This is a genomic window from Marinobacter vinifirmus, assembly GCF_002258215.1.
Taxonomy (GTDB): Bacteria; Pseudomonadota; Gammaproteobacteria; order Pseudomonadales; family Oleiphilaceae; genus Marinobacter; species Marinobacter vinifirmus.
Map to the genome: position 1 here is coordinate 55773 of NZ_NEFY01000004.1, position 226588 is coordinate 282360.

Genomic DNA, 226588 nt, shown 5'->3' on the forward strand with positions numbered 1-226588 from the left:
ATGGGTGCGGGCGGCCAGCACCTTCTGCAGTTCGGTGGCAGCCTCAAGGGCGGTTTCGATGGTAAAGCTATCGGGATCCAACAACATGGCCTGTTTATTTGCTGTTCGATAACCTGCCACTATAACGTGAATCCGGCTACAGTGGCCACGCTCTCGTGGTAGTCTGCGGGGCTGGAAAACCGGTTCGCCGGGAACGTCATTGCTTCAGGAATGTTTGATATGTACGCAAAACTCGAGACACGGACCTTTCTGGCCATGCTGGTGGGTGTGTCGTTTGCTTTTATCTGGCTGATGAAGCCGTTTTTCGGGCCGATTTTCTGGGCCGTGGCCATTGCCCTGATTTTTCACCCGGTCCAGCAACTGCTGGTCAGGCGCCTGGGCGAGCGCCCCAACATCAATGCCCTGATCACCCTTATGATCTGCATGATTATCGTGGTGATTCCGGTGCTGTTTCTCGGGACTGCGCTGATTGCCGAAGGCGTTGGCATCTACCAGAAAATCCAGGAAGGGGAAATCCGGCCGGGGGAATACATTGACCAGGTGAACCGGTCATTTCCGGCCATTCAGGCTTTCCTGGCCCAGTTTGACATCAACTTCGGTGAACTTCGGGATCGTGCGGTGAGCGCCATTCTGGGCGGCAGTCAGTTCCTGGCCAAGCAGGCCCTGGGCATTGGCCAGAACACCTTCCAGTTTTTTCTGGGGCTGGCGCTGATGGTTTACCTGGCATTTTTCCTGCTGCGGGACGGCCATAAACTGGTTGAGTTGCTGATCAAGGCGTTGCCGCTCGGGGATGAGCGTGAGCGGCTGTTGTTTGCCAAGTTTGCCGAGGTTACCCGGGCTACCGTGAAGGGTAACCTGCTGATTGCCATTATCCAGGGTGCGCTGGGGGGGCTGATCTTCTGGGCCCTGGGTATTACCGGCGCCTTGCTGTGGGGGGTGGTGATGGCGATTGTCTCGCTGCTGCCGGCCGTGGGGGCAGCGATTGTGTGGGTGCCGGCAGCGGTCTACCTGGCAGCCGTTGGCGATATCATTCCGGCGATCATCCTGACGGCGTTTGGCACCATTGTGATCGGCCTGGCCGACAACCTGCTGCGCCCGATACTGGTGGGCCGGGACACCAAGATGCCGGATTACCTGGTGCTTCTGTCCACCCTCGGTGGCATCGTGCTGTTCGGCATCAATGGCTTTGTTATGGGGCCACTGGTGGCAGCGCTGTTTATGGCGTTCTGGGGGATTTTTATCCGGGAGTTCGGCGAAGAGGCGCATGCTTCCCGGCCAGAATGTGAACCAGGTAGCAAGGATGAGGATTAGCTTGTGCTAGGGTCGGGTTAATGCCCTCGACCGTGGAGATGGGCGCCGCATTACCCTAATAACAAGATATTCAAGCGATATCAGGAGTAAGCCGGTGTTTACCACGAAAACTGCCAGCCATCCATTGCACAAACTGGTCCTCGCTGCGGGAGCCGTTGCGCTCCTTGGCACTGCCTCTTTGTCCCACGCCAATGATGTTGTCGCACTAAAGCACGCTTTATATGGCGCCGGGTACGATATAAACAATGTGAACCCCAAACTGGATGAACATACCCGGGCCGAGTTAACCCAATATCAGGAAGATCAGGGGCTGGAAGCCAGCGGTACCCTGAATGAAGAAACCAAGAAGGCGCTCGGGATGGTGGTCGTTGCAGAGGCTGCTCCCGAATCCAGGGCGCCCGCTCAGGCAGCTGCGAAGCCGGAAAGTGAGCCGCAGCCTGAAGCTGCCGAGCAAGCTGAAGAAAAGGATGACGAAGACGAAGCCTGGTCGCTCTGGTAATCCCGGCCCGGCCGCTTTGGCCAATGTCATAAAAAAGCCCGCAGGCTTGGCAGCTTGCGGGCTTTTTGTTTAAGGCCTGTTGGGATCAGTCCAGCTTGGACAGGTCCCGGACCGCGCCTTTATCTGCGCTGGTGGCCAGCAGGGCGTAGGCCTTCAGGGCCGCCGACACCTTCCGGGGACGGGAGTTTTCCGGTTTCCAGCCCTTGGCATCCCGCGCTTCGCGGCGCTTCTGCAGCTCGTCGTTGCTGACCTGCACATTGATGCTGCGGTTCGGGATGTCGATCAGGATGGTGTCGCCTTCCTCGATCAGGCCGATAGCGCCGCCGGCAGCCGCTTCCGGAGACGCATGGCCGATGGACAGGCCCGAAGTACCGCCAGAGAAGCGGCCGTCAGTCAGCAGGGCGCATTCCTTGCCCAGTCCCTTGGATTTCAGGTAGCTGGTGGGGTAGAGCATTTCCTGCATGCCGGGGCCACCTTTCGGGCCTTCGTAGCGAATGATGACCACGTCGCCTGCCTTCACTTCGTCATTCAGAATACCGGCCACGGCCGTGTCCTGGCTCTCGAAGACCTTGGCCTTGCCTTCGAATACGAAGATGCTTTCGTCTACACCGGCGGTTTTTACCACGCAGCCGTCGACCGCGATGTTGCCGAACAGTACGGCCAAACCGCCTTCGGATGAGTAGGCGTTTTCGACGGAACGGATACAGCCGTTCTCACGGTCACCGTCCAGGCTCGGCCAGCGGGTGCTCTGGCTGAATGCGGTCTGGGTGGGAATGCCGGCCGGGCCGGCCTTATAGAATTCCACCACTTCAGCGGTGGGGGAGCGCATGATGTCCCACACTTCCAGGGCTTCTTTCATGGTCTTGCTGTGTACGGTGGGCAGATCGGTGTTGATCAGGCCGCCGCGTTCCAGTTCACCCAGAATGCCCATGATGCCGCCGGCGCGGTGCACATCTTCCATATGGTACAGGGGCGAGTTCGGGGCCACCTTGCACAGCTGCGGTACCTCCCGGGACAACCGGTCGATATCGGCCAGGGTGAAGTCCACCTGGCCTTCCTGGGCTGCTGCCAGCAGGTGCAGGATGGTGTTGGTGGAGCCGCCCATGGCAATGTCCATGGTCATGGCATTCTGGAAGGCTTCCATGGAGGCAATGCTGCGGGGCAGCACGCTGGCATCGTTCTGCTCGTAATAGCGCTTGGCGTTTTCCACAATCTGGCGGCCGGCGTTCAGGAACAGCTGCTCGCGGTCGGAATGGGTCGCCAGCAGCGAGCCGTTGCCCGGAAGGGCCAGGCCGATGGCTTCGGTCAGGCAGTTCATGGAGTTGGCGGTGAACATGCCGGAGCAGGAGCCACAGGTGGGGCACGCGCTGCGTTCGTATTCTTCCACCATCTCGTCGGTGGCGGTCGGATCAGCCGCGATCACCATGGCATCTACCAGGTCCAGCTTGTTCTCGGACAGCTTGGTTTTACCGGCTTCCATGGGACCGCCGGAAACGAAGATCGTCGGAATGTTCAGGCGCAGCGCGGCCATCAGCATGCCCGGGGTGATCTTGTCGCAGTTGGAAATGCACACCAGTGCATCGGCACAGTGGGCGTTGGCCATGTACTCTACGGAGTCGGCAATGATCTCCCGGGAGGGCAGGGAATACAGCATGCCGTCGTGGCCCATGGCGATACCGTCGTCTACGGCGATGGTGTTGAATTCCTTCGCCACACCACCGGCGGCTTCGATTTCGCGACAGACCAGCTGGCCCAGGTCTTTCAGGTGCACGTGGCCGGGCACAAACTGGGTGAACGAGTTGGCAACGGCGATAATCGGTTTGCCGAAATCGTCATTTTTCATACCGGTGGCGCGCCAGAGCGCACGGGCTCCGGCCATGTTGCGGCCGGCGGTTGAGGTGTGGGAACGATACTGGGGCATGGCGTGCTGCTCTCTCCCTTAATTTTGAACGGACTAAGCGAAACCGAGAGGATAACAGATTCCGTGCCCCTCGCATGGCTGTTTTCCGGATCGGTGTTTACAATAAACCTTCAGCCCGCAGGCTGAATTCCATAAAACCAACCAAGAGCCATTCCCACAGTGACTGACTCACTTTCCAGCGTGCCGCTGTTTCCGCTCAATTCCATTATCCTGCCCAAGGGGCGTATTCCCCTGCAGCTGTTCGAGCCCCGCTACATAGATATGCTGACCCGCTGCCTGAAAGAGCAGCAGGGCTTTGTGGTAGTGCTTTTACAGGATGGCGACGAGGTTGGCCGCAAGGCCCTGTTCCACGAACAGGGCACCTATGTGCGGATTATCGACTTCCAGCAGCTGGACAACGGCTTGCTGGGTATCACCGTTGAAGGCGACACCAAGGTGCGGGTAGTCCGCAACTGGCAGCAGGAAGACGGTTTGCACATGGGGGATGCCGAGCCGTTGGAGCCGGAGCAGCAGGTTGATATTCCGGACCGGCACTATGAATTGCCGGCGGTTCTGCAGGCCCTGTTCCGGCATCCGGTGGTGAAGGATCTGGGCATGGATGTCGATTTCGAAGATGCCCGTGAGGTGGGCTGGCGGCTTACCGAGCTGTTGCCCCTGGACAAGTCCGAGAAGCAGCAGCTGGCGGAGTGCCAGGATCCGGTCGAACGCCTGGACCGGTTGCAAGCCCTGCTGGACATCCTTGAACAAGGCTCCTGAAGCCGGTCAGGGCGCCACAGGCTGCGGCGAGTAGGCCAGAACGGCACCGTCCCAATGGCCGGCAATGTAAACGGCGGTGAATGCCAGCCACAGGCCCAGCGCTGCCCAGGTGAACGGATCCGGGCTCAGCGGCACGCGATCAAATCGGCTGTAGCTGGCGCGGATAACCCCGGTGATGGCCAACCCCAGGAACAACCCTCCCAGAACATCGGTAAACCAGTGTACCCCCAGATACAGCCGGCTCAGGGCTACCGGCAGCAATGGCAGTGACAGCAGCACGTAGCTTTGCCAGCGTTGCCGTTGCCGGCTTTCCGCCGCAATGAAGCTGGCGCACAGGGTTACCAGCACCGTGGCCCCGGCAGTGTGGCCGCTGGGAAAGGCCCCTGAAGATGGCGGGAGCATCACCGTATCGGGCCGTGGTATGCCGAAGCCGGCTTTCAGTAACCAGATGCTCCCGCTGGCCAAAATGGCGGCTGCGGCCACGTGGATAGCGGCGGCATAGTAGCCGCGAAATACCAGCACCAGAAACCCGAGCACGGCGGCGACAATCAGTACCGGTGGGTCTCCGGCCAGGGTAAAGGCAACCATCGGCAAATCCAGCAGCGGCTGGCGCAGCAGGGCAAACCAGGCCAGCACCTGTTGGTTCAGTTCATACAGTTTGCTGCTGACCGTCACCACCTGTGCCAGTATCAGGAACAGCGCCAGGGCTGTAACGGACATCATCAGGGACGGCAGCGGGAATTCGCCACGGCGGGCCGGTCGCTCGCTGGTGTACAGCCGCCAGAACCGGTGGGTTGCATCGTAGCGGGCCATAGTGGTTTCCAGCCACCGGTACGGGCGGCTGCCTTCCCCCAGACCCAGTCGCATTTGCAGCAGGATCAGGTAAACCACCAGCAGTACCCCAAAGCTGACTCCGAGCACCAGGTAGAAGTGAGGTGGCGGTTTGATCTCGCTGGCCAGTGCCGTGCCTACGGTGAACCCGGGCAGGATATACACCAGTGCCCATCCTACTGCCGACAGCAAGTTAAAGGTAATGAAGGTGCGCCAGGGCATGTGCAGTGCGCCTGCCACCATGGGGATGATAGGGCGTATCGGGCCCACGAATCGCCCGATGATGACGCTCTTGCCGCCATGGGCCCGGAAGAAGTTTTCTCCCTTGGCAATCAGGCCGGGGTAACGGCTCAAGGGCCACACGGTGTCGAGTCGTCCTTTGAGTAGCCGGCCGATGGAGAAGCTCAGGACATCGCCGGCCACGGCGCCAAGGCCAGCCCAGATCAGGGCTTCGGACAGGGGAATGCCGGTTTTACCGGCCAGGGCGGCAAAGGCAAACAGCATGGCCACGCCAGGCACGATGATGCCGGCGATAGCCAGGGATTCAATCAGGGCCGTGGCAAACAGGGCGAACACCAGCCAGCCCGGGTTGCCAGCTACCCAGGTGGTCAGCTCAGTGAACCAGCTCCCTGTCATGCCCGGACCGGCTCTCCCGGGGTGAACCAGGCGGAATCAGCCCCGTGTTTCCTGGCTTCCAGCATGGCATTGGTTGCCCGCTGGCGAAGCAGCTCGGTGCTGGTATCGCCATTGCCCCGTGTAGTACAGCCAAGGCTTACGGACACCTTGCCGGTTTCCGGCCAGTCCCGTTCGGCGATGGTGCGGCGGATGCGTTCGGCAATGACCCGCAGGCCTTCTTCCGGGGTGAATGGCAGGATCAGGAAAAACTCGGAATCCTGCAGGCTGTACAGGGAGTCTCCCGCCCGGATGGTTTCGAACAGTTGCCGGGTAATCTGGCTCAGCAGGCGGTTCAGGCCGCGCTTGCCGTGCAGGTCGCGGATCTGGTCGTGGTGGTCCAGGCTCAGGCTGATGACCGACAGCGGGTGGCCGGTGGCAATGGCCCGGCTGATTTCCTTTTGCAGGGTTTCATCCAGGAATCGGGCATTGTGGGCGCCGGTGATCGGGTCGGTAATGGCCAGGTCCTGGGCGGACTGGGTCATGTGGTCGTAGTGCCAGACATAAAGCGCGGTGACGGCGGCCAGCAACAGCAGCCCCGCACTGGTGATAACGGCATCGGTTACAGGGTTGCCGAGCCAGGTCACGGCAATCACCGGTAGCAGTAGCAGGGCGCACAGCGCCAGCCCCTGCCGAAGGGGCAGGATTAGCAGGTTGAGCACCAGCAGGGGCATGGCCCAGTGGCTGATGCCGGGCGCGTTCATGGTCAGAACGGCCGCCACCAGGCCACTGTTCAGGCCGGCCAGGATGATCAGGTGGCCCGGTGCCGAAAGCTGGTGGCGACGGCAGAAGTAGGTATACACCAGCCCGGCCAGCAGCAGGGCGGTCATTGCCAGGGCCAGGTAAAACAGTTGGTAGAAGCCGTAGCGCAGGTTTTGCAACGCCAGGACGGAAATAACCAGGGCTGTCAGGCTGTAGGCGGCGCTGTGGCTCCAGGTACGCAGGCGGGTTTCGGTCATTGAGCGTTGGCCTCCGGATCCTGTTTGCCCGGAAGGTCGGACGGCAGCGGGTTGCTGAAGGTCTGGGTGCGATTGCCACCCTGTTGCTGGGCCCGGCGCAGGGCGTTGGCCACGCTTTGCTGCAGGCTGTCGGCATCATCGCCAATGTTCAGGCCGGCGACGCCGGTGCTGACGGTGAGTTTCAGGCCGTGAGACTCCATCAATTTATCAAGTCCCTGGCGGATGAGGTCTGCCTTCTTTGCGGTTTCGGCGGTATTTGCGCCCGGCAGAATCGCGAGGAATTGCAGGTCGGCCACCCGGTAATAGGTATCGAAGTCCCGTAACTGGGAATGCAGGTAACGGCCGATTCTGGGCAGGATAGCGCGGATGTCTTCGTCCGGGTCGCTGTCACTCAGATGGGTGTCGAGGCCGATCATCATCACCGACAGGTTGGTGCCCTCCCGTTCGCTGCGCTGGATTTCCTTGTGCAGGTCCGCCGACAGGTACTCCCGGCTGGCGGCCTGGGTGAGCTCGTCGGTGCGGCGCAGTGGCGCCAGCTGGCGGGACTTGTATTCCCGCAGGAACACCAGGATGCCGGCCAACAGCGTGGTCAGTACAAACGCGCTGACCATCTGGTGGCGGTCTGGCAGGTTGACCAGCCATTGGGCGCTGGACAGCACAAGGACCAGCAGAACCAGGGTCACCGGTGCCGCCAGGTAAACCGGCAGCAGGGCGAAGGTGGCCAGCGGCAGGGCATAGAGCCAGTGGCTTAGCGACCACGGCCCCAGCCACAGGGCGGCAACAAGCGCCAGGGCCAGGGCGCCGAGGAAAAAATACCTCAGTTGTGGCCATGGCAGTTTGCCCTGTTGATTGTTCAGGGGGCTGCCTGCCAGGCACAACCCCGCCGCAGCCGCCGCAGAAGCCGCCGCAAGGGGTTCGCCAAGCAGCACACTCAGGGCGCTGGTGAGTGCCAGGGCGGCACAACCGGCTTTGGTGAGGGCGCTGGGCAGGAATTTTTCGGCCGACTGGGGCATGGAACCTCTGTCCTTCGCTGGCACATCCATTGAATATTGAAAGCAGTGCAGCGGTATAATAGTCGTTTGGGGTGCGGACTTGAAACGGGAAAGGTAAAGTAACCGCCCGGTTTTGGAATCAGCTAGCAGAATAAAAGGTAAATCGATGGATGTTGCAGCCTATATGGCGGAGCTTGGCCAACAGGCCAGGGTCGCCTCAAGAGAAGTCGCCCGTTCGGCAACCGCCGTGCGCAACCAGGCCCTGCTGGCAACAGCGGAAGCACTGGATGCGGCGCGCCAGGCACTGGCAGAGGCTAACCGCAAGGACCTGGAAAACGGCCGGGCCAATGGCCTGGACGAGGCCATGCTGGACCGCCTTGAGCTGACGCCGGCCCGTATCGACACCATGATTGAAGGCCTGCGCCAGGTGGCAACCCTGCCGGACCCGGTGGGCGAAATCACCGATATGACCTATCGCCCCTCCGGTATCCAGGTGGGCAAGATGCGCGTTCCGCTGGGCGTTATCGGCATCATCTACGAATCCCGGCCGAATGTGACGGTCGAGGCGGCCAGCCTTTGCCTGAAGTCCGGCAATGCCACCATTCTGCGTGGTGGCTCCGAGGCCATCCATTCCAACCAGGCGATTGCCGAATGCCTGGCCACCGGCCTGGCGGCCGCCGGGCTGCCGGAAGCCGCAGTGCAGGTGGTGAAAACCACCGACCGCGCCGCGGTGGGCGAGCTGATCACCATGCCCCAGTACGTGGATGTGATTGTGCCCCGGGGTGGTAAAGGCCTGATCGAACGCATCAGCCGCGATGCGCGGGTGCCGGTGATCAAGCACCTGGACGGCGTGTGCCACGTGTACATCGACAGCCATGCCGACCCTGAAAAGGCCTTGAAGGTTGCGGTCAACGCCAAGACCCACCGTTACGGCACCTGCAACACCATGGAAACCCTTTTGGTGGACCAGGAAGTGGCAGACGATATGCTGCCCCTGCTGGCCGCCGAATTTGCCGCCAAGGGTGTGGAGTTGCGGGGCTGTGAACGTACCTGCGCGATTCTTGAAGGCATCAGTGCCGCCACCGAGGACGACTGGCACGAAGAGTACCTGGCGCCGATTCTCGCGGTGCGTGTGGTCGACGGCCTGGATGGCGCCATCGAGCACATCAACCGGTACAGCTCCCAGCATACCGACAGCATCATCACCGAGAACTACACCCGGGCCCGCCGGTTCCTGACCGAGGTGGATTCCAGTTCGGTGATGGTCAACGCCTCCACCCGCTTTGCGGACGGTTTCGAATATGGCCTGGGGGCTGAAATCGGCATTTCCACCGACAAGATCCACGCCCGTGGCCCGGTTGGCCTGGAAGGCCTGACTTCCCAGAAATATGTGGTATTCGGCGACGGCCACATCCGGGCCTGATGCCATGCATGTAATCTACGGTGGCACCTTTGACCCCATCCATCACGGACACCTCCGGCTGGCGCTGGAGGTATCCGACGCCCTGGCGGTGGATCGGGTTCACCTGGTGCCCTGTCATATTCCTCCCCATCGGGGCGACACGGGAGCGACCTCAGCCCAGCGGCTCGAGCTGATCCGCCTGGCCATCGCCGGCGAAGAACGCCTGCGGGTGGATGACCGTGAACTTCAGCGGGCCGGTGCCTCTTACACCGCAGACACTTTGCGCCAGCTCCGGCAGGAACTGGGTGCGGAGGCGCCCCTGGTCATGGTCGTGGGTACTGATTCCTTTGCCGGCTTTGACCGCTGGCAGGACTGGCAGCAGATTCCCGAACTGGCGCACATTGTGGTGGTACGCCGGCCCGGCGCTGAGCTGCCTGAAAACAGTGGTGCGGCACACTTGCTTGCGGGCCGGCGCGCTGCCGGTGCGGCCAGTTTGCGGGAGAGCCCGGCTGGCCGGGTACTGGAGCTGGATCCGCCGCTGCTGGACATCTCGGCAACCGGCATTCGGGAGCGCATTGCAACCGGCCGTTCTCCCCGATACCTGATGCCCGATGCCGTGTGGCAGAGAGTGCAGGCACTGGGCCTTTATGGTTCCGGCAGCGCCAACGGTTTTTAGGAGTTATCCACAGCCGGCTTTGATGCTACAATCGCGGCTGAATATCACTTATCGGGTGGCCACTCCGGCCAGAGCCCGGAAAACAGGGTAATTATGCAGGCAGAACAACTGAAAGATCTGGTCGTAAACGCTCTTGAAGAGGTCAAGGCACAGGATATCAGCGTGATTGATGTCCGTGATCGCACCAGCGTGACCGACTTTATGGTTCTCGCATCGGGTACTTCCAACCGTCACATCAAATCCCTTGCCGATTCCGTGGTTATCGAAGCCAAGGAACAGGGTGTGCGCGCCAACAATGTTGAGGGCGGCGCCGGTAGTGACTGGATTCTGGTAGATCTGGGCGATGTAGTGGTCCACGTGATGATGCCTGCTACCCGCGAATTCTACGATCTGGAGCGCTTCTGGCGTGATGCTCCGGACCTTGGTGCAGCGGGCAGCGAGTAACCATGCGCCTGCGTCTGATCTGTGTCGGGCAGAAAATGCCCGACTGGGTCAGTGCGGGGTACAACGACTACGCCCGCCGGATGCCTCCGGAGTTGCCCCTCGAACTGACTGAAATCCCCATGGCCCATCGCGGCAAGAATCCGGATATTCCCCGGTTGATGCAGCGTGAAAGCGACGCCATCCTGTCGGCAGTGGGTCAGCGTGACCGCGTGATTGCACTGGAAGTGGGTGGCCGTCCCTGGTCCACCGAGAAACTGGCGAGTCAGCTGGAAAACTGGCAGCAGGATGGTCAGGATGTCTGCTTTCTGGTGGGCGGCCCCGATGGCCTGGCTGACGCCTGTCGCAACCGTGCCGACCAGCAATGGTCACTTTCCCCCCTTACCCTGCCGCACCCGCTGGTGCGTATCGTCCTGGCCGAACAACTGTACCGGGCCTGGTCCATCACCCGTAACCATCCTTACCACCGGGCATAGGGCTGCCAATGGCCTGGGGCGAATTCAAGGACACCGTAGCAGAGCGCCGACTGTTCCAGCGCCGGGCAATGGTTATGCTGGTGCTGGTTATGCTTGCGCTGGGTGGTTTGCTGGCGCGCATGTACCAGTTACAGATCGTCGAGCATGAAATCTATACCACGCTGTCTGACAAGAACCGGGTGCAGGTGCAGTCGGTCCCGCCTCCCAGAGGGCTGGTTTACGACCGCAATAACCTGCTGCTGGCGGAAAACCGGCCGGTGTTCAGCCTCACCCTGGTGCCCGAGCGGATTGGCAGCATGGATGAAACCCTGGCCCGGCTGACGGAAATCCTGAGTATTTCCGATGAAGACATTGAACGCTTCCAGCGCCGGCTGAATGAACCGCGCCGCCCGTTCCAGGAAATTCCCCTGAGTTACGACCTGAACGAAGAGGAAATCGCCCGGATGGCGGTACACCGGCACCGGTTCCCCGGTGTCGAGGTCAAGGCCGAACTGGTTCGCTATTACCCGCACAGTGAGTTGACCGCCCATGCCCTGGGCTATGTCGGCCGTATTAACCGGAATGAACTGCAGCGCATTGATCCGGTGAATTACGCCGGCACCAACTACATCGGCAAATCCGGTGTGGAGCGATTCTACGAAAAAGTGTTGCACGGCAAGGTGGGGTACCAGCACGTAGAAACCAATGCCCGGGGGCGGATACTCCGGGTGCTGGAACGGGAAAACCCGGTACCCGGGGAAGACCTGCAGCTGCACCTGGATCTGCGCCTGCAACGCAAGGCCCACGAATTGCTGGAAGGCCGGCGTGGCGCCATCATTGCGATCGAGCCCGCCACCGGCGGCATCCTGGCCCTGGCCAGCGTGCCCGGCTTCGATGCCAACAAGTTTGTGACCGGTATCAGTGTCAAAGACTACCGGGATTTGAGTGAAAGCATCGACAAGCCCCTGTTCAACCGGGCCCTGCGTGGCCAGTATCCTCCCGGCTCCACCATCAAACCCATGATGGCCGTGGCTGCCCTGGACAGTGGCGTAACCACCCGCGAGCGAACCATCTGGGACCCGGGTTATTTCCAGCTCAAGGAAAGCGGTCGACGCTACCGGGACTGGAAGCGAACCGGGCATGGCTGGGTAGACCTGATGGATTCCGTGGCGGAGTCCTGCGATGTGTATTTTTATCAGATCGGCGTCGAAATGGGTGTCGACGTGATGTACGACTATCTGTCCCGCTTCGGGTTTGGTGAAGACGCCACCCTCGACGTCGCCGGTGCCCTCAGTGGTCTGCTGCCGTCCCGGGACTGGAAGCGGGCGGTCCGCAGTGAACCCTGGTATCCGGGGGATTCCGTCAATATGAGTATCGGCCAGGGCTTTTTCCTGGCTACACCCCTGCAACTGGCGACCGCCACGGCCCTGATTGCCAACCGGGGTGAGTGGGTAGAACCGCGCCTGCTGAAAGATATCCGTGGTGACCGCCCGGTGGAAGAGTTCCTGCCGGCATCCACCCATAAGCCCCTGGATCTCAAGAATCCTGACGATTGGGAATACGTGGTGGATACCATGGAAGAAGTTATGCACGGAACCCGCGGCACGGCTCGTGGTGCCGCCAGCGGTGCCAGCTACCGGATGGCGGGAAAAACCGGTACCGCCCAGGTGTTCAGCCTGGGTGAAGACGAAGAATACGATGCCGAGGAGATCCGCGAGCGCCTGCGGGACCACGCGCTGTTTGTCGGCTTTGCCCCGACAGACGATCCGAAAATCGCCGTTGCCATCATTGTCGAGAATGGCGGTGGCGGCAGCAGTGTCGCGGCACCGGTCGCCCGCGGGCTGTTTGATGCGTGGCTGGAGGAATTCCCTGCGGCAGAGGCGGCCCAGGTGGTGGGCCAGGCTGAAACCGGAGGTGAGGGCTGATGGCACTCGGAAAGCTGTTGAACAGCCAGGAACCGGGCGCTCTGGGCCGGCCCAAAAGCATCTGGTCAACGTTACACCTCGATCCAATCTTGCTGGCATTATTGTTGCTGCTGGTGGGTGGTGGCCTGTTTGTATTGTACAGCGGTGCAGACCGGAACTTTGCCGTGGTCAAGGGCCAGATGATCCGGTTGGGAGTGGCCTTTGTAGTGATGTTTGTGTTTGCCCAGCTGGACCCTGCAATATTCCGGCGCTGGGCACCCTGGCTGTACCTGGCTGGCCTGGCCGGGTTGGTGGCGGTGTTGCTGGTGGGTGTTGGTGCCAAGGGTGCCCAGCGCTGGCTGGCGCTGCCCGGGCTGCCCCGGTTCCAGCCTTCGGAGCTGATGAAACTGGTGGTGCCGATGATGGCGGCCTGGTATTTGTCCCGCTATTACCTGCCACCCACGTTTTCGCGGATTGTGGTTGGCCTGGTGATTGTTCTGTTGCCCATGTTCCTGATCATCCAGCAGCCTGACCTGGGTACTTTGCTGCTGGTGGGCATGGCGGGCATCTTCGTGGTGTTCTTTGCCGGCATCAGCTGGAAGCTCATTACGGCCTTTTTCGGCATGGTGGCGGTTTCCGCGCCGCTGATGTGGTTCTACGTGATGCGGGACTATCAGAAGCAACGGGTGCTGACCCTGCTTGACCCGCAAAGTGATCCCCTGGGGGCGGGCTGGAACATTATCCAGTCGAAAACCGCCATCGGCTCCGGCGGGATGGATGGCAAGGGCTGGCTCCAGGGCACCCAGTCGCACCTGGAATTCCTGCCGGAAAGCCATACCGACTTTATTGTGGCGGTGCTTGCCGAGGAATTCGGTTTTGTCGGCATGATGCTGCTGATGGCGGTGTATTTCCTGATTATCCTGCGGTGTCTCTACATTTCCGTAACCGCCCAGGATTCCTTCAGCCGTTTGCTGGCGGGTGCCCTGACCATGACGTTCTTCATCTACATCTTTGTGAACGTGGGAATGGTCAGCGGGCTGCTGCCGGTGGTTGGTGTTCCGCTGCCCCTGATCAGTTACGGGGGCACGTCCGGGGTCACCCTGATGGCAGCCTTCGGGGTGCTGATGTCGATTCACACCCACCGCCGGATGATCTCGGCGTAGCCTGGCTGGCAATAATGGCCGGCCGGTAATGGTGAATCACGCCTGGAACCCGTTACAATGTTGCCGGTCAGTAATGACTGACCAACCGAGACAATACAGGGGTAGGCGCTGATATGCTGCAGGTTCCGAAACATTGGCTGCCGGGGTTGATCACACTGGTTCTGGTGTCTGGCTGTGCCAGCACTCCGGCTCCGGAAACCGATCATTCCTCGCGCTATACCATAAAGCAGGATCGTGGCCCTTCCGGTGACTACGACATCAGCGGCCTGACCGACGCGGTGCCCCGGTATGAGGAGCCTCGCCGGGCCGGTAACAAATCCCCGTACACCGTGTGGGGCAAGAGTTACCGGGTGATCGACAGCAATGACGGTTATGTGGCCCGGGGTACAGCCAGCTGGTATGGTGAGAAATTCCACGGCCACAAAACGTCCAATGGCGAGACCTTCGACATGTACGCCATGTCGGCCGCCCACAAGTCTTTGCGCATACCGGGATATGCCCGGGTGACCAACCTGGACAATGGCCGGTCGGTGATTGTCCGGGTGAATGATCGTGGCCCGTTTCACGGCGACCGCCTGATTGATCTGTCCTATGCGGCAGCCAAGAAGCTGGATTATCACGCCCGCGGCACAGCCCGGGTGGAAGTGGCCGCTATCACGGTTCGTCCGGATGGCGCCATGTTCCTGGCGGGCGAGCCATTCGAGCCCACCGGCAAGGTCCAGGCACCGGTGCAGGTAGCCTCAGAACCTGCCTCTGCGCCGGCAGCATCGGGACAGGCGTTGTTTGTGCAGCTGGGTGCCTTCAGCAGTCGGGACCCGGCCGAAGCCCTGCTGGCCAGGGCCCGGAAAGCAACGGAGACTCCGGCGCGATTGCGTGAAGTGAGCACCGGCTCGGGACGTTTCCACCGTGTACAGGTGGGCCCGTTCCCGAATGAAGACGAAGCCCGCTATGCCCGGAACCTGCTGGAATCCCGGGGTTTCGGCCAGCCCATAGTCCTGACGGATTCGCACTGAGTTGCCGCCGGCACACATAAGACCAACATCTGACGACGAATGACACAACCCATGGCTTTCAAAATGTTTACCCGAATTTTTCTACTGGCATTTGCTCTGTTTGTAACCGCAGGGACGGCTTCGGCCCAGTCCCAGTCGGTCCTGATTCCTTCTCCTCCGGCCATTGCCGGCAGCTCCTGGGTTCTGATGGACCCCCTGAGCGGCCGTGTGATCATGGAGAACAACAGCAACGAGCGTTTGCCCCCGGCCAGCCTGACCAAGATGATGACGGCTTACATCGTTGAGCGTGAGCTGGACGAAGGCCGGATTTCCATGTCTGACATGGTGCCCATCAGTGTGAAAGCCTGGCGTACCGAGGGTTCCAGGACCTTCGTACAGGAAGGCACCACGGTATCCGTGGAAAACCTGCTGAAAGGCGTGATCATCCAGTCCGGTAACGATGCCTCCGTGGCGCTGGCCGAATTTATTGCCGGCAGTGAGGGGGCGTTCGTGGACATCATGAACCAGCAGGCGCAATTGCTGGGTATGACGAACACCAACTTCCAGAATGCCACCGGCTTGCCGGCCCCGGATCATTTCTCGACCGCCTACGACCTGGCCCTGCTGGCCCGGGCAATTATCCAGGACTATCCGGAAAACTATCCGCTGTATGCGGAGAAGCACTTCACCTACAACAATATCCGTCAGCCAAACCGCAACGCCCTGTTGTGGCGGGATGACAGCGTGGATGGCCTGAAGACCGGCCACACCGAAGAAGCTGGTTACTGCCTGGTGGCGTCTGCCAAGCGTAACGACACCCGGCTGATTGCCTCGGTAATGGGCACCTCGAGTTCCGAAGCCCGTGCCCAGGAAGTTCAGAAAATGCTGAACTACGGTTTCCGTTACTACGAAACCGAGCGTTTGTTCCGTGCCGGCCAGGAACTGGTGCAGGCAAAGGTCTGGGGCGGCCAGGCTGACCAGATTTCCGTGGGTATGCCGGAAGATGTGTACGTAACCATTCCCCGCGGCTCCAGAAACCAGCTGGAATCTACCGTAGACCTTGATTCTGTGATCAAGGCACCCATCAATGTGGGAGACGAGCTGGGTCGCGTTCGGGTTATCCTGGATGGCGAAACCCTGGTGGACGAACCGGTACTGGCGCTGACCGAAGTGCCGGAAGGCGGGCTGTTCAAGCGGCTTTGGGATGCCATCAAGCTCTTTTTTGTTCAACTGTTTGAGTGAGCCACAGGCACAGAGTGTGCCCTGGCCGGGAGAAAGACGGCGTGAGTGAGCCGAAAGCACCGAAAATTGAATTTCCCTGCGATTACGTGATCAAGGTGATCGGTAACGCCGCCCCGGATTTCACGGAATTCGTGGTGGAAGTGGTGGAGCAGCACGCGCCGGGCATCTGCGAGGCAGATATCTCGGTAAACGACAGCAGCAAGGGCCGGTTTTCGTCTGTGCAGCTGAAAATCGTTGCCACCGGTGAAGAGCAACTCAAGGCACTGTTTGAGGACCTCAAAGCCAGTGGCCGGGTTCACATGGTGCTGTAAATGCCAGACCTGATTGTCCGCTCGCTGGGCCAGCAGCCCTACATGGAAGCCTGGGAGGCGATGAAAACTTTCACCGCCAACCGGGACGAATCCACGGTCGACGAACTCTGGTGCCTGGAACATCCCCGGGTGTTTACCCAGGGGCAGGCGGGCAAGGCCGAGCATATCCTGTTACCGGGTGATATCCCGGTTATCCAGGTAGACCGCGGCGGCCAGGTGACGTACCACGGCCCGGGCCAGCTGGTGATCTACCTGTTGATTGACCTGTCCCGGCGCAAGCTGGGAGTCCGGGCCCTGGTGGATGTGATCGAGCAGGCTATTGTGTGCACACTGGCCCAGTCCGGTGTGGAAGCGGCACCCCGTGCCGACGCGCCCGGTGTCTATGTGAACGGGGCCAAGATTGCATCGCTGGGCCTGCGGGTGCGCCGGGGCTGTTCCTTCCACGGCCTGGCCCTGAACGTGAATATGGACATGGAGCCGTTCTCCCGCATCAATCCCTGTGGCTATGCCGGCATGAACATGTGCCAGGTGAAAGACTTCGAGCAGGGCGCCTCGGTATACGAGCTTGAACGCCGCCTGGTGAAAGAGCTGGTAGCCGGGCTGGGCAACCAGCAGGTGGAGCATCGCCAGGGCTGGTAAGCTGGTTCAGCGTGCAGCCTTGGCCTCGATGCACACCTGGTCCCGGCCGCGGGACTTGGCGGCATACAGGGCTTCATCGGCCCGCTGCAACAGCCGGTCAATCGATTCCGACCCCCGAATGCTGGCAACGCCGGTACTGATGGTAACCCCCATGGTTTTGCCGCTTTCGGTCTGAACGGACTGCGTGGCTACTGCGGCCCGCATCCGTTCAGCGCTGGCACTGGCTTCGGCCAGGGTCGTCTCCGGTAACAGCACCAGGAATTCCTCCCCGCCCCACCGGGCAATGGTATCCATCTTGCGACAGCCGGATGCCAGCGTGCGCGCTACCAGGATAATCAGTTCGTCGCCCACCTGGTGGCCATGCTGGTCGTTCACGGTCTTGAACAGGTCAATGTCCATCAGTAACACCGAGAAAGGCCGCCCGTTGCGCAGGTATCGCTGGTATTCACCTTCGAGCTGGGTCAGGCCTTCGCGGCGGTTGGCCAGCCCGGTCAGGGCATCGTGCTTGGCCGCATATTCGAACTCGGCCGCCAGTTTCAGCAGCCCCAGCTTGCTGCGGCGCCGGCTCTGGTCGAGGATGTAGCAAGTGACCATCTCGAACGCGAGCACGATCACCAGGGAAATCCGGAAACTGCTGCTGTAAGGGGAGCCAAACAACCATTCGCCGGCGGGGCTGAACAGGAACAATACCGCCAGCCAGCCGCCAGCACAGGCAAACACGCCCACCCGGGCTTCACTGATGTAAAAGATGATGGGCGGGTAGGCAAACAGCCAGATAATGGCGGAGCCATCTTCCACCGCGTGCACGGCAAGGTAAGTGAACAGCACGGTGATCAGTGAAATGAAGCCCCGACGCTGCAAGGTTTTGTGGCGAAAGCCCAGAAACACCAGCAGGTTGAGTGCCAGCAGGCCGGAGAATACCAGCAGAACGCTAGCGTTCAGGTTGTCGCCATGCTGGCTCGAGCGCCAGGCGAAGAAGGCCAGTATGGGAACTGCGGCCGCGCTCAGCCAGTTGATCAGGGCCGGTACGGGAATTTCGCCTTTAACCCGAAACTGAGACAGCTCGGAATCGGCAGCGGAGTGGGGTGTCTGCGTCATGGCATTATTGTTGTGTAAGATTTCAGGGCGGCCATTCGTGGCCGGTCTGTACATAGTAGAGGCACTTAAGCGCTGTGACTGTATCGAATCGTAACCCGTGGTCTGTGTTAATTATTGCTGGTTAAAGTTTGTGCACATTGGCCCCGGAAGCGGAAATTCGGCGACGAATCGGTTAGCTTGTATCGGGGCCGGATCCGTATAATGCATAGAAGTATCGGAAAAGCAGCAAATTCCCAGACAAAGACAGGTCGTTCATGACAGAAAGGCGCTCCGGAAAATCCGTCTCACGCATCAAGACCGGTAGTTTTGAGCGTCGGCTGTCGCTGACCAAGGCCGGTCTCTTTGCCGGAACCCGCATGGCTTCCCACATGGCTACCAACTGGTTCAGCAGCAAAGACACCCGTGAGCAAAGGCACAAGGCCATGCTGTCCAGCCAGGCCCGGTTCCTGGTGGATGAGCTTGGCCGCCTGAAGGGCAGTGTGGTCAAGATCGGCCAGGTGATGGCGCTGTACGGCGAGCACTTTCTGCCGGAAGAAGTGACTGAAGCCCTGCATACCCTGGAAGACCAGACCACGTCCCTGGAGTGGCCGGCCATTGAACGGGTGCTGAAGGCGGAAATCGGTGCGGACCGGCTGGCAGAGCTGGAGGTAGACCCGGAACCCATAGGCGCTGCCTCGCTGGGGCAGGTGCACCGCGCCGTGCGCCGCAGTGATGGCCTGGAACTGGTGCTGAAGGTTCAGTACCCCGGCGTGGCCGATGCCGTAGACAGCGACCTCAACGCCGTGGCCCAGTTATTGAAAGTAGCCAGGCTGGTGAGCTTCGGCCCTGAATTCAATGACTGGCTCGAAGAAGTCCGGCAGATGATGCACCGGGAGGTGGACTACCGGCTGGAAGCCCGCACCACGGAAAAATTCCGCCAGATGCTGGCGGACGATCCCCGGTTTATCGTGCCTCGGGTTCTGCCGGAATATTCCACCGATCACATCATCGCCTCAACCTATGAACACGGCCATTCCGTAGGCTCCCAGGAAGTGCGGGAGCTGTCCCTGGAGCGCCGGAGCGCCCTGGGCAAGGCGGCCCTTGAGCTATTTTTCCGGGAGCTGTTTGTCTGGGGCGAAATCCAGACCGATCCCAACTTCGGCAATTACCGCATTCGTATTGCCGGTGAAGCCGGGGAGGAGCCGGATTATGATCGCATTGTGCTGCTCGATTTCGGTGCGGTACAAAGCTATTCCCGGGAGTTTCTGGATCCGGTCATCCAGATGATCCGCGCGTCTTATGAAGACGACCTGGAGCAGGTGATCGAGGGCGGCGTGAAGCTGCGCTTTATGAGCTACGACTGGCCCCGGGAAGTGCTGGAAAAGTTCGGACAGGTTTGCATGTCGGTGCTGGAGCCCCTGGCCCGGGACCAGGGCCAGTGGCCGGACTATGCGGTGAACAGCCACGGCCAGTACCGCTGGAAACAGAGCGACCTGCCATCCCGGGTGGCCCGGCAGGCAGCCCGCTCGGCCATCAGCCGTTACTTCCGGGTACCGCCCAAGGAGTTCGTGTTCCTGAACCGGAAGCTGATTGGTGTGTACACCTTTGTGGCGGTGATGCACTCCGAGTTTAATGGTGAACCACTGTTGCGCCGTTACCTTTACGGTGAGGATCCGACCAACCCGGACGCTTCCAGTACCACCCAGATCACAAAGGCGTAGCGCAAGCCCTTGCCGATGGCTACCAGCACTACAAAGTTGAGCCAGGGCACCCGCATAATGCCGCCCACCAGTGTGAGCGCGTCACCCCCGATCGGCAGCCAGCCGAGGAGCAAAGACCACTGCCCGTAGCGGTTGAACCGGTTGCGGGCCTTGTGCAGTTGCAGTTCGCTGACCGGAAACCAGCGTTTGTGTTTGAACCTGTCTACCTGCCGGCCAATGATGCCATTCACCACCGAGCCCAGGGTATTGCCGGCGGTGGCCCAGAACCAGATCCAGAACAGGGCGTAATCCTGGTTCACCAGGGTGCCCACCAGGATCTCCGAGTAGGCTGGCAGCAGGGTAGCGGCCGCGAAGGCGGTCAGGAAAAGGGTCAGGTAGGCCATGGCGTCTCCATGGCTGAATCGTAAAGTACTATGGCTGTAATGGTAAGTGCCAATTTCCAATCCCCGGACGAGCTGTCATTATTTGCCCAACTTTCAGGTTTTGGTTTTCCTTTATTTCCCGAGGAGGTTTTATGGAGCAGGTTACCATCTACGGTCGCATGAGCTGCCCGTTCTGCGTAGCGGCAAAGAACTTGTGCGAGTCCCGGAACATGCCCTACGTGTGGGTCGACATGATCGAGAAAGGGCTGAGCAAGCAGGACGTTGCCGACAGGATTGGCCGCCCGGTGTATACCGTGCCGCAGATTCTGGTGGGTGACGAATACGTTGGCGGCTACGACGATTTCTCCGCCTACGTGCGCAGGCAGCCCGCCTGACGCCATTTTCCGTCTTCCGGAAACACAAAGGCCCGGCTGTAAAAAGCCGGGCCTTTGTGTTTCTGGCGATAGCTGTTACAGGGTGAACTCTGTTTTCAGCTTTTTCTCCGCCAGTTGGTTTTTCAGCTTGGCCACCTTGGGCAGGCCATTCTCGAACGGCGGGAAGCTCTCGCCCTCGATCAGCGGCTGCAGGTAGTCACGGCACTCCTCGGTAATGCCGAAGCCGTCATCCGTAATGTAGTGGATGGGCATTTTCTTTTCCTGGTTAGCCACTTCGCTCAGGTTGGCCTGGCCAATGCTCCAGCGGTAAGGCTTGGCCTGGTCCCGCACGATGGTGGGCATCAATGCCTGTTTGCCATCCAGGGCCATTTCCACGGCAGCCTTGCCCACGGAGTAGGCCTGTTCTACGTCGGTAGCGGAGGCAATGTGCCGCGCTGCGCGCTGCAGATAATCGGCAACGGCCCAGTGGTACTTGTGGCCCAGGGCCTGCTTCACCATGTTGGCGAGGGCCGGTGCAACACCGCCCAGCTGGGTGTGGCCGAAGGCATCCTTGGCGCCAGCGTCAGCTACAAACCGGCCGTCTTCGTACTGGGCACCTTCCGAGGCAACCACCACGCAGTAGCCGTAATCTTTCACGCACTGGTCTACGCGCTCCAGGAACTTCTCCCGGTTGAACGGGATTTCCGGGAACAGGATGATGTGGGGCGGTTCGCCTTCACCCTGGCCAGCCAGGCCGCCGGAAGCGGCAATCCAGCCCGCGTGCCGGCCCATCACTTCCAGGATGAACACCTTGGTGGAGGTTTCGCACATAGACTTGATGTCCAGGCTGGCTTCCAGGGTAGAGGTGGCAATGTACTTGGCGACAGAACCAAAGCCGGGGCAGCAGTCAGTGAACGGCAGGTCGTTGTCGACAGTTTTGGGTACACCGATGCAGGTGATCGGATATCCCATCTTGTCGGCCAGCTGGGATACCTTGTAGGCGGTATCCTGGGAATCGCCGCCACCGTTATAGAAGAAGTAGCCGATGTCGTGGGCACGGAACACTTCGATCAGGCGCTCGTACTCGCGCTGGTTCTCAGACAGGTTCTTCAGCTTGTAGCGGCAGGAACCGAAAGCGCCGCCCGGGGTATGAATCAGCGCCTGGATGGCGTCATCTGACTCCAGGCTGGTATCAATCAGCTCTTCTTTCAGGGCGCCGATAATGCCGTTGCGGCCGGCAAACACCTTGCCGATCTTGTCCGGGTGCTGGCGGGCGGTCTGAATAACGCCACAGGCACTGGCGTTAATAACGGCGGTAACCCCGCCAGACTGGGCATAAAATGCATTCTTGATAGCCATCTCGGGCTAAAGCCTCCTGCTGGTTCAATGATGGCGCAAATCATACGCGAATCAGGTGGAAGTTTCATGAGCATATACCGTGCCCTTGACCCCGCAGAAAGTATGGTAGAGGCTTGGCAGGTTTCAAACCGGAGGCCTTACCTTAATGCACATACACATACTGGGAATCTGCGGCACTTTCATGGGCAGCCTGGCGGTCATCGCCCGGGAACTGGAGCACACTGTGACCGGCTCCGACCAGGGGGTATACCCGCCCATGAGCACCCAGCTGGAGGCCCAGGGTATCTCGTTAATGGAAGGCTACCGGGTGGAGAACCTGGAGCCCAGGCCGGACCTGGTGCTGATTGGTAATGCCATGTCCCGGGGCAACCCGGAGGTAGAAGCCGTGCTGAACCGGCGCATCGATTACATGTCCGGCCCCGAGTGGCTGGCCCGGGAAGTCCTGCGCCATCGCTGGGTGATGGCGGTGGCCGGCACCCATGGCAAAACCACCACCACCGCCATGCTGCTGTGGATTTTGGACCAGGCAGGGTTTGATGCCGGCTACCTGGTAGGCGGCGTGCCCCAGGATTTCCCGGTGTCCGCGCGCCTGGGCAGCAGCGACTTCTTTGTCATCGAGGCCGATGAATACGACAGCGCGTTCTTCGACAAGCGCTCCAAGTTTATCCATTACCGCCCGAACACCCTGATCCTGAACAACCTGGAATACGACCACGCCGATATTTTCGAGAACGTGGAAGCCATCGAACGCCAGTTCCACCACCTGGTGCGCACTGTCCCGTCCCAGGGTCTGATCATTCGTCCGGCCCTGGACCAGCATCTGGATAATGCGTTGGAAATGGGCTGCTGGAGCCCGGTGCAGGATACCGCCATCGGCAGCGAGATCAGTCGCACCTCAGACTGGCGCGCGGAGCTGCTGGCAGAAGACGGCAGCCGCTTTATGGTCATCCACCACGAGCAGCCGGTGGCTACCCTGAAGTGGAAGCTGACGGGTATGCACAACGTGCGTAATGCGCTGTCAGCCATTGCCGCCGCCCGCCATGTGGGTGTAACGCCGGACCATGCCGTGGCCGCCCTGTGCCGATTCTCCGGTGTTAAGCGACGGATGGAGCTGGTGGGCGAGGTTGGTGGTGTGCGGGTGTATGACGACTTTGCCCATCACCCGACGGCCATTGCCCTGACCCTTGAGGGCTTGCGCAGCCAGGTGGGGGACGAGCCGATTCTTGCCATTATCGAGCCCCGTTCCAACACCATGAAACAGGGTGTACACCAGCAGACCCTGATTCCCAGTGCCGCGGCAGCAGACCGCGTTCTCTGGGGTAACCTGAGCGAGATGAACTGGCTGCCGGAACTGGTGAACAGCTGGCGTGCCGAGCACGGCGAGCTGGACCACCACGGCGTGGAAGAGTCGGTCGATGCCCTGATTGCCCGGGCCGTGGACCAGCTGCCGGAAACCTGCCACATTGTGATCATGAGTAACGGTGGCTTCGGTGGTATTCACCGCAAACTGGTGGCGGAACTGGAGAAACGTCGTGGCTGAGAGTTCCCCGGTAATTAACCTGGCATTTACCGGCGCGTCCGGGGCCCAATACGGACTGCGCCTGCTGCAGTGCCTGGTGGCTAACGGCTGCCGGGTGAACGTGATGATCAGCAAGGCGGCCCAGGTGGTGATCGCCACTGAAACCGATTTCCGCCTGCCCGGGTCCACACCCGCCATGGCGGAGGCTTTGGCGGCCTATGCCGGTGCTGAAGATGGCCAGGTGCAGGTGTTCGGCCGGGAAGAATGGTTCTCGCCCCCGGCCTCCGGCTCCGGCGAGAAAGCCCCGCTGGTGGTTTGCCCCTGCAGCACCGGCACCCTGTCGGCTTTGGCCACCGGTGCCAGCAACAACCTGATCGAGCGGGCCGGGGATGTTGCCCTGAAAGAGCGCCGCAAACTGATCCTGGTGTTGCGGGAAACTCCCTACTCCGAAGTGCACCTGGAGAACATGCTCAAGCTCACCCGCATGGGGGCGGTGATCATGCCGGCCAGCCCGGGTTTCTATCACAACCCTCAATCCCTGGATGACCTGGTGGACTTCATGGTGGCCCGGATTCTTGACCACCTGGACTTGCCGCAGACCCTGGTCCCGCGCTGGGGTGCAAAGAACGCGGACTGATGCCTTCCCGGGGCGTTGGTTTTGGCCAAAGCGATTGATGGTTTTCACCATTGAGCCAAAACCCGCCCCGCCACAGACTTGCTGGACACAACGATAAACCAACCCGTTCACCGAGGTTCAGCATGATTCCACGTACTCTGTTCGACGCCGATCTTGATGGCTTTCGCGATTCCGTTCGAAAGTTCCTGGAACAGGAAGCCGCGCCTTATCACGAGCAATGGGAAAAGGATGGCCAGGTCAGCCGCGAGCTCTGGCAAAAGGCGGGGGAGCTGGGCTTCCTGTGCCCGATGCTGCCGGAAGAGTACGGCGGCGTAGGGGCCGATTTCCGCTACTCGGCGGTGATCATGGAAGAAATCTCCCGGGCCGGTTTGTCCGGCATTGGCTGGGGGCTGCACTCCGATATTGTGGCGCCGTACATCCTGAACTACGGCTCGGAAGAGCAGAAGCAGAAGTACCTGCCGAAAATGGCCTCCGGTGAAATGATCACTGCCATCGCCATGACCGAGCCGGGCGCCGGTTCTGACCTGCAGGGCGTAAAGACCACCGCTATTCGTCAGGGCGACCACTACAATCTCAATGGCTCCAAAACGTTTATTACCAACGGCCAGCTGGCGGACCTGGTGATCGTTGTGGCCAAGACCGATCCCAAGGAAGGCGCCAAGGGCACCAGCCTGTTGCTGGTGGAAACCGCCTGGGAAGGTTTCGAGAAAGGCCAGAACCTGAACAAGGTGGGCATGAAGGCCCAGGACACCTCCGAGCTGTTCTTCCAGGATGTAAAAGTGCCGGCCGATAATCTGTTGGGCAGCATGGAAGGGCAGGGCTTCTTCCAGCTGATGCAGGAGTTGCCGGCGGAGCGCCTGCAAGTGGCTCTGACTGCCGTAGCCGCTGCCGAAGCAGCCTGGCAGTGGACCCTGGACTACGTGAAAGAGCGCAAAGCCTTCGGTAAACCGGTTATCGCGTTCCAGAACACCCGTTTCAAGCTGGCGGAGCTGAAAGCCGAAATCACGGCCGCCCGGGTGTTTACCGACCGCTGCCTTGAGCTGCACCTGGACAAGAAGCTGGATATCCCCACTGCAGCCATGCTCAAGCAGCACACCACAGACCTGCAGTGCAAGGTGATGGATGAATGTGTGCAGCTGCACGGCGGCTACGGCTATATGTGGGAATACCCCATTGCCAGGGCCTGGGCCGATTCGCGGGTGCAGCGCATCTATGCCGGCACCAACGAAATCATGAAGGAAATCGTGGCTCGTTCATTCTGAGGGTTTTGACCCGGCTGGCCCCGACACCGTGCGGGGCCAGCGCTTTACCAAACTTTACAATTTGCCAAGCCTGTCAAGGTCTCCCGGCGGTACATCCCCTAAAGTAGCGGCACAACCTCTAACAAGGATAACCGGTTGCCGCGATGAAACGCCTGACTGCTCTCTCCGTTCCCCTGCTTACCCTTGCCATCGCCGGTTGTGGCGAAGAATCCGACCAGCTGCCCGTGGATGGCCGCGATTTCGATGGCGTGAACTACAGCGAACCGGCGCCGTACCAGGGGCGGGTGATTGATGGCTATCTGAGGAATGCCAGGGTGTGGCTGGATGTGAACGGTGATGGAAAGTACACCGCCGAGTCGTTCACTGTAGAGCTGGATAATGGCAATTCTGCGGTTATCGAAGGCGGCGAACCCATGGCCATGAGTGGTCAGGATGGCGCGTTCAGCCTGGACCTTGCCGCTTTGCAGTTGTCACCCCAGGAAGGCCGACCGCTTGATCCACGGGACTACCCGCTGTTCGCAGCCGCTATTCCCGGAACCACGGTTGAGCAGACCGAAGTGGGGGATCAGGCCATAGCCGTGGGCTATGTTTTGTCGGCTAATCCCGGTGTCCGCAATGTAACGCCGCTGACCACCCTGGCCCGTTACCAGACGGCATTGGAGTTGATGCCCGGGGGCGATCTGGGCGAGAGCCTGGCTGGCATCAACGTGACTGCGGATTATATCCGTGGGCAGGATGACCGGGCCCATGCCTATGCCCGGGCACTGGTGAAGTTTATGACACAGCAGGTGGCAAGCAGCATGCCCGAAAGGGCGGGCGCAGAGCTTAGCCTGAGCCCGGAAGAGGCCCGGCTTCTGGGCACTTCCCTGTTGCGGCACGCTCCGGCGGTAATTACGGCCGTAGATCAGGCGGCTGGCGATGACTACTCCAGAGTGGCGATCGATACTCTGGAACTTCCGGATGTCACCGTCAGTATCACCGACCCGCAGGTGCTGACGGGGCAGCAGGTCTTTGCTCGTGCGGAAAGTAGTGAGCTGCCAGTGGCACCGGATGACCTGGTTGCCTCAACCGGGCTTGAGTTTGAGTACGGTGAAGACGGGCGGCTGGCCAGAATTGCGGCGAATGGCTGCCTGGCTCTGTCGATGCCGGAACTGGCCCGGCTGATTGATGCGGGTGGTTATATGGGCAGGCTTTCTACCCAGTGGCTGCCCTCGGTATCCCTCGCGCCAGCGGGTTGGGATGCGTTCAATCCTGAAAACGATCCCGACCAGGTAGTGGATGAAACTCTGACCTTTGACTGGGATGCCCGGATAATCGAATTCCAGACGTCGACACTTTGCCATGCAGCCAGGGGCATCGAACCGGCGTCCACCGAGCTTGGAGCCGGAGCGGAGGTTAGCTATAGCTGGAGTGAGCAGGACGGTGCAATTTCGGAGCTTGTTGCGACAGTCGGTGGCGTTGGTGCGGACGCGGGGGTTGTCTACCGGTTAGCCCCGGGTTCTGGGGAGTTGGTGGCCGATTACACTATTACCAAAGATGACCAGCCACTCGAGTCTGTTGAACTGCAGGGCGGGCCTGCTGACTGTGGGCCTCTTGACGACGAAACCGCAAAGGAAAACTTTGTTGTGACAGCAATCCAGAGCTATTTGTTTTCCGGTTACGAGCCACAGCCGACAACCTTTACCGACCTGGCGTTCGAATACGATACCCGGACGTTTTCGGCCGACAGTGTTGAGGTAGAGGTCAATCGCCTCCTGCGCTACGCCTTCCTGGATCCGGCGCTGGCCGGTTCGGGCAATGTGGCGGCAGACGCCGGGTTCCAGTGGTTACTGCACTACGACGCCACGCCGGATGTAAATGCTCCGAACCTGATCCGGGAGGCTTATCTGTCTGATTATTCTGTGCAGAGTTGCGGAACCGGCAGGCCCGCGCCAGCCAGGGTCTATGCGAAGGTCGAGTACAGTTACATGAAGTTATCCGAGTATTTACTGGAAGCAATCCAATAAGAGTCAGGCAGATGCCGGGTGACGCTGAGCGCCCGGCAGCTCATGCAGGATGATTGGGAGCGAACGCACAAGGTAAACAAACGCAGAAAAACCGACAGCAGGCCGTTTGGCTTGGTCAGTGGCGTATTGCGCTTTTAAGGCTTTGTAAGGAATCTTGAAGGATTCTTGCCATTTCCTGTGGAAGGAAATGGTGCCGAGGAGAGGACTTGAACCTCCACGGGGTTGCCCCCACTAGCACCTGAAGCTAGCGTGTCTACCAATTTCACCACCTCGGCAGGTGATTTGCAGATTCGCTGTTAGTCTATTGAAAACTTAGCGTTTCTGCCAGTCCGGTGAGGTGTTCCCCTCAACCGATGGCGCGTACTTTAATGATTCCGTTCGGGGCTGTCAAACATTTTTTCAAAAAAGTTTTCGCCGTATTTGTGCCTATTAATTGTCCCCTGGTTAGGCAGGTTCGACATACCAACGTTATACTGCAGGGATAATGAATTCCGCCGCAGTATCGCGGCCAGATAGCAAGGATCCGAATGGTTTCCAGGAAGAAAGAACACAAAGACCCTCACGCCAGTCGCGAGGCTCAGAAATACGAAAACCCCATCCAGAGCCGGGAGTTTATTCTCCAGCACCTGAAAGAGCGGGGGGCACCGGCCACCCATGAGACTCTGTGCCAGGAGCTTGGGCAAACTTCCGAGGAAGGTATAGAAGCCCTTCGCCGCAGGCTGATTGCCATGTGCCGCGACGGGCAGCTGATTTGTAACCGCCGGGATGCGTTCCTGCCTATAGAAGAAGCAGACCTGGTAACCGGCCGGGTGGTCGGGCATCGGGACGGCTTCGGTTTCCTGATTCCTGATGATGGCGGTTCCGACCTGTTTCTCACCGCGCGCCAGATGCGCCAGGTGTTTCACGGTGACCGTGTAGCTGCGCGGGTTGACCAGGTGGATGACCGTGGTCGCCGGGAAGGCAAAATTGTTGAAGTGCTCGAGCACCGTACCGAACAGATCGTTGGCCGCTTCTTCAAGGAAAGCGGTATTACCTTCGTGGTGCCCGAGAATGCCCGTATCAACCAGGAAATCCTGGTTCCGGACGAGCACGTAGGCAAGGCGGTGCATGGTCAGTATGTAGTCGTACAGATTCTGCGTCAGCCGACAATCCGTACCCAGCCGACAGGGCAGGTTGTCGAAATCCTGGGTGAGCACATGGCGCCCGGGATGGAAATTGATGTGGCCATCCGTTCCTACGAGATTCCCCACAGCTGGCCGTCCGCCGTGGGTGAGCAGGCAGCAGCGATTCCTGCCGAAGTGGCAGAGAAGGACAAAGCCAACCGGGTGGATATCCGCAATATGCGGCTGGTGACCATCGACGACGAAAGCGCCCGGGATTTCGATGACGCCATCTATTGCGAGCCTCGCCCCCGTGGCGGCTACCGCCTGGTAGTGGCGATTGCCGACGTATCCCACTATGTGCGTCCGGGTTCCCCGCTCGACGAAGAAGCCATTCAGCGTGGCAACTCGGTTTACTTCCCGGATCATGTTGTGCCCATGCTGCCGGAGAAGCTCTCCAATGGCCTGTGCTCCCTGAATCCGGGCGTGGATCGTCTGTGTATGGTGGCGGATATGACCATCAGTGCCGCTGGTAATATCAGTGGTTACACCTTCTACCAGGCGGTGATGCGCAGCCATGCCCGGCTGACCTACAACAAGGTCAGTGCCATGCTGGAGCACCCGGATACCGAGCAGGGCTACAAGCTCAGCAGCCATTACGCTGATTTGTTGCCGCACCTGCATAACCTGTATGAACTGTACAAGCTGCTGCGCCGTGCCCGAACCGAGCGGGGCGCCATCGATTTCGAAACCACCGAAACCAAGATTGTGTTCGATCCCGAGCGCAAGATTGAGGAAATTGTTCCGGTGCACAGGAACGATGCCCACAAGATTGTGGAAGAGTGCATGCTGTGCGCCAACGTGGCGACGGCGCGGTTCCTGAAAAAACACAAGATGCCGGCGCTTTACCGGGTACATGATGGCCCGTCGGAAGAGCGTCTGGGCAACCTGCGCCTGTTCCTGGGCGAGCTGGGTTTGCAGCTGGGTGGCGGTGACAAGCCCACCTCCAGAGATTACCAGCAGTTGCTGGAGCAGGTGGCGGATCGCCCGGATGCCAATGTCATCCAGATGGTGATGCTGCGCTCCCTGAGCCAGGCGGTCTACAGCCCGGAAGAAGCGGGCCACTTCGGCCTGGGCTTCCCCAGCTATACCCACTTTACGTCGCCGATTCGCCGCTACCCGGATTTGATTGTGCATCGGGCTATCAAGTCCCGCATCCATAATCCGGAAGTGACCAAGGATGTGGTCTCACCCAAGGTGGCGGATCCGCAGCTGGCAGAGTACCCCTATGACCTCGCCAAAATGGAACAGCTTGGTGAGCATTGTTCCATGACCGAGCGCCGGGCCGATGACGCCACCCGGGATGTGATGGCGTGGCTGAAGTGCGAATTCCTGCGTGACCACGTGGGCGAGGAGTACAACGGTGTGATTGCCGCCGTGGTGCCTTTCGGTTTCTTTGTGGAGCTGTCTGATATCTACATCGAAGGCCTGGTGCACGTTTCCACCCTAAGTGGTGACTACTTCCACCACGATGCCGCCAAGCATCGCCTGATCGGCGAGCGCACGGCAGTCAGCTTCCGCCTGGGTGATGAAGTGCGTGTGAAGGTGGTGCGGGTCGACCTGGAAGATCGCAAGATTGACCTGGAGCTGGTCAGCACCCCGAAGAAGCGCACGGCAGACCGCGATGCCCTGGATATGTCCAAGCGTGAGTCCCGTGGTCGGGGCGATCGTGCAGGCAAGGGTGGTAAAGGCGGTAAGCGTACCGGCAAGCCGGCCAGTGCCAAGGAAAAGCTGGCGGCTGAAGCGGCCAGGGACGCAGCGCGCAAAGGTGGCAAGGGCAAGTCTCCGGCGGCAGGCAAGAAGCGCAAGCCCCGCAAGTAACCAGTTACACAGGAATTGATCGTTAGTGTCTCAGGAATATGTATTTGGCTGGCACGCAGTGGATGCGGTGCTGAAGCGGGAGCCGGAACGGCTTCAGCAGGTATGGATCCAGACCGGACGGCAGGACAAGCGCGTAAAATCGGTGACCGATGCCCTGGATGGCCTGGGTGTGCGCTGGAAAGTAGTGCACCGCCGGGAGCTGGATGAACGCGTGTCCGGCGTCCACCAGGGTATTGTGGCGGCCGTGGCGGAAAGCCGTGAATGGACGGAAGACGACCTGCTGGCCCAGCTGTCCAATAGCGACAAGCCGCCGTTTTTGCTGGTCCTTGATGGCGTAACCGACCCGCACAATCTCGGTGCCTGCATGCGCACCGCAGATGCGGTCGGCGTCCAGGCGGTTATTGTGCCCAAGGACAAGTCCGCCTCGCTCACACCGGTGGCCCGTAAAGTGGCCTGTGGTGCGGCAGAAACCGTGCCCTTTGTGCGCGTAACCAACCTGGCCCGCTTCCTGCGGGAGCTGAAGGATCTGGGGGTGTGGCTGATCGGCACCGCCGGTGAAGCCGATGCCGGCCTTTACCAGGCTGATTTCAAGGGGCCGGTAGCGCTGGTTATGGGGGCTGAAGGCAAGGGCATGCGCCGGCTGACCCGGGAACACTGCGACCAGCTTATCAACATCCCCATGCAGGGCCATGTCGACAGCCTGAACGTGTCGGTGGCTACCGGCGTTTGCCTGTACGAAGCCCTGCGCCAGCGACTCGGTTAATCCTTGCACTGCAGGCCCCTTGGGCCTAGAATACGTGACCCCTTTTTTAAGGGGCGGTTTTGTATTGCCTGTATTCCGGGCTGCAAAACGCCGCTTTTGATCTGGCCTTACCCGTAAGTGCCTAGTTGATAAAGCAAAAAAGAAGCCGGCAGCTTTGCTGTCACCTCCTTGCTTTCACGCTGGGTCGCGGTCCGGAAGGATCGCCGAAAGAAGAAAGCTGTTTAACCCGTAGGGAGAACTCATGCGTCACTACGAAATCGTTTTCATGGTACATCCGGATCAGAGCGAGCAGGTGCCCGCGATGATCGAGCGTTATACCAGCGTCATCACTGAAGATGGCGGTAAGGTACATCGCCTGGAAGATTGGGGCCGTCGTCACCTGGCATACCCGATCAACAAGATTCACAAGGCTCACTACGTACTGATGAACGCCGAATGTTCACAGGCCGCTATGGACGAGCTGACTCATAACTTCCGGTTCAACGATGCCATCATCCGTGACCTGATTCTGCGTCGCGACGAGGCTGTTACCGACATGTCTCCGATGAAAGCCGCTGAGTCCCGCGAGGACCGTCGTTCCGGCGGAGACGATCGTCCGCGTCGTTCAGCTGATTCTGACGACCGTCAGAGCAGCGCATCCCAGGACGAAGAAGAGTAATTAACCGGAGTTAGGAGTTACGTTATGGCTCGTTTTTTCAGACGTCGTAAGTTCTGTCGTTTCACGGCAGAAGGTGTTAAAGAGATCGATTACAAAGATCTGGACACCCTGAAAGGCTACATCACTGAAACCGGCAAAATCGTGCCCAGCCGCATCACCGGCACCAAAGCACGTTATCAGCGTCAGCTGGCTACCGCTATCAAGCGTGCCCGCTACCTGGCACTGCTGCCGTATACGGACAGCCACGATCACTAAGCACAGATAGACAGGACCCGGGACCATGCGTGCACTGGCACAGTATGTAATGCGCGGTCCCATGCAGGCCGGCGGGGTTGCGGCAGTTGCGACTGCATTACCCTTGCTGTTCTGGATTGGCGCAGCAGTTATCGGCCTGGTCATTTTACGACTGGGCATCCGGCAGGGGCTGAACATCGGTCTCTGGGCAGTACTACCCGCACTGGGTTGGGCCACCTTCGGGCAGGATCCGACCGCGTTGGTGGTGCTGTTGCAGGTGATGCTGATGGCGTCGATTCTCAGAATATCGCTGTCCTGGGAGAGAGCGCTGCTGTCGGGCGCCTTTCTGATGATACTGACAGGGCTGATGATGCCCTTGATGTATCCGGCACTGCTGGACGAACTGGTCCAGGCCGGTGTCGGGTTTTACGAGCAATACAACGCCGAGGTGGCGCGGTCACTGGGCAGCGAACTTGAGCTGATCATCCGCAACACCATGAACGCCAGTATGGCGGGCACCTATTTCGCCACGGCCATTGGTATGACAATGCTGGCGAGGGCATGGCAGGCGGGGCTGTATAACCCCGGAGGTTTCCGCAAGGAATTCCATGCCCTGAGGTTGTCGCCGGCCATTGCGGTTGTGTGCGCTGTCACCATGGTGATAGGCCCGCTACTGGGGCTCAATTCCATGCTGCTGGCATGGGCTGCGGGAACACCGCTGTTCATCGCTTCGCTGGCACTGGTGCACGGGTTTGTTGGTCGTAAACAGTGGGGCGGGCAGGCATTGGTAGCATTCTACGTGCTACTGGTTCTGCTGGGTCCGAGTCTGATGATGCTTTTGTTGGTTCTGGCTTTTGTGGATAGCTGGCTGGATATCCGGGGGCGAATAAAACCCGCCGGGCCGGCTGAATAAAGCACGAAGAGGTTAACGAGATGGAAGTTATTCTGCTCGAGAAAGTAGCAAACCTTGGCTCCCTGGGTGACAAGGTAAAGGTTAAGGCCGGTTACGGTCGTAATTTCCTGCTGCCGTATGGCAAGGCTGTTCCTGCCACGGCTGCAAACGTACAGGCGTTCGAAGAGCGTCGTGCCGAGCTGGAAAAAGCTGCCGCTGAGAAGCTGGCCGCTGCCCAGGCCCGTGCCGAGGCTCTGGAAGGTGCGTCCTTCACCATCAGCTCCAAGGCTGGTGAAGAAGGCAAGCTGTTCGGTTCTATCGGTGTTCGTGACATCGCAGAAGCTGTTTCTGCCGGTGGCACTGAAGTCGAGAAGAGCGAAGTTCGTCTGCCGGAAGGTCCGCTCCGGACTGTCGGCGAGTTCGACATCGAACTGCAGCTGCACACTGATGTTGAAGTTACTATCAAGCTGGCGGTTGTTGCCGAGTAATCGGTAGCCGCTACAGGTAGCTTCAAAGGAGCTGAAACCCCGGGTTTCAGTTTCCCCAGACGGGCCCGAACCGGAGACGGTTTCGGGCCCGTTGCTTTCTGGTATTCTTGTACTCCCGTATTCCCATTTCAATGTTGTCGGTATTTATGGCCAATCCCACTCTGAAACCTGCGTCGATGGATCCTGAAACCAGCCGGATCAAGGTTCCCCCTCATTCGGTAGAGGCAGAACAGGCTGTTCTCGGTGGTTTGATGCTGGATAACCGCCGTTTTGACGAAATCTCCGAAGTTATTTCTGCCTCCGACTTTTACCGGCAGGATCATCGGCTGATCTTCGGTGCGGTGGAACGGCTGGCCAGCGAAAGCGAGCCGCTGGATGTGGTTACCCTGGCCGAGTTCCTGGAGCGGGCCGGCGACATTGAAGATGCCGGCGGCTTGTCGTACCTGGCCGAGCTGGCCGAGAAAACCCCGGGCGCGGCGAATATTCGCGCCTACGCTGACATTGTCCGCGAGCGTTCGATCCTGAGGAAGCTGGTGGAAGTTTCCGGCCAGATTTCCGACTCGGCCTTTAACCCGCAGGGTCGCAAAAGCAGCGAGATTCTGGACGAAGCCGAGCGCAGCGTGTTCCAGATTGCAGAATCCCGCAGCAAGGAGGGCTCTGGCCCCAAGGCCATCAACCCGATCCTGGCCACCACCCTGAGCCGTATTGAAGAACTGTTCGAATCCGGCGAGCAGACCACCGGCCTGACCACCGGTTTCCGCGACCTGGACGACCAGACCTCCGGTATGCAGCCGGCAGACCTGATTATCGTGGCGGGGCGGCCCTCGATGGGTAAGACCACCTTCGCCATGAACATTGTTGAAAACGCACTGATCAGCACCAGCACCCCCATCCTGGTGTTCAGTATGGAGATGCCCGCCGATGCACTGGCCATGCGTATGCTGTCTTCATTGGGCCGGATCGACCAGACCAAGGTACGAAGCGGCAAGCTGGAAGAAGACGACTGGCCGCGGTTGACCTCGGCGGTCAGCCTGCTGAAAGACAAGCCCCTGTACATAGACGACACCCCGGGCCTGAGCCCCACGGAAATGCGTTCCCGTGCGCGCCGTATTGCCCGGGAAAACGGCGGCAAGATCGGCTTGATCATGGTCGACTACCTGCAGCTGATGCGGGTGCCCGGTAACACCGAGGGCCGTACCGCCGAGATCTCGGAAATTTCCCGTTCCCTGAAAGGCATAGCCAAGGAGCTGAGCTGCCCGGTGGTTGCACTGTCGCAGCTGAACCGGAGCCTGGAGCAGCGGCCCAACAAGCGCCCGGTGAACTCGGACTTGCGGGAATCCGGTGCGATCGAGCAGGACGCCGACGTCATCATGTTTGTATACCGGGACGAGGTGTACAACGAAGACACCCAGGATAAAGGCATTGCCGAGATCATCATCGGTAAGCAGCGGAACGGCCCCATCGGCACCATTCGCCTGGCGTTTATCGGCAAGTACACCAAGTTTGAGGACCTCGCCCACGGGGATTACGGTGACTACGGTGGTGATTACTGATGCCACGCCCCACCGTTGCCCGTATTGACCTTGAGGCGATCAGGTTCAACTATCGCCTGGCTCAGCAGAAGGCTGGCAACGCCCGGGCCATGGCTGTGGTCAAGGCCGACGGTTATGGCCATGGCATCCAGGCGGTGGCCGGTGCCCTGGACGGGCTGGCCGGGAAATACGCCGTAGCATGCCTTGAAGAAGCGGAAGCCATCCGTCAGGCGGGCCTGCCGCAACCGGTGGTGTTGTTGCAGGGCGTGCACGAAGCGAGAGACCTGGCCCGTTGTGCCGCCATGGACTTCGAGCCGGTGTTGCACTGCCGTCAGCAGCTGGGCTGGCTGTCTGAAGCCTCGGTGCCGAGCTTCTGGCTGAAGGTAAATACCGGTATGAACCGGCTGGGTTTCCGGCCCCGGGAGTTACCGGAGGTGGTGGCCGGCCTGGAGTCCATGGGCGGCCGAGCCCGGTTACAGGGCTTTGTCACCCACTTTGCCTGTGCGGATGACCTGGCCAGTGATTTCACCGGGCAGCAAACCCGCAGCTTTGAAGCGGCTGTCGCGCCCTGGCCGGATCTGATGCGCAGTGTCGGTAACTCGGCGGCCCATTTCCGGCCCAACCAACCCCTCTACGAATGGAGCCGGCCTGGCATCATGCTGTACGGCGCCTCGCCAATGATTGGTAAAACCGGACTGGATCTCGGGCTGAAACCGGCCATGACCCTGGAGGCACCGCTGATCACCACCCGCACCGTGCGTGCCGGTGAAGCCATTGGCTATGGGTGCACCTTTACGGCAGACCGGGACACCCGCATGGGCATGGTGGCGATCGGTTACGGCGACGGCTACCCGCGCCATGCGGGCACGGGAACGCCGGCGGCCATCAATGGCCAGCGCATACGGCTGCTGGGCCGGGTTTCCATGGATATGCTGGCGGTGGACCTGGGCAATGCGCCTCAGGCCCGTGAAGGGGACAGGGTGGAGCTTTGGGGCCCGACCGTCAGCGTGGATGAGGTGGCGGAATGTGCCGGCACCATCGGTTATGAGCTACTGACCGGGGTGTCTGCTAGGGTGCCTCGGGTTCATGAATGATCTCCTCGATGAAATCGAGAATCGCCGCCAGGCTACGGTCATCCAGTTTTTTCAGAACCTTGTGAATCACCATCTTGCTGCCTTTGAGCATGCTGCTGATGCCCATCCTGGCCATGCCCATCATCATGCTGCCGGCTTTCAGGCGGCGCAGCGGTTCGATGAAGAAGAAATCCAGCCCGGCTTCGGTCAGCTCGTTGATCAGGTCGTACAGCTGTTCAATAGCCTGCTTGTCGGCCTTGCCGCGGCTTTTCAGCTCGCTTACTGTGTACAGCGCGCGGGTACGGAGTTCATCGGGAATCGGGGCAACAATATGGCTCTGTTGTTTCAGCATAGGGCTTCCTGTTGTTGTATGCTCGCAAGTGAGACTTCAATTAACACCGGCGTTTCAGGTTGCAGGCATAGTGCAGCAACCCTCCGCTCCGGCCATTGGCCTGAGTGGTTCCCGACAGGCGTCATATCAGTGATATTCCGGAGGCGTTGATTCCGCGTGCATGTACTTGTTGTTCACGACTACGGCCCACTGGGGAAAGTGCTCCTGGAGCGCTTGCGCAAAACCCATCTGCGGGTGAGCCCTTTGCTGGTCAGCGACCCGGCCAATGCCGACCTGAAAGCCCTGGAAAGCTGGATTCCGGAAGATGCAGACCTGATTGTGAATGCGCTCTGGCTGGCTGACCCGGAGAAAGCCGAAGCCAACCGGGAAGCGGCCCATGAGGTGGCCTTTTCGCTGCCCTTGTGCCTGGCCGAGCACGCCCGGGACCGAGGCATGGCGCTGCTGCAGTTGTCTTCCTGCTACGTGTTTGACGGCCGCAAACAGGGTGCTTACATAGCGTCTAACCCGGGCCAGCCAATCAACGAGCTGGGCCGCTGGCAGTGGGAGTGTGAACAGGCGCTGCGTACACTGCTGCCCCGGCACATCCTGCTGCGTACCGGCTGGAGCCTGGGCCGCTTTATCCGCAAGCTGTACGAAAGCACGGGGCGCGCAGACACCTTGTCGCTGCCCGGCCGCTGCCAGGGCCAGCCGGTGGCCGTCCAGGACCTTGCCCGGGTGATAAGCGCGATTGTGCTGCAACTGGATTGCGGTGCCGAAGTCTGGGGCACCTATCAGTATGCCGGTTCCGAAGAGATCAACCTGTATGAGCTGGGGCTGGCGATCGCCGGTATGCCCGGTATTCCGGAAGACATTCGCGTGGTGGACGAACTGCCAGAGTGGGGACACCTGGAGCCGGTAAACACCACCATGGTGTGCAGCAAGATCAAGAACACGTTCGGTATCAAGCAGCTGCCCTGGCGAACATGGCTAAACGAAGAGGTTGCCATGATCAAGGGTGCGGGTAGTAATGACGAAAAAGCTCAGGAGAAGACCGAGCCGACGGACCTGTAATCCGCCGGCCAGTGATATTCAGAAAGGAGTCAGGGTGGTTACTGACAGCCCTGGCGGGCGAAGTCACGGGTAACCAGCTGCAGGGCTTCTACATCCAGCAGTTCTACTTCACGGCCACGGGCACGGATAATGCCCTGGTTCTGGAAGCGGGTGAACACCCGGCTAACGGTTTCTACTGCCAGGCCCAGGAAGTTGGCAATGTCGTTCCGTGCCATGGGCAGGCTGAAGTTGGTCGGCGACATGCGACGGCGACGGAAGCGGCTGGACAGTGACAGCAGCAGGGCGGCAATGCGCTCTTCTGCGGTGTTCTTGCTCAGCAACATGGCCAACTGGTGGCTGTTCTGGATTTCCTGGCTCAGCAAGTGGTACATATGATGCTGAAGCTCGGGCAGTTTGCCGGTGAGCTCTTCCAGCTTTTCGATCGGGAACTCGCACACACTGGTGCGTTCCAGGGCCTTGGCCGTGCAGGCGTAGGTGTCGCTGCTCATGCTGTCGAGCCCGACCAGCTCGCCAGGCATAAAGAAGCCGGTCACCTGCTCGTCACCGCCTTCGGTAATGATAGAGGTCTTCACCGACCCGCTCTTCACCGCAAAGCAGGACCGCATCGGGGTGCTCTGGTCAAAGATGTGCTCGCCCCGGTTGTAGATTTTGCCCTGCTGGACAATATCTTCGAGCCGCTCGAGATCGTTCTCTTCAACGGCAAGGGGAAGGCAGAGGTTGCTCAGGCTACACTGCTGGCATGAGGCTTTGAGCGGAGATACTTGGTGGAGATGAATTGCCTGGGCCATAGTTGATAAACCATCCGGGTTGATCCAAATCAAGCATAGCAGAATGGTAGCCTGATATGTAAGTGTTGAACAGCGAACGATCTATTCAGCGTTTCTTTCGTTTCCGCTGTTCGGCTTTGATGGCTTTTTCCTTCGCTTCCTGCTCTTCCTTGATACGCGCTTCTGCCAGTTCCTGTTCAACCATGTCCGGTGTTTCCAGGGAAATCTGCCCCAGTGTGCCGGCCCGGAATTCGTTCAGCAACACCTCGGAAACCTTGTGCAGGTCCGGTACGCCGCCGCGGCCCAGGAAGCGCCGCTTTTCCGCAATTGCGTCCATCAGCGCCAGCCCGTCCTGTGGCTTCTGGTCGAGGCCGTAGCGGGCCATGACCAGCTCCGGGTAGGCCTGCACCAGATAGTCGGCTTCAAACATCGCAATATCTTCAAAATCCAGTACCGCGCTGCGGATGGCGCCGGTGACCGCCAGCCGGTAGCCGCACTGCTCCGGTGACAGCTTGGGCCAGAGAAAGCCCGGGGTGTCGTACAACAGCACGTTATCCGGCAGCTTGATGGCCTGCTGGGCCCGGGTAACCGCGGGCTCGTTACCGGTCTTGGCGGCAGGGCGACCGGCCAGGGTGTTGATCAGCGTAGACTTGCCCACGTTGGGGATGCCCAGAATCATTACCCGCAGGGCGCTTTTTTCCCGGTTGTGGGTAGGGGTCATTTCCTCGGCCAGCTTGAGGATGCCCAGGGCTTCCTGGCGCTGGTTGTGGGTGAGGGTGATGGCCCGCACTCCGCGTTCTTTTTCAATCCAGGCCAGCCATTGTTCGGTGATTGCCGGGTCAGCCAGGTCTCGCTTGTTCAGCACCTTGATCAGCGGCGTGTCGCCACGCAGCGACGGCACCAGCGGGTTCTCGCTGCTGAACGGGATTCTGGCGTCTACCACCTCGATGATCAGGTCCATCTGGGGCATGACCTGCTTGATCTCCTTGCGAGCCTTGTGCATGTGCCCGGGAAACCAGTTAATCGCCATCGGTGTTGCTCCGCCTGTTGCTGAAAGGCGCCATTATGCAGGGGAATGACTAAACTTTCACATTTATCGGAAGCCCCGTGATGTCTGGGCTGGCAACGGTTTTTCTGTGTGCTGTGTACAGAATGACGGGATATCGGGATGAAATCCGGTGTGTGATTGTTTTAGGGTGTGGGGTCTCAAACGTTAAGCCAATAAACGGCGGCTTTGACAGTGGCCGTCTGCGATGGAGAAAATTATGCAGCAAGTTGTGAAATTTATCGGTTCCGCACTGATTGCCCTGAGCCTGTCGGCCACCGCATTCGCCCAGCAGCCCGGCCAGCCGGACCAGGTTGCCCAGCTTGCAGAAATGGTGGGGCTGTCTGACGACCAGCAGAGCGAAATCCGCGGCATTATTGATGACATGCAGGGCGAGATCGGCGAGTTGCGCCAGAGTGCCCAGAACCTGCAACAGAAGCTGCAGGGTGAAATCAAGCCGGACTACAACGAATCCGCCATCCGCGACAACGCCGAAGAGCTGGGTGATGTGACCGGTGAAATTGCCGCGCTTTCCGCACTGATGCAAGCAAAAGTGGATGCCGTTTTCACCGAGGAACAGCGCGCAGAGCTGGACCGCCAGATGCAGGAAATGCAGCGTCAGATGCAGCAACAGCGTCAGATGATGCAGCCGGGCCAGTAAGTTCGCCCGTCGTTACACTGCCCGCGCCTGCCGATGCTGCAGGTGCGGGTTGTTTTCTCTCCGGTTACCCCCTTTGCCATTCCGCCTTTTCCCCGCAACTCCTTCTGCACAAAAGCCTTGACCGGTCTATAAGTTTATTTCACGGTTAGAAGTATTCTGTGTCATCCAAATAATGCATTTGATCCTATACTTTTCGTAATGCTCGAAAGGGCTCGCAAGAAGCCCTGTAAAACTCACTCATAACATGGATGGACTCTATGGCTTCAGATACGAAAGCTATCCGTTCCACTATCCTCGTACCGGTCTTTATTCCGGCCGTTGTCGTTGCGCTGTTGCTGGTGATCGGAACCATCAGCAATCCCGAACTGGCAGGGGAAGCGTTCAGCGCGACCCTGGCCTGGATTACCGATACCTTCGGCTGGTTCTACATGCTGTCGGTTGCCATCTTCCTGGTCTTTATTGTCTCTGTGGGGGCATCCAAGTGGGGCAATATCAAACTGGGGCCGGACCACGCGGAAGCCCAGTACTCCTTCCCGGAATGGTTTGCCATGCTGTTCTCGGCCGGCTACGGTATCGCGCTGCTGTTCTTTGGCGTGGCCGAGCCTGTGCTGCATTACGCCACGCCGCCTGCCGGCGCTGCTGAAACCGTCGATGCGGCCAAGCAGGCCATGCAGATTGCTTTCTTCCACTGGGGCTTTCATATCTGGGCCATCTACGGCCTGGTAGGACTGGTGCTGGCGTACTTTGCCTTCCGTCATGGTCTGCCGCTGTCTATCCGCTCCGCGCTCTACCCGCTGATTGGCGAGAAGATCTACGGCCCCATCGGCCATGCAGTGGATGTGTTTGCCATCCTGGGCACCATGTTCGGTATTGCCACTACGCTGGGGCTGTCGGTTACTCAGATCAACGCAGGCATCAACTATCTCTGGCCGGAAGTTCCCATCAGTACCACGGTGCAGATCATCGCCATAGCTGTGATTACTGCTGCGGCCACAGTGTCTGTCGTCGCGGGCATGGACAAGGGCGTAAAACGGTTGTCCATTCTGAACATGGTGCTGGCTATTTCGTTGATGTTGTTCGTGTTTGTGGTCGGCCCGACTATCCATATTCTGGAAACTTTCCTGCAGAACACCGGCAGCTACCTGAGCGGTATTGTCGAGCGTACCTTCAACCTGCAGGCCTACACCCGCAGTGACTGGATCGGTAACTGGACCCTGTTTATCTTCGGCTGGACCATTGCCTGGGCGCCGTTCGTGGGCATGTTTATCGCCAAGATCAGCCGCGGCCGCACCATCCGCCAGTTTGTGTTCGGTGTCATGCTGGTGCCATCGGTGTTCACTTTCCTGTGGTTCTCGGTATTTGGCGACACCGCCCTGAACCTGATCATGAATGAAGGTCTGAACACGCTGATCACGGACGTGCAGGATGACCACGCGGTTGCCCTGTTCAAACTGTTCGACGTGCTGCCCTGGTCGTTCTTTATTTCTCTGCTGACGGTGCTGCTGATCATCACCTTCTTTGTCACCTCGTCTGACTCCGGCTCGCTGGTGATTGACTCCCTGGCTTCCGGTGGCGTGATCAATACCCCGGCATGGCAGCGGGTGTTCTGGGCCGTGCTGGAAGGTGCGGTTGCAGCGGTGCTGCTGCTGGCAGGCGGGCTGAGTGCCTTGCAGACCATGACCATTGCCAGCGCTCTGCCGTTTGCCATCATCATGTTGATTGCTGCTGTGGGTATGTGGCGGGCCCTGGTGATCGAAGGGCACCGTGAAACCAGCCTGCAGGCGCACATGATGAGCAACCGGCACATGACCGGCTCCCAATGGAAGCATCGCCTGGCGGCGATTGTGGAATTCCCGGGCAAGCACGAAGTGGAAATGTTCATCAAGAACACGGCCATGAATGCCATGCGGGAAGTGGAGCAGGAACTGAAGGCCAAGGGCTGGGATGCAACCGCCGAGTTCGATGCCGAGAACCTGCGTTCGCACCTGCAGGTGCACCGTGAGCACCATGTCGATTTCATCTACGATGTGCGGCTGACCGAGCACCCGATGCCGGGCTTTGTCTACGGCGAGCTCAAGCGTGACCCGGACGAGCCTGAAGCCTATTACCGGGCAGAAGTCTATCTGCGCCGGGGCGGTCGTTCCTACGACGTGTTCGGCTACGATGAGCATGACATCATCAAGGACATTCTTGACCAGTTCGAGAACTACCTGCACTTCCTCAATATCTCGCCGGGCAAGCTGCCGTGGGATATGAATGAGCATGATGACATGATCAACACCGACGACCCGGAGCCAGGCAAGGCCTGATCCGGTAACTGCAAAAACCCCGCCCGAGCCATGCTCCGGCGGGGTTTTTTATTATGGGGCAGGGAAAGGCTTGAGCAGGACAATCAGCCGGGGCAGCAGGGTCAGGGCGCCGAGCAGCGCCATGAACATGGCGAAGCCGGTGAACAGGCCGAAGTAGATCGTGGGAATAAAGTTCGACAGCACCAGGATCGAGAACCCGGAGATGATGGTCAGCGAGGTAAAGAACATGGCCTGGCCGATACTGCGATGGCAGCGGTGCATGGTGGCCAGGTAGGCACCGTCTTTGGCGAACTCGGTTTTGAACCGGTGGATGTAATGAATGGTGTCATCCACGGCGATGCCAACGGTAATGGCGGCCACGGTAATGGTCATCATATCCAGCGGAATGCCCAGCCAGCCCATCAGGCCCAGCACCGAGCCGGCGGCAATCAGGTTGGGTGCCATGCCGATCAGGGCCAGCTTTACCGAGCGGAACAACAGCAGGAACATGGCCAGGATGGCGCCAAACACGACCCCGATGGTTTTGATCTGCGAATCGAACAGGCTTTGCAGCATGTTGTTGTACATCACCGTCATGCCCGAAAGCAGGATACGGTCTTTGTCGTAACCCAGTTCGGTGCTCAGGTGGTTGCGGATTCTGTCCAGCAGCTCCTGCCGGCGAAGTTCCGGCAGGGTTTCCAGTATGCGGATGCTGAACCGGGCCTGGTCGTGCTCCTCGGAAATATAGGGGGTGAGCAGGATGTCCTGTAAGTCTTCTGGCACGGCAGCCGGTACAAACGCCAGCTGCAGGGCATCCAGCGGTTCACCGCCGTTTACCTGTGCCAGCAGGTCCAGCGTTGTGCTGATCGACAGCACTTTGCCGGTTTCCGGCAGGCTGTGCAGGTAGTCGTGTACCGCGCCCAGGTCCCGCATTTTCTGGTAGGTGTACCAGGTGTCCCGGTATTCCTCGTCGCCGCAATCGTCCAGGAACGGATCGCAGTCGCTGGCAAAGGGATCGTCGCCCGGGTTCTCGGGTGCCGGTTCATCGGTAATCACCACATCCAGCGGGGTCGTGCCGCCCAGCCGGCCGTCGATGGTGATCATGCCCTGGTGAATCTCGGTAGAGGATTTGAAGTAATCGATAAAGCTGTTTTCCACCGTCAGCCGGTTCAGGCCGATCACACACAGCACAGCGATGATTGCCGAGCCGACCAGGACGGTGCCGCCGAAATGCTCGGTAAAGCGGGCAAAGGCATCGGTGAAGGGCACCTTGTTTGACGTTACGCGGTTATCCAGCGGCGGTGGCAGCAGGCTGAGCAGGGCGGGGAAGACCAGGAAGGTGATCAGGAACGCCACGGTAAGGCCGAGGGTCATCATCCAGCCGAAGTCGATCACCGGGCGGATGCCGCTGAAGGTGAGTGAGCCGAAGGCCACGATGGTGGTCACCGCCATGTAAAAACAGGGTTTGACCATGGCCATGATGGTGCGGCGCAGGACATCCCGGGGCGCGGCACCTGGTTCGTCGTGCTGGAATTCCCGGTAGCGCACAATCAGGTGGATGGTGAGCGACAGGGTCATGATCAGCAGCAGGGAAATAAAGTTGGAGGAAATCACGGTCACCGGCCACTGGGCCCAACCCAGAAAACCGATCATCAGCCACACGGTGAAGCCACAGCACAACAGTGGCACCAGTACCCATCGCCACTGGCGGAAAATAATCGCGAGGGTCAGTAACAGGAAGGCCAGTACGCCCAGGCCAAAGGTGGACAGATCGCTTTCGATAAAGCGGATCATGTCGGCGACAATCATCGGTACGCCACCCAGGTGGATGCTGGCGTGCTCCCGGTAGTTGTCCAGAATGCTGCGCACCTGCCCAATGGTGGCATCCCGCTCGGCACCCAGCTGTTCGGTGTAGTCGATGAACTGCCGGCTGACCTGTTCCAGTTGCTGCTGGTCTTCGGCACTGGCATTGCCGCTGCTGGCCTTGTCTCGCAGTTCGTTGCGGCGGTTCAGCAGCTCAAAATAGCGCTCCGGTGTCGGCAGGTTCACCTGAATGGCGGTGGTACCGGCGTCTTCGCTGAGCAGCAGGTTCGGGTACATGGGGTTGTCGAGCAGGGCCTGGCGGGCGGTTTGGGGCGCCACATCGTGGTCGTCCAGGGTTTTGATTTCACTGTCGACGGTATCGAGGGTCAGGTCCGGGCTGTGCAGCAGGGGTACGTTAAGAATGCTGTTGGTAGAGCCGACCGCCTCCAGGGCCTGGAGTTCGTCTCTCAGGGCTGCCAGCCGTTGCAGGCCGGTTTCACTGAACAGGTCTTCCCGGGGGGAATAGGTCACCACCAGGAAGTCGTCAGAGGTAGTGAATATCCGGTTTACCTGCCGGTACTCTTCCAGGGAACGGTCGTTTTCCAGGACCAGGGATTCGGCGGAGGCATCCAGCCGGAACTGATCAAAGCGCAAGGCTGCCAGGGCCAGGATGGCACCGAACAGGATCAGCACAATCCAGGGGTGGGGGAGGATAAAGCGGTCGTACAGGGCGCCGAGGCGATTCATGGCTTACTACTCTGCTGAAAAAACGAGTGCAGAGTGTGCCACAAACCCGGGCCGACTGTGACCTCCGGCCCGGGAATCTGTGAACGGATCAGTCGACGGCTTTCACCGGGATCTGCATGGCGTTGGAGGCGGGCACTTCCGGCACGGCCAGCCCCAGGTTGTTCTTGTCGAACACCCGGTCAGCGCGATAGCTGGAGCGCACCATGGGGCCGGAGGGCACTTCCATAAAGCCCTTTTCCAGGCCGATTTCACGGTAGCGGTTGAACTCTTCCGGAGTCACATAGCGTTCCACCGGCAGGTGGTTCGGGGTGGGGCGCAGGTACTGGCCGATGGTGAGGATGTCTACGCCGATGGCGCGCAGGTCGTCCATGGTTTCCAGGATTTCTTCTTCGGTTTCACCCAGACCGACCATCAGGCTGGTCTTGGTGAGCACGTCTGGCCGGTGTTTCTTGGCGTGGGCCAGGACGCTCAGGGTTTTCTCGTATCCGGCGCGGGGGTCGCGCACACGGCTGGTCAGGCGTTTGACGGTTTCCACGTTCTGGGCGAATACATCCAGGCCAGAATCCACGACTTTTTCCACATCGCTCATCACCGCATCAAAGTCCGGAGTCAGGGCTTCAACGGCCACTTCCGGGGTGCGCTGTTTGATGGCAGATACGCAGGCGGCGTAGTGAGCGGCGCCGCCGTCGGGCAGGTCGTCGCGGTCGACGGAGGTCAGCACGATGTAACGCAGGCCCATCAGCTCCACAGACTTGGCGGTGTTTTCCGGCTCTTCCGGGTCCAGCCAGCCTTTCGGGTTGCCGGTATCCACTGCGCAGAATTTGCAGGCGCGGGTGCACACAGAACCCATCACCATGATGGTGGCAGTGCCGTTGGTCCAGCATTCACCGATATTGGGGCAGTGGGATTCCTGGCACACGGTGCTCAGGCGATGTTCCGAGACATTGCGGCGCACCGCGTCATAGCGCTCGCCACCGGGCATACGCGCCCGCAGCCATTTCGGCTTGCGCTCCAGGGGCTTGTCTTCCGTGTTTGCGGATGAACGCTTCACGCCGTCCTTGATGGCGGAAAAGCCGTGTTCGTTACGGAATTTGGAACCACTGGTAATGCGGGGCTTTGCGCTGTCGCTCATGGGGCCGGAAACTCTCGGGTCAACGTATGGAGAACCTTAAAGAGTAATCCTGCGGCAGGGCAGTTACAAGGCGGGTAGGGGGAATCACGGGGTAACCGGGCACGACATTGGTCGTACCCGGTTGATCAATGTCAGGCCTGGGATTTGTCCAGGGCCTGGGTGATGTCGGCGATGATGTCGTCGGCGTCTTCAATACCGATAGACAACCGCACCAGGTCTTCGCTCACACCGGCACTCTTCAGCTCGTCTGCGTTGAGCTGGCGGTGGGTTGTGGTGGCCGGGTGGCAAGCCAGGGACTTGGCATCGCCAATGTTCACCAGGCGCAGGATCAGGTCCAGGGCATCGATGAACTTGGCGCCGGCCTCGCGGCCACCCTTGATGCCGAAGCTCAGAATGCCGGAGGCCTTGCCGCCACAGATCTTGTCGCAGGTGGCCTTGTAGGGGCTGTTGGCCAGGCCGGCGTAGTTCACCCACTCAACGGCCGGGTGATCCTGCAGGAACTGGGCAACCTTCTGGGCATTATCGCAGTGGCGTTCCATGCGCAGGGCCAGGGTTTCCAGCCCCTGCATGATCAGGAACGAGTTGAACGGCGACAGGGCCGAGCCGGTGTTACGCAGCGGCACGACGCGGCAGCGGCCGATGAAGGCAGCTTCGCCCAGGGCTTCGGTGTAAACCACGCCGTGGTAGGACGGGTCCGGCTGGTTCATCATCGGGAACTTGTCGGCACTGGCTTTCCAGTCGAACTTGCCGGAGTCGACAACAATGCCGGCAACCGTGGTGCCATGACCGCCGATGTACTTGGTCAGGGAGTGGATCACGATGTCCGCGCCGTGTTCGAACGGACGGCACAGGAAGGGCGTCGCTACGGTGTTATCGACAATCAGCGGAATGCCGTGCTTGTGGGCAATTTCGGCCCACTTCTGGATATCCACCACGTTGCCGGCCGGGTTGCCGATAGATTCGCAGAACAGGGCGCGGGTCTGGTCGTCGATGGCGTTCTCGACTGCCTCGAAATCATCGTGGCGCACCATCTTGCACTCGATGCCCTGGTTCGGCAGCGAGTGGGCAAACAGGTTGTAGGTGCCGCCATAAAGTTGACTGGTACTGACGATGTTATTGCCCACCTTGCAGATGGTCTGCAGAGCGTAGGTAATTGCGGCCATGCCGGATGCTACTGCCAGTGCGCCAACGCCACCTTCCAGCGCGGTCATGCGCTCTTCCAGTACATTGTTGGTCGGGTTCATGATGCGGGTGTAAATGTTGCCCTGAACTTTCAGATCAAACAGATCGGCACCGTGCTGGGTGTCATCAAAGGTGTAGGACGTGGTCTGGTAAATAGGAGTGGTGGCGGCCTTGGTGGTCGGGTCGCTCTTGAAGCCGGCGTGCAGCGCGAGAGTTGCTGGTTTCATCACAACATTCCTTGCGGGTGGATTGTTCATTATTGGTTTGAGAAACCGAGTATGCCACAGGCTATTGCGGTTCGGCACGGTACCAGCAGTTATAGCCTTATAAAGCAGATGGCGGTATCAGTTCAGGGCTCCGTACACCAGTGCCCGGAGGTCCTGGCGGATGGGGTAGGAGGAAGATGGCATCAGCTGGGTCATGAAGAGCACCACCATGTCTTCCACAGGATCCACAAAGAAGCTGGTGCTGGCCAGTCCGCCCCAGCCGAATTCGCCTTCCGAGCCGATGGTGGCAGAACTGGCAACATCGGTTTTCACCGAAAAGCCCAGCCCGAACCCGCTGCCGGCATAGGGTGTTTCGCTGAAGCCGCCAATAGAGAGCCCCGGCAGGTCCTTGCCGCCGGGCAGGTGGTTCAGGCGCATGAATTCCAGGGTTTTGCGCCCGATGATGCGCTGGCCCTGATACGCTCCACCCTGGCAGAGGGCCTGGGCGAACCTGAAATAGTCATCAATGGTGGACACCAGTCCACCTCCGCCAGACAGGAACTTTGGCTCCTTCAGGTAGCGGGAGCGCTCCGGGTCGTCCTGCAGCTTCATGGTGTCTCCGGGTTGGTACAGGTAGCAGGCGGCGAAACGTTCCTGCTGGTCCTGCCGGACCTGAAAGCCGGTGTCGGCCATGCCCAGTGGTTCGAAAATGTGCTCACGGAAGTACGCATCCAGTGGCTTGCCGGATAACAGCTCAACCAGGTAACCCAGTACATCGGTGGATACGGAATAGTTCCACGCGGTGCCCGGTGAGAACTCCAGTGGCAGTTCTGCAAGGCGATCCACCAGCTTGTCCAGGGTCAGGATCGAACTGCCATCCAGTTTCAGCTGGCGATAGGCGGCATCGACTTCTGTTCGCTCGGTGAAACCGTAGGTCAGCCCGGAGGTGTGGGTCATCAGGTCCCGGATGGTCATGGTGGTGGCTGCCGGTTCAGTTTCGAAATCCGGGTAGCGGCCACCCGTGTACACCTGAAGGTTTCGCCAGGATGGAATGTACTTGTGTACCGGGTCGTTCAGCAGAAATTTGCCTTGCTCATACAGCTGCATCATGGCGATGGAAGTGATGGGCTTGGTCATGGAATAGATGCGGAACACGGTATCCCGTTCCATGGGCAGGTCGCGCTCGACATCTCTCAGGCCCTGGGCTTCACACCAGAGAACCTTGCCATGCCGGGCCACCAGCGTGACCGCCCCCGGAATCTTGCCGGGTTGAATATAGTTCTCGTCGAAGTGGCGGGTAATACGCTTCAGGCGATCCAGGGAAACGCCGGAGGTGATTGATTCCTGCATGGCAGCGGGCAGCCTTTTGTTCGGTTTAACGGATCTGGTTGGTAGATGCCGGGCCGGCATCGTTATCGGGAAACACGGTATCGTAGCACCAGGTAAACACAAAGGCGTAAACCAGGTAAAACACCACAAAGGCGATATCTACGATCAGCGCATCCAGCAGGCCGATGTCGAGCCACCAGGCGATCACTGGCAGGAATGCCAGCATTAGCCCGAACTCGAAACTGATGGCATGCAGGAATCGCAGCTTGAGGGTTTTCCGGGTAGTGCCGGTGAACCGCTTCAGGCCGTGATCAAACATCAGGTTGAAGATATAGTTCCACAGGGTTGCCATGGTGGCGCCGATGGCGGCAAGTACACCGGTTTCCCCAAGATCCAGGCCAAAGACAAAGGCGGCCAGGGGAGTTGATATGAGCAGGCCGATCACTTCAAAGGAAATGGCCTGGCGGATTCGGTCTTTTGTGGTTCGCATGGTGTTGGGAGTAGCGTAGGCGGGTCGTCCCGCGTCCTGTTCCCGGGAAGGGTGGGGTCGTCCCCAGAACTGAAAAAGCCCGGTTCTTTCGAACCGGGCTTTCAGAATACTGGTAGCAAGGGGCGGAGTCGAACCGCCGACCCCAGCATTATGAGTGCTGTGCTCTAACCAACTGAGCTACCTTGCCATTTCGCTTCAGGGCATGCCCCAAACGAGGCGCGTATTTTCGGTATTTGAGCTCAGGGTGTCAAGGCCTTGAGCCCAAAATTCCGGAAAAATTACACGTTAAAGCGGAAGTGGATAACGTCGCCGTCTTTAACGATGTATTCCTTGCCTTCCAGGCGCCACTTGCCGGCATCCTTGGCGCCGGCTTCGCCGTTGTACTGTACGAAATCGTCATAGCCGATAACTTCGGCGCGGATGAAGCCCCGCTCGAAATCGGTGTGGATAACTGCGGCGGCCTGGGGAGCGGTGGCGCCGATTTTTACGGTCCAGGCGCGGACTTCCTTAACCCCGGCGGTGAAGTAGGTCTGCAGGCCCAGCAGGCCGTAGCCGGCGCGGATGACGCGATCCAGGCCCGGCTCTTCCATGCCCATTTCATCCAGGAACATGGATTTCTCTTCGTCTTCCAGTTCCGAGATTTCTGCTTCCAGTTTGTTGCAGATAGGCACGACTACCGCATTTTCGGACTCGGCGATTTTGCGCACAGTGTCCAGGTGCGGGTTGTTCTCGAAGCCGTCTTCGTTCACGTTGGCGATGTACATGGTGGGCTTGACGGTAAGCAGGCACAGTTCACGGATCAGTGCCATCTGGTCTTTGTCCAGGCCCATGCCGCGAACGGGTTTGCCTTCGTTCAGCACCGGTAACAGCTTTTCAAACATCTCCAGCTGGGCCTTGGCTTCCTTGTCGCCGCTCTTGGCGACGCGCTGTACTCGCTTGATCGCTTTCTCGACGGTGTCCAGGTCAGCCAGTGCCAGTTCGGTGTTGATCACTTCGATGTCCGAAGCCGGGTCTACCTTGTTGGCTACGTGAATCACGTTGCCGTCTTCAAAGCAGCGCACTACGTGGGCGATGGCGTCGGTCTGGCGGATGTTGGCCAGGAACTGGTTACCCAGGCCTTCACCCTTGGATGCACCGGCAACCAGGCCGGCGATGTCCACGAATTCCATGGTGGTGGGAACCACGCGCTCAGGCTTTACAATTTCCGCCAGCTTGGTCAGGCGGGGGTCCGGCATGGCCACCACGCCGGCGTTCGGCTCGATGGTGCAGAAGGGGAAGTTTTCCGCGCCGATGCCGGCTTTGGTCAGTGCGTTAAACAGGGTGGATTTGCCGACGTTGGGAAGGCCGACGATGCCGCAGTTAAATCCCATGGAATGCCTCTGCTGGAACTGAAAAATTTGGGCGGATTATACCGGTGTATCGGTAAGGGTGCGAGTAAGGGGTTGTGCCCCTGCTCAGGGAGTCGGTTTGAAGCTGTGCAGGCGGTTCATGGCCGCGGCCAGTTTTCCGCTGGCAGCATCGGGCAGTACCCGCATCACTTCGTCGAAGACGGCATGGAGCTGCTCGGTTTCCTGCTTGCCCAGGCGGCCCAGTACGTAACCGGTTACCTTGCGGCTGTCGCCGGGGTGGCCGATGCCAAGGCGTAAACGCTGGAAGTCGTTGGTGCTCAGGTGGGCAATGGTGTCCCGAAGACCGTTGTGGCCGCCGTGACCGCCGCCTTTCTTGAGCTTGGCCGTGCCGGGAGGCAGGTCGAGTTCATCGTGGGCGACAAGAATCTGTTCGGGGGGAATCTTGAAAAAGTCCGCCAGGGCTTTGATTGCGGTGCCGCTGCGGTTCATAAAGGTGCTGGGGTTCAGCAAGTGCAGGTCTAGGCCCTGCCACTGAATGCGGGCATACAGCCCGTGGTACTTCTTTTCGGGGCGCAGCGTCTGGCCCGCATCGCGGGCCAGCGCTTCGACGAACAGGGCGCCGGCGTTGTGGCGGGTATTCTCGTAGTCGGCACCGGGGTTCCCCAGTCCAACCACCATGACAATATCCTGTGCCATTCGCCTTTGCCCCCGGAGTGATTACTCCTCGCCGCCTTCCTCGCCTTCGGCTTCCTCGGCGTCGTCCGCCTTGGCACCCTTCGGCTTGTGGATAGAGGCAACCGGCTGGTCGTGGTCTTCGCCCTGCAGCAGGGCAGCAACCTGAACGCCCTTCGGCAGTTTCAGATCGCTCAGGTGAACAACCTGGTCCATCTCTACTTCGTTCAGGTCTACTTCGATGAACTCGGGCAGGTTCTGCGGCAGACAGATAACTTCAACTTCAGTCATGGTGTGGGAAACAACACCACCCTGCAGTTTAACGGCCGGAGCAACATCTTCGTTGATGAAGTGCAGCGGTACGTTAACGTGGATCTCGTGATCCTTGTCAACGCGCAGGAAGTCGGCGTGGGTCAGCAGCAGCTTGTACGGGTGACGCTGCAGATCCTTCAGGATCACGCTTTCTTTCTTGCCCTGAATGTCGATAGTCAGGATGTGAGAGAAGAAGGCTTCGTTTTCGAGGGCCTTTTTCAGCTCGTTGTGCCAGATGGCTACCGGAGTTGCGTCTTTGCCGCCACCGTAGATGATGGCCGGGATTTTACGCTCTTCGCGACGCAGGCGGCGGCTCGCACCTCTCCCCTGATCGTCACGAGGAAATGCTTCAATTACGAATTCCTGGGACATGGTATGTACCTCGTTATTCATCTGAACGGCCCGCGACCAGGCTTGGAACAGATGAGTTCTCTGAAAGGCCAGTTATCTGGCCTACTAAAAGAGTCGGGAGCCCAGCTGGACTCCCGACCCGAAAACTGCCTTTAAGTCTGAGTGTTACGGAGCTTTGCCGGCTCAGACGTTCTCGAACATGGCACTGATGGACTCTTCGTTGCTCACACGACGAATGGATTCGGCGAGCAGCCCAGCCATGCTGAGGGGGCGGATTCTATCACAATTTTTTGCTTTGTCACCCAGCGGGATGGTGTCACATACCACCAGTTCGTCCAGCTCCGAGTTGCTAATGTTCTCGATAGCCGGGCCGGAAAGTACCGGGTGGGTAATGTAGGCAACCACGCGGGAAGCGCCGTGCTCTTTCAGGGCATTGGCGGCTTTGCACAGGGTGCCGGCAGTATCGACAATGTCGTCTACCAGGATGCAGGTCTTGTCTCGTACATCACCGATGATGTGCATCACCTGGGATACGTTGGCCTTGGGGCGACGCTTGTCGATGATGGCCAGGTCGGCATCATCCAGGCGCTTGGCCACGGCGCGGGCGCGGACAACGCCGCCGACGTCCGGAGAGACAACCACAAAGTTTTCGAAACGCTGCTTCTCGATGTCTTCGAGCAGAACCGGCGTGGCATAGATATTGTCTACCGGGATGTCGAAGAAGCCCTGAATCTGGTCTGCGTGCAGGTCTACAGTCAGTACACGATCCACGCCGATGCTGGAAATCATGTCGGCTACTACCTTGGCGCTGATGGCAACCCGGGTAGAGCGAACGCGACGGTCCTGACGGGCGTATCCGTAATAGGGGATAACGGCGGTGATCCGTGTGGCGGAAGCGCGGCGCAGGGCGTCGGCCATCACGATCAGTTCCATCAGGTTGTCGTTGGTCGGGTAGCAGGTGGGCTGGATGATAAAGACATCGTGGCCGCGCACATTTTCGTTGATCTCAACGGTGGTTTCACCATCGCTGAAACGACCAACAGTGGCCTGACCCATGGGAATATGAAGTTTCTTGGCAATATCCTGAGCGAGTTCAGGATTGGCGTTGCCGGCGAAGATCATCAGTTTGGACACGACAGTATCCTTCTCAGTATCGGCGTTTGATTCAGAAGAAGCGGGAGAAAGGTGGCTGGGGTGGCAGGATTCGAACCTGCGCATGACGGGATCAAAACCCGTTGCCTTACCACTTGGCGACACCCCAATATCATCGTGCTTTCTTGGCATCATTTCAGCTCTGTTAGCTTTTGGTGTAGAGGTGAAATGTTCACCCCTTTAGCTACGAACCCCGTGATGCCGGAGGGTTTGCTTTCCCAGATAATCCGGGCTGCGGATTCTGTAGGGAAACGTCCAAAAATGCAAGCCCCGGTTCCGGTTAATCTTGCAGGTCCGAATTGTGAAAGCCATTCCAGGCTCTGGTTAACCTCCGGATACAGTTTGCGAACTACATCCTCACAGTCGTTTCGGTACCTCGAGGCGTCTCCCTCAAAAGCGGGGCGTATTTTGATTTTTGGTGTGTCCCTTGTCAACCCTTGTTCTGAAAAAATCTTTCCGGTGTTTATTTCGCACTCAGGTTTCAGGACAACAAACCAGTCTTCCGGCGGGTTTACGGGGGTCAGTTTTTCGCCGACACCCTCTCCAAAGGCGGCGTGGCCGCGCACAAATACCGGTACGTCGGCGCCCAGGCCAAGGCCGATTTCTGCCAGCTGGTCTTCATTCAGGTGCAGCTGCCACAGGTGGTTCATGGCCAGCAGGGTGGTTGCGGCATTGGAGCTGCCGCCACCCAGGCCGCCGCCCATGGGCAGGCGTTTGTGCAGGTGAATGGTTACGCCGGGCAGGGGGGCTTTGCTGAGTTCTGCCAGTGCCAGAGCGGCCCGCACCACCAGATTGTCGCTGTCGGGCACGCCGGGAATCGGGTCAGCCAGGCGTACACCGGGTTCATCCGGGGTCAGGGTAAAGCTGAGCTCGTCCCCGTAGTCGAGAAACTGGAACAGGGTCTGCAGCTCGTGATAGCCGTCAGGCCGGCGGCCGACAATGTGCAGGAACAGGTTGAGCTTGGCGGGCGAGGGCAGGGTCAGTTCGGCCACAGGTTTAGTCCTCCCGGCGCCAGTTGGCAATCACCACACGAACCCGCTTGTCTTCTTTCAGGGCGGTGATACGGGCCGGCAGCGAAGGCAGGTCTTCGATAAAGCCGTGCCAGCGGTCGTAGCGTATTTCCCAGCCGTCCTGCCTGATGATGGCCAGCTGGCTGTGTTCGTCGAACAGCAGGCGGAAGTCGCCATCCGGTGACGGCAGCCCGCGAATCCACCAGCTCAGGCTGTCGATGGGCAGCTGCCAGCCGGTCGCGGCATTCACCAGGGTTTCCGGGTCGGAAGACTGGTAAACATCGCCATTGGCCAGGGTGAGCTCGATAAAGCCCGGAACGCCCTGAAGTCGGGTAGTGCCCATGCCCAGAAACGATGACGACAGGGACAGATCGTATTGCTCGCCATTCTGGAACCAGCGATTGATCACGGCGGTGCCGCTGTCGGAGGGCTGCTTGACGGCAAGCTTGCCGGACAGGTGCCAGTGGTCAAAGCGGCCCAGGTTCCGGCTGCGTTCTGTCCAGTCTGCCGGTGGCTGGTCTGTCATGCCTTCCGGCAGCGGTTCCAGCGCAATGGTGGTGCAGCCGCTGAAGGTCAGTACGGCAAGGAGTATCAGGGGTAGCCTGGCCGTCATTGGTTGCCCCCGTTCCGGGTCAGGCGATCAATGGTTTCGTTCAGGATGTCATGGTTCGGGTCTTCGTCCAGGGCTTCGTCCCAAACCACGCGGGCCTGCTCTTCGTTGCCGGTTACCCAAAGCACTTCGCCATAGTGAGCGGCTACTTCAGGGTCCGGGTAGATGGCCCACGCCCGGGACAGGTATTCCAGTGCGCCTTGGTTGTCTCCCTGGCGGAACAGGATCCAGCCCATGCTGTCGAGAATGGCCGGGTTTTCAGGGTCCAGGCTCAGGGCTTTCTGGATGTGCGCGCGCGCTTCGTCCAGCTGATCGGTACGCACGGTCAGGATATAGCCCAGGGCATTCAGGGCGACGGCGTTCTCCGGCTGGGCTTCAATGATGGCGCGCAGGTCTGTGATGGCCGGGTCTGTATCGCCCATGGAGTCTTGAAGCATGGCGCGGGCATAGCGGATTTCGATGTTTTCCGGATAGCTCTCCAGGGCCAGGTTGGCGGCCTCCAGGGCCTGCTGTTCCCGTTCCTGGTCCAGCAGGAGATTGACTTCCAGCAACCAGAAGCGTTCGGCCTGGTCCGGGTTGGTGTCCCGGAGTTGCCGGATGTTCGCCAGGGCGTTGTCCAGCTCGCCCAGTTCGGCCTGCAACTGGCTGGCGCGGGCCAGGGCCGGGAAGAAATAATTGCCCTGCTCCACGCTCTGGTAATAGCCGATGGCCTGAATGGTGTTTTCGGCCTGCTCTTCTACCTGGCCCAGGTAGTAATTGGCTTCGTCGGTGTGGTGGCCTTGTTCGGTCAGGCGGGTAAGCTCTTCCCTGGCCAGGTCCGGTTGCTGGTTTTCAAGGGCCACCAGGGCGTGGGACAGTCGCAGCCCCGGGGTGCCCGGATAGCGTTTTACCAGGCGGGCGAATTCGTCCTGGGCGGCCTGCAGCTCGCCTTCGTTGATCAGCATGCGGCCGTACAGGGTGCCCATCTGCCGGTTGGCAGGGAAGCGCCGGGTGGCGGCGGTCATGTGATTCAGGGCGTCGCGGTTCTGCCCGGTCTGATACAGCAAGTCACCTTTCAAAATGATGGCCGGCTGGAACTCCGGTTCTCGATTGAGCAGGGTGTTCAACTGTTTCAGTGCGGTCTCCGGCTCGCCGGTGATTTTCTGGAGCAGGGCAATACTGTATTCCAGTTCGGGGGTTTCCGGGTGCCGTTCGGCCAGGTTCTGGTACAGCTCCAGCAGTTCCTGTTGCTGGGCCGGTGGCAGTCGGGCGGCCATGGCGGCCAGGCTGTCGAAGTCGGCATCTTCACCCTGGTCCATAATCTGCTCCATATGGAACAGGGCGGTTTCCAGGTTCTGGCGCTTTACTGCCTGAATGGCCGCTACCCGGTGTGCCTGCAGGTTGTCCGGATCAATATCCAGCCAGAGCGTGGCCAGCTGCTGCTGGGCGTTGTCGGCGTTGAGGGTCTGGGCAATCCGCATGGCCCGGTCGATCACTCCGGGGTCTTCCGAGGTCTTGGCCGCTTGCAGGTAATTCACCAGGGTTACGTCATAGCGGCCACGCTGTGCGGCTATTTCTGCGGTAAGCAGCTGGTACAGCACTTCCGGTTCAAAGTCGGCGTACCGGATTTCTTCCGTTTCAGCCTGCTCGGCCTGAACCGTAGGTGCCGGTTCTTCGGCGGTTCCGGAAAAACTGGCGCAGCCCGGCAGGACAGCTACGGTAAAACCCAGCAGGCAGGTAACCAGGTACGGTGCGGATTTGTGCATGCAATTTCCTGTGTGTTTCAGGCGATTTTTCAGGAAAGACCATCTTTTCGCCCCGTTAATTGAGGCAAATCGGATTGCGGTCGTGGCCGAAACCCTATAATGGCATAAGCGTCTTATCTTGCCCAACCTGTCCGCAGTTCCCGAAGCACCGGTGTTTTCGGGTGGCAGGCGGGGCCTTGCGCCGGTAGAATGCTGTTTGAATATCCACGACTGGAACAGGGTTATCTGACCATAAAATGGCGTTGCTGACACTGGGAATCAATCACCGAACCGCACCCGTAGAAATTCGCGAGCGTGTAGCGTTCACTCCGGAGCGGATGGCGGAAGCCTTTTCCGAACTGCGTGCTGCCTCCGGTGCCGGTGAGGCTGCCATTCTGTCTACCTGTAACCGTACTGAGCTGTACCTGGCCGGTGACGACGACTGCGCGCCTACCGTGCTGCGCTGGCTGGCGGGCTTCCACGACCTGGACGTAGCAGACCTGGAGAACGTGCTTTACCTGCACCGGGATTCCGATGCCGTTCGCCATATGATGCGCGTTGCCTCCGGCCTGGATTCCATGGTGCTGGGCGAGCCGCAGATATTCGGCCAGCTGAAAGATGCCTATTCCCTGGCCCGGGAACACGGTGCCACCGGTTCCTTCCTGACCCGGTTGTTCGAACACACTTTCTCGGTTGCCAAGCGGGTGCGAACCCAGACTGCTATCGGCGAAAACCCGGTATCTGTGGCCTATGCCTCGGTCAGCATGGCGCACCATATCTTTGCGGATATGTCCCGCAACAAGGCCTTGCTGATTGGTGCCGGTAAAACCATCGAGCTGGTTGCGCAACACCTTTCGGAAGCCGGTGTGCGCCAGTTCCTGATTGCCAACCGTACCCTCGAGCGGGCCCAGTCCCTGGCCGAGGCCCACGGCGGAAAGGGCATTCTGCTGTCCGAGATTCCGGACCACCTGGCGGATGTCGACATTGTCATTTCCTCCACCGCCAGCCCGCTGCCCATTCTGGGCAAGGGTGCCGTTGAGCGGGCCCTGAAAAAGCGCAAACACCGCCCGTATTTCATGGTGGATATCGCTGTACCGAGGGATATCGAACCGGAAGTTGCCTCGCTGGCAGACGTCTACCTGTATACCGTTGATGACCTCAAGCAGGTAATCGAAGAAAACATCCGCTCCCGGGAAGGCGCAGCCCGTGAGGCCGAAAACCTGATCAGCAGTGGCGTCCAGGATTTCCTGGAGCAGCTGCGGGCCCTAGATGCGGTTTCTACCCTGAAAGTCTTCCGTCAGCGGGCAGAAGTGATGCGCGATGCGGAAACCGAAAAAGCCCTGCGCGCCCTGCGCAACGGCGCAGACCCCGAGACAGTGCTGCGAAGCATGGCCCGGGGCCTGACCAACAAACTGCTGCACCAACCTTCCATCCAGGTTCGCAAGGCCATGGCCGAGGGCCGGGCGGAAGTCACGGAATGCCTGAGGGAGCTCTACCAGCTGGATACGCTGGATGCGGACGAGCCCATCACCACGGAAAAACTATGAAGCCATCCATCCAGTCCCGCCTCGAACGGTTGGTAGAGCGGTTCGAGGAGGTGAGCGCACTGCTGAGCGATGCCTCCGTTATCTCCAACCAGGACAAGTTCCGTGAGTTATCCCGGGAGTTTGCCGAAATCGAGCCGGTGGTAAAGTGCTTCCAGTCCTGGCAACAGTCCCTCGACGACATCAGTGAAGCGAAAGAACTGTTGAAAGACGGCGATGCCGACATGCGCGCCATGGCTGAAGAAGAGCTGGACGGCGCCGAAGCCCGCAGTGAAGAGCTGGATGAAGAACTGCAGCGCCTGATGCTGCCGAAAGACCCCAACGACACCAAGAACGTGTTCCTGGAAGTGCGGGCCGGTACCGGTGGTGATGAAGCCGCCATCTTTGCGGGCGACCTGTTCCGCATGTATTCCCGCTACGCCGAGAAACGCCGCTGGCAGGTAGAAGTACTGAGCGAAAACGAAGGCGAGCACGGCGGCTATAAAGAAGTGATTGCCCGGTTGTCCGGCGACGGCGTATACGGTGCCCTGAAATTCGAGTCCGGCGCGCACCGGGTACAGCGGGTACCGGAAACCGAATCCCAGGGCCGTATTCACACCTCCGCCTGCACCGTGGCGGTGATCCCCGAGGCGGATGAAGCCGAAGCCATCGAAATCAACAAGGCCGACCTGCGTGTGGACACCTTCCGTTCCTCCGGCGCTGGTGGCCAGCACGTTAACAAGACCGACTCCGCCATTCGCATTACCCACCTGCCGACCGGCATCGTGGTGGAATGCCAGGAAGAGCGCTCCCAGCACAAGAACCGGGCCAAGGCCCTGAGCCTGCTGGCGTCACGCCTGCAGAATGCCGAGCTGGAAAAGCAGCAGAAAAGCATGGCGGAAACCCGTAAAAGCCTGGTGGGCAGCGGTGACCGCTCCGAGCGCATCCGCACCTACAACTTCCCCCAGGGCCGGGTAACCGATCATCGCATCAACCTGACCCTGTACAAGCTCGACGAAGTGATTGCCGGCGACCTGGATGCGGTGGTGCTGCCGCTGCAGCAGGAACACCAGGCTGAATTGCTGGCTGAACTGGCCAATGAGCAGTGAGCCCTCGCTGACCTGCGAAGCCCTCCTGAAGAGCGCCGCCGACCAGATTGGCGGCGACTCGCCCCGGCTGGATGCCGAACTACTGCTGAGTTACGTGACCGGCCTGGGCCGGACCAGCTTCCGGGCCTGGCCCGAACGGGAAGTGCCGGCGGAAAAGGCTGAGCAGTTTATGAGCCTGGTGGCGCAGCGCGCCAGCGGCCAACCGATTGCCTACCTGCTGGGCGAGCAGGAATTCTGGTCCTTACCCCTGAAAGTCAGTTCCTCAACGTTGATTCCCCGGCCCGATACCGAGTGTGTGGTAGAGGCCGCGTTATCACTGGAACTACCCGCTAACGCCCGGGTACTCGACCTTGGCACCGGCACCGGTGCCATAGCCCTGGCCCTGGCCAGCGAACAGCCGGGCTGGCAAATCATGGCGAGCGACCGGGTTGAAGAGGCAGTAGCCCTGGCCCGGGAAAACAGCCAGCAACTGGGCTTGCCCATCACCGTAGTGCAGAGCCACTGGTTCGACCAGATCCCGGCTGGAAGCTTCGACCTTCTTATCTCCAACCCGCCCTACATCCCGGCCAGCGATCGCCATTTAAAGGAAGGCGATGTGCGCTTCGAACCCGAGTCCGCCCTGGTGGCCGGAGAAGATGGCCTGGACGACATCCGCCTGCTGGTCACCGAAGGCCTGGACTGGCTCAACCCGAATGGCTGGATGCTGCTGGAACACGGCTACGACCAGGGCGAAGCCGTGAGAGATTTGTTTGCCAAAGCCGGATGGCGCAACATAGAAACCCGCAAAGACTACGGCGGCAACGATCGCATGACCCTGGCCCGCAAGCCCGCCCGCGACCAATAGCGAGAACAACCATGCTCAGCGACGAAGAACTGCTCCGCTACAGCCGACAAATCCTGATGCCCCGGTTCGACATCGCCGGCCAGGAAAAACTCAAAGCCGCCCATGCACTGGTCATCGGCGCCGGCGGCCTGGGTTGCCCCGTGGCACTGTATCTGGGCGCGGCAGGCGTCGGTCACCTGACCCTGGTAGACGACGACCAGATCGAACTGGCCAACCTGCAACGGCAAATTGCGTTTCAGCAAAGCTGGCTGGGTGACTCCAAGGCCGAGCGCCTGGCGGAGCGGGTTCGGGCGATCAACCCCGAGATCACTGTTAACGCCGTCAATCGCCGGGTGGATGGAGATGATCTCAAACAGCTGGTTACTGAATCCACGTTGGTGCTGGACTGCACCGACAACTTCAACACCCGCTTCGCGTTGAATAGAGCCTCGGTAGCTTCCGGGGTGCCGCTGGTTTCTGGTGCTGCGATTCGCGGTGAAGGCCAGTTGTCCGTTTATGATCCCCGCCACCCCGAAAGCCCCTGTTACCACTGTTTATACCCTGAGCAAGGAAACGAAGACCTGACCTGCTCCGAAGCGGGTGTTATCGCTCCATTGGTGGGCATGATTGGCTCGGCCCAAGCGATGGAAGCGATCAAGCTAATCTCAGGTGTCGGCCATCCGTTGGTGGGCCGATTGTTGATCCTGGACGCCTGGCAAATGGAATGGCGAGAAATGAAACTCGCCAAAGACCCGGACTGCCCGGTGTGCGGCGGCTAGCACCAGACTAGTGCCGGGTTGGGGCTGCCCTTCCAAAAATGTGCGGAGCCATGGATGGCGGAGCAGAAGCGCCACATGGATGTGCCGCAAGGAGCGGTTTTTGGAAGGGCAGCCCCAACCCGGCGCGGCCGGCCAAGCGCCAGAAGCTCAGTCCTTTAGCGCCTGAAACCTTGCTATGGCTTCCTTTCGGGATTCTTTCAGGTCCACTATGGGACGGGGGTAGCCTTTCGGAATGACGCCGCCCTTGGATGGATCATGAATCCGCTTGTTATCCAGTTTGGCCAACTCCGGCACCCACTGCCGGATAAACTCCCCTTTCGGGTCAAACCGCTCACTCTGGGTGACCGGATTGAACACGCGAAAATAAGGCGCTGCATCGGTACCGGTTGAGGCACTCCACTGCCAGCCGCCGTTATTGGATGCCAGAAAACCATCCACCAGATTCTGCATGAACCAGGCCTCGCCCAGTCGCCAGTCGATGAACAGGTTCTTGGTCAGGAACATGGCAGTAATCATTCGCAGGCGGTTGTGCATCCAGCCGGTCTCCTTCAGCTGGCGCATGGCAGCATCGACGATCGGAATGCCCGTCCGGCCTTCTTTCCAGGCTTCAAAATTCTCGCCGGGTTTATTCCACACCAGAGCCTCAGTTTCCTCCTTGAACGCCCGCCCCATGCTCACTCTCGGGTAGTGGTAAAGGATGTTTATGTAAAAATCCCGCCAGGCGATTTCGTTGATCCAGGTTTCGATGCCATCACCAGAAACACCGGCCTGTTTGGCGGCGATCAGGCATTGGCGGCCGGAAAGCACGCCGTTGGCCAGGTATGGCGATAGCTGGCTGGTGCCGTCCAGGGCCGGGAAGTCGCGGTTGTCTTTGTAGTCTTTTGCTCGCTCGGCCAGGAATTCTTCCAGCTGGTCGTGGGCGGCGTCTTCTCCGGTGGGAACCAGGGGTTCCGGTGCACCGCTGAACGGTGCGGGTAGAGTGTCGGTCTGCTCGGCCTGTACTTCAGGGCCCTGGGCTGAGGGCGCCGGGTAAAGCGTGGGCTGGGTTTCTTCTATCCAGGTGCGCCAGCGCCGTGAAAACGGGGTAAACACCGAATAGGGTTCATTCTGCTGGGTAAGTATCTGGCCCACCGGTGCCACGGTCTGGTCACGGTATTTGTTTACCTTGACAGACAGCTCGTCCAGGCGGTCGTGGACCTGCTTGTCGCGGCGGCGTTCGTTGATGCCGTACTCTTCGTTGAAGTGCAGGGCGGTAATGCCATGCTCTTTGCAGAACGATTCAAGCGTGCCGAGGCTGTCGGCAAAGGTGTCAGCGTTCAGGAATGACAAGCCTATGCCCAGCCTGGCGAGCTGCCGGGCCAGGCTGTTGGCGTGTTCCAGCACAAATTGTACCCGGGCCGCAGACCAGTCGTGTTCCTGCCACTGTTTCGGGGTAACAATAAAGCAGGCCCGAACGGGGTTGCCGCTGCGGCAGGCGGCGGTCAGGGCGGGGTTGTCGGCAAGGCGCAGATCGTTGCGGAACCAGACCAGCTGTGTCATTGGAACATCCATTTTGGCCAGAGGGTGAATAAGGGTAATTACATTCTTAAATCATTGGCTTGTATATTCGCTGCCGGGGCGATACTGGATTATAGTTAAACATCACGGCCTGCCATGAAAAGGAGCATTTTCCGCAGCATGAGTGTTTACCCCGAAGGCCAGCGCGACGGTGTCTGGGCACACCCGTATCAACTGGCTTCCGGCCAGACCCAGCAACACCGGTTGGGGCATACGCATTTGTGGGTCACCCTGCTGGACCAGGAGTGGCAGGTGCGTTTTGTGGTGCAGCAGCCGGAAGATTCGGCAGACCCGCTTACCTGGTTCGAGACCATCGGCCACAGCCTGCCGTCGTCGGAAATCCCTGTACAGCGTTTCGTGCGCTCCGGTGATAACGGCGAGGTGTGTTTTATTCCCGCAATGGCCAGCTTGCCCACGGTAATCCGCCCGTCCCAGCCTTTAACGGTGCCGGCCGGTGGCCGCTGTGTGCTCTATGTGGGGACCAATCTCTGGATGAAGGTATGCGTGGGCGAAGGCCGTAGTGAGCTCACAGAAGTGCCGCTGGCGGTGCCGTCACGTACCTGGCTTGGCCGGAACTCGATGGAGGGGGAAATCTGCTACGCCTCTTCCACCTATGGCCGGCTGGCCCTGGAGGCAGTACCCAAGCGGCCATGGCGGGCGGTTACGCCGGTTACCATCATCAACCGCCGGGAAAGGCCTTTGTTGCTTGAGCGGTTCAGCCTGCCCACACCGTTGCTGTCGGTGTACCGTAACGGCCAGGGGCTGCTCTGGACGCCGGGGATTACCGTCGAATGCGAAACGGATATGAACTCCGCCAGCCTGCGAATTGATCAATCGGCACCGCAGGCTGCCGGTGAATGCGAGTTGCTGGCACCGGCCAGGGAAAAACTCGCCAAGGGCCGGAGACTGGTGCGTGCGTTTGATCATATATTCGGTTAATCACGGCACAGGGAGCCGCGAAGGTGCTTGAAACGTTACAGACAACCATCGCACAGGTGATCGGAAGTATTGCCTGGGGCAAGTGGCTTTCGGCGGGCTTTTTGCTGGTGCTGGGGATTGTGCTGGCCACCTTTGTTGCCCGCAGTGTCGGCCGCCTGGTAGAAACCAGGACAACCCGCCATCACCAGGTGATGATCCGGCGGGTGTTCTTTTACCTGGTGTTTCTACTGTTTGCCGTTGCCGCGCTCAGGGAAGCCGGCTTCTCCCTGGAAGTGGTGCTGGGCGCTGCCGGTATTCTCACGGTCGCTATCGGCTTTGCCTCCCAGACCTCCGCCTCCAACATTATCAGTGGCCTGTTCCTGGTGATGGAAAAGCCGTTCGAGATTGGTGACACCATCGAGGTGGATGCCACCATCGGGGAAGTGGTGGCAATCGACCTGCTCAGCGTAAAGCTCAGAACGGCCGACAACCTGTACGTGCGCATACCCAACGAAACCCTGATCAAAACCCGGGTGATCAACCGCTCCCGCTTTCCAATCCGCCGGATCGACCTGGTTCTGGGCATCGCCTACGCGGAGGACGTGGAAAAGGTGCAGGATTTGCTGCTGGAACTGGCGCAGCAGAACACCGTGTGCCTGGAAGAGCCGAAACCCTTTGTTCTGGTTACCGGGTTTGGGGCGTCTTCGGTCGATTTGCAGTTCTCCTTCTGGGTGCCCAGAGAAGAATTCCTTGATGGCCGGGGCAGCATGATGATTGCCGTCAAAAAAGCCCTGGACGAGCACGGCATAGAAATACCTTTCCCCCATACCAGCGTGTATGCCGGTAGTCATTCCGAGCCCTTCCGGGTGCAATTGATGGCCCCGGAACAACAAAAAGATAAGGATTCCCCGGATGTCGACAGAAACGACTGAAGTGATCAAAACTACTCCGCCCACCGAAGCTGAAAACAAGGTGTCACTTGGCTGGCGCGAATGGGTGGGCCTGCCGGACCTGGGCATTGGCCGGATCAAGGCCAAGGTAGATACCGGCGCGCGCACCTCGTGCCTGCATACTTTCCGGACGGAACCCTACACTGAAAACGGCGAGCGCCGGGTGAAGTTCTGGGTGCACCCGATACAGAACGACCTGCACCACGTGGTGGAATGCGACGCCCGGGTGCTGGATGAACGCACCGTGTCGGATTCCGGTGGCCACAAAGAACAACGGCTGGTGATCGAAACCACCCTGGTACTGGGTGACCAGAGCTGGCCCATTGAAATGACCTTAACCAACCGGGACTCCATGCGGTTCCGGATGTTGCTGGGGCGCACTGCCATGGCGGGGCGAACCACCATTTATCCCGAAGCTTCTTACCTTGCCGGCAAGCCGGCACCAAGGAACTGATTATGAAAATTGCGGTACTGTCGCGAAACCGGCACCTGTATTCCACCCGTCGGCTGGTGGAGGAAGGCATCAATCGTGGCCATGAAGTGAAGGTGATTGACGCCCTGCATTGCTCCATGAACATCACGTCTGCCAACCCGCTGATCCATTACCACGAAGAAGTGCTGGAAGACTTCGATGTGGTGATTCCGCGAATCGGCGCCTCGGTCACTTTTTACGGCACCGCGGTACTGCGCCAGTTCGAGATGATGGGTGTATTTCCACTCAACGAATCGGTGGCCATTACCCGTTCCCGGGACAAGCTGCGCTCCCTGCAGTTGCTGGCCCGTAAGGGCGTGGGCATGCCGGTAACCGGGTTTGCCAACAAACCGGACAACGTGCCGGAGCTGCTGAAGATGGTGGGTGGCGCGCCGGTGGTCATCAAACTGCTGCAGGGTACCCAGGGCATTGGTGTGGTGCTGGCGGAAACCCGCAAAGCCGCCGAGTCTGTGATTGAAGCCTTTATGGGCCTGAAAGCCGACATCCTGGTGCAGGAATTCATCAAGGAAGCCGGCGGTGCCGACATCCGCTGCTTTGTCATCGGCGACAAGGTTATCGCCGCTATGAAGCGCCAGGGCGCGGAAGGTGAATTCCGCTCAAACCTGCACCGGGGCGGTACCGCTTCGCTGGTGCGGATTACCCCGGAAGAGCGCCGCACCGCCATTACCGCTGCCAAGGCCATGGGCCTGAACGTGGCCGGTGTGGATTTGCTGCGTTCCAGCCGTGGCCCGCTGGTGATGGAAGTAAACTCTTCACCGGGCCTGGAAGGCATCGAGAATGCTACCGGCAAGAACGTGGCCGGCATGATCATCAACTGGACTGAAAAGAACTACAAACCCTGGAAAACCAAGACCCGGGGCAGAGGATAAGCGCGCATGGCAAGAGCACCGTTCGAGATTGCCGGAGTACAGGTAAAGCCGGGTACCCGTGTGACTGTGGAAGTTCCGGTAGCCAAACTCTACACCCACACCCCGCTGCATATTCCGGTGGAAGTGGTGCATGGCCGCCGTGACGGGCCTGTTCTGATGGTGTGTGGAGCCATTCATGGCGACGAGATCAACGGTGTGGAAATCATCCGCCGGGTACTGAAGAACGGCGCCTTGCGGCATCTTCGCGGCACCCTGGTGGCGGTGCCGATCGTCAACATTTTCGGCTTTGTGCAGCGCACCCGCTACCTGCCGGACCGGCGTGACCTGAACCGGTGTTTTCCCGGTAGCGAGAGCGGTTCGCTGGGTGGCCGTATTGCCTACCTGCTGCGCACCCAGATCATGGAAAACGTGACCCATATTATCGACCTGCACACCGGGGCCATTCACCGGTTCAACCTGCCACAGATCCGCGCCGAGCTGAAGAACCCGGAAACCTCCCGCATGGCAGACGCCTTTGGTGCGCCGATCATTATCAATGCCGGTTTGCGGGAAGGCAGCCTGCGGGCCTACGCCGACTCACTGGATATCCCGGTGATCACCTTTGAAGGTGGCGAAGCCCTGCGCTTTGATGATGTGGTGATTGCCAGCGGCGTAAAAGGCATCATCCGGGTGATGCGCGAGCTGGAAATGGTGCCCGCCAAGAAAGGCCCGAAAGCGCCGAAAAAACGCTCGGAAACCGCTGCGAACTCACAGTGGGTGCGGGCAGATATGGACGGCATCATGCGCCCGGTGGCCAGCCTTGGCCAGAAAGTGCGTAAAGGCCAGAAGCTGGCCATGGTGGCGGACCCCTTCGGCGAAACCGAAGTGGCCATTACCTCGCCCTGTTCCGGCATTGTTATCTGTGTGAACAACCTGCCGCTGGTGAACGAGGGCGAAGCCATCTACCACATCGCCCGATTTGACGAGCTGGGTGAGGCAGAAAAAGCCATGGACTATTTCCGAAGCTCGTTCGAGAGTGAAGTATCGGAAGACGCAGTGGTGCCCGTACACCCGTGGGATGAACTGCAAAAATAGTTGTGATGGCCGCCAAAAGGAGTGCCAGATATGACATTACCGGTTCTTATCAATAACCAGTGGCAAGAAGGCAACGGGCCTTCTTTATCTTCCCTGAACCCAGCCACGGGAGAAGTGTTCTGGCAGGGTAATGCGGCCGATGAGGCCCAGGTGGCGAGTGCCGTAGAAGCAGCCCGGGCGGCCAGTACCGGATGGTCCCGGGCAGGGTTTGAGCATCGGGTGGCCATCGCCCGCCGTTTTGGCGAACTGCTGAGCGAACATAAAGAAGCCATGGCCCGCTGCATCGCTTCGGAAACCGGAAAGCCGTTCTGGGAAGCCCTGACCGAAGTGGCCGCCATGATGGGCAAAATCGAAATTTCGGTGAAAGCCTACAACGAGCGAACCGGCCAGCGCAGTACCGATATGCCGGGCGCAAAGGCCGTGCTTCGGCACAAGCCCCACGGCGTGGTTGCGGTATTTGGCCCCTATAACTTCCCCGGCCACCTGCCCAACGGGCATATTGTTCCGGCCCTGATTGCCGGCAACACCGTGGTGTTCAAGCCCAGCGAACAAACCCCGGCCGTCGCCGGCAAAACAGCCGAGCTGTGGCTGGAAGCCGGGTTGCCCGCCGGAGTCCTGAACCTGGTGCAGGGCGCCAGGGAAACTGGCATCGCCCTGGCCAATCATCCGGATATTGATGGCCTGTTCTTTACCGGCAGCTCCCCGACCGGAGAAATTCTGCACCGGCAATTTGCCGGCAACCCGGGCAAAATCCTGGCCCTGGAAATGGGCGGCAACAACCCGCTGATTGTGGATGACACCGTAGACGTTACCGCCGCCGTGCATGAAACCATCCAGTCTGCCTACATTACCTCCGGCCAACGCTGCACCTGTGCCCGACGGCTGATGGTGCCGGCAGGAGAGTGGGGCGACAACTTCCTGGATGCCCTGGCCCGGGCCGTGGAAGCGATCCAGGTGGGTGGCGCCTTTGACGAGCCGGCGCCATTTATGGGCAGTGTTATTTCCGAAGCGGCTGCGCAGGGTGTGCTTGAGGCCCAGAGCCGGCTGCTGGAACTGGGCGGCCGTGCCCTGGTAGCGAGCCGGCACCTGAAACCCGGTACAGGCCTGCTGTCACCGGGGCTGATTGATGTCACCTCTGCTGTGAATGTGCCCGATGAAGAGATCTTCGGGCCGGTACTTCAGCTTTACCGCTACCAGGACTTTGACGAAGCGATTCGACAGGCCAACAACACTCGTTTCGGGCTGTCTGCCGGTTTATTCAGTGAAAGCCGGGAGCGCTTTGAAGACTTCTACGACCGGATTCGGGCCGGTATCGTTAACTGGAACAAACAGCTGACCGGTGCTTCCAGTGCCGCGCCCTTCGGTGGCATCGGCGCCAGCGGAAACCACCGTGCCAGTGCTTACTACGCGGCAGACTACTGCTCGTATCCGGTGGCGGGTATTGAGACAGACCAACTGGCGTTGCCGGCCAGCCTGTCGCCCGGCCTTAAAATCACTTAAACAGGCTTTAGCGCCGGTTTCCGGTTGCGGTGAAGAAGGAGAGAAACTGTCTCTCCTCGACCTGCGCCTCGTGCAGCGTAACCGGCCGGAACCTGAGCGTTGTGCCCGGTGTTCGCTGGGCCAGGGCATCCAGGCTTCTGGGCGTAACGGCTCCGAGCTTTGGATAGCCACCGATGGTCTGGCGGTCATTGAGCAGCACGATGGGCTGCCCGTCAGCCGGAACCTGGATGGCGCCCAGGCTGGTGCCTTCCGATATCAGGCGTTCTCCCAGCGGTTCCAGTGCCGGGCCTTTCAGGCGCGCGCCCATGCGGTCGGTTTGCCGGGTCAGGGTGTAGGGATTGTTGAAGAAGGTGTCGAGAACGGATGCAGGAAAACGGTCGATCTGGGCACAAGGAATCACGGAAAGCGCCAGCTCTTCCTTATAGTCCGGCCGCCAGCGCTCCGAGACTTTGCGGTTCAGAACCCTGGCGCTACCCGCGTGGCAGGGCAGGTGGTCGCCTTCCTGCAGTGGGCGACCATCCTGGTTAAGGCCTCCGAGCCCCTCTCGCGTAAACGTGGCACAGCTGTTACCCAGCCCCGGCGCTACCTGAAACCCGCCAAGCACTGCCAGATAGCTTCTTATCCCAACCTTCGGTGCACTCAGGGCAACTCTGTCGCCGGCCTGAATATTGATAACGCTCCAGAGCGGCCGGGACTCTCCGTTAACCCGGCATTGCACTTCTGCTCCGGTAATCGCGATCTGGGTAGCAAGGTGACTGGTGAACTCAACCCCGCCGAAGGTGATTTCCAGCGCGGGCGTGCCGAAGGGATTATCCAGCAACCGGTTGGCCCAGGCCCAGGCGTTGCGGTCCATGGCGCCGCCAGTCGCCAGCCCCAGGTGCATCACACCCTGGCGCCCGCCATCCTGCAGCAAACTGAGAAAGCCGGGTTTAGTAAAAGTCAGGCCTGGCTGGGTGTTCATAGCTGGCCTCCGAGTGCCAGGTATTCCTCCCGGCCGATGGGCCGAAAGCGAACCCGCTGGCCGGCTTGCAGCAGGGAAGGCTGGCCCCGGCCAGGATCAAAAAGCGTCAGAGGCGTTCGGCCGATCAGGTTCCAGCCACCGGGGGACTGCAGCGGATAGATGGCGGTTTGGGTATCTGCAATGCCCAGGGTTCCGGCTGGTACCCTGGCGCGTGGCGTTGTCAGGCGAGGCGTTGCCAACTCCGCCGGTACTTCGCCCAGATAGGCAAACCCGGGCGCAAAGCCGATGGCAAACACGTAGTACTCTTCAGCAGAATGCTTCTGGATGACCTGTTCCCTTGATAACCCGGCCCTAGCGGCAACCGCGTCGAGGTCCGGCCCTGTGGAGGGGTCATAGTAAACCGGAATCTCTACAACATCGCCTTTGGCCGCGTTTGTTTCAACCTCGGGAAGCCTTGCTAACGCGTTGGTGATATCCGCCACCAGCGAGGCCAGGTCATCTTCCAGCACGTTGTAGCGCAGCAGCAGCGTGGTATAGGAAGGCACCATATCGATCAACCGGGGGGCCAGCCTGTGCGAAAGTGCCCGGGCGGCCCGCTGGATCCGCTCGGTCAGCGCAATATCAATCGCATCACCGAAGTGAAGCGTAATGGTATCAACGCCGGTTACTTCATATCGCCAGAACATTGCGGCTGTTCTCCGGGGGCTTTGGGTGGCTCTTTTCATGCGAAGAATACTATCTGACCCCCGAGGTATCACAAAGCCCGTTACCAATGGCTGAGTGTGTTTCAAAGAACTGAGCCGATGGGTGGAATTCCACCCAAATCGACTTCCATGACGGGTGAGATTTCACCCAACGGATGCCGGCTGCGTCGGCCTCAAAAAACCAACAGTCTGTTTTATAAGTATTTTCCCTGACTGGCCCGCTAATTGCTCCTTCATTTGCCAGCGAGGCCATCAAGGTCTCTCCAGCACCCAACCAACAAAATGAATCGGGAGCATTCTTTATGAAACTTCAAACCGTTCTGGCGGCTGCGCTCGCCACCTCCGTTGTTGCAGGCCCTGTGGTTGCCCAGGACCGTGACGGCTGGCCGGATAACTTCACTGTCGGTACTGCCAGTCAGGGCGGCACCTACTTTGCCTACGGCTCTGGCTGGGCGAACTTCGTGGCTGAAAACCTGGGCGTATCCGGCGGTGCCGAAATCACCGGTGGCCCGGTCCAGAACATGGCGCTGGTGCACACCGGTGACCTGAAGTTTGGCCTGACCACCATGGGCCCGGCCCGGGAATCCCGTGACGGCGAAAGCCCGCTGGCTCCGGGCATGAAGATGGACAATGTATGTGCCATGTTCCCGATGTACGAAACCCCGTTCTCCATTACTGCTCTGTCCAGCTCCGGCATTGCGTCTATCTCTGATATTCCTGATGGCGCCACCATCGGCTTTGGCCCGGCCGGTTCCACTTCCGACACCTACTTCCCGCGCATGATGGAAACCCTGGGTGTGAAGTTCGAGCGTCGTAACGGTAGCTGGTCTGATCTGGGTGGCCAGCTGCAGGACGGCCTGATTGATGTGGTGGCCTTTGCAGCCGGCATTCCAATTCCGGCTGTTAGCCAGCTGGAAGTGCAGACTGACGTGAACATCATCGGCATGAACGATGACGAGGCGAAGAAAGTGATCGAGAACTTCCCGGTCTCCGAGTTCATCATCCCGGCCAGCACTTACCAGTCCCTGGAGGAGCCGTCCCGCGTGGTGTCCATGTGGAACTTCGCCATGGTCAACTGCGACATGCCGGAAAGCTTTGTGTATGAAATCACCAAGCTGACCATGGAAAACAATGACAAGATGGTGTCTATCCACAAAGCCGCCCGTCATTCCATTCCCGAGAACTACACCAAGAACAACGTGCTGCCCTGGCATCCGGGTGCTGCCCGCTGGTTTAACGAAAACGGTTACACCATCGAAGCAAGCGCCATCAAGCAGTAAGGCCTGAGCCCGGGGTGCCTGCACGGCGCCCCGGGACTGGTTGTTCGAATTACCGCCTTACCTCCAGGCAGGACTTAACATGACCAAAGAACACACGCATTCCGAGGGTGAACAGCAACTGGCTGAGAACCTGACGATCAACGAAGACCACCTGCTTGCCCACAACGTGGATGAAGAGCCGGTTGAAGCCAACCGCCGGATGTTCACCGGGTTGCTGCTCAAGTTTGTGGTAATGCTGGCCATCGCTTACTCGGTGTTCCACCTGTACACCCTGAACGTAGCGCCCATGGAAACCTGGTCGTTCCGGATTGTGCACGTTGCCGGCGCCCTGGTACTGGGCTTTATCCTGTTTGCCGGCGCCCGTTTTGTATCGGCCGAGGAAGGCCCGGCCCGGCACAAGTGGACCACCTGGATTGGCGGCGCAGCCATGATTCCTGCGTTGTACGCCCTGTACCAGACCTGGTCTTTCAACCAGATGGTCCAGAACGGCACCATGCGTATTCCTGCCGAGCTGGAAACCTGGCATTTTGGCTGGCCGTTGCTGGCGGCGTCTGCCATTGGCATTGTGATGAGCTGGTTCCACCAGCGTGACCGCGCCCGCTTCAGCGTGCCGGACCTGGTGCTGATTGTGTGTTCCGTGGCGGTTGCCGCCTACCTGCTGATTGTCTTTAACACCTCCATGCGGATGACCACCGGCACGGCGTTTGCCCCGGTCGGCATTTCCTTTGCGGCAGTTGCCGGCACCGCGCTGATTATGGAACTGACCCGCCGGGTGGCTGGCCTGGCCCTGGTAGTTATCGGGCTCGTGTTCCTGGTTTATGTGTTCGCCGGGCCGTACCTGCCGGGCTTCCTGGGTTATCCGGGGCTGTCTGCCCAGCGCTTCTTCAGCCAGGTGTACACCGATGCGGGCATTCTTGGGCCCACCACAGCGGTGTCGTCTACCTACATTATTCTGTTCATCATCTTTGCGGCCTTTTTGCAGGCCTCCAAGGTGGGTGACTACTTTGTGAACTTTGCCTTTGCGGCAGCTGGTCGCTCCCGTGGTGGCCCTGCCAAGGTGGCAATCTTTGCCTCCGGCCTGATGGGCATGATCAACGGCACCAGTGCCGGTAACGTGGTGTCTACCGGTTCCCTGACCATTCCGCTGATGAAGCGGGTAGGGTACAGCAAGGAATCGGCCGGTGCGGTGGAAGCTGCAGCGTCTACCGGTGGCCAGATCATGCCGCCGATCATGGGTGCCGGCGCCTTCATCATGGCGGAGATTACCGGTATTCCCTATACCGAGATTGCCATTGCCGCGATTATTCCGGCCATCCTGTACTTCGCGTCTGTGTTCTTCATGGTGGACTTTGAAGCCAAGAAGCTGGGCATGCGCGGTATGCGCAGTGACGAACTGCCGAACCTGCGCCTGATGATGCGCCAGGTCTACCTGTTTGCACCGATCATTATCCTGATTGTGGCGCTGTTCCAGGGCTACTCCGTGATCCGGGCCGGTACCCTGGCGACCGTATCTGCAGCGGTGGTGAGCTGGATTTCGCCCAACAAGATGGGTTTGAAGTCTATCCTTCGGGCCTTTGAAATCGCCGCCTACATGTCTATCCAGATCATCGTGGTGTGTGCCGCGGCGGGTATCATTGTGGGGGTTATCTCCCTGACCGGTGTGGGTGCGCGTTTCTCGGTGCTGCTGCTGGATGTGGCCGCCCACAGCCACCTGCTGGCACTGGTGTTTGCCATGTTCATCTCGATCTTGCTGGGTATGGGCATGCCAACCACGGCCGCCTATGCGGTGGCTGCCTCTGTGGTAGCGCCGGGTCTGGTGCAGCTGGGTATCGAGCCGCTGACCGCGCACTTCTTCGTGTTCTACTTTGCCGTGGTGTCTGCCATCACGCCGCCGGTTGCCCTGGCGTCTTACGCTGCGGCCGGTATTTCCGGTGCCAATGCCATGTCTACCTCGGTAGCGTCGTTCCGCATCGGTATTGCCGCGTTCATCGTGCCGTTCATGTTCTTCTATAACGGTGCGCTGTTGATGGAAGCCGGCTGGGTCGAGATCGCCCGGGCACTGGTTACCGCTACCTTCGGCGTGTACCTGTTGTCTGCCGGTGTGCTGGGCTGGTTTGCCCGCTCTGCCGCCCCGGTTCTGGTGCGCCTGTTGCTTGTCGCCGCTGCGCTGATGACCATCGAAGGCGGAGTGTGGACAGACCTGGCCGGTATCGGGCTTGCGGTGGTGGCGTTCCTGATCCAGCGCAAGCGGGCACCCGGGTTGGCTGCGGCCTGATATGGCAAGGCAAGGGCAGGGCAGCGGTCATGACGGCCTGTTGTCCTGCCCGGATTCCGGCGCTAGTCTAGAGGCTTTGCCGGAATCCGAACCCATGCTTAACCGGATCAGCATTACTGTTGTTCTGATTATTACCCTGCTGCTGTCCTGGCTGCTCGGGGGCTGGTCTGGTTACCGGCAACTGGAGCAGGACAGCCTGCAGGAAGCCTTTCGTTATCGCCAGCTGGTTGCCAACGAGCTTAACCGCTACCTGCCGGTGCCTGCCCTGATTGCCGAACACCCCCTGCTGGCGGACGCCCTGAAAGAACCGGATAACGCCGTTACCCTGCTCCGCGCCAACGAGCAGATGCAGCGGATGGCCACCATTGTGGGCGGCTCCGATATCTACCTGATGGACCTGACCGGGATGACCATTGCGGCCAACAATTTTGGCCAGCCAGATACCTTTGTGGGCAACAATTACGCCTTCCGTCCGTATTTTTCAGAAGCGGTTGCCACCGGCGGGTCGGTGGCCTACTTCGCACTGGGTAAGATCTCCTCGGAGCGGGGGTTGTACTTTACCAACCCGGTTCGTGACCAGCGCGGCAATATGCTGGGTGTTGTTGCTATCAAGGTTCTGGTGCACGAGCTGGAATCCCAGTGGCACCGGCCCGAAACCCGCCAGCAGGCGGAGATGGTGGTGCTGGATGGCGACGGCATCAGCTTTTTGTCCAGCCGGACGGACTGGCTCTACCGGGATTTCAGGCCGACGGATAATGCCGAAGAGAATGCCAGGGTTCGCCAGCGCTATCCCGAGCGGGAACTGAAGCCCGTTGATTTTGTGGAGCAGGGCAAGCCCTGGGGGCTGGCGGACAAGTCAGCCCGCATCCGGTTAAGGGAAAGTGACAAGCCCGGAACCTACCTGACGGTTGAAACCGGTTTGCCCCGGCTGGACTGGAGTCTGCTGGTGCTGACCGACACCCGGCCAATACTGTGGACCCGCATCGGGTTTATGGCCGGTGGCCTGGCCCTGTTCCTGGCCTGTTTCTTGACCTGGCTGTACCTGCGAGAGCGTTACCGCCGGGAGCGGGAGCTGGCGCTCAGGGGTGAACAGCTGGAGCGCCGGGTTGCCCAGCGCACCGCAGACCTCCGTGAAACCCAGCAGGAGCTGATCCAGGCCGCCAAGCTGGCGGTACTGGGCCAGATGTCCGCCGGCCTGAACCATGAAATTAACCAGCCCCTGACGGCGATCCAGGCCTATGCCCGTAACAGCCGGAAGTTCCTGGAGCGGGGTGCCACCGACATGGTGGATGCCAACCTGGGAGAGATTGTTGCCCTGTGCGACAAGATGGCGGAGCTGATCCGGCAGTTCAAGGTGTTCGCCCGCAAGTCTGAGGGGCCGCCGTCGGTGGTGGACCTGCGCCTGCCGGTTGATGCGGCGCTGAAGATTATCCGCGCCCAGAACGCCAGCGAGGGCATTAACATTCGCTGGCAGCGACCGGACAACCCGGTGATGTGCCACGGTGACCTGATCCGGGTGGAGCAGGTGATGGTTAACCTGCTGGCCAATGCGGTCCAGGCGGTGGAAGGCTGCGAGCAACCGCAGATTGATATCCTGGTTGCCGATGAAGACGACGACTGGCGCTGCGTGGTGAAGGATAACGGCCATGGCTTGCCGGGTAATTCCGAGCAGGTGTTCGAGCCATTCTTTACCACCCGTTCGGTCAAGCAGGGGCTGGGGCTCGGCCTGTCGATCTCCCGGCAGATTGTTGAAGCACTTGGCGGCAGCCTGACCGGCCATAACCGGGTCGATGGCCCCGGGGCGGAGTTTGTTTTGACACTGAAACAGCGTAAGGCAGAGGGATGACGATACCATCAGTGATTTTTGTGGATGATGACCCGGATATCCGGCCGGTGATGGAGCAAACCCTCACCCTGGAAGATATCCCGGTAGCCTGTTTTGCCGACGGAGCATCGGCGCTGAAGCTGGTGCAGCCAGAGTTCGAAGGCATCGTCCTGTGCGACTACAACATGCCGGGCATGGATGGCATGCAGCTGTTGCACGAGGTACGGAAGATTGATGAAGACATCCCGGTGATTCTGCTCACCGGCCAGGGCGACATCAGCACAGCGGTGTCGGCCATGCAGCAGGGGGCCTATGACTTCATTGAAAAGCCCTTTGACCACGACGAACTGATCGAACTGCTGCGGCACGCCCTGGAAAAACGGCACCTGGCACTGGAAAACCGGCGCCTGAAGGCCCAGTTGCGGCAGCTGGCCAAGCCCGGGCCGCGGGTTTTGGGTGATTCGCCGGCGATGCAGGCGGTAATGTCGACAATCGGGCCGATCCTGGATATTTCCGCAAACGTGCTGCTGCATGGTGAAACCGGTTCCGGTAAGGATGCCCTGGCCCGGTACATTCACGAAAGTAGCTCCCGCAGTGCCCACAACTTTGTCGCCATCAACTGCGGCGCGGTGCCCGAAAACCTGATCGAGAGTGAACTGTTCGGCCACGAAGCCGGGGCCTTCACCGGCGCCGAGAAGCGGCGTATCGGCAAGATTGAGCATGCCCACCGGGGCACCTTGTTCCTGGATGAAGTGGAAAGCATGCCCATGGCGCTGCAGGTGAAACTGCTTCGGGTGCTTGAGGAATTGCGGGTGGAGCGGCTGGGCAGCAACCAGTCGATAGATGTGGATGTGCGCATTATTGCCGCCACCAAGGCCGACCTGAAACAGCTCAGCGATGAGGGAGAGTTCCGGTCTGATCTCTACTACCGGCTGAATGTGGTGAAGGTGGATATTCCGCCCCTGCGGGAGCGCAAGGAAGACATTCCCACGCTGTTTCACCACTTTGCCCTGATTGCCGCCGCCCGTTACGACCGGGAGAGCGTTCCGCTGGATGCCCGGCAGGCGGCCCGGCTGATGCAGCACTCCTGGCCGGGCAACGTGCGGGAATTGCGGAACCTGGCGGAGCGTTACGTACTGCTGGGGCCGGCAGCCCTGGATGGTGGTGACAGTTCCGAACAGGGCAACCTGTCCGGCCGCCAGACACTATCCGAGATGATGGACGGGTTTGAACGCACGGCCATCGTGAGCGCGCTCAACGCCAGCCATGGCAGTATCAAAGACACCATGCTTCAGCTGGGAATTGCCCGCAAAACCCTGTACGACAAGATGAAGAAGCACGGTCTGGACAAGGCCCAGTTCAAGGATTAGCGCCCCTCAGGGCGCAATCTTCTTCTTTAGTGCCTTGGTCAGCGGCCGTGGCAAGCTCGGCAGCGACTTCAGCAGCCAGGGCAGTACCTTCCGTTTAACGCCATTCAGCGACTCCGGCACCACCGCTTCAATCAGGTGCGGCCCGGGGTGCGCCCGGGCGTACTCCATGGCTTTGATCAGCTCTTCCGCCGTGCGCACTCGCACACCGTGCACCCCCATGCTTTGAGCCAGCTGGGCGTAGTGGGTGACCGGCCCGCTGATGTCCAGCTGGGACTTTGCCTTGGCGCCGGCTTCTTCTGCACCGACCCGTTCCAGTTCTACGTTCAGGATGGAGTAGGAAGCGTTGTTGAAGATGATGGTGGTCACGTTCAGGTTTTCCCTCGCCATGGTCCACAGGGCCTGGATGGTGTACATGGCGGTGCCGTCGCCGATCAGGGCGAACACCGGTCGGTCCGGGCAGGCGATGGCGGCACCCACGGCATTGGGCAGGCCCTGGCCGATGGCGCCACCGGTGAGGGTGATCATGTCGTGGCGCGGAGCGCCTGCGGTCATGGCGTTGAGCATCAACCCAGAGGTGATGGATTCGTCCACGATGATGCTGTTCTCCGGCATCAGCTCGCCCATGGCCCGGCACACTTTTTCAGCGGTCAGCTTGCCCTTGGGCAGTCCCGGCCGGCCTACGGCCTGCAGCCTGGGCTCGGCACCGGCAGCGCCCAGGGCTTCAGCCAGCTTATTCAGGCTGGCGGCGGCGTCTTGCTCCGGGGTACTGAGCGTGTGGGCGGTGCAGTTGTCCGGCACCAGGTAACTCTGCTTGCCCGGGTAGCCAAAGAACGACACCGGCGCCTTGGCGTCTACCAGCACCAGGTGGTCGAATTCGGACAGCTGCAGGGTGGCCAGCTCTGCCAGGTAGGCTATCCGCTCTACCGGGGGCAGGCCTGCGCCCCGTTCTATGCGGGTTGGGAAGGTTTCGGCAAACAGGGTAACGCCACTGTGGGCGGCAATGCGGGCTGCGGCCAGCAGGGCGGGCTCCCGCAGGGCCTGGCCACCAAGCAGCAGGGCAGTTTTCTTGCCACTGCGAATGGCTTCGGCGGCGGTCTGTATGGCGTCGTCGCCGGCTACCGGGGCTTGAGGTTGGGCTGGCACAATGACCGGGGTGCCGCCTTCGCCCCAGGAAACATCCGCTGGCAGAATCAGGGTGGCCACTTGGCCGGGCAGGCCGCGGGCGGTGGTGATGGCTTCGGCGGCGTCCTGGCACAGGGCTTCGGTGCTTTGAGAGGTACGCACGAAACCGGGTGAGACGTTGCGGGCCACGGTTTCGATGTCGGATTGCAGCTGGGCGTCATACTTCACGTGGTAGGTGGCGTGGTCGCCGACAATGTTCACCACCGGCACCTTGCCTTTGCGGGCATTGTGCAGGTTGGCCAGGCCATTGCCCAGGCCGCAGCCCAGGTGCAGCAGCGTAGCTGCCGGCTTGTCGGCCATGCGGGCGTAGCCGTCGGCGGCACCGGTGGCTACGCCTTCAAACAGGGCCAGTACGGCGCGCATTTTCGGCTCGCTGTCCAGCGCGGCCACAAAGTGCATCTCGCTGGTGCCGGGGTTGGTAAAGCAGACTTCAATGCCGGCATCGACCAGTGTTTTCATCAAGGCTTGGGCGCCGTTTGGCATGTTCTCTCTCCTGATCCTGTCGGATTCTTGTTTTCGTTTGATAGTCGGTTACTTAACGGCCGCTGACGATGGACCTTGCCGCCGCCCGGGCGGTCATGATGCAGCCGGGCAGGAAGGTGCCTTCCAGTGATCGTTTACCATTGGCGCCACCACCACCAAAGCCAGCGGCTTCGCCGACACAGTAAAGCCCGCTGACCGGCTGGCCGCTGTCGTCCAGCACCCGGCTTTGCAGGTCGGTACGCAGGCCGCCCAGGCTTTTTCGGGTGGTCAGTTGCATGTGGATGGCAATAAACGGCCCCGCGCCGGGTTTCTGCAGCGGTGCCGGCTTGCAGGTGCGCAGCTTGTCGGGCCCCCACTGGCGGGCATGCAGGATTTTGCGGATCTGCGCGTCGTTATTCAGCTGGCTGCCCTTGCTGAAGTTGGCGTCGAAGGCATCAGCAGTGGCTTTCAGGGTGGCCGGGTTGATGTCCAGCGAGCAGGTAAGTGCGTTCATTTTCTCTGCCAGTCCTTCCAGGGTGTCGTCCACCAGGAAGTGAGGGCTTTCGTGGGCCATCTGGTTGACCAGCGGTTTGTTGCCCAGCAGCAGTTCTTTCAGGAACAGCGGGAACTGCTTGTCGCGTATGCGGGCGTTGTGCTCGGCGCCGGAGATGGCAAATTCTTTCAGGGCAATGCGCCGGTTCAGCAGGTGCCAGGTCCAGGGCTTTTCCTGCTCGGCTACGCGCTGGCACAGCCAGTGGGTGTCGAAACCGGTTACCAGGGGCTCCGGCCCGATGCGCTCACCACGATGGTTCAGCCACAGGGCGGATTTGCACGGAATGGTCGACAGACCGTGGCCGGGAAAGTGCGGGTAGGGGTGGGGAAAGCCTGCCGCGTAGTTCCACATTTCGCCGGAGTGGGTGATTTTCGCGCCCAGGTGATCTTCGGCCCAGTGGTGCAGCTTGCCGTCGGCAAAGGGGTGGGCGCCGTTGAACATGGTGGCCGGTTGTGGTCGGTGTTTGGGCCAGTTGGCCCGGCATTCGGCATGGCTGCCGTTAATGCCGCCCATGGCCAGTACCACGGTGGGTGCGGTCAGCCGAACTTCCTCGCCGGTGGCTTCCTTGATGGCTAAAGCGCCGCTGATGCTGCCCGCCTGTTGCTCCAGGGCCGTTACCTTGTGGCCGTGCAGAATGGTCAGGCCGTGGCGGGTGTCGGCGTTGTGCAGGGCATTGATCATGCAGCGGGTCAGTTCCCGGGACGTGCCCCAGACTATGTGGTAGCGGGGTACGGAGTTGCCGTCACCAAATCGGCCGCGTTCTACCCAGTTGACCGCCGGCATGAATTTCAGGCCTTCGTCGATCAGCCAGTCGTGCACGTCGGTGAGGGAGTTTTCCACGTAATAGCGGGCCCACTGCATGGGCCACTCGTCGGCCGGGTCCAGCTCGCCGAAGCTTATCCAGTCTTGCAGGGCCCGTTCCGGGGAATCGGCAATTTTCATGCGCCGCTGCAGGGGGGTGTCGATCAGCGCCATGCCGCCAAAGGCCCAGAGTGCCAGCCCGCCAAGGCGTTCCGGAGTGTCCCGGTCGACAATGGTCACGGTTTTGCCGGCCCGCAGGGCTTCCAGGGCGGTGACGATGCCAGCCAGGCCGCCTCCGGCAACCACGATGTCTGAGGCTATGTGTCTGGCCATTAACGCTATCCCCTTTGTTTTTTGGTGTTTTTATAGCAGAGACAATATACCGCAAGACAGGATTCTGAATTGACCTTCGAGGCCAACATGGTTGGCCTCAAATGCCATGATCAGAGGTTGGCTTCAGCGAACTCCGCCAGTACCGAGCGCGGTACGCCCTGAAGGTGGATGTGGCCGCCATGGCGGAAGCCCTTGAAGCGTTCGGTCATGTAGGTCAGGCCGGAGCTCAGGGGGCTCAGGTACGGGGTGTCGATCTGCGCCAGGTTACCCAGGCAGATCACCTTGGAGCCGTTACCGGCCCGGGTGATGATGGTCTTGATCTGGTGCGGGGTCAGGTTCTGGGATTCATCAATGATGATCAGGCTGTGCTGGAAGCTGCGGCCTCTGATGTAGTTCATGGATTTGAAGTGCAGGGGCACCTTGCTGAGGATGTAATCCACGCTGGCAGTCATGTTCTCGTCGTCTTCATGCAGGGCTTCAAGGTTGTCCACGATGGCGCCCAGCCAGGGCTCCATTTTTTCCGCCTCGGTGCCCGGCAAAAAGCCGATATCTTCGTCCAGTCCCTGGGTAGATCGGGTGGCGATGATGCGCTTGTACAGCTTGCTGGCTACGGTCATTTCAATGCAGGCGGCCAGGGCCAGGATGGTTTTACCGGAGCCGGCAGAACCGGTCAGGTTCACCAGGTGGATATCCGGGTCCAGCAGCAGGTGCAGGGCCATGGCCTGGTAGATGTCCCTGGGTACCAGGCCCCAGACTTCTTCGTTCATCAGGTCGTGCTGGTGCAGGTCTTTAATCACCAGCTGATCATCGGAGATGTCTACCACCTGGCCGATAAAACCGCGCTCGTCGATCACAAACTCGTTGATGTTCAGCCTGGCCAGTTCGCCTTCCCGCTTGAGCAGGTGTTCGGTCACCCCTTCCCGCTGCACGGTTTCCACCTTGGCGATGGTGTCCCAGAAGGAATTCGGAAATTCCTTGTAGCCCCTGGGCAGCAGGTCGATGTCGTCCAGCAGTTGGTCGTTGTGATAGTCCTGGGCTTCTACGCCAAAGCCCCGGGCTTTCAGCCGCATGTTGATGTCTTTGCTGACCAGGATGATGTCGCGGGATTTGTGCCGGGCCTGTAGGGCCGCCAGGGTGTTGATGATCTTGTTGTCGTTCAGGTGTTCGGGCAGCGAATGGGTGCCGGCACCCTCGGTACTCATGATGATCGACAGGCTACCCAGTGGGTCCGCTTTTTTGCCGCGCAGAATGGGTACGCCTTTTTCAATGTCCTTCGGGCTGGCATCGCCCAGCAGTTTGTCGATGTTGCGAATGGCCTGGCGGCAGTCGGCGGCAACGGTCTGTTTGCCGGACTTCAGACTGTCGAGTTCTTCGAGGACGGTCATCGGAATGATGACATCGTGTTCTTCAAAGTTCAGGAGGGCATTCGGATCGTGGATCAGGACATTGGTGTCGAGGACGTACATCTTCTTGCGAGCTTGCGGTGCTCTGGGCATAGGGTGAGTTACCTCTCTGGTGGCTCAGTCGTTCTCGGCGCAGCGCCGGCTCAGTTCCTGGTCGGAAACCAGCTTCAGCATGTCGTAGGTAGTAATGATGCCAGTGATTTTTGAATCCCGGGTGACAAAGATCCGGTGCAGGTGTTCGCGCATCATGATGTTGGCAATGTCTCGCACCGGGGTGTCTTCGTCAACCGAGAGTACGATCGGTGTCATGATATCGCGCACTTCCACCGGTACCTTGCCCATTTCTTCGAAAATCACCATGCGCAGCCGCCGGGCTTCTTCCTGCTCTTCTTCGGTGAGCTTGGGCTGATCTCCGGAGCGGGCAGCATTCCAGCGGAATTCGGTGATGTCTTTGAGGGTGGCAATGCCGATGATATCGCCGTTGTCATCGGTTACCGGGCTGCCGGTAATTTCGTTATCGGTGAGGAATCTGGCCAGCCTGTCCATGGTCCAGTGGTGGGGGACGGCTTTGATGGTGGGGGTCATGATCTCATGGGCGAGAACAGTCATTGGCAGGCGTCTTCCATTTGCGGTGCTTTTGCTGAAAGCTTAGCCGTTCCGTGGCCTGCCGTCACCCTTGTTTGTGCCCCTGTTAGCGGTTGTCAGGCACAACGCCTTGCAGGTTGCCGTCTTCGGCCCACTCCAGCCGGTAGCCCTGATACTTTTCAGACCGAGCCACCGCTTCCAGTGCTTGCATGGATTTCACCGGGATGTCCACCAGCAGGTTGTTCACCAGCCAACCGGGCAGGGAGCCGTTGGGCTCGGTGTGCTGTACCCATACCATTTGAGTCTCTTCGCCCCGGGGCGTGAACTGGTAGAGAGTGTTGGAAACATCTACCCGCACCCGGCTGCTGTACTCTGCCCGCATGCCGGGGGTTGCGTTGAGGTCCATGATGATCTGGCCGGTGCCGGCGTCGCCCCGGGTGCGGATGCGCAGAACATAGTCCCGGTCGGTGACCGGCCAGGGCATGTCGTTGACCGAGTAGGCGTAGCGGTCGTGGAAATCTCCCTGGCCAAAGGCATAGGATTCCGAGCAGTTGAGCACCCATTCCTTGCAGGATTCCGGGTTGATCATGACCGCCATCAGGTTTTCGACAGAGGCGTCTAGTTCGGCGACGGCTTTGAAAGCCTGGAAGCCGGAACCGGGCTGGTCCATGGTGTAGATGCGTATGTTGTCGACTTCTTTCTGCAGGGCCCATTGTTCGGCGTCGATGGCCGGCAGGCTGCCTGGTTCGGCGCCAGTGGCGGAGGCAGACAGGACAATGCCGGTAACAAGGCCGGCCAGACTGATCAAGGAGGCCCTGAAGCCAAGGGCTCTGGTAAACAGCATAAGCTACACTTTGATGAGGAAGTTGGCGGCAGTCTAGCACGGAGCCCTGGCGGCCTTTGCTGCCGGAACAAGGGTTTGTGAACCAGGTAACTTACTGAATCGCCCGAGGGCGCAATTGGCCTGATCTGACGGAAAATATGACAAAACAAACACTGATCGATGCAAAAGGGCGGTTTACCCCCGGGGTTCTGGACCAGCCGGTGGAAACCATCAATTACCTGGATTACGACCTGCGTACGGTGATGGACAAGCCGCGGTCCCGGCTGGCAAAGCGCTGGCGGTTCAACCAGTTCCAGTTTGTCAGTGCCATGGCGCCGGGCTGGGTGTTCGGCATGGCGATTGTGGACCTGAAGCTGCTGGGCAGCGGGTTTTTCTACCTGTTCGATTTCGAGAGCGGGCAGATGTTCGAACAATCGTTCATGCAGCCGTTGGCCCGGCACACCGTGATTGAGCCTTTTCCGGAACACGGCGCGTCCCGCTTTCGCAAGGGCGAGGTGAGCCTTGCCATCGAGCCGACGGAGGGCGGCCGCAAGGTACAGGTGACAGCACCGGGAACAATCCGGGTAGACCTGACGCTGCAGGATACCGACCAGCCCCTGCGGCTGGTGTGCCCGGCCGGCTACAACGGCTGGGTGTTTACCCGGAAATCCGCCGGGCTGGCGGTGGATGGGGAGGTACGCTGGGGCGGGCAGGCGTGGCGCTGTGACGAGCAAACCCGGGCGTCCATCGACTGGAGTTGTGGTTTTATGCGCCGGGAAACTGCCTGGAACTGGGCCTGCCTGGCCGGTGTGGCCGAAGATGGCACATCCATCGGCCTGAACCTGGCTGCCGGGGTAAACGAAACCGGTATGACAGAAAACGCCCTGTGGCTGGATGGCCAGTGTATCAAGCTGGGGGCGGCCCGCTTTGTGTTCGACCGGTATCGGGCCGGTAGTGAATGGCGGGTAACCACCGAGGACGGCCGGGTAGACCTGGCCTTTGAGCCGGCTGGCGTGCGCAAGGAGCGGCTGAATGCCTGGGTGCTGGCGTCCAACTTCCGGCAGTTTGCCGGCACCTTTAGCGGTACGGTGATAGATGATGCGGGCAAAAAAATCCCCGTAGCCGGGCTACGGGGATTGGTGGAAGATCACTTCGCCCGCTGGTAACGCGGGCGCTGCCGTTATTTTTCCGGCAGGGTGACGTTCAGTTCCAGTACCGAGCAGCTTTCGTTACGGTCTACATCTACCTGGACCATGTCGTCGCTGATCTGCACGTATTTGCGAATCACATCCAGCAGTTCCTGCTGCAGCTGTGGCAGGTAATCCGGCATGTCGCGCTGGCCCCGTTCGTGGGCCACGATGATCTGCAGGCGTTCCTTGGCCACGCTCGCGGTGTTGTTCTTCTTGCTTCTGAAGTAATCCAGAAAACTCATCCCTTAGCCCCCCTTGAACATCCGTGAGAAGAAACCCTTTTTCTGGGCCGTCATGAAGCGGTGCTCCCGGTCTTCACCCAGCAGCCGCGCTACCGCGTCGTCATAGGCCTGGCCGGCATCGCTATTCTCTTCCAGGATCACCGGAAGGCCCTGGTTGGAGGCGTTCAGTACCACCTGGCTTTCCGGGATAACGCCCAGCAGGGGGATGGCCAGGATTTCTTCAACGTCTTTTACCGACAGCATTTCGCCACGGTCTACCCGGTCCGGGTTGTAGCGGGTCAGCAGCAGGTGTTCTTTCACTGGGTCCTGGCCCATTTCGGCGCGGCGGGACTTGCTCTGCAGAATGCCCAGAATGCGGTCAGAATCCCGTACCGAGGACACTTCCGGGTTGGTAACCACAATGGCTTCGTCGGCATAGTACAGGGCCATCTGGGCGCCGTGCTCGATGCCGGCCGGGGAGTCGCACACGATGTAATCGAAGGTCTGCGACAGCTCGTTGATGACTTTCTCTACGCCTTCCCGGGTGAGGGCTTCTTTTTCACGGGTCTGGGAAGCCGGCAGGATGTACAGGGTTTCTACCCGCTTATCCTTGATCAGCGCCTGGTTCAGGGAGGCTTCGCCCTGGATCACGTTTACGAAGTCGTAAACCACCCGGCGCTCGCAATTCATGATCAGGTCGAGGTTACGCAGGCCCACATCGAAGTCGATGACGACGGTCTTGTGGCCGCGCTTGGCAAGGCCGGTGCTGATTGAAGCGCTGGTGGTGGTTTTACCAACGCCGCCTTTTCCTGAGGTAACGACAATGATTCTAGCCAAGGTTCAATTCCTGTTTCGCAGTGGATTCGTCATGTCTTCATATGTTGTTTTTGGCTGTCACAACATCAGGCTTTGTCCAGTGGCGTTACCACCAGCAGGTCGTCCCTGAGCTGGATCTGCACAGCGCTTTTCCAGCCATTGTCCTGAAGATCTTCGGAGATTTTATAGTGTCCGGCGATGGACACAAGCTCCGCTTCAAGTGACTGGCAGAATACCCGGGCACTCTCGGCACCGTGGATACCGGCCAGTGCCCGCCCGCGCAGGGGGCCGTACACGTGAATATTGCCTGCGGCCAGTACTTCGGCACCTGCCTGCACCGGCGCCAGGATAATCAGGTCTCCCTCCGGGGCATACACCTGCTGGCCGGAACGCACCGGCTGGCTGATGATGCGGGCCGGGGCCGGTTCTGCGGTTGACAGCGCAGCGGCCGGCGTTTCAGCCACCGGGGCCTCTTCGGCCGCAGCTTCCGGTTCCGGGGCTGCCGTTTGTGGCTTTTCGCGTACCGTACCGCCTGGCAGCAGGGCCAGGGAAGCGCCCCGGGCCAGTCGGCGCTGGTCTTCATTGCCGGCACGAACGCCAATCACGTGGATGTTGTGGCGGCGACACGTACCGATGATCTTGAAGAAATCCAGTTCGCTGTCCAGGCCTTCGTATTTTTCCAGGCTGATGATCAGCGGGATGTCTTTGAAGAAACCCGGTGCCTGGCTGATCTTGTCCCGCAGGTTGGCTTCGAACTCATCGTTGTCGAAGTAGTAAAGCTCCAGGGCCGTCAGTGAGACGTTTGCGCTTTTCAGCTGGAAACTCTGTTTTACCCCGGAGGTGGCGGTATCGCTCATGAATAGCAGTCTTCCCTGGTGTTTTACGAGTTGGTTTCGTTTCTCGGGCGCAATGGCTGGCCGTCAAAGCGGATTCCGGACCAGCCGGTACTGATGAACTGGCGGATGTTGCCGTGGCTGTCGCCGGCCGGGTCGCCCAGTACCTGCTGGTAGTGCTGGGCAAACAGCTGCAGGGTATCGGCTTCGTTCAGGTTGCAGTACTGGCCCAGGGCAAACACCCGGCAGGAACCGGCGTTCTCGCCGGCCTCGTTACGCAGCGGACCGTTGTTGAAACCGGTGGGCTGGAACTCGAAGTGCTGGTCGATCAGCGCCAGGGTGTCGTCAAAACTGGCGTGGCCGCCCTGCAGTGAGGCCAGGTGAATGCGAACGGCTTCAGCAGCGTTCATTATTTGTGGTCCTGTTTCGGGCCGGTCTGGTACTTCGCTTTCCAGTCTTCGTAAGGCATGCCGTAGATTTCTTCACGGGCGGCCGGGTCTGTGATCTCGAACCCGCGTTCGGCGGCTTCGGCGCGGTACCACTTGGACAGACAGTTGCGGCAGAAGCCGGACAGGTTCATCAGGTCGATGTTCTGTACGTCGGTGCGCTCGCGCAGGTGCGCAACCAGGCGGCGGAAGGCGGCCGCTTCGATTTCAGTGCGATCATTCTTGGGGATGGGATTAGTCATGGAGCCTCACAGTGATGTACCGGGTTATGTTCTGGGTTTCCTGACATTCTCGGCATGTTACCGTAAGATACAAGGCTGTATAAACGTACAGATTGTTAACGTGAGCCTGCCTGTATGGCCCAGCGCAAGATCATCCATGTAGATTGCGACTGTTTTTACGCCGCTGTCGAGATGCGTGACGACCCGTCTTTGCGGGACGTTCCGCTGGCTGTGGGCGGCGCCGGCGGCCGTGGTGTGGTGACTACCTGCAATTATAAGGCCCGGGCTTTTGGCGTGCGCTCGGCCATGCCGGGCAGCGAAGCCCGGCGTCTGTGCCCCGGGCTGGTGATGGTGCCACCGGACCTGGGCAAGTACCGGGCGGTTTCCCAGCAGGTGATGGCCATTCTTCGTGATATGACCGACCTGGTGGAGCCGCTGTCGCTGGATGAAGCCTTCCTGGATGTCTCCGACATTACTGACCATAAAGGCAGTGCCACCCTGATGGCCCGGCACCTGCGGGAGCGGGTGAAGCGGGAGGTGGGGATCACCATTTCCGCCGGGGTGGCACCAAACAAGTTCCTGGCCAAGATTGCCAGCGACTGGCGCAAGCCTGACGGCCTGTTTGTGATCACGCCGGAGGAGGTGCAGGCGTTTGCAGAGGCGCTGCCGGTGGAAAAACTGTTTGGTGTGGGCCAGGTAACGGCAGGCAAGTTGCACGCGCTGGGGGTCGAAACCTGTGGTGATATGCAGGCTTTAGGCGCCGATGTGCTGATCGAGAAATTCGGCAAACAGGGCTACCGGCTGTTCGAAATGGCCCATGGCCGGGATGAGCGCCGGGTGGTGGTGTCGCGGGTGGCGAAATCGGTCAGCGTAGAGCGAACCTTCTCCCAGGATTTGCCGGGCAAGGAGGCGTGTGAATCGGTGATGCCGGCGCTGGTGGCCGATCTCAACCTGCGCCTGGCCCGCAAGGGCCGGGACAAGCCCATTCACAAACTGTTCGTGAAAATCCGTTACAGCGATTTTTCGACTCACACCCTGGAGCGGGTGCGGGACACGGTGGCGGAACCCGCTCCGGAGGATTACCAGCCGTTACTGGATGAGCTGGTCAGCAACCGGGATCGGCCGGTGCGGTTAATGGGGGTAGGGGTGCGCTTTCGGAACGACGAAGCGCCGGTTACCCAGCTGCGACTGTTTGACTGAGCTGCAGCAGATCGCCGAACAGCTGTACCGAAGTCCAGCCCATCAGGCCGCCAATCAGGGCGCCGGCCGCCACGTCACTCGGATAGTGCAGCCCCAGTACCACCCGGGAGGCGGCTACAGACAGGGTAAATGGCAGGATGGCCCAGGCCAGCGCCGGCAGGGTGGCAAACAGCATGGCCTGGAAACACACCGCGTGCAGGGTGTGGCCCGACGGGAAGCTGTAGCGATCCAGTGGGGGTGTAGCGCAGTTGATGGCCGGGAAAGAAATAAATGGCCGCTCGCGGATCAGCCAGTGCTTGAGGCCTTTATAGCTAATGGTGCAGGTCAGCCCGGTAAACGCCATCAGTACAGCGATGTTCTGGCCGTGGGCCGGTGCCATAAAGGGAATAGAGAGAATCAGTGCGTACCAGAACCAGCCATCACCCAGCCGGCTGACCAGCTGGAAGTAGCCTTTTACCGGCCGGAAACGAATGGTGCGGTTGATGGACTGGCACAGGGCGTATTCACGCTGGTCGGCCAGTTCAAAGAGTCTGGATGCTTTGCTTGTTGACGCCATGGTATCGGGCCTGTGCAGGTTGGTTGAGTACCAGTTGTTCGAATTGTTCTATCTGGCTGTGCCAGCTCAGCTCCAGTGCGTCCAGCCGGGCCTGGGCCCGGATCCGTTGCAGCAGGCTGGGTTGGTCTGCCAGTCGCAGGGCGTTGTTGATAAAGCTTTCGTCTTCGGTGAGCGGCGCTTTCAGGCCGTTCTCCTCGTGCCGGATGTGTTCCGCCGCAGCGGCATCGTCAAACGCCACTACCGCCAGGCCGCTGGCCATGGCTTCCAGCACCACGTTGCCGAAGGTGTCGGTTTTGCTGGGGAACAGGAACAGGTCGCCGGAGGCATAGTGCCGGGCCAGATCGTCGCCTTGCCGGGTACCACAGAAAATGTAGTCCGGGTGTCGCTCTTCCAGCTGTCGCCGCAGTGGCCCATCGCCCACCAGGATAAATCGGGCGTTGGCATGCAGGCCTTTGATGCGCTCGAAGCAGGCCACGGCTTTGCGGATGTTTTTTTCCAGTGCCAGGCGCCCCACATAGAGCACGGCTTTGTCGTTTTCGCCCAGGCCCCAGCCCTTGCGCAGGCCTTCATCACGCTTGTGGGGAGTAAAGCGCTGACAATCCACGCCCCGGGCCCACAGGCCGGCGTTGGTGATGCCCATGCTGCGGGTAACCGCCTGCATTTTCCGGGTTGGCACCAGGGTCAGGGCCGTGCGGTTATGGAACCAGCGGCCGTAGGCGCACAGCAGGCGTTCCAGTGCGCCCACGCCGTAGTAGCGGGAGTAGCTGTGAAAGTTGGTGTGGAAGCCGGAGATGACGGGGATCTGCAGTTTTCGTGCGGCAGACACCGCGGCAATCCCGAGGGGCCCCTGGGTTGCCACGTAAACGGCATCCGGCCGGCGGTTCTGCCACAAATTCTTCAGGGTGGAGGGGCGGCACAGGCCGAACTGCAGGTCTTTGTAGCCGGGCAGGGGCAGGCCGGAAACAATCAGCTGCCGGGAACACAGGCCGTCGCCGTTACAGTCGAACAGGCCGTTGCCTTCCCGGCGCTGGCCAGGGCGAACCACCGTAACCGCATGCCCACGCTGCACCAGCCCCTGGCACAGGTGCTTCATGGTGTTGGCCACGCCATTGATTTCCGGCGGAAACGTCTCGGAAACAATGGTAATGTGGTGCGCGCGCCGGTCAGTTGGCGGGAGTTCTGTCACGGCTTGTCCTGAAGGTTTTTCTGTCATGCCTCCACTATGGAAACCGGCCATGACAGTAATGCGACAGCCCTGTGACAATCCCTTTACGTATTGTGGTTACTGATCTCTCATGCAAACGAGGAGAATTCATGCAAACGCGAAAACTTGGAAACACCGACATTGATGTCAGTCTGATTTGCCTGGGCACCATGACCTGGGGCGAACAGAATACCGAGCAGGAAGCGTTTGAGCAGCTGGACTACGCCACCGGCGCCGGCATCAACTTTATCGACGCCGCCGAGATGTACCCGGTGCCGCCCCGGGCTGAAACCCAGGGCCTGACCGAAACCTACCTGGGCAACTGGCTGGCCAGCCGGGGCAAGCGGGATGACCTGGTGATTGCCAGCAAGGTGGCAGGCCCCGGCAATGGCCTCGGTTACCTGCGTGGCGGCCCCAGGCTGACCCGGGATCACATCCGTGAAGCCTGCGAAAGCAGCTTGAAGCGCCTGCAAACGGATTATATCGATTTGTACCAGGTGCACTGGCCGGATCGCAGCGCCAATTTCTTCGGCAAGCTGGGTTATGTGCGCAACCCCAGTGAAACCATGACGCCCATCGAGGAAACCCTGGGTGCCCTGGACGAGCTGGTCAAAGAGGGCAAAATACGCCACGTGGGCCTGTCGAACGAGACGCCCTGGGGCACCATGGAATACCTGCGGCTGTCACGCGAGAATGGCTGGCCCCGGGTGGTGTCTATCCAGAACCCGTACAGCCTGCTGAACCGTTCGTTCGAATCCGGACTGGCCGAATTTGCTCACCGTGAAGGCACCGGGCTGCTGGCGTATTCGCCGCTGGCCTTCGGCATGCTTACCGGCAAGTACCTGGGTGGCAAGTGGCCGGAAAAGGCGCGGCTGACCCTGTATGAGCGTTTCAGCCGGTACACCGGAGAGCATGCTGCCGACGCCACCCGGGCCTATTGCGAACTGGCGCACCAGAATGGCCTGTCGCCAGCGCAGATGGCGCTGGCCTGGGTAAACAGCCGGGAGTTTGTTACCAGCAATATCATCGGCGCCACCAGCATGGAGCAGCTGAAGGAGAACATCGGTTCTGCCGAGATTAACCTGAGCCAGGACCTGGTCGCTGCGATTGAGGCGATCCACGCCGAGTTCACCTACCCCTGCCCGTGATCGGTGTTGCCCGGGTAACCGGGCAAATGTTACAGAATGCAAAATAACTGATCATTTCTTGACAAAAAAGTGCCGTAAATGCGCCAGATTGCTGGCGCATTTGTGTGCAAATTCACATCAATTTCATGGATAATCACTAGACTTTCGTACAGTAGCCTTTCGGCCAAATAAACGACCCCAGGTTTTTTGTTTTGTCATGATTATTCGTCTGTTTCTGATTCTTCTGGCGCTTAACCTGGTTGCCTTCGCGGTGCGCGCAGAGGCGACCGAGCCGGTGTTGTCCGAGCCTATGCTGTCGGAGCGCATGATGGCCGAGCGTGATGGTGCCATGTCGCCCGAAGATATCTACGAATTCCAGGAATGGATGTCTGGCGATGTTGAAGAAGGCCGCAGTGATGCCTTCGCAGCCATTGGCTCCAGGCTTCTGAGCCACGGCCTTGTGCGCTCCCGCAATTCCGGTAAATCCTACGCATCTGACGGTGCCCAGGCTGACCACGGTATTGCCCTGCTCAATGAAGGTGCGTGCCTGAACCTGCGCTGGAATTTCTGATCCCCTTTTTTGCCCCTCCTTTCTGCCGTTTCTCCTGATCTGACGCATTGTCAGCCTCGTTTGCTCGTGTGATCATCACGACTGTTGAGATTCTCATCGAACGAGGAGCCGGAAATGGCCGAGCAGAACGGAATCTATTCCGATAACGCAAATGACTGTGTAGACCGCGTGATCGAGCGGGTAGGCAAGCGGATTACCCTCGGGTTGCCGCTCGGGCTGGGCAAGCCGGTGCGCTTTGTGAACGCCCTCTACCAGCGCGCCAAGGACGACCCGGAAATCCAGTTGCACATTGTCACCGCTTTGTCCCTGCTTGCGCCGGAAGGCAGCTCCTCCCTTGAAAAACGCTTTATGGGCCCGTTTGCACGGCGGCTTTACGGCAACATTCCCGAGCTGGCCTACGCCCGGGATGTGACCAACAACCGGTTGCCGGCAAACGTGACCGTGTCTGAATTCTTCTTCAAGGCCGGCAGTTACCTGAATAACCGGGACCAGCAGCGCAATTACGTATGCACCAACTACACCCATGCGGTGCGTGACCTGATGGCCCAGGGCATCAACGTGATCGGCCAGTTGATGTCGCCGGGCGCCGAACACGACAGGCCCGGCGAGTTGAGCTTCAGCTGTAACCCGGACCTGACGCTGGATATCCTGCCTTTGATGCGGGAGCGGGAAGCGCAGGGCACCCCGGTGGCCATCGTGGGCGAAGTAAACAGCAACCTGCCCTGGTTCGGCCACGACGCGGCGGTGCCCGAGAACCAGTTCGATGTGGTGCTGGCAGATTCCAGAACCGATTATCCCCTGTTTTCAGCACCCCAGATGGCGGTCAGCCCCGCCGACCATATGATCGGCTTTTACGCCAGCACATTGCTTAAAGATGGTGGCACGCTTCAGGTGGGCATCGGTTCCCTGGGGGCCGCGCTGGTGCACAATGCCATTCTGCGCCACCACAGCAATGACGCCTGGCAGGCGGTGTACAAACACCTGAACGTGGCGGAAGAGTTCCCGGTGGCCAGCGAGTCTGGCGGTACCGGCCGCTTTGACGAGGGACTGTACGGCTGCAGCGAAATGATGGTGGACGGCTTTCTGTACCTGATGCAGGAAGGCATCCTGGAGCGGGAGGTGTTCGACGACGCCCGCCTGCAAGAGCTGATCAATCAGGGCGATATCAGCGGGCAGCCTTCGCTGGATATGCTGGATGCACTGCTCAAGGAAGGGCTGATCGAGTCACCCCTTCGGGCCCGGGACCTGCAGTGGCTGATCCGCTACGGGGTGATCCGAGCCGGTGTCGAGTTACGCGGCGGGCGACTGGTTCTGGATGAACAGCTATCGGTTCAGGCCGACCTGGCCGATGCGGAAACCCGTCAGGCACTGGCAGAGCATGCCCTTGGGGACAAACTGGCGGGCGGCATTGTCATGCACGGCGGTTTCTATGTGGGCCCCGAGAAGTTCTACCAGGCCCTGAGGGAATTGCCCCCGGAGCAGCGGGACCGCGTATGCATGACCAGCGTGAACTATATTAACCACCTGTATGACCACCGCTTCGGTAACCAGCGGCTGAAAGCCGCCCAGCGGGTTCACAGCCGGTTTATCAATTCTGCGATGATGTACACACTGAACGGCGCGGCGGTGTCTGACGGCCTGGCCGATGGCCGCGTGGTCAGCGGTGTGGGTGGCCAGTACAACTTTGTCTCCATGGCCCATGAGCTGCCGGGTGCCCGGTCTATCCTGGCCCTGCGGGCAACCCGTGTATCCCGCGGCGAAACCGTTTCCAACATCGTCTATAACTACGCCCACTGCACCATTCCCCGGCACCTCCGGGACATTGTGATCACCGAATACGGCATTGCTGACCTGAGGGGCCAGAGCGACGAGCAGGTGATGCTGCGGCTGATCCGCATTGCAGATGCCCGTTTCCAGGAAGGGCTGCTGAAACAGGCCAAGCAGGCCGGCAAGGTGCGGGCTGACTTCAAGATACCGGCACACTGGAAAGACAACACGCCGGCGGCCGTGCGTAACGCCATGAATGCGGCGGGTGAGGGCGACTGGTTCCCGGCCTTCCCGTTCGGCCGGGATTTCACCGACGAAGAACTGACACTGGGGAAAGCCCTTAAGGGGCTGAAGGCCGCAACCGGCTCCCGTCGTGGTAAACTCGCCACCCTCTGGCAGGCCCTGCGGGCCGAGGATGAGGAAGGTCGCTACCAGGCGCTGCTTGAGCGCATGGGGCTGCAGCGGCCCTCCGGGTTGCGGGAAAAGCTGGACCGCAAGCTGGTCATCCACGGCCTTGAACGCCTGGAAACTCCGACACCGACAGGAAAGCCGAAAAACTGATGCAAGCACAAACCCCGCAAGAAAAGCCGGAAGTCTTTACCGTCCACTATGTGCTGAAAAACCGCATTGGCGAACTGGTGGATACCTCGGAAGGCAGCGAGCCGCTGCACTTTCTTTATGGTTCGCCAGAGATTATCGAAGGTATCCAGGAAGCGGTGAAAGACCGCAAGGTGGGAGACTGCCTGGAAGTGACGATTCCGCCGGAGATGGCCTACGGTGAATACCGGGACGAACTGGTACGCAAGGTGCCCCGCTCGCTGTTCGAAGGGGTGGAAAACCTGGATGTGGGTATGCGCTTCCAGACCAATTCCGGTGACGAAGCCCAGGTGGTCCAGGTGGTCGCGATTGACGGCAACCTGGTGAAGGTTGACGCCAACCACCCGTTGGCAGGATTCACCCTGTATTTTGACCTGGAAATCGTCGGTCGCCGCGAGGCTACGGAAGACGAGATAGCCCAGGGCCGGCCGTTGTTCTGACCGGCAGCGGTTCGCAGGTATCGAATTCGCCGGAATGAATCCGCTTCAGGCCGGCGCTGATCTCCTGGTGGATATGACGGCTAAGTTCGTTCACCGGCTGGTCTGCCGTGACCGGCGGGTGAAACACGATCTCGATGCAGGTTGGCGGCAGGCTGAGCAAGCGCACCAGGTGCCGCTGGAAGCTGTCGTCACCTACAAAGGGCGCAACCGGGTCTGGCCGCTGGTTACGCCGGTAACCGATGGTGACCGGCTGAACAGGAACCCCGGCGTCCCGCGCCGCAGTCAGCAATAACCCGTGCATCGGCAATACTGCAAGCCCGGAACTGGTGGTGCCTTCCGGGAACACCAGGACCGATTCCCCCGCCTGCAGGTGCTCCACCATTGTTTTCTTTATTCTCCGTGCCTGGCCGCCACCGCGTTTGATAAACAGGGTGCCGGCCTGCCGGGCCAGCCATCCGATCACCGGCCAGTTGCCAACTTCAGCCTTGGACAGAAACCGCAACGGGGTGAGGCTGCCGAGTGCCGGAATGTCTGACCAGCTGATGTGATTGGCTACGTACAGGGCATTGCCGGAGGTTGGCTGGCCGTGCACCTGTACCTGCCAGCCCAGGCACCGGCAAGCCTGCCGGAAACAGAAGGTGGCCCAGGGGTTCTTGTCTGTGGGCTGCTTCCTGACCCGGTCGGCTGCTAACAAAGCCAGGGTCAGCACACAGGTGCCACACAGGAACAGGGCGAAGGCCAGCAACCGGGTGGCCAGTCGAATCCCGCTCATCGCAACTCAGGCCGGTTTGCGCAGGAAGTGCCGGCTGTAGCGGCCGGCCAGGTTGCTGACTTCCAGCAGTACCAGTACATCCGCACAACGGAACTCCGGGTCCCAGCAAGGCTCGCCGCAGACCTTGGCGCCCAGGCGCATATAGGCCCGGATGAGCGCGGGGATGTCTTCGGTTTTGTGGGTTTCCGGATGGGTCAGGTGGGGTAGGGGGCGCAGCGGAGTAACCCGGCACTCAGGCGCAGATAAATACTGCTGCTGCAGGTGTTGGGCAATGCGCCAGGCCCGGCCGCCACCGTCCGCCATGCTGATGCTGGCACAGCCGATCAGGTAGTCGACCTGTCTTTCGGTGAGGTACTCGGCAATGGCCGCCCACAACAAGGTTATGGTGCCGCCATTGCGGTAATCCGGGTGCACACAGGTGCGGCCCAGCTCGGCCATGGTGCCGGGCAACTGGCCCAGGGCGGCCAGGTCAAACTCTCCGGCCGAGTAGAATCCGCCGATGGCAGCGGCGTTCTGCTGGTGCAGGATTCGGGTGGTGGCAACGGGTTCGCCGGTGTCTTCGTCCGTGACGATCAGGTGATCACACACAGCGTCGTAGGCATCGGCATCCAGCCCCGGAACCGTGGCGCCCAGGTCGCTGCCGTATTCCTCGGAAAACACCCGGTAACGCAGGCGCTGGGCGGCCTCTACCTGGTCCGGGCTGCGGGTCAGGCTGATTTTCAGGTTACGGCCGCGGCGTGGTTGCGTGCGTGCAGTTTGTGCGGTCATGGCGTTGCCTCGTTGTTTCTTGTTCAGGTCAAGGCTATGAACCGCGTATGACAGGCCGGTGACTTACCGGTGACGTGTCTGTGACAGCCGCAGGGGTGTGGTAAAAAGCGGAACTGTGTCACAAGCTGTAACCCCTTGCCGGTTCCATGTATATTTCTGAATAGCATGTATAATTGCTGTAACTGAACGTTGCCTGTATTGTCAGGGGCTGTAACCCCGAACAACGGTCACATAACAACAGAGATGGATGGCGTGGAGCAGACAAACGAGAGTTGGCGAATCCTGATCGTAGAGGATGACGAGCGGCTGGCGGATCTTACCCGCGAGTATCTTGAGAGCAATGGCCTGACGGTCTCTCTGGAAACCCACGGTGGCGCCGCCGTTGAACGTATCCGCAATGAGCAGCCGGATCTTGTGGTTCTGGACCTGATGCTGCCCGGAGAAGATGGCCTGTCGATCTGCCGGCGGGTTCGACCTTACTATTCCGGCCCGATCATCATGCTGACTGCCCGCACTGACGACCTCGACCAGGTTCTGGGCCTTGAAATGGGCGCTGATGACTACATCGGCAAGCCCGTTCAGCCCCGGGTTCTGCTGGCCCGGATCCGCGCCATGCTGCGCCGGGTAGAGAACACCCCGATGGCGGCTGAGGAAAACTCCGGCGAAGAACCTGTGCGTTTGCAGTTCAATGACCTGGTGGTGGACCGCTCCATGCGCGAAGCCTGGCTCAATGAACAGAGCATTGACCTGACCAGTGCCGAGTTCGACCTGCTTTGGCTGCTGGCCAGCAATGCCGGCCGGGTACTGAGCCGGGAAGAGATTTTCACCGCATTGCGCGGCATTGAATACGACGGCCAGGACCGCTCCATTGACGTTCGTGTGTCCCGCATTCGCCCGAAAATCGGTGATGACCCGATACACCCGCGCCGTATCAAGACTGTGCGCAGCAAAGGCTATCTGTTCGTTAAAGAAGCCTGATCGCCCCAGGCGCCGCCCGTTCGGGGCGGTGCCGGTTACCAGGGTTTGTTTCCATGTCCCTGAAGTTCTTCCTGAAAATCTACGCCCGACTGCTGGCCATCACCGCTGCAGTGCTGGTGCTGTGTGTGCTGTTGTTCAACGGCATCAATTCCGTGCGGGGCCAGTACTGGCATGAGCAGGCCGCCGAGCCGCTGATGCGCTGGCTGGCGGCGGTTCCTGACCCGGCCCGGCAATACCACTGGATGCCTTCGCTGTTCGGCCTGCACACGCTGCTGCCAGAACAGTTGCAAGATGCCCCGGTACTGGCTGAACGCCTGGCCTATGGCCAGGTGGTCGCGGAGCCGGCGGGCACCGGCTACCGGTTTTTTGTGCGTGCCGGCGACGGCAGCATTCTCGGCCTGGCGCTGGAGCAAACCTACCCGGAACTTACCCGTGCGCTGGCCCTGCTGGTGCGCTGGCACCTGGATACGGCTAATCCGCAGCAGCTGAACCATGTATCCGAAGAACTGGGGCAATCGCTGAATGTGTCTATCGGGCCATTGCAGTCAGCGGATCAGTTACCGGACCAGGCGGTGTTGCAGGACCTGGGCGACCGCGGCTTTTCGGTGTTCCATGAGGGGCGCCGTGCCAGTGTGCTGCTCCGGTTGTCGGAGGGCGACCTGGTGCGAATGACCATGCCGGCGCCGTTCAATCCCTGGGGCTGGCCAATGCTGGTGCTGCTGGCTGCGGTGATTGGTGGTGTGCTGGCTCTGGGCCTGTATCTGGGATTACGTTTTGTGGATGGTCGCCTGCGCAAGGTCGAGGCGGTGGCCGTGCGTATTGCCCGGGGGGAGATGGGCGCCCGGGTGGAATCCGAGGCCGGTACGCTGGTGTCCCGCCTGGCCTCTTCGTTTAACGGCATGGCAGAACATATCCAGCGCCTGGTGCAGGTGCAGCGAGAAATGATCCACGCGGTGTCCCACGAGCTGAGAACGCCGGTAGCACGTATCCGCTTCGGTGTGCAGATGATCGAATCGGCCAGTTCCCCGGAGACCATGGAAAAGCAGTTGTCCGGTATCGATGGTGATATCCAGGAGCTGGACGAGCTGATTGACGAGATTCTCACCTATGCCCGGCTCGAGCAGGGCGGGCCGGTGTTCAGCCTGCGGGAAGGCTCGGTTACCGATATTGCCCGGCAGGTGGTGGAGGAGCAACGACAGATCCGCGAAGGCATCAACATTGAGTGCCGTATTGATAAGGCTTCTGAACGTTGGGCGCTGGCGGACATGGAGCCCCGCTATATTCACCGGGCCATCCAGAACCTGGTTGGCAACGCTGCCCGCTACGCCGACAGCCGCGTGGTGGTGAACTGCCAGCTGGATGAAAATACCTGCCGCATCGATGTAGAAGACGATGGCCCCGGCATTCCCGAACAGGATTGGGAGAAAGTCTTCACCGCCTTTGCCCGCCTGGATGACAGCCGTACCCGAACTTCCGGCGGTTATGGCCTGGGCTTGTCGATTGTTCGCCGCATACTTTACTGGCATGGCGGGCAGGCGTTTCTGGGCCGTAGCGACGAGCTGGGCGGAGCCCGGTTCAGCCTGGTCTGGCCCCGTCGTAAGCCGGTGGACTCAGTTTTGTGAACCAGTGCTCGCGGCCTCACCAGATGTAACAAACCTCTACAGAACCGCTACTGAACCCGTGGGGCGGCTGGTCAATAATCGAAAACGTAAGGGATGACTTTTGAGGTTGTAGTTCTTACGAACTTTCCTTGTTTCATTCGTCATTTGAGGGCCGGTCTTTTCCGGCCCTTTTTTTTGCTTCCGGTTTTTGTCCCTTGTATCTGTTCCCCTCCACACAGCCCCGGCTGGTAGAATCTCCTGAAAACAACAGGAGAGTTAGATGTCCCGTTATCTCTTAGCCATTGATCAGGGCACCACCAGTTCCAGAGCGATTGTCTTTAACGAAACCGGTAACCAGGTTGCCGTGGCCCAGCAGGAATTCCATCAATACTTTCCGAAAGATGGCTGGGTAGAACACGATGCCCGGGAAATCTGGGACAGCACGCTGACGGTTTGCCGCGGTGCGCTGGACAAAGCAGGCCTGCAGGCGTCAGACCTGGCGGGAATCGGCATTACCAATCAGCGGGAAACCACCATTATCTGGGACCGGGCGACCGGAGAGCCAATCCATCACGCCATTGTCTGGCAGGACCGTCGCACGGCCTCTCTGTGCACCAAGTTGCGGGCCGATGGCTACGAATCGCTGGTGGTGGACCGCACCGGATTGCTGATAGACCCTTACTTCTCTGCCACCAAGATTGCCTGGTTGCTGGACAACGTGGAAGGTGCCCGGCAAAAGGCAGAGGCAGGCGAGCTGGCGTTCGGTACGGTCGACAGCTGGCTTTTATGGAACCTGACCCGGGGCGAAGCCCACCGCACAGATGCCACCAACGCTTCCCGAACGGCCCTGTTCAATATCCACACCCAGGATTGGGATGACGAGCTCCTGAAGCTGTTCCGGGTGCCTGCCGCGCTGATGCCCGAGGTGCTCGACAGCGCGGATGAGTATGGCCAGACCGCCGAGGAATGGCTGGGGGCAGCGGTACCGGTTGCCGGCATTGCCGGTGACCAGCATGCTGCCCTGATTGGCCAGGCCTGTTTTGAGCCCGGCATGGCCAAGAGTACCTACGGCACCGGCTGCTTCCTGATGCTCAATACCGGCGACAAGGCCTTGCGCTCGGAAAACCGCCTGCTGACCACCATGGCTTACCGGCTCAACGGCAAGCCCTGCTACGCCATTGAAGGCAGTATCTTTGTGGCCGGTGCTGCCATGCAGTGGTTGCGGGACGGCTTACAGCTGATTGCCCACGCCAGCGAATCGACCAGCCACGCCGAGGCTGTGGGCGCCGACAATGCGGTGTACCTGGTGCCAGCCTTCACCGGGCTGGGCGCGCCCCATTGGGATCCGAATGCCCGCGGCGCCATTCTGGGTCTGACCCGGGATACCGGCATTGCAGAAATCGTGACCGCCGGCCTGCAATCGGTCTGTTACCAGACCAAGGATCTTGTGCGGGCTATCCGTAACGACGGTGCCCGGCTGGAGTCCTTGCGGGTGGACGGTGGCATGGCGGTGAACGACTGGGTTATGCAGTTCCTGGCCGACATCCTGAATGTACCGGTAGACCGGCCCAGGGTGACCGAAACCACGGCACTGGGGGCGGCCTACCTGGCCGGATTACAAACCGGTGTGTTCGAGAACCTGGAGCAGATTACCGGAATGTGGGAATGTGAGCGCCAGTTCCGGCCGGATATGAAACCGGCTTTGAGGGAATCCCTCTACGCCGGCTGGCTGGATGCTGTGGAGCGGGTGTGTAATAACTGAGCGCGACCGACTCAGGCGGTGCGCTCGAAAGCGATCAGGTGGTCGGCCTCGACCCGCACCGGCACCTGCTCGCCAATGTGGAAATCCAGGTGGCTGCGGAACAGAACTTCAAATTCGGTGTCTTCCGAGCACCGGAAACGGTACAGGGTAGAGGTGCCGGCAAAGGTCTTTTCCACCACTTTGGGCTTGAGGTCGGAGTGTTCATCGTAAACGATGTCGTCGGGCCGGATCAGCACGTCTACCAGGGTTCCCTCTTGCCACTTGTAGGCACGGTTACCATGAATAATGCCCAGCTCGGATTCGATGATATCCGGCCCCAGGGCCTTGCCGGGGATGAAGCCGCCCTGGCCGACAAAGCTGGCCACAAAGCGGTTGGAGGGTTCATGGTACAGGTTGTAGGGCACGTCCCACTGCTGGATCTGTCCGCTTTGCAGCACGGCAATCTGGTCACACATGGCAAAGGCTTCCTGCTGGTCGTGGGTGACCAGGATGGCGCTGATGCCCAGTGTTTTCAGGATTTCCCGCACGTCCAGGCTTAGCCTGCGGCGCAGGTCGGTGTCCAGGTTGGAGAACGGCTCATCCAGCAGGATCAGGGTAGGTTCCGGAGCCAGGGCCCGGGCCAAGGCCACCCGCTGCTGCTGGCCGCCTGACAACTGGTGCGGATAGCTGTCGGCAAGGTCCTGCAGGTGCACCAGGTTCAACAGTTCCATGACCTTCTGGCGGCGCTCGGGCTTTTTCAGGTCTTTCAGGCCAAAGCCGACGTTATCGGCAATGGTCAGGTGCGGGAACAGGGCATAGTCCTGGAAGACCATGCCGATCTTGCGCTTTTCCGGCGCCAGCGTGCGGCCGGGCAGGCTGATGGCCTGGCCCTGCAGCTGGATTTCGCCATGGCTGATGGGCAGAAAACCGGCCAGGGCCCGGAGAATGGTGCTTTTGCCGCAACCACTGGGGCCAAGCAGGCAACCGATATCGCCGTGGCTGAGGGCAAAGCTGACGTCCCGCACCACGGAATCGCCGCCGTAACCACAGGACAGGTTGTTCACTTCCAGTAACCAGCCGGAAGCCGGTGCCGGTGTATTGACCATGGATCAGTCCAGACGGTTCAGAATGAGGAATTCGAGCAGGGCTTTCTGGGCATGCAGGCGGTTTTCGGCCTCGTCCCATACCACAGAGCCGGGATGCTCCATCATGTCGGCGGAAATCTCTTCACCCCGGTGGGCCGGCAGGCAGTGCATGAACAGCGCATCCTTGTTGGCCTGGCTCATCAGTGCAGGGTTGATCTGGTAGTCCCGGAATGCCCGCTCCCGGGCCTTCTGTTCGTGTTCCTGGCCCATGGAGGCCCAGACGTCGGTTACCAGCAGGTCGGCGCCGGTGGCCGCTTCGCCCGGTGTGCGGTATACCGTCACCCGGTCGGCGTGGTCGGCCAGCAGTTTCGCATCCGGCTCGTAGCCTTCCGGGCAGGCTACGTTCAGGTGGAAATCAAACTGTGCTGCCGCGTTGATGTAGGAGTGGCACATATTGTTGCCATCGCCAATCCAGGCCACGGTAGCACCCTTGATGCTGCCCCGGTGTTCCCGGTAGGTCTGCATGTCGGCCAGCAACTGGCAGGGGTGGAAATCGTCTGTCAGGGCATTGATGACCGGCTTGCTGGAGGCAGCGGAAAAACGCTCCACGGTTTCATGAGCGAATGTACGTATCATCACCGCATCCACCATGCTGGAGATCACGATGGCAGAGTCTTCGATCGGCTCGCCACGGCCCAGCTGTGTATCACGGGGTGACAGGAACATGGCAGAGCCGCCCAGCTGGGCCATGCCCGCTTCGAAAGACACCCGGGTACGGGTGGATGATTTTTCGAAGATCATCGCCAGGACTTTGTTTTTAAGGGAATCTCTGACGTTGCCCGCACGCCAGTCCCGGCGCAGGCGGGAGGCATGGTCCAGCAGGTCTTCAAGTTCGCTGGTGGACATGTCATTCAGTGTCAGGAAATGTCTTACTGCCATGGAAGGCCCCTTCAAGGAAACTCCGGAACGGATTGGTTCTGAAAAGGGCATCAAGTCTAGCCCTTCGCAACCGCTATGACAACGCTGCCCGGCAGGGCTTGCTCCGGATCAACCGGAGCCGCTTGGTGTGCGCTCCGGCAGGTGTGTACAATAGCCAACCAGAGCCGGAATGCGGCGCCCCCTATTTTCAATCAGAGGTGTATGTTCATGGACATCAATGAAACCATTAAAAGCCAGCTGGAAGAGAACCCGGTCATTCTGTACATGAAGGGTACTCCCCAGGCTCCGCAGTGTGGCTTTTCTTCCCGTACCGTCCAGGCCCTGATGGCGTGTGGCGAGCGTTTTGCGTTTGTAAATATCCTGGACAACCAGGAACTGCGTGAAGCCCTGAAAATCTACTCCAGCTGGCCGACCTACCCGCAGCTGTACATCAATGGCGAACTGCTCGGTGGCTGCGATATCGTCCTGGAGATGGCCGAAAGCGGTGAGCTGGCCAAGGTTGTTAAAGATGCGGTAAAGCAGGCCGAAGCCTGATCTGACCCTTCAGGTCCGTTTCGGGGTGAACACCAGTTTTACCTCGAAACGGTCCGATTCCTCTCCTTTCGGCTCCGGATAGGGGCTGGCGGCCAGCGCGGCCCGATAGGCAGCTTCGTCTATTCTTTGTATCCCTGTTGATCTGATTACCCGGGCCCGGGTCAGGGCGCCGTTGGGCAGTAATGTCAGCTCAAGTTCCATACTTACCTTTTGTCCGAGCTGGGAGATTGCGGGTACCCGCTGCTGGTCCAGTTGTTCGGCCAGGTGGGTGGCCAGCAGGGTCAGGTAGGGATCGCGCTCAGCGGGGGAGTCGGTGATCCGGGCAATGGTTTCGGCAGACTCCTGCTCGCCGGTGCGCGGTGCTGACTCGATGCTTGGCGTACTGGCCGGTGCTGGCGCCGGTTCCGGGCTTGGTGCGGGCTGGGGTGTTGGTGCGGGAGCTTCCGGGGCCGGCACTGGGTCCGGTTTCGGCTTCGGTGCTGGAGTGGAAGGCGCGGTAGTGGTGACGGGTTCCGGTGTGGTCGGTACTTCGAACTCGGGGTGCCGCGGCGGCTGGGCTGAGGAGCTAGCCGGGGTACTGGCCCGGGTGGCCTCAGAGGGTGCGCGGGCCAGACGGAAAACAACCCGGTGGCTGACCTCGCGGACTTCCTGCAAGGGGGCAGGAAGTCCGGCAAGCAACAGGGTGTGTGCCATAAAGGCCAGGGAGAGTGCCAGGGCCAGCCGGTAATGTGCCGGAATTGCCGGGGCGGGTGGTGCTTTCTCCGGCATTACGATCAGGCGGTCTTGGAGCGCAGGCTGCCAACCATTGCGTTAAGCGCGCGATCGATGAGGGCACCCTGTTCCAGCAGTGTCAGCCGGCCCCTGCGCATTTCATGTGCCAGCTCTACCCGGGTTTTCTCGATCACCTTCAGGCCCATGCGGTTCACGAACACAAAACAGTCGGCTTCATCAATGATGGCGGACAGTTTGCAGCGGAAGCTGGTGCCGTTCACCAGGCTGAACTCTACCCAGTGGCCAATCTCCAGCTTGTCGAGCTGGGTAACGAACTCGGCGATGGCTGCGTCGTCCAGCTCCTGCTGGTACTCGGCCTTGGAGTGCAGTGACACGGTGTCTTCCTGCACCGGCTCCGGCTCCTTGCGGGCCTTGATGGACGAGTTGGTGCGGAAGGCATCTGCCAGTTCGTGCTTGAGCTGGCCCATCATCTGGTCGAGCCGGTTGGCGTTGTAAGACACTTCTTCGAGCCCGGCGCGCAGGGTTTTCAGCAGGCCAGGTACAACCCGTACCCACTGGTCGCGCTCTTCGTCTTCTTCGTGGGGGTGCAGGCACCAGATCAGGTCGTCGACCACCTTGGCGGTTTCCTGCCAGCGGTGCTCGGCATCGTCCCGCAGGTAGGCCAGGAACATTACCCGGCTCCAGCCGTGTACCAGGATATCGTGTACGGATTCCGGCAGGTCGTAGCGGGCGACCTTTTCCTTCAGCAGGCGATCGACCGCTTCCTGGGCTTTCTGGGATTTGATGCGGCCGCGTTCGGATTCCCGGGTGCGCTGCTCAACCAGTGAGGCTTTGCGGTTTTCCCGCTCCAGAAACTGTTCGAACTCCTGGTTCAGGGTTTCAAACAGGCTGATGTCGCCATCGAACTCGTTGAGGATACGCTGTACCACGGTGTGAATCTGGTCGTACAGCTTGTCGCGGCTTTTCTCGTCGCTGCTGCTCCAGCCGATACCGGCGCGGGCCAGGGAGTTCAGGAGCTTGCGGGCCGGATGGGTGGCCTTGCTGAAGAAGCTCTTGTCCTTGATGACGACTTTCAGGATCGGGATCTGCAGGCGGCTGATCAGCACCTGCACCGGCGACGACAGGTTGTAGTCGTCCAGAATGAATTCGAACAGCATGGACACCAGGTTGATGAGGTCTTCATCCACCTCGCTGAGGGCTGCGGTTTTCTCGCCCTGGGCAGCATTTCGGGTAATCAGGCCCTGAATAACCTGGCGCAAGTCTACCGACACCGGTTCGCCACTGCTGAGATCGCCGGACTCCGGCCACATCTGCTGTGCCGGCAGGGCGCCGAGCAGGTTCATCAGTTCCTGGCCACCGATCACCCGCACTGATGGATCGGCACGGCGGGTCGGCATGCCCGAGTTGGCCCGTTGCTGGGCCAGCATTTGACGGATCTGCTCAAACAGTACGGAATCTTCTGCGCTGGGCTGGTAGCTGCTTTGCTGTTCCGGCGCGGCGCCCGACGGTTCCCCGGCCTTGGTGGTCGCGGCTTTCTGCTGGCCGGTTTTGCCGTGGTAGCGGAAATTGGGAATGATGCCCGCCTGAATCAGGATGCGGTTGGCTTCATCCAGCAGCATGCCCAGGTTGGAGACCACGTAGCGGTCAAATTGCTTGAGCACAATCAGCCGTTCACGAATCTGGATTTCCAGGGTCTGGATGGCTTCGACAAAGGCGCTGCAAAGGTGTTCCGGAGCCATGGGGTTAACCGGGGCAGTTTCGCTGGCGTCCGGATAGACTTCGGTAAACCTGGCCTGAAGCTGTAGCAAGGGGCCTTGAAAGTGTGCCTTGGCCTTGCTGACCATGGCGTTCAGTGCCACCTGTTCTTCCAGGTCGTCGTCACCCACAAGGGACAGGCTGTCGGCATTTGTTGGCCGGGAAGCCTCTTCGTTGCGGACTTGACCGGTTACCGGTGGTGTCGCAAAGAACCGGGCAACGGCATTCTGGAAATGGCGTTCGACGCCTTTGCGCTTGATACGGATTTCCCGCATCGCCTCGAAGTAACGGTTTTGTTCATTGTTACTTCTGGAATTGTTTGCCAGCTCGAACAGGGAGTCGTCGACAGCATCGAACGCTCCCTGCAGTAAATCACCCAGCCCCGCGACAACGGTGTCACGGATACGGGCGACCTCCGGCGGAACCGGGCGGGTACTTGCCGCTTCCCTGTGTTCACGGAGGTAATGTATGCCGGACTGCTTTTTCATGGCCGACTCCTGTTTACGCCTTTAACCGGATACATGACCGAGCTGGATTCTTGCCTGTTCTGATTTTGGTTAAATTTAGCGCATTTTACGCCGGAATGACATGATTAATCATCATTCCGGGTTCCGGTTATGAGCCGGTGCCGCGCTTCTTCTTTTTTCGCGGGTGGACAATGGCGGCCTTCACCACGTTGTCCTTGATTTGCAGGACCTCCACCCGGTGGCCGTCTACTTTCAGGCAGACGTTGGTGTCCGGGATGTTCTCGAGGGTTTCGGTGATCAGGCCGTTGAGGGTTTTCGGGCCGTCGGTGGGCAGTTTCCAGCCCAGGGTCTTGTTGATCGACCGGACGGCGGCGCTGCCATCGATAATAAAGGTGCCGTTGTCCTGGGGGATGATGTCCATGGAGGTGGCGGCGAAGTCAGTGGTGAATTCGCCAACGATTTCCTCGAGGATGTCTTCCAGTGTGGCCAGCCCCAGCACGTCTCCGTACTCGTCCACGACAATGCCAAACCGGCGCCGGCCCTTCTGGAAATTCAGCAGCTGGGTGTTCAGCGGTGTGCTTTCCGGAATGAAGTAGGGCTCGGCGCACAGTTGCAGGACCATGTCTTTGTCGATGTCGTCCTGCTGCCGCAGGCGAGCGACGCTGCGCAGGTGCAGAATGCCCTGGATATTGTTGATGTCGCCGCTGAACACCGGAAGCCGGGTGTGCTGGCTGGTCTTGAGTTGCCGAAGGATGACATCGGTGTCGTCTTCCAGGTCGACACCGACCACTTCATTCCGGGGCACCATGATGTCGTTCACGGTGACGTTGTCCAGGTCCAGGATGCTCACCAGCATGTCTTTGTGCTTGGCAGGAATCAGGGCGCCCGCTTCATTCACCACGGTACGCAGTTCTTCCCGGCTCAGGTGATCCTCTGAAGCCTGGGCTGATGATACCCCGAGCAGGCGCAGGATTATGCCGGTAAACAGGTTGACGGCCCATACCAGCGGGTAAAGGATTTTCAGTAGCGGCCCCAGTACGTGGCTGGCCGGAAAGGCTATCTTTTCCGGGAACAGGGCTGCCAGGGTTTTCGGGGTGACTTCGGCGAAGATCAGGATAACGATGGTCAGCAGAACGGTGGCAATGGCGATGCCCGCATCGCCCCACACGCGAATGGCAATCACCGTGGCAATGGATGAGGCGAAGATGTTGACGAAGTTGTTGCCGATCAGGATAACGCCGATCAGCTGGTCGGTCCGGTTCAGCAGGTTCTGCGCCCGGCGTGCGCCCTTGTGTCCGCTTTTTACCATGTGCTTCAGGCGATAGCGGTTCAGGGACATCATCCCGGTTTCGGAGCTGGAAAAGAAGCCGGACAGAATGATCAGGCCGACGAGGAGGATGAACAGCGCCGTGAGCGATGTTTCGTTCAAAAGAGGAGCCCTTACGTTGACGACAAGTTGCGAAAATAGGGGGTGTGAAGCGCCGGTGTCAAGCGGTTTGCGGGATTACAGGCCCCGCTGAAACAGCACTTCCAGCACGAATTTGCTGCCGTAAAAGGCCATCATCAGCAGGGCGCAGCCGGCCAGGGTCCAGCGGCTTGCAGTCATGCCGCGCCAGCCCTTGGTGTAGCGGCCCACCAGCAGGCCGACAAATACGGCCAGGGAGAGCATGGAAAACAGGGTTTTGTGTGCCAGGTCCTGGGCGAACAGGTCTTCGATGAACATGGCGCCGGTAATGATGGCGAGGGTCAGCAGGACTACGCCCGCCCAGACCAGTTCGAACAATACCGATTCCATGGTTTGCAGTGGCGGCAGGTTGCGCACCAGCAGGCTGTTGTAGTTCTGCTTCAGCTGGCGGTTCTGGAAGTACAGCAGGGCGGCCTGAATGGCGGCCAGGGTAAACAGGCTGTATGCGGTAATCGACAGGGCGATGTGGGACAGCATGCCGTAGCTTTCATCCGGCACCAGTCGTGACGGCGTATGGGTGATCAGCGCCATGACTATAGTGGCCGCTGCCAGCGGGTAAGCGCCCAGGAACAGGCTGCCCACCGGCTTGGAGAGATTCAGGCCGAGGAGCAGGAAAACGATCAGCCAGGCAATCAGTACCGAGCTTTTGAAGAAGCTGAAATCGAAGCCGCCATCCAGGTGGACCGTCTGGGCAATGAGCAGGCCGTGGCCTATCAGTGCAAGTACGCCAATCAGGGTGGTCAGTGCCAGGTTGCTTTGCACCTTGCCACGAAAATGGAGGGCCTGCAGGGCAGTGCCGACGCTGTACAGGAAAAGTGCGGTAACCGCGAGGATCAGCGTTCCCATGACGTCCTTTATGTTTGCCTTTTAACGTGAAAGCGGCGTGGAGTTGTTCAGAGGCTCCGTAGTCTGGGTATAATGTCGCGATTATGCAACAGGAATCAAGCGGCCGGCGCCGGCTTCTTGATTTGTGTGAACAATTTCTCCGGGGTACGGAAGAGCAACATGTTTGAGAATCTCCAGGACCGGCTATCCGGCAGCTTGCGCAAGATCTCTGGTCAGGCGCGCCTTACCGAAGACAATATCAAGGAAACCTTGCGTGAAGTGCGCATGGCCCTGCTGGAGGCAGACGTTGCGCTGCCGGTGGTCAAGGCGTTTATCGAAGGAGTGCGCGAGCGGGCCATCGGCCAGGAAGTGCAGCGCAGCCTGACGCCGGGCCAGGTATTTGTGAAAGTCGTCCAGCAAGAGCTGGAGCGGGTGATGGGCGAGGGCAACGAGTCCCTTAACCTGTCTACCCGGCCGCCTGCCGTCATTATGATGGCGGGTCTGCAGGGTGCTGGTAAAACCACCACCGTGGCCAAGCTGTCTCGCTTCCTTAAAGAGCGGCACAAGAAATCCGTGCTGGTGGTCAGTGCCGATATCTACCGCCCGGCGGCTATTCGTCAGCTGGAAACCCTGGCGGGTGAAGTGGGTGTCGAGTTTTTCCCCAGCACCACGGACCAGGACCCGGTCGACATCGCCAACGGCGCCATCGAAGCGGCGCGCCGCAAGCACATTGATGTGGTGATTCTGGATACCGCGGGCCGCCTGCACGTTGATGAAGGCATGATGGGTGAGATTGGCCGCCTCCATAAAGCGGTGAATCCGGTGGAAACCCTGTTCGTGGTTGATTCCATGACTGGTCAGGACGCCGCCAACACCGCCAAGGCCTTTAACGATGCGTTGCCGCTCACCGGTGTGGTGCTTACCAAGACTGATGGTGATGCCCGCGGTGGTGCGGCCTTGTCGGTTCGCCACATTACCGGCAAGCCGATCAAGTTCCTGGGTGTGGGCGAGAAATCCGATGCCCTCGAGCCTTTCTATCCGGATCGGGTGGCTTCCCGCATCCTGGGCATGGGTGATGTGCTCTCCCTTATAGAGGAAGCAGAGCGCAAGCTGGACAAGAAGAAGGCCGAGAAGCTCACCAAGAAGATCAAAAAAGGTAAGGGCTTTGATCTGGAGGACTTCCGGGACCAGCTTCAGCAGATGAAGAGTATGGGTGGTATCGGAGGCCTGCTGGACAAGCTGCCGGGCATGGGTCAGATGGCCCAGATGGCGCAGCAGCAGGTCAATGACAAGTCTGTAGGCCAGATGGAGGCGATCATCTGCTCCATGACGCCGAAAGAGCGCCGTTACCCGGATGTGATCAATAATTCCCGCAAGCGGCGCATTGCAGCCGGTTCGGGTACGCAGATCCAGGATGTGAACCGTCTGCTCAAGCAGCATAAGCAGATGTCGAAGATGATGAAGAAATTTGGCAAAAAAGGCGGAATGGCCAACATGATGCGCGGTCTTGGTGGTATGATGCCGCCCGGCGGCGGTGGTGGCATGCCCCCGTTTGGCCGTATGTAAAAAGCCTTACATATAAAATGGGGAAACCACGCGTTTCCCTGTTTTCATTGGCGCGTTTTTGGCATAGAATAGCGCCCCTTTCGAGTATGGGTCTTCTCGTCAGCCGTTCTCGGCATGGCGTGAATCGTACAAAGTTCGTACAACAGAACAGGATATTGGTCGAAATGGTAACAATCCGTTTGGCTCGTGGCGGCTCCAAGAAGCGCCCGTTCTACCATCTGACAGTCACTGACAGCCGTAACTCCCGTGACGGCCGTTTCATTGAGCGTGTTGGTTTCTTCAACCCGGTTGCCCGCGGTCAGGAAGAGCGTCTGCGCGTTGACCGTGATCGCGTTGAGTTCTGGCTGGGCCAGGGTGCTCAAACCAGCGATCGCGTTGCCCAGCTGCTCAAGACTGCTGAGTAATTGCAATCTGATACCGGGGTTTGACAGGCATGGCACAGCATCCACAGGAAACTGTGATCGGCCGGATCACCTCGGTGTTCGGGGTCAAGGGTTGGCTTAAGGTCTTCTCTTATACAGATCCCAAAGAAGGAATACTGAACTACCGCGACTGGACCCTGGTTCTGGACGGCAAGCGTATTCCTGCAAAGCTTGAGGAGGGTCGCCGCCAAGGGCAGGGGATCGTCGTCAGGCTTAAAGGTATTGATGATCGTGAGCTGGCCCGCAGTTATGGCGGTGCCGAGATCCGGGTTCCGACCGAGTTGCTGCCGGAGCTTCCCGAAGGGGAGTTCTACTGGCATCAGCTGGAAGGCCTGGAAGTGTTCACGGTTGACGGTGAGTGCCTGGGTAAGGTGCATCACCTGCTGGAAACAGGCTCCAACGATGTCCTGGTGGTGCACGCGACAGCGGGCTCCATTGACCAGCGCGAACGGCTCATTCCCTATCTGCCGGATCAGGTAGTTCAGGGGGTGGATCTTGAAAGCTCGCGCATGGTGGTGGACTGGGATCCGGAGTTCTGACGGGTGTGGATTGGCGCAGTCAGTCTGTTTCCCGACATGTTTTCTGCGGTGACAGATTACGGGATTACCGGCAGGGCAGTTCGTGAAGGTCTTCTGACCTTTAACAGCTGGAACCCCCGGGACTTCACGCATGATCGTCACCGTACTGTGGATGACCGGCCTTATGGCGGCGGCCCCGGGATGCTGATGAAAATCCAGCCCCTGCGGGATGCTATCCATGCGGCCCGGACATCGGCACCCGGCAAGGCCTGTGTGGTCTATCTTTCGCCCCAGGGTGAAAGGCTGGATCAGTCGGTAGTGGAGTCTCTCGCTGCCGAACAACAGCTGATTCTCGTTGCCGGTCGTTACGAGGGCGTTGATGAACGCCTGATATCGGCGGAAGTCGACCGGGAAGTGTCCCTGGGTGATTTTGTGCTTTCAGGTGGCGAACTGGCGGCGATGGCTGTGATTGATGCGGTAACACGCCTCATCCCCGGAGCGCTGGGTCATGCGCAGTCAGCAGAGCAGGACTCCTTTGCTGACAGTTTGCTGGATTGTCCGCACTACACCCGGCCCGAGGTATACGAAGGTCAGGCGGTGCCGGAAGTTCTTTTGGGCGGTCACCATGAACAGATCCGGCGTTGGCGATTGAAAGAATCGTTGAGGCGAACCCGGGAGCGACGCCCCGACCTGCTGGAACAGCGGGTGCTTACGGAAGAAGAGCGTCAGCTTCTGGATGAAATTTTGAACGAACCGGGTGCCTCTGAATCATCAGGGCATTGAAAGATTGGGTATCAGGAGCATTACGATGAGCGGCAAGAACAACATCATCAGTCAACTTGAAGCAGAACAGATGACCAAGGAAATCCCTGCGTTCGCGCCGGGTGACACCGTGGTTGTACAGGTTCGCGTAACTGAAGGTAACCGTGAGCGTCTGCAGGCGTTCGAAGGCGTTGTTATCGGCAAGCGCAACCGTGGCATGAACTCTTCCTTCACTGTTCGTAAGATCTCTTACGGCGTGGGTGTTGAGCGTACTTTCCAGACTTTCTCCAAGCTGATCGACAGCGTAAGCGTGAAGCGTCGTGGTGACGTGCGTCAGGCCAAGCTGTACTACTTGCGCGACCTGTCTGGTAAGGCAGCTCGTATCAAGGAAAAGCTTGGCTGAGTTTGGCCTTCCGGCCAGCCAGTTTGAAAAAAAGCAGCCTCAAGGGGCTGCTTTTTTTATGCTTTAATGCTGCCCAGACAGACATTAATGAGGTAATACCTTGCCGCGGCCGGATGACGAGCAGCTGATCAGCCAATTCTCGGATGCCATATGGCTCGAGGATGGCCTGGGTGAGAAAACCCGCCAGGCCTATGCCAGTGACCTGGCCCGTCTTTCCGGATGGCTGGAGCAACAGCCCGGAGCGCCCAGCTTGCGGTCCGCTAAAAGGACCGATCTTCTGGCCTGGATGTCCCGTGGGCTGGCGGAGGGCCTGAAAACCAGTACGGCAGCCCGGCGGCTTTCCGGTATCCGGCGTTTTTACCGGTATTTACTGCGAGAAGGTCTCATCGCCGAAGATCCTACCTTGCGAATCGACAGCCCGAAGTTGCCCCGGCGTTTGCCGGATACCCTTACTGAAGCCGATGTCGAGGCGCTGCTGACTGAGCCGGATCCGGAAATACCGCTGGAGTTGCGGGACCGGGCCATGCTCGAAATTCTGTACGGCTGTGGTTTGCGGGTGTCCGAGCTCACCGGGCTGACCGTAGACCGCGTGAACCTGCGCCAGGGTGTGGTGCGTATCAGCGGTAAGGGCGGGAAAGACCGGTTGGTGCCCCTGGGGGAAGAGGCTATCGACTGGCTGCTGAGCTATATGAAGGAAGCCCGGCCGGAATTGCTCAAGGGTAAGAGCAGTGATGCCTTGTTCCCCGGTAACCGGGCCAGTGCCATGACCCGCCAGACCTTCTGGTACCGGATCAAGCACTACGCGGTGCGTGCCGGTATCCGCAAGCACCTTTCACCCCACACTCTGCGCCACGCCTTTGCGACCCATTTGCTCAACCATGGTGCAGATTTACGGGTAGTGCAGATGTTGCTCGGGCATTCTGACCTTTCGACCACCCAGATCTATACCCATGTGGCCCGTCAACGTCTGCAGGATTTGCACCAGGCCCATCATCCCCGTGGTGGTGACTGATCTCGGGGTGAACTTTTGCCGGGGCGCCCTGTCGCAAGGTGCGGGAATGATGCCGGCAGTTGCGTATGAAGGCCCCGGGCAAGCAAAATGCCTGAATCTATTAACCGGAAAAGGTAGTTTCTGATCCATGAATCTTAAAATTGCGGCCGCGGTAACCGGCCTGATGATGTCCTTGGTGGCAGTGCCCGCCGTGTTGGCCGGTGAAGCCGAAGACGCCATCGCCAAGCGGCTGACTGATGCGGTGCCGGGGTTGAAGATCAGTTCCGTGCAGAAATCTGAAGCGGAAGGCCTGTACGAAGTGCAGAGCAGTAACGGCGACACCATTTATACGACGGTCGATGGCGCCTACCTGTTCACCGGCGACCTGCTCAAGATTACCGACACCGGTATTGCCAACGTGACCGAAGAGTCCCGGGCCACCAGCCGTAAGCAGCAAATGGCAGCCTTCGGTAAGGAAGGGCTGATCTCTTACCCTGCCGACGGCGAAGAAAAAGCGGTTATCGATGTCTTTACCGATATCGACTGCCCCTACTGTCGCAAGCTGCATGATGAAATTCCCCAGCTCAACAGCTATGGCATTACCGTCAACTATTACGCCTTCCCTCGTTCCGGCCCCGGCACAGCGTCATTCCGGAAATATGAGTCGGTATGGTGTTCGGACGACCAGCAGGCGGCCATGGATGCTGCCAAGGGTGGCAAAAACGTACCTCAGCAGAGCTGTGACAACCCTGTTGCAGACCAGTACCGCCTGGGTGGCCAGGTCGGTGTAACCGGTACCCCGGCAATTCTGCTGGAAGATGGCAACATGGTTCGCGGCTATGTGCCGGCCAGGAACCTGGCCGAAGGTCTGGGTCTGCTCTGACCCGTTATCGGAGCCGCAGCGCGGCTCCGGACTTCCTGTGTGACTTGTGACCGATTCAGGGCTTATTCAGCGGGCCCTGAACCGGTATACTATCCGGCCTTATTGCAATCCATCAGCACCCCGCATCGGGATCAGAGGTGAGAGCTTGAAAGACGTAAATGTCGGAATCTGCGGATTGGGAACCGTTGGCGGCGGTACATTCAATGTCCTGAAACGCAATGCAGCGATTATTGCCGGCCGTGCAGGCTGCAACATCCGTGTTGTCCGGGTAGCCAGTCGCCGCAGCCGGGATGACTTGGCGCTGGGCGATGTGCCCTTCAGTACCGACATTTTTGATGTGGTGAATGATCCCGCCGTTGATATTGTGGTTGAGCTGATTGGCGGCTATGACGCCGCAAAGGAGCTGGTACTGGCCGCTATTGCCAACGGCAAGCATGTAGTAACCGCCAACAAGGCGCTGATTGCCGTTCATGGCAACGAGATTTTCGAAGCCGCCGAAAAGGCCGGTGTGGTTGTTGCCTACGAAGCTGGCGTGGCCGGCGGTATTCCTGTCATCAAGGCCGTGCGCGAAGGCCTGGCGGCCAACCGCATCGACACCATTGCCGGCATTATCAATGGCACCGGTAACTACATCCTGACCGAAATGCGTGCCGGACGGCCCTTTGAAGAGGTGCTGAAAGAAGCGCAGGCGCTGGGTTACGCGGAAGCTGATCCGACCTTTGATGTGGAAGGCATCGACGCCGCCCACAAACTGACCATCCTGGCCGCGTCCGGTTTTGGTGCGCCCCTGCAATTCGACAAGGCTTTCACCGAAGGCATTTCTGCGCTGACCCCGAACGATATTGCCCACGCTGAACTGCTGGGTTACCGGGTAAAGCACCTGGGTATTGCCCGCCGCCGTGAAGACGGCATCGAGCTGCGTGTGCATCCGACCCTGGTGCCCAAGAGCCACCTGATTGCCCAGGTAGACGGTGTTCTGAACGCTGTTCTGGTGGATGGCGATGCAGTCGGCCAGACCATGTATTACGGTCCCGGTGCCGGAGACGAAGCCACGGCCTCTGCGGTGATTGCCGATGTGGTCGACGTTGCCCGTGCGGTAGCCAGCAACAGCCAGCAGCGGGTGCCTTATCTGGGCTTCAGCCCGGATGCATTGGAAGACCTGCCGGTATTGCCGATGGAAGATGTCCAGTCTGCCTACTACTTGCGCATCCAGGCCTTTGACCACCCGGGCGTGCTGGCCAAGGTGGCTTCGATTCTGAGTGAGCATGGCATCAACATCGAATCCATCATGCAGAAAGAGTCCGAATTCAAGGATGGCCGTATTCCGGTCATCATCCTGACCCACACGGTTCAGGAGCGCCAGATGAACCTGGCCATCGAGGAAATGGAAGCCCTGGCCGACGTTGACGGCAAGGTTGTCCGCATCCGCGCTGAAAACTTTAACTGACAGGTACGCACGTGAGATACATCAGTACACGGGGTGAAGCTCCCGCTCTGGGCTTTGAAGACGTTCTTCTGACCGGACTGGCCACCGATGGCGGCCTGTATGTGCCGGAATCCCTTCCGCACTTCAGCCTGGAAGAGATCCGAAGCTGGCGTGGCCTGCCGTATGCCGAGCTGGCCTACAATGTCATGTATCCGTTCGTGGAAGATGCCATTCCGGCCGATGACTTCCGCAAGATGCTGGACGAAACCTACAGCGTGTTCACGCACCAGGCCGTCGCGCCGCTGGTTCAGCTGGATACCAACGAGTGGGTGATGGAACTGTTCCGTGGCCCCACGCTGGCGTTCAAGGACTTCGCCCTGCAGCTGCTGGGTCGCCTGCTCGACTATGTTCTGGAGAAGCGTAACCAGCACGTGGTGATCATGGGGGCTACCTCCGGTGATACCGGCTCGGCCGCTATTGAAGGCTGCCGTCGCTGCGAGCACGTGGATATCTTTATCCTGCATCCGCACCAGCGGGTGTCTGAGGTACAGCGCCGCCAGATGACCACGGTGCAGGGTGATAACATCCACAACATCGCAGTCAAAGGTAACTTCGACGACTGCCAGCGCATGGTGAAGGAGAGCTTCGGCAACCAGTCCTTCCTGGGCGGCAAAACCCAGCTGGCGGCGGTGAACTCCATCAACTGGGCGCGGATCATGGCCCAGATCGTGTACTACTTCCAGGCATCCCTGGCCCTGGGTGGCCCGGACCGCAGCATGGCGTTCTCGGTGCCCACCGGTAACTTCGGCGATATCTTTGCGGGCTACCTGGCCAAAAAAATGGGCCTGCCCATCAGCCAGCTGGTGATTGCCACCAACCGCAACGACATCCTGCATCGCTTCATGAGCGGCAACAAGTATGAGCAGCACCAGCTGGAGCATACCCTGTCGCCGAGCATGGATATCATGGTGTCCAGCAACTTCGAACGCCTGTTGTTTGACCTGCACGGTCGTGATGGCGCTGCCGTGAAAGACCTGCTGGAGCGTGCCGCCAAGGGCCCGGTCAGCATCGAAGACTATCGCTGGAAGCACGCCCGCAAGCTGTTCGACAGCGATGCGGTGGACGACAAGACCACCTGCGATACCATCCGGGAAATTTACGAGCAGAACGAATACATGCTGGACCCGCACACCGCCATTGGCGTACGTGCCGCCCGCAACTGCCGTCGTGACAGTGCCGTGCCCATGATCACCCTGGGTACCGCGCACCCGGCCAAGTTCCCGGACGCCATTTCTGAATCCGGCCTGAGCGTGAAGCCCCAGCTGCCGGCCCACATGGCCGACCTGTTCGAGCGGGAAGAGCGTTATACCGTTCTGGACAACAATGTGTCCGAGGTGCAGGGCTTTATCGCCAAGCATTGGAAAAACGCCTGATCCGGCATGACTCCTAAAAAGATCCTGCGTCGCCCCCAGCCGTCCGATGTGGCGGGCTGGGGGCAAAACCTGCCCCCCATCCTTCGCCGCCTGTACGCCGCCCGCGGTGTGCACTCCGACGACCAGCTCCAGTACACCCTGAAACACCTGGCTTCACCGATGCAGCTTCGCGGCATTGATCGCGCGGTTGAACTGCTGGCCGAGGCCATTGTGCAAAAACAGCGGGTGATGGTGCTGGGGGACTTCGATGCCGATGGCGCCACCAGTACCTCGGTGGCCATGCTCGGCCTGTCCATGCTGGGCGTGGCAGCCATCGACTTCCGGGTGCCGAGCCGCTTCTCCGACGGTTACGGCCTGACGCCGGGCATCATCCACCGGTTGCAGGAAGAAGGCGATTTGCCCGACTTGCTGGTGACCGTGGATAACGGCATCTCCGCCATCGAAGGTGTGCGAGCGGCCCGGGAGCTGGGCATCAAGGTTGTCATCACCGACCACCACCTGGCCGGTGACGAACTGCCGGATGCCGACGCCATCGTGAACCCCAACCAGCCCGGCTGCCCTTTTCTGAGCAAGAATGCCGCCGGCGTGGGTGTGATGTTCTATGTGCTGACAGCCCTGCGCAAACACCTGCGAGACAACAACCTGTTGCCGGACCCGGAGCCCAACCTGGGCAGCCTGCTGGACCTGGTGGCACTGGGAACCGTGGCGGACGTCGTGCCGCTGGACCACAACAACCGTATCTTCGTGGAGCAGGGCATCCGCCGCATCCGAAAGGGCGAAGCCCGGCCGGGTATCCTTGCCCTGCTGGAAGTCGCGGGCCGCGACTACACCGAAATCAGCGCTACCGATCTCGGCTTTGTGGTTGGCCCGCGCCTGAACGCCGCCGGCCGGCTGGACGACATGAGCATCGGCATCGCCTGCCTGCTCGCCGACAGCCGCGACGAAGCCCTGCGCCTGGCCCGGGAACTGGACAACTTCAACCGTGAACGCCGCAGCATCGAAAAAGACATGAAAGCCCAGGCCCAGGACCTGCTGGCCTCCATGTCCCTCGACATCGAAGGCCTGCCCTGGGGCCTGGCCCTGTTCGACCAGGACTGGCATCAGGGCGTGATCGGCATCCTGGCCGCCCGCATCCGCGAGCAGACCCATCGCCCCACCATTGCCTTCGCGCCCGACGACGACGGCGAACACCTCAAAGGCTCCGCCCGCTCCATACCGGGTTTGCATATCCGTGATGCCTTGGCCGTGGTCGACGCAAAGAACCCGGGCCTGATGAAAAAATACGGCGGCCACGCCATGGCCGCCGGCATGACCATCGCCCGGGACGACCTTGAACGGTTCAGCAACGCCTTCGACCAGGCCGTGCGCGATACCCTGAAACCGGAAGACCTGGAAGCGGCCATCACCACCGATGGCCCCCTGGCCCCGGACGAACTGAACCTGGACACCGCCTACCTGCTCAAGCGCGCCGGCCCCTGGGGCCAGCATTTTCCGGAGCCGGTATTTGACGGCGAATTCCGCGTGGTAAGCCAGCGCATTGTCGGCGAGAACCACCTGAAACTGGTGCTGCAGCCGGTTGAGGGTGGGGGTATTATCGACGGCATTGCCTTCAACACCGGGCCGGAAGTGCCGGACTTTACCCGGAGTGGCGCGCGGGTGGTTTATAAGCCGGATGCTAATACGTTTCGGGGGCGGACTAATTTGCAGCTTTTGGTGGATTATCTGGAGCCTTTGTAGTGATTCGGCTTGCTGATTTAACCCGCAAATTCCGGTAGAATCCGCCCTCTGTTTTTATCGCACCATTTTCCAAAGCGAGACAAGGTTTCATGGAAATTAATCCCATAGTGACGAAGATCAAAGAGCTTCGCGAGCGCACTGAAGCGCTGAGGGGGTATCTTTGACTACGATCAGCGCAGTGAACGCCTGACCGAAGTCGAGCGCGAACTCGAACAACCCACCGTCTGGGACGATCCCGAGCGGGCCCAGGCTCTGGGCAAAGAGCGCTCAGACCTTGAACTGATCGTCAAAACCATCGACAACCTCACCAACGGCCTGGCGGACGCCGAAAGCCTGCTGGATATGGCCGTGGAAGAGGATGACGAAGGTACCGTCCAGGAAATCGAAGCCGATCTCGAAGGCCTCGATAAAGAACTCGAGAAGCTCGAATTCCGCCGCATGTTCTCCGGCGAAATGGACGCCAACAACGCCTACCTGGACATCCAGGCCGGCTCCGGCGGCACCGAAGCCCAGGACTGGGGCAATATGCTGCTGCGCATGTACCTGCGCTGGGCCGAGCGTCGTGGCTTTAAATCCGAGATCGTTGAACTGCAGGAAGGTGAAGTGGCGGGCATCAAGAGTGCCACCATTCACATCCAGGGCGACTACGCCTACGGTTGGTTGCGCACTGAAACCGGCGTACACCGCCTGGTGCGTAAATCCCCGTTTGATTCCGGCAACCGTCGCCACACCTCTTTCTCTTCGGTATTTGTATCGCCGGAAGTGGACGACAGCTTCGAAATCGAGATCAACCCGGCGGATCTGCGGGTGGACGTTTACCGTGCCTCCGGTGCCGGTGGTCAGCACGTTAACCGGACCGAATCCGCGGTGCGACTGACCCACAACCCGACCGGGATTGTGGTGGCCTGCCAGGCCGGCCGAAGCCAGCACCAGAACAAAGACCAGGCCATGAAGCAGCTCAAGGCCAAGCTCTTTGAGCTGGAAATGCAGAAGCGCAACGAAGAGAAACAGAAAGCCGAAGACTCCAAGTCTGACATCGGCTGGGGTAGCCAGATCCGCTCTTACGTGCTGGATGACAGCCGTATCAAGGACCTGCGCACCAAGGTGGAAACCAGCAACACCCAGTCGGTGTTGGATGGTGACATCGACAAGTTTATTGAAGCCAGTCTGAAGATGGCGCTGTAATCAGCGCCATTCACCCACACCCGGACAATCCCGACTTCTTAGTGAGCCAAAATGACTGAACACACCCAGAACGCTGCACAGCCCGAGGACAACAAGCTGATTGCCGAGCGCCGCGCCAAACTGGCAAACATGCGTGAGCAGGGCAATCCGTTCCCGAACGACTTCCGTCGCGATGCCACCGCTGCCGAACTGCAGGAAAAATACGGTGACAAATCCAAGGAAGAGCTGGAGTCCCTGGGCATCAAGGTGGCCATTGCCGGCCGCATGATGCTCGACCGCAAGGCGTTCAAGGTGGTTCAGGACATGACCGGCCGCATCCAGATCTATGCCTCCAAGGATGTCCAGAAAGACACCAAGCACTGGGATATGGGCGACATCGTGGGCGTGCGCGGTACCCTGTCGAAGTCTGGCAAGGGCGACCTGTACGTCACCATGGAAGACTACGTGCTGCTCACCAAGTCTCTGCGCCCGCTACCGGAGAAGCACAAGGGCCTGACCGACACCGAAGCCCGCTACCGTCACCGGTATGTGGACCTGATGGTGAACGAAGACAGCCGCCGCGTGTTCCATGCCCGGTCGAAGATCATCAACACCATGCGCCAGTACTTCACCGACCGTGACTTCATGGAGGTGGAAACCCCCATGCTGCAGGTGATCCCCGGTGGCGCCACGGCCCGTCCGTTTGTGACCCATCACAACGCCCTGGGTATCGACATGTACCTGCGGATTGCCCCTGAGCTGTTCCTCAAGCGCCTGGTCGTGGGCGGTTTCGAGCGGGTGTTCGAGATCAACCGTAACTTCCGTAACGAAGGGCTGTCGACCCGGCACAACCCCGAGTTCACCATGGTCGAGTTCTATCAGGCCTACGCCGATTACAACGACCTGATGGACCTGACCGAAGACATGCTGCGCACCATCGCGCAGAAAGTGCTGGGCACCACCACCGTGGTGAACACCCGGGTACTGAAAGATGGCAGCGAAGAAACCATCGAATACGATTTCGGCAAGCCGTTCGAGCGCCTGACCGTGGTAGACGCCATCCTGCGCTACAACCCGGACATCACCCGCGAGCAGCTGGCAGACGACGCCCAGGCCCGCGAAGTGGCGAAGAACCTGGGTATCCACGTGAAAGATATCTGGGGCCTGGGCAAGGTGCAGATCGAAATCTTCGAGGCCACCGCCGAGCATCGCCTGATGCAGCCGACGTTCATCACCGAGTACCCGAAAGAAGTGTCGCCCCTGGCACGTTGCAAGGACAGCGACCCGTTCGTGACCGAGCGTTTCGAGTTCTTCGTGGGCGGCCGCGAGATTGCCAACGGCTTCTCCGAGCTGAACGATGCCGAAGACCAGGCTGAGCGTTTCCAGGCCCAGGTGGCGGAGAAAGACGCCGGCGACGACGAAGCCATGTTCTACGACGACGACTACGTGATGGCGCTGGAATACGGCCTGCCGCCGACCGCCGGTGAAGGCATCGGTATCGACCGCCTGGCCATGCTGCTGACCGATTCGCCGTCCATCCGCGACGTTATCCTGTTCCCGGCCATGCGCCCGGAGCACAAGGCCGAGCAGAAGCCGGAAGGCGAGTAAAGCGATGCACCCTGCCGAGGCGCTGGCTCAGCAACTGAAGCCCGGTCGCGGCTGGGATGAGTGGCTGGCGGACGAGTTCCGTCAGCCTTACATGCGGCAACTGGCCGAGTTCCTGGCCGCCGAGGAACAGGCCGGAAAGGTGCTGTTTCCTCCAAGACACCTGTGTTTCAACGCCCTGAACAGCACGCCACTGGATATGGTGAGTGTGGTGATTCTGGGGCAGGATCCCTACCACGGCCCCGGCCAGGCCCATGGCCTGTGTTTTTCGGTCCGGCCGGATGTGCCTCCGCCCCCGTCCCTGGTGAATATCTTCAAGGAAATTGAAGCGGATCTTGGCCATCCGCGGCCTGATCACGGCTGCCTGCAAGCCTGGGCTGAGCAGGGTGTGCTTTTGCTGAATGCGGTACTGACCGTGGAGCAGGGCAATGCTGGCGCCCATCAGGGTAAGGGCTGGGAAACCTTTACCGATAAGGTGATCGAAACCATCAATCGCGAGCGCGACGATGTGGTGTTCCTGCTCTGGGGCAGCTACGCTCGCAAGAAAGGCCGGCATATCGATCGCAACCGTCACCTGGTGCTGGAAGGGCCGCATCCGTCGCCCCTGAGTGCCTACCGGGGCTTCTTCGGCTGCAGTCACTTCTCCCGGGCCAATGACTGGCTGCTCAGCCGGAACCGGCCTGCGATCGACTGGAACCTGCCACCGAAGGCCGAATTGCTACAGCGTTACGGCAAGCAATAATCAGCTTGCCGGATCAGCTTCCCGCTCCGGTACCGGGTAGGGCAGGTCGAGCACTTCGAATTGGCACGAGTCGTTACCTTCCAGGCTCAGCGCCGACTTGTCCGCATCATGGCGCAGAACGGCCAGCAGCTCGCCCCCGTTGTCTGAGCTCATCACCGCATTGACCACATCCCCGGCCTTTTTGTCGCCTGCCAGCAGGTTGCTGCCAGCTTCAGGCGCCTGGGTGCAGCCGGTAAAGGCTAGTCTGTACAGGCTCTTTTTCAGCTGGCCGAGGAAATGCATGCGGGCGATCACTTCCTGCCCGGTATAGCAGCCTTTCTTGAAATGCACGCCCTGAAGATGCTGCAGGTTCAGCATTTGCGGTACGTAGGCTTCCACGGTGGCTGGTGTCAGCCAGGGCACGCCGGCGGCGATGCTGGCGGCGTTCCAGTCGTTTATGGTCAGCTCGGGAAGCCCTTCGGGTAATTCGGCACAACCTTCCGGTAGCCACCATTCGTATCGGGGCAAAGCCCCGGCGCTGTCCTCAATGCGGATCAGGTAGCCGTTCTCTGTGGCCACTACATCGCCCGGGCTGCCCAGTGTGGCGGCGTTGTCTCCGGCAACCGTTACGGCGGCCTCCTGGCCCAGCAGGCCGATAATCCGGGCCTGCTCTACGACATCCATGCGGGTACCGCGGAACAGCATCAGATATTTCTTCAGCTGGCCCAGGGTGGCGTCTGACAGTTCCCGGTCCAGGTCCATCAGCAGGTCCTGCTGGTCCCGCACCAGGCGGGTCAGGCAGTAGGCGCGGCCTTTTGGCGTGCTGGCTGCGGCCCGGCGTGATTGTTGGGGGGTAACGTCGTCCACGTGCTGGGAAAACTGGCCCTGAACAAACTTGTCGGTGCCCGGGCCGCTGATGCGGACCATGACCCTGTGCTCAAGCACCGCGTAACCATGTTGGTTGGCGGTGGTGGGGCGGTTGTTCATAAAGCTCTCCGCAATGGGATGGAAAATTCGTTAAGCCGTTGTTGGCCGGCCGGCTCTCAGCCACATCCGTAACCGGCGAAAATCGGTCTCCGGGGCGTTGGCGCCAAGCAGGGAGCTGGCACCGAGAACCAGTACAAACATAGTTCTGGATGTGGTGTCTGCAGGGCGCAGTTTCAAGGCCAGGAAGGAGGCGCCGAGGCTGCTCGAACCGCAGATTCTTACAGTGCGGGTTCCCCCGTTTGCCAGCTGGCAGGTGAGGGTGTCGGCGTCAGATTGCAGGGCAACAATGGCGTCAGGGCCCTGTAACAGCCCGCAACACCGGAACTGGCGAATAGCCATGATCCCTGCAGGCGCCAGCAGCAACAGAAGCCAAAGACTGCTGGCCGGGGCTGCGACGAGGCTGAACACCATCAGTACCAGCCAGGGCAGGGCAGCCAGTATGCCGGCCGCCCGTGAAGGGGACAGGTTCAGTTCAATCCGGCTGGACACGGTTCAGGATGATCTCCACGATCCGCTGCAGATCCGGGTCCTGCGGCTTGCTGCGCTGCATGAACCACTCGAACATGTCGGTGTCTTCGCAGCTCAGCAGCTTGCGATAGCGCTCCTGGTCTTCCGGATCGAGATCCCGGTAGGCTTCTTCCAGAAACGGCAGCAGCAGTACATCCAGCTCGAGCATGCCCCGGCGGCTGTGCCACCACAGGCGGTGAAAGTCGGTATGGTCGTTGGATGCGTTGGTGTCAGACATAGTCGATTGCCTTGAAAACAGAATGGAATCTCCCGGTCAGGGAGACAGTGTGCGATAGGTGGTGGGTACCAGGACCGTGTCTTGCGGATCGTTCAGCAGGCCCGGGTAGTCCAGTGTGTAGTGCAAGCCCCGACTTTCCTTGCGTTGCAGGGCCGAGCAGATGATCAGGTCTGCTACGGTAACCAGGTTACGCAGCTCGATCAGGTCATTGGTTACCCGGTAATTGCTGTAGAACTCGCCGATTTCCCGGGACAGCAGGTCGACCCGGTGCTTGGCCCGCTGTAATCGCTTGGTGGTGCGCACAATGCCCACGTAGTCCCACATGAAGTGGCGAAGTTCGTCCCAGTTGTGGGAGATCACAACGTCTTCATCGGAATCCCGTACCTGGCTTTCATCCCAGTCCGGTGCCGCGGGTGGTGCCGGAATATCCGATTCCCGGCGGGTAATATCGGCAGCGGCGGCGCGGCCGTACACCAGGCATTCCAGCAGGGAGTTGCTGGCCATGCGGTTGGCGCCGTGCAGGCCGGTGAAGGCTGCTTCACCGACCACATACAGCTGGTTGATGTCGGTGCGGGCGCGTTCGTCGCTGACAATGCCACCACAGGTGTAGTGGGCCGCAGGCACCACCGGAATAGGCTCCTTGGTGATGTCGATGCCAAAGCCCAGGCACTTCTCGTAAATGGTCGGGAAGTGGTGCTTGATGAAGTCTGCCGGCTTGTGGCTGATGTCCAGGTACAGGTGGTCTGCACCCAGGCGCTTCATTTCATGGTCGATGGCCCGGGCGACGATGTCCCGGGGCGCGAGCTCGGCGCGTTTGTCGAAACGGTCCATAAACCGGCTGCCGTCTGGCAGCTTCAGTACACCACCTTCACCGCGAACGGCTTCGGTAATCAGGAATGACTTGGCGTGCGGGTGGTACAGGCACGTAGGGTGGAACTGGTTGAATTCCATGTTGGCGACCCGGCAACCGGCCCGCCAGGCCATGGCAATACCATCGCCGGAAGCACCATCCGGGTTGGTGGTGTACCGGTAAGCCTTGGAAGAGCCGCCGGTGGCAATCACGGTAAACCGGGCCCGGAACAGTTCCACGTGGTTGTCTTCCAGGTTCAGGATGTAGGCGCCCACGCAGCGGTTGCCCGGCAAGGCCAGTTTACGGTTGGTGATCAGGTCTACCGCCACCCGGCCGGATTTCAGGTCGATATTCGGGCGCGCCGCAGCCTGGCTGGCCAGGGTGGTGGATACCGCATGGCCGGTGGCATCGGCGGCATGGATGATGCGCCGGTGGCTGTGCCCGCCTTCACGGGTCAGGTGGTAGTCCGCGCCATCGTCCTGGCGGGTGAACTCCACACCGGATTCAATCAGCCACTCGATGCTTTCCTTGCTGTGCTCCACGGTAAAGCGCACGGCGTCTTCGTGGCACAGGCCACCGCCGGCGTTAAGGGTGTCCTGTATGTGGTTTTCCACCGAGTCGGTATCGTCGAGCACCGCCGCAATGCCGCCCTGGGCCCAGAGTGTGGCGCCCGAACTGATGTCGGCCTTGCTGACCACGCACACCCTGAGGTGTTCCGGCAGGTTGAGCGCTACGGCCAGGCCGGCAGCGCCGCTGCCGATAATGAGAACGTCGTATTCGTAGGACTGTGGCATTGAGTCGATGTCGCGGGCCATAATGTGGACGTGTATTGAACTAAACTTTGCGCTTGCTGTCTATTTGGCCTGAACGAACGCAGGAAAATGCCCAATGACTCAAGCAAATCTTGCCAAGGCCAGAAAGCCAGTGGCCAGCAACAGGGGACACACTGCTGTTTCGTCCATGACACCTGATAAAGACTGGAATCCCGGTGAGCAGTCCGACAGCCAGACGGACCTGCAATTGGTACGCAAGGTTCGCAACGGCGACCGTGCGGCCTTCGACCTGCTGGTGGTGAAATACCAGTCGCGGGTGGCCTCTATTATCAGCCGCTATGTCTACGACAGCCAGGAAGTCATGGATCTGGCCCAGGAAACCTTTGTCAAAGCCTACCGGGCGATTGACCGTTTCCGGGGCGACAGTGCGTTCTATACCTGGTTGTACCGGATCGCTGTTAACACCGCCAAAAACTACCTTGAAGCCCGGGGGCGCAGACCTCAGGGCTCGGCCGATGCTGCCGAAGCCGAAAACTTTGATGATGGCAGTCGCCTGCGCGACGTCGCCTCGCCAGAGCGGCTGCTGCAGCGGGAGCAATTACAGAAAGCCCTGACTGAAGCCATTGCCGGTTTGCCGGAGGAACTTCGGTCTGCGTTTCTGCTCAGAGAGTATGACGGCCTGAGCTACGAAGACATTGCCCGGATTCTGGAGTGTCCGATAGGAACCGTTCGTTCCCGGATATTCAGGGCGCGGGATGCAGTGGATCGCCAGTTGGCGCCGCTGCTGAATCATTCAGAGATATAAACGAGGTTGCACCTGATGGATGATCGTCTCAGAGAGACCCTGTCAGCGATGATGGACGACGAAGCGGATGAACTGTCGGTTCGGCGCTTGTTGTCCCATGCCAACCAGGACGAAGTCCGGGATCAATGGCAGCGCTGGCAGCAGGTCCGGGATCTGATGCACGAAAACCACGGCCCGGCGGAAGGCCTGGATATCGCCTCTGCTGTGCGTGAGCAGCTTGATGGCCGGAGCCGCCGCGAGGTAGCTGCCAGTGAGGTTGCCCGGTCGCCGCGCCGGCGCTGGCACATGCCGGTCGCTGCCATGGTAGTGATGGCGCTGGTGGTCGGCTTTGGTGCCGGTGCCGGCTGGGATTCCCGACCGGGTGACGTTCCCGCAGCCATCGCGGGGCAGGGGGCGGTTGCACCGGTTGCCTTACCATCGGCTGTGGAAGAGGTGGCCCTGCAGCGCCTGGATGAAGAACAACTGCAGCAGATGCGCCAGTATCTGCTTGAGCATGCGCAGCACAACAGCGTGGGCGCCGGGCGCGGTTCGGTAGGCTATGCACGCCTGGTCAGTGCCAGCGGCGGTTATTGAGTTTGGAGCAGTTTCAATGATGGTTCCGGTTGGCATGAATGTCAGGTTGGTGGGTACTGCGCTGGTGACAGTTCTGGTATTGCTTTTTGCCATGCAGCCGGTAAAGGCCGACGAGTCGCCCGCTGATCCGGACCTGGCCATGGCCTGGCTGGAGCGCATGGGCCCGGCCCTGAATATGACGTCTTATCGCGGTGTGTTTGTTTATGCCCGGGGCGACCGGGTTCACTCCATGCGCATCGCCCACCGCTACCGGAACGGCCGGGTGGAAGAGCGCCTGGTGATGCAGGACGGTGGCAGCGGAGAGATTGTCCGCAAAGGCATGAATGTAGTCTGCGTGTTGCCGGATCGTGGCCGGATCAGCCTGGAAGAAGTTATTCCTTCCGGCCCGTTTGCCGAGGCCTTTACCAGCCAGTTGATGCCCTTCGGGCAATGGTATCAGCCGGAGCTGATCGGTGAAGACCGGGTGGCGGGATACGATGTGGTTACCGTGGCCCTGACCGCCCGAGACAGCGATCGTTACAGCCACCGGCTGTGGCTGGAGAAAGAAACGGCTCTGCTGGTGAAAAGCCATGTGCGCAACGCTGATGGTGAGGTACTGGAGCATTTCCAGTTCACCAACCTGGACATAACCGGCGATATTCCCGACGAAGAGTTCGAAGTGCAGACCCGGGGCCGGGAAATTACCCGCACGCTCGACGACGCCGGCCAACCCCGGCAATCGATGATAGCGCGCATGAACGGCTGGACCCTGAACTGGCGCCCCGAGGGCTTTGAGCCCGCAGCAGCGCCTCGTTCCGGCAAGGGCAAGGCAGTTGCTTTCTCTGATGGCCTGGCGGCGTTTTCGGTATTTGTTGAACCCATGGGCCGGCTGAAAATGCCCACCGGGGCGTCCAGAATCGGTGCTACCACCGTATATATGCGTGAGGTGGCGGTAAATGAACGCGCGTTCCTGATCGCGGTGGTGGGAGAGATCCCGCCAGCCACGGCCCGAAAGGTGGCCGATGGTGTGAAAATTGACGGCGCCCTTGGCCTGGTGTCTGAACGATGATCACTGAAACCGGCAAGGTGGTTGCCCTTAAGGGCGACCGGGCCTGGGTGCAGACTATCCGCAACAGCGCCTGCCAGAGTTGTTCGGCCCGCTCCGGTTGCGGCCAGCGGGCACTGGCTTCTGTATCCGGTGGGCGTGCAAACCAGATACTGGTGGCCAACACCGTGGATGCCCGGGTGGGCGATGAAGTGGTGATCGGAGTGGATGAGCAATCGGTGCTGACCGCTTCGCTGGCGGTATACGGGCTGCCCCTTGTGCTGATGGTGCTGGGCAGTATCGGGGCCTATCGGTGGCTGGGGGCGACGGACCTTGTCGCGATTTCCGGCGCGCTGGCGGGCCTGGCTGCGGGCTTTGTCGCAGTCAGACACTGGCAGTCCGGCTCCGGTGACCGGTTTGAACCGCGCCTTGTGAGGGTCAACCGTATCGCAACGGTGAACTGTCTCTGAGTCCTACCGTTTTTTAAGTTGAAAATCAGAGGCCTGACCCCAGAATTAACGCTGTATCACAGTCATAACAGGGGGTTGTAGATGTCGAGAACAAACACAAAAGCTGCCCGGTTGTCCCCGGTCCTGAAGCCCTGGCCGGTGCTGGGCGCACTGCTGATGTTGTCAGCACTGGTGTCGGTCTTCTGGAGTCAGGGCCTGGCGGCCCGCGGCTTGCCGGACTTCACCGAGCTGGTGGAGGAAAATTCCAGTGCCGTGGTCAACATAAGCACCACAACGGATCCGCAAAGCAGCGGCTCCCGCTTCCAGGGTATGCCCTTCGACGAGCGCCAGTTCGAGCAGCTGCCCCCGTTCCTGCAGGATTTCTTCCGTGGCCCCCAGTCGCCGTTTGGCGGGTCTCCCCATTCCCAGCAGCCCAGCCGTTCCATGGGCTCCGGCTTCATTGTTTCCAAAGACGGCTACGTGTTGACCAACAACCACGTGGTGGAGGGTGCAGACGAAGTGATCGTGCGCCTGAATGATCGCCGGGAGTTCAAGGCGGTTATCGTAGGCACAGATCCACGCTCTGACATGGCGGTGCTGAAAATCGACAACGGTGATGACCTGCCTGTGGTCAGCGTTGGTCGTTCTCAGGATCTCAAGGTCGGTGAGTGGGTGTTTGCCATCGGATCGCCGTTCGGGTTCGACTACACGGTAACTGCGGGCATTGTCAGCGCGCTTGGCCGATCCCTGCCATCGGAAAACTATGTGCCGTTTATCCAGACCGACGTTGCCATCAACCCCGGGAACTCTGGCGGGCCGCTGTTCAACCTGGAAGGTGAGGTTGTCGGCATCAACTCCCAGATTTACACCCGCTCCGGTGGCTTCATGGGGGTGTCGTTTGCCATTCCCATTGATGATGCCATGAGCGTATTCCGCCAGATCCGTGACGAAGGCAGTGTTGCCCGGGGCTGGCTGGGTGTGTTGATCCAGGAAGTAAACCGGGACCTGGCCGAGAGTTTTGGCCTGAAGCGCCCCCGCGGAGCCCTGATTGCTGAAGTGATGGAAGGCTCTCCGGCTGAAAGCGGTGGCCTGCAGTCTGGCGATATTGTCCTCGAGTTCAATGGCGAATCTGTCCAGCGTTCCTCAGACCTGCCGCCCATGGTGGGTCGCACTGCGGTGGGCGAGTCGGCCCGGTTGACCGTGTTGCGTGAAGGCCGGGAGATGGACCTGGATGTCGAGATCGGTCGCTTGCCGGAGGACGGTGAAACCGCAGCCAGCCCGGAAGTGGGCAGCAACGAGAACAGCGGCGCCAACCCCCTGGGGCTGGCGGTCGAGTCGCTGAATGATGAAATGGCCCGGGCAGCAGGCGTCGACGGTGGGGTGCTGGTGTCCGGAGTTGGTCAGGGCGCAGCCTACGAGGCCGGAATTCGTCCCCGGGATATCATCACCGAAATCAACCGCAAGCAGGTGCGTTCGGTTGACGAGTTCCGCAAGGTGGTCGCGGGCCTGCCGGATAACCGGGCCGTTTCGGTACGCATCGTGCGCCAGGGCCGGGCTATCTATCTGGTGATGAAGCCCTGACCTGAACGCCCGCGTTCGACAGCTCACAAAGCCCCTGACGTAGTTCACGACACGCTCAGGGGCTTTTGCTATACTTTTTCGACCGATAATAACGATGGCTATGGCACGGATCGCCGGAAATGATGACAAAAAAGGAACTCCCCCTCCGTAAGTTGCTGAAATTCCGGAACGCCTGGGTTGCCTGGGGCGTGTTCCTGGTTTCAGTCATTGCCACCATTCTGCTCTGGCAATTGTCCATCCGCCTGGTGGAAGATCGCACCGAGGCCCGCTTCCGTACCCAGTCCCTTCAGCTGAGAACTGCCATTGAAGAGCGTTTGCTCAATTACGAGCAGGTGCTGGCCGGCAGCGCCGGGCTGTTCGCTGTCAGTGGCCGCGTTACCCGAGAGCAGTGGAGCGAGTACGTCAATAAAGTGGACATCAACCGCTACTACCCGGGCATTGAGGGTATCGGGTTTGTCGAGCGCATTGGCGTGCGACAGATGGCGGATCACATCTCTTCGGTGCGGGCCCAGGGGATATACGATTACCTGGTCCGGCCGCTGGGCAAGGGGCCCTACTATTACCCCATGGTGTATCTGGAGCCGGGTACCGACAGGAACCGGCGGGCACTGGGGTACGATGCGTTCAGCGACCCGGTGCACCGGAGTGCCATGGAGCGGGCTCGGGATGCCGCAGTGCCTATGGTTACCGGCAAGGTGGTGCTGGTGCAGGAATCGGTTGATGAAGACCAGGCCGGCTTTCTCATGTATTACCCGGTTTTTCAGGGCGGTGAGGTGCCGGAAATCCGGGCCGAGCGACGCATGATGCTGGCGGGCTATGTGTTCAGTGCCTTTCGTATGAACAGTCTGTTTGACGGCATTGTCGGGCTGATCTCCCCGTTCCTGGACGTTCGCATCTACGATAACGGCGTAGTGTCCCGCGACACCCTGATGTACGGCTCCAACCTCGGTTCCCTGGAAAACGATTTCAGTTTTGAAATGAGCCAGACCGTGTCGCTCGGTGGCCGGGACTGGTTGCTCCAAACCCGCTCCACTCCAGCCTTTGATTACCTGGCCTCTGACGCGCGCCCGCCGATTGTGCTGGGCTCCGGCTTGGCCATCAGCCTGTTGCTCTGGCTGTTTGCCCTCGCCCTGATCCGTTCGCGGATGATTGCCCAGGCCAGCGCCGGCCGTTACCGGGCCATTACCGAGGGGGCCGCCAACGTAACGCTGGTCCTGGATGAAGAGGGCCATGCCCTGTACGCCAGCCCCTCCAGCAAGGATATTCTGGGCTTTGATCCGGACGCCGTTGATCAGCTGGAGTTTGACCAGCTGGTGCATGCGGACGACTGGTCGGCCCTGAAGCGCGGCTTCAAGGATGCGATGGCAGAGCCGGGCAAGCAGATGCCGGTGGTGCGTGCCAGGATACGGGATGCCCAAAGCCGCTGGCGCGATATGGAAGGTACCTACACCGCCATGCTGACGGTTCCCGGGGTGAATGGCGTTGTGCTCAGCCTGCGGGACCTTACCCAGCTGAAGGCGGCCCAGTCGGAATTGCATCGCCTGGCCTTCTACGATCCGCTGACCGGGCTGGCAAACCGGCAGCTGTTCCGGGACCGGCTGGACCACGTGGTGCGCCGGTGCCGGCGCAGTGGTGAACCGGCCGCGCTGATGTTCCTGGACCTGGACGGGTTCAAGCGAATCAACGACACCCTCGGCCATGACGCCGGTGATGAACTGCTGTGCCAGGTGGCTCAATGGCTGCAGGGCTGTGTCCGGGAAGAAGATTCGGTGGCGCGGCTCGGTGGTGACGAATTTGTGGTACTGCTTTCGCGTATCAGCGATTCCGACGCTGCAGGGCGGGTCGCCGAGTCGATTCTGCGCCGGCTTTGCCAGCGTATCCGCCTGAACGAGCACGAGGTAGGGGTAACTGTCAGTATCGGGATCACCATGATTCCCGACGACAGCGAAGATGCCGGCACCCTGATGAAATACGCAGACCTCGCCATGTACCGGGCCAAGGAGGTCGGCCGCAACACCTATCAGTTCTTTACCCCGGCGATGAATATCAAGGCGGCCAGGCGGCTGTTGCAGCAGGAAGAGCTGGCAACCGCCCTGGAAGGCGACCGGTTTGTACTGCATTACCAGCCGAAACTGGACCTGGCCAGCCAGCGGGTAATCGGGGTAGAGGCCTTCCTGCGCTGGCATCATCCGGAAAAGGGATTGGTATCGGCGCAGCAGTTTATCAGCCTGGCAGAGGAAACCGGCCTGATCATCCGCCTCGGTGAGCTCGCCCTGCGCCAGGCCTGCATCCAGGTACAGGCGCTGGAGCGGGCGGGCTTTGAATCCCTGAAAATGGCGGTGAACCTCTCGGTACGGCAGCTCACAGATTCCGGTTTCCCGGATCTGATGCGCCGGGTGATTACTGAAACCGGGGTATCACCGGACCGGCTGGAGCTGGAAATGCCCGCCGAGCTGCTCAATGAAGACCCGAGACTGGTGCGGGAGTTGCTGTTGTCGTTGAGTGATCTTGGTGTGTGCCTGATCCTGGACGACTTCGGCACCGGTTCCTGCTCTCTGGCTGCCCTGCAGCAGTTACCGCTGAACGTGATCAAGATTGATCACCGGTTTATCCGGGACATTCCCTACAATGTCAGCGCTACCGACGTGGCCTCGGCCGTTATCGCCCTGGCGCACCAGCTGCACCTGACCGTTGTGGCGGAAGGGGTGGAAACCATGCAGCAGCTTAACCTCCTGAAATCCGCCGGTTGTGCCCAGGGGCAGGGTAACCTGTTCAGCTATCCGCTGGACGAAGATGCCCTGATCGGGTTCCTGATTCGCCAGTACGAGAAGCCGCTGATTTCCTGATCATGGCAATGACGGCCGGTAACCGGTAAAATCACGCCGTTCCCGGATCCCGGTAGCGGCCCCTCCGGGCTCAATCCTACGTCTTATATGAGTAATCATTGTCTGTGACTGAACTGAGCCGAATCCGTAACTTTTCCATTATTGCCCACATCGACCACGGTAAATCCACGCTGGCGGACCGCTTTATCCAGATTTGCGGTGGCCTGACGGACCGTGAAATGGCCGAACAGGTCCTGGACTCCATGGACCTCGAACGGGAACGGGGCATCACCATCAAGGCTCAGAGCGTAACGCTCAACTACACCGCCAAAGATGGTGAAACCTACAAGCTGAATTTTATCGATACCCCTGGCCACGTGGATTTTTCCTACGAGGTATCCCGCTCATTGTATGCGTGCGAAGGTGCGCTGCTGGTGGTGGATGCCGGGCAGGGTGTCGAGGCCCAGTCTGTGGCCAACTGTTACACCGCCATCGAGCAGGGGCTGGAAGTTGTTCCGGTCCTGAACAAGATGGACCTGCCGCAGGCCGAGCCCGACCGGGTAGCCGCAGAAATCGAGGACATTATCGGAATCGACGCCACTGACGCCGTGCGCTGCAGCGCCAAGAGCGGCCTGGGTGTCGAGGATGTGCTGGAAGACCTGATCAAGAAGATTCCGCCCCCCAAAGGGGATCGCAGTGCACCGCTGCAGGCGCTGATCATCGACTCCTGGTTTGATAACTACCTGGGTGTCGTGTCACTGGTGCGGGTCACCGAAGGGGTGCTGCGCAAGGGCGACAAGATTGTCATCAAGTCCACCAAGAAAGCGTGGAACGCGGACAAGGTCGGTATTTTCAATCCGAAGCCTACCGATACCAATGTCCTGGAAGCCGGCGATGTGGGCTTCGTGGTGGCGGGCATCAAGGACATTCACGGGGCACCGGTGGGCGACACCATCGTGCACCAGAAGTTTGCTGAAGAAACCCCGATGCTGCCGGGCTTCCAGAAAGTGAAGCCGCAGGTGTATGCCGGTTTGTTCCCGGTCAGCGCCGATGATTACGACGATTTCCGGGATGCCCTGGAAAAGCTGACCCTGAACGATGCTTCGCTGTTTTTCGAGCCGGAAAACTCCGATGCCCTGGGCTTCGGCTTCCGCTGTGGCTTCCTGGGCATGTTGCACATGGAGATTATCCAGGAGCGACTGGAGCGGGAGTATGACATTGACCTCATTACCACCGCGCCCACGGTTATCTACGAAGTGGTCACCAAGCAGGGTGAGACCCTGTCGGTGGACAACCCTTCCCGGCTGCCGGATATTGGCTCCATCGAGGAAATGCGCGAGCCGATCGTAGAAGCCAATATCCTGGTGCCCCAGGAACACCTGGGTAACGTGATTGCCCTGTGCGAGGAAAAGCGCGGCGTTCAGAAGAACATGCACTTTATGTCCACCCAGGTGCAGGTCAGCTATGAGTTGCCCATGGCGGAAGTGGTGATGGATTTCTTCGATCGCATCAAGTCGGCCAGCCGGGGCTTTGCCTCACTGGATTACCACTTTGTGCGTTTCCAGACGGCCAACCTGGTGCGACTGGATGTGCTGATCAACGGCGAGCGGGTAGACGCCCTGGCCCTGATCGTTCACAAAGACCTGGCCCATCGCAAGGGCCGGCAGCTTATCGAAAAGATGAAAGAGCTGATTCCGCGGCAGATGTTCGATATCGCCATCCAGGCTGCGATTGGCACCCAGGTGGTGTCCCGGGTAACCGTTAAGGCCCTGCGCAAGAACGTAACGGCCAAGTGTTACGGTGGTGACGTCAGCCGTAAGAAGAAACTGCTTCAGAAGCAGAAGGAAGGTAAAAAACGTATGAAGCAGCTGGGCAATGTCGAGGTGCCTCAGGAAGCGTTTCTTGCCGTGTTGAAAGTCGATAACTAAAACTAAGGCGCCCGGATGGACATTGATTTTCCACTGGTACTGGTAGTTCTGACATTGGTAACCGGTGTGATCTGGCTTGCCGACAAACTGGTTCTGAAAAAGCGGCGCCTGGCGGCTGCCGGGGCAGAGGATGCCCCCGCCGAGGAAGCACCAGCCGAACCCTGGCTGGTGGACCTCAGCCGGTCGTTCTTCCCGGTGCTGGCCGTGGTCCTGGTGTTGCGGTCGTTCCTGATCGAGCCGTTCCAGATTCCTTCGGGTTCCATGTTGCCCACCCTGGAAGTGGGCGACTTTATCCTGGTCAACAAGTATGCCTACGGCCTGCGCCTGCCGGTCGCCGGTACCAAGGTTGTTGAAATCGGCGATCCGGAGCGGGGCGATGTGATGGTGTTTCGTTACCCGGAAGACGGTTCCACCAACTACATCAAGCGGGTGATCGGCCTTCCGGGTGACCATATCCGCTACCGTAACAAGCAGCTGTTCATCAACAACGAGCCGGTGGCCCGGGACTTTGTGGCGCGTTTGCCACCGATGGAGCGCTGGCGCGAGCAGCTGGGGCCGGTAGAGCATGATGTATACCTGACCATGGGCCGTGTCAGCGGTACCGGTGAGGGCGAATGGGTGGTGCCGGAAGGGCATTACTTTGTTATGGGCGACAATCGCGACAACAGTAACGACAGCCGATTCTGGGGCACCGTGCCGGACGACCTGGTGGTGGGCAAGGCGTTTGCAATCTGGATGCACTGGCAATCGCTGACAAGTCTGCCATCTTTTGATCGTGTAGGCTCTATTGAGTAAACCATTGTTCCGGAGACAGAAAAGAATGAATAACAAAACTCCTGCAGGCCTGAAAAAGCAACAAGGCGGCGCACTGGCCATGATGATCATTGCGCTGTTCTTCGGTGCGCTGCTCACCCTGGCGATCAAGATCGGGCCGGCCTACATTGATGACATTACCATCCAGGAAGCACTGGAAAGCCTTGACGGTACTGACGGTCTCGAGCAGATGGGGCCGGCACAGGTACGCACACTGATCAACAAACGCTTGAGCGTCAATAACGTCCGGGGCTTCGATGCCAAGAACATCACTGTGGAAAAGAACGGTGAGTTTGTGGTGATCAAGGTGGACTATGAGGTTCGCAACAATATCATCGGGAATGTGGACAGCATTGTTCATTTCCAGCACGAGTATGAGTTAGAGGGCAAGTGAGTTCACAACCAGATCTTGATCAGTTACAGCGCCGGATCGGCTACCAGTTCAGGGAACCTGAACGGTTGCTGCTGGCGCTGACCCACCGAAGCTACGGCAACCAGAATAACGAGCGGCTGGAGTTTCTGGGCGATTCCATCGTGAATATGGTGATTGCCGAACATCTGTTCCTCCACTTCGAAAAAGCCCGGGAAGGCCAGCTGAGCCGCCTCCGGGCGCGCATGGTCAAAGGTGTGACCCTGGCGGAAATCGGCCGGGAGTTCCAGCTGGGCCAGTATCTTCGCCTGGGTTCCGGTGAACTCAAAAGCGGTGGTTATCGCCGGGAATCCATCCTGGCGGATGCCGTGGAATCCATCATCGGGGCCATTTACCTGGACAGTGATTTTCACACCTGCCGCGAGCAGGTGCTGCGCTGGTTCAAGGAGCGGCTGGCGAAACTGGATATCCAGGATACCCAGAAAGATCCGAAAACCCGGTTGCAGGAATACCTGCAGTCCCGGCAGTTCCCGTTACCCCGGTATGAAGTGATTTCCGTGGACGGCGAAGCCCACAACCAGACCTTCCATGTGTCCTGCGCCCTGCCGTCACTGGATCGGAAAACCTCCGGCACCGGCAGCAGTCGCCGTATTGCTGAACAGCAGGCCGCCCGCAGTGCCCTGAAACAACTGGGCGTGGAGAACGACTGATGAATGATATTACCCGCCCGGAGAATCCGGACAGCCGTTGTGGCTTCGTAGCCATCGTGGGGCGCCCCAACGTGGGCAAGTCCACGTTGCTGAACCATATTCTCGGCCAGAAGCTGAGTATTACCTCCCGCAAACCCCAGACCACGCGCCACCAGGTGCTGGGCATCAAGACCGTGGGTCCGGTGCAGGCCATCTATGTAGACACCCCGGGCATGCACGAAGAAGAGCCCCGGGCCCTGAACCGCTACATGAACAAGGCTGCGACATCGGCCCTGATCGATGTAGACGTTGTGGTGTTTGTGGTGGACCAGCTCGCCTGGACCAGCGCCGACGAGATGGTGCTGGAAAAGCTGAAGCGCCTGAAGTGCCCGGTCATCCTTGCGGTTAACAAGGTCGACAAGATCGAGAAGCGGGATTTGCTGCTGCCACATCTGGAAACGCTGTCGAAGAAGCGGGAATTCGCCGAGATTATTCCGCTGTCGGCCCTGAAAGAGACCAACCTGAAACCACTGGAAGAAGCGGTGGGCCGGTATCTGCCGGAGAGTGTGCATTTCTACCCGGATGACCAGATTACGGATCGCAGCGAGCGGTTCATGGCTTCGGAAATGGTGCGTGAGAAAATCACCCGGCAACTGGGCGCGGAATTGCCGTATTCCGTGGCGGTCGAAATTGAAGAGTTCAAACATCAGGGCAAAACCCTGCATATTTCGGCCCTGATCCTGGTCGAGCGTGAAGGCCAGAGGAAGATCATCATCGGTGATAAGGGCGAGCGCCTGCGCCAGATTGGCCAGGATGCCCGCATGGATATGGAGAAGATGTTCGGCTGCAAGGTGATGTTGCGGCTGTGGGTCAAGGTTAAGCGGGGCTGGGCAGACAGCGACCGGGCCCTGAAAAGTCTGGGCATGAGCGACTTCTGAGGCCGCCATGGTGGCCTCGAAGGGAGCTGTGCAGCAAGAGCCGGCGTATGTGATCCACCGCCGGCCCTGGCGGGAAACCGCCCTGCTGGTGGACCTGTTTACCCTCAACCATGGCCGCATGAGCCTGGTTGCCCGGGGTGCCAACAGTGCAAAAAGCCCCCTCAAGGCCCAGCTGCAGCCGTTTCAGCCCTTGCTGGTCGACTGGACCGGCCGCAGTGACCTGAAAACCCTGGTGCAGCTGGAAGTGCGCTCTGCACCGTTGCTCAGGAAGACCCTGTCGCTCTACAGTGGCCTTTACATCAACGAGTTGCTGCAACGGGTCTTGCCGGTTGCCGATCCTTATCCCACCCTGTTTGCCAGCTATATCGATACCCTGCAAGCGCTGACCGGCCTGGCTGGCCGGGGTGATCTGGAGCCCTTGCTGCGTCGCTTCGAGCGGGAGTTCTGTTCCGCGCTGGGCTATGACTTTGCCTGGGACCAGGCCACCGATACCGGCTTGCCGGTCAGCGCCGGCCAGGTATACGGGTACGACCCGGCCCAGGGCATTGTGTCCGCGGCCAGCCGTGATGCCCGCCTGAACCAGTTGCCCGGGGAGGTGCTGACAGCCCTCGCCGCCGGTGACTACACCAGTGAGGCCAGCCGCAAAACCGCCAAGCGGGTGATGCGTGTACTGGTAGACTACCTTCTGCAGGGTAAGCCCCTGCACAGCCGCAATCTTTTCAGCCAGACGGTTTCGTCTTCAGGGAGAACGTAATGAACCCCAGAGTGTTGCTCGGAGTTAATATCGACCACGTGGCCACCCTTCGCCAGGCCCGGGGTACCCGTTATCCGGACCCGGTGCAGGCCGCACTGGTGGCAGAGGAAGCCGGCGCAGACGGCATCACCATTCACCCCCGGGAAGACCGCCGGCATATCCAGGACCGGGACGTATTGCTGCTCAAAGAAGTGCTGCAGACCAAGATGAACCTGGAAATGGCGGTGACCGACGCCATGCTGGCCTTTGCCGAACAGGTACGGCCGGAGTGTGTGTGCCTGGTACCGGAAAAGCGGGAAGAGCTGACCACCGAAGGCGGGCTGGATGTGGATGGCCAGGAAGACCGGGTGGCCCGGGCCTGTGAACGGCTGGCGAAAATCGGCGCAGAAGTGTCACTGTTTATTGATCCGGACCCGGTCCAGATTGACGCTGCGGTGCGCTGTGGTGCACCGGTGGTGGAACTGCACACCGGGGAATATGCCGAGGCAGAAACCCCGGAGCAGGCCGGTGCCTCTTTCCGGATTCTGGCGGATGCCGTGGCCTATGCCCGCAAGAAGGGGCTGATCGTCAATGCCGGCCATGGCCTGCATTACCATAACACCGAGCGGGTGGCGGCCATTCAGGGCATCAATGAACTGAATATCGGCCACGCCATTATTGCCCGCGCCGTGTTTACCGGCTTGAAAGAGGCCGTGCGTGATATGCGGGCGATTCTGGATAGCGTACGCCGCTAGGCTTGCGGGCTGGTGGCCGGCTGGTGCTGTTCCCGGAACAGTTGCTGCCAGTCGGTCTGCTCGCTCCAGTCCTGCAGTCGGGCCATCGCGGTCAGCAGCTGGTCTTTCTGGATTTCCAAGTCCTGGGCCTGGCACTTCAGGGCGGTTTCAAACCGGTTGGTGGCCGTGCGCAACTCCGGAACGCCACAATAGCGGGTGGCGCCGTGGAGCTTGTGCACACACTCCAGCAGAACATCCAGTTGCCGCTTTTCCCATAGCTCGGGGATGGCCTTGCTGTCGGTATGCAGCTGTTCCAGCAGCATGCTGAACAGCTCCTCCGCCAGGTCAGCCTTGCCGGCGGCCAGCTGAATACTCTCGTCAATACTTACGCAATCCTGGTGCGTCCGGCGGTTAGACGGCCGCAGACCGCGCCGGGTATCCCGCACCTCGGAAATCTTGAACCGGGGCTGGCTGCCGGAGCACTCGTAGCCCGTGAATTCCCTTACCAGTTCAATCAGCTGGGCGCTGCTGATGGGCTTGGGCATGTAGCCGTCAAAGCCCTGCTTGGCCAGTTTTTCCTGTTCGTCGGCCAGGGCATGGGCGGTCAGGGCAATGATCGGCGTTTGATGGGAGCCGGAATCCAGGGCCCGGATACGGGCAGTGGTTTCCACCCCGTCCATGCCTGGCATTTGCAGGTCCATGAACACCAGGTCAAAGGGCTTCTGCCGGGCTTTGGTCAGGGCTTCGAAGCCGCTGGAGGCGCTCTCGGCATCCAGGCGGCAATCTTTCAGCAGGGTCATTACCAGCTTCAGGTTAGCCTCGTTATCATCCACCGCCAGGATGCGCGGCACCCGGCCGGCGCCGGAGGTTCTTGTGCCGGGCACGGGCTGGGGCAGGGTGCCCCTGCCGGTATGGATTCCGTGAATCAGCAGCAGTAATTCGTCATACAGGGGATCACGGCACACCGGCTTGGTCAGGTGACCGCTGGCCAGCCCGGACAGCGGCAGGTCGTGGGTCTCCAGGGTGGGTGTCAGCAGCAGGGTGCGGCAGTCCCGCTCCACCTCCAGGCTGCGCACCAGGCTGCAATACTGGCTGGAGTTCAGCAGGTGCCGGGTAATGCCGAGCAGGACAACGGCATAGCCTTCCTGGCGGCGCTGGGCTTCTTCTACCTGTTCCATCAGGGCGCCGGGCGAGGCCACCCGGTCAACCGCCACGCCCCATTCCCGCAGCAGGTGTTCCACCGCAAGCCCGGTGGTTTTCTGGTGCTCAAGATAGATAATCCGCTCGCCTTTCAGAGCCTCCCTGGAGAAGGAGCCCTCGCCGGTGACGGACAGTTCCGGTGTCAGCGTGAACCAGAAAGTCGAGCCCCGGCCCAGTTCGCTCTCCAGGCCGATTTCGCCGCCCATTTCTTCGACCAGGCGCTTGGAAATCGCCAGCCCCAGCCCGGTACCGCCATACTGCCGGGCGGTGGAGGCATCAGCCTGGCTGAAGGCGTTGAACAGGGATTGCTGCTGGGCCCGGGACAGCCCCACCCCGGAGTCGGTTACGCTCAGGCGCAGGGTGACCCGGTTGGCTTCCTTGTCTTCGTCTTCAAGGCTGGCGCGCAGCACGACTTCGCCGGTCTGGGTGAACTTGATGGCGTTGTTGACCAGGTTGGTGATCACCTGCTTGACCCGGAGCGGGTCGCCCATGATGTTGTCCGGCACGTCGTTATAGACCAGCGGAACCAGGTCCAGGTTCTTGGCGTGGGCCGCCGGTGCCAGCATTACCATTACCTCTTCCACGATATCCCGCAGCTGGAAGGGCACGCGGTCCAGGATCAGTTTGCCGGCTTCGATTTTCGAGAAATCCAGGATGTCGTTGATGATGGTCAGCAGGATTTCCGACGACTTGCGAATGGTGTTCAGGTGGTCCCGCTGCTGCCTTGGCAAAGGGCTTTTCAGTAGCAATTCGGTGAAGCCGATAATGCCGTTCAGCGGCGTGCGGATTTCGTGGGACATGTTGGCCAGGAATTCCGATTTGATCCGGCTGGCTTCCAGCGCCTCTTTGCGGGCAAAGTCCAGTTCGATGTTCTGGATCTCGATGGTCTCCAGGGTTTCCCGAAGATCTCCGGTGGCCTGGTCGATGTTCTGCTGCATTTCTGCCTGGGCCTGGCTCAGCTCCGACGCCATCTCGTTCAGGCCGGATTCCAGCTGTTCAAACTCCGGCCCGGCCTGGGTGTATACCCGGGTATCCAGCTTGCCTTCCTTGAGCTTGGCCACCGCTTCATTCAGCTGGAATACAGGGTCGGTAAAGGCCCGGCTCAGGCGCAGGGAAACCAGCAGGCTCAGCAGCACGCCGCCAACCACCAGCATCAGGGAGATCAGCAGCGCCTGGTAGGTTTCTTTTTCGGTGCGGATATGAGACATCTCTACCGCCACCCAGCCCAGGGGCTCAGCCAGCTCGGTGGCGGATTCCCGTGCGTCCGGGTCGAGCATGGTTTCGATCATCAGGTCTTGCAGGTACACCGGGGTGACAAACCGGGTGCTGCTGTCTGAACTCAGCTTGACCGGTCTTTCCGAGCCGAGGGCCGAGGCAGGAATGGTTTCGGTGCTGCCGGGGCCGCTGTGCAGCAGGCGTTGGCCGTCCCGGTCGAAGAAGGTGATGGAGCGGACATCCTGCTCTTCCAGCAGTGCCGTGGACAGGCTGCTCAGAAGGCTGCGGTTGGCGGTAAACAGGCCATACTCGGCACCGGCAGACAGTTGGCGGGACAGGGATTCGCCCCGGTCGTTCAGCAGGTTTTCGATGTTCTTCACCCAGCTGTAGGTAAAGAACAGGCCCAGCAACAGGGTGGTCAGAAGGGTGGGAACGAGGGTCACCACCAGAACTTTTTTTCGAATGCCCCAACGCCGCATACTGTGTTCCCGTCAGTCTTACGAGCCCGGTGCTGTGTTGGCAGCCAATACCGGGTACTTCCCTGTCAGCATAGATGATCCGGATCGGAATGACTGTGGCCGCCATCCCGCGTATGATTCAAAGCCGAAAGTGTATCACAGGGTTTGCGTATGATTTTCCCCACCATTGAAGATTATGTCGGCCACACGCCACTGGTTCGTTTGCAGCGGATACCGGGCAATACCTCCAATGTCATTCTGGCCAAGCTGGAGGGTAATAACCCGGCTGGTTCGGTGAAGGACCGGCCCGCCATCAGCATGATCCAGGAAGCCGAGCGCCGGGGTGAAATCCAGCCGGGTGATACCCTGATTGAAGCCACCTCCGGCAACACCGGTATCGCCCTGGCTATGGCCGCTGCCATCAAGGGCTACCGGATGGTGCTGATCATGCCCGATAACCTGAGCGAAGAACGCCGGGCCTCCATGCGTGCCTATGGTGCGGAAGTGGTGAATGTTACGCGCGACCAGGGCATGGAAGGCGCCAGGGATTTGGCAATCCGTATGGAAGCCGAAGGCAAGGGCAAGGTGCTGGACCAGTTCAGCAACCCGGATAACCCCCTGGCCCACTATCGCAGCACCGGTCCGGAAATCTGGGAACAGACCCAGGGCAAGGTGACTCACTTTGTCAGCTCCATGGGCACCACCGGCACCATCATGGGCGTGTCCCGTTACCTGAAAGAGCGCAACCCGGATGTCCGTATTATCGGGCTTCAGCCGGAAGACGGCGCCTCCATTCCCGGTATCCGGCGCTGGCCGGAAGCCTATCTGCCAAAAATCTACGATGCCGCCCGGGTAGACCAGGTGCTGGACATCGGCCAGCAGGAAGCGGAAGACACCATGCGGGCCCTGGCCCGTGAAGAAGGCATCTTCTGTGGTGTGTCTTCGGGCGGGGCCATTGCGGCTGCGCTCAAGCTGTCTGGCCAGGTTGAAAACTCGGTGATCGTGGCCATTATCTGTGACCGCGGAGACCGTTACCTGTCTACCGGTGTATTCCCGGGCGCCTGAATCGTTAATCTTCAAGAGACCAGCCAATATGAGTAAGCGCCGCCGCAAGGTTCTGCCGCAAGAACCCGTGCGTTGTGAAATTGAATCCCTCGGCCATGATGGCCGTGGCATCGCCCGAACCGACGGCAAAGTCCAGTTTGTGGACGGCGCCCTGCCCGGGGAAACGGTGATGGCAAAGATGGTCAGCACCCGCAGCAAGTTCGACGAACTGCGCACCCTGGAAGTGCTGGAAGCTGCCCCTGACCGCCAGCAGCCCCCCTGCGAATTTGCCGACCTGTGCGGCGGCTGCAGCCTGCAGCATATGAGCGCCGATGCCCAGATCCGGTTCAAGGAAGACACCCTGCGGGAGCACTTTGCCCATTTCGGGGGCATAGAGCCGGAGCAGTGGATCGAGCCCATGCGTTCACCGGATACCCTGGGATACCGCCGTAAGGCCCGGCTCGGGGTACGTTACGTAAAGGCCCGGGAATCGGTGCTGGTGGGATTCCGGGAAAAGCGCAACAGCTTCCTGACCGACATTAGCGAGTGTGTGGTGCTGGACCCGCGTATCGGCAAGCGCATCACGCCGCTGCGGGAGCTACTTCACGGCATGGCCGCGTTTGACCGCATCGCCCAGGTGGAAGTGGCCTGTGGCGACGACGTTGCCGCCATGGTGTTCCGTAACATGGACGAGCTGGTGCCGGAAGACCGGGAAAAGCTGATTGCCTTTGGCCAGGCCCACGACTTGCATATCTACCTGCAGCCGAAGGGCCCGCACACCGTGCACCGGATCTGGCCGGAATCGGCAGGCCGGGACGACGAACGCCTGGCCTACCGTATGGATGAATTCGACCTGACCATGCAGTTCCATCCCATGGACTTCACCCAGGTGAATGCCGGTATCAACCGGGACATGGTGCACCGGGCGGTTGAGTGGCTGGATATCCAGCCTGGCGAGCGGGTGCTGGACCTGTTCTGTGGCCTGGGTAACTTTACGCTGCCACTGGCCCGCAAGGGTGGCCAGGTTGTGGGTGTGGAAGGCGACGATGCCATGGTGGTTCGTGGCCGGGAAAATGCACGGTTGAACGGCCTGGATAATGTGGAGTTTTTCGGGGCAGACCTGCACGGCGACTTCACCGGCCAGGGCTGGGCGAAGGAAGGTTTCGACAAGATACTGATCGATCCGCCCCGCTCCGGTGCCGAGGATATCTGCAAGTACCTGACTGCCTTTGGCGCCAACCGGATTGTCTATGTGTCCTGCAACCCGGCCACCCTGGCCCGGGATGCCGGTGTCCTGGTGCGTAACGGCTACCGGCTGGTGCGCGCCGGTGTGATGGACATGTTCCCGCACACCACCCATGTTGAGTCTATTGCCCTGTTCGAGCGCGATCCGCGCTGACCGGTATGGGGAAACCGGCCTCGCCGACGCTCCGGACGGGCGGGGGCAAGGCCGGAAATCTATCAGGTAAGTTATTGCTATGGTTAAAGTTAGGGAAGAGTACGGGGTAACCGGCGACGGTGAAGTGGATCTTGACCGTTGGGTTCAGCACATTGCCGAGCTGACGCACCTGGATAAGCCGGACCAGCTGCGACTGGCCTGCGAGAAAGCGGCCCTGATTGCACTGCAGGCGTTCCGTGAGGACCGCCTGTGGACGCCCGGTTCCAGCAGCTTCCGAACCGGGCTGGAAATGGCCCAGGTGCTGGCGGAACTGCACCTGGACCAGGCCAGCCTGGTGGCTGCCGTACTCTATCGGGCCGTTCGGGAAGAGCGGGTCGCCCTGGAAGAAATCCGAAAGGAATTCGGTGACGAAGTAGCCGGGCTGATCAACGGCGTGCAGCAGATGGCGGCGATCTCGTCGGTTCACCATCCGCTCAAGGGCAACGTGCTGGGCCAGAGTGAAGGCCAGCTGGACAACGTGCGCAAGATGCTGGTCACCATGATCGACGACGTGCGGGTGGCCCTGATCAAGCTGGCGGAGCGAACCTGTGCCATCCGGGCGGTGAAAGACGCCCCGGAAGAAAAGCGTATGCGGGTGGCCCGTGAGGTGTTCGACATCTACGCGCCGCTGGCCCACCGGCTTGGTATCGGCCATATCAAGTGGGAACTGGAAGACCTGTCTTTCCGCTACCTGCATGCTTCCGCCTACAAGAAAATCGCCAAGCTGCTGGATGAAAAGCGGCTCGACCGGGAAGGCTATATCCGCCGGGTGATTGATACCCTGCAGACCGAGCTGAAGGCCTCCGGCATCAAGGGCGACCTCAGTGGCCGGGCCAAGCACATCTACAGCATCTGGCGCAAAATGCGTCGCAAGGGCATTGATTTCTCCCAGGTATACGATGTCCGGGCGGTACGGATACTGGTGCCGGAAGTGCGGGATTGCTACGCCGCACTGGGTATCGTGCATACCCTGTGGCGGCACATCCCCAACGAGTTTGATGACTACATCGCCAACCCCAAGGAAAACGGTTACCAGTCCCTGCATACGGCGGTGATCGGCCCCGAGGGCAAGGTGATGGAAGTGCAGATCCGTACCCATGCCATGCATGAAGAAGCTGAACTGGGTGTCTGTGCCCACTGGCTGTACAAGGGTACTGACAAGAACAACAAGTCCTCCGGCTACGATGCCAAGATCAACTGGCTGCGCCAGGTACTCGAGTGGCAGGAAGAGCTGGGTGACTTGTCCGGGCTGGCAGACCACCTGAAATCCGATGTCGCCTCCGACCGGGTGTATGTGTTTACCCCCGAAGGCCATGTGGTGGACCTGCCCCAGGGCGCCACGCCGGTGGACTTCGCCTATCGCGTACATACCGAAATCGGCCATGCCTGCCGGGGCGCCCGGGTGAACAGCCGGATTGTGCCGCTGACCTACCCGCTGAAAACCGGCGACCAGGTGTTTATCCTGACCTCCAACAACCCGGCGCCAAGCCGGGACTGGCTGAACCCGAGCCTGGGCTATATCCAGACCTCCCGTGCCCGGGCCAAGGTCACCCACTGGTTCAAACAGCAGGACCGGGACCGCAACATCTCGGATGGCCGGGCAATCCTGGAAGACGAATTCAAGCGGCTGTCGATCTATGACGTGGATTTGACGGACCTGGCCAGGAAGGTCAACTACCACTCCACCGAAGACATGTTTGCCGCCGTTGGCGCCGGTGATTTGCGCCCCACCCATGTGGCTAACGTGGCCCAGCAGATGCTGGAGCCGAGAACCGAGCAACTGGATCTCAAACTCACTGGCAACCGCAAAAAAGCCTACGACACCGAATCGGATATCCAGATTCTGGGTGTGGGCAAGCTGAAAACCCAGGTGGCCAAGTGCTGTAAACCGCTGCCGGGTGACCCGATTGGTGGCTACATTACGGTGGGCCGGGGCGTTACCGTGCACCGTCAGGACTGCATGACGTTCCTGAACCTGAAGGAATTCGAACCCAACCGGATCATCGAAGTGAACTGGGGTGGCCAGCCGGTAGCGGTGTATCCGGTGGATATCGAGATCGAGGCCTACGACCGGTCTGGATTGCTGCGGGATATCACCCAGGTGCTGTCGGCGTCCAAGAGTGATGTCATGTCGCTGCATACCCAGACCAATAAAGACGAGAACACTGCCACCATGCTGGTGACTGTGGAAATCTCCAGCCTGGAACAGTTGGCGCGGTTGCTGGCGCAGATCCGCAACCTGCCGAACATCATCGACGTAAGGCGAAAGCGCGGATGAGCTATTCCATCGACGACCTGAAAACCCTGATGGCGCGCCTGCGGGAGCCGGCCACCGGTTGCCCGTGGGATACGAAGCAGACCTTCGCCAGCATCGTGCCCCATACCATTGAAGAGGCCTATGAGGTGGCGGATGCTATCGAGCAGGGTGATTACCCCCATGTGAAAGACGAGCTGGGGGACTTGCTGTTCCAGGTGATCTTCTACGCCCGGATGGGGCAGGAGGAGGGCCACTTTGATTTTGATGGCATTGTCGACAACCTGGTGCGCAAACTCATCCGCCGGCATCCCCATGTGTTTCCGGAGGGCACCCTGGAAAGCCGAATAGACCCGGACAACCGGCCCACGGAAGCCTGGATCAAGGAAAGCTGGGAGCGCATCAAGGCGGAAGAGCGGGCGCAGAAGCCTGCGCCGGATGCCGATGCATTGGTCAGTCGCCTGGACGGTATTGCCCGCACACTGCCGGCCATGGCCCGGGCCGAGAAGTTGCAGCGCCGCGCTGCCCGCCACGGCTTTGACTGGCCGGAGATCGGCGCGGTGTTCGACAAGCTGCACGAAGAAATCGATGAGCTGAAGGAAGCCTGGCAGGCCGCCGAAGACGGCACCGGCGAGCGGGATGCGGTGGAAGACGAGCTGGGCGACCTGCTGTTTGTGTGCGTGAACCTGGCCCGGTTCATGAAAGTGAATCCGGAGCAGGCGCTCAAGCGCACCAATCGCAAATTCGAAATGCGCTTCCGGGCCATTGAAGAGATCCTGGCCGCCGAGGGGCGTGACATGGACGAAGAAAGCCTGGAGGCGCTGGATGCCATCTGGCAGCGGGTCAAGGGCGTGGAAAAAGGGTAACCCCAAGGCCTGATAGACTTTCCCGGGCAATCCTTAGTATCGTAACTCTCTCCTGATTACGCCCTACAGAAGGAACCCGCTGTGACAGAACTGCATCCCGATCTGCGAGAGAACGTACGTTTACTGGGTGAATTGCTCGGCCAGAGCATTCTGCAGCATCCGGGGCAGGAGTGCTTCGACCTGATCGAGGAAATCCGGGCGGCGGCGAAAGCCGATCGCCGCCAGGAGAGCGGTTCCGGCCAGCGGCTTGAAACCCTGCTGCGCCAGCTCAGCGATAACGAATTGCTGCCGGTTACCCGGGCTTTCAACCAGTTTCTCAACCTGGCCAACCTGGCCGAACAGTATCACGGTATTCGCCGAAAGCAGGGGCACCCGTCTGACCTGATGGTGGAATCCCTGAGCGAAGTCTTCGACCGGCTGAAATCCGGCGGCGTTGATGCGGAAGAGCTGCATCGCCGTGTGGCCGACCTGCGTATTGAATTTGTGCTCACCGCGCACCCCACCGAAGTGGCCCGCCGTACCCTGATCCTGAAATACGATGAAATGTCAGACTGCCTGGCCCGGCTGGACCATGATGACCTGATGCCGGCGGAGCGGGGTGAAATCACCGACCGCCTGTCGCAGCTGATCGCCGAAGCCTGGCATACCGACGAAATCCGCCACGAGCGGCCCACCGCGGTAGACGAGGCCAAGTGGGGGTTTGCGGTGATCGAAAACAGCCTGTGGCAGGCGCTGCCGAAGTTTCTGCGCAGCCTGGATGCTTCCCTGGAAGATGCCACCGGCAAGGGGCTGCCGTTGCAGGCGACACCGGTGCAGATTGCCTCCTGGATGGGCGGCGACCGGGATGGCAACCCCAACGTCACCCACGATGTGACCCGGCAGGTATTTCTGCTTGGCCGCTGGATGGCGGCCGACCTGTACCTGCGTGATATCCAGGCCCTGCGGGCGGAACTTTCGATGTGGCAGGCCAGTGATGAATTGCAGGCAGTCACCGGTGACTCCCGGGAGCCGTACCGCCAGGTGCTGGCACAGTTACGGGACCGGCTGATCCGCACCCGGGACTGGGCCGAGGCCAGCGTCAAAGGCGATCCGGCCGACAGCACTGACATCCTGTTCGAAAACGAAGACCTGACCGCACCGCTGGAGCTGTGTTACCGCTCGCTGGTGCAATGCGGCCTTGAGCACATCGCCAACGGGCCGCTGCTGGACACCATTCGCCGGGCCCACACCTTCGGGCTGCCGCTGATCCGGCTGGATATCCGCCAGGAAGCCACCCGTCACGCCGAGGCGGTGGCCGAGATGGTGGACTACGCGGGCCTGGGTGACTATTTATCGTGGCCAGAGCAGGAGCGCCAGGCCTTTCTGGTACGGGAACTGCAGGGCCGCCGGCCGCTGGTGCCCAGAAACTGGGAACCCTCCGAGCCGGTAAGGGAAGTGCTGGCCACCTGTGAAGTCGTGGCACAACAAACCCCGGAAGCGCTGGGCTCTTATGTGATTTCCATGGCCAGCACGCCGTCGGATGTACTCAGTGTGATCCTGCTGCTGCGGGAAGCCGGCATGAAGTTCCCGATGCGGGTGGTGCCGCTGTTCGAAACCCTGAGCGATCTGCAGGGCGCGCCGGACAGCATGGCCGCCCTGTACGAGGTGGACTGGTATCGCGAATACTGTCAGGGCCGGCAGGAAGTGATGATCGGCTACTCGGATTCGTCCAAGGACGCAGGCCAGCTGATGGCCGCCTGGGCCCAGTACCAGGCCCAGGAAAAGCTGACCCGGGTGGCCAGCCAGTATGGCGTACACCTGACCCTGTTCCACGGCCGCGGCGGTACGGTAGGCCGGGGCGGTGGCCCTGCCAACCGGGCCATCCTGTCCCAGCCCCCGGGGTCAGTAAACGGCAGTTTCCGGATTACCGAGCAGGGCGAGATGATCCGCTTCAAGTTCGGCCTGCCTCGGCTGGCGGTGCAGAGCCTGACCCTGTACACCACGGCGGTTATCGAGGCCACTCTGGCGCCGCCACCGGAGCCGGAAGACAGCTGGCGCGAAACCATGGACTGGCTGACTGAAAGGTCCCTGAAGGCCTATCGGGATGTGGTTCGGGAGAATCCGGATTTTGTGCCTTATTTCCGCCAGGTAACGCCGGAAACCGCCCTGGGCAAACTGGCCCTGGGCAGTCGCCCGGCCCGGCGCAAGCCCACGGGTGGCGTGGAAAGCCTGCGGGCAATTCCATGGATCTTTGCCTGGACCCAGATGCGCCTGATGCTGCCGAGCTGGCTGGGCAGCGATGTGGCCCTTGAAGAGGCAGCACAGGCGGATCGCCTGCCGGAACTTCGGGAAATGATGCGTGGCTGGCCGTTCTTCCGCACCTACGTGGATATGCTCGAGATGGTACTGGCCAAGGCCGACCTGCGCATTGCCAGCTATTACGAACAGACCCTGGTGGAAGACGACAAGCTCAAGGCATTGGGCGCCAGCCTTCGGGATCGGCTGACCGGATGCATTGCGCGCTTGCTGGAGCTCAAGGAGCAGCAGGATCTGCTGGAAGGCGAACCGGTGTTCGCCCACTCCATGAAAGTTCGCAACCCCTACACAGATCCGCTGCACTACCTGCAGGCGGAACTGCTGCGCCGTGACCGGGAAAGCGAAGACAAAGGCGAGGTGCCGGAGATGGTCGAGCGGGCCCTGAAAGTTACCATGGCCGGTATTGCTGCCGGCATGCGTAACACGGGCTGATGCCGGGGAGACAATGCGTTTGAACGTATCCGAGCGACTGGAACAATACCTCGCCCGCCGTGGGCTGGCCTGGACACCGGTGGATATTGCGCCGGTTACCAACCTGGATGAGGCGATCAGGGCGTCCGGGCAGGCGGCTGACTTTGCCGTGGCCACGGTACTGATCGATGTAAGCGGCCTGTTGATGGTGGTGCACCGGGCCGGAAATCCGCCATCGCTTGCGCAGCTGCGCAAGTTCACGGGCCGGCCCTTGCAGCAGCTGGAGCCTTTGCAGGCCGCCAGCTTCTTTGACGATTGCCATCCCGGCTTTATTCCGCCGGTGGGCGCGGCCTGGGACCTGGACGTGCTGGTGGATGAAGACATCTACAGTGCCCGGCAAGTGTGTTTTACCTCGGGCAGTGAGCAGGTTCTGATACAGATGGCTGGCGAGGAATTCCAGCGTGCCCTGGACAACGCCCGGAGAATGGATTTCACCGGTAATGAAGCGGGTAACGGCGGGGATGATGAAGCCGATGCCACCCCGACCCTGAACAAGGTGGCAGACCGCCTGAAAGGCCTTACCCGGTTGCCGCCCATGCCAGCACTGGCCGGCCGGATGGCGGAACTGGCACAAGACCCGGAGCAGCACGGTGATGAACTGGCGAACCTGGTCGGGATCGACCCGGGCCTGGCAGCCCAGGTACTGAGGTACGCCCGTTCCGGATTGTTCGGGCAGACCCGCCAGAACGGATCCCTGGCAGAGGCGATAGAATTGCTGGGGGCGGACCGTCTGGCCCATGTGGCCCGCGGTGCAGCCGGTGTGCGTTCGTTCAGGGTTGCCCGGGACGGAGCGCTGGGCATCAACAGCCTGTGGCGCCACTCCCTGTACTGCGCGTTTATGTGCCGTGCACTGGCGGAGCGGCTGGAGCTTGACCAGGATATGGCCTACCTGTGCGGCCTGCTCCACAACTTCGGTTTGCTGCTGATTGCCTGGCTGTATCCGTCTGAATTCCGTGAATTGCAGGCGCTGCGGGAAATCAATCCGGAAAGCGACATGCGTTCGCTGGAGCGTGAAGTGTTTGGCTCCGGCGAGGGCGGCGATACCGTACCGATGGGGCATGCGACCCTGGGCGGATTGCTGTACCGCTTATGGCAGTTGCCGGAGCCGGTCATCAAGGCCGCAGGCCTGCACCAGAGCCCGGACTATCAGGGCGCTGATGAAGACTACGTGCGGATGGTTTTACTGGCCAACGGCCTGCTGAAAAAGCGCGGGATTGGCGACGAGCTCAGCCCGGATGATATACCGGCACTGACCGATGCCCTTGGCCTGGGGTCGGTGGCACTGGAAGAAGTGCAGCAGGAAATCAGCAGTTTGTCGGCGGATCTGGACGCCCTGATAATCCCCCTCGAACCTTGAGTTCAGTCAGTTACTCATCCAATGATACGGAGGTCGACTTTCTATGCGGGGGCTGACTTCGTATAATGCGGCCTCGATTCTGGGCAGGTGTGCCGTTAACCCCCTGGAATCCTGTTGAGAGGTTGCCGCAAAGGCAGGGGTCTTTGCCGCAGTTTTTCAAACGATAATATAAGACAACGGGAGCACAACGTTATGCGAATCATTATGTTAGGCGCGCCAGGCGCGGGTAAGGGTACCCAGGCCCAGTTTATTACCGAGCGTTTCGAGATCCCCCAGATCTCTACCGGTGACATGCTGCGGGCCGCGGTCAAAGCCGAGTCCGAGCTGGGCAAGCAGGTAAAGGAAGTCATGGCTTCCGGCGGCCTGGTGTCTGACGACATCATCATCGCGCTGATCGAAGAGCGTATCCAGCAGCCGGACTGCAAGAACGGCTTCCTGCTGGACGGTTTCCCGCGCACTATTCCCCAGGCCGAAGCGCTCAAGGAACAGGGCATTGCCATTGATTACGTGGTCGAGATTGCCGTAGCAGACGAAGAAATTGTCAGCCGCCTGTCTGGCCGTCGTGTGCACGAAGGCAGTGGTCGCATCTATCACGTGAAATACGATCCGCCCAAGGTAGAAGGCAAAGACGACGAAACCGGCGAGCCGCTGGTTCAGCGTGAAGACGACAAGGAAGAAACTGTACGCAAGCGCCTGGGTATCTACCACGACCAGACCGCTCCGCTGATCGGTTTCTACCAGGACTGGGCCGGTAAGGCGCCGTCTGAAGCACCCAAGTACGTGCGCGTAGAAGGTGTTGGCAGCCTGGACAGCATCCGCGACCAGATCCTGTCCCAACTCAAGTAATATCAAGGCCGGAGCGGCCCCGGAGGCACTGATTCTGTGAAGTTACTGGCACTGGATACGTCTTCCGAAGGCTGCTCCGCCGCGCTCTTGATGGATGGCCATATTACCGAGCGCTTTGAAGTGGCCCCCCGGGGCCACACCCGTCTTCTGATGCCCATGGTGCGTGAGTTACTCGCGGAGCAGGGGCTCACTCCTTCTGGCCTGGATGCCCTGGCGTTTGCCCGGGGGCCGGGCTCTTTCACCGGCTTACGCATTGCCACCGGCGTGGTTCAGGGCCTGGCCTGGGGGCTGGATATCCCTGTGGTGCCGGTATCTTCCCTGGCTGCTGTTGCGCTGCAAGCCATCGACAAGCATCAATTGCCCGAAGGGGCCTGCGTAGCCGTAGCTTTCGACGCCCGCATGGGTGAAGTCTACTGGGGCACTTTCCAGTGCCGTGACGGCCTGCCGGTGTTGCTGGCAGACGAGCGGGTATGCCCGCCATCGGCAGTCAGCCTGCCGGATGTCAGTGCAGATCGCTGGATCGGTGTTGGTTCCGGCTGGGCCTTCGCCGGTGATATGCCTGCGGATGTAGCGGAAACCGTCGCTGTGGTTGATGACACCCTGGTACCCCGGGCCTGTGAAGTTGTCCGGTTGGCGGAACAGGGCTACCGCCAGGGTGAGGCGGTGCCGGCGGAGCAGGCCCAGCCGGTTTATATCCGCGATGAAGTCGCCTGGAAAAAGCTGCCAGGCCGTGACTGAGCCTTCCTCCGTGCCAGGCACCCTTGCGGTGGCCTGCAGCCCGCTGGGTGACCAGCACCAGGCCCGAGCGCTGGCTGAGGAGCTGGCACTGCCCTGGTTGGGCGTCGTCAAGCCGCAACAGGTTCGTGATTACTCCATTCTTCTGTATTCCGACGACCAGGGCCTGGCCCTGCAGATCACCGGTAAAGGTGCGCCTGGCCCGGTACGGGCCGAGTTTGTTACCGGTAAGATGGGTTATCGCCGGGAACACGGTGGCGGTACGGGCCAGCTGGTCGCCAGGGCAGTGGGCTTGCAGAAGACCCGCGCAGGTTTACACGTTCTGGATGCCACGGCCGGGTTGGGGCAGGACGCCTTTGTACTGGCTGGCCTCGGCTGCCGCGTCACCTTGCTGGAGCGAAACCCGGTGATCCATGCCTTGCTGGCCGATGGGCTGGCCCGGGCTGCACTGAACCCGGATTGCGCTCCAGTGGTGGCCAGGATGACCCTGGAAGCCGGCAGCTCCATTGACTGGCTGGCGAAGGCTGACCCGGAATCGGTGGATGTGGTGTACCTGGATCCGATGTTCCCGCATCGGGACAAGTCGGCCCTGGTGAAAAAAGAAATGCAGGTGTTCCGGCAGGTGGTGGGCGACGACGATGATTCAGCTCAATTACTGCAAGCGGCACTGAAGGCTGCCCGTTACCGGGTGGTGGTCAAACGCCCCCGCAAGGCCCCGGCCGTAGAAGGTCCGGAACCGGCTACCCGCATCGAAGGCAAGAGCAGCCGCTACGATATCTATTCCCTGAAAGCCCTGCCGGCCTGAGGCTGACCCAAACTGGCAACCGGTTTCAGGCATCCATCATGGTGACCTGCTGGATGGCCTGGCGTTTCTCTACACTCAATACCAGACGAGCATCCTCGGCCACCTCATCCAGGCCTTCGCCATAACACAGCAGGCCGTTGTCGTCGGTGGTCAGAACCCCTTCCTTCTGCATGTTGGCAATGAAGTTCCGGAACAGGGTCTTGTCGAAGAATTCCGGGGCATTCAGCCCGAACAGGATAGACATCCGCTCGGCCAGCAGGGTGCTCTGTTCCTCCAGTTCGGCGGCGGTCAGCTTTCCGGAACCGTATTTACGCAGAATGCCCAGGGCAATGTGGTAACGCTCCAGGGTCTGGATAATGAACCGGGACAAAATACGCGCCCTCAGCATGGCTTCTGTGCCTTCTTCCGGCCGGCTAAGGCGTTCGTCGTCTACGGTCACCAGCAGGCCCTGGTCAACCAGCACATCAATCCAGTCGTTAATGACGGATTCGATCTCGTCCTGCGAGTATTTCAGGAACAGCTCTGATTGCAGGTAGGGGTAGGCCACGCTGGCCAGGAACACGATTTTGTCCCGGCGCAGGCTGGACTTGTTTTCGAACAGGCTGACAACCAGTGCCGGCAGGGCAAACAGGTGCTGGATGTTATTGCGGTAGTAGGTCATCAGGGTGGCGTTGGAGCCTTCCAGGCCGATGATGTCCCCCAGCTTCTGTGGCTGGCGGGACACCAGCCCCATGCTTTCACAGTAGGCCACCCAGTCCTTGCCGCTGCCCTCGGGAAGGGTCACGGTGCCGGCGTAGGGCCGGGCTTTCAGCAGGCTCGCGTACTGGTCCAGCAGCCGGATCAGCTGGCCTTCGTCCATGGCCAGGCGCTCGGTGCCCAGCAGCACGGTGGCGGTCATTCCAATGGGGTTCACCGCAACCGAGGCGTTGATGTTGCTGGCAACCCGCTGGGCCAGGGCGTCGACGGCATCCGGCAGCCAGGATGGCCTGAACTCCGCATCGTAGGCCTCTTCGCGCCAGCTGTCGTGTACGTTGTCCAGAACCTCGGCTAACGGAATCGGGTCGCCGAAGTTGACCGCTACCCGGCCAAAGGAGTTGGTGAGCTTGCGGGCGGTCTTGGCGAGCCCGAATACGCTTTCCTTCTGCTTTTTCTTGCCCCGGAGTTCGCCCAGGTAAGACCGGCCTTCCATCACTTTCTCGTAACCGATATACACCGGTACAAAGACAATCGGCTTGCGGTGATCCCGCAGGAAGCTGCGCACCGTCATCGACAGCATGCCGGGCCGTGGAGCCAGCATGCGGCCGGTACGGGAGCGGCCGCCTTCCACGAAGTATTCCACTGAGTAACCCCGGGTGAACATCACGTGCATGTATTCGTTGAACACGGTGGCGTACAGGGGATTGTCACGGAAACTGCGGCGCATGAAGAAGGCGCCGCCACGGCGCAGGATCGGCCCGACAACGGGCATGTTCAGGTTGATGCCGGCAGCAATGTGGGGCGGCATCAGACCGTTCTTGTACAGCACATAAGACAGCAGCAGGTAGTCGATGTGCGAGCGGTGGCAGGGCACATAGACCACGGCATTGTCCTGTGCTGTTTCCTTGGCCACCTTGATGTTGTTGATGGCAATACCGTTGTAGATCCGGTTCCACAACCAGGCCAGCACCAGTTCCAGGAAGCGTATGGTGACAATGGACATGCTGGCGGCGATTTCGTCGGCGTACTTGTAGGCCTTGGCCCGGACTTTCTCCGGGGGAATATCGTCCTTGGCGGCGGTTTCGCGAATGGCTTCTTTCACCGCCTGGGTGCGTACCAGGCCTTCCACCAATGTGCGGCGGTGGGACAGGTCTGGCCCCAGTACCGCCTGGCGTACCCGACGGAAATGGGTGCGCAGCAGGCGCGCCAGTTTGCGGTTGGCTTTCTGCTCGTTATCCCGGTATTCCTCAACCACCTGGTTGAGTGACAGCGGCTGGTTGAACTGCACGTAGGTGTTGCGCCCGTGCACCAGGATAATCAGGAACTTCTGTAAACGGCCGGCGACAGACCAGGTGTCAGACAGCAGCAACTTCACCAAGGATTTTTCCTTGTCCGGAGAGCGACCCCAGAACAGGGAAACCGGAACAATCTGTACGTCCTGCTCGGGGTGTTCCAGCCCGAAACGGACCAGGTCACCGAATTCCCTGGTGGGAACGGGCTTGTGCCGGCCGCCGCGGAACAGGCCGCCAATCCGCTTGTACAGAAAGAAAAACGAATGGGATGGCCCGTTCTTGACGGGCAGGACCGGCGTGGCACCGGGCAGCCGGGCCTGGATGACTTCCTGCTCCAGCACCAGTCGGCTGGAAAGCGAGCTGTATTGCAGCACATAGCACACCGGCTTCTGCGGATCGAGGCCGAGGGCTTCAAGGGTGTTGCCGCTGACATCCGTCCTGACCCAAAGGAACAGGATCTTGCGGAAAAGAGACAGGATCAGGCTGCGAATACCCTGATAAAGTCGCATAAGGTGCTACTCCGGTGCTGGAAACAGGCGCCAAGTTTAACGGGTTGGAGCGGGGCCGGAAAGCGCTATGCCGATTCTGGCCGGTGAATGTGATGTGGTACATTGCCACGGAACGTAATCGCTGCAGGTACAAGGCAAGGGTATGGTCGATCAAAACATGCAATGGGTACCGGGTTGGTCTGAACAGGGGCCGGAGCCGGGTGACCTGTTACTGGCGTTTGCCGGTAACAGCATTCTCAAACCCGGTGACGGCTGGTTTCTGACCTGGGGCGGCCCCGAAATGGGTGACAGCCGGCCGGAAGCCCTGATGCTTGGCACCGTCGGTGGCCGAAGGCTATATGTGACGGCATTGCCCGACACCGGCCTGCCCGGGCTGGAAACCCTGAGCCTGCGCGAGGCCATGTTGCATACGCCTGATGCCCCCTCCGAACTGCTCAGTACCGGTTTCCAGGTGTGGCAGTGGTGGCAGGACCATCGCTATTGCGGACGCTGTGGCGAGCGCACGGGGCCGCATCCCCGGGAGCGCGCCCGTTGGTGTGGCCGGTGTAACATTCCCTGGTACCCCAGGATTGCCCCTTGCATCATTACTGTGATTCGCCGGGATGACCGTTTTCTGCTGGCCCGGTCGGCCCGGGTAACCCGAAATTTCTTCAGCCTGATTGCCGGTTTTGTGGAGCCGGGCGAGAGCCTGGAGCAGGCCGTGGCCCGGGAAGTGATGGAAGAAACCGGCCTGGAAGTGACCAATATCCGCTACCAGGCTTCCCAGCACTGGCCATTTCCCCATCAGCTGATGGTGGGCTTCCTGGCAGACTATAAAAGTGGCGAGCTGAAGCTGCAGGAAGACGAGCTGGCCGAAGCAGGCTGGTTCACGCCGGAGGAGCATCCGCCGATCCCGCCGGAAACCACCATTGCCGGCCGCCTGATCAGTGCCATGAAAAAGGAAATCGCCGGTGGGTCGGGTAACTGATCATGGCTGATGCACGTCCCAGGGTATTGGTGTTCGATTCCGGCGTGGGTGGCCTGAGTGTGGCGTCCTGCATTCATCAGGCCTTGCCGGGGGCCGAGCTTGTTTACCTGGCTGACAACGCCGGCTTCCCTTATGGCGATAAACCGGAGCAGGTGGTGATCGAGCGCAGCTGTGGCCTGATCATGGAGTGCCTGGCCCGGTGGTGCTGCGATGTCATTGTGATTGCCTGTAACACCGCCAGTACCGTGGCCTTGCCCAGCCTGCGGTCCAGAACGGACATTCCGGTGGTGGGGGTGGTGCCGGCAGTGAAGCCCGCCGCCGCCTGCAGTGAAAACCGGCGCATCGGCTTGCTGGCTACCCCGGCTACGGTGCGGCGACCTTACCTGGACGACCTGGTGCGCGAGTTTGCGGTGGATTGCCAGGTGGTTCGGTTGGGGCATCCGGGCCTGGTGCTCTGGGCCGAAGCCCTGGTGTCCGGTGCCGAGCCGCCTCAACAAGAGTTGGACCAGGCCATGCAACCGCTGCGGGAAGCGGGGGTTGATACCGTAGTGCTGGGCTGTACCCATTACCCGCTGCTGCTGCCCTGGTTACGCAAAAGCCTGCCGGACGTACGCTATTGGGTAGAGTCTGGTGAAGCGATTGCCCGAAGGGTGGCCTACTGGCTGGAGGAAGCCGGGCGTTTGCCAGAGGCGGAAACACCCAGGGAAGCCGGGCTGCCGGTTGTCCGGGAAGCCTGCTTTACCGGCGAGGTAGCGCCACAGATGGACCTGTTCCTGGCTGAGATGGGGATTCCGGTGGGGCAGGTGACTGGCCACTGGCCCGGCGTTACAGCAGCCGGGTCAGTTTGAACATGGCCAGGAATTCCAGTGCCGGAATTGCCCGCTTGTGGCAGCAGTAGGTTTTGAAGTCATCACCGCGGAAGCGTGACTTGGTGAACTCCAGCCCCTTGAAGTTATAAAGGAAGTTTCCTTTCTCGTAGACGCCGTGCAGCAGCGATTTCAGCAGCCGGCTTTCCTGGTGCTCGGTGGTTTTATCCAGCGATAGCGGAATCAGTCCCAGATCCAGGTAGGGCACGCCTTCTTCTTTGAACACGTCCATGGCATGGGCCATCAGGGTGTAAAAAATGCCCTGGCGGAAATCGGCGTTGGCCCGGGAAATATTGGGCACATAGCTGATGATTTCGTTGTTGCGATACACCGGGTCAAAGTAGATAAAGCCCACCGCCTTGTCGTCCTGGTAGGCGTAGAAGTGGCGCTCGTTCTCTCGGTACTCCATTTCCATCGGCCGGATCAGGAAACGGATTTCATTACTTTTGCACTTGCGGGTACGAATCCAGGCCTCGGAAATTTCCCGGGTGTGGTCGTCACTGAACCGTTCTTTAACGGTAATGCCGCTCTTTTCAGCCTGGTTGAGGGCAGTACGCAGAATCTGCTTCTTCTTACCGCTCAGGCTCCATTTACGGAGGTCGATCCGGGATTCGCTGCCAAACTGGGTGCCGTAGAGGCCAAAGCGCAGGTGCAGGAAATCCACCACCGGCTTGGATACCTGGATGTAGCAGGCATTTGGGAATTTCTGGTGAAAGCGTTCCAGGATGGCAGGGAAGTGTTCGGGCGCGCTGACCGGGTCAGACAAAACAAAGGTGCCGCCCCATTTGCGCATGTAGGCAATGTAGCCCATGCCGGGCACGTCAAAGTATTGCATGCCCGGTTGCAGGGTAGAGAACGACTGGGTGTGGGCTCCGTACCTTTTCAGGTAGTTAACCCGCTCGGAGAAGGAGAACTGGCCATCGGCCAGGTCTCTGACGCTGTCGAGTGCAAGAATCTGGTCGGTCATTGTGAAGCTCCCGTTGTCCGGTTGTTATTGTGTTGGTCGGCGGGGCAGGCTCAGGCCTGTTTTTGCCCGAGAATCGACCAGTAACAGTCCATGTTGAGAAGCTTGAACTTTTTCTTTTCCGTTACCTGCAGGCCCAGGCGCTGCATGTGTTCGGGATAGTTGTAGATTTTGTGGAAAGCGTTGTTGGCAAACAGCCAGAAGGTAAACACCGCCATATACCAGTACATCTTCTTGAACAGGCGGGACAGCAGGTTTCCGGTGGGGTAGCAGAAGTCACCGACAACCACTTTGGCATCGGCCTTGCCCAGCCGGATCAGGTGTTCCAGCACTTTTACCATCATGTCTTCGTCGAAAACATTCAGGAAAAAGTTGGCCACCACCATGTCGTATTGCTCGAACTCATCCACCTTCATGATGTCACTGTGGATGCGGCGAATGGTCAGGTTTGGCGCCTCGCTGTGCTGGGCTTCGGCAAACTTGCGCAGCATGGTTTCGGACAGGTCGACCACGGTCACGTCGGCGCCCAGCTCGGCGGCGCGAATGGCATCGCGGCCATGGCCAACGCCGGCAAACAGGATGCGGTCGCCGGGTTTCACGGTTTCCACGTCCAGCATGGCGGTTTTGCAGCGGTGGATGTTCTTGCCGCTGTAGAGGTTGCTCAGAAAGTCGTAAACAGGGCCGATGTATTTATATTTGTCGCGCATATCACTGCAGCCTTCGTTCTTGTTCCCTGGGGCCGTCACCGTTTTTATGGTTTTTGATCCGGCGTAAGCCGGTGCGGTGATCGGTTGTGATGGATCGAGCTTAGAGAAGGCTGTGGTCGAAATATGTGCAGTAGGCCGCATTTCCGGATACACAAAGTAACGCTCTGCAACGCTTTGCAAACTGCGTCAATATTTATAATAAGAGTGTCAGACAATCAATAATTGAAGTGTGAATTCTGGAATAGAGCCGTGTGCCGGCAGGGTGCAGCTGCCCTGATAATGTGCAGTTTGGTTCGTCATTTTATTGTCGGTCCGGGTTGTGTAAGTTTGCAGTCTGTCACCACCCTGTCACCTGTGGTGTGCAAGAATTGAGCGATATCGTTTTCGTGGCCCGCATTATGCAGGTACCGGTTTGCTGGCATCGTTGCCGGCTACGTGAAGATCAGAGAAGGAGTTCTACCATGACAAAACGGCAGGTCAGCGGCGGTGAAGCATCGTCAAGGGTGCTGGAGCAGTTACGCGGCAAAAAAGTGCTGATTACCGGAACAACCGGTTTTCTCGGCAAGGTGGTACTGGAAAAGCTGATCCGGGCGGTTCCGGATATCGGTGGTATCTATCTGCTTATCCGCGGCAACAAGCGCCATCCGGATGCCCGCAGCCGTTTTCTGAACGAAATCGCCACATCCTCGGTGTTCGATCGCCTCCGCGAGGCAGATACCGAAGCATTCGATGCTTTCCTTGAAGATCGAATTCACTGTGTAACCGGTGAGGTCACCGAGCCCGGCTTTGGTCTGGGAGAGCCGGCCTGCCGCAAACTGGCCATGGAGCTGGATGCGGTCATCAACTCCGCAGCCAGTGTGAATTTCCGGGAAGAACTCGACAAGGCGCTGACCATCAACACCCTGTGCCTGGAAAACATCGCACAGCTGGCCCGCATGAATCCTGCCCTGGCGGTGTTGCAGGTATCCACCTGCTATGTGAATGGCATGAACTCCGGGCAGGTGGCCGAGGCGGTGATCAAGCCGGTAGGCGAGGCTATCCCGCAATCGCCCGAAGGTTATTACGAGATTGAAGACCTGGTGCGACTGCTGCACGACAAGATCGAGGATGTCCGCTCCCGTTACACCGGCAAAGCGCTGGAAAAGAAACTGGTGGAGCTGGGCATTCGCGAGGCCAACCGCTATGGCTGGAGCGATACCTATACCTTTACAAAGTGGCTGGGTGAGCAGCTGTTGATGAAAGCGCTGCAGGGGCGGAGCCTGACCATCGTGCGGCCTTCGATTATCGAAAGTGCGCTGGAGGAACCGGCGCCCGGCTGGATTGAAGGGGTCAAGGTGGCTGATGCCATCATCCTGGCCTACGCCCGCGAAAAGGTCACCCTGTTCCCCGGCAAGCGCTCCGGCATTATTGATGTTATACCGGTCGACCTGGTGGCCAACGCCATCATTATGGGGCTGGCAGAAGCCCTGGCCGAGCCGGGTGAACAGCACATCTACCAGTGCTGCAGTGGCGGTTCCAACCCGGTTACCCTGGGCCAGTTTATCGATCACCTGATGGCAGAATCGAAAACCAACTACGCCGCCTATGACCACCTGTTCTACCGCCAGCCGAGCAAACCCTTTGTCGCCGTAAACCGTGGCCTGTTTGATCTGGTGGTGAGCGGCGTTCGCCTGCCTCTGAGCATCACAGACCGGGTGCTGAAACTGCTGGGCAACTCCCGGGACCTGAAATGGCTGCGCAACCTGGATACTACCCAGTCCCTGGCGACCATCTTCGGTTTCTATACCGCTCCGGATTATGTGTTCCGCAACGACCGCCTGCAGGACCTTGCAGAGCGGATGGGGCAGACCGACAAAGCCCTGTTCCCGGTTGATCCCAAGGCGATTGACTGGCAGCACTACCTGCGCAAGGTCCACCTTGCCGGCCTGAACCGCTATGCGCTGAAAGAGCGCAAGGTCTACAGCCTGAAATCTTCCCGCCAGCGTAAAAAAGCGGCCTGAGCCGCTACCTCACCGGGCCTGGCCAGGCCCGGGTTACTGCCTTTTGAGAATGCCATTTGGACGTTAGTCTAATTCATTGTGTAGTGGCACACATGTTGAACTACGGGTATCTGTCTTAAGAAGGACTGATAAAGTCCCACCACCCTGAATTTTGAAAACCCATAATGACAACAGACTCTTAATAGGGGGAGCACAATGACTGATAAACAGGTATATCCGGTGAGTCCGGAAGTGGCCGAGCGCGCACTGGTTACCCGCGAGCAGTACGAAGCCATGTATCGCCAGTCGGTAGAGGACCCGAACACCTTCTGGGGCGAGCACGGCAAGCGCCTGGACTGGATCAAGCCCTACAGCAAGGTCAAGAACAGCACCTACGACTACAACAACCTGTCCATCAAGTGGTTTGAAGACGGCGTGCTGAACGCCTCTGCCAACTGCCTGGACCGCCACCTGAAAGACCGCGCAGACCAGACCGCCATTATTTTCGAAGGCGATGATCCCTCGGTTTCCCGCAACGTCACCTACCGCGAACTGCACGAAGAAACCTGTAAGTTTGCCAACGTACTGAAAGATCAGGGCGTCAAGAAGGGTGATGTCGTCACCATCTACATGCCGATGATCGTTGAAACTGCCGTTGCCATGCTGGCCTGTGCCCGTATCGGTGCCATCCACTCGGTTGTGTTTGGTGGTTTCTCTCCGGAAGCACTGGCAGCCCGCGTTGTTAACGGCAAGTCCCGCTTTGTGATCACCGCCGACGAAGGCCTGCGTGGCGGCCGTGCCATCCCGCTGAAGAAAAACGTGGATGCCGCCCTCAAGCACGAGGAAGACGCCAAGGTTGACCGCGTGATTGTGGTAACCCGCACCGGCAACGACCAGGTGCCCTGGACCGAAGGCCGCGATGCCCGCTACGAAGACCTGATGAAAAACGCCTCGGCCGAGTGCGAGCCGGAGCCGATGAACGCGGAAGATCCGCTGTTCATGCTGTACACCTCCGGTTCTACCGGCGCCCCGAAAGGCGTTCTGCACACCACCGGTGGTTACATGGTGTATGCCTCCATGACCCACCAGTACGTGTTCGATTATCACGATGGTGACGTGTACTGGTGTACCGCTGACTTCGGTTGGGTAACCGGCCACAGCTACATTCTCTATGGCCCGCTGGCAAACGGCGCCATCACCCTGCTGTTCGAGGGCGTGCCCAACTATCCGGACAGTTCCCGCATGGGACAGGTGGTGGACAAGCACCAGGTCAACATCCTGTATACCGCACCGACCGCTATCCGTGCCCTGATGGCCGAAGGCGAGTCCTGCATGAGCGGCACCAAGCGTGACAGCCTGAAGCTGCTGGGTTCTGTGGGTGAGCCCATCAACCCGGAAGCCTGGGAGTGGTATCACCGGGTTATCGGTAACAGCAAGTGCCCGATTGTGGACACCTGGTGGCAGACCGAGACCGGCGGCATCCTGATTTCTCCGCTGCCGGGCGCAGTAGACCTGAAGCCGGGCTCCGCTACCCTGCCGTTCTTTGGCGTACAGCCGGCGCTGGTGGATAACGAAGGTAACATCCTGGAAGGCAAGACCGAGGGCAACCTGGTCATCATGGACAGCTGGCCGGGCCAGATGCGCACCATCTACGGTGACCATGAGCGCTTCATCCAGACTTACTTCAGCACCTACAAAGGCATGTACTTCACCGGTGACGGTGCCCGTCGCGACGAAGACGGTTACTACTGGATTACCGGCCGTGTGGACGACGTACTGAACGTATCCGGCCACCGCCTGGGTACTGCCGAAGTTGAAAGCGCGCTGGTTGCCCACGAAAAAGTGGCCGAAGCCGCTGTTGTAGGCTATCCGCACGAGATCAAGGGGCAGGGCATCTACGTTTACGTAACCCTGGTTCAGGGCGAAGAGCCGTCTGACGAACTGAAGAAAGAACTGGTGCAGTGGGTGCGCAAGGAAATCGGCCCGATTGCCTCTCCGGACGTGATCCAGTGGGCGCCTGGACTGCCCAAGACAAGATCGGGCAAGATTATGCGCCGGATTTTGCGTAAGATTGCCGCTAACGAGCACGATCAGTTGGGTGATACTTCTACCCTGGCTGATCCGGGCGTAGTGGATGAGCTGATCGACAGCCGGGCGTTCAGGTAACGCCGGCCCTCGACAGCCCTTAACCTGAGAGGAATCTGTTGAATGACACAAACAATTATCGTCGCTGATGATCACCCGTTGTTTCGGGCAGCATTGAAACAGGCGGTCAATCAGGCGGTGCCGGATGCCGAGACCGTAGAGGTCGACAGCATCAAGGCCCTGCAGGCGGCGGTAGAGTCGCACCCGGATGCCGATCTGATCCTGCTGGATCTGAATATGCCGGGTGCCCACGGCTTCTCGGGTCTGGTGTTCATGCGTGGCCAGTACCCGGGCTTGCCGGTGGTGGTTGTGTCAGGATCGGAAGACTTGCAGGTTATGCGCCGTTCGGTGGACTACGGTGCCTCCGGGTTCATTCCCAAGAGTGCACCGCTGCCAACCATTACCGAGGCCATTCAGGCGGTTCTGGAAGGTGATGTCTGGCTGCCGGAAGGCGTAGCGGACAAGATCGAACGCATGCAGGCTGAAACCACGGACTTCTCGGAGCGCCTGGCGTCACTGACGCCGCAGCAGTTCCGAGTGCTGGGTATGCTGGCCGAGGGGCTTCTGAACAAACAGATCGCCTATGATCTGGATGTTTCCGAGGCGACCATCAAGGCGCATATTACAGCGGTGTTCCGCAAGCTTGGGGTTCGTAACCGGACCCAGGCGGTAATTGCCATTCAGCAGATGGAGCTGGATCCTTCGGAGCAGTCGCTTTCGGGGGGCTGAGGTTTTAGCTTTTAAGTTTGTTTCAGAACGGGAGCCTTTGGGCTCCCGTTTTGTTTTGGGGCCCTTGAGTTCAGGTGTTGTGCCGCAAGGAGCGGTTTTTGGAAGCCCCTACCCGACCAGTCGCTCCGGTGCCGGAGTCTTAGCTAACCAGCGTACCCAAGCTCCTTATTGACGAGGTTGAACAGCTCCCCTCCCTGATGCCACCGGTCAAAGTTCTCCAGGAACTGATCGGTCAGCGCCCGCTTCCAGCCGATGAAATCGCCCGCCATGTGCGCCGTCATAATCACATTCTCCCGCTCCCACAGCGGATGATCAGACGGCAACGGCTCTTCCTCGAATACATCCAGCGCCGCCCCGGCAATCTCGCCTTCATCCAGCGCCTTCACCAGGTCCCCGGTTTTCACAATCGGCCCACGGCCAATGTTGATCAGGCGGGCAGATTTCTTCATCACCGCAAAGGCCTTGGTATCAAACAACCCCTTGGTCTGGGGCGTCAGCGGTGCTGCAATCACCACAAAATCCGCGTGCCGGAGCTGGTCATAAAGTTCGTCATTGCCGTGCACCGCTTCAAAATCCGGGTCTGTCTTTCGGGGCGTGCGGGCAATGCCGTGGGGGTGCATGCCGATGGCCTTCACCAGCCGGCCGATCTGCCGGCCGATGGAGCCCGCGCCCACCACCAGCACCTGCTTGCCTTCTGCCCGCTCGGTATCCCGGTGCTGCCACTGGTGCTTGTCTTGAAGGCGGATGGAGCGGGGAAAGTCCTTGGCGAACATCAGAATGCTGCACAACACATATTCGGCAATAGTGCGGTCGAAAATACCCCGGGCGTTGGTGACGATAACATCGCTCTTGATCAACGCCGGAAACATCAGGGCATCTACCCCGGCACTGGTGGCGTGAATCCATTGCAGGCGGTCTGCAGCCGGCCAGGCGGCTTCCAGCGCTTCGGTGCGGAAGTCGGTCACCATCATCACGTCGGTTCCGGGCAGGGTGTCCCGCAGTGTTTGTTCGTCCCAGGCAAAGCGCACTTCGGCCCGTGCCTTGACGGCTTCGATGCCGGCCGGGGCATCTTCGCCCGGGGCGGTCAGAACAGTGATAACCGGTTGGCGGGATTCGGTCATTTCAACTCCGGAGATTGCTGAAGGCGTTTAATGGTCTTTTTATAGTCTGGTAGCGGGGCCGGCCGGGGTCAATGTTGGCGGTTTCCTTGTACCTCTCATTTTTCGTGACTACGCTGCAATCAGGCCTTTATTTCCTGATGCGTGGAGGTGCATATGGCAGACCCGGTGAACAAGGACACAGGTGAGTCCAAGCCGCGGAAAATGAAGTACCGTAAGGCGAAGGCCAGCTGGAACCCGGCCATGCAGGCCATCCCGGTATCCGGCATTCGCCGCCTTGTGAATATGGCAGCCACCATGAAGGATGTGATCCATCTTTCCATCGGCCAGCCGGACCTGCCAACGCCGAAACACATTATCGACGCCTACGTGGATGCCCTGAATGCCGGCCAGACCGGTTACACCATGGACGCCGGCCTGCCGGAGTTGCTGGTGGCGCTGCGGGACTACTACGGCAAGCGATACAACCGCAAACTCACCCGCGATAACATCCTGGTGACCAGCGGTGCCACCGAGGCCATGTACCTGGCCATTTCCGCCACGTCGGCCCCGGGGCGGCAGTTCATCGTGACGGACCCGTCGTTCCTGCTATACGCGCCACTGATCCGCATGACCGGGGGCGAGGTGAAGTTCATCCCGACCCGGGCAGAGAACGACCACCAGCTGGACCCGGACGAAGTGATCCGGGCCATGGGCTCGCGCACCTTCGCGCTGATCCTGAACAACCCGAACAACCCCACCGGCGCGGTTTACCCTCGCAGTACCGTGGAGACGATCCTGGAAGAATGCGCCTACCGGGGCATCCAGGTGTACGCCGACGAGGTGTACGACCACATGCTGTTTGATGACGATGACTTTGCCAGTGTGCTCAACTGCTCCATGGACCTGGACAACATCATGTGCATCAGCAGCTTCTCCAAAACCTACAGCATGGCGGGGCTGCGGGTAGGCTGGGTGATTTCCAGCCAGGCCGCTATCAAGTCCCTGCGCCGGTATCACATGTTCACCACGTCGGTGGCCAACACACCCGCCCAGTTTGCCGGGGTGGCCGCACTGAACGGCGACCAGCAATGCGTAAAGGATATGGTGGATATATACCGGGAGCGGCGGGACAAGATTGTGGACCTGATCGACCAGACGCCATACCTCACCGGTTACAAGCCCGGCGGCGCCTTCTATGCCTTCCCGAACCTGCCGCCCCACGTGGACGGGTCTGATGTGGCCTTGCGGATGCTCAAGGAAACCGGCGTTTGTGCCGTGCCCGGGGATGCCTTTGGCGAAAGCTGCACCAACGCCTTGCGCTTCAGCTTCTCCACTCCCTGTGAGCGGCTGGATGAAGCCTTCGACCGGATCATCCCCTGGATGGCCAAGCAACAGTTCTGATACCGGAGTTTAAGTTGTCAGTGCCCCGGAGATGCCGCACTATAGTGGCATTTCCGAGGAGACTGACTTATGACGGACGTATTGAAACCTTTTCTGAGACTGGCTGCGCTGTTTGCCGTGGTGCTGGCCAGCGGCTGTGCCAGCTTTTCCCCGTATTCCATTTCCGAAGGTGAAATCGAAGGCCACCTGAAAAATGCCGTGGCCAAGTACGACCGTGAGCAGCTGAACAGCGGCTCGCCGCTCAGCCTGAGCCTGAGTGATGCCGATATTACCCTGGGGCCGGACGGTCGCGATGTGGCGGTCATCGATCTGAAAGGGCAGGTGGCCCTGAACGCGTTGATGACGAAGTTGCCGGTAGACCTGGCCCTGAAAGTGGAAGGTGCCCCGGTCTACGACAGCCAGGAAAAAGCCGTGTATATCCGCCGGCTGCAGTTGCTGGAAAGCTCTATTGATTCACCCTTCTTCAAAGGCGACCTGGCGCCGGTTACCGATACCGTGATGCGGGTGGTGGCCCAGATGCTGGAAACCATGCCGGTATACCGGCTGGATGAAACCGATACCGCCCAGCGCATGTTCGGCCTGGTGCCCATGGATATCCGGGTAGCCCCGGGCCGGCTGGGGTTTGTAATGGCGGAGTAACCTGCCTCGATTGTTGACCGGCATCCATAAAAAACGCCAGGTGGTTTCCCGCCTGGCGTTTTTCGTTGTTGCCGGTTTAAGGATCAGGCGGTGGCTTTAAGGGCTTCCTCGAAGATTCCGCACGCCTCGTCAATCTGCTGTTCGTTGACGATCAGCGGCGGCAGCCAGCGTACGATTTCCTGGTAGGGGCCGCAGCGCAGCATCAGCAGGCCCCGCTTCTCGCATTCCTTGAGAATCTTGCCGGCCCGCTCGCCGTCCGGGCATTCGCCCCGGCGCATTTCCACCCCGATCATCAGGCCCTTGCCACGCACATCGGCCATGTCCGGGTAGTCTTTCTTCAGGTTATGCAGGTTGTCCCACAGGCGTTTGCCCATGCGGTCGGCGTTCTGCACCAGGCCTTCTTCCTGGATCACCTCGATGGTTGCGATGGCCGCGGCTGCAGCCACTGCGTTACCGCCGTAGGTACCGCCCTGGGAGCCGGGCCAGCCCTTGGCCATGGTTTCCTCAGACGCCGCCAGCGCGGAAATCGGGAAGCCGCTGGCCAGCCCCTTGGCAATCATGATGGCATCCGGCGTTACCCCGAAGTGCTCGTGGGCCCAGAACTTGCCGCTGCGGCCGAAGCCGGCCTGAACTTCATCGAATACCAGCATGATGCCGTGCTTGTCGCAGCGTTCCCGCAGGCCTTGCATGAAGCGGGCATTGGCCGGCACGTAGCCACCTTCACCCTGAACCGGCTCGATCAGCATGGCAGCGGTTTCTTTCGGGGCGGAATAGGTGACAAAGATGCGGTCCAGTTCTTTCAGGCAGAAATCGGTGGCTTCGTCTTCACTCCAGCCGTAGTGGAAGGCGTGGGGGAAGGGGGAAACCACGACACCGCCCATCATCGGGCTGACCCCGGCCCGCAGGCCGACGCTGGAGGTGGTCATGGACAGCGAGCCCATGGTGCGACCATGAAAGCCGCCATGGAACACAATGATATTGGGGCGGCCGGTTACCTGCCGTACCAGCCGGATAGCCCCCTCGGCCACTTCGGTGCCGGCGTTGGAGAAGAAGAAGGCATTGAGCGGGTCTGGCGTGAGCGCACCGAGTTTTTCCGCCAGCTCCGGCAACCGGGGATTCATCACCGTGGTGGCCTGGGCGTGAATCATGGTGGCCACCTGTTTCTGGGCGGCTTCCACCACTTTCGGGTGGCAATGGCCGGTACTGGTTACCCCGATACCCGAGGTGAAATCCAGGTAGCGACGGCCGTCTGTATCAACAATGTAGGCGCCTTCGCCCTTGGCGGCAGTGATGCCGGTAGCCTGCTTGAGCAGGGGAGAAAGTTTGCCTTTGTGGTCGGTCATGGATACCTCCCGAAGTGAATGGAACAGCTCTCTATTGCAGCCTAGTCACGGGGCCAGCCGTTTACAAATAGCGTCGCCGATTTCACGGGTGGCGCGCCGGTCTCCGCCGTGTTCGGCCAGGTCTGCCGCCACCGCATCGAACAGTTCCTTGCCGGCCTGGGCCAGGGTCGGGGCTTTACGGCCCAGCCAGTCGAGCATACGGGCGGTGGTGAACAGCATGGCGGTGGGGTCGGCAATGCCCTGGCCGGCGATATCCGGGGCGCTGCCGTGGGTGGGTTCAAACATCGACGGCATGTCCGGGTCTGTGGGGTTCAGGTTGCAGGAGGGTGCCACCCCCATACCGCCGGAGATCACTGCGGCCAGGTCGGTCAGTATGTCGCCCTGCAGGTTGCTGGCCACCACCACGTCAAAGGCCCAGGGGCTGGATACAAACTTCATGCAAGCGGCATCCACCAGTTCGTGGTGGGTGGCCACATCCGGGTATTCCCGGGCGATTTCCTCGAACACCTCGGTGTACATGTCGCCCCAGTAACGCAGGGCATTGCGCTTGGTTATCAGGCACACCTGGCTTTCACAGGTGGAACCGTCGTACCGGTGGAAGCTGCGGGTGCGGCCGTCCTGAACGCGCTCGGCGGCGCGCTGGCGGGCCTGCTCGAAACCGTAGCGGATAATCCGCTCGGTGGCCCGGCGGGTGAATACTTCCATCTGGGTCGCCACTTCATCCGGCGTGCCCTGGCGCAGGCGGCCGCCCTGGCTGACATACTCACCTTCGCTGTTTTCGCGGATCACCAGCATGTCGATGTCTTTGGCTCGGTCATCTTTCAGGTACTGGCGGGCGCCGGGCAATAACCGGGCCGGGCGTTCGCACACCCACTGGTCAAAGCCTTTGCGCATCTCCAGCAGGGGCGCCAGGGACACGCTGTCCGAAAGCAGGTAGCGGTTGGTGTCATCGATCGGCCCGGGATCGCCCAGCGCGCCCAGCAGAATGGCGTCGTAGGCTTTCAGTTGCTGCAGGGCATCCTTCGGCCAGCTTTCGCCGTATTCCTCATGCCAGGCGTGTGAGGGCCAGGGAAACCGTGTCCACTCCAGGGCCAGGTCGTGCTTTGCACGCAGGGTTTCCAGGCAGCGGACGGCTTCTGCCACCACTTCCGGGCCAATGCCGTCACCGGGGGTAACGGCGATGCGAGCGGTCTGGGCCATTCCCGAACCTCCTTCATGCTTTGCTGTAGGGTGTGATGCAACACCGTCAGTGTAGTTCCCGGCAGGTCAGATGCCAGTGGCAAAGCCGTGTTTCCGGATTTGTTGTTTTACCCCTGAAGACATGCTGGCTATAGTGGCAGGTAATTGATTTCCGGAACGGCTTACTCAGCCGGATTAACCTTCGGGGTGTTTGTGGAAAAACCTGAGATTCTTTACGACGAGTCCCATTGCGAGCTGTGCGCCTGCGGCACCGGACTGGACTTCAGTTTCAGCTTTGCGTTTCAGCCGATTGTGGATGCGGTGAGCAGGAACGTGTATGCCTACGAGGCATTGGTGCGGGGTACCGAGGGGCAGGGGGCCATGAGTGTTCTGTCCCGGGTGAACGAGAAGAACCGCTATTCCTTTGACCAGATCTGCCGGGTAAAGGCCGTGAAACTGGCCGCAAAGCTGAAGATGCAGCCGCTTTTAAGCATCAACTTTATGCCCAATGCGGTTTACCGTGCGGAATATTGCATCCGCACCACGCTGGCGGCTGCAAAAACTTACAATTTTGATACCCACAAGATTATCTTCGAGATTACCGAAGGTGAAGACCTCACTTCGGTGGAGCATCTGGCCTCGATTATCGAGGCCTATCAGAGCATGGGTTTTCGCACCGCTATTGATGACTTTGGTGCCGGTTTTTCCCGGTATAACATCATGATGGCAAGCCCGCCCGACCTGCTGAAGCTGGATATGGGGCTGATTCGAAACATCCACCAGGATCTCAACAAGCAGGCGGTGGTGGCCGGGATCATTACCATGATGCGCCAGCTCGGTGGCCGCATTGTGGCCGAGGGCGTGGAAGTGCCCGAAGAGTATTACTGGCTGCGATCCCAGGGCATTGCGCTGTACCAGGGCTATCTGTTCGCCCGGCCCGGATTCGAGTGCCTGCCGGAGCCGGTGTTCCCCGATTGATCATGTTTTAACAGGATGCCCACATGCTGTATCGGATAATGACCCTGATTGGCGGCCTGGTGTTTGTGGCCGCATTGTTTGCCCTGGTGTGGTTCTTCTGCAAGAAGTTCCTGGAGCACCACGATGTGACCGACCAGACCTCTGACCGGGCCATGGTGCTGGCCACCTGGACCTTTGCCGGCATTGCCATCGGGCTGGTGTTTGCCGTGGTAGGTGCCTTTGTACTGGGCCCCTGGGCTTTCTATCGCACCTTGCGGGGCCATGGTGTGAACATTTCCGATGGCGCCGCCATCTGGTGGGGGTTCGGGATTGTGGCGGTGTCGCTGGGCATTACCGCCACCGGCTTCTTCGGTTTCCTGATGCTGGTGGGGGCTTACTGATTCCCCGACAGGCTCCGCAGTAGATCCCGGAACCACACCAGTGCAGGCTCTCCTTCATAGGCCTTGTGCCAGTACAGGTGTACGTCTAACGACGGCAGCTGTGCCGGCGGGCCCATCACCTGAATGTCGGAACGCTCAGCGATAATCCGGGCGTAGGTTTCCGGCATGGTTAGCAGCAGGTCCGAGCTTTCCACCACCCGGCAGGCCGCATAGTAATGCTGGCAGCGCAGACGGATATTGCGTTGAACGCCACGGCGTGACAGCTCGAAATCCTCAATGCCCGGCCCCTCGGTTCGGGACGACACCAGCACGTGTTTCGCCTCCAGATAGGCGTCCATATCCAGCCCCCTTTTCACCACCGGGTGCCCTGCACGGGCCAGCACCACCAGCCTGTCCTGCCTCAGCAATTCATGGCTGGTGTGGTTGCTCACCGGCAGCAGCACATCAATGGCAAAGTCCAGCTTGCCGGCTGCCAGCTGGGTTTCCATATCCCGCCGCGGAATTCGCTGGCTGACGATTTCCATTTCCGGGTAAGGCTCCAGCCGGTTCATCAGCTGGGGCAGGAAGGTGGACTCCAGCACATCCCGCAAACCGAGCGAGTAGGTTTTCCGCTGAGTGGCCGGGTCGAAGGCGTGAAACTGGTTCACCGCACTCTGGATCTGATTCAGCCCCGGGCGCATGGACTCCAGAAACCTCCGGGCCAGCGGCGTGGGCACCATCTGGTTACCCTGGCGGGTAAACAGCGGATCGTTGAAGTGATCCCGCAACCGGGCCAGGGAATGGCTGATGGCGGGCTGGGTCAGGTGCAGGGCCTTGGCGGCACGGGTCAGGCTGCCCTCCCGGTAGATGGTGTCGAAAACGTGCAGCAGGTTCAGGTCCAGTCGATTGAGGGCCATGAGGGAATCCGTTATCTGAATTAGTGGTGCTAATGATAAATGATAAGAACAATTCAGTCGCGTAATAGCACATGGGCTCCTAGACTGTTCGCCATCTGACTGAAAGTGCGCCCCCAACGGGGCAGGCAAGCGCGAGGAGCTGCACCATGGATTTCAACATTTCCGAGAAAGGCCAGGATTACCTCAACCGCGTGAAAAAATTCATGCGTGACGAGATCTATCCCATCGAAGAGCAGTACCACAAGGAGCTTGCCTCCCAGGATAACCGCTGGGTAGTACTGCCGGTCATCAAGGAACTGAAGGAGAAAGCCAAGGCCCAGGGCCTGTGGAACATGTTCTTCCCGGACGACAAATACGGCTGCGGCCTGCTGAACTCCGACTACGCCCTGATTGCCGAAGAAACCGGCCGCAGCTTCATCGCCCCGGAAATCTTCAACTGCAACGCGCCGGACACCGGCAATATGGAAGTGCTGATCCACTACGGCTCTGAAGAACAGAAAGCCGAGTGGCTGCCGAAACTGCTGAGTGGCGAAATCCGCTCCGCCTTCTGCATGACCGAACCGGCCGTGGCCTCCTCCGACGCCACCAACATGGAAGCCACCGCCACCGTTGAAGGCGACGAAGTCGTACTCAACGGCCGAAAATGGTGGAGCACCGGCATCGGCCACCCGGACTGCAAAGTTGGCATCTTCATGGGCGTAACCGACCCGGACGCCCAGAAACACCGCCGCCACTCCATGGTACTGGTGCCGCTCGACACCTCGGGCATCACCGTTGAGCGCATGCTGCCGGTCTTCGGTGCCTACGACGAGCCCTATGGCCACGGCCAGGTACTGTTCGACAACGTACGCCTGCCCAAAAGCGCCATCATCGCCGGCCCCGGCCGCGGCTTCGAAATCGCCCAGGGCCGCCTTGGCCCGGGCCGCGTACACCACTGCATGCGCGCCATCGGCGCCGCCGAACGCACCCTGGAAATCATGATCAAACGCGCCATGACCCGCGAAGCCTTTGGCCGCCCGATCGCCAAGCTGGGTGGCAACCCGGACATCATCGCCAATGCCCGAATGAACATCGAACAGGCACGGCTGCTGACCCTGAAATGCGCCTGGGCGCTGGACACCAAGGGCATCATGGGCGCCTTGCAGGAAGTCTCCATGATCAAGGCAGTGGTGCCGAAGATGCTGCAGCAGATTGTAGACGAGGCGATTCAGATTCACGGCGGTGCCGGCGTCAGCGACGACGATTTCCCGCTGACGGCGTTGTTCGGTTACGCTCGGGTTCTGCGGTTGGCCGACGGTCCCGACGAAGTGCATCGAGCCATGGTGGCTCGCCTGGAGCTTCGGAAGTATAAGTCCTGATTTTGGGCTTGGGTGCTTTGGCTCTTCTGGCCTCTTGGCTCGGAGTGGGTGGCCGTTGGGGTGGCGCTTCTGAAAAGCGCTCCTTCGGCACGTCCATGTGGCGCTTGTGTTCCGCCATCCATGGCTCCACAAATTTTCAGAAGCGCCACCCCAACGGCCACATCCAACTTTTGGGAGGGACCTCCCTGAACAAATGCTGGTGGTTTTGCCAAGGTGGATCTCGAATGGGTTACCGAGCGGTGCGCCAAAGAATTTTCTTCTTTTGAACAGCATACTGGAGAGTATGGGAGTTGGTGCCAGAGGGCCCTTTCCAAAAATTTCGGAGGCCATGGATGGCCGGAGAGAAGCGCACATGGATGTGCTTGTAGCGGTTTTTGGAAAGGGCCCTCTGGCACCAACTCTTTCTCATAAGCATAAAGAACGCGAACACCAAAATACAAAACGAACTCAAACGTAGAAACGGTGAGCACGAACATGACACAGAGAGTATTCATAACCGGCGGGGCCAGTGGCCTGGGCCGGGCGATTGCATTGCGGTTCGCCAAAGAAGGCGCGAAAGTCTGCATCGGGGACATCAACCCGGAACAGGGTGTAGCCGTTGAAGCGGAGCTGAACAACGCCGGTGGCGAAGGCTACTTTGTTGAATGTGATGTACGCCGCCTGAGCGACTTCGAGAAAGTCCGTGATGACCTGGTGCAGAAATGGGGTGGTGTGGACGTTGTCGTCAACAACGCCGGCGTTGCCTCTGCAGGCTCCATTGAAGACACCACCATGGCAGACTGGGAGTGGATCCTCGACATCAACGTACTGGGCGTTGTGCGTGGCTGCAAAGCTTTCACGCCGCTGTTCAAGGAGCAGGGCTCCGGCGCGTTTGTGAATGTCGCCTCCATGGCCGGACTCATGCTTGCCCCCTTGATGAACAGCTACAATGTGTCTAAAGCTGGCGTGATTGCCCTTTCGGAAACCCTCAGCCAGGAGCTTCGGGATGCCGGTATTCATGTCAGCTGCGTGTGCCCGGCGTTTTTCCAGACCAATCTGACCAGCTCCATGCGCTCGGATATTCCCGGCATTCAACAGAACGTGAACAAGCTGATGAAGCGCTCCAGCATCACCGCCGAAGACGTGGCCGAGGATATCTTCCGCAGTGTGAAAGACAAAGACTTCTGGGTACTGCCCCACGCCAAGGAGCGCCGTATGTGGGTGCTCAAGCGCCATGCGCCCTGGGCGTTTGACTGGCTGATGCACCAGGAAACCAAGCGCTGGATGAGCAAGATGGGTGGCAAGGCGAAAGCCTGAACGGATGACAGGAGAGAATGAATGACACAGATCGACCAGGCCGTAGACATCCGCGAGGGCGAAGAGCTGGATGTTGGCGCTGTTGACCGGTTTATGAAGCAGGCCATTCCGGGCCTGGAAGGCCAGCCGAGCATCAAGCAGTACCCGGGTGGTGCGTCCAACCTGACCTATCAGGTGGATTACGGCGACCAGTCCTACGTGCTGCGCCGGCCGCCGTTCGGCAAGATTGCCAAGTCTGCCCACGACATGCTGCGGGAAGCTCGCGTGATGGAGGCCTTGAAGCCGGCGTATCCCTACGTGCCCAATATTGTCGCCATCTGCGACGATCACAGCGTTCTGGGCTGTGACTTCTACGTGATGGAACGGCTCAAGGGCATCATTCTGCGCCAGGATTTCCCCAAGGATTTCGAGCTGAGCGCTGAAGACACCCGCAAGCTGTGCCTGAACGTGATCGACAAGCTGGTAGACCTGCATACCGTGGATGCCAGGGCCGCAGGCCTGGACAAGCTGGGTAAGGGCGCCGGTTACGTGCAGCGGCAGATTGGCGGCTGGAGCGATCGGTTCCGGAAGGCTCGTACGGAAGACGTGGGTGACTTTGAAGAAGTGATGGCCTGGCTCAATGACAAGATGCCGGACGACATTGCCCAGGTGGTGATCCACAACGACTACCGTTTCGACAACGTGGTGCTTAACCCGGACAACCCGTTTGAAGTGATCGGCGTGCTGGACTGGGAAATGGCCACCATCGGCGACCCTCTGATGGATCTGGGCAACAGCCTGGCCTACTGGATTGAAGCGGACGACGAAGGCCCGTTCCAGATGCTTCGGCGCCAGCCCACCCACCGCCCGGGCATGCTGACCCGGAAGGAAGTGGTGGACTACTACATGGAGAAATCTGGCTTTCGAGCCGATAACTTCGATTTCTACGAAATCTATGGCCTGTTCCGGCTGGCGGTGATCATCCAGCAGATCTATTACCGCTTCTACCACGGCCAGACTAAAGACAAGCGCTTTGCCGCCTTTGGCCATGCCGCCAACTATCTGGAGAAGCGCTGCCAGCGGCTGATCAGTGAGAGCAGCCTGTAATGGCCACCATCTATCTGGTACGCCATGGCCAGGCCAGTTTTGGCAAGGAAAACTACGATCAGTTGTCTCCCCGCGGCTGGGAGCAGGGCAAGATTCTGGGCCGCTGGCTGGCGGACAAGGTAGAACCCGGCGCCATTTTTGGCGGTAACCTGCAGCGGCATCGCGAAACCGTAGAGGCCATCGCCACCGGCTATGGCACGGCCTTGCCGGGCATGCAGGTGCTCGAAGGCCTGAACGAATTCGATCACCTGCAAGTGGTGGAGCGCCTGCGCCCGGAGTGGGCGGATAAACAGGTAATGGCGCGGGACCTGGCCAGCTTTCCCAAGCCAGCCAAAGCCTTCCAGCAAGCGTTCGAGAAAGCCGTGGCCCGCTGGGTCAGTGGCGATTACGACCACGAATACACCGAAACCTGGATCGGTTTCCGGCAGCGGGTCGGCGCAGCGCTGGATGAGTTGATCGAGCTGGCCGGTGGCGCTGATGTGATCGTGTCCACCTCCGGCGGCCCCATTGCAGTGATTGCCCAGCATCTGCTGGAACTCTCAGACCGCAAGGCGCTGGAGATGAACAACGTGATCGCCAATACCAGCGTGTCCCGCATCCTATATTCCGGTCCCCGGCGCAGCCTGGCCGTGTTCAACAACTATAGCCACCTGGAAGCGGAGAACCCTTCCCTGGTGACATACCGATAATTCTTTACCCGAAAACCAAGAGGGAACCCCATGAGCAACCTGAACCTGTTTGATCTGAGCGGCAAAGTCGCCCTGGTAACCGGTGCCAGCCGTGGCATTGGCGAGAGCATTGCCCGCACACTGGCCCATTACGGCGCCCACGTGATTGTCAGCAGCCGCAAGATTGACGGTTGCGAAGCCGTGGCCAGCAGCATCAGGGAAGACGGCGGCAGCGCTGAAGCCTTCGCCTGCCACATCGGTGAGATGGACCAGATTGAAGCGGTGTGGGAGCACATTGCCAACGAGCACGGCAAGGTGGATATCCTGGTGAACAACGCTGCTGCCAACCCGTACTTTGGGCCGGTGGAAGATACCGATTTAGGTGCCTTCAACAAAACCGTGGACGTGAACATCCGTGGCTACTTCTTCATGTGTGCCCGTGGCGCCCAGCTGATGAAGAAAAACGGCGGCGGCTCCATTGTGAACGTGGCGTCTGTTAACGGCGTGAACCCCGGCCACTTCCAGGGGATCTACTCGGTAACCAAGGCGGCGGTGATTTCCATGACCAAGTCCTTCGCCATGGAACTGGGCCAGCAGAACGTGCGGGTGAATGCCCTGCTGCCGGGCCTGACCGACACCAAGTTCGCCAGCGCGCTGACCACCAACGAGGCCATCAAGAAACAGGCCATGGCCCACATTCCAATGAAGCGTGTGGCGGATCCGGACGAAATGGCCGGCACTGTGCTGTACCTGGTGTCCAATGCGTCCAGTTACACCACCGGCGCCTGCATTAACGCGGACGGTGGTTACCTGACCGTTTAACGATTGCAGCGTGCCTAAACAAAAAGCCCGGATGACGAAAAATCATCCGGGCTTTTTGTTTGGCTGAATGAAGACTCAGCTACAAGTGAGGGTGGTGAAGTCGCCGTTCAATTCGCCGGCCTTGGCCAGTAGATGTTCCTGGTGCCGGCTGCTGCCTGCCTGCAGCAGGTTATGCATCAGCTCTGCCATGGCTTGCTGGCTCTCATCCAGCATTGCCTGGTACTCAGGCCCCCGGGCTGCCTCCGAGTTTACCACCAGCTCCCGGATATTGGCGCTGAAGCCGGGCTGATTCCGGTTTTCCAGCGTGGCCAGAAGGGCTTTTTGCCAGTTCTCCCGACCTTGCAGCCAGATTTCGGTTTGCCGGCCCCGGTCGGCAGACCAGGCCTCAACCAACGCCTGCTGCTGCGAATTCAGTGAACCCAGCCAGTGTTCCAGCCGCTCGCTGGTTCTTTCCGCTCGGGCCCTGGCTGTTTCCTGCTCGGTGCCAGCCAGCATTTCGTCTTCCAGTTCCCGCTGATCACGGGCCATGTTCCGGGCCAGCTCCTGAACCTGGTCATCTGACAGGGTTTTCAGCAGGTTGACTGCGACCGGCACGGCCCTGTCGAGCAGGTCCGGGATAAAGGCAGTGAGCTGCTGGCGGTGGTAGTGAATAGTATCGACATCGGGCGTACCAAGGGCCAGGTCGGCTTCCAGTTCATCCAGCCAGAGGGTGTAGCGGGGAAGCTCCGCGGAGCAGTGCCACTGACGAAGAGTATCAAGGTCCCGGTTCAGGGTGGCTTTTTGTTCACCGGTCAGGTCGACGTAGTCTTCCACCCACCAGACCACACCCCAGTCGGCATAACGGTAGGCCAGTTTGGTTGAGCTGCACCCGGCAAGTATCAGCATCAGGACTGCGAGGCCGAGGAAGCCAGGGCGTTTGCTGAGCCTTCGATGATCCATCATGAAAGTCTCTCGGTAATAAGCCGTATGGAAAAATGTTGCATGCTTACTAAGATGCAAGCCTTACCTATACAATACGCCATCGCCGGCGGAACAGATGCCGGCAGACCCGATGGAATCCTGGAGTTGGAATGTCAAAGTTTACTGTAGCCCGTGCGCGCCAGTTTATCTTCTCGCTTTATATGTCCTGCATCATGTCGCTGATGATCTCCGGCATTATTACGCTGATCAACACAGGGATGGCGGACGGGTTCTTGTCCCGGTGGATCGGCGCCTGGCTGGTGGCCTGGGCGATCGCTTTTCCGTTGGTGATTTTTATTGCGCCGCTGGCGGGCAAGATGGCGGATGCCACCGTTGCGAGGCTATCAGGCCCGAAATAATTTTCGGGCCTATTGAATAGAGGTACTGGCGGAATCTGCCCGGGACACGGCGGTACCGGTAGGCGGCCGGTAGTGCAGGGAGTGCAGAACCCGGTCGAGTACGGCCCGGCCGTTCCAGGCCGGGGAATTATTGACCATACCAACGATTGCCCAGGTGGTGTTGTTCTCATCGCGGGCAAAGCCTGCAATGGAGCGCACGTCTGCCAGGGTACCGGTTTTGATGCGCCCTTCACCATCCATTCCCGTGTTGCGTAACCGCCTGGCCATGGTTCCGTCCATGGCAATGATCGGTAGCGAGGCCATCAGGTCAGAGGCGTACCGGCTTTCCCAGGCATGCTGCAGAATTCGGGCACCCTGCCGGGCGGTGATGCGGCCATGGCGGGTCAGGCCGGAGCCGTTGTCGATCACCATGCCAGCGGTGTTGATGCCTTTCTGCTCGAGCCAGTCATAAATGGCCCGGATACCGGCTACCCGGTCATCGTTGTCCGAGTCTTGCCGCACTTCTGCGCCAATGGCCAGAAGCATCTGCCGGGCCATTACGTTGCTGCTCCACTTGTTGATGTCCCGCACCATGGTTACCAGGTCGGGCGAGGTGGTTCGCATGACCAGCCGCAGGTCTTCCGGAGCTTGTTCAAAACGATCGCCGCCGCTCACGATAATGCCCATTTCTGACAGTACCGTGCGAATGGTCGAGGCCGCGTAGTGATCATGGGGTAGCAGTGACATATAGGTAGTGGTGCGGCAACCCTGAGGCAGCTCGCCGGTCACCTGCACGGTCACCCGCTGGTCGTCATGAAACACCGGTTGCCATTTGAAGTCCCGACGGGATGGGCAGGGGCCCTCCGGCACGGCGGTTACCCGGTTGTCGATGGTGACTTCGCCAAGGTTGGGGGTGGTCCAGGCCTGGGTGCCACGTTCGTCTGCCCGTACCTGGAAATGCAGCAGGTTCAGGTTGGTGAGGTAGGCCGAGGGCTCCACCAGGAAAGGCGCGTACGGGTTATTGCCATTATCTTCAAAATGCGGGAAGCCACCATCAACCCGGAAATAACTGCCGTCCAGCACCAGATCGCCGCTGATGCGGTTTATTCCCATGTCTTTGAGTTCCCTGAGCGTGCCCCACAGCCGCTCCAGGGTCAGCTTCGGGTCGCCGCCGAAGCGTACATAGAGGTTACCTTCCAGGGTATCGCCTACCATCTGGCCGTCGGCCAGAAAATCGGTATTCCAGTGGTGATTCGGGCCAAGCAGTTCCAGTGCAGCGTAGGTGGTTACCAGCTTCATGATAGAGCCGGGGTTCATCAGCTGGTCAGCGTTTACATACTGGTCGATGCCCGGGCCGTTCAGGGGCACGGCGGCAACGCTCAGGCCTTGCTCGTTGTTCAGGGATTTGGAGGCGTAGTCACGGATCTCGGAAGCCCACAGCCCGGAACTGGAGAAGCTTCTGGCCGCCTCCTCCTGGCTTTGGGCCAGTGCCGGCGCGCTGAGTGAGAAGGCTGTAGCCGCAGCAATCAACAGACGGCTGGATTTTGAAAATCTCCAGAGTGAGCATGCACTCACCCTTGAACCTTGCAGTCGCATGGCCTGAGTCCCTTGTTAGCTTCTTTTCCTACCATAGCCCATCTTACGGGTTTGTACTATGCAAAAAAGTGATACATGACGTTAAAAAATGACAGTAGCCACGTTGTTTCTATTGAGGTTTTGTTTCGATTTTCTGCTGGGCTTTGTGAATCAGTGAGTTACTGTGACCCTGGGTTTGTGGCCCTGCAGCCAATGGTGTGTGCAAAATATGTGGGACAATGCCTGAAACACTCAACAATAAAGGGAACTCTCCATGTTTCGAGCCCTGAAGCATCAAATTAACGTGCTGGAATCTGTGGCCACCTCTTCGTTCTCGGCCTGGCGCGGGTGTCTTGTGGTCAAGGCCGTGCCGCAACCGGAAAAGCCGCTGATTCTCTTTGACATTGAAGCCTGCCCGTTCTGCCGCAAGGTGAGGGAAGCGTTGACTGCCCTGCACCTGGATGCAGAGATTCGCCCATGCCCGAAAGGGGGCCGGATTTTCCGGGCGGAAGCCGAGGCCATCGGCGGCAAAAAGCAGTTTCCCCTGCTGGTCGATCAGAACACCGGTGAAACCCTGTATGAGTCAGACGCGATCGTGGAGTACCTGTTCCGCCAGTACGCCAATCGTCCTGTGCCGGGATATTACAAAGGTAAATCCTGGCAAACGGCCCTGGGTGCGGCTGGCTCTGCCGCCAGTGAGTTGAGGGGCATGCGGGCGAGGCCTGCCAAACGCCCGGCCCAGACGCTGCATTTGTGGAGTTTTGAGGGCAGTCCCTTCTCCCGTTTGGTTCGAGAACGCCTGTGCGAATTCGAAATTCCCTACACTCTGCATAACCTGGGCAAAGAGCATTGGACCGAAATCGGCCCGGCGGTTCAGCGCATCAAGCCCGGCCCCTATGAGCCCGAGGCTGGCGGCAAGCGTGATGCGTTCTTTCAGGCGCACGGTCGGGTACAGGTGCCGTACCTGGAAGACCCCAACACCGGCCAGAAGCTGTTTGAATCTGCCCGTATCCTGGCCTACCTGGAAAAAGAATACGCCATGTGACGCGCAGGCTGCTCCGGGTATGGCAATCGTGCCCGGAGCAGGTATCATCGGCGCCGGTAACCTGACAGCCGATTCCGGGAGAGTGCGATGTATACGGGCCAGTGTTTGTGTGGCGAGATCAAGTTTGAATACGATGGCCCGCTTGGCCCCATCGCGTTGTGCCATTGCAGCCAGTGTCGCCGTGCCCACGGCAGTGCCTTTTCGGCCAGTGCGCCGGTTCAGAAAGTGCGTTTTCACTTTACCCGGGGCGAAGACAAAGTGACCGAATTCGAGTCTCGTCCAGGCAAGTACCGGGCCTTCTGCAGCTGCTGTGGCAGCCAGTTATACAGCCGGGTAGACGCCATTCCCGGTATTCTGCGTTTGCGCATCGGCGTGCTTGACGAACCGGTCGGCAAGAAAGCGGCCCAGCATGTTTATGTGGGTTCGAAGTCTGACTGGTTCGATATTACCGATGATCTTCCGCAGTTCGAGAAAACCGAAAGAACCAACGATCCGCACTGACCGTCTATTTCGCCGGAACCATTCGGTAAACCTTGCCCCTTGGTGAATCTGTCAGTAACCAGAGGGCACCATCTGGCCCCATGCGTACATCCCGGATGCGCTCACCCAGCTCGGTCAGTAAATCTTCCTCTTCGGTAACCTTCTCGCCATCAAGACTCAGGCGCACCAGTTTGCGCATTTTCAGCGCGCCAACGAAAAGATTGCCCTGCCATTGCGGAAACAGCTCTCCGGTATAAAACGCCATGCCCGATGGCGCGATGGAAGGATCCCAATAGTGCAGGGGATCGGTCACGCCCTCCATGGTGGTTCTGCTGGAAATCGGAACGCCGGAGTAATCGATGCCGTAGGTCACTTTCGGCCAGCCGTAATCGTTGCCAGCCCTGATGATGTTGATTTCATCGCCACCCCGGGGGCCGTGTTCGTGGCTCCAGACCTCACCGGTGTCCGGGTGCAGGGTCATGCCCTGAATGTTGCGGTTGCCGTAAGTGAAGAAGGTGTTGTTGATGTCCGAATTGCTGAGGAAGGGATTGTCGGGTGCCGGCTCTCCGTTAATCGTAATCCGGTGTACGCCGCCGGCATCGTCCCGGGTGTCCTGGGCCCGCTCCATCTCGCCGCGGTCACCAACAGAAATGTATAGATAGCCATCCTGGCCAAACACCATGCGCCCGGCAAAGTGCCGGGTGGTGTTGCCTCGCGGCGATGCTTCGAAAATTACCTCCGCATCACTCAACGCCTTGCCGTCAAACCTGGCCCGGGCTACCCGGGTGGTCATGCCCTCACGATTTCTGTGGGCATAGCTCAGAAACAGCACCTGGTTATCTTCAAACTCCGGATGCAGCAATACATCCAGCAGGCCGCCCTGGCCGGCAACTACCAACTGGGGCACGCCGGTAACCGGCTCCTTGTGCAGCTCCCCGTCGCGAATCACCCGCAGCCGGCCGGCCCTTTCGGTGACCAGTTGCGAGCCGTCTGGCAGGAAGGCGAGGCTCCAGGGGTGTTCGAGGTTGTCTGCAACCACCGCCAGTCGAAAGCGAAGGTCATCGGCCTCATAAATATCAGCAGCTCCGGCTGCCGCCGTGTGGGCCAGAAAAGGAGCAAGCAGCAACAAAGGGATGCGGCCGTTCATGGTGAAAGACTCCTGAGAGGATCAACTTAGTCAACCATAGCACCGATTTACGACTCCCGCGGCCCGCGCAGTATTTTCCACTATTCTGGCCAAAACTGTCGTCATCAACCGCTACACTGAATCGTTCAGAATAAACGCGAAGGAGGTGTGCAATGCCAAGTCGTTATCAGGATTTTCATTTGCAGCCGCTGGCGGGCGAATGGCGGGAAGGCAGCAGTGACAAGCTTCGCCCGGTGTTAAACCCCTATTCCGGAGAGGAATTGGTGAGCATTCGCCTGGCGAATTCTGAAGACCTGGATAAGGCATACCGTATGGCCCAGGCTACCCAGCAAGAGTGGGCCAACCGGGCACCTTCCGAGCGATCCGGGGTCTTGTTTCGGGCCGTATCGATCTTCGACGAGCGTAAAGAAGAAATCATCGACTGGCTGATCCGCGAATCCGGCAGCACCCGCCTGAAGGCGATGGTGGAGTGGGGAAGCGCCCGGGCAATCACCCAGGAAGCAGCCAGCATGCCGGCAAGGGCTCACGGCTACACCATGGCCAGTGATATTCCGGGCAAAGAAAACCTGGTCTACCGGCGGCCATTAGGGGTGGTTGGAGTGATCAGCCCCTGGAACTTTCCCCTGCACCTGTCCCAGCGTTCCGTAGCACCGGCGCTGGCGCTTGGTAACGCGGTAGTCATCAAGCCCGCCAGCGACACGCCGGTTACCGGCGGCCTTTTACTGGCCCGTATTCTCGAAGAAGCGGGGCTGCCCGCGGGTGTGCTGAGCGTTGTGGTGGGTGCCGGTTCGGATATTGGTGACGACTTTGTGGCCCACCCGACCCCGGCGCTGATTTCGTTTACCGGATCCACTCCGGTGGGCAAAAACATCGGCCGAATTGCCACCGGTGGCGACTACATCAAGAAGGTCGCCCTGGAGCTGGGTGGTAACAGCCCCTTCGTGGTGCTGGATGATGCCGATATAGAACAGGCCGCGAAGGCTGCTGTGTTCGGTAAATTCCTGCATCAGGGCCAGATCTGTATGGCCATCAATCGGATTATTGTCGACCAGAGCCGCTACGATGAATTCGCGGCCGCTTTCGTCGCCCAGGTCAAAACGCTGAGGGTGGGCGACCCTTCCGACATCGAAACGGCTATCGGCCCGATCATCAATCAATCCCAGCTTGAAGGCCTGCAGAAAAAGATTGCAGACGCCAAGGCACAAGGCGCCACCGTCTTGCTTGAAGGCGAGGTGAGTGGGCAGGTGCTTCCTCCCCATGTGTTCGGTGATGTGACGCCGGATATGAAGTTGAGTGCTGAAGAGATCTTCGGACCGATTGCCGGTATCCAGAAAGCCCGGGACGAGCAGCATGCCCTGGAGCTTGCCAATGGCACAGAGTTTGGTTTGTCCAGTGCGGTGTTCAGCGGCGACCCTGAGCGCGGCTTGAGCTTTGCCAGAAAGGTGCGGGCGGGGATGACCCATGTGAACGATATGCCGGTGAACGACGAGGCCGCCTTGCCGTTTGGTGGCGAGAAAAATTCCGGACTGGGCCGCTTTAACGGTGACTGGGCCATCGAGGAATTCTCAACGGTGCAGTGGGTCAGTGTGCAACGCACACCCAGACAATACCCGTTCTGAACCGGCGCATTTTCTGAATTGAGCGAGCCCCGGCCCAGTCCGTCGGGGCGTTACTGTGTACAAGGAGACTTCCATGGAAATCAAAGCTGCAGTAACCCACAGACAGGGTGAGGCATTCAAACTGGAGCCGGTGCAACTGGCTGATCCGGCGCTGGGCGAGATCCGGGTCCGAATTGTGGCGACTGGCGTGTGCCATACCGATGCCGTGGCACGGGATCTGGGTATTGCCCCTTTTCCAATCGTTCTGGGCCACGAAGGCGCCGGTGTGGTGGATGCCGTGGGCGAGGGCGTGACCGACCTGAAGCCGGGCGATCACGTGGTGCTGTCGTTTGCCCATTGTGGTGGCTGTGGCAACTGCCTGACCGGCCACCCGACCGTGTGTGACACATTTAACGATCTTAACTTTGGCGGCGCCATGGACGATGGCAGCCACCGCTTGAGTCAGGGTGATCAGGAGCTGGCGACGTTCTTCGGTCAGTCATCCTTCGGCACCTATGCGGTGGTCAGTGCCCGTAACGCCGTGAAAGTGGACCCCGAGGTGGATCTGGCCCTGCTGGGGCCATTGGGCTGTGGAATTCAGACCGGAGCCGGAACCGTGCTTAACCGCCTGAAGCCGGATTTTGGCTCAAGCATTGTGGTTTATGGGTGTGGTGCGGTCGGCCTGAGTGCGGTCATGGCTGCCCGTATTGCCGGTTGCCAGCACATTGTTGCCGTGGATGTTCACGACAGTCGCCTTGAGCTGGCCCGGGAACTGGGTGCCACCCACGCGTTCAATGGCAAGACCACGGATGTTGTTGAAGAGGTAAGAAAACTGACCGGCGGGGGCAGCCACTTTGCTGTGGAAACCACGGGTGTGCCGCAAGTGGTGAAGCAGTCTCTCAATGCCCTGAGGCCTCTGGGCACCTGCGCTATTGTTGGCGTGACTCCGGAAGTTACCCTGGATGTTCACAACGATCTTATGGCTGAGGGCAAGAGCATGATCGGCGTGATTGAGGGCGATTCCGTGCCGCGGGTATTCATTCCGCAGCTGATTGCCTACTTCAAGGCGGGGCAATTCCCGTTCGATAAACTGGTTCGGTATTACGAGTTTGACCAGATCGACCAGGCCTTTGAAGATTCTGCCAGCGGCAAAACCATCAAGCCGATCCTGAAAATCGGTTGATCCCTTCCCGCCAGAGGCTCCGGGCCTCTGGCGATTCTCCCGACTTTACTTCCCGCGCGTGTTTTTCTGCAGCCATCGGTCCAGCTGGTCGGCAAATTCCTTGCGATCGGCCTGACCAAACGGGGCCGGGCCACCGGTCACCTGGCCGGCACTGCGCATCTCTTCCATGAAGTTACGCATGGCCAATCGCTGGCGGATGTTTTCCTTGGTGAATGCCTGGCCGCGGGGGTTGAACACGTCGGCGCCTTTTTCGATGGCTTCTGCGGCCAGGGGAATGTCCTGGGTGATCACCAGGTCGCCTTTGCTCATCTGGTCCATGATTTCGTTATCGGCGACATCGAAGCCCTGGGGTACCTGCCGGCGGCTGATGTAGGGGCTTGGCGGCAGGGTGATGGCGTGGTTGGCGATAAAGGTGGTCTGGATTTGCCAGCGGGTAGCGGCGCGGCAGATGATTTCCTTGATCGGCACGGGGCAGGCGTCGGCGTCGACCCAGATAGGCATTTCACTTTTCCTTCGGTAACTTGTTTGTGGCCAGTTTAACCGCTCGGTGCGGGTGCGGGTTAGTTTTGGCCCGGTGATTCCTGGTAGTGGTATAATTCAATGCTCATTCAATTAACAGGAAATGATAATGTCTCAACTTCCCCCATGCCCCCAGTGCAATTCTGAATACACCTATGAAGACGGCGTTCAGCTGGTTTGCCCCGAATGTGGCCATGAGTGGACCGAAGCTGAACAGGCGGAGGCCGCAGCTGGCAAGGTGGTTCGCGATTCCAACGGCAACGAGCTTCAGGACGGTGATACGGTAACAGTGATCAAGGACCTGAAGGTGAAGGGTTCCAGCCTGGTGGTGAAAGTCGGCACCAAGGTGAAGAATATCCGGCTGGTAGATGGCGACCATGATATCGACTGCAAAGTGGATGGCGTGGGTGCTATGAAGCTTAAGTCAGAGTTTGTCAAAAAGGCCTGACCGCTTTAATGGCCATTGCCGCAACCACCCTGGCTTTTGGGGGTTACCTGTTGGCTGTTGCGGCAAGGCCTGCCATATGAGCGGTGGGATGATTGAGTCTCAGCCCTGGCTGACGGCCCGCACTTGTTGATCAAGCTCTTTGGCCAGGCCGGGGTCGAGGTTCAGGGCCGCGGCCAGTTGGTCCAGCCACGCTCGTTCCATGGCGTTCTGGTCATCAATCATAACGGCGCTGACCACATAGATTTCCCGGCTTGCCTGAGGGGAATCCGCGTTTTTGGCAAGCGCCTGGGCGTCCAGCGGGGCATCAAACTGTTGTTGAATCCAGTTGTGTAATTCGTCGTCTGGCCCCAGTTTTTCGATTTCCTGAGTGAGCAGTGCGCGTTCGTTGGCATCTACGTGGCCATCAGCCCGGGCAGCCATGATCATGGCCTGCAGTATCTCAAGGCCACGCTTTTCCTGCTCGGCACCTTGCAGTTGTTCAAGAGGCCGGCCCTGCTGGGCTGGCGCTTGCTGAGGGACGCCCTGTGCGTTGCTCTGGTAATTCTGGTAGGCCTTCCACGCCAGCGCGCCTACACCTGCAAGAGCGCCATATTTCAGCGCCGTGCCGCCCATCTTCCTGCCGCGTTTGGAACCCAGCATCAAGCCCAGAGCACCGCCGCCCAGCAGGCTCTTGACGTCAATCCCGCTGCCGCCATTCCCGCCAGAGACCTGGTTGCCAAGGCTGCCCATCAGGCTGTTTATATCCATTCCACCGCTGCTTCGGGATTGGCCACCTTGAGCCTGGCCCATGATCTGATTCAGTACCGACATGACGTTCATTGTTCAGCTCCTTCGAGGGGCGTTGCCCGTGTTTGCTCATTGAGTTTAGCCACAATAAACCATAACCAACATGAATCCGGGATGAACGTATTGTCAGGCGCCTGCCCGTAAAGTTCCTTTGATCATTTCCGAACCATCGTCTAAATATTAAACAGGGTGTCCGTTAGCACCCGGAGAAATCCCGCAGCGCGTAACCCGCGCCAACAACAAGACGAACCACCCCACCGCTGCCGTTGCCCGCCACAAGCAGGCTTTAGTGCAGCCAGGCTTTTATCGCGAAGCCGGGGGACAGGAGGATGGGATGAAAGAAGTCCACGAGTTTCATGTGGATAGCACCCGCTATCTGGATGATCACGGCAAGCCCCTGAGTGAGCTGCCGCCCCAGGCCGGGAACACCGACAGGGTTCTGGCCGCCTACCGCAACATGGTGCTGACCCGCACCTTCGATTCCAAAGCCATTGCCCTGCAACGTACCGGGAAATGCGGTACCTATCCCTCTGTGCTGGGGCACGAAGTGGTGGGTACGGCCATTGGCCAGGGCATGGCGAAGTCCGATGTGTTTGTGCCGTACTACCGGGACCAGGCTGCCCATATTCTGAGGGGCGTCAGCCTCAGGGAGTTGCTGCTGTATTGGGGCGGCGACGAGCGCGGCAGCGCCTGGCAGAACTGCCCGGAAGACCTGCCAATCTCTGTACCCATTGCCACCCAGTGCTGCCATGCCGTAGGTGTGGCCTCGGCCATGAAAATTCGCGACCAGCAGCGGGCGGTGGTGTGCTGCATTGGCGATGGCGGTACCTCCAAAGGTGACTTTCTGGAAAGTATCAACCTGGCCGGTGCCTGGCACCTGCCAGTGGTGTTTGTGGTGATCAACAACCAGTGGGCCATTTCCACCCCACGCAGCCTGCAAAGCAGCGCCGAGACCATCGCCCAGAAAGCCATCAGTGCAGGATTGCCGGGCCACATTGTGGATGGCAACGACTACTTCGCGACGATTGAAGCACTGGACGCTGCTCTGGAGCGGGCCCATGGCGGCAAGGGTGCAACCGTGATTGAAGCGGTGACCTACCGGCTGGGCGACCACACCACCGCAGATGATGCCACCCGCTACCGCACCGCCGAAGATCTTAAACGCGCCTGGGAAAAGGATGGCATCAAGCGCCTGCAGAACTGGCTTCATGACAGCGGACACTGGAGCCCGGATAAGGAAAAAGCCCTGCAGGCGGACTGCAAGCAAGCCGTAGAAAAGGCCGTGGAGGAATACCTGGCCACCGAGGCCGAGCCACCCACCGCTATGCTGGATTATCTGTTTGAAACTCTCCCCGCGGCGCTGCAACCCCAGCGTGAGCAGATTGCCAACAAATACCGGGGAGGTGCAGCATGAGTGCGGCAGAGCGTTCAAACGAAACCCGTGACGTGACCCTGGTGGAAGCGGTCAACATGGCCCTGCACCGGGCCATGGCGGATGATGAAAACGTGGTGGTGCTGGGCGAAGACATCGCCACCAATGGCGGCGTGTTCCGCGCTACGGTGGGCCTGAAAGAAGCCTTCGGATTCAAGCGGGTGATGGACACACCGCTGGCGGAAAACCTGATTGCGGGCACCGCCATCGGCATGGCCACCCAGGGCCTGAAGCCGGTAGCAGAGTTCCAGTTCATGGGCTTTATCTATGCCGGTATGGAGCAGATTGTCAGCCACGCTGCGCGTATGCGTAACCGCACCCGGGGCCGGCTGCATTGCCCGCTGGTGTTCCGGGCCCCGTTCGGTGGCGGTATCCATGCGCCGGAACATCACTCCGAAAGCACCGAAGCCTTGTTTGCCCATATCCCTGGCCTTCGAGTGGTCATCCCCAGTTCGCCACAAAGAGCCTATGGCCTGCTGCTGGCGGCCATACGAAACCCGGACCCGGTGATCTTTCTGGAGCCCAAACGTATCTACCGGGCGGTGACCCAAAGCGTCGAAGACAACGGCGAGGCGCTGCCGTTAGATACCTTCTTCACCCTGCGAGAAGGCGATGACGTGACCCTGATCACCTGGGGTGCCTGCGTGATGGAAACCCTGCAAGCGGCCGATAAACTGGCAGAGCAGGGCGTGAGTTGCGAGGTGATCGATGTAGCCACCGTCAGCCCGCTGGACCGGGAAACGCTGCTGTGCTCAGTCGCCAAAACCGGCCGGGCGGTGATTATCCATGAAGCCTGCCGAAATGGCGGAGTGGGCGCGGAGGTAGCCGCTTCCATTGCCGAAGCGGCTTTTCTGGACCTGCAGGCGCCCGTGGTGCGGGTGACGGGTTACGACACGGTGATGCCTTACTACCGGAACGAGCAGTATTACCTGCCCCAGGGGGAAGACATTGTAACTGCCGTTGAACAGGTGATCGCGCTCTAGGAGGCCAACCATGAAAAACTTCAAACTCCCGGATCTGGGCGAGGGCCTGCCAGAAGCTGAAATTGTTGAATGGCATATCAAGGTGGGCGATGCCGTAGAGGCGGACCAGGTACTGGTCAGCGTTGAAACCGCCAAGGCCATCGTGGAAGTGCCGTCGCCGCAGGCCGGTATCATTGCCAAACTCTACGGCGAGCCTGGCGACATCATTCACACCGGCGAACCTCTGCTGGCCTTTGAAGGGGCGGGTGACGACACCGGTACGGTGGTGGGTGAGCTGAAATCCTCCGGCAAAGGGGATGGGCAGGGCGCTCAGAAAGACCAGTTCATTGTCGGCGCAGCTGCCTCCAGCAAACGGGCCCGTGCCAACCGCGCGACTCCGGGTGTGCGGGCGCTGGCGGAGCGGCTGGGTGTCAGCCTGGAAACCATCAAAGGCAGCGGGCCCGGCGGCCTGATCACCACAGACGACGTGCACAAACAGGCCAGCCACCAGAAACAGCTGGGCGATGCCGAACCCTTGCGCGGCACCCGCCGAACCATGGCGAAGAACATGGCGTTGTCCCACGCCCAGGTAGTGCCAGTCTCCATTTTTGAGGATGTGGACATCGGCGACTGGAAAAAGGGCACCGACACCACCATGCGCCTGGTCCAGGCCATCGGCAAAGCCTGCGATGCGGTGCCGGAGCTGAACTGCTGGTTCGATGGCGACAACCTGAGCCGTCAGTTGCTGAGCGAGGTGCACGTAGGCATTGCCGTGGATACGCCCGACGGCTTGTTTGTGCCGGTGCTGAGAGACATTACCCACCGTAACCTGAAAGACCTGCGCAAAGGGCTGGAGAACCTTCGGGAAGCGGTGGCCACCCGCAAGATTCCGCCGAAGGAGATGCAGGGAGCCACCATCACCCTGTCCAATTTCGGCACCATGACCGGCCAGTATGCCAACCCCATTGTCAGCCCGCCCCAGGTGGCTATCGTGGGCGCCGGGCGTATTCGGGAGAAGGTGGTGCCATATGATGGCGCTGCGACCATTCGTCGCATTCTGCCCCTGTCCCTGACCTTCGACCACCGGGCTGCCACTGGTGGCGAAGCCTCGCGGTTTCTGGGCGCGCTGGTCGATGCGTTGCAGAAAGCAGGCTGAACGCGCGGGCCGGTGTTCGCCGGCCTGCTGTTCCGGGTACTTGCCAACCGGCGCGTTGGCGACAACACTAAGGGCCTTCAAATGCCTGAAACCATCACCGTGCGAGACACCATGAACCGATTCAATAAACTGACCTCCGCGCTGCTGTTGGCCTGTACCACCCTGGCAACACCGTTACTGGCGGCTGATCATGGTAACCATGCTGGGCACAGCATGGTCCAGATCGACAGCCCCTGGAGCCGGCCAACACCGCCGGGCACGCCCATGGGAGTGGGTTACCTGGCCATCACCAATAGCGGCGAGCAGGACATCACCCTGGTTGCGGCACAGAGCCCGAGAGCTGGCCATGTCTCCATCCACGAAACCTCCATGCACGAAGGCGTAATGCGCATGCAGCCGGTGAAGGGTGGCCTGGCCATTCCGGCCGGCGAAACCGTGGAACTGAAACCCCGCAGTTATCACCTGATGTTGGAGCAGTTACCCCAGCCCCTGGTTGAAGGCGAGAAAATTCCGGTGCAACTGGACTTCGACGGTGCGGACGACATGGATATTGAGCTGGTGGTTCAGCCGTTGGATGGCATGCCTGTGGACCACTCGAAGATGGATCATTCCAAAATGAAACACTGAGGCGGCCTGAGGGTGTTCTGGTCCGGAAACGCTTAACGCTTCACGCAGGCAAAGATCGCGTTTCCGGATTCGCCATCCCAGGGCAAAATGCGTTCGTAGTCGTGCTCGAAGATGTGTACCTCGAACCACGGCTTCAGCAGCGCTTCGAACTCGCCGAAGCTGAGTGCCACCATCGGGTGCTCATCCTGCCAGGACTCGCAAACACCGTTGGTGTTGCGGTCAATACTCAGCCGTAATGATTGCCGCTCACCAGGGCCGGCGTAGTGCCAGCCGGAACGGAAGCTGAACTCGCTGCCATCATGCTGTGCTGTGTGGCAGACATACAGGTTGTTATTGATGCGGGTTTTGTCCACCGCATTGAAACAGAACAGTCCGTTTTCTGATAACGCCTGGTGGGCACTGCGGATGCAGCCTTTGAGTTTCTCGATGCCATCGCTGTAGTGGATGGAGTACAGAAAGCAGGTGACCAGGTCGAACGGCTGCGCTACCTGAAACGCACACATATCCCCAACGCTGAATACCGCCTCCGGGCAACGCTGCTGCGCTACATCCAGCATCGGCTGGTTGATATCCAGCCCCTGACACTGAAAACCGTCATCCAGGAAGTGACAAATATGCGGGCCGGTACCACAGGCCAGGTCCAGGTGGCTGTTGCCTCCGTTACCGAACAACTGATGCAGGCGCCGGATACCCTGGCTTTGAGCCCGATAGTCGATATCCGCACACATCAGGTCATAGTACCCGGACAAGTCCGTGTATAAGGCATTGGTAGACAATGGAAAGCCTCTGCAGGATTAACTGGATCACCTCTGGCGATCAGCAGCTGCAGGGCAGGTATGGCGCAGCGGGCGGGCGTTTCGAGGACGGGGTATGGTACCGAATTTGCCCGTTAGCCGGTAGCACTTCCAGAAGCGGTTTCCGGCTTATATTGACGGGTGGCATAAAGTCATTGTGGTCACTCTCCTTCGCTATTACCGCACCGCCTTGCACCTCGGGGCGTTGCGGCGGTTCTGAATTGAATGCAGAATGCCGTAACGGTTTAATCTGCTATTCAACAGCCCCGAGAGTGGAGTTCAGCTATGTCGCCAAAGGATATTGTGGCGCAGTTTATTTCAGACATTCACGCCCAGCGTTTTGACGAGGCCAAGACCTTGCTGGCGGAGGATGGCTTCGAGTATGTGGGGCCCAACATGCGCTTCCTCAGCCGGGACGACATGCTGGCTTACCAGTTCGGCATGGCCGCGATCCAGAAAGACCTGGTGCTGCGGCAGCTAAGCGCAGACGGCGAGCACGTATTTGCGATCCTGGACTACCGGACTCATTTCGAACCCATCGGAGATGTGCGGCTTGCGGTGTGGTTTCGAGTTCGTGATGACAAAATCCATACCATGGAAACTTTCTATAACGCCGCAGTTGTAGAGAATATGTTGGGGGGTAACCTGCCAACGGCAGGCTGAACAAGGCAGGGTTCCCCTGTTCAGCCTTAGCAGACTGCCTTCAGGCACGCTCCCTGAAGGCAGGTTCTGATTACTGCCTTGCGCGCTTGCGGGCAGCGCCCAGGCCAAGCAGGCCCAGACCCAGAAGCGCCATGGTGCCGGGCTCCGGCACGGGCAATTCGGTGACGTTGAGGCGGGCCATCAGATTTACCGACGTAATGGCATTTTCCGCAGTCAGGAAGGTTTCCAGGTCGCCTTCAAAACCGAGAAGGTCCAGGCTGTAGAGGTTGTTGCCAAGCTGGAAATCGGTGCTGGTTACGTATTCATCGAGAATCCAGATCTGGTCGTCCACGTCACCAACATTTTCGACGACATCAATCTTGCTCCAGTCCAGGCACAAGAACAAAAACCAGGACGCGCAGGTGTAGGTTTGCCCTGTTACCACGGGCGCTGTGTTGGGCGTTTCGTCGTGGGCAAAGACGAACGTGCCCGATGAGCCGCCGTTGTCACCAAATCCGTCAAAGCCCAGATTGACTGCCAGGTCCACCCCGGTAATGCCATCACCGGTCACCGGCTTGTTGATGTGAGTCAGGCTGCCCAGCACAAAGGCATCGTTGTCCAGAATCGTCTGGGGCAGTGGAGCTGTTCCATTAAAGTTATAGCCACTCTGGCCATAGCCTGAACTGTAGCCCCAGCGAATCTGGCTGGTACCTTCACCGTTAACGTTGGAGCCACCAACGGCATTTTCAAAGCTTCCAGATACAGAAGTCAGGTTAACGGGAAACGCAAACGCAACGCTGGCGGTCAGTGCGGTTGCAGTTGCGACTAAGGCTTTTGCTAACATTTTCATTATTCGTTCCTTCGTTTTGAGTGAGTCCGTTCTTGTTTAGCAAGTTAAGTGCCATTTCTTTAGGTTATTGATTTTTAGCTGGTTTTATGATGCCCTGAAAACATGTGTCAATTAACCTGACATTTGCGTTGTTCTTAGGCTGTTCCAGCGCTGCTTATCGCTGCTGGGAGCGGTAATGTGTCCACATTATTTACAGTATTTTGGTCGCGCCTGGACTGTAGCGATCTCTCGTTGCCATACGGTAATGCTCCCGGCATGAAGAAACCGGCAAGCCGTGCTATCAAGTGAGAGGGATTATTATTTTCTTCTGAAGGAATGGGCATGGCTTACTGGTTGGTGGACAGCCCGGGTTCTGGCGATGGCTCTCGCGACAGCGATTTCTGGCTGAAGCACCTGCGCGAGCAGGGCATAAATGAGGTAACCGTTTGCAAGCTGGGTGATGCCGAAAATTGGATTCGTCATGTGTCTGAAGGCGACTGCCTGATGGCTGCAGGTGGTGATGGCACGGTGAACGGGGTGGCTTCGCTGTGCCTGCGTACCGGGGCGACCCTGGCGGTTCTGCCATCAGGCACTGCTAATGACTTCGCCCGAAACCTGGGCCTTCCTGAGGATCCTTCAGAGGTTGTTCGGCTGGTGGCAGAGGGTGGCTCGCAACGGATTGATGTGGCGGAGTTTGCAGATCGCATCTATTTGAACGTGGCTCATATCGGGCTTGGTACCTTGCCCTCCCGAAAGGCCAGTTCCCCAACCAAGCAAGCTTTGGGCAAGTTCAGCTACCTGGCCACCCTGTTTCAGCAGGTGGGTGCCAAGCGGGGCTTCCGGGCCAGGATTCAGACGGATCGCTCATCGCTCGAAGGCCGCTGGCTCTCCATTGCGGTTGCCACGGGAGCCTACTTTGGCGGCGGCCAGGAAATACCGGAAGCCTCGGCTGACGATGGACTGCTGGATATCATTGCTATACGCCCCCGCCCGCTAGCCCAGTTGTTACTGACCTTCCTGACGGTCCGATTGAACCGGAAAACGCCCCGGAGAACCAGCACGGTTATTCAAGTCAAAGGCAAGTGGTGCCAGATAGACACCCAGCAGCCCAGAACCGTAACCGTAGACGGTGATGTAGCCGGCAAAACGCCCTTTCGGGCGACTTGCCGGCCGGGTGCTATCCGGGTGATTGGCAAGAGGGTAGTGCATACCGGCGAGCAGCCGGCAACGGGTTAGACTGAGATGCCGGCTTTACGGGCCCGGGCCGCGTGCAGCTTTTTGTAGCTCTCGATCATCTTCAGGTGGCGGTCGAGGCCGCGCAGGTCCATGCCGGTTTCTTCAAGGCCATAGAAACGCACGGTGCCGTTGATGGAACCCTCGACGGCATCCATCACTTCGTCACCAAACATGCGGCGGAAGTTGTAGAGGTAGTCTTCCAGCTCCAGTTCTTCGTTCAGCGTGGCTTCCAGGGCTGCGTTCATGGCCTGGTAGAACAGGCCGCGCTCAACGGTGTTATCGTTGAACTGCAGGAACATCTCCACCAGTTCCTGGGTCTCTTCCAGTTCACCCAGCGCCAGGTAGATCAGCAGTTTCAGTTCCAGAATGGTGAGCTGGCCCCACACGGTGTTTTCATCGAACTCGATACCGGTGAGAGTGACGATGGTCATGTACACGTCCAGCTCGGCCTCTTCCAGCCGCTCCACCAGGCTGGTTAGTTCGTCCTCATCCAGGCGGTGGAGATTGAGGATGTCTTCCCGGAATTCCAGCGCCATGTTGGTGTTGTCCCACACCAGGTCTTCCACCGGGTACACTTCGGAATAGCCGGGTACCAGGATGCGGCACACCGGGGCGCCCAGATAATCGAAGCCGGCTACGTAGCACTCCTTGCCCATGTCCGCGAGCATCTGGAACAGGGTGGCGGCTTCTTCTTCGTTGCTGCCGGAGAAATCCCACTCGACAAAATCGTAGTCGGATTTGGCACTGAAGAAGCGCCAGGACACCACCCCGCTGGAGTCGATAAAGTGCTCAACGTAGTTGTTAGGCTCAGTCACCGCCATGGAGTTGAAGGTGGGGGCGGGCAGGTCGTTCAGGCCCTCGAAACTGCGGCCCTGCAGCAGTTCGGTCAGGCTGCGCTCCAGCGCTACGTGGAAGCTGGGGTGGGCGCCAAAGGAGGCAAACACGCCGCCGGTTTTTGGGTTCATCAGGGTCACGCACATCACCGGGAACTGGCCGCCCAGAGAGGCATCCTTCACCAGTACCGGGAAGCCCTGTTCTACCAGGGCCTTGATGCCTTCGACAATCCCCGGGTACTTGGCCAGCACGCTATCCGGCACATCCGGCAGGGCGATTTCGTTCTCGATGATTTCTTTTTTCACTGCCCGTTCGAAGATCTCGGACAGGCACTGCACCTGCGCTTCCTGCAGCGTGTTGCCCGCGCTCATGCCGTTGCTCAGATACAGGTTTTCGATCAGGTTGGAGGGGAAATACACGGTTTCCCCATCGGAATGGCGCACGTAGGGAATGCTGCAGATGCCCCGCTCCGGGGTGCCGGAGTTGGTGTCGAACAGGTGAGTGCCCAGCAGTTCACCGTCGGGGTTGTAGATGGCCAGGCAGTGGTCGTCCAGGATGCCCTCGGGCAGTTCGCCTTCCGGACCCGGCTGGAACCATTTCTCGTTCGGGTAATGCACGAACTCGCTGTTGGCGATGTCCTGGCCGAAGTACTGGTCATTGTAGAAGAAGTTGCAGTTCAGGCGCTCAATAAACTCGCCCAGGGCCGAGCACAACGCGGCTTCCTTGGTGGCACCCTTGCCGTTGGTGAAGCACATATGGGCGGCGGTATCGCGCACGTGTAGGGACCAAACATTGGGCACGATGTTGCGCCAGGAGGCAATCTCGATCTTCATGCCCAGGTCCGCCAGGATGCCACTCATGTTGGCAATGGTCTGTTCCAGCGGCAGGTCTTTGCCTTCGATGTAGGTGCTGGAGTCTCCGCCCGGGGCGGCAGTCAGCAGGGCCTGGGCGTCTTCGTCCAGGTTCTCCACCACTTCAATCTGGAAATCCGGGCCGGTTTGCACCACCTTTTTGACCGTGCAGCGGTCGATGGAGCGGAGGATGCCCTGACGATCCTTTTCGGAAATGTCTTCCGGCAGTTCCACCTGAATCTTGAAAATCTGCTTGTAGCGGTTTTCCGGGTCTACAATGTTGTTCTGCGACAGCCGGATGTTGTCTGTGGGAATATCCCGGGCATTGCAGTAAACCTTCACAAAGTAGGCTGCGCACATGGCCGATGAGGCCAGGAAGTAGTCAAACGGGCCGGGCGCCGAGCCATCGCCTTTGTAGCGGACGGGCTGGTCTGAGATGACGGTAAAATCGTCAAACTTGGCCTCAAGCCTCAGGTTGTCGAGATAATTGACTTTGATTTCCATGGGCAGCTTACCGGATTCAGAAATATGAGCAGTTTACGCGGAATAGACGAGGTGATCCCCGATGCGCGGGATGGTCTCACAAAAACGGAACGGACGATACTTTACGTCCTGAGCGAGACCCAGAAGGAATTGGGCGGCCGTAATGTGCCTACGGTGATGCTGTATGGCCGGGTGCTGGAGTATGTGAATATCAGCGTTGAAGAGCTGCACCTTTACCTTGACAGGCTGGGCGTTAAAGGGGACGGGCTTTAGGTCTTGTGGGTGCTGAAGTCCCTCGGGTCTAACCGATAATAGCCGCACATCGCCTTGTAGACCTCCGGTTGCGCCTCCAGCAGGTGTTCCGGCTGCTGGAAAAAGGTTTCCGTCAGCACCGCAAAGAACTCCGCCGGCTCGGTGGCGCCGTAAGGGTCCAGCCAGGGTTTATGGTGGTGTTCCAGCCGGTGTTGCAGGTGGTCCCAGGCCTTGGTCATGGTTTCCTGCCAGTGCTTTGCGTCCTGCCCGCTCAGTGGCGGAGCCCCGTCTGCCGAGCCATCCAGGTAATCCAGCTGATGGGCGAATTCGTGAAGAATTACATTGTGCGGGCCATGAGGATTGACGATGGCTTGTTCACACTGGCTCCAGGCCAGAATCACCCGGCCGTGAGACCAGGCCTCCCCGGCCCTGGTTTCTTCACTGGTACTGACCACCAGGCCATCGCTGTCGGTGTCCTGTACCCGGTAGATATCGGGGTAGACCAGAATGCTCTTTACATCGTCGTAGTTCGAGAACGCTCGTTCCAGCAATAACAGGCAGGCATGACCGGCGATGGTCACCCGTACCCTGTCATCGATGTGAAAGCCTGCGCATTCGTAGAACTCCTTTTCTGCGATAAACAGCTGAACCAGGTTCTCCAGCCGGGATTTGTGGCTGGTGGAGAGCCGGTTATAGATGGGGACATTGTCCTTGAGGTGGCGCCGCCAGGGCTCAGGGAAGGGCTGTTGCAGTTCTCGCTGGCGTCGCCAGTTGCGGTAGAAAAACAGGTAGAAGACCGACGCCGAAACCAGGAGAGCAGCGGCCAGGGAAAAGATCAGTGCGGGAGACATGGGTAGGCCTGTTCAATGGTCATGATTCAGTCTGTGCAGTTGCAGGTCTTTCTCCAAACGGTAAGTGTCGAAATCCCGAGCCAGGAACAGGTGGCCCTTGTAATGCTGCAATGCCTCAGCGGCGAGCTGATTGATATGAGGCGTGCCACCCGGGGCGGATTGGTAGCGGGAGCTGAAGTGGGTGAGTGCCAGGTTGGGGAGCTTTACGCTCTGGGCAAACCGAGCGACCTGCTGCGCCGAGCTGTGCTGGGGCCAGGGGCCGACCCGGTCGGCGACGTCCTGGGTGTAAGTCGCTTCGTGGATGAGTACATGAGTTCCCTGGCTGGCCTCTTTCAAAAGCTCCGGTGTGTCATTATCACCACCCACAATGATGCGCCGGGCGGTTCTGGGTATCTCCGTGTAGTCATCGCTCCTCAACAACCGGCCGTCATCCAGCAGCACGTCCTTGCCCTTCTGCAGATCGCCCCAGGATGGACCAGCCTCTATGCCGTCCGCCGTCAGTTTCTCCTGCCTTAGCTGGCGTTCCAGATTTCGTTCAGTAAAGACATAAGCGCGACAGGCAACCCGGTGCGAAAGCGCCACGTTGGTAACCCCCACGTTGTCATCCTGCCAGTAGAAATCCGGCGCTTCGGAATTGATGAAGTTCAGGGGGTAGCTCAGGCTGGAGTCGCTGTTATCTATTGTCGCCTCGATGAAACGGCGCACCTGTGGCGGGGCGATGATGTCCAGCGGCTCTTTACGGCCCAGCATGGAGGCACTGGTGAGCAGCCCGGGCAGGCCAAAGATGTGATCACCGTGGATGTGGGTGATGAAAATCGCCCGCAGCTGCATCACCGAATAGCGGGTGCGCATCAGCTGGTGCTGGGTGCCTTCGCCGCAATCGACCAGGTACCAGGGTTTGGGACCGGACCGGCAAAGGGCCAGCCCGGTGACGTTGCGTGACCGGGTTGGTGTTCCGGCAGATGTGCCCAGGAAAGTAAATTCCATCGTGCCTCGTTTCGCGGTAATGTGCCCCCTGATAATACGAAACCCTGCTCTGAGATGATACGGAACCCATCATGTCTGAACTCGCAAACTACGAAAGCTTTAACATCGAAGTAAAAGACCACATCGCCCACGTACAGTTCAGCCGTCCTGAAGCGCTGAACTCCATGAACAAGGCGTTCTGGCTGGAGTTGCCCCGCTGCGTGCAGGACATCGAAGCCAACACAGACGCCCGGGTAATTGTGATCTCCTCCACTGGCAAGCATTTCTCCGCCGGCATGGACCTTGGTGTGTTTTCTGATCCGAAATCCGTGCCCATGAGCGGTGATCCCGGCCGTATGGCCGAGAACCTGCGCAGAGTCGTACTGCAGTTGCAAGACACCCTGAGCTCTCTGGAAAAAGTACGCCTGCCGGTACTGGCTGCAGTACACGGCGGCTGCATTGGTGGTGCACTGGATCTGGTGTGTGCCGCCGACAGCCGTTACTGCACGGCGGATGCCTACTTCACCATCAAAGAGACTGAGCTGGGTATGACGGCCGATGTGGGCACCCTGCAGCGTTTGCCCAAGCTGATGCCCGAAGGCGTCGTGCGGGAGCTGGCCTACACCGGCCGCAAATTCGGCGCCGAAGAGGCACAGCGACTTGGTTTCGTGAATACCGTTTACGAGAACCAGGAGGCGATGCTGGAAGGTGTGATGGCCATTGCTGCCCAGATTGCCGCCAACTCGCCGCTGGCGGTGACCGGCTGTAAGGAAATGATCAATTTCAGCCGTGATCACAGCGTGGAAGACAGCCTGAAGTACATGGCCACCTGGCAGTCCGGCATGTTCCGCCCCGGAGACATGATGAAATCCTTCCAGGCCAAGGCCCAGAAACAGGCTCCCACCTACGATGCTCTGTTCCCGGTCAAGGATCTGTTCGACAACTGATCCATGTCTGAGCGCGGCAGTTCCTCCATGCCTTCAGCCACCGCCCTGATGTTTCAGGGCGGCATTGGTTTAATCGGCCTGTTTGCTGTCTGGCTGTTTGAGATCCCGCTGCTTCTTGATGGCCTGAATGCTGTTGAGGTGGCGCTGTTCGGTGCAGTGGGGGCGGCTGCTACCTACCTGGTGCTGGTGTTGTTATCCCGCGTGCCCTGGCTTTTTCCGGATAACCTGAGCGGCCAGATGCAAGCGCTCTATAACTTTGCCGCCAGTTATCGCTGGCCGGTACTTGGGGCGTTGTCTTTGCTGGCGGGTGTCGGGGAAGAGTTGTTGTTTCGCGGGGCTATTCAGGGCTGGTTGTTGCAGCACACCGGTCCCTGGACGGCGGTTATTGCCGCTTCTGTGTTGTTCGGCCTGGTGCACTATGTTTCGTTCACCTATTTCGTGATGGCCACAGGCCTTGGTGCAGTGTTGGGCGTTGCCTACCAGTTCAGCCAGAGCCTGGCGCTGGTCATGGCCTGGCATGCACTGTACGACATGGTCGCGCTCTATTGTCTGCTGCGTTATCCCCACTGGTTTGGTGTTCGCCGGCCCCGGCCCTGAACCAGAAGAGTTCCCACCTGTGAGGCGCGCGGGTATCCTTGCGCCAGTTTTTTCGGAGTAGTTGGAATGCTTGAGAGTTACCTGACCGGTCTGCTGGTGTGTGGCGGTATTATCGTGGCCATTGGTGCCCAGAACGCTTACATCCTGAGCCAGGCCATTCGCCGGGAGCACCACTGGTGGGCAGCCGGGTTGTGCATGGTGTCAGACGTGCTGCTGTTTACGCTCGGCATGTTCGGCGTGAGTGCGGCCCTGATGGCGGCACCCCAGGCGCTGGAAGTCTTGCGCTGGCTGGGTGTTGCCTTCCTGGGCTGGCTGGCCCTGCAGGCGTTCGTGCGGGCGGGCCGTGGCCGGGCAGCGCTGAAGGCATCTGGTGATGTGGGGCGAAGCCTGAAACGGGTTATCCTGACCACCCTGGCCGTAACCCTGCTTAATCCGCAGGTTTACCTGGACACCCTGTTGCTGATCCCGGCAGTGGGTGCCCAGCAGAGTAGTGCCGTGACTTTTGTGGCCGGCGCCAGCAGCGCGTCGATCCTCTGGTTTGGTGGTCTTGCCTGGTTCGGCTCCAGGCTGGCACCGGTTCTTTCCAAACCCGGTGCCTGGCGAGTGATTGATGGCGTTATTGGCCTGATGATGGCGGCTATCGCTTTACAGCTGGCCCTTGGCGGCCTTTGATATCTCAACTTGTTCCAGAAATGCACGGATATCCTCGAAGGCTTCTTCGGCTTCTGGCAACAGCGGTGTGAAGATGTGCCACACATGCACCATGTTCTGCCAGGTGTGCAGTTCAACCGGTGAACCTTCAGCCCTGGCCTTGGCTGCATAGCGGGTAGAGTTGTCCAGCAGCATTTCTGTGGAGCTGGCATGGATCAGCGTTGGCGGCAGGTTGTTCAGGTTGCCGCGCAACGGGGAAGCCACCGGGTTGGTGGGGGAAATCCGGAATGCCGCCAGTGTGCCCCACCAGAGCACCGGCAAAGGAATCTTGGAGAGCCCGCCAAACACCGGCCCCAGCAGGGGGTCGGTGCGGATGTTGTCGCGGTTGCTGGGGGCCGTCAGGGTGAGGTCTGTAGACGGCGACAGTGCCACTGCGGCATCCGGCTGGCGGATACCATTGTCCCGAACCCAGGCAATCAGCGACAGGGTATGGCTGCCGCCTGCGGAATCACCAGCCACCACCATAAAATCTGCAGGTTCTTCACCGTCCGGGCCGTGGGCTAACAGCCACGTATAAGCCTGGCGGCAGTCACGGATGCCATCCATAAACCGGTGCTCCGGCATCAATCGGTAGTCGAGGGCGAAAACGGCGGCATTGGCCAGCTGCGAGAACCTGTCGGTAATCGCCCGGTGGCTTCGGGGGCTGCCGGCGGCCCAGGCGCCACCGTGGATATACAGAACCCGTCGGCGGGTGTCTACGCCCGGGGCGATAACCCATTCGCCCCTGGGCTGGTCGTTATGACGAATCTCTGAAGTTACTTCAACATCCTCACCCAGACTGTCCAGGTGATTCCTCAGGGCAATCAGCCTGGCTTTGCCTTTCAGTCCCTTTGATGCCCGGCCCATATCTTTAATGCGTGACAGCACCTCATCGTGAGCCGGATTGGGTGCGACTTCCTTCACTGCCCACTCGTTGCCGTCAAATTCGGACAGGTCTTTGACCCGGAACAGCAGGAAAGTGGCAACAACAATCAGCGCGACAATGGCGAGCAAGGTCCAGAGCATGGGTGTTCCTTTTCGGGGAGCAGTGGTTTTATTCTGTGGATCACTGAAATCCTAACACGGCAACTATCACATCCGTGCGTTGTGTTGCCATTGGCCGGGCGGCCGGGGTGCAGGGCAATGTTCGGGAGGCTTGCAGGAAAGGGGGCAGAGAAAAAGGGCCCGGCGAACCGGGCCCAATCACGGCTTAGTCGTGGCCGTAGATACGCATGCGGGTGTTCTGAACGGACAGGTTATCCAGTGTCAGGGAACCGATATTGGTGCCGCCAACCAGAACCTGGCCGATCTTCATGTCTGCATCGAATTGTTGCAGATCGATAGCCAGGGCTTCGTCGGTGCTGCCGAAACGCTGGTCTTTGTACACGTCCAGAGTTATGTCAGCAGCCGCGTCCAGTATACTGGGGCCACTGCCTCCAGTCGCTTTGCCGGCAACTTTTTCCAGATAGGTGTTTTTGGTCATTTGCAGGTCGCGAATGCCAATGCCCAGGAAGTCAACGTCAACGTCCAGATCGGAGATGCCGATCTTGGTATCCAGGGTCAGCTTGTCCGTGGCGGTATCCACCCGGATGCCCACTTTGTTAAAGATACCGACCATGTTGAAGTTGCTTGCCAGCAATGTGGAGTCAGTGTGACCTTCCAGGGTCCACTGGCCAGTGCTGATCGCGAAGTCGATGGGGGCAGCGGTGATCGGCATGACGTCGATAACGGCGTCGCCATCATCAGCAATGTCAATATTGATGGCAATGTTGTCAATCAGGTCGGTGTAGTTGACAAATGCACCCCATTCACCATCACGATTGATATCGATGTCCTTGAACATCTCATCTTCCATACCTTCACCAGCACCGCCGATGCTGATGTCTTTAATGGCGAGGGAACCTTCATCGGTATAACGGAATTCGCCAATGTTGACTTTGGTTTCCAGCTCGATAGTCACACCGGCCTGACCGGTGATGCTGCCCATCTGGGCGTCATCAATGGGTTTCAGGTCGGCCTGGGCCACAAACGGGAGGCCTGCAATGGCCAGCACTAACGCAGATTTTTTCAGGCTTTTCATTTCGTCGTTCCTTTTTTGGTTTTGTTTTCTCTTCTTTCCTGATTCGGGTTACAGCCGGCGGATACCGGCTGTAACCCTTTCCGGTCAAGCCGGAACTTTTAGAACTGAGGAGTCAGGTCCAGGTTGATGGTGTTGCCCGGGCCAGTCATGAACTGGTTCAGCAGGCTGGTCAGCAGGCCGCAGTTTTCCAGCGCGCCCAGCTCGTAGACACCGCTTACGGTACCGCCAGTGGCCGGTGAGAAGTTGGAGCCCTCAACCGACTTCAGCTCGATGTTGATCGGATCGCGGGTCTGACACTCGGAACCACCACCAATGCGAATTGGCAGCCAGCCGATCTTGATAGCAACCTTGGGTACTTTCACATACAGCTGGGAGTTGGCAGTCAGCTTGCCGTTTACCAGGGAGCCGGTGGTTACCGCAGCCTGCTCGAATTCCACGTTGGCGGCAGCATTGATCTTGCTGAACAGAACCTTGATGGAGAAGTTGCCGGAGGTTGGCTGAACTTCCAGGTCTGCTTCAAAGGTGCCGGCAGCCAGGTCGAGAAGGGTAGCGATAGAGCCAGTCAGGGGCAGGGAACCGCCGGTTGCCTTGATCAGTGTGGAGCCTTCCAGGCCCAACAGCAGTTCAATGGGGTCTGGGCCGCCGGTGCTTTCTTCATAAGACTCTGCGCGCACCGGAATGGTTACGGTGGTGTTTTCTTCGTCGCTGGAGTTCACGACCAGGGCCGCGCTATACACACCCGGTGCACCGGCAGCAAAGCTCAGGTCGACAGAGCAGCTGGCGCCAGCGGCAACCGTGGTGCAGTTATTGGTCTGCAGGAAGTCAGCGGCATTGGCGCCTTCCAGGACAATGCTGTTGATTTGCAGGGCGGCATTACCGTTGTTGGCAATGGTAACCTGCGCGGATTCGCTGGTTCCGGACAGAACGCGACCCAGTTCGACCGATTCCGGAGATACCGAGATTTCCGGTGTCGGAGCCAGGGTGCCGCGGCCAGACAGGGCAACGTCGATGCTCGGGGTTTCGGCATCGGTAGACTCGATGGTCAGGGTTGCGCTACGGGTGCCATCGGTGCTTGGAGCAAAGGTGACATCAACCGCACAGGAAGCTTCCGGCGCAAGGCTGGAGCCACACTGGTTATTCAGGGTGAAGACGTCAGCATCGTTACCACTGATGGCAATGTTGTTCAGGCCCAGGGCTGCACTGCCGGTGTTGGTGATGGATACGGACTGCTGAGCGCTCAGGCCGGCCTGTACCGCACCGAAGGCCAGTTCTTCAGCGCCTACGGTGATGCGCGGTGTTTCAACCACTTCACCACCCACGGTGATGGTTTGAAGCAGGTTGTCCTGGCCTGGCAACTGAACACAGTCAGTCAGGATTTCACCGATCGGAGCGGGCGCAATGGCGCCATTGGCGGTGCGCGCAGTCAGGTCCAGTTGCAGGGCGCCAACACGGATGACCAGTTCGCCAATATCATCCTCTGTAACCAGGAATTCCGGAGACATGCCGGAGGCCGGAACATTGAATTCGCCTGAAGTTTCGGGAACAGGCGTGGGCGGAATGTCCAGCTTCACAATTTGTTCAACGGTTCTGCCTGCGGTCACAACACTGTTGTAACTGGTGGCAACGCCTTCGAGTGTGGCGGACTGAACCAGTTTAAGACCGGTGCGGGCATCGTCATTGACCACGGTGATGGCATCAACGGTGAATGCGGGGATGGTGTCACCTACAGACACTACGGAAGGAATATCCGCGCTGATGGTAGCCCGGATGGGCTGGTCGCCAATCAGCGGGAATGGGCATTCAAAGGCCAGTTCGGTAGAGACCTGTTCGGCTGCCGCATTTGATGCACCGCCGGCCATCAAGGCCGCCGCCGCAACGGCGGGACCGAGCTTGCGAACGCTCGTGTTGAGGTTCCTGAGTTTCATGAGTTCGTCCTCTGTGTATCTTCTTTGTTGTAGTTGGGGTTGCAGACAACACCGATAAGGACTGCTCGATCGGACTTGCAAAGATCCCGTGCCATACGCGTTTACGCATGAATGCAGGGTTATTAGACGGGGAGTGGGTGCCGCCGGTCATTGCTGGTGGCGGCACCATTTTTGTCTTAAACGGAAATCAGGGTGGGTTATTGTTCAAACCGTGAACGGTGTCAAAACGGCCGGGGAACGCCGGTCACTTTTTACTGCGGGCCTGCCGGCGAATGTCGCCCGGGGTCAGGCCAGTCCAGGAACGGTAGGCTTTGGTGAAACCGGCCTGGTCACTGAATCCCAGTTTTTCTGCAATGGATTCCAGCGGCACATTGGTGTCTTTCAGGTACAAAGTGGCAAAGTTTTCCCGGATTTCGTTACGCAGTTCCCGGAAGGATGTGCCGGCGCTGGCAAGGTGCTGCCGCAATGTGCGGGGGCTGATCTCCAGGCGGCGGGCGATGTTCTCGGTGGTGCAGGGGCGCCCGGGCTGGCTCATGATCAGTTCCCGTACCTGCATAACGGTCTCGTCTGCTTCCCGGGGTGTCTCCCGGGCACCGTGCCGGGTCCTGGCCACCAGGAATTCCAGGCTGGCATCGTCTTTGCGAATCGGGGTGCCGTTCAGGGGCATGATCACCTGGCTGATGCCGGCATCGAATTCGAACTCGCTGTCTGGTGCCAGCAATTGCCAGTCTTCCTGGCTGGCTTTGCCCGGGAAGTCGAACTGGAAGGTGAAATGGCTGCATACCTGGGAGGAGACCCGGTGAATGCTGCCCATGTAGATCTTGGTCAGGCAGGGCCGAAGATCGCCCACTCCCCAGGTATCGATCAACCGGATGCGAATGGTGGAGCCGCTGGATTCCAGCTCCATATCCATCAGTGGCAAGCCCACCCGGAGGTATTGAACAATCATACTGACCAGGCGACGGGGATTTTCCTGGCCCAGCACGGCAAAGCCGAGCAAGCCGTGGCTGGGCAGGTCCAGCTGCTGTCCGAATTCGAAGGCGGCCCGTTCGTCGTGCATCAGCCAGTCGGCCTGGCGGAGCAGGAGCAGCACCTGGCTCATGGTTACGCTGGCATCGGGGTTGTTCAGAAGGTCGTCGGTAATGCCGGTTTCCGCCATGATGGCGTGGCGTTTAACGCCGCGGTTTTCCATAAACCGGATAAAACGGCGGGCATAGCGGGCCGAGATAATCGGCACCTCCAGTGCAAGGTTGTTCAACGAATCCATGTTTCCGTCTCTGTGCCGAGGCTGTGTACGGGGTTAGTATAGGCGCGGTGTTACGGTGGATATCCGGCAACGGGTCACAAATTGGCCGCATGGCCGGATATGACAATGAAACTTCAGACAGGTTTGTCTCCCATGATTTCAGGTGGTGCCACAGCATCCAATACAGAGTTGTCCGAGTGCTGTTCGGTTTGTGAGAGCCGCACACTCGCACCGTTTATGGAGGTAGAAGGCAAACTTTACCTGCGTTGTGGCACTTGCCAGGCAACCCTGATGGCGCCGGGGTTCTACTTGTCTGAGCAGGAGGAACGGGCTGTCTACCAGTTGCACGATAATCAGCCAGAGGACCCGGGCTATCGAAAGTTTCTGTCAAAGCTTGTCGGGCCTCTACTGGCAAAGCTTTCCCCGGGCGCCCACGGGTTGGATTTTGGCTGTGGTCCCGGGCCCGCGCTGGCTAGCATGTTTGAGGAGGCTGGCTACCCGATGGCGGTTTACGATCCCTTCTTCAGACCAGAAAGGGAAGTGCTGAACCAGGCCTATGATTTTGTGACCTGTACCGAAGTCGTGGAACACCTGCACCAGCCTGCCCAGGTATTCAGACAGCTCGATACCTTGGTAAAGCCCGGAGGCTGGCTGGGTATCATGACCTGTTTTCAGAACGCTGATGACCGCTTTGCCACCTGGCATTACCGCAGAGACCCGACCCACGTGGTGTTCTACCGGGAAGAAACCTTTGCCTGGCTGGCCGCACATTTCGGCTGGGAGCTGGAGGTGCCGAGAAAGGATGTGGCGCTGTTCCGAAAGCGGGCCTGACCCGGTTCAAGGCGCCTCGGCGGGACATTGGGGAATGGCCGGGCATTGCTGCGTGGCGTTTTGGATGGGGCCGGGCAGGTTGTCTGCTGTAGTGTTGAAGCGGTCAGGGGCAAGGGCGCCGGCGCAGCCCCGGGCGTTCCCGGCTGTTTCAGGGCAGTCATTGGCCGCCAGGGCATAGGCCAGGTTGTTCCAGCTTTCAGGGGCTTGCGGGAATAGCTTCACAGCTTTCAGAAAGTGCTCGATCGCTTGTTGCGGCTGTTGTTGCGCATAGGCCAGGTTACCCAGTGCCATGATCGGGGCAGAGTGTTCGGGCCAGCGTGTTTGCGCGGTCTGGTAGGCCTCCCGTGCCGCACGGCTGTGACCGGTGGTTTCCAGGTCATGGGCGGCCCTCAGCCAGGGCAGGGGCTCGGCGGTTGCCGGTAACGTGTCCGGTGGCAGGATCACCACGGCCCACCGTTCAGCCCGGTTCCAGGTGGCGTGAAAGGCTTTGTAGGGCATCCGGTAATGCTGGCGGGTATCGGTGTTCAGTACCAGCTCCTCCTCCCGGGCGTCGTAGCCCACCACCACGGCAAAGTGCCATTGCGGCCACCAGTTGAAGCGCAGGTTCTGCATGACCAGTACCGGGTTGCCCGCCGCAACTTCCGCCAGTACGGCATCAATTTCCGGTTGCAGTGGATACACCACCATATTGTGGGAGCGCGCCCCGGCAACCATCTCCACCTGCAACGAGCCTTCCCGGCCGGGAATGTACACCAGCTCTTTCAGGATGTCCGGATCGGTGGACAGCCCCTGACTGTTAAGCATGGTGGCCAGCGAGGCCGGGCCACACTGGTACTTTTCCTGGGGATAGAAGGGCACTTTCTCCAGCAAGGTGGACGCGGGCTCCAGCAAGGCGGACGCGGGCTGTGCATCATTGTTGGTGGCTGATGGTTCGGGCCAGGGCGGGGTAGTTGCGCAGCCGACCAGCAGGACCAGGCCCGTGAGGGCCATCAACCTGCTGAAACCGGCGAGCTTCCTGAGCATGGCTCGGTGGTTTACCGGATACAGTTAATGAACGAGAAGAGATCGGTGGCGCACAGCATGTCGGTGATGATGAACACCAGCAGGAACAGGACGATCACACCGACAACCCCTTCACCGGTGGGTGCTTCGGCCAGTTGCTGCTCGAAGTCTGCCAGTTCGGCGGGGGTCAGGTTCTGGATGCGCTCGGCCACCTGGTCTTCACTGACACCAAGCTCGGACAGCTTTTCTTTCACTTCCTGCTGTTCCAGCATCTCCAGCAGCTGTTGCCGGTCGAGCTCGGTCTGTTGTTGCTGGATCAGCTCACCGGTGCCCACCATGCCGGCGTGGGCAGAAACGGAGAAGGTGGTGGCAAAGGCCATCAGCAGGGCCATCACCAGAGAAAACTGCTTGGTGTAACGTCGCATGGCGTTCATTACAGACTCCTTTCTCAGTTGTTTACAAAGACACTAGTTTGAACTGTGTCGCTGTTCAACATACAAAACGTTCACCAAGAAGAAAGGGTTCCTCAGAAAGTGGAAAGCCCTGTGGCTTCCATCACCCGGTACTGCCAGTAACGGAACCTGGACGCTTCCTGCCAACTTGCCCACGGCAGGCTGAGTACCGGATTGCTGTCCGGGCCATGGTTCCAGTGCAGCTCGAAGTAATCAGTCGCCTTAGTGGCAACGGGGTGGTCGGCCGGGAGCTGCACCCATGCGTTGGATTCCAGGTTCAGGTCGTCCAGGTTGCGCCGGGTGAAGTTGGCAGAGCCCAGCAGCATTTCCTGTTGGCCATCGCTACGCGTTCGGATCAGCAGCTTGCTGTGGCACTGCTCCCCGCGGGTGTTACACCAGCGGACAGCAACTCCTGCCTGGTTCAACTCGTTAGCCGCCGGGCGGTTGGGAATGCCGTTCTTCTCGTGGCCGAAGGCGTCTTTATTGGCATCCAGCAACAGCCGGACGCTCACGCCCCGCTGCTGAGCAGCTATCAGGGCTTCGATGATGGGGCGGTGGGAGAGGTAGAACATGGCCATGTCGAGGCTTTCCCCGGGCTGGCTCTGGTCAATCATCGCCAGGGCCTTGTCCCGGATGGCGGATTCAGTGAGTACCTGAATGCTGCTGCCGGATTCCTGGTGTTCGCCGGCCATGGCTTCCAATGTGTTGATCCAACGGTCAATTGTGGTGGTATCTGCGCCGGACATCTGCATAACCGCGCGTTCGCTGCGAACCACATCGGTGACTGCCGGGCCATTGAAGGCCAGGGCGGTGTTGCTGTGTCGGCTGCTGCCATCGTGGGGGTTGGCGGAGGTGATCACAGCACGGAAGCGATCTCCCTCGTCGGCAACCAGTACCTTGCGATGGTTGGCCTTGAAGTTGGGCAGGGCCAGATAGCTGCGAACGGTGGCGGGCTCCGTGCCCAGTGCGTTGGGCAGCCAGCCACCATCGGGGTTGTTGCCCAGCCACTGGCAGCAGAGCCGCCATAAGGATGACCAGGCCGGGTTGCTGTCCCGTAGGGGTTCCAGCCGGGTGATGACCAGTTGAATGCCCGCATTTTCGAGGGCTTCGAACAGCGTCGATCGGGTGCCGCCGTAAAAGGTGTTAAGCGGGTCTGTGATGACCACAATGTCGATGCCGGGCTGCGATTGCTTTCGGGTAATCAGCGCATCGACGGTCTGCTGTGCCAGGGGCCGTAATCCCTTGTCTTCGGGGCCGGTACTGTTGAACAGGAACATATCCAGCAGGATGAATGTTTCGGCCTGCCCGATCAGCCGGAACATCTCGTCGAAAATTTCGTGGTCCAGTTCGGAGCGGCCATCAGGGAAGTGCAGCGTGGTGTCGGTCAGCAGTTCAGGCGCTTCGAGGGGCAGAACATCGCCCTGGTAGGCAAGGCCGGCCGGCAAGGGCTTGTGGGTGTGCCATAGCCCGAGGCTGACCAGGATCAATAACAGGGCTGCGGCGAGTAACTTCATTGTCATGGCAGCATCATTCCTTTGAGTGTGGGGCGCCTGGCTCAGGTTTCGCTGTGCCGGAGGATCCGTTCCGAAAACAGCTGCAGCAGGCGGGCTGCGTCTTCGGCCGGTTGCACCGAGGCCATCAAGCCATTGGCATCCAGCCCCTCGGCCTGAAGGTCAGGGTACTGGACTTCCAGATAGGCCTTCATGATGTGTTCGGTGAACTCGGGGTGAAACTGCACACCCCAGGCATTGTCACCGACCCGGAAAGCCTGGTGCGGTTCGAAGTCGGATTCGCCCAGCAAAACAGCGCCAGGAGGGAGCTCCAGCACCGATTGCTTGTGAGTCAGCTGAGCCGGAAAGGTTTGCGGTAGCAGGCTGAACAGGGGATCGCTCTGTGCAGCAGCAAACAGGCGAACCTGCCGGGTGCCGGTTTCCCGGCCTTTGGGATGGTAATCCACCTTGCCGCCCATGGCATGTGCCAGAAGCTGGTGGCCGTAGCAGACACCCAGAAGCGGAACATTGGCTTCTACGGCCTGGCGCACCCAGTTGGCTGCTTGTTCGCTCCAGGGTTCCCGGTTACTGACCATGGCCGGCGAGCCGGTGATAACGATGCCTTGCCAGTCCGAGGGGTGGCCCGGAGGCGAAGCACGGGTTACGTCGACGACTGTCAGTTGCAACTGGCTGGACAAGCCACGGGTAAACCAGGCATCAAAGTCTCCGAACTGATCCTTGATCTGCGGATAGGTGCTCCCTGTTTTCAGGATAACCACCCGCGGGGCCTGTGTGTTGCCTGTGCCAGCCATACTGCGCTCCGGTGACAGCTAAACGGGAGAGGATTATTCCTCTTCCGGAAGTTCCGCGTTGTGGAACACGTTCTGAACGTCGTCCAGGTCGTTCAGCATGTCGAGGAACTTCTCGAACAGGGGAATATCGTCGCCCTGAACAACTGTAGTGGTCTTCGGCAGGAACTGGATCTCGTCCACATCGAACTCGATGCCTTCGAAGGCCGCTTCCAGTGCCTGCTTGGCCTTGGCGTATTCGGTGTTGGGCGTGAATACGGTGATCTTGCCGTCTTCATTTTCGATGTCGGTCACGTCAACATCGGCTTCCATCAGCGCTTCAAGAACGGCTTCTTCATCCTGGCCGTTGAACGCGAAAATAGCGCAGTGGTCGAACATGTGGGCAACCACGCCGGGGGTGCCGATCTTGCACTTGGTCTTGGTGAAGGCCAGGCGAACGTCGCCGAAGGTGCGGTTGGGGTTGTCGGTCAGGCAGTCGACAATCACCATGCAGTTGCCGGGGCCATAACCTTCGTAACGGGCTGTCGAGTAGTCTTCACCCGCGCCGCCCTTGGCCTTCTCGATGGCTTTTTCAATAACGTGTGTGGGGACCTGGTCTTTCTTGGCGCGCTCGATCAGGCCGCGAAGCGACAGGTTGGCCTGGGGGTCGGGGCCGCCAGACTTGGCGCTCATGTAGATTTCCCGGCCGTACTTGCTGTAAACCTTGGTTTTAGCCGCGGCCGTCTTGGCCATGGATTCTTTACGGTTCTGGTAGGCTCTGCCCATCGTTGGTGCCTCTCGGATTTACGATCAAAAGCGGGATTTTACTGAACCTGAGGGATTTGCGACAGGGGTGATTGCGCAAGGAATGCAGAAGGAGGTTTCCGCATCCCTGCGGAAACCGGGGAAATCACACAAAATCGACCGGCGGACGGTAGTTGTCCTGGGTCATCAGGTCGATGCCGCAGTCCATGCTGCTGACCCAGTTCAGGAAGCGGTCAACCATGGCCGGCCCCTCAAAACGCTTGCCGTGCTGGGGCACGATCATGGCCACGTCCATATCGCGAACCATGTTGGCCCACAGCTGGCACACCTTTTTAGAGGCAATATACCGGCGGTGGAAGCCAATCATGTGCTGGATGTGGTTGTCGAAGTCTTCCACCGGTTTGTGATCGTCTTCACCCCCGAGCGATGCGCCCAGATCTCCGGAGAACAGAATCTTCGAGACCGGATCATAGAACTGCAGGTTACCCACAGAGTGCATGAAGTGGGCTGGCAGACACTGGATATGGGAGTCGCCGAAACGCACTTTCGCACCCTGGTCCGGAATGCTGATGATGCGATCGTACACGCTGCCGCTGAGCTGGTTGGTTACGTAACTGGACACCAGGTGGGGCAGGAAACGGGCCCACAGCTTGGAGGTTACGATGCTGGCCTTGGTGTGCACAATCCAGCGGTCAATCGCACCGATGATGTCCGGGTCCTGGTGGGAGGCAAATACATAGTCCATCTCACGGATGTTCATGTACTTGGAGGCAGCCACCGACAGCGGGGTATAGGTAAGGTCTCCGCCGGGATCCAGCAGGGCTTCGTGGTCACCATCTACAATCAGGAACTGGTTGGACTGAACGCCCTCGCCGGTTACCAGGGAATCAAACATCAGGCACTTGTGGTGCCCGTTGTCGAACAGAACGATCGGCTCAACTGCCATTAGGGTCTCCCGCACAACAATAGGTTACAGGCCATGACCGCGGTGCCCAGGCACCGCGATGGCCGGATATTGCAATAAGGTTTGGAGACTACCGAACAGCGGGAAGCCGGGCCTTGCCACAGGTCAATTATCTGATATTCATCAAGTAACGGATTGTTGCTATGGCTACGCCAGCTCCGGAACCCGGCGGATGCCACGCTTCAGGCCCTGCTCCAGCGCTGCACTGACCACCTTGCCTGAAAACGGCACAATATCTTCGAAGGTGATGGTATAGCTGACCCGGGTTTGACCTTCCTGCGTGTCATAAAAACGAATACGCCCCATATGATTTCGAATCGGGCTAAGGCTGGTGATGGTGTATTCAATCAGCGAGTCAGGCTCGAAAACCAGTACGGTTTCCTGCAGCGACAGGGGGCCAATGCCGATTTTACGTACCGAGCCGGTACCGTTCGGATCGGCCTGGTCACTGTCTTTGATGCGTTTTACCGGAGCACCGATCATTTTGCCGAAACGGTGATGGTCGGCAAACAGGGCGAAGACTTTTCGCCTTGGCACATCAAAAATTTCCTCAATTTCAATGGTGTAGCTAGCCATTGTCATGCTCTTGTTGTTGGTTGTGGCTGCCAGATTACCTGTTTACGGTATTAAACAAAAGTCGAATACTGTCCGGCCTGACCCCAATGTTTCCGAAGTCCGGCTTTGCGGTCAATTCATGCAGTATTTGAAGGGTTAAACTATACAGAACGCTAACAATGAACCTTCAGTGCGAGAGGGAAGAACCATGAGCACCAACGCCAAGCTGCCACTGGATATGCTGTACCAGTGGGAAAACAACCACAAAGACCGGCTCTACATGACCCAGCCCATGGGCGACGGCACGGTGGATGAATTCACCTGGGGCCGCGCGGTGGACGAAGCCCGGCGCATGGCGGCTTACCTGAAGTCTCTCGATCTGCCGGAGAAGAGCCGGGTCGGGATTATCTCCAAGAACTGCGCCCACTGGATCATGACCGACTGGGCCATCTGGCTGGCCGGGCATATTTCTGTGCCCCTGTACCCGATGCTGAATGCCGACACGGTGAACTACGTACTCAACCACGCCGGCTGTGAAGTGCTGTTTGTGGGTAAGCTGGATGACTGGCCGAGCATGAAGCCGGGTGTTCCGGAGTCTGTGCGTTGCATTTCGTACCCGCTCAGCCCGCCCAACAACTATGAAACCTGGAACACAATTGTTGCCGGCAACGAGCCGCTGCAGGGCAACCCGGTGAGGGATGCAGAAGAGCTGGCCACCATTGTTTATACCTCCGGCAGTACCGGGCGGCCCAAGGGTGTGATGCTCAGCTTCGACAACATGGCCTTTGCCGCAGAAGGTGGCATCAAAACCCTGAATGTGGGGCCGGATGAGCGCATGCTGTCTTACCTGCCCATGGCCCATGTGTTCGAGCGTACGTTTGTCGAGCTGGGTTCGCTCTATGCCGGTTTCCAGCTGTTTTTTGCCGAATCCCTGGATACCTTCGTGCAGGATCTTCAGCGGGCGCGGCCCACGCTGTTCTTGTCTGTACCCCGCTTGTGGGTGAAGTTCCAGCACGGCGTGCTGCAGAAAGTGCCCAAGCACAAGCTGGACCGCCTGCTGAAGATCCCGCTGGTGAACAAGCTGATCAAGAAGAAGGTGCTGAAGAACCTGGGCCTGGACCAGGTAAAGCTGGCTGGCTCTGGCTCAGCGCCCTTGTCCCACGATGTGCTGGACTGGTACCGCAACCTGGGGCTGGAATTGCTGGAAGGCTACGGCATGTCTGAAAACTTTGCCTATTCCCACATGAACAAGCCGGGGCGCACCCGCACCGGCTACGTGGGCGAAGCATTGCCGGGGGTAGAAACCCGCATCAGCGAGCAGGGCGAAGTCCAGGTGAAGAGCCCGGCCACCATGATGGGTTATTACAAGGATGACGAGAAAACTGTGGAAGCTTTCACCGAAGATGGCTTCCTCAGAACCGGCGACAAGGGCGAGATCGACGAGATGGGGCGCCTGAAGCTTACCGGCCGACTGAAGGAAATCTTCAAAACCAGCAAGGGTAAGTACATTGCACCCGCCAAGCTGGAAAACCTGCTGATGGCCCATGAGTCCATCGAGGTGTGCTGTGTATCCGGTGCTAACCAGACCCAGCCCTTTGCCATGGTGATGCTGAACGAAGAGCTGCGGCCCCTGGTGCAAGACGATGCAGCATTGAAAAAGGAAATCGAGGACAGCCTGAAGCAGCTCATCCAGGACATCCACAAGCAGGTTGATCCCCACGAGCAGCTGGCGTTCATCATCGTGATGCAAGACGAGTGGACCATCGAGAACAGCTTCCTGACCCCGACCCTGAAGCTCAAGCGTAACGTGGTGGAAGACACCTACCAGCAGAAGGTAGACGCCTGGTACGGGCAGAAGAAACCCGTTATCTGGCAGTAAGTTTTGCCAGCATAAGCAGTAACGAAAAGAGCCCCGGTCGGGGCTCTTTTCAGTTGAGGTGTCAGGAACTTCAGCTGCTGGCTTTCAGGGGCAGCCTGCGCTGGCGAACGCCGGTCAGCCGGAACAGGGCGTTGCCCAGAGCAGGGATAACCGGTGGAACCCCGGGCTCGCCGACACCGGTAGGTGCCTCGTTGCTGTCCACGATATCCAGTTCAACGTCTGGCAAGTTGTGCATGGCCATCACTGGGTAATCGTGGAAGTTGCTCTGCTGAACCTTGCCATCTGCCAGGGTGATCTCGCCCCACAGCGCTGCTGACAGGCCGAACAGAATGCCGCCCTTGATCTGGTCGCTTACCACCGACGGGTTTACCACCTGGCCGCAATCCACGGCGCACCACACCTTGTGTACCTTGATCTCGCTGCCTTCAATGCTCGCCTCAACCACCTGGGCTACGAAGGTACCGAAGCTCTGGAACACTGCCACGCCCTTGGCACGCCCGGAAGCACTGGCGCTGTTCCAGCGGGACATCTCTGCCACCCGGTCAAGTACCTGAAGGTGCCTGGGCTGGTTCTGAAGCCTGGCCCGGCGGAACGCAATGGGGTCTTCCCCCAGTTCATGGGCGATTTCGTCCATAAAGGTTTCCACCGCAAAGCCGTTATGGGAATAACCCACCGAGCGCCACCAGGTGATCGGGAAGCCCGGGTCGCTGTGGGTATGTCGCAGCTCCACATTAGGCACCTGATACGGATAGTCGATGGCGCCTTCAATGGCGGAGACATCTTTCGGCGTGGCTAACCCTTCGGCAGCCAGGCCCACCCGCCCCAGGGTGTTGTAAAGCATTTTCGGAGCCCAGGGGTACTGGGCCGGTGCCGCGTTGGTGATATACCAGTCAAGGATCTGAGGCCCGACAATCTGGTGGTGCCAGCCTTCGAGCCTGTTGCCGCTGACCGCGGCCCGCATCCGGTGCAGCATGGCCGGGCGGCAGGGGCTGTGTTGGGTATCTTCCTCCCGGGACCAGACCAGCTTTACCGGGGCCTTCATGCGGTAAGACACAGCAGCGGCTTCCTCGATGTAATCGTTGGTCAGCCTCCGGCCAAAGCCGCCACCCAGAAACGTGGTGTGTATCGTGATATCGCCCGGTGAAAGATCGCAGCCCCGGGCGGCAGCAATGCGCCCGAGGTCCGGGGCCTGGGTAGATGCCCATACTTCCATGGCGTCGCCCTTGTACCAGGCGGTGGCATTCATGGGCTCCATGGCAAAGTGGGCGAGGTAGGGCTGTTCGTAGTCAGCGTGCAGAACCTTGCCGGCCTGCTCTTCGGCCTGCGCATAGTCGCCGTCTTCCCGTTCGCTGACACCGGCATCCTGTTCCGAATCCTTGTAGTAATGGTGGAACACGCTCTCTGTCGACAGGGTGATGGCGTCGTCGTTATCCCATTCGACCTGAAGGGCTCTCTGGGCCTTACGGGCACGCCAGTAGGAGGTGGCGACCACCGCCACACCCCGTTCAATCTCGAAGACATCCTTTACGCCGGAATGGACGGTGACATCCGCCTTGTTGAAAGATTTCACCTTCGCGCCATAGCGGGGCGGGCGGGTAACCACGGCATACAGCATGCCCGGCTGTTCGATATCAATGCCGTACACGGCGGTGCCGGTGGCCTTGGCTTCGGCATCCAGCCGTTTCATCTGCTTGCCGATGTACTTCCACTCGCTGCGGGGCTTCAAGGGAACCTCGATGCGGGGGATTTCACTGGCCGCCAGGGATGCCAGCCTGGCGTAGGGCAGGCTGTCGATGCCGTTGGGGTGTACCACCCGGCCATCCTGCGTGCTGCAGTTGTCGGTTTCTACCTGCCAGACCTTCGCTGCTGCCATCATCAGCATATAGCGGGCTTCTGCACCGGCCCGGCGAAGGGGTTCCCAGGAGGTGGCGACACTGGTGCTGCCGCCGGTAATCTGTAACTTGTAGGCAGGGTTCAGGTATTCCTTCGCTACCGGTGCAAAGCGGGGCTTGATAGAAGCCGGCTCTACATCCAGCTCTTCGGCAATCAGCGTGGTCAGGCCGGTGTAGGTGCCCTGGCCCATTTCAACCCGGGCCAGAGTGAAGTAGATGTTTCCATTGTCCTGGATTTCCAGCCAGGCATCCGGGCGCCAGGTACCGGCGTTTTCAGAGTAACCGGTATCAACAGTGGCACAGCCGGGCAGTGACAGTGACAACACCAGTCCACCAGATGCGCTGGTGGACACTTTCAGAAAGTCCCGTCGGTTCATCGCCATGGGTACAGCCTCGAATTCTTGTGATCAGGTGGAAGACGCCGATTTAACCGCTTCGACAATTCGGTGATAGGTGCCGCAACGGCACAGGTTGCCGGCCATCGCGTTCACAATATCGTCCTCGCTGGGGGAAGGGTTCTGCTCCAGCAGGTGGGCGGCGGTCATGATCTGGCCAGACTGGCAGTAACCGCACTGGGGCACACCATGTTCTACCCAGGCCTGCTGCAACGGGTGCAGTTCACCGTTTTTGCTGAGGCCTTCTATGGTGGTGATCTCCTGACCGTTTACGGCCTCTACCGGAGTCTGGCATGCGCGGGTGGGGGTTCCGCCCACGTGCACGGTGCAGGCACCGCAAAGCCCTGCACCACATCCAAACTTCGTGCCTTTCAGGTTGAGTTCGTCTCTGAGCACCCACAGCAGCGGGGTGTCTGAGTCTACATCCAGGGACCGTTTTTCTCCATTTACGACAAGAGTGATCATTGGGAAAACCTTTTGTATTTGTAGATCGCTGACTCGGCATATTAGAGGCGATTATCGAATTATGTAAACCGATCTCCGCCTTCTATCGCCCTGGAAGCCCTCGTAATTCTTAAGCTAAGCGAAATTTGGCCTGATATGACGACCCTGATTACGTGATGACCTATTACATTATGTTTCGCAACATAAAGTAAGTATACGTACTGCAGTACGATATAGATCATTAACAAAAACAAAAAAGGGGATTACCCCGAAGAGGAGGTCTGCTGTGGCTGATGAATTCCGCCCGCGTGGTCTGGCATGTTTTGCGTTAGCCGGTTTGGTTCTGGCTTTGTCCGGTTGTGGAGGAGGCGACAGCGGCTCCGATGCGGTTGCAGATGAGAGCGGGGCGGCTGCGCAGCAACCCGCTGAAAAGGAGCCGCCCCAGGCTGGAGCCGGTTCGCAGCCTGAGGCCCGTGCCTACGCCTGGAAAGACACCCGCTACCAGTTTGCCAACGGCTGCTACAGCCTGCAGGCGGATGGTTTGTATGTATCCGAGGTAGCTGATGGCCAGTACAGCGTAACTCCGGATGCCGGAAAGGCCGCCCGCTTCACCATGCGGCCCACCGAGCTGGGCTCTTACCTGATGATGTCCGGTTTCTCCCGGGAAGACAGCCAGATTGGCCAGTTTGAACTGCTGGGCATCAGCGATCCGGGCGGTGAGTTCCTGGATGCCGGCGGGCACTTCATTGGTGAACTCAGTTACCTGGTGTCCGGGTTGGGAGATACCGTCAATCTGGTGCTGGATCCGGTGCTGCCATTGGGCGGCATTCTGAGGGAGCTGGGTGAAAGCCTGGATTTTGCCGGCGGGCAACTGGGTAATGTGGACCTGCTGCCCCGACTGGCCGCCGTCGACCGGCCCAGTGACCTGGCGGTCTGGAAACTGAACAAGCATGAAGGTGCAGACCAGTACACCATGACCTCGGCGGTCACCGGTCTTTTGTTAGGCACCTCGGAAGAGGGATTAACACTCTCGTCGCCGTCCCTGCGCAATGCCGCCAATACCTTTACCTTCACTGAAGCCGAAGGCTGCACCGAATACCCGGAGGCCGGCCTGAACCTGGAGGTGGCCGACCACCGTGGCCCGGCCATCTACCTGAAAGAAGTAGATCGCTTCAAAGGCATCCAGGGCATCGATAACGACGATATCTACGGCTACGTGGATACCCATTCCCATATTTCCGCCTACGAGTTCATTGGCGGGCGCATCAACTACGGCGCTCCCTTCCACAAATTCGGCGTAACCCATGCGCTGGAAGACTGCGAAGTTGCCCACGGCCCCTGGGGCACCACCGGCTTCCTGGAACTGGTCACCAGCGGCACAGGCCCCCACGATACCCAAGGCTGGCCAAGCTTTAACGACTGGCCCCGGTACAACTCCCTGCAACACCACCAGAGCTACTACCGCTGGCTTGAGCGGGCCCACTATTCCGGTATGAAAATCCTGGTGAACCACCTGGTGCACAACGAGATCCTGTGCCGCATCAATCCCCAGAAACAGAACGACTGCGACCCGATGGAGTCCATCCTGCTGCAGATCCAGCGCATGTATGAAATGCAGGACTACATTGATGCCCAGCATGGCGGCCCCGGCGAAGGCTGGTTCCAGATTGTCACCAGTTCCGGCGAAGCCCGGGACGTCATCGACGATGGCAAGCTGGCGGTGGTACTGGGCATTGAAATGTCCAAGGTGCTTAAGTGCGGCGAATTCCTGGATGTGGCCGAATGTACCCGGCAAGACATCGTGGAGCGGCTGGACAAGCTGTACCAACTGGGTGTGCGCAACATTTTCCCGGTTCACAAGTTCGATAACGCCTTTGGCGGCCACTTGCCCGATCTGACCTCCGGTGTCGGCATTGGCCCGGTGCTCTATGCCGGCAACCTGCTGGAAACCGGCCACACCATCGAATTCGAGGAATGCCCCGAAGGCACTGAATTTGTTGGCGATGAAACAGACCAGAATGCTGCCATGCAGCCCTTCGGCATCCTTGACCAGCTGCTGTTCCAGATGGACTACATCGGCGACCGTTTCCCGGAAACCCCAGAACAGCTGCAAGCGCTGGACCCGCGCCAGGGCACTGAACACCTGTGTAACCGCCGTGGCCTGACAGATCTGGGCGATTTCCTGGTCCAGGAGCTGATTCGCCGCAAGATGATGATCGAAACCGACCACATCAGCCGCAAGGCCGCCGCTCGCATCCTCGACATTACCGGCCGGCTGGGTTACCCGGTGATTAACAGCCACGGCAGCTGGGGCGGCACCGAAGCCCTGCGCGACCGCATTGCCAGCCAGGGTGGCATTACCGCTTCCTTTGGTGGCACCCGTGAAAACTGGGTCGACAAACTGCTGCGCGACGGCAACCGCCCCCGCACCGAAAACCTCAAGGTTGGCCCCTTCGGTGGCGCCGGCTTCGCCTCGGACGTCAACGGTATCGCCCAGCTGGCGAGCAACCCCGGTACCCCGGAAGACGACGCCCGCCTGTACCCGTTCGAATCGGTTGATGGCCGGGTGATCTTTCACAAACAAAGAACTGGCGACCGCGAATTCGGCCTGTACGACGGCCGCGGCGTGGCCCATTACGGCCTCTACCCGGACCAGATCGCCGACATGATCCTCAACACCGATCGCCCGAAAGAACAGGTCGACGAAGCCGTCAACCAGCTCTTCACCTCCGCCGAGGCCTACCTCCGGATGTGGGAACGCATCGAAAACGCCCCCCTTTAAAAAGGACGCGACTGATATGAAACTCACAACAAGAACTCACTTACCCTGGCGCACCGGCGCCACGGTGCTGGGCATCAGCGCTTTGCTTTCCCTGAGCGGCTGCTTTGGCGGCTCGGGAGGCTCCTCCGGCAGCCCTGCAGCAGAGAGCGATAACCAACCGGAGCAGGAAGAAACCGTCGCCAGGTTCAGTGAAGGCCGGGTGTTCAAGGTGGAGCCCGGTGAACGGGCCACCGAAGACATGGTGGCCGCGATGATCCAGCTGCGCCCGGGGGATGCACTGGAGTTTGGTTGTGGTTACTTCGACCTGTACCACGGCCTGTTGATCCAGGCCACGGAAGATGTAGAGATCCGCGGTTGTGGCAAAGATGAAACCGTCCTCAACTTTCGCGACAGCGACAACGTAACCGGCCTGGAAGCCCTGAACGTTCGGGGTATCACGGTGAAGGATCTCACTATCCTCGACTCACCAGGCGATGCCTTCAAGCTCAAGGGCGTGAAGTGGGGTACTTTGCTGAACGTGCGGGCCATCTGGTCCGGTGGTGGTGAACCCATTACCCGGGAAAACTACGCCTCCCGCTTGCAGGTGGAATGCACCACCCCGCCGTTCAACGAAGGCGACCCGGCACCGGATTACGTGCCCAGTTCCGACAGCGGCCGTTACGGCATCTACCCGGTGGAATCCGAGAACATCCTGGTGGATAACTCCGAATCTATCGGTGCCTCGGACGCCGGCATCTACGTTGGCCAGACCAACACCGCCATCATCAGGAACAGCCGCGCGGCCTATAACGTGATGGGCTTTGAGATCGAAAACGTCCAGGGCGGCGAGTACGACAACAACCTGGCGGAATGTAACACCGGCGGCTTCCTGATCTACGACCTGGAAAACATCACCCAGTACGGCGACACCTCGGTGATGCTGAACAACGTCTCCCGCAACAACAATACCTACAATTTCGCCCACAGTGGCCTGGTGTCTGCCGTGCCCCGGGGTACCGGATTTATCACCCTCGGGTACGACAACATCGAGGTGTACGACAACGTCTTCGAAGACAACAGCACCGCAGCCGTGATCTATACCAGCTATGAGCTGATTGATGGCAAGGGCAAAACCTCGGACAAAAAGCTGGACCCGTACACCGAAGGCCTGCACATCTACAACAACGTCATGAAGAACTCCGGCTTCGATTTGCCGGCTCCGAACCTGGAGAAAGTGATCGGCGAAGGCGAGGTGGAAACCCTGCTGCCCACGCTGATTGGCATCAAGAACATCCATACCCCGGGCAAGGGTGCCCACATTGTGTGGGATGGGCTGCTGGATGACTACGATGCCGAGTGCCCGTACCCGGTGGATGCCAGTGGCCAGCCGGTGCCGAAAGATGAGAACGGCAAGCCCATCCACACCAACGAGCACCCGAACCCGGCGTGCCATTACAACGCCTACAAGTTCAACGCACAGGGCGAGCGCAAGCTGCCGGAGTGGGGTTCGTGCATCTACAACAACGAGATGTCGTCAGACAGCCAGGATTACATCAATTTCCACGGTATGCGTGGCCTGGAACTGGTATTGAATGTTGTGGATTTTGACTTGGGTGCGATCTTTTCGTGGCAAGGGCTGCAGGACACGCTTACCGGCCCGCTCGAATTCTTCGCGGACACCGAGCTGGAAGACCACGACTGCAACGCCCGTTTCGGCCGTACATTGGCCAGCCTGCCCCGGGTAACCATTCCACCGTTCGAACGCAGCGGTTCAGTAGACCCGGCACCTACCCAGGAATACATCAACCAGCTGTGTGAAGCGCCGGTGAAACCGGGTGAAATCAACCGTGAGGCCCTGGTTGTCGACTGCCCGCGCCTGGACCAGTACAACCTGTTCGCCAACGCGCAAGACCCGCGCAGCATGCCCCACGAAGGCGGCGTGCCGTTCGTGCTCAACTCCAAGCTGTTCTCCGACTACGCCACCAAGTACCGGGTTGCGTTCATCCCGCCCGGCACCAAGGCGGTGTATATGGATGGCCAGAACGGCGGCAACCTGAATGGCACCATTCACTTCCCGAATGGCACCGTGATCGCCAAAACCTTCGCCTTCACCGACGAAAGCAAAGGCACCGAAGAATTGGTGGAATCCCGCTTGCTGATCAAGCGCACCTCCCAGAGTGGCAAGGCAGTCTGGAGCGGCCCCACCTACAGCTGGAGCACTGACGACAGCGGCAAGAAAGTGGCCAAACTGGTGCCGGGCGGCGAAACCCGCAGTGTAAGCTGGCACTATGAAGACCAGCACACCGGCAAGTTGCTGGCCGGCTCCACCGACAGCTACGCCATTCCCAACCAGAACCAGTGCATCACCTGCCACTCCAACGACGACCTGGAAGCGGGCGCCGCGCCCATCGGCCCGAAACCCCGCAACCTGAACCGTGCCTACGTTCCGGAATCCCGCTTCATGGGCACCGAAGGGCAGGGCGGTTTCCCGCAGGTGAACCAGCTCAAGTACTGGCAGGATCAAGGCATCCTGGCCAACGTGCCGGCGCTGCAGATAGATGGCCGCGGCATCGCCACCAACATCGAGCGCCTGCCTCACTGGAACGTACCGGGCGACAGCGGTGCCACCGCCGGCTCTGATGCCGACGTGGAAACCCGCCTGCGGGCCTACATGGAAGTAAACTGCCAGCATTGTCACAACGACAAGGGCGCGGCCTCCAACACCGGCTACTACCTGGACCACTACCGCAAGATCGACGCCGGCTACGGCATCTGCAAGAAGCCCACCGCCACCGGCGGCGGCTCCTGCGGCCGACAGCACGTGGTGGTGCCCGGCAGCCCGGATCAGTCCATCGTCTCCTGCCGTGTGGAAAACGCCGATGACCCGCAGCGCAAAATGCCGCCCATCGCCAAGAGCGTAAGCCACACCGAAGCCGTCGAACTCCTCAACAGCTGGATCGCCAACGTCGTCAACTCCGACTACGAAAACGGTGAAGCCTGCAGCGGCACCGGCATCTTCCAGTCCCTCAACCAATAACAACGGCGGGTCAGACCCCCGGTACATTTCGAATGGTGAAATGTATCGGGGGTCTGACCCCGTTTACAAAAGGTGAAAGCATGATGATTAACAGAAATACGTTACGGGGTGCCCTGGTGCCGCTGGTGGCGCTGACTCTGGTGGCTTGTGGCGGTGACTCCGGTTCGGAACCGGTCACTGAAACGTCAGTTCAAGCATCTGCAAACCCGAAACCTGGATCGGCGCAGCCGGGGAATAACTCCGGTGCCGGCAATGGCTCAGGCGACACCGCACCGGAAGTCGAGCTTGGCCCGGTGGTTCCAGCGGTGGCCTACGCTACCGACACCCGCACTGAAAATAGAGATCCTTTCCCCAACATTCAGCCGATCATTTCCGATGCCCCGCCGTCATGCGCGCCGGAAGGCCGGCCCCTGGCTTCGGGCCCGTCCTGTGATGACGTGAAAGCCGCAAGCTACTACCGGGACAGTCCCACCACCTGGCTTGATGCCCAAGTATTCATTCCAGAGCATCGTGAAGGGGAAAAACTGCCGGTTATCCTGCATAGCCATGGCTGGGGCGGGAGCAAACTTACCGGCCTGCCGGAGCAGCCTTATTGTGAAGAGCACCTGAAACCCTATAACTGCCCGGTCAACGAGGGCGGTGGCCTGCTGTCGATGTTTGGCCAGTTGGATGATGTACTGGCAGACCTTCACAACAGTGGTTACATCGTAGTGAGCTTCTCCCAGCGGGGCTTCGGCGATTCCGAAGGGCAGGTTATGGTGATGAACCCGTACCACGAAACCCGTGATGCTCAGGCGGTGATCGACTGGATTGCCCAAAGGGCGAGTGATGGTCGCCTGCCGGTTGCCGTGGATGACACGGGAGACTTCCCGCTGGGCCTGTTTGGTGGCTCATACGGCGGTGGCTTTCAGTTAACACTGGCCGCGCTGGACGAGCGGGTAGACACCATTGTTCCGGTAGGCACCTGGCACGCCCTGGAGCAAGCCATTATGCCGAACGGCGCAGTCAAAGGCGGCTGGGGCAACCTGCTGTGCCTGTTGTCGACCGGCAAATCCCGCAGCCCTCTCCTGGATGAAGCCTGTACAGGCATGTTCTTCCCGTTCATCCGCACCCGCGACGCGGTAGATCCGACCGGCGAAATCCTCAAGTTCATGAGCCAGAACGGCCTGCACTACCTGAAATCTCTGGAAGTGGCCCAGCAGCCGTTCCGCGAAGGGGATGCCCCGTTCCGACTGCGCCCTATCGATACGCTGTTGATTCAGGGCAACCGCGATGTGCTCTTCCCGTTACAGGAGGCAATCAACAACTACCACTACCTGAAAATCGCCGGTGGCGATGTGCGCCTGCTCTCCAACCAGTCCGGCCACATGAACCCGCTGGCCAACCAGGTGGATGGCACCACTTCCTGTGGCGGTGTGGATATGTTCAAGGCCATCCGCATCTGGTTTGACGTGAAACTGCGCGGGGCTGATGAAAGCCTGCTGGAGCAGATTCCCGGCGTGTGTATTACCCTCGACAACGAAAAAGCCCTGATTGCCGACGAAGTGCCGGGCCTGAATTTTGAGGCAGACCAGGCCATGGGCCTGGACCAGACCTGGCGTTCATTCCACATGGACATCGGGGCCCTGAGAGGCGCTCAGGAATGCCAGACCATTTACGACGTTCCAGCCGGCGAGCGCAAAGTACTGGCGGGTATCCCGAGGCTGCGTGACTTCAGGGTAAACGGAGACCTGGTTGGCGGACTGGGCGTGGCCTATATGGGCGTTTGTGTAGTCCGGGACGGCCAGACCTTACTGGTAGATGACATGCTCACCGGCTTCATCCCGGGTGACTACCCGAACCACGAACTGGTGGCAGTGGGCGAAGCCCTTCGCCCCGGCGACAAAGTCGGTGTAATGGCGTTCAAATCCCAGGAAAACATGAACTTCATGAGCACTGCCACCGTTGGCCAGGTTACCGAACTGCTGCTCAACGGCTTCAGCCCCGGTAGCGGCCTGCCAGGCAGTACCGTTCAAGGATTGCTGGATCCCTTGCAGGGCCTGCTGAGTTCAGTAATCGTCAACGCCTACACCGTTTCCGGTGAAATCCAGCTACCCGTGCTGGAGTCTGAACTCCTGAGCCAGCGCACTGCCGATCCTTACTACGGCACTCCCGAAAACTTCAACCAACAGCCCTGGTAACAAAAGCGGGTCAGACCCCCGATACATTTCGAATGGTGAAATGTATCGGGGGTCTGACCCGGCTGTACAAAAAGTGGACAATTTGGCGGTTGGCTGCCATACCTAAGCTGAAGCCAGTTGTGAACTCGCATCAGGCACAACTCTATTGCGCAGTGGGTCGGGCTTGTCCGGGGGATGGCAGGTCTGAACTTGTGCACAGAGGAACGTGTCATGAAAAACATAGTGTTTAACTATCTGTTTGCTTTGGTGGTTGCACTGGCACTGGCTGGTTGCAACAGCGACAGCTCTTCCTCAGGAGCTGATGATGTTGCTTCTCCCACGCCTACCACACAGCCCCAATCTCCAACCCCCTCCGAAACCGACCCCGAAACTGATCCACCTATGCAGTCGGCTGATCCATTGGTGCCGGTAGCGGGGGAGGGGTATGCCCAGAAGGGCCCTTATCAAACCGGTGCGACGGTTACAGTGCAGGAGCTTGATAGCGAGGGCAGTTTGACCGGGCAAACCTGGTCTACCCAGACGGACTCGAACGGAAAAATCCGGTTCGAAGGAATTGGCTGGCAGGGGCTGGCCATGGTGACGGTAAATGGTCATTACTTTAATGAGTACAGCGGTGCCTATACCCCCGAGCCCTTCCGCTTGCGGGCAGTCATGTATGTATCTGACGAAACCCTGGTAGGAAACGTAAACCTGTTCACCCACCTGATCGCCCGTTACATGGAATATTGGTTGCCTGAAGGTTATACCTACGAGGAACTGCGTGGTTGGGCGAATGACTACATCATGACCTGGTTTGGCCTTATGACGCCTCCGGAGAACCTGAACCTGCTCGACAGCATCGATCCTGCAACGGATCGCGACAGCTACATGCTGCTGTTGTATTCGGCCGCTATGGCGAAAGCA

At 59.7% G+C, this 226588-nt stretch carries 206 protein-coding genes and 3 tRNA genes (2 of these 209 only partly in view); 125 read left to right on the forward strand and 84 right to left on the reverse strand.

Annotation, left to right across the window (positions count from 1 at the left end; translation table 11 throughout):
* Positions 1-87 carry the beginning of a hypothetical protein gene (locus B9Q17_RS06490; protein ID WP_094624591.1) on the reverse strand. 264 nt of this gene lie to the left of the window's left edge, so the window shows 87 of its 351 coding nt (coding positions 1-87); it begins with the start codon at positions 85-87; its stop codon lies beyond the left edge, outside the window.
* A 132-nt stretch (positions 88-219) separates the two neighbouring features.
* Between B9Q17_RS06490 and B9Q17_RS06495 the strand changes: the two genes are divergently transcribed.
* Together B9Q17_RS06495 and B9Q17_RS06500 are read left to right on the forward strand one after the other, a co-directional pair.
* Complete coding sequence (locus B9Q17_RS06495) at positions 220-1311, forward strand: AI-2E family transporter (RefSeq protein ID WP_094624592.1); 1092 nt, start codon at positions 220-222, stop codon at positions 1309-1311.
* Between the two features lie 94 nt (positions 1312-1405).
* Positions 1406-1810, forward strand: a complete 405-nt coding sequence (locus B9Q17_RS06500; protein WP_232900870.1) for a peptidoglycan-binding domain-containing protein — start codon at positions 1406-1408, stop codon at positions 1808-1810.
* 85 nt (positions 1811-1895) lie between these two features.
* Here B9Q17_RS06500 and ilvD read toward each other — a convergent pair whose 3' ends face one another.
* Positions 1896-3731 carry a dihydroxy-acid dehydratase gene (ilvD, locus tag B9Q17_RS06505; protein ID WP_094624593.1) on the reverse strand — a complete coding sequence of 612 codons (1836 nt, stop codon included), beginning with the start codon at positions 3729-3731 and terminating at the stop codon, positions 1896-1898.
* Between the two features lie 159 nt (positions 3732-3890).
* On the opposite strand from ilvD, the gene B9Q17_RS06510 reads away from it, so the two are divergent.
* Entirely contained in the window at positions 3891-4487 is a 597-nt protein-coding gene (locus B9Q17_RS06510) for an LON peptidase substrate-binding domain-containing protein (protein WP_094624594.1), read from the forward strand.
* Positions 4488-4493: 6 nt separating this feature from the next.
* Here the strand turns inward: B9Q17_RS06510 and B9Q17_RS06515 are convergent, their stop codons facing one another.
* The 3 genes from B9Q17_RS06515 to B9Q17_RS06525 are packed head-to-tail and all read right to left on the reverse strand — an operon-like array spanning position 4494 to position 7962.
* The gene (locus tag B9Q17_RS06515) at positions 4494-5954 is read right to left on the reverse strand and encodes a bifunctional DedA family/phosphatase PAP2 family protein (protein WP_094624595.1); all 1461 of its coding nucleotides are present in this window, start codon (positions 5952-5954) and stop codon (positions 4494-4496) included.
* Positions 5951-6949: a GGDEF domain-containing protein gene (locus tag B9Q17_RS06520; protein WP_094624596.1), complete on the reverse strand. Its 999-nt coding sequence runs from the start codon at positions 6947-6949 to the stop codon at positions 5951-5953. Before B9Q17_RS06520 ends, B9Q17_RS06515 begins: the two co-directional genes overlap by 4 nt.
* Positions 6946-7962: a GGDEF domain-containing protein gene (locus B9Q17_RS06525; protein ID WP_094624597.1), complete on the reverse strand. Its 1017-nt coding sequence runs from the start codon at positions 7960-7962 to the stop codon at positions 6946-6948. Before B9Q17_RS06525 ends, B9Q17_RS06520 begins: the two co-directional genes overlap by 4 nt.
* 145 nt (positions 7963-8107) lie before the next feature.
* On the opposite strand from B9Q17_RS06525, the gene B9Q17_RS06530 reads away from it, so the two are divergent.
* The 10 genes from B9Q17_RS06530 to lipB all read left to right on the forward strand — a co-directional run bounded on the left by B9Q17_RS06530 (position 8108) and on the right by lipB (position 17166).
* Complete coding sequence (locus tag B9Q17_RS06530) at positions 8108-9364, forward strand: glutamate-5-semialdehyde dehydrogenase (RefSeq protein ID WP_094624598.1); 1257 nt, start codon at positions 8108-8110, stop codon at positions 9362-9364.
* Between the two features lie 4 nt (positions 9365-9368).
* Positions 9369-10019: a nicotinate-nucleotide adenylyltransferase gene (nadD, locus tag B9Q17_RS06535; protein ID WP_022988719.1), complete on the forward strand. Its 651-nt coding sequence runs from the start codon at positions 9369-9371 to the stop codon at positions 10017-10019.
* Between the two features lie 93 nt (positions 10020-10112).
* The gene (gene rsfS, locus B9Q17_RS06540) at positions 10113-10463 is read left to right on the forward strand and encodes a ribosome silencing factor (protein WP_022988720.1); all 351 of its coding nucleotides are present in this window, start codon (positions 10113-10115) and stop codon (positions 10461-10463) included.
* A 2-nt stretch (positions 10464-10465) separates the two neighbouring features.
* On the forward strand, positions 10466-10936 hold the full coding sequence (gene rlmH, locus B9Q17_RS06545) for a 23S rRNA (pseudouridine(1915)-N(3))-methyltransferase RlmH (protein ID WP_022988721.1): 471 nt from the start codon (positions 10466-10468) through the stop codon (positions 10934-10936).
* Between the two features lie 8 nt (positions 10937-10944).
* Positions 10945-12840: a penicillin-binding protein 2 gene (mrdA, locus tag B9Q17_RS06550; RefSeq protein ID WP_094624599.1), complete on the forward strand. Its 1896-nt coding sequence runs from the start codon at positions 10945-10947 to the stop codon at positions 12838-12840.
* Complete coding sequence (rodA, locus tag B9Q17_RS06555) at positions 12840-13982, forward strand: rod shape-determining protein RodA (protein WP_094624600.1); 1143 nt, start codon at positions 12840-12842, stop codon at positions 13980-13982. The genes mrdA and rodA overlap by 1 nt, the downstream gene beginning before the upstream one ends.
* Before the next feature lie 113 nt (positions 13983-14095).
* Entirely contained in the window at positions 14096-14995 is a 900-nt protein-coding gene (locus tag B9Q17_RS06560) for a septal ring lytic transglycosylase RlpA family protein (RefSeq protein WP_022988724.1), read from the forward strand.
* 39 nt (positions 14996-15034) lie between these two features.
* A complete protein-coding gene (locus B9Q17_RS06565; protein ID WP_058340382.1) occupies positions 15035-16216 on the forward strand; it encodes a D-alanyl-D-alanine carboxypeptidase family protein in 1182 nt (393 codons plus the stop codon).
* A gap of 41 nt (positions 16217-16257) precedes the next feature.
* Complete coding sequence (locus tag B9Q17_RS06570) at positions 16258-16527, forward strand: HP0495 family protein (RefSeq protein ID WP_036219349.1); 270 nt, start codon at positions 16258-16260, stop codon at positions 16525-16527.
* Entirely contained in the window at positions 16528-17166 is a 639-nt protein-coding gene (gene lipB, locus B9Q17_RS06575; protein ID WP_094624601.1) for a lipoyl(octanoyl) transferase LipB, read from the forward strand.
* Between the two features lie 6 nt (positions 17167-17172).
* Here the strand turns inward: lipB and B9Q17_RS06580 are convergent, their stop codons facing one another.
* A complete protein-coding gene (locus B9Q17_RS06580; protein ID WP_094624602.1) occupies positions 17173-18264 on the reverse strand; it encodes a GGDEF domain-containing protein in 1092 nt (363 codons plus the stop codon).
* Between the two features lie 254 nt (positions 18265-18518).
* Here B9Q17_RS06580 and B9Q17_RS06585 point away from each other — a divergent pair, with 254 nt between their 5' ends.
* Complete coding sequence (locus tag B9Q17_RS06585) at positions 18519-19964, forward strand: ABC1 kinase family protein (RefSeq protein WP_094624603.1); 1446 nt, start codon at positions 18519-18521, stop codon at positions 19962-19964.
* On the opposite strand, the gene B9Q17_RS06590 is transcribed toward B9Q17_RS06585, so the two are convergent.
* A complete protein-coding gene (locus B9Q17_RS06590; protein ID WP_058340378.1) occupies positions 19904-20347 on the reverse strand; it encodes a YqaA family protein in 444 nt (147 codons plus the stop codon). The genes B9Q17_RS06585 and B9Q17_RS06590 overlap by 61 nt on opposite strands.
* A 131-nt stretch (positions 20348-20478) precedes the next feature.
* Here B9Q17_RS06590 and B9Q17_RS06595 point away from each other — a divergent pair, with 131 nt between their 5' ends.
* Positions 20479-20721 (forward strand): GrxA family glutaredoxin, encoded by a 243-nt coding sequence (locus B9Q17_RS06595; RefSeq protein ID WP_094624604.1) that lies wholly within the window; start codon positions 20479-20481, stop codon positions 20719-20721.
* A gap of 75 nt (positions 20722-20796) precedes the next feature.
* On the opposite strand, the gene B9Q17_RS06600 is transcribed toward B9Q17_RS06595, so the two are convergent.
* Entirely contained in the window at positions 20797-22059 is a 1263-nt protein-coding gene (locus tag B9Q17_RS06600) for a 6-phosphofructokinase (RefSeq protein WP_094624605.1), read from the reverse strand.
* Between the two features lie 145 nt (positions 22060-22204).
* Here B9Q17_RS06600 and mpl point away from each other — a divergent pair, with 145 nt between their 5' ends.
* From mpl to B9Q17_RS06620, 4 genes are all read left to right on the forward strand, one after another.
* Positions 22205-23599 carry a UDP-N-acetylmuramate:L-alanyl-gamma-D-glutamyl-meso-diaminopimelate ligase gene (mpl, locus tag B9Q17_RS06605; RefSeq protein ID WP_094624606.1) on the forward strand — a complete coding sequence of 465 codons (1395 nt, stop codon included), beginning with the start codon at positions 22205-22207 and terminating at the stop codon, positions 23597-23599.
* A complete protein-coding gene (locus B9Q17_RS06610) occupies positions 23592-24215 on the forward strand; it encodes a flavin prenyltransferase UbiX (RefSeq protein WP_094624607.1) in 624 nt (207 codons plus the stop codon). The genes mpl and B9Q17_RS06610 overlap by 8 nt, the downstream gene beginning before the upstream one ends.
* A 122-nt stretch (positions 24216-24337) precedes the next feature.
* Positions 24338-25477, forward strand: coding sequence for an acyl-CoA dehydrogenase family protein (locus B9Q17_RS06615; RefSeq protein WP_094624608.1), 1140 nt, complete (start codon positions 24338-24340; stop codon positions 25475-25477).
* Positions 25478-25620: 143 nt separating this feature from the next.
* A complete protein-coding gene (locus tag B9Q17_RS06620) occupies positions 25621-27483 on the forward strand; it encodes a hypothetical protein (RefSeq protein ID WP_094624609.1) in 1863 nt (620 codons plus the stop codon).
* A 188-nt stretch (positions 27484-27671) separates the two neighbouring features.
* Here B9Q17_RS06620 and B9Q17_RS06625 read toward each other — a convergent pair.
* Positions 27672-27758 (reverse strand) — tRNA-Leu (locus B9Q17_RS06625).
* A 252-nt stretch (positions 27759-28010) separates the two neighbouring features.
* Between B9Q17_RS06625 and rnr the strand changes: the two genes are divergently transcribed.
* From rnr to alr, 8 genes are all read left to right on the forward strand, one after another.
* A complete protein-coding gene (gene rnr, locus B9Q17_RS06630) occupies positions 28011-30464 on the forward strand; it encodes a ribonuclease R (RefSeq protein WP_094624610.1) in 2454 nt (817 codons plus the stop codon).
* Positions 30465-30489: 25 nt separating this feature from the next.
* Complete coding sequence (gene rlmB, locus B9Q17_RS06635; protein WP_094624611.1) at positions 30490-31227, forward strand: 23S rRNA (guanosine(2251)-2'-O)-methyltransferase RlmB; 738 nt, start codon at positions 30490-30492, stop codon at positions 31225-31227.
* Between the two features lie 241 nt (positions 31228-31468).
* Positions 31469-31885, forward strand: a complete 417-nt coding sequence (rpsF, locus tag B9Q17_RS06640) for a 30S ribosomal protein S6 (RefSeq protein ID WP_058340370.1) — start codon at positions 31469-31471, stop codon at positions 31883-31885.
* Positions 31886-31909: 24 nt separating this feature from the next.
* Positions 31910-32140, forward strand: coding sequence for a 30S ribosomal protein S18 (gene rpsR, locus B9Q17_RS06645; protein ID WP_008937282.1), 231 nt, complete (start codon positions 31910-31912; stop codon positions 32138-32140).
* A 25-nt stretch (positions 32141-32165) separates the two neighbouring features.
* Positions 32166-33032, forward strand: coding sequence for a hypothetical protein (locus tag B9Q17_RS06650; RefSeq protein ID WP_094624612.1), 867 nt, complete (start codon positions 32166-32168; stop codon positions 33030-33032).
* Between the two features lie 20 nt (positions 33033-33052).
* The gene (gene rplI / locus B9Q17_RS06655; RefSeq protein ID WP_022987835.1) at positions 33053-33499 is read left to right on the forward strand and encodes a 50S ribosomal protein L9; all 447 of its coding nucleotides are present in this window, start codon (positions 33053-33055) and stop codon (positions 33497-33499) included.
* A 146-nt stretch (positions 33500-33645) separates the two neighbouring features.
* Positions 33646-35052 (forward strand): replicative DNA helicase, encoded by a 1407-nt coding sequence (dnaB, locus tag B9Q17_RS06660; protein ID WP_094624778.1) that lies wholly within the window; start codon positions 33646-33648, stop codon positions 35050-35052.
* The gene (gene alr, locus B9Q17_RS06665; protein ID WP_094624613.1) at positions 35052-36125 is read left to right on the forward strand and encodes an alanine racemase; all 1074 of its coding nucleotides are present in this window, start codon (positions 35052-35054) and stop codon (positions 36123-36125) included. Before dnaB ends, alr begins: the two co-directional genes overlap by 1 nt.
* Here the strand turns inward: alr and B9Q17_RS06670 are convergent.
* The gene (locus B9Q17_RS06670) at positions 36100-36456 is read right to left on the reverse strand and encodes a hypothetical protein (RefSeq protein ID WP_022987832.1); all 357 of its coding nucleotides are present in this window, start codon (positions 36454-36456) and stop codon (positions 36100-36102) included. The two genes, alr and B9Q17_RS06670, sit on opposite strands and share 26 nt — an antisense overlap.
* Positions 36457-36612: 156 nt before the next feature.
* Between B9Q17_RS06670 and B9Q17_RS06675 the strand changes: the two genes are divergently transcribed.
* Entirely contained in the window at positions 36613-37506 is an 894-nt protein-coding gene (locus B9Q17_RS06675; RefSeq protein ID WP_094624614.1) for an SDR family oxidoreductase, read from the forward strand.
* Between the two features lie 38 nt (positions 37507-37544).
* On the opposite strand, the gene fnr is transcribed toward B9Q17_RS06675, so the two are convergent.
* A complete protein-coding gene (fnr, locus tag B9Q17_RS06680; RefSeq protein WP_022987830.1) occupies positions 37545-38294 on the reverse strand; it encodes a fumarate/nitrate reduction transcriptional regulator Fnr in 750 nt (249 codons plus the stop codon).
* Positions 38295-38379: 85 nt separating this feature from the next.
* The gene (ylqF, locus tag B9Q17_RS06685) at positions 38380-39303 is read right to left on the reverse strand and encodes a ribosome biogenesis GTPase YlqF (RefSeq protein ID WP_094624615.1); all 924 of its coding nucleotides are present in this window, start codon (positions 39301-39303) and stop codon (positions 38380-38382) included.
* 235 nt (positions 39304-39538) lie between these two features.
* Here ylqF and B9Q17_RS06690 point away from each other — a divergent pair, with 235 nt between their 5' ends.
* Both B9Q17_RS06690 and B9Q17_RS06695 read left to right on the forward strand, forming a co-directional pair.
* Positions 39539-39979, forward strand: a complete 441-nt coding sequence (locus B9Q17_RS06690; protein ID WP_227508219.1) for a Spy/CpxP family protein refolding chaperone — start codon at positions 39539-39541, stop codon at positions 39977-39979.
* 257 nt (positions 39980-40236) lie between these two features.
* The gene (locus B9Q17_RS06695) at positions 40237-42288 is read left to right on the forward strand and encodes a BCCT family transporter (RefSeq protein ID WP_094624616.1); all 2052 of its coding nucleotides are present in this window, start codon (positions 40237-40239) and stop codon (positions 42286-42288) included.
* A gap of 51 nt (positions 42289-42339) precedes the next feature.
* Here B9Q17_RS06695 and B9Q17_RS06700 read toward each other — a convergent pair whose 3' ends face one another.
* From B9Q17_RS06700 to B9Q17_RS06765, 14 genes are all read right to left on the reverse strand, one after another.
* Positions 42340-44817, reverse strand: a complete 2478-nt coding sequence (locus tag B9Q17_RS06700; protein WP_094624617.1) for an efflux RND transporter permease subunit — start codon at positions 44815-44817, stop codon at positions 42340-42342.
* Positions 44818-44905: 88 nt separating this feature from the next.
* Positions 44906-45949, reverse strand: a complete 1044-nt coding sequence (gene lipA, locus B9Q17_RS06705; RefSeq protein WP_094624618.1) for a lipoyl synthase — start codon at positions 45947-45949, stop codon at positions 44906-44908.
* A 131-nt stretch (positions 45950-46080) separates the two neighbouring features.
* Positions 46081-47358 (reverse strand): O-acetylhomoserine aminocarboxypropyltransferase/cysteine synthase family protein, encoded by a 1278-nt coding sequence (locus tag B9Q17_RS06710; RefSeq protein ID WP_094624619.1) that lies wholly within the window; start codon positions 47356-47358, stop codon positions 46081-46083.
* 117 nt (positions 47359-47475) lie between these two features.
* Entirely contained in the window at positions 47476-48687 is a 1212-nt protein-coding gene (locus B9Q17_RS06715) for a serine hydrolase domain-containing protein (protein ID WP_094624620.1), read from the reverse strand.
* A 25-nt stretch (positions 48688-48712) separates the two neighbouring features.
* Positions 48713-49156 carry a PACE efflux transporter gene (locus B9Q17_RS06720; protein WP_094624621.1) on the reverse strand — a complete coding sequence of 148 codons (444 nt, stop codon included), beginning with the start codon at positions 49154-49156 and terminating at the stop codon, positions 48713-48715.
* Between the two features lie 110 nt (positions 49157-49266).
* Positions 49267-49343: transfer RNA gene (locus B9Q17_RS06725), tRNA-Met, on the reverse strand.
* Between the two features lie 91 nt (positions 49344-49434).
* Complete coding sequence (gene ychF / locus B9Q17_RS06730; protein WP_022987812.1) at positions 49435-50526, reverse strand: redox-regulated ATPase YchF; 1092 nt, start codon at positions 50524-50526, stop codon at positions 49435-49437.
* An 84-nt stretch (positions 50527-50610) separates the two neighbouring features.
* The gene (gene pth, locus B9Q17_RS06735; protein ID WP_094624622.1) at positions 50611-51201 is read right to left on the reverse strand and encodes an aminoacyl-tRNA hydrolase; all 591 of its coding nucleotides are present in this window, start codon (positions 51199-51201) and stop codon (positions 50611-50613) included.
* Between the two features lie 21 nt (positions 51202-51222).
* Positions 51223-51861, reverse strand: a complete 639-nt coding sequence (locus B9Q17_RS06740) for a 50S ribosomal protein L25/general stress protein Ctc (RefSeq protein ID WP_058340356.1) — start codon at positions 51859-51861, stop codon at positions 51223-51225.
* 162 nt (positions 51862-52023) lie between these two features.
* A complete protein-coding gene (locus B9Q17_RS06745) occupies positions 52024-52974 on the reverse strand; it encodes a ribose-phosphate diphosphokinase (protein ID WP_058340355.1) in 951 nt (316 codons plus the stop codon).
* A 52-nt stretch (positions 52975-53026) separates the two neighbouring features.
* Positions 53027-53101: transfer RNA gene (locus B9Q17_RS06750), tRNA-Gln, on the reverse strand.
* A gap of 22 nt (positions 53102-53123) precedes the next feature.
* The gene (gene ispE / locus B9Q17_RS06755) at positions 53124-53984 is read right to left on the reverse strand and encodes a 4-(cytidine 5'-diphospho)-2-C-methyl-D-erythritol kinase (protein WP_094624623.1); all 861 of its coding nucleotides are present in this window, start codon (positions 53982-53984) and stop codon (positions 53124-53126) included.
* A 4-nt stretch (positions 53985-53988) separates the two neighbouring features.
* Positions 53989-54615, reverse strand: a complete 627-nt coding sequence (lolB, locus tag B9Q17_RS06760) for a lipoprotein insertase outer membrane protein LolB (RefSeq protein WP_094624624.1) — start codon at positions 54613-54615, stop codon at positions 53989-53991.
* A complete protein-coding gene (locus tag B9Q17_RS06765; RefSeq protein ID WP_094624625.1) occupies positions 54612-56357 on the reverse strand; it encodes a tetratricopeptide repeat protein in 1746 nt (581 codons plus the stop codon). Before B9Q17_RS06765 ends, lolB begins: the two co-directional genes overlap by 4 nt.
* A gap of 236 nt (positions 56358-56593) precedes the next feature.
* Between B9Q17_RS06765 and hemA the strand changes: the two genes are divergently transcribed.
* From hemA to B9Q17_RS06785, 4 genes are read left to right on the forward strand one after another with little or no spacing between them, the layout of a single operon-like run.
* Complete coding sequence (gene hemA, locus B9Q17_RS06770; protein WP_094624626.1) at positions 56594-57883, forward strand: glutamyl-tRNA reductase; 1290 nt, start codon at positions 56594-56596, stop codon at positions 57881-57883.
* Positions 57880-58968 carry a peptide chain release factor 1 gene (gene prfA, locus B9Q17_RS06775; RefSeq protein WP_094624627.1) on the forward strand — a complete coding sequence of 363 codons (1089 nt, stop codon included), beginning with the start codon at positions 57880-57882 and terminating at the stop codon, positions 58966-58968. Before hemA ends, prfA begins: the two co-directional genes overlap by 4 nt.
* Positions 58958-59812 carry a peptide chain release factor N(5)-glutamine methyltransferase gene (gene prmC, locus B9Q17_RS06780; RefSeq protein ID WP_094624628.1) on the forward strand — a complete coding sequence of 285 codons (855 nt, stop codon included), beginning with the start codon at positions 58958-58960 and terminating at the stop codon, positions 59810-59812. Before prfA ends, prmC begins: the two co-directional genes overlap by 11 nt.
* A gap of 11 nt (positions 59813-59823) precedes the next feature.
* Positions 59824-60570: a HesA/MoeB/ThiF family protein gene (locus tag B9Q17_RS06785; RefSeq protein ID WP_094624629.1), complete on the forward strand. Its 747-nt coding sequence runs from the start codon at positions 59824-59826 to the stop codon at positions 60568-60570.
* A gap of 147 nt (positions 60571-60717) precedes the next feature.
* On the opposite strand, the gene phrB is transcribed toward B9Q17_RS06785, so the two are convergent.
* Entirely contained in the window at positions 60718-62109 is a 1392-nt protein-coding gene (gene phrB / locus B9Q17_RS06790) for a deoxyribodipyrimidine photo-lyase (protein WP_094624630.1), read from the reverse strand.
* Between the two features lie 138 nt (positions 62110-62247).
* On the opposite strand from phrB, the gene B9Q17_RS06795 reads away from it, so the two are divergent.
* Genes B9Q17_RS06795 through astD form a run of 6 tightly spaced genes read left to right on the forward strand, consistent with a single transcriptional unit; the run spans position 62248 to position 67931 of the window.
* Complete coding sequence (locus tag B9Q17_RS06795; RefSeq protein ID WP_094624631.1) at positions 62248-63066, forward strand: DUF432 domain-containing protein; 819 nt, start codon at positions 62248-62250, stop codon at positions 63064-63066.
* A gap of 23 nt (positions 63067-63089) precedes the next feature.
* Positions 63090-63977: a mechanosensitive ion channel family protein gene (locus B9Q17_RS06800; RefSeq protein ID WP_058340345.1), complete on the forward strand. Its 888-nt coding sequence runs from the start codon at positions 63090-63092 to the stop codon at positions 63975-63977.
* Positions 63958-64449, forward strand: a complete 492-nt coding sequence (locus B9Q17_RS06805) for an ATP-dependent zinc protease family protein (RefSeq protein WP_094624632.1) — start codon at positions 63958-63960, stop codon at positions 64447-64449. Before B9Q17_RS06800 ends, B9Q17_RS06805 begins: the two co-directional genes overlap by 20 nt.
* Positions 64450-64451: 2 nt before the next feature.
* Positions 64452-65357, forward strand: coding sequence for a 30S ribosomal protein S6--L-glutamate ligase (rimK, locus tag B9Q17_RS06810; protein ID WP_058091875.1), 906 nt, complete (start codon positions 64452-64454; stop codon positions 65355-65357).
* Between the two features lie 6 nt (positions 65358-65363).
* Complete coding sequence (locus B9Q17_RS06815; RefSeq protein ID WP_058340343.1) at positions 65364-66431, forward strand: succinylglutamate desuccinylase/aspartoacylase family protein; 1068 nt, start codon at positions 65364-65366, stop codon at positions 66429-66431.
* A 30-nt stretch (positions 66432-66461) separates the two neighbouring features.
* On the forward strand, positions 66462-67931 hold the full coding sequence (gene astD, locus B9Q17_RS06820) for a succinylglutamate-semialdehyde dehydrogenase (RefSeq protein WP_094624633.1): 1470 nt from the start codon (positions 66462-66464) through the stop codon (positions 67929-67931).
* Positions 67932-67938: 7 nt separating this feature from the next.
* Here the strand turns inward: astD and B9Q17_RS06825 are convergent, their stop codons facing one another.
* Positions 67939-68892 carry a 5-oxoprolinase subunit C family protein gene (locus B9Q17_RS06825; RefSeq protein WP_094624634.1) on the reverse strand — a complete coding sequence of 318 codons (954 nt, stop codon included), beginning with the start codon at positions 68890-68892 and terminating at the stop codon, positions 67939-67941.
* Positions 68889-69578: a 5-oxoprolinase subunit PxpB gene (gene pxpB, locus B9Q17_RS06830; protein WP_094624635.1), complete on the reverse strand. Its 690-nt coding sequence runs from the start codon at positions 69576-69578 to the stop codon at positions 68889-68891. Before pxpB ends, B9Q17_RS06825 begins: the two co-directional genes overlap by 4 nt.
* Positions 69579-69898: 320 nt before the next feature.
* Between pxpB and B9Q17_RS06835 the strand changes: the two genes are divergently transcribed.
* The 4 genes from B9Q17_RS06835 to B9Q17_RS06850 all read left to right on the forward strand — a co-directional run bounded on the left by B9Q17_RS06835 (position 69899) and on the right by B9Q17_RS06850 (position 76346).
* Complete coding sequence (locus B9Q17_RS06835) at positions 69899-70876, forward strand: TAXI family TRAP transporter solute-binding subunit (RefSeq protein WP_094624636.1); 978 nt, start codon at positions 69899-69901, stop codon at positions 70874-70876.
* Positions 70877-70955: 79 nt separating this feature from the next.
* Positions 70956-73151, forward strand: coding sequence for a TRAP transporter permease (locus B9Q17_RS06840; protein WP_094624637.1), 2196 nt, complete (start codon positions 70956-70958; stop codon positions 73149-73151).
* Positions 73152-73245: 94 nt separating this feature from the next.
* Positions 73246-74997 carry a sensor histidine kinase gene (locus B9Q17_RS06845; RefSeq protein ID WP_094624638.1) on the forward strand — a complete coding sequence of 584 codons (1752 nt, stop codon included), beginning with the start codon at positions 73246-73248 and terminating at the stop codon, positions 74995-74997.
* A complete protein-coding gene (locus B9Q17_RS06850) occupies positions 74994-76346 on the forward strand; it encodes a sigma-54-dependent transcriptional regulator (protein WP_094624639.1) in 1353 nt (450 codons plus the stop codon). The genes B9Q17_RS06845 and B9Q17_RS06850 overlap by 4 nt, the downstream gene beginning before the upstream one ends.
* A 6-nt stretch (positions 76347-76352) precedes the next feature.
* Here B9Q17_RS06850 and B9Q17_RS06855 read toward each other — a convergent pair whose 3' ends face one another.
* The 5 genes from B9Q17_RS06855 to B9Q17_RS06875 form a co-directional block, all read right to left on the reverse strand.
* Entirely contained in the window at positions 76353-78011 is a 1659-nt protein-coding gene (locus B9Q17_RS06855) for an acetolactate synthase large subunit (RefSeq protein WP_094624640.1), read from the reverse strand.
* 52 nt (positions 78012-78063) lie between these two features.
* A complete protein-coding gene (locus tag B9Q17_RS06860) occupies positions 78064-79677 on the reverse strand; it encodes an FAD-dependent oxidoreductase (protein ID WP_094624641.1) in 1614 nt (537 codons plus the stop codon).
* Positions 79678-79787: 110 nt separating this feature from the next.
* Positions 79788-81173: a PhoH family protein gene (locus B9Q17_RS06865; RefSeq protein ID WP_208618762.1), complete on the reverse strand. Its 1386-nt coding sequence runs from the start codon at positions 81171-81173 to the stop codon at positions 79788-79790.
* Positions 81174-81197: 24 nt separating this feature from the next.
* Positions 81198-81689: a CBS domain-containing protein gene (locus B9Q17_RS06870; protein WP_058340332.1), complete on the reverse strand. Its 492-nt coding sequence runs from the start codon at positions 81687-81689 to the stop codon at positions 81198-81200.
* An 82-nt stretch (positions 81690-81771) separates the two neighbouring features.
* Positions 81772-82509 carry an START domain-containing protein gene (locus tag B9Q17_RS06875; protein ID WP_094624643.1) on the reverse strand — a complete coding sequence of 246 codons (738 nt, stop codon included), beginning with the start codon at positions 82507-82509 and terminating at the stop codon, positions 81772-81774.
* Positions 82510-82646: 137 nt separating this feature from the next.
* Between B9Q17_RS06875 and B9Q17_RS06880 the strand changes: the two genes are divergently transcribed.
* The gene (locus B9Q17_RS06880; protein WP_094624644.1) at positions 82647-83654 is read left to right on the forward strand and encodes a DUF2804 domain-containing protein; all 1008 of its coding nucleotides are present in this window, start codon (positions 82647-82649) and stop codon (positions 83652-83654) included.
* 14 nt (positions 83655-83668) lie between these two features.
* On the opposite strand, the gene minE is transcribed toward B9Q17_RS06880, so the two are convergent.
* The 5 genes from minE to B9Q17_RS06905 form a co-directional block, all read right to left on the reverse strand.
* A complete protein-coding gene (gene minE, locus B9Q17_RS06885) occupies positions 83669-83920 on the reverse strand; it encodes a cell division topological specificity factor MinE (RefSeq protein ID WP_094624645.1) in 252 nt (83 codons plus the stop codon).
* A gap of 3 nt (positions 83921-83923) precedes the next feature.
* Complete coding sequence (gene minD, locus B9Q17_RS06890; RefSeq protein ID WP_094624646.1) at positions 83924-84736, reverse strand: septum site-determining protein MinD; 813 nt, start codon at positions 84734-84736, stop codon at positions 83924-83926.
* 65 nt (positions 84737-84801) lie between these two features.
* On the reverse strand, positions 84802-85572 hold the full coding sequence (gene minC / locus B9Q17_RS06895) for a septum site-determining protein MinC (RefSeq protein WP_094624647.1): 771 nt from the start codon (positions 85570-85572) through the stop codon (positions 84802-84804).
* A gap of 23 nt (positions 85573-85595) precedes the next feature.
* Positions 85596-85958, reverse strand: a complete 363-nt coding sequence (locus B9Q17_RS06900) for a HopJ type III effector protein (protein ID WP_058340326.1) — start codon at positions 85956-85958, stop codon at positions 85596-85598.
* The gene (locus B9Q17_RS06905; protein ID WP_094624648.1) at positions 85958-86236 is read right to left on the reverse strand and encodes a DUF1244 domain-containing protein; all 279 of its coding nucleotides are present in this window, start codon (positions 86234-86236) and stop codon (positions 85958-85960) included. The genes B9Q17_RS06900 and B9Q17_RS06905 overlap by 1 nt, the downstream gene beginning before the upstream one ends.
* Before the next feature lie 114 nt (positions 86237-86350).
* Here B9Q17_RS06905 and dinB point away from each other — a divergent pair, with 114 nt between their 5' ends.
* Entirely contained in the window at positions 86351-87415 is a 1065-nt protein-coding gene (gene dinB / locus B9Q17_RS06910) for a DNA polymerase IV (protein ID WP_094624649.1), read from the forward strand.
* On the opposite strand, the gene B9Q17_RS06915 is transcribed toward dinB, so the two are convergent.
* Both B9Q17_RS06915 and B9Q17_RS06920 read right to left on the reverse strand, forming a co-directional pair.
* Positions 87390-87971, reverse strand: a complete 582-nt coding sequence (locus tag B9Q17_RS06915) for a phosphatase PAP2 family protein (protein ID WP_094624650.1) — start codon at positions 87969-87971, stop codon at positions 87390-87392. The two genes, dinB and B9Q17_RS06915, sit on opposite strands and share 26 nt — an antisense overlap.
* On the reverse strand, positions 87937-89184 hold the full coding sequence (locus B9Q17_RS06920; protein WP_094624651.1) for a glycosyltransferase family 4 protein: 1248 nt from the start codon (positions 89182-89184) through the stop codon (positions 87937-87939). Before B9Q17_RS06920 ends, B9Q17_RS06915 begins: the two co-directional genes overlap by 35 nt.
* A 101-nt stretch (positions 89185-89285) precedes the next feature.
* Between B9Q17_RS06920 and B9Q17_RS06925 the strand changes: the two genes are divergently transcribed.
* The 4 genes from B9Q17_RS06925 to B9Q17_RS06940 all read left to right on the forward strand — a co-directional run bounded on the left by B9Q17_RS06925 (position 89286) and on the right by B9Q17_RS06940 (position 93677).
* Positions 89286-90323, forward strand: a complete 1038-nt coding sequence (locus B9Q17_RS06925) for an NADP(H)-dependent aldo-keto reductase (RefSeq protein WP_058340322.1) — start codon at positions 89286-89288, stop codon at positions 90321-90323.
* A gap of 196 nt (positions 90324-90519) precedes the next feature.
* Complete coding sequence (locus B9Q17_RS06930; protein ID WP_094624652.1) at positions 90520-90873, forward strand: hypothetical protein; 354 nt, start codon at positions 90520-90522, stop codon at positions 90871-90873.
* Between the two features lie 114 nt (positions 90874-90987).
* Complete coding sequence (locus tag B9Q17_RS06935; protein ID WP_094624653.1) at positions 90988-93201, forward strand: acetyl-CoA hydrolase/transferase C-terminal domain-containing protein; 2214 nt, start codon at positions 90988-90990, stop codon at positions 93199-93201.
* Entirely contained in the window at positions 93201-93677 is a 477-nt protein-coding gene (locus B9Q17_RS06940) for an FKBP-type peptidyl-prolyl cis-trans isomerase (protein WP_058340319.1), read from the forward strand. The genes B9Q17_RS06935 and B9Q17_RS06940 overlap by 1 nt, the downstream gene beginning before the upstream one ends.
* Here the strand turns inward: B9Q17_RS06940 and B9Q17_RS06945 are convergent.
* Together B9Q17_RS06945 and B9Q17_RS06950 are read right to left on the reverse strand one after the other, a co-directional pair.
* Entirely contained in the window at positions 93637-94449 is an 813-nt protein-coding gene (locus tag B9Q17_RS06945) for a lysophospholipid acyltransferase family protein (protein WP_094624654.1), read from the reverse strand. The genes B9Q17_RS06940 and B9Q17_RS06945 overlap by 41 nt on opposite strands.
* A 6-nt stretch (positions 94450-94455) precedes the next feature.
* Positions 94456-95217 (reverse strand): GNAT family N-acetyltransferase, encoded by a 762-nt coding sequence (locus tag B9Q17_RS06950; protein ID WP_094624655.1) that lies wholly within the window; start codon positions 95215-95217, stop codon positions 94456-94458.
* Between the two features lie 243 nt (positions 95218-95460).
* On the opposite strand from B9Q17_RS06950, the gene B9Q17_RS06955 reads away from it, so the two are divergent.
* The 3 genes from B9Q17_RS06955 to glpK all read left to right on the forward strand — a co-directional run bounded on the left by B9Q17_RS06955 (position 95461) and on the right by glpK (position 99558).
* Positions 95461-96195: a response regulator gene (locus B9Q17_RS06955; protein WP_094624656.1), complete on the forward strand. Its 735-nt coding sequence runs from the start codon at positions 95461-95463 to the stop codon at positions 96193-96195.
* Between the two features lie 53 nt (positions 96196-96248).
* Positions 96249-97817, forward strand: coding sequence for an ATP-binding protein (locus B9Q17_RS06960; protein WP_094624657.1), 1569 nt, complete (start codon positions 96249-96251; stop codon positions 97815-97817).
* Positions 97818-98076: 259 nt separating this feature from the next.
* Positions 98077-99558 carry a glycerol kinase GlpK gene (gene glpK / locus B9Q17_RS06965; RefSeq protein ID WP_094624658.1) on the forward strand — a complete coding sequence of 494 codons (1482 nt, stop codon included), beginning with the start codon at positions 98077-98079 and terminating at the stop codon, positions 99556-99558.
* Positions 99559-99569: 11 nt separating this feature from the next.
* On the opposite strand, the gene B9Q17_RS06970 is transcribed toward glpK, so the two are convergent.
* Together B9Q17_RS06970 and argF are read right to left on the reverse strand one after the other, a co-directional pair.
* Entirely contained in the window at positions 99570-100643 is a 1074-nt protein-coding gene (locus tag B9Q17_RS06970) for an ABC transporter ATP-binding protein (protein WP_094624659.1), read from the reverse strand.
* Positions 100644-100646: 3 nt separating this feature from the next.
* On the reverse strand, positions 100647-101561 hold the full coding sequence (gene argF / locus B9Q17_RS06975) for an ornithine carbamoyltransferase (RefSeq protein WP_094624660.1): 915 nt from the start codon (positions 101559-101561) through the stop codon (positions 100647-100649).
* A 207-nt stretch (positions 101562-101768) separates the two neighbouring features.
* On the opposite strand from argF, the gene grxD reads away from it, so the two are divergent.
* Positions 101769-102095, forward strand: coding sequence for a Grx4 family monothiol glutaredoxin (gene grxD, locus B9Q17_RS06980; protein ID WP_036219402.1), 327 nt, complete (start codon positions 101769-101771; stop codon positions 102093-102095).
* A 9-nt stretch (positions 102096-102104) separates the two neighbouring features.
* On the opposite strand, the gene B9Q17_RS18470 is transcribed toward grxD, so the two are convergent.
* The 4 genes from B9Q17_RS18470 to B9Q17_RS07000 form a co-directional block, all read right to left on the reverse strand.
* Entirely contained in the window at positions 102105-102863 is a 759-nt protein-coding gene (locus B9Q17_RS18470; protein WP_094624661.1) for a TonB family protein, read from the reverse strand.
* A gap of 5 nt (positions 102864-102868) precedes the next feature.
* Entirely contained in the window at positions 102869-105070 is a 2202-nt protein-coding gene (locus B9Q17_RS06990; RefSeq protein ID WP_094624662.1) for a DUF1631 domain-containing protein, read from the reverse strand.
* Between the two features lie 127 nt (positions 105071-105197).
* Positions 105198-106478 carry an HlyC/CorC family transporter gene (locus B9Q17_RS06995; RefSeq protein ID WP_094624663.1) on the reverse strand — a complete coding sequence of 427 codons (1281 nt, stop codon included), beginning with the start codon at positions 106476-106478 and terminating at the stop codon, positions 105198-105200.
* A 75-nt stretch (positions 106479-106553) separates the two neighbouring features.
* The gene (locus tag B9Q17_RS07000) at positions 106554-107360 is read right to left on the reverse strand and encodes a cytochrome C assembly family protein (protein ID WP_094624664.1); all 807 of its coding nucleotides are present in this window, start codon (positions 107358-107360) and stop codon (positions 106554-106556) included.
* Between the two features lie 159 nt (positions 107361-107519).
* Between B9Q17_RS07000 and ffh the strand changes: the two genes are divergently transcribed.
* The 13 genes from ffh to ung all read left to right on the forward strand — a co-directional run bounded on the left by ffh (position 107520) and on the right by ung (position 120991).
* Positions 107520-108905 carry a signal recognition particle protein gene (ffh, locus tag B9Q17_RS07005; RefSeq protein WP_094624665.1) on the forward strand — a complete coding sequence of 462 codons (1386 nt, stop codon included), beginning with the start codon at positions 107520-107522 and terminating at the stop codon, positions 108903-108905.
* 164 nt (positions 108906-109069) lie between these two features.
* A complete protein-coding gene (gene rpsP, locus B9Q17_RS07010; protein WP_058340306.1) occupies positions 109070-109309 on the forward strand; it encodes a 30S ribosomal protein S16 in 240 nt (79 codons plus the stop codon).
* Positions 109310-109338: 29 nt separating this feature from the next.
* On the forward strand, positions 109339-109866 hold the full coding sequence (gene rimM / locus B9Q17_RS07015) for a ribosome maturation factor RimM (protein ID WP_022988901.1): 528 nt from the start codon (positions 109339-109341) through the stop codon (positions 109864-109866).
* A gap of 3 nt (positions 109867-109869) precedes the next feature.
* The gene (trmD, locus tag B9Q17_RS07020; RefSeq protein WP_094624666.1) at positions 109870-110628 is read left to right on the forward strand and encodes a tRNA (guanosine(37)-N1)-methyltransferase TrmD; all 759 of its coding nucleotides are present in this window, start codon (positions 109870-109872) and stop codon (positions 110626-110628) included.
* 25 nt (positions 110629-110653) lie between these two features.
* Positions 110654-111010, forward strand: a complete 357-nt coding sequence (rplS, locus tag B9Q17_RS07025) for a 50S ribosomal protein L19 (RefSeq protein WP_072677905.1) — start codon at positions 110654-110656, stop codon at positions 111008-111010.
* A gap of 100 nt (positions 111011-111110) precedes the next feature.
* A complete protein-coding gene (xerD, locus tag B9Q17_RS07030) occupies positions 111111-112022 on the forward strand; it encodes a site-specific tyrosine recombinase XerD (protein ID WP_022988898.1) in 912 nt (303 codons plus the stop codon).
* 127 nt (positions 112023-112149) lie between these two features.
* Entirely contained in the window at positions 112150-112884 is a 735-nt protein-coding gene (locus B9Q17_RS07035) for a DsbC family protein (protein WP_094624667.1), read from the forward strand.
* Positions 112885-113029: 145 nt separating this feature from the next.
* Positions 113030-114331 carry a homoserine dehydrogenase gene (locus B9Q17_RS07040; protein WP_022988896.1) on the forward strand — a complete coding sequence of 434 codons (1302 nt, stop codon included), beginning with the start codon at positions 113030-113032 and terminating at the stop codon, positions 114329-114331.
* A gap of 11 nt (positions 114332-114342) precedes the next feature.
* Positions 114343-115743, forward strand: a complete 1401-nt coding sequence (gene thrC, locus B9Q17_RS07045; protein ID WP_094624668.1) for a threonine synthase — start codon at positions 114343-114345, stop codon at positions 115741-115743.
* Between the two features lie 6 nt (positions 115744-115749).
* Positions 115750-117480, forward strand: a complete 1731-nt coding sequence (gene recJ / locus B9Q17_RS07050) for a single-stranded-DNA-specific exonuclease RecJ (protein WP_094624669.1) — start codon at positions 115750-115752, stop codon at positions 117478-117480.
* Between the two features lie 89 nt (positions 117481-117569).
* A protein-coding gene (gene prfB, locus B9Q17_RS07055) for a peptide chain release factor 2 (protein ID WP_154707616.1) occupies positions 117570-118665 on the forward strand; the annotation gives its coding sequence in 2 pieces (ribosomal slippage) (positions 117570-117641 and positions 117643-118665; 1095 coding nt in all).
* 51 nt (positions 118666-118716) lie between these two features.
* On the forward strand, positions 118717-120252 hold the full coding sequence (gene lysS / locus B9Q17_RS07060) for a lysine--tRNA ligase (protein ID WP_094624671.1): 1536 nt from the start codon (positions 118717-118719) through the stop codon (positions 120250-120252).
* Positions 120253-120256: 4 nt separating this feature from the next.
* Entirely contained in the window at positions 120257-120991 is a 735-nt protein-coding gene (ung, locus tag B9Q17_RS07065; protein WP_094624672.1) for a uracil-DNA glycosylase, read from the forward strand.
* Here the strand turns inward: ung and ygfZ are convergent, their stop codons facing one another.
* The 4 genes from ygfZ to nadB are packed head-to-tail and all read right to left on the reverse strand — an operon-like array spanning position 120992 to position 124346.
* Positions 120992-121957: a CAF17-like 4Fe-4S cluster assembly/insertion protein YgfZ gene (gene ygfZ / locus B9Q17_RS07070; RefSeq protein ID WP_094624673.1), complete on the reverse strand. Its 966-nt coding sequence runs from the start codon at positions 121955-121957 to the stop codon at positions 120992-120994.
* A gap of 30 nt (positions 121958-121987) precedes the next feature.
* Positions 121988-122446, reverse strand: a complete 459-nt coding sequence (locus tag B9Q17_RS07075) for a hypothetical protein (RefSeq protein WP_094624674.1) — start codon at positions 122444-122446, stop codon at positions 121988-121990.
* Positions 122430-122702: an FAD assembly factor SdhE gene (locus B9Q17_RS07080; RefSeq protein WP_058340296.1), complete on the reverse strand. Its 273-nt coding sequence runs from the start codon at positions 122700-122702 to the stop codon at positions 122430-122432. The genes B9Q17_RS07075 and B9Q17_RS07080 overlap by 17 nt, the downstream gene beginning before the upstream one ends.
* Positions 122703-122738: 36 nt before the next feature.
* The gene (nadB, locus tag B9Q17_RS07085; protein WP_208618763.1) at positions 122739-124346 is read right to left on the reverse strand and encodes an L-aspartate oxidase; all 1608 of its coding nucleotides are present in this window, start codon (positions 124344-124346) and stop codon (positions 122739-122741) included.
* 94 nt (positions 124347-124440) lie between these two features.
* Between nadB and rpoE the strand changes: the two genes are divergently transcribed.
* The 13 genes from rpoE to pdxJ all read left to right on the forward strand — a co-directional run bounded on the left by rpoE (position 124441) and on the right by pdxJ (position 137808).
* Positions 124441-125130: an RNA polymerase sigma factor RpoE gene (gene rpoE / locus B9Q17_RS07090; RefSeq protein ID WP_036219391.1), complete on the forward strand. Its 690-nt coding sequence runs from the start codon at positions 124441-124443 to the stop codon at positions 125128-125130.
* A gap of 15 nt (positions 125131-125145) precedes the next feature.
* The gene (locus B9Q17_RS07095; protein ID WP_058340452.1) at positions 125146-125703 is read left to right on the forward strand and encodes a sigma-E factor negative regulatory protein; all 558 of its coding nucleotides are present in this window, start codon (positions 125146-125148) and stop codon (positions 125701-125703) included.
* 16 nt (positions 125704-125719) lie between these two features.
* On the forward strand, positions 125720-126751 hold the full coding sequence (locus tag B9Q17_RS07100; protein WP_425268611.1) for a MucB/RseB family sigma factor regulatory protein: 1032 nt from the start codon (positions 125720-125722) through the stop codon (positions 126749-126751).
* On the forward strand, positions 126748-127197 hold the full coding sequence (locus tag B9Q17_RS07105; protein WP_094624676.1) for a SoxR reducing system RseC family protein: 450 nt from the start codon (positions 126748-126750) through the stop codon (positions 127195-127197). The genes B9Q17_RS07100 and B9Q17_RS07105 overlap by 4 nt, the downstream gene beginning before the upstream one ends.
* A 156-nt stretch (positions 127198-127353) precedes the next feature.
* On the forward strand, positions 127354-128757 hold the full coding sequence (locus B9Q17_RS07110) for a DegQ family serine endoprotease (protein WP_244177339.1): 1404 nt from the start codon (positions 127354-127356) through the stop codon (positions 128755-128757).
* Between the two features lie 119 nt (positions 128758-128876).
* Positions 128877-131603: a bifunctional diguanylate cyclase/phosphodiesterase gene (locus B9Q17_RS07115; protein WP_094624678.1), complete on the forward strand. Its 2727-nt coding sequence runs from the start codon at positions 128877-128879 to the stop codon at positions 131601-131603.
* 104 nt (positions 131604-131707) lie between these two features.
* On the forward strand, positions 131708-133510 hold the full coding sequence (gene lepA, locus B9Q17_RS07120; RefSeq protein WP_094624780.1) for a translation elongation factor 4: 1803 nt from the start codon (positions 131708-131710) through the stop codon (positions 133508-133510).
* 15 nt (positions 133511-133525) lie between these two features.
* On the forward strand, positions 133526-134305 hold the full coding sequence (gene lepB, locus B9Q17_RS07125) for a signal peptidase I (RefSeq protein ID WP_094624679.1): 780 nt from the start codon (positions 133526-133528) through the stop codon (positions 134303-134305).
* A 25-nt stretch (positions 134306-134330) separates the two neighbouring features.
* Positions 134331-134717, forward strand: a complete 387-nt coding sequence (locus B9Q17_RS07130; protein WP_094624680.1) for a DUF4845 domain-containing protein — start codon at positions 134331-134333, stop codon at positions 134715-134717.
* Complete coding sequence (gene rnc, locus B9Q17_RS07135) at positions 134714-135403, forward strand: ribonuclease III (protein ID WP_036219388.1); 690 nt, start codon at positions 134714-134716, stop codon at positions 135401-135403. Before B9Q17_RS07130 ends, rnc begins: the two co-directional genes overlap by 4 nt.
* Positions 135403-136320, forward strand: a complete 918-nt coding sequence (gene era / locus B9Q17_RS07140) for a GTPase Era (RefSeq protein ID WP_022988876.1) — start codon at positions 135403-135405, stop codon at positions 136318-136320. The genes rnc and era overlap by 1 nt, the downstream gene beginning before the upstream one ends.
* A gap of 7 nt (positions 136321-136327) precedes the next feature.
* Entirely contained in the window at positions 136328-137074 is a 747-nt protein-coding gene (recO, locus tag B9Q17_RS07145) for a DNA repair protein RecO (protein ID WP_094624681.1), read from the forward strand.
* Positions 137074-137808, forward strand: a complete 735-nt coding sequence (gene pdxJ, locus B9Q17_RS07150; protein WP_094624682.1) for a pyridoxine 5'-phosphate synthase — start codon at positions 137074-137076, stop codon at positions 137806-137808. The genes recO and pdxJ overlap by 1 nt, the downstream gene beginning before the upstream one ends.
* Here the strand turns inward: pdxJ and B9Q17_RS07155 are convergent.
* Positions 137805-140681 (reverse strand): ATP-binding protein, encoded by a 2877-nt coding sequence (locus B9Q17_RS07155; protein ID WP_094624683.1) that lies wholly within the window; start codon positions 140679-140681, stop codon positions 137805-137807. The genes pdxJ and B9Q17_RS07155 overlap by 4 nt on opposite strands.
* Positions 140682-140831: 150 nt before the next feature.
* Here B9Q17_RS07155 and cysM point away from each other — a divergent pair, with 150 nt between their 5' ends.
* From cysM to B9Q17_RS07200, 9 genes are all read left to right on the forward strand, one after another.
* Complete coding sequence (gene cysM / locus B9Q17_RS07160) at positions 140832-141725, forward strand: cysteine synthase CysM (RefSeq protein WP_022988872.1); 894 nt, start codon at positions 140832-140834, stop codon at positions 141723-141725.
* Between the two features lie 28 nt (positions 141726-141753).
* A complete protein-coding gene (rlmD, locus tag B9Q17_RS07165) occupies positions 141754-143103 on the forward strand; it encodes a 23S rRNA (uracil(1939)-C(5))-methyltransferase RlmD (protein ID WP_094624684.1) in 1350 nt (449 codons plus the stop codon).
* Positions 143104-143182: 79 nt separating this feature from the next.
* On the forward strand, positions 143183-145420 hold the full coding sequence (gene relA / locus B9Q17_RS07170) for a GTP diphosphokinase (RefSeq protein ID WP_094624685.1): 2238 nt from the start codon (positions 143183-143185) through the stop codon (positions 145418-145420).
* The gene (gene mazG / locus B9Q17_RS07175) at positions 145417-146262 is read left to right on the forward strand and encodes a nucleoside triphosphate pyrophosphohydrolase (RefSeq protein ID WP_094624686.1); all 846 of its coding nucleotides are present in this window, start codon (positions 145417-145419) and stop codon (positions 146260-146262) included. Before relA ends, mazG begins: the two co-directional genes overlap by 4 nt.
* An 81-nt stretch (positions 146263-146343) precedes the next feature.
* The gene (gene ppc, locus B9Q17_RS07180) at positions 146344-148989 is read left to right on the forward strand and encodes a phosphoenolpyruvate carboxylase (RefSeq protein WP_094624687.1); all 2646 of its coding nucleotides are present in this window, start codon (positions 146344-146346) and stop codon (positions 148987-148989) included.
* A 13-nt stretch (positions 148990-149002) separates the two neighbouring features.
* Positions 149003-150385, forward strand: a complete 1383-nt coding sequence (locus B9Q17_RS07185) for an HDOD domain-containing protein (protein WP_244177329.1) — start codon at positions 149003-149005, stop codon at positions 150383-150385.
* A gap of 192 nt (positions 150386-150577) precedes the next feature.
* A complete protein-coding gene (gene adk, locus B9Q17_RS07190) occupies positions 150578-151231 on the forward strand; it encodes an adenylate kinase (RefSeq protein WP_022988866.1) in 654 nt (217 codons plus the stop codon).
* A gap of 36 nt (positions 151232-151267) precedes the next feature.
* Positions 151268-151969, forward strand: coding sequence for a tRNA (adenosine(37)-N6)-threonylcarbamoyltransferase complex dimerization subunit type 1 TsaB (gene tsaB / locus B9Q17_RS07195; protein ID WP_094624688.1), 702 nt, complete (start codon positions 151268-151270; stop codon positions 151967-151969).
* Positions 151932-152771, forward strand: a complete 840-nt coding sequence (locus B9Q17_RS07200; protein ID WP_094624689.1) for a class I SAM-dependent methyltransferase — start codon at positions 151932-151934, stop codon at positions 152769-152771. The genes tsaB and B9Q17_RS07200 overlap by 38 nt, the downstream gene beginning before the upstream one ends.
* A gap of 25 nt (positions 152772-152796) precedes the next feature.
* On the opposite strand, the gene plsB is transcribed toward B9Q17_RS07200, so the two are convergent.
* A complete protein-coding gene (gene plsB, locus B9Q17_RS07205) occupies positions 152797-155268 on the reverse strand; it encodes a glycerol-3-phosphate 1-O-acyltransferase PlsB (protein ID WP_094624690.1) in 2472 nt (823 codons plus the stop codon).
* A gap of 142 nt (positions 155269-155410) precedes the next feature.
* On the opposite strand from plsB, the gene nudC reads away from it, so the two are divergent.
* The gene (gene nudC, locus B9Q17_RS07210) at positions 155411-156235 is read left to right on the forward strand and encodes an NAD(+) diphosphatase (protein WP_022988862.1); all 825 of its coding nucleotides are present in this window, start codon (positions 155411-155413) and stop codon (positions 156233-156235) included.
* 2 nt (positions 156236-156237) lie between these two features.
* Positions 156238-157083 (forward strand): glutamate racemase, encoded by an 846-nt coding sequence (murI, locus tag B9Q17_RS07215; RefSeq protein ID WP_094624691.1) that lies wholly within the window; start codon positions 156238-156240, stop codon positions 157081-157083.
* On the opposite strand, the gene B9Q17_RS07220 is transcribed toward murI, so the two are convergent.
* Together B9Q17_RS07220 and B9Q17_RS07225 are read right to left on the reverse strand one after the other, a co-directional pair.
* Positions 157061-158068, reverse strand: a complete 1008-nt coding sequence (locus tag B9Q17_RS07220; RefSeq protein WP_094624692.1) for a DUF2156 domain-containing protein — start codon at positions 158066-158068, stop codon at positions 157061-157063. The two genes, murI and B9Q17_RS07220, sit on opposite strands and share 23 nt — an antisense overlap.
* Positions 158069-158118: 50 nt before the next feature.
* The gene (locus B9Q17_RS07225) at positions 158119-158772 is read right to left on the reverse strand and encodes a class I SAM-dependent methyltransferase (protein ID WP_058340275.1); all 654 of its coding nucleotides are present in this window, start codon (positions 158770-158772) and stop codon (positions 158119-158121) included.
* Between the two features lie 461 nt (positions 158773-159233).
* Between B9Q17_RS07225 and B9Q17_RS07230 the strand changes: the two genes are divergently transcribed.
* The 3 genes from B9Q17_RS07230 to B9Q17_RS07240 all read left to right on the forward strand — a co-directional run bounded on the left by B9Q17_RS07230 (position 159234) and on the right by B9Q17_RS07240 (position 163625).
* Positions 159234-160772, forward strand: coding sequence for a fatty acyl-CoA reductase (locus tag B9Q17_RS07230; protein ID WP_094624693.1), 1539 nt, complete (start codon positions 159234-159236; stop codon positions 160770-160772).
* 195 nt (positions 160773-160967) lie between these two features.
* Positions 160968-162917 carry an acetate--CoA ligase gene (gene acs / locus B9Q17_RS07235; protein ID WP_094624694.1) on the forward strand — a complete coding sequence of 650 codons (1950 nt, stop codon included), beginning with the start codon at positions 160968-160970 and terminating at the stop codon, positions 162915-162917.
* Between the two features lie 42 nt (positions 162918-162959).
* Positions 162960-163625: a LuxR C-terminal-related transcriptional regulator gene (locus B9Q17_RS07240; RefSeq protein ID WP_022988856.1), complete on the forward strand. Its 666-nt coding sequence runs from the start codon at positions 162960-162962 to the stop codon at positions 163623-163625.
* 143 nt (positions 163626-163768) lie between these two features.
* Here B9Q17_RS07240 and B9Q17_RS07245 read toward each other — a convergent pair whose 3' ends face one another.
* Positions 163769-164746, reverse strand: coding sequence for a D-2-hydroxyacid dehydrogenase (locus B9Q17_RS07245; RefSeq protein WP_094624695.1), 978 nt, complete (start codon positions 164744-164746; stop codon positions 163769-163771).
* A 153-nt stretch (positions 164747-164899) separates the two neighbouring features.
* Here B9Q17_RS07245 and B9Q17_RS07250 point away from each other — a divergent pair, with 153 nt between their 5' ends.
* Together B9Q17_RS07250 and B9Q17_RS07255 are read left to right on the forward strand one after the other, a co-directional pair.
* Entirely contained in the window at positions 164900-166126 is a 1227-nt protein-coding gene (locus tag B9Q17_RS07250; RefSeq protein WP_022987986.1) for a pyridoxal phosphate-dependent aminotransferase, read from the forward strand.
* Between the two features lie 69 nt (positions 166127-166195).
* The gene (locus tag B9Q17_RS07255; protein WP_094624696.1) at positions 166196-166765 is read left to right on the forward strand and encodes a YceB family lipoprotein; all 570 of its coding nucleotides are present in this window, start codon (positions 166196-166198) and stop codon (positions 166763-166765) included.
* Positions 166766-166848: 83 nt separating this feature from the next.
* Here the strand turns inward: B9Q17_RS07255 and B9Q17_RS07260 are convergent, their stop codons facing one another.
* Together B9Q17_RS07260 and B9Q17_RS07265 are read right to left on the reverse strand one after the other, a co-directional pair.
* The gene (locus B9Q17_RS07260) at positions 166849-168108 is read right to left on the reverse strand and encodes an aspartate aminotransferase family protein (protein ID WP_022988604.1); all 1260 of its coding nucleotides are present in this window, start codon (positions 168106-168108) and stop codon (positions 166849-166851) included.
* A 45-nt stretch (positions 168109-168153) separates the two neighbouring features.
* On the reverse strand, positions 168154-169308 hold the full coding sequence (locus B9Q17_RS07265) for an isocitrate/isopropylmalate dehydrogenase family protein (RefSeq protein WP_094624697.1): 1155 nt from the start codon (positions 169306-169308) through the stop codon (positions 168154-168156).
* Between the two features lie 192 nt (positions 169309-169500).
* On the opposite strand from B9Q17_RS07265, the gene B9Q17_RS07270 reads away from it, so the two are divergent.
* Both B9Q17_RS07270 and B9Q17_RS07275 read left to right on the forward strand, forming a co-directional pair.
* Positions 169501-170265 (forward strand): EAL domain-containing protein, encoded by a 765-nt coding sequence (locus B9Q17_RS07270; RefSeq protein ID WP_208618765.1) that lies wholly within the window; start codon positions 169501-169503, stop codon positions 170263-170265.
* A 23-nt stretch (positions 170266-170288) separates the two neighbouring features.
* A complete protein-coding gene (locus B9Q17_RS07275) occupies positions 170289-170645 on the forward strand; it encodes a hypothetical protein (protein ID WP_094624698.1) in 357 nt (118 codons plus the stop codon).
* On the opposite strand, the gene B9Q17_RS07280 is transcribed toward B9Q17_RS07275, so the two are convergent.
* On the reverse strand, positions 170639-171541 hold the full coding sequence (locus B9Q17_RS07280) for a LysR family transcriptional regulator (protein WP_094624699.1): 903 nt from the start codon (positions 171539-171541) through the stop codon (positions 170639-170641). The two genes, B9Q17_RS07275 and B9Q17_RS07280, sit on opposite strands and share 7 nt — an antisense overlap.
* Positions 171542-171687: 146 nt before the next feature.
* On the opposite strand from B9Q17_RS07280, the gene B9Q17_RS07285 reads away from it, so the two are divergent.
* The 5 genes from B9Q17_RS07285 (at position 171688) to B9Q17_RS07305 (ending at position 176771) form a co-directional block, all read left to right on the forward strand.
* On the forward strand, positions 171688-172899 hold the full coding sequence (locus B9Q17_RS07285) for an acyl-CoA dehydrogenase family protein (RefSeq protein ID WP_094624700.1): 1212 nt from the start codon (positions 171688-171690) through the stop codon (positions 172897-172899).
* Positions 172900-173373: 474 nt separating this feature from the next.
* Positions 173374-174195, forward strand: a complete 822-nt coding sequence (locus B9Q17_RS07290) for an SDR family oxidoreductase (RefSeq protein WP_094624701.1) — start codon at positions 173374-173376, stop codon at positions 174193-174195.
* Positions 174196-174216: 21 nt separating this feature from the next.
* Entirely contained in the window at positions 174217-175281 is a 1065-nt protein-coding gene (locus tag B9Q17_RS07295; protein WP_094624702.1) for a phosphotransferase family protein, read from the forward strand.
* Positions 175281-175970 (forward strand): histidine phosphatase family protein, encoded by a 690-nt coding sequence (locus B9Q17_RS07300; RefSeq protein WP_094624703.1) that lies wholly within the window; start codon positions 175281-175283, stop codon positions 175968-175970. The genes B9Q17_RS07295 and B9Q17_RS07300 overlap by 1 nt, the downstream gene beginning before the upstream one ends.
* Positions 175971-176000: 30 nt before the next feature.
* The gene (locus B9Q17_RS07305; protein ID WP_094624704.1) at positions 176001-176771 is read left to right on the forward strand and encodes an SDR family oxidoreductase; all 771 of its coding nucleotides are present in this window, start codon (positions 176001-176003) and stop codon (positions 176769-176771) included.
* A 75-nt stretch (positions 176772-176846) separates the two neighbouring features.
* Here the strand turns inward: B9Q17_RS07305 and B9Q17_RS07310 are convergent, their stop codons facing one another.
* The gene (locus B9Q17_RS07310; RefSeq protein ID WP_094624705.1) at positions 176847-177713 is read right to left on the reverse strand and encodes a DUF6279 family lipoprotein; all 867 of its coding nucleotides are present in this window, start codon (positions 177711-177713) and stop codon (positions 176847-176849) included.
* 128 nt (positions 177714-177841) lie between these two features.
* On the opposite strand from B9Q17_RS07310, the gene B9Q17_RS07315 reads away from it, so the two are divergent.
* Positions 177842-178090, forward strand: coding sequence for a DUF2798 domain-containing protein (locus B9Q17_RS07315; RefSeq protein ID WP_094624706.1), 249 nt, complete (start codon positions 177842-177844; stop codon positions 178088-178090).
* Between the two features lie 9 nt (positions 178091-178099).
* Here the strand turns inward: B9Q17_RS07315 and dacB are convergent, their stop codons facing one another.
* A complete protein-coding gene (dacB, locus tag B9Q17_RS07320) occupies positions 178100-179665 on the reverse strand; it encodes a D-alanyl-D-alanine carboxypeptidase/D-alanyl-D-alanine endopeptidase (RefSeq protein ID WP_094624707.1) in 1566 nt (521 codons plus the stop codon).
* Positions 179666-179918: 253 nt separating this feature from the next.
* On the opposite strand from dacB, the gene B9Q17_RS07325 reads away from it, so the two are divergent.
* Positions 179919-180689, forward strand: a complete 771-nt coding sequence (locus B9Q17_RS07325; protein ID WP_058340262.1) for a glutathione S-transferase N-terminal domain-containing protein — start codon at positions 179919-179921, stop codon at positions 180687-180689.
* Positions 180690-180776: 87 nt separating this feature from the next.
* Positions 180777-181190, forward strand: a complete 414-nt coding sequence (locus B9Q17_RS07330; RefSeq protein ID WP_022988618.1) for a GFA family protein — start codon at positions 180777-180779, stop codon at positions 181188-181190.
* A 4-nt stretch (positions 181191-181194) separates the two neighbouring features.
* Here the strand turns inward: B9Q17_RS07330 and B9Q17_RS07335 are convergent, their stop codons facing one another.
* The gene (locus tag B9Q17_RS07335) at positions 181195-182316 is read right to left on the reverse strand and encodes a PQQ-dependent sugar dehydrogenase (protein ID WP_094624708.1); all 1122 of its coding nucleotides are present in this window, start codon (positions 182314-182316) and stop codon (positions 181195-181197) included.
* A 152-nt stretch (positions 182317-182468) separates the two neighbouring features.
* On the opposite strand from B9Q17_RS07335, the gene B9Q17_RS07340 reads away from it, so the two are divergent.
* On the forward strand, positions 182469-183935 hold the full coding sequence (locus tag B9Q17_RS07340) for an aldehyde dehydrogenase family protein (protein WP_094624709.1): 1467 nt from the start codon (positions 182469-182471) through the stop codon (positions 183933-183935).
* 73 nt (positions 183936-184008) lie between these two features.
* Positions 184009-185097 (forward strand): NAD(P)-dependent alcohol dehydrogenase, encoded by a 1089-nt coding sequence (locus B9Q17_RS07345; RefSeq protein WP_094624710.1) that lies wholly within the window; start codon positions 184009-184011, stop codon positions 185095-185097.
* 45 nt (positions 185098-185142) lie between these two features.
* Here the strand turns inward: B9Q17_RS07345 and B9Q17_RS07350 are convergent, their stop codons facing one another.
* Positions 185143-185598 carry a YaiI/YqxD family protein gene (locus B9Q17_RS07350; protein WP_094624711.1) on the reverse strand — a complete coding sequence of 152 codons (456 nt, stop codon included), beginning with the start codon at positions 185596-185598 and terminating at the stop codon, positions 185143-185145.
* A 127-nt stretch (positions 185599-185725) separates the two neighbouring features.
* On the opposite strand from B9Q17_RS07350, the gene B9Q17_RS07355 reads away from it, so the two are divergent.
* The gene (locus B9Q17_RS07355; RefSeq protein WP_058340254.1) at positions 185726-186064 is read left to right on the forward strand and encodes a zinc ribbon domain-containing protein YjdM; all 339 of its coding nucleotides are present in this window, start codon (positions 185726-185728) and stop codon (positions 186062-186064) included.
* Between the two features lie 99 nt (positions 186065-186163).
* On the opposite strand, the gene B9Q17_RS07360 is transcribed toward B9Q17_RS07355, so the two are convergent.
* Positions 186164-186883 carry a tellurite resistance TerB family protein gene (locus B9Q17_RS07360; RefSeq protein ID WP_094624712.1) on the reverse strand — a complete coding sequence of 240 codons (720 nt, stop codon included), beginning with the start codon at positions 186881-186883 and terminating at the stop codon, positions 186164-186166.
* 301 nt (positions 186884-187184) lie between these two features.
* Between B9Q17_RS07360 and pdhA the strand changes: the two genes are divergently transcribed.
* The 4 genes from pdhA to B9Q17_RS07380 all read left to right on the forward strand — a co-directional run bounded on the left by pdhA (position 187185) and on the right by B9Q17_RS07380 (position 191027).
* Positions 187185-188264: a pyruvate dehydrogenase (acetyl-transferring) E1 component subunit alpha gene (gene pdhA, locus B9Q17_RS07365; RefSeq protein ID WP_094624713.1), complete on the forward strand. Its 1080-nt coding sequence runs from the start codon at positions 187185-187187 to the stop codon at positions 188262-188264.
* Positions 188261-189265 carry an alpha-ketoacid dehydrogenase subunit beta gene (locus B9Q17_RS07370; RefSeq protein ID WP_094624714.1) on the forward strand — a complete coding sequence of 335 codons (1005 nt, stop codon included), beginning with the start codon at positions 188261-188263 and terminating at the stop codon, positions 189263-189265. The genes pdhA and B9Q17_RS07370 overlap by 4 nt, the downstream gene beginning before the upstream one ends.
* 10 nt (positions 189266-189275) lie before the next feature.
* The gene (locus tag B9Q17_RS07375; RefSeq protein WP_094624715.1) at positions 189276-190400 is read left to right on the forward strand and encodes a dihydrolipoamide acetyltransferase family protein; all 1125 of its coding nucleotides are present in this window, start codon (positions 189276-189278) and stop codon (positions 190398-190400) included.
* Positions 190401-190481: 81 nt separating this feature from the next.
* Positions 190482-191027, forward strand: coding sequence for a copper chaperone PCu(A)C (locus tag B9Q17_RS07380; RefSeq protein ID WP_244177330.1), 546 nt, complete (start codon positions 190482-190484; stop codon positions 191025-191027).
* A gap of 32 nt (positions 191028-191059) precedes the next feature.
* Here the strand turns inward: B9Q17_RS07380 and B9Q17_RS07385 are convergent, their stop codons facing one another.
* Positions 191060-191803 carry a class I SAM-dependent DNA methyltransferase gene (locus B9Q17_RS07385; RefSeq protein ID WP_154707617.1) on the reverse strand — a complete coding sequence of 248 codons (744 nt, stop codon included), beginning with the start codon at positions 191801-191803 and terminating at the stop codon, positions 191060-191062.
* Positions 191804-192106: 303 nt separating this feature from the next.
* On the opposite strand from B9Q17_RS07385, the gene B9Q17_RS07390 reads away from it, so the two are divergent.
* Positions 192107-192484: a nuclear transport factor 2 family protein gene (locus B9Q17_RS07390; RefSeq protein WP_094624717.1), complete on the forward strand. Its 378-nt coding sequence runs from the start codon at positions 192107-192109 to the stop codon at positions 192482-192484.
* Between the two features lie 70 nt (positions 192485-192554).
* On the opposite strand, the gene B9Q17_RS07395 is transcribed toward B9Q17_RS07390, so the two are convergent.
* Positions 192555-193313 carry a THxN family PEP-CTERM protein gene (locus B9Q17_RS07395; protein ID WP_208618766.1) on the reverse strand — a complete coding sequence of 253 codons (759 nt, stop codon included), beginning with the start codon at positions 193311-193313 and terminating at the stop codon, positions 192555-192557.
* Between the two features lie 321 nt (positions 193314-193634).
* Between B9Q17_RS07395 and B9Q17_RS07400 the strand changes: the two genes are divergently transcribed.
* Positions 193635-194528: a diacylglycerol/lipid kinase family protein gene (locus tag B9Q17_RS07400; RefSeq protein ID WP_094624719.1), complete on the forward strand. Its 894-nt coding sequence runs from the start codon at positions 193635-193637 to the stop codon at positions 194526-194528.
* On the opposite strand, the gene B9Q17_RS07405 is transcribed toward B9Q17_RS07400, so the two are convergent.
* Positions 194525-196717, reverse strand: a complete 2193-nt coding sequence (locus tag B9Q17_RS07405) for an OsmC domain/YcaO domain-containing protein (protein WP_094624720.1) — start codon at positions 196715-196717, stop codon at positions 194525-194527. The two genes, B9Q17_RS07400 and B9Q17_RS07405, sit on opposite strands and share 4 nt — an antisense overlap.
* Positions 196718-196741: 24 nt before the next feature.
* Between B9Q17_RS07405 and B9Q17_RS07410 the strand changes: the two genes are divergently transcribed.
* Complete coding sequence (locus tag B9Q17_RS07410) at positions 196742-196969, forward strand: hypothetical protein (RefSeq protein ID WP_094624721.1); 228 nt, start codon at positions 196742-196744, stop codon at positions 196967-196969.
* Here B9Q17_RS07410 and B9Q17_RS07415 read toward each other — a convergent pair.
* Positions 196966-197799, reverse strand: a complete 834-nt coding sequence (locus B9Q17_RS07415; protein ID WP_094624722.1) for a M90 family metallopeptidase — start codon at positions 197797-197799, stop codon at positions 196966-196968. The genes B9Q17_RS07410 and B9Q17_RS07415 overlap by 4 nt on opposite strands.
* Positions 197800-197811: 12 nt before the next feature.
* Positions 197812-198786, reverse strand: coding sequence for a ribonuclease Z (locus B9Q17_RS07420; RefSeq protein WP_094624723.1), 975 nt, complete (start codon positions 198784-198786; stop codon positions 197812-197814).
* A 71-nt stretch (positions 198787-198857) separates the two neighbouring features.
* Between B9Q17_RS07420 and B9Q17_RS07425 the strand changes: the two genes are divergently transcribed.
* From B9Q17_RS07425 to B9Q17_RS07435, 3 genes are all read left to right on the forward strand, one after another.
* Entirely contained in the window at positions 198858-199712 is an 855-nt protein-coding gene (locus B9Q17_RS07425) for a crotonase/enoyl-CoA hydratase family protein (RefSeq protein ID WP_094624724.1), read from the forward strand.
* A gap of 27 nt (positions 199713-199739) precedes the next feature.
* On the forward strand, positions 199740-200309 hold the full coding sequence (locus B9Q17_RS07430; RefSeq protein ID WP_094624784.1) for a CPBP family intramembrane glutamic endopeptidase: 570 nt from the start codon (positions 199740-199742) through the stop codon (positions 200307-200309).
* Between the two features lie 66 nt (positions 200310-200375).
* Positions 200376-200981, forward strand: a complete 606-nt coding sequence (locus B9Q17_RS07435) for a LysE/ArgO family amino acid transporter (protein ID WP_094624725.1) — start codon at positions 200376-200378, stop codon at positions 200979-200981.
* Here the strand turns inward: B9Q17_RS07435 and B9Q17_RS07440 are convergent.
* The 4 genes from B9Q17_RS07440 to B9Q17_RS07455 all read right to left on the reverse strand — a co-directional run bounded on the left by B9Q17_RS07440 (position 200955) and on the right by B9Q17_RS07455 (position 206271).
* Positions 200955-202025, reverse strand: coding sequence for an alpha/beta hydrolase (locus B9Q17_RS07440; RefSeq protein WP_094624726.1), 1071 nt, complete (start codon positions 202023-202025; stop codon positions 200955-200957). The genes B9Q17_RS07435 and B9Q17_RS07440 overlap by 27 nt on opposite strands.
* 184 nt (positions 202026-202209) lie before the next feature.
* Positions 202210-203079, reverse strand: coding sequence for a DUF6160 family protein (locus B9Q17_RS07445; protein ID WP_094624727.1), 870 nt, complete (start codon positions 203077-203079; stop codon positions 202210-202212).
* A 98-nt stretch (positions 203080-203177) separates the two neighbouring features.
* Positions 203178-205004, reverse strand: a complete 1827-nt coding sequence (locus tag B9Q17_RS07450) for a choice-of-anchor D domain-containing protein (RefSeq protein ID WP_094624728.1) — start codon at positions 205002-205004, stop codon at positions 203178-203180.
* 244 nt (positions 205005-205248) lie between these two features.
* Entirely contained in the window at positions 205249-206271 is a 1023-nt protein-coding gene (locus B9Q17_RS07455) for an AraC family transcriptional regulator (protein WP_094624729.1), read from the reverse strand.
* Between the two features lie 105 nt (positions 206272-206376).
* Here B9Q17_RS07455 and B9Q17_RS07460 point away from each other — a divergent pair, with 105 nt between their 5' ends.
* Entirely contained in the window at positions 206377-207081 is a 705-nt protein-coding gene (locus tag B9Q17_RS07460) for a class I SAM-dependent methyltransferase (protein WP_227498297.1), read from the forward strand.
* A gap of 6 nt (positions 207082-207087) precedes the next feature.
* Here B9Q17_RS07460 and B9Q17_RS07465 read toward each other — a convergent pair whose 3' ends face one another.
* The 7 genes from B9Q17_RS07465 to B9Q17_RS07495 form a co-directional block, all read right to left on the reverse strand.
* Positions 207088-208104: a PA2778 family cysteine peptidase gene (locus tag B9Q17_RS07465; RefSeq protein ID WP_094624730.1), complete on the reverse strand. Its 1017-nt coding sequence runs from the start codon at positions 208102-208104 to the stop codon at positions 207088-207090.
* Positions 208105-208115: 11 nt separating this feature from the next.
* Positions 208116-208517 carry a PA2779 family protein gene (locus B9Q17_RS07470; protein WP_022988645.1) on the reverse strand — a complete coding sequence of 134 codons (402 nt, stop codon included), beginning with the start codon at positions 208515-208517 and terminating at the stop codon, positions 208116-208118.
* A gap of 92 nt (positions 208518-208609) precedes the next feature.
* Positions 208610-210055, reverse strand: coding sequence for a phospholipase D family protein (locus B9Q17_RS07475; protein WP_094624731.1), 1446 nt, complete (start codon positions 210053-210055; stop codon positions 208610-208612).
* Positions 210056-210090: 35 nt separating this feature from the next.
* Entirely contained in the window at positions 210091-210837 is a 747-nt protein-coding gene (locus tag B9Q17_RS07480) for a glutamine amidotransferase (RefSeq protein ID WP_094624732.1), read from the reverse strand.
* A gap of 33 nt (positions 210838-210870) precedes the next feature.
* Positions 210871-211599 carry a YebC/PmpR family DNA-binding transcriptional regulator gene (locus B9Q17_RS07485; protein ID WP_022988648.1) on the reverse strand — a complete coding sequence of 243 codons (729 nt, stop codon included), beginning with the start codon at positions 211597-211599 and terminating at the stop codon, positions 210871-210873.
* A 124-nt stretch (positions 211600-211723) separates the two neighbouring features.
* On the reverse strand, positions 211724-212524 hold the full coding sequence (locus B9Q17_RS07490; RefSeq protein WP_022988649.1) for an oxygen-binding di-iron domain-containing protein: 801 nt from the start codon (positions 212522-212524) through the stop codon (positions 211724-211726).
* A gap of 165 nt (positions 212525-212689) precedes the next feature.
* Positions 212690-213118, reverse strand: a complete 429-nt coding sequence (locus B9Q17_RS07495; protein WP_094624733.1) for an SRPBCC family protein — start codon at positions 213116-213118, stop codon at positions 212690-212692.
* A gap of 187 nt (positions 213119-213305) precedes the next feature.
* Between B9Q17_RS07495 and B9Q17_RS07500 the strand changes: the two genes are divergently transcribed.
* On the forward strand, positions 213306-214976 hold the full coding sequence (locus B9Q17_RS07500) for an AMP-binding protein (protein ID WP_094624734.1): 1671 nt from the start codon (positions 213306-213308) through the stop codon (positions 214974-214976).
* 70 nt (positions 214977-215046) lie between these two features.
* On the opposite strand, the gene B9Q17_RS07505 is transcribed toward B9Q17_RS07500, so the two are convergent.
* Positions 215047-217251, reverse strand: a complete 2205-nt coding sequence (locus tag B9Q17_RS07505) for a xanthine dehydrogenase family protein molybdopterin-binding subunit (protein ID WP_094624735.1) — start codon at positions 217249-217251, stop codon at positions 215047-215049.
* Positions 217252-217275: 24 nt separating this feature from the next.
* Positions 217276-217728: a (2Fe-2S)-binding protein gene (locus tag B9Q17_RS07510; RefSeq protein ID WP_094624736.1), complete on the reverse strand. Its 453-nt coding sequence runs from the start codon at positions 217726-217728 to the stop codon at positions 217276-217278.
* A 265-nt stretch (positions 217729-217993) separates the two neighbouring features.
* Here B9Q17_RS07510 and B9Q17_RS07515 point away from each other — a divergent pair, with 265 nt between their 5' ends.
* The 4 genes from B9Q17_RS07515 to B9Q17_RS07530 form a co-directional block, all read left to right on the forward strand.
* The gene (locus B9Q17_RS07515) at positions 217994-220489 is read left to right on the forward strand and encodes an amidohydrolase family protein (protein WP_244177331.1); all 2496 of its coding nucleotides are present in this window, start codon (positions 217994-217996) and stop codon (positions 220487-220489) included.
* 16 nt (positions 220490-220505) lie between these two features.
* Complete coding sequence (locus tag B9Q17_RS07520) at positions 220506-223505, forward strand: parallel beta-helix domain-containing protein (RefSeq protein WP_094624737.1); 3000 nt, start codon at positions 220506-220508, stop codon at positions 223503-223505.
* An 80-nt stretch (positions 223506-223585) separates the two neighbouring features.
* Positions 223586-225685, forward strand: coding sequence for a CocE/NonD family hydrolase (locus B9Q17_RS07525; RefSeq protein ID WP_244177332.1), 2100 nt, complete (start codon positions 223586-223588; stop codon positions 225683-225685).
* Between the two features lie 381 nt (positions 225686-226066).
* Positions 226067-226588, forward strand: partial view of a hypothetical protein gene (locus tag B9Q17_RS07530; protein WP_154707618.1) — the start only. 981 nt of this gene lie beyond the right edge of the window; the window shows 522 of its 1503 coding nt (coding positions 1-522); it begins with the start codon at positions 226067-226069; its stop codon lies off the right edge, out of view.

Excerpts from the sequence above, each read along its gene's own strand:
- B9Q17_RS06495 (WP_094624592.1), top strand. The coding sequence starts at position 220 with ATGTACGCAAAACTCGAGACACGGACCTTTCTGGCCATGCTGGTGGGT.
- ilvD (WP_094624593.1), bottom strand. The coding sequence starts at position 3,731 with ATGCCCCAGTATCGTTCCCACACCTCAACCGCCGGCCGCAACATGGCC.
- B9Q17_RS06515 (WP_094624595.1), bottom strand. The coding sequence starts at position 5,954 with ATGACAGGGAGCTGGTTCACTGAGCTGACCACCTGGGTAGCTGGCAAC.
- B9Q17_RS06520 (WP_094624596.1), bottom strand. The coding sequence starts at position 6,949 with ATGACCGAAACCCGCCTGCGTACCTGGAGCCACAGCGCCGCCTACAGC.
- B9Q17_RS06525 (WP_094624597.1), bottom strand. The coding sequence starts at position 7,962 with ATGCCCCAGTCGGCCGAAAAATTCCTGCCCAGCGCCCTCACCAAAGCC.
- B9Q17_RS06530 (WP_094624598.1), top strand. The coding sequence starts at position 8,108 with ATGGATGTTGCAGCCTATATGGCGGAGCTTGGCCAACAGGCCAGGGTC.
- nadD (WP_022988719.1), top strand. The coding sequence starts at position 9,369 with ATGCATGTAATCTACGGTGGCACCTTTGACCCCATCCATCACGGACAC.
- rsfS (WP_022988720.1), top strand. The coding sequence starts at position 10,113 with ATGCAGGCAGAACAACTGAAAGATCTGGTCGTAAACGCTCTTGAAGAG.
- rlmH (WP_022988721.1), top strand. The coding sequence starts at position 10,466 with ATGCGCCTGCGTCTGATCTGTGTCGGGCAGAAAATGCCCGACTGGGTC.
- mrdA (WP_094624599.1), top strand. The coding sequence starts at position 10,945 with ATGGCCTGGGGCGAATTCAAGGACACCGTAGCAGAGCGCCGACTGTTC.
- rodA (WP_094624600.1), top strand. The coding sequence starts at position 12,840 with ATGGCACTCGGAAAGCTGTTGAACAGCCAGGAACCGGGCGCTCTGGGC.
- B9Q17_RS06560 (WP_022988724.1), top strand. The coding sequence starts at position 14,096 with ATGCTGCAGGTTCCGAAACATTGGCTGCCGGGGTTGATCACACTGGTT.
- B9Q17_RS06565 (WP_058340382.1), top strand. The coding sequence starts at position 15,035 with ATGACACAACCCATGGCTTTCAAAATGTTTACCCGAATTTTTCTACTG.
- lipB (WP_094624601.1), top strand. The coding sequence starts at position 16,528 with ATGCCAGACCTGATTGTCCGCTCGCTGGGCCAGCAGCCCTACATGGAA.
- B9Q17_RS06580 (WP_094624602.1), bottom strand. The coding sequence starts at position 18,264 with ATGACGCAGACACCCCACTCCGCTGCCGATTCCGAGCTGTCTCAGTTT.
- B9Q17_RS06585 (WP_094624603.1), top strand. The coding sequence starts at position 18,519 with ATGACAGAAAGGCGCTCCGGAAAATCCGTCTCACGCATCAAGACCGGT.
- B9Q17_RS06590 (WP_058340378.1), bottom strand. The coding sequence starts at position 20,347 with ATGGCCTACCTGACCCTTTTCCTGACCGCCTTCGCGGCCGCTACCCTG.
- B9Q17_RS06595 (WP_094624604.1), top strand. The coding sequence starts at position 20,479 with ATGGAGCAGGTTACCATCTACGGTCGCATGAGCTGCCCGTTCTGCGTA.
- B9Q17_RS06600 (WP_094624605.1), bottom strand. The coding sequence starts at position 22,059 with ATGGCTATCAAGAATGCATTTTATGCCCAGTCTGGCGGGGTTACCGCC.
- mpl (WP_094624606.1), top strand. The coding sequence starts at position 22,205 with ATGCACATACACATACTGGGAATCTGCGGCACTTTCATGGGCAGCCTG.
- B9Q17_RS06615 (WP_094624608.1), top strand. The coding sequence starts at position 24,338 with ATGATTCCACGTACTCTGTTCGACGCCGATCTTGATGGCTTTCGCGAT.
- B9Q17_RS06620 (WP_094624609.1), top strand. The coding sequence starts at position 25,621 with ATGAAACGCCTGACTGCTCTCTCCGTTCCCCTGCTTACCCTTGCCATC.
- rnr (WP_094624610.1), top strand. The coding sequence starts at position 28,011 with ATGGTTTCCAGGAAGAAAGAACACAAAGACCCTCACGCCAGTCGCGAG.
- rpsF (WP_058340370.1), top strand. The coding sequence starts at position 31,469 with ATGCGTCACTACGAAATCGTTTTCATGGTACATCCGGATCAGAGCGAG.
- rpsR (WP_008937282.1), top strand. The coding sequence starts at position 31,910 with ATGGCTCGTTTTTTCAGACGTCGTAAGTTCTGTCGTTTCACGGCAGAA.
- B9Q17_RS06650 (WP_094624612.1), top strand. The coding sequence starts at position 32,166 with ATGCGTGCACTGGCACAGTATGTAATGCGCGGTCCCATGCAGGCCGGC.
- rplI (WP_022987835.1), top strand. The coding sequence starts at position 33,053 with ATGGAAGTTATTCTGCTCGAGAAAGTAGCAAACCTTGGCTCCCTGGGT.
- dnaB (WP_094624778.1), top strand. The coding sequence starts at position 33,646 with ATGGCCAATCCCACTCTGAAACCTGCGTCGATGGATCCTGAAACCAGC.
- alr (WP_094624613.1), top strand. The coding sequence starts at position 35,052 with ATGCCACGCCCCACCGTTGCCCGTATTGACCTTGAGGCGATCAGGTTC.
- B9Q17_RS06670 (WP_022987832.1), bottom strand. The coding sequence starts at position 36,456 with ATGCTGAAACAACAGAGCCATATTGTTGCCCCGATTCCCGATGAACTC.
- fnr (WP_022987830.1), bottom strand. The coding sequence starts at position 38,294 with ATGGCCCAGGCAATTCATCTCCACCAAGTATCTCCGCTCAAAGCCTCA.
- ylqF (WP_094624615.1), bottom strand. The coding sequence starts at position 39,303 with ATGGCGATTAACTGGTTTCCCGGGCACATGCACAAGGCTCGCAAGGAG.
- B9Q17_RS06690 (WP_227508219.1), top strand. The coding sequence starts at position 39,539 with ATGCAGCAAGTTGTGAAATTTATCGGTTCCGCACTGATTGCCCTGAGC.
- B9Q17_RS06695 (WP_094624616.1), top strand. The coding sequence starts at position 40,237 with ATGGCTTCAGATACGAAAGCTATCCGTTCCACTATCCTCGTACCGGTC.
- B9Q17_RS06700 (WP_094624617.1), bottom strand. The coding sequence starts at position 44,817 with ATGAATCGCCTCGGCGCCCTGTACGACCGCTTTATCCTCCCCCACCCC.
- lipA (WP_094624618.1), bottom strand. The coding sequence starts at position 45,949 with ATGAGCGACAGCGCAAAGCCCCGCATTACCAGTGGTTCCAAATTCCGT.
- B9Q17_RS06710 (WP_094624619.1), bottom strand. The coding sequence starts at position 47,358 with ATGAAACCAGCAACTCTCGCGCTGCACGCCGGCTTCAAGAGCGACCCG.
- B9Q17_RS06715 (WP_094624620.1), bottom strand. The coding sequence starts at position 48,687 with ATGCAGGAATCAATCACCTCCGGCGTTTCCCTGGATCGCCTGAAGCGT.
- B9Q17_RS06720 (WP_094624621.1), bottom strand. The coding sequence starts at position 49,156 with ATGCGAACCACAAAAGACCGAATCCGCCAGGCCATTTCCTTTGAAGTG.
- ychF (WP_022987812.1), bottom strand. The coding sequence starts at position 50,526 with ATGGGATTTAACTGCGGCATCGTCGGCCTTCCCAACGTCGGCAAATCC.
- pth (WP_094624622.1), bottom strand. The coding sequence starts at position 51,201 with ATGGCACAGGATATTGTCATGGTGGTTGGACTGGGGAACCCCGGTGCC.
- B9Q17_RS06740 (WP_058340356.1), bottom strand. The coding sequence starts at position 51,861 with ATGTCCCAGGAATTCGTAATTGAAGCATTTCCTCGTGACGATCAGGGG.
- lolB (WP_094624624.1), bottom strand. The coding sequence starts at position 54,615 with ATGACGGCCAGGCTACCCCTGATACTCCTTGCCGTACTGACCTTCAGC.
- B9Q17_RS06765 (WP_094624625.1), bottom strand. The coding sequence starts at position 56,357 with ATGCACAAATCCGCACCGTACCTGGTTACCTGCCTGCTGGGTTTTACC.
- hemA (WP_094624626.1), top strand. The coding sequence starts at position 56,594 with ATGGCGTTGCTGACACTGGGAATCAATCACCGAACCGCACCCGTAGAA.
- prfA (WP_094624627.1), top strand. The coding sequence starts at position 57,880 with ATGAAGCCATCCATCCAGTCCCGCCTCGAACGGTTGGTAGAGCGGTTC.
- prmC (WP_094624628.1), top strand. The coding sequence starts at position 58,958 with ATGAGCAGTGAGCCCTCGCTGACCTGCGAAGCCCTCCTGAAGAGCGCC.
- B9Q17_RS06785 (WP_094624629.1), top strand. The coding sequence starts at position 59,824 with ATGCTCAGCGACGAAGAACTGCTCCGCTACAGCCGACAAATCCTGATG.
- phrB (WP_094624630.1), bottom strand. The coding sequence starts at position 62,109 with ATGACACAGCTGGTCTGGTTCCGCAACGATCTGCGCCTTGCCGACAAC.
- B9Q17_RS06795 (WP_094624631.1), top strand. The coding sequence starts at position 62,248 with ATGAGTGTTTACCCCGAAGGCCAGCGCGACGGTGTCTGGGCACACCCG.
- B9Q17_RS06805 (WP_094624632.1), top strand. The coding sequence starts at position 63,958 with ATGTCGACAGAAACGACTGAAGTGATCAAAACTACTCCGCCCACCGAA.
- rimK (WP_058091875.1), top strand. The coding sequence starts at position 64,452 with ATGAAAATTGCGGTACTGTCGCGAAACCGGCACCTGTATTCCACCCGT.
- B9Q17_RS06815 (WP_058340343.1), top strand. The coding sequence starts at position 65,364 with ATGGCAAGAGCACCGTTCGAGATTGCCGGAGTACAGGTAAAGCCGGGT.
- astD (WP_094624633.1), top strand. The coding sequence starts at position 66,462 with ATGACATTACCGGTTCTTATCAATAACCAGTGGCAAGAAGGCAACGGG.
- B9Q17_RS06825 (WP_094624634.1), bottom strand. The coding sequence starts at position 68,892 with ATGAACACCCAGCCAGGCCTGACTTTTACTAAACCCGGCTTTCTCAGT.
- pxpB (WP_094624635.1), bottom strand. The coding sequence starts at position 69,578 with ATGTTCTGGCGATATGAAGTAACCGGCGTTGATACCATTACGCTTCAC.
- B9Q17_RS06835 (WP_094624636.1), top strand. The coding sequence starts at position 69,899 with ATGAAACTTCAAACCGTTCTGGCGGCTGCGCTCGCCACCTCCGTTGTT.
- B9Q17_RS06840 (WP_094624637.1), top strand. The coding sequence starts at position 70,956 with ATGACCAAAGAACACACGCATTCCGAGGGTGAACAGCAACTGGCTGAG.
- B9Q17_RS06845 (WP_094624638.1), top strand. The coding sequence starts at position 73,246 with ATGCTTAACCGGATCAGCATTACTGTTGTTCTGATTATTACCCTGCTG.
- B9Q17_RS06850 (WP_094624639.1), top strand. The coding sequence starts at position 74,994 with ATGACGATACCATCAGTGATTTTTGTGGATGATGACCCGGATATCCGG.
- B9Q17_RS06855 (WP_094624640.1), bottom strand. The coding sequence starts at position 78,011 with ATGCCAAACGGCGCCCAAGCCTTGATGAAAACACTGGTCGATGCCGGC.
- B9Q17_RS06860 (WP_094624641.1), bottom strand. The coding sequence starts at position 79,677 with ATGGCCAGACACATAGCCTCAGACATCGTGGTTGCCGGAGGCGGCCTG.
- B9Q17_RS06865 (WP_208618762.1), bottom strand. The coding sequence starts at position 81,173 with ATGCCCAGAGCACCGCAAGCTCGCAAGAAGATGTACGTCCTCGACACC.
- B9Q17_RS06870 (WP_058340332.1), bottom strand. The coding sequence starts at position 81,689 with ATGACTGTTCTCGCCCATGAGATCATGACCCCCACCATCAAAGCCGTC.
- B9Q17_RS06875 (WP_094624643.1), bottom strand. The coding sequence starts at position 82,509 with ATGCTGTTTACCAGAGCCCTTGGCTTCAGGGCCTCCTTGATCAGTCTG.
- B9Q17_RS06880 (WP_094624644.1), top strand. The coding sequence starts at position 82,647 with ATGACAAAACAAACACTGATCGATGCAAAAGGGCGGTTTACCCCCGGG.
- minE (WP_094624645.1), bottom strand. The coding sequence starts at position 83,920 with ATGAGTTTTCTGGATTACTTCAGAAGCAAGAAGAACAACACCGCGAGC.
- minC (WP_094624647.1), bottom strand. The coding sequence starts at position 85,572 with ATGAGCGATACCGCCACCTCCGGGGTAAAACAGAGTTTCCAGCTGAAA.
- B9Q17_RS06900 (WP_058340326.1), bottom strand. The coding sequence starts at position 85,958 with ATGAACGCTGCTGAAGCCGTTCGCATTCACCTGGCCTCACTGCAGGGC.
- B9Q17_RS06905 (WP_094624648.1), bottom strand. The coding sequence starts at position 86,236 with ATGACTAATCCCATCCCCAAGAATGATCGCACTGAAATCGAAGCGGCC.
- dinB (WP_094624649.1), top strand. The coding sequence starts at position 86,351 with ATGGCCCAGCGCAAGATCATCCATGTAGATTGCGACTGTTTTTACGCC.
- B9Q17_RS06915 (WP_094624650.1), bottom strand. The coding sequence starts at position 87,971 with ATGGCGTCAACAAGCAAAGCATCCAGACTCTTTGAACTGGCCGACCAG.
- B9Q17_RS06920 (WP_094624651.1), bottom strand. The coding sequence starts at position 89,184 with ATGACAGAAAAACCTTCAGGACAAGCCGTGACAGAACTCCCGCCAACT.
- B9Q17_RS06925 (WP_058340322.1), top strand. The coding sequence starts at position 89,286 with ATGCAAACGCGAAAACTTGGAAACACCGACATTGATGTCAGTCTGATT.
- B9Q17_RS06930 (WP_094624652.1), top strand. The coding sequence starts at position 90,520 with ATGATTATTCGTCTGTTTCTGATTCTTCTGGCGCTTAACCTGGTTGCC.
- B9Q17_RS06935 (WP_094624653.1), top strand. The coding sequence starts at position 90,988 with ATGGCCGAGCAGAACGGAATCTATTCCGATAACGCAAATGACTGTGTA.
- B9Q17_RS06940 (WP_058340319.1), top strand. The coding sequence starts at position 93,201 with ATGCAAGCACAAACCCCGCAAGAAAAGCCGGAAGTCTTTACCGTCCAC.
- B9Q17_RS06945 (WP_094624654.1), bottom strand. The coding sequence starts at position 94,449 with ATGAGCGGGATTCGACTGGCCACCCGGTTGCTGGCCTTCGCCCTGTTC.
- B9Q17_RS06950 (WP_094624655.1), bottom strand. The coding sequence starts at position 95,217 with ATGACCGCACAAACTGCACGCACGCAACCACGCCGCGGCCGTAACCTG.
- B9Q17_RS06955 (WP_094624656.1), top strand. The coding sequence starts at position 95,461 with ATGGATGGCGTGGAGCAGACAAACGAGAGTTGGCGAATCCTGATCGTA.
- B9Q17_RS06960 (WP_094624657.1), top strand. The coding sequence starts at position 96,249 with ATGTCCCTGAAGTTCTTCCTGAAAATCTACGCCCGACTGCTGGCCATC.
- glpK (WP_094624658.1), top strand. The coding sequence starts at position 98,077 with ATGTCCCGTTATCTCTTAGCCATTGATCAGGGCACCACCAGTTCCAGA.
- B9Q17_RS06970 (WP_094624659.1), bottom strand. The coding sequence starts at position 100,643 with ATGGTCAATACACCGGCACCGGCTTCCGGCTGGTTACTGGAAGTGAAC.
- argF (WP_094624660.1), bottom strand. The coding sequence starts at position 101,561 with ATGGCAGTAAGACATTTCCTGACACTGAATGACATGTCCACCAGCGAA.
- grxD (WP_036219402.1), top strand. The coding sequence starts at position 101,769 with ATGGACATCAATGAAACCATTAAAAGCCAGCTGGAAGAGAACCCGGTC.
- B9Q17_RS18470 (WP_094624661.1), bottom strand. The coding sequence starts at position 102,863 with ATGCCGGAGAAAGCACCACCCGCCCCGGCAATTCCGGCACATTACCGG.
- B9Q17_RS06990 (WP_094624662.1), bottom strand. The coding sequence starts at position 105,070 with ATGAAAAAGCAGTCCGGCATACATTACCTCCGTGAACACAGGGAAGCG.
- B9Q17_RS07000 (WP_094624664.1), bottom strand. The coding sequence starts at position 107,360 with ATGGGAACGCTGATCCTCGCGGTTACCGCACTTTTCCTGTACAGCGTC.
- ffh (WP_094624665.1), top strand. The coding sequence starts at position 107,520 with ATGTTTGAGAATCTCCAGGACCGGCTATCCGGCAGCTTGCGCAAGATC.
- rpsP (WP_058340306.1), top strand. The coding sequence starts at position 109,070 with ATGGTAACAATCCGTTTGGCTCGTGGCGGCTCCAAGAAGCGCCCGTTC.
- rimM (WP_022988901.1), top strand. The coding sequence starts at position 109,339 with ATGGCACAGCATCCACAGGAAACTGTGATCGGCCGGATCACCTCGGTG.
- rplS (WP_072677905.1), top strand. The coding sequence starts at position 110,654 with ATGAGCGGCAAGAACAACATCATCAGTCAACTTGAAGCAGAACAGATG.
- B9Q17_RS07035 (WP_094624667.1), top strand. The coding sequence starts at position 112,150 with ATGAATCTTAAAATTGCGGCCGCGGTAACCGGCCTGATGATGTCCTTG.
- recJ (WP_094624669.1), top strand. The coding sequence starts at position 115,750 with ATGACTCCTAAAAAGATCCTGCGTCGCCCCCAGCCGTCCGATGTGGCG.
- lysS (WP_094624671.1), top strand. The coding sequence starts at position 118,717 with ATGACTGAACACACCCAGAACGCTGCACAGCCCGAGGACAACAAGCTG.
- ung (WP_094624672.1), top strand. The coding sequence starts at position 120,257 with ATGCACCCTGCCGAGGCGCTGGCTCAGCAACTGAAGCCCGGTCGCGGC.
- ygfZ (WP_094624673.1), bottom strand. The coding sequence starts at position 121,957 with ATGAACAACCGCCCCACCACCGCCAACCAACATGGTTACGCGGTGCTT.
- B9Q17_RS07080 (WP_058340296.1), bottom strand. The coding sequence starts at position 122,702 with ATGTCTGACACCAACGCATCCAACGACCATACCGACTTTCACCGCCTG.
- nadB (WP_208618763.1), bottom strand. The coding sequence starts at position 124,346 with ATGCCACAGTCCTACGAATACGACGTTCTCATTATCGGCAGCGGCGCT.
- rpoE (WP_036219391.1), top strand. The coding sequence starts at position 124,441 with ATGACTCAAGCAAATCTTGCCAAGGCCAGAAAGCCAGTGGCCAGCAAC.
- B9Q17_RS07095 (WP_058340452.1), top strand. The coding sequence starts at position 125,146 with ATGGATGATCGTCTCAGAGAGACCCTGTCAGCGATGATGGACGACGAA.
- B9Q17_RS07100 (WP_425268611.1), top strand. The coding sequence starts at position 125,720 with ATGATGGTTCCGGTTGGCATGAATGTCAGGTTGGTGGGTACTGCGCTG.
- B9Q17_RS07105 (WP_094624676.1), top strand. The coding sequence starts at position 126,748 with ATGATCACTGAAACCGGCAAGGTGGTTGCCCTTAAGGGCGACCGGGCC.
- B9Q17_RS07110 (WP_244177339.1), top strand. The coding sequence starts at position 127,354 with ATGTTGTCAGCACTGGTGTCGGTCTTCTGGAGTCAGGGCCTGGCGGCC.
- B9Q17_RS07115 (WP_094624678.1), top strand. The coding sequence starts at position 128,877 with ATGATGACAAAAAAGGAACTCCCCCTCCGTAAGTTGCTGAAATTCCGG.
- lepB (WP_094624679.1), top strand. The coding sequence starts at position 133,526 with ATGGACATTGATTTTCCACTGGTACTGGTAGTTCTGACATTGGTAACC.
- B9Q17_RS07130 (WP_094624680.1), top strand. The coding sequence starts at position 134,331 with ATGAATAACAAAACTCCTGCAGGCCTGAAAAAGCAACAAGGCGGCGCA.
- era (WP_022988876.1), top strand. The coding sequence starts at position 135,403 with ATGAATGATATTACCCGCCCGGAGAATCCGGACAGCCGTTGTGGCTTC.
- recO (WP_094624681.1), top strand. The coding sequence starts at position 136,328 with ATGGTGGCCTCGAAGGGAGCTGTGCAGCAAGAGCCGGCGTATGTGATC.
- pdxJ (WP_094624682.1), top strand. The coding sequence starts at position 137,074 with ATGAACCCCAGAGTGTTGCTCGGAGTTAATATCGACCACGTGGCCACC.
- B9Q17_RS07155 (WP_094624683.1), bottom strand. The coding sequence starts at position 140,681 with ATGCGGCGTTGGGGCATTCGAAAAAAAGTTCTGGTGGTGACCCTCGTT.
- cysM (WP_022988872.1), top strand. The coding sequence starts at position 140,832 with ATGATTTTCCCCACCATTGAAGATTATGTCGGCCACACGCCACTGGTT.
- rlmD (WP_094624684.1), top strand. The coding sequence starts at position 141,754 with ATGAGTAAGCGCCGCCGCAAGGTTCTGCCGCAAGAACCCGTGCGTTGT.
- relA (WP_094624685.1), top strand. The coding sequence starts at position 143,183 with ATGGTTAAAGTTAGGGAAGAGTACGGGGTAACCGGCGACGGTGAAGTG.
- mazG (WP_094624686.1), top strand. The coding sequence starts at position 145,417 with ATGAGCTATTCCATCGACGACCTGAAAACCCTGATGGCGCGCCTGCGG.
- B9Q17_RS07185 (WP_244177329.1), top strand. The coding sequence starts at position 149,003 with ATGCGTTTGAACGTATCCGAGCGACTGGAACAATACCTCGCCCGCCGT.
- adk (WP_022988866.1), top strand. The coding sequence starts at position 150,578 with ATGCGAATCATTATGTTAGGCGCGCCAGGCGCGGGTAAGGGTACCCAG.
- B9Q17_RS07200 (WP_094624689.1), top strand. The coding sequence starts at position 151,932 with ATGAAGTCGCCTGGAAAAAGCTGCCAGGCCGTGACTGAGCCTTCCTCC.
- plsB (WP_094624690.1), bottom strand. The coding sequence starts at position 155,268 with ATGCGACTTTATCAGGGTATTCGCAGCCTGATCCTGTCTCTTTTCCGC.
- nudC (WP_022988862.1), top strand. The coding sequence starts at position 155,411 with ATGGTCGATCAAAACATGCAATGGGTACCGGGTTGGTCTGAACAGGGG.
- murI (WP_094624691.1), top strand. The coding sequence starts at position 156,238 with ATGGCTGATGCACGTCCCAGGGTATTGGTGTTCGATTCCGGCGTGGGT.
- B9Q17_RS07220 (WP_094624692.1), bottom strand. The coding sequence starts at position 158,068 with ATGACCGACCAGATTCTTGCACTCGACAGCGTCAGAGACCTGGCCGAT.
- B9Q17_RS07225 (WP_058340275.1), bottom strand. The coding sequence starts at position 158,772 with ATGCGCGACAAATATAAATACATCGGCCCTGTTTACGACTTTCTGAGC.
- B9Q17_RS07230 (WP_094624693.1), top strand. The coding sequence starts at position 159,234 with ATGACAAAACGGCAGGTCAGCGGCGGTGAAGCATCGTCAAGGGTGCTG.
- acs (WP_094624694.1), top strand. The coding sequence starts at position 160,968 with ATGACTGATAAACAGGTATATCCGGTGAGTCCGGAAGTGGCCGAGCGC.
- B9Q17_RS07240 (WP_022988856.1), top strand. The coding sequence starts at position 162,960 with ATGACACAAACAATTATCGTCGCTGATGATCACCCGTTGTTTCGGGCA.
- B9Q17_RS07245 (WP_094624695.1), bottom strand. The coding sequence starts at position 164,746 with ATGACCGAATCCCGCCAACCGGTTATCACTGTTCTGACCGCCCCGGGC.
- B9Q17_RS07250 (WP_022987986.1), top strand. The coding sequence starts at position 164,900 with ATGGCAGACCCGGTGAACAAGGACACAGGTGAGTCCAAGCCGCGGAAA.
- B9Q17_RS07255 (WP_094624696.1), top strand. The coding sequence starts at position 166,196 with ATGACGGACGTATTGAAACCTTTTCTGAGACTGGCTGCGCTGTTTGCC.
- B9Q17_RS07260 (WP_022988604.1), bottom strand. The coding sequence starts at position 168,108 with ATGACCGACCACAAAGGCAAACTTTCTCCCCTGCTCAAGCAGGCTACC.
- B9Q17_RS07265 (WP_094624697.1), bottom strand. The coding sequence starts at position 169,308 with ATGGCCCAGACCGCTCGCATCGCCGTTACCCCCGGTGACGGCATTGGC.
- B9Q17_RS07275 (WP_094624698.1), top strand. The coding sequence starts at position 170,289 with ATGCTGTATCGGATAATGACCCTGATTGGCGGCCTGGTGTTTGTGGCC.
- B9Q17_RS07280 (WP_094624699.1), bottom strand. The coding sequence starts at position 171,541 with ATGGCCCTCAATCGACTGGACCTGAACCTGCTGCACGTTTTCGACACC.
- B9Q17_RS07285 (WP_094624700.1), top strand. The coding sequence starts at position 171,688 with ATGGATTTCAACATTTCCGAGAAAGGCCAGGATTACCTCAACCGCGTG.
- B9Q17_RS07290 (WP_094624701.1), top strand. The coding sequence starts at position 173,374 with ATGACACAGAGAGTATTCATAACCGGCGGGGCCAGTGGCCTGGGCCGG.
- B9Q17_RS07295 (WP_094624702.1), top strand. The coding sequence starts at position 174,217 with ATGACACAGATCGACCAGGCCGTAGACATCCGCGAGGGCGAAGAGCTG.
- B9Q17_RS07300 (WP_094624703.1), top strand. The coding sequence starts at position 175,281 with ATGGCCACCATCTATCTGGTACGCCATGGCCAGGCCAGTTTTGGCAAG.
- B9Q17_RS07305 (WP_094624704.1), top strand. The coding sequence starts at position 176,001 with ATGAGCAACCTGAACCTGTTTGATCTGAGCGGCAAAGTCGCCCTGGTA.
- B9Q17_RS07310 (WP_094624705.1), bottom strand. The coding sequence starts at position 177,713 with ATGATGGATCATCGAAGGCTCAGCAAACGCCCTGGCTTCCTCGGCCTC.
- B9Q17_RS07315 (WP_094624706.1), top strand. The coding sequence starts at position 177,842 with ATGTCAAAGTTTACTGTAGCCCGTGCGCGCCAGTTTATCTTCTCGCTT.
- dacB (WP_094624707.1), bottom strand. The coding sequence starts at position 179,665 with ATGCGACTGCAAGGTTCAAGGGTGAGTGCATGCTCACTCTGGAGATTT.
- B9Q17_RS07325 (WP_058340262.1), top strand. The coding sequence starts at position 179,919 with ATGTTTCGAGCCCTGAAGCATCAAATTAACGTGCTGGAATCTGTGGCC.
- B9Q17_RS07330 (WP_022988618.1), top strand. The coding sequence starts at position 180,777 with ATGTATACGGGCCAGTGTTTGTGTGGCGAGATCAAGTTTGAATACGAT.
- B9Q17_RS07335 (WP_094624708.1), bottom strand. The coding sequence starts at position 182,316 with ATGAACGGCCGCATCCCTTTGTTGCTGCTTGCTCCTTTTCTGGCCCAC.
- B9Q17_RS07340 (WP_094624709.1), top strand. The coding sequence starts at position 182,469 with ATGCCAAGTCGTTATCAGGATTTTCATTTGCAGCCGCTGGCGGGCGAA.
- B9Q17_RS07345 (WP_094624710.1), top strand. The coding sequence starts at position 184,009 with ATGGAAATCAAAGCTGCAGTAACCCACAGACAGGGTGAGGCATTCAAA.
- B9Q17_RS07350 (WP_094624711.1), bottom strand. The coding sequence starts at position 185,598 with ATGCCTATCTGGGTCGACGCCGACGCCTGCCCCGTGCCGATCAAGGAA.
- B9Q17_RS07355 (WP_058340254.1), top strand. The coding sequence starts at position 185,726 with ATGTCTCAACTTCCCCCATGCCCCCAGTGCAATTCTGAATACACCTAT.
- B9Q17_RS07360 (WP_094624712.1), bottom strand. The coding sequence starts at position 186,883 with ATGAACGTCATGTCGGTACTGAATCAGATCATGGGCCAGGCTCAAGGT.
- pdhA (WP_094624713.1), top strand. The coding sequence starts at position 187,185 with ATGAAAGAAGTCCACGAGTTTCATGTGGATAGCACCCGCTATCTGGAT.
- B9Q17_RS07370 (WP_094624714.1), top strand. The coding sequence starts at position 188,261 with ATGAGTGCGGCAGAGCGTTCAAACGAAACCCGTGACGTGACCCTGGTG.
- B9Q17_RS07375 (WP_094624715.1), top strand. The coding sequence starts at position 189,276 with ATGAAAAACTTCAAACTCCCGGATCTGGGCGAGGGCCTGCCAGAAGCT.
- B9Q17_RS07380 (WP_244177330.1), top strand. The coding sequence starts at position 190,482 with ATGCCTGAAACCATCACCGTGCGAGACACCATGAACCGATTCAATAAA.
- B9Q17_RS07390 (WP_094624717.1), top strand. The coding sequence starts at position 192,107 with ATGTCGCCAAAGGATATTGTGGCGCAGTTTATTTCAGACATTCACGCC.
- B9Q17_RS07395 (WP_208618766.1), bottom strand. The coding sequence starts at position 193,313 with ATGAAAATGTTAGCAAAAGCCTTAGTCGCAACTGCAACCGCACTGACC.
- B9Q17_RS07400 (WP_094624719.1), top strand. The coding sequence starts at position 193,635 with ATGGCTTACTGGTTGGTGGACAGCCCGGGTTCTGGCGATGGCTCTCGC.
- B9Q17_RS07405 (WP_094624720.1), bottom strand. The coding sequence starts at position 196,717 with ATGGAAATCAAAGTCAATTATCTCGACAACCTGAGGCTTGAGGCCAAG.
- B9Q17_RS07410 (WP_094624721.1), top strand. The coding sequence starts at position 196,742 with ATGAGCAGTTTACGCGGAATAGACGAGGTGATCCCCGATGCGCGGGAT.
- B9Q17_RS07415 (WP_094624722.1), bottom strand. The coding sequence starts at position 197,799 with ATGTCTCCCGCACTGATCTTTTCCCTGGCCGCTGCTCTCCTGGTTTCG.
- B9Q17_RS07420 (WP_094624723.1), bottom strand. The coding sequence starts at position 198,786 with ATGGAATTTACTTTCCTGGGCACATCTGCCGGAACACCAACCCGGTCA.
- B9Q17_RS07425 (WP_094624724.1), top strand. The coding sequence starts at position 198,858 with ATGTCTGAACTCGCAAACTACGAAAGCTTTAACATCGAAGTAAAAGAC.
- B9Q17_RS07430 (WP_094624784.1), top strand. The coding sequence starts at position 199,740 with ATGCCTTCAGCCACCGCCCTGATGTTTCAGGGCGGCATTGGTTTAATC.
- B9Q17_RS07435 (WP_094624725.1), top strand. The coding sequence starts at position 200,376 with ATGCTTGAGAGTTACCTGACCGGTCTGCTGGTGTGTGGCGGTATTATC.
- B9Q17_RS07440 (WP_094624726.1), bottom strand. The coding sequence starts at position 202,025 with ATGCTCTGGACCTTGCTCGCCATTGTCGCGCTGATTGTTGTTGCCACT.
- B9Q17_RS07445 (WP_094624727.1), bottom strand. The coding sequence starts at position 203,079 with ATGAAAAGCCTGAAAAAATCTGCGTTAGTGCTGGCCATTGCAGGCCTC.
- B9Q17_RS07450 (WP_094624728.1), bottom strand. The coding sequence starts at position 205,004 with ATGAAACTCAGGAACCTCAACACGAGCGTTCGCAAGCTCGGTCCCGCC.
- B9Q17_RS07455 (WP_094624729.1), bottom strand. The coding sequence starts at position 206,271 with ATGGATTCGTTGAACAACCTTGCACTGGAGGTGCCGATTATCTCGGCC.
- B9Q17_RS07460 (WP_227498297.1), top strand. The coding sequence starts at position 206,377 with ATGAAACTTCAGACAGGTTTGTCTCCCATGATTTCAGGTGGTGCCACA.
- B9Q17_RS07465 (WP_094624730.1), bottom strand. The coding sequence starts at position 208,104 with ATGCTCAGGAAGCTCGCCGGTTTCAGCAGGTTGATGGCCCTCACGGGC.
- B9Q17_RS07470 (WP_022988645.1), bottom strand. The coding sequence starts at position 208,517 with ATGAACGCCATGCGACGTTACACCAAGCAGTTTTCTCTGGTGATGGCC.
- B9Q17_RS07475 (WP_094624731.1), bottom strand. The coding sequence starts at position 210,055 with ATGACAATGAAGTTACTCGCCGCAGCCCTGTTATTGATCCTGGTCAGC.
- B9Q17_RS07480 (WP_094624732.1), bottom strand. The coding sequence starts at position 210,837 with ATGGCTGGCACAGGCAACACACAGGCCCCGCGGGTGGTTATCCTGAAA.
- B9Q17_RS07485 (WP_022988648.1), bottom strand. The coding sequence starts at position 211,599 with ATGGGCAGAGCCTACCAGAACCGTAAAGAATCCATGGCCAAGACGGCC.
- B9Q17_RS07490 (WP_022988649.1), bottom strand. The coding sequence starts at position 212,524 with ATGGCAGTTGAGCCGATCGTTCTGTTCGACAACGGGCACCACAAGTGC.
- B9Q17_RS07495 (WP_094624733.1), bottom strand. The coding sequence starts at position 213,118 with ATGGCTAGCTACACCATTGAAATTGAGGAAATTTTTGATGTGCCAAGG.
- B9Q17_RS07500 (WP_094624734.1), top strand. The coding sequence starts at position 213,306 with ATGAGCACCAACGCCAAGCTGCCACTGGATATGCTGTACCAGTGGGAA.
- B9Q17_RS07505 (WP_094624735.1), bottom strand. The coding sequence starts at position 217,251 with ATGGCGATGAACCGACGGGACTTTCTGAAAGTGTCCACCAGCGCATCT.
- B9Q17_RS07510 (WP_094624736.1), bottom strand. The coding sequence starts at position 217,728 with ATGATCACTCTTGTCGTAAATGGAGAAAAACGGTCCCTGGATGTAGAC.
- B9Q17_RS07520 (WP_094624737.1), top strand. The coding sequence starts at position 220,506 with ATGAAACTCACAACAAGAACTCACTTACCCTGGCGCACCGGCGCCACG.
- B9Q17_RS07525 (WP_244177332.1), top strand. The coding sequence starts at position 223,586 with ATGATGATTAACAGAAATACGTTACGGGGTGCCCTGGTGCCGCTGGTG.